The organism is Pseudomonas sp. BB438 (assembly GCF_057180225.1).
Genome location: NZ_CM170001.1, coordinates 6,175,320 through 6,399,381, shown reverse-complemented (window position 1 = coordinate 6,399,381; position 224,062 = coordinate 6,175,320). Strand labels below are relative to the sequence as shown.

Annotated in this window: 204 protein-coding genes, 2 tRNA genes, 3 rRNA genes and 1 pseudogene (1 of these 210 running past the window's edge); 124 read left to right on the top strand and 86 right to left on the bottom strand. The window is 65.0% G+C overall.

Annotation, left to right across the window (positions count from 1 at the left end; genetic code table 11):
* Positions 1–1,303, top strand: partial view of an elongation factor G gene (gene fusA, locus AC1ZV1_RS29425; protein WP_484294830.1) — the 3' portion only. 746 nt of this gene lie to the left of the window's left edge; the window shows 1,303 of its 2,049 coding nt (coding positions 747–2,049); its start codon lies off the left edge, out of view; the stop codon is at positions 1,301–1,303.
* 235 nt (positions 1,304–1,538) lie between these two features.
* On the opposite strand, the gene gbcB is transcribed toward fusA, so the two are convergent.
* Complete coding sequence (gbcB, locus tag AC1ZV1_RS29420; protein WP_484294829.1) at positions 1,539–2,642, bottom strand: glycine-betaine demethylase subunit GbcB; 1,104 nt, start codon at positions 2,640–2,642, stop codon at positions 1,539–1,541.
* Between the two features lie 426 nt (positions 2,643–3,068).
* Here gbcB and gbcA point away from each other — a divergent pair, with 426 nt between their 5' ends.
* The 9 genes from gbcA to AC1ZV1_RS29375 all read left to right on the top strand — a co-directional run bounded on the left by gbcA (position 3,069) and on the right by AC1ZV1_RS29375 (position 14,189).
* Complete coding sequence (gene gbcA / locus AC1ZV1_RS29415; RefSeq protein WP_484294828.1) at positions 3,069–4,358, top strand: glycine-betaine demethylase subunit GbcA; 1,290 nt, start codon at positions 3,069–3,071, stop codon at positions 4,356–4,358.
* A gap of 682 nt (positions 4,359–5,040) precedes the next feature.
* On the top strand, positions 5,041–6,018 hold the full coding sequence (locus AC1ZV1_RS29410; protein WP_484294827.1) for a dipeptidase: 978 nt from the start codon (positions 5,041–5,043) through the stop codon (positions 6,016–6,018).
* 170 nt (positions 6,019–6,188) lie between these two features.
* Entirely contained in the window at positions 6,189–6,719 is a 531-nt protein-coding gene (locus tag AC1ZV1_RS29405; protein ID WP_484294826.1) for a DUF5943 domain-containing protein, read from the top strand.
* Positions 6,720–6,875: 156 nt separating this feature from the next.
* Positions 6,876–8,936: a dimethylglycine demethylation protein DgcA gene (gene dgcA / locus AC1ZV1_RS29400; protein ID WP_484294825.1), complete on the top strand. Its 2,061-nt coding sequence runs from the start codon at positions 6,876–6,878 to the stop codon at positions 8,934–8,936.
* 181 nt (positions 8,937–9,117) lie between these two features.
* Positions 9,118–11,085, top strand: a complete 1,968-nt coding sequence (dgcB, locus tag AC1ZV1_RS29395; protein WP_484294824.1) for a dimethylglycine demethylation protein DgcB — start codon at positions 9,118–9,120, stop codon at positions 11,083–11,085.
* Between the two features lie 226 nt (positions 11,086–11,311).
* Positions 11,312–12,544, top strand: coding sequence for an electron transfer flavoprotein subunit alpha (gene etfA, locus AC1ZV1_RS29390; RefSeq protein ID WP_484294823.1), 1,233 nt, complete (start codon positions 11,312–11,314; stop codon positions 12,542–12,544).
* 98 nt (positions 12,545–12,642) lie between these two features.
* Positions 12,643–13,419, top strand: a complete 777-nt coding sequence (gene etfB / locus AC1ZV1_RS29385) for an electron transfer flavoprotein subunit beta (RefSeq protein WP_484294822.1) — start codon at positions 12,643–12,645, stop codon at positions 13,417–13,419.
* A gap of 246 nt (positions 13,420–13,665) precedes the next feature.
* Positions 13,666–13,896 (top strand): hypothetical protein, encoded by a 231-nt coding sequence (locus AC1ZV1_RS29380; RefSeq protein ID WP_484294821.1) that lies wholly within the window; start codon positions 13,666–13,668, stop codon positions 13,894–13,896.
* Positions 13,893–14,189 (top strand): cell division protein ZapA, encoded by a 297-nt coding sequence (locus AC1ZV1_RS29375; RefSeq protein ID WP_484294820.1) that lies wholly within the window; start codon positions 13,893–13,895, stop codon positions 14,187–14,189. Before AC1ZV1_RS29380 ends, AC1ZV1_RS29375 begins: the two co-directional genes overlap by 4 nt.
* 287 nt (positions 14,190–14,476) lie before the next feature.
* Here AC1ZV1_RS29375 and AC1ZV1_RS29370 read toward each other — a convergent pair whose 3' ends face one another.
* The gene (locus tag AC1ZV1_RS29370; RefSeq protein WP_484294819.1) at positions 14,477–15,901 is read right to left on the bottom strand and encodes an aspartate ammonia-lyase; all 1,425 of its coding nucleotides are present in this window, start codon (positions 15,899–15,901) and stop codon (positions 14,477–14,479) included.
* A gap of 202 nt (positions 15,902–16,103) precedes the next feature.
* Between AC1ZV1_RS29370 and AC1ZV1_RS29365 the strand changes: the two genes are divergently transcribed.
* From AC1ZV1_RS29365 to AC1ZV1_RS29350, 4 genes are all read left to right on the top strand, one after another.
* Positions 16,104–17,018 carry a LysR substrate-binding domain-containing protein gene (locus tag AC1ZV1_RS29365; RefSeq protein WP_045214108.1) on the top strand — a complete coding sequence of 305 codons (915 nt, stop codon included), beginning with the start codon at positions 16,104–16,106 and terminating at the stop codon, positions 17,016–17,018.
* A gap of 126 nt (positions 17,019–17,144) precedes the next feature.
* Positions 17,145–17,732, top strand: coding sequence for an RNA polymerase sigma factor (locus AC1ZV1_RS29360; RefSeq protein WP_484294818.1), 588 nt, complete (start codon positions 17,145–17,147; stop codon positions 17,730–17,732).
* Entirely contained in the window at positions 17,729–18,733 is a 1,005-nt protein-coding gene (locus AC1ZV1_RS29355; protein ID WP_484294817.1) for a FecR family protein, read from the top strand. The genes AC1ZV1_RS29360 and AC1ZV1_RS29355 overlap by 4 nt, the downstream gene beginning before the upstream one ends.
* A 115-nt stretch (positions 18,734–18,848) precedes the next feature.
* A complete protein-coding gene (locus tag AC1ZV1_RS29350; protein ID WP_484294816.1) occupies positions 18,849–21,275 on the top strand; it encodes a TonB-dependent siderophore receptor in 2,427 nt (808 codons plus the stop codon).
* Positions 21,276–21,395: 120 nt separating this feature from the next.
* On the opposite strand, the gene adhP is transcribed toward AC1ZV1_RS29350, so the two are convergent.
* A complete protein-coding gene (gene adhP / locus AC1ZV1_RS29345; protein WP_484294815.1) occupies positions 21,396–22,430 on the bottom strand; it encodes an alcohol dehydrogenase AdhP in 1,035 nt (344 codons plus the stop codon).
* Positions 22,431–22,758: 328 nt separating this feature from the next.
* On the opposite strand from adhP, the gene purE reads away from it, so the two are divergent.
* The 4 genes from purE to AC1ZV1_RS29325 all read left to right on the top strand — a co-directional run bounded on the left by purE (position 22,759) and on the right by AC1ZV1_RS29325 (position 25,421).
* The gene (gene purE, locus AC1ZV1_RS29340) at positions 22,759–23,250 is read left to right on the top strand and encodes a 5-(carboxyamino)imidazole ribonucleotide mutase (RefSeq protein WP_017521570.1); all 492 of its coding nucleotides are present in this window, start codon (positions 22,759–22,761) and stop codon (positions 23,248–23,250) included.
* A gap of 8 nt (positions 23,251–23,258) precedes the next feature.
* Positions 23,259–24,344, top strand: a complete 1,086-nt coding sequence (locus AC1ZV1_RS29335) for a 5-(carboxyamino)imidazole ribonucleotide synthase (protein ID WP_484294814.1) — start codon at positions 23,259–23,261, stop codon at positions 24,342–24,344.
* A gap of 203 nt (positions 24,345–24,547) precedes the next feature.
* Complete coding sequence (locus AC1ZV1_RS29330; RefSeq protein ID WP_484294813.1) at positions 24,548–24,793, top strand: GlsB/YeaQ/YmgE family stress response membrane protein; 246 nt, start codon at positions 24,548–24,550, stop codon at positions 24,791–24,793.
* 85 nt (positions 24,794–24,878) lie between these two features.
* Positions 24,879–25,421 (top strand): DUF3299 domain-containing protein, encoded by a 543-nt coding sequence (locus tag AC1ZV1_RS29325; RefSeq protein ID WP_484294812.1) that lies wholly within the window; start codon positions 24,879–24,881, stop codon positions 25,419–25,421.
* A 71-nt stretch (positions 25,422–25,492) separates the two neighbouring features.
* Here AC1ZV1_RS29325 and AC1ZV1_RS29320 read toward each other — a convergent pair whose 3' ends face one another.
* The 3 genes from AC1ZV1_RS29320 to AC1ZV1_RS29310 all read right to left on the bottom strand — a co-directional run bounded on the left by AC1ZV1_RS29320 (position 25,493) and on the right by AC1ZV1_RS29310 (position 27,628).
* Complete coding sequence (locus tag AC1ZV1_RS29320; protein WP_484294811.1) at positions 25,493–26,404, bottom strand: D-hexose-6-phosphate mutarotase; 912 nt, start codon at positions 26,402–26,404, stop codon at positions 25,493–25,495.
* A gap of 81 nt (positions 26,405–26,485) precedes the next feature.
* Entirely contained in the window at positions 26,486–27,166 is a 681-nt protein-coding gene (locus AC1ZV1_RS29315; RefSeq protein WP_484294810.1) for a GNAT family N-acetyltransferase, read from the bottom strand.
* A 12-nt stretch (positions 27,167–27,178) separates the two neighbouring features.
* Positions 27,179–27,628, bottom strand: a complete 450-nt coding sequence (locus AC1ZV1_RS29310; protein ID WP_484294809.1) for an N-acetyltransferase family protein — start codon at positions 27,626–27,628, stop codon at positions 27,179–27,181.
* 117 nt (positions 27,629–27,745) lie between these two features.
* Here AC1ZV1_RS29310 and pdxR point away from each other — a divergent pair, with 117 nt between their 5' ends.
* Complete coding sequence (gene pdxR / locus AC1ZV1_RS29305) at positions 27,746–29,200, top strand: MocR-like pyridoxine biosynthesis transcription factor PdxR (RefSeq protein WP_484294808.1); 1,455 nt, start codon at positions 27,746–27,748, stop codon at positions 29,198–29,200.
* A 106-nt stretch (positions 29,201–29,306) separates the two neighbouring features.
* Positions 29,307–30,518 (top strand): YeeE/YedE family protein, encoded by a 1,212-nt coding sequence (locus AC1ZV1_RS29300; protein WP_484294807.1) that lies wholly within the window; start codon positions 29,307–29,309, stop codon positions 30,516–30,518.
* Between the two features lies 1 nt (position 30,519).
* Here the strand turns inward: AC1ZV1_RS29300 and AC1ZV1_RS29295 are convergent, their stop codons facing one another.
* Complete coding sequence (locus AC1ZV1_RS29295; RefSeq protein ID WP_484294806.1) at positions 30,520–30,690, bottom strand: hypothetical protein; 171 nt, start codon at positions 30,688–30,690, stop codon at positions 30,520–30,522.
* Positions 30,683–31,243, bottom strand: a complete 561-nt coding sequence (locus tag AC1ZV1_RS29290; RefSeq protein WP_484294805.1) for an HdeD family acid-resistance protein — start codon at positions 31,241–31,243, stop codon at positions 30,683–30,685. The genes AC1ZV1_RS29295 and AC1ZV1_RS29290 overlap by 8 nt, the downstream gene beginning before the upstream one ends.
* A gap of 365 nt (positions 31,244–31,608) precedes the next feature.
* Between AC1ZV1_RS29290 and betI the strand changes: the two genes are divergently transcribed.
* The 3 genes from betI (at position 31,609) to betA (ending at position 35,532) form a co-directional block, all read left to right on the top strand.
* Positions 31,609–32,202: a transcriptional regulator BetI gene (gene betI / locus AC1ZV1_RS29285; RefSeq protein ID WP_054909619.1), complete on the top strand. Its 594-nt coding sequence runs from the start codon at positions 31,609–31,611 to the stop codon at positions 32,200–32,202.
* Positions 32,203–32,248: 46 nt separating this feature from the next.
* Positions 32,249–33,721: a betaine-aldehyde dehydrogenase gene (gene betB / locus AC1ZV1_RS29280; protein WP_484294804.1), complete on the top strand. Its 1,473-nt coding sequence runs from the start codon at positions 32,249–32,251 to the stop codon at positions 33,719–33,721.
* 128 nt (positions 33,722–33,849) lie between these two features.
* Positions 33,850–35,532 (top strand): choline dehydrogenase, encoded by a 1,683-nt coding sequence (gene betA, locus AC1ZV1_RS29275; RefSeq protein ID WP_484294803.1) that lies wholly within the window; start codon positions 33,850–33,852, stop codon positions 35,530–35,532.
* A 52-nt stretch (positions 35,533–35,584) separates the two neighbouring features.
* Here betA and AC1ZV1_RS29270 read toward each other — a convergent pair whose 3' ends face one another.
* Positions 35,585–35,989 (bottom strand): acyl-CoA thioesterase, encoded by a 405-nt coding sequence (locus tag AC1ZV1_RS29270; protein ID WP_017521585.1) that lies wholly within the window; start codon positions 35,987–35,989, stop codon positions 35,585–35,587.
* A 259-nt stretch (positions 35,990–36,248) separates the two neighbouring features.
* Here AC1ZV1_RS29270 and AC1ZV1_RS29265 point away from each other — a divergent pair, with 259 nt between their 5' ends.
* The 13 genes from AC1ZV1_RS29265 to AC1ZV1_RS29205 all read left to right on the top strand — a co-directional run bounded on the left by AC1ZV1_RS29265 (position 36,249) and on the right by AC1ZV1_RS29205 (position 52,557).
* The gene (locus AC1ZV1_RS29265) at positions 36,249–37,568 is read left to right on the top strand and encodes an MFS transporter (RefSeq protein WP_484294802.1); all 1,320 of its coding nucleotides are present in this window, start codon (positions 36,249–36,251) and stop codon (positions 37,566–37,568) included.
* Between the two features lie 564 nt (positions 37,569–38,132).
* Positions 38,133–39,669, top strand: a 16S ribosomal RNA gene (locus AC1ZV1_RS29260).
* A 64-nt stretch (positions 39,670–39,733) separates the two neighbouring features.
* A tRNA-Ile gene (locus AC1ZV1_RS29255) sits at positions 39,734–39,810 on the top strand.
* Positions 39,811–39,837: 27 nt separating this feature from the next.
* Positions 39,838–39,913 (top strand) — tRNA-Ala (locus AC1ZV1_RS29250).
* A gap of 229 nt (positions 39,914–40,142) precedes the next feature.
* Positions 40,143–43,033 (top strand): 23S ribosomal RNA (locus tag AC1ZV1_RS29245).
* 134 nt (positions 43,034–43,167) lie between these two features.
* Positions 43,168–43,283: ribosomal RNA gene (gene rrf / locus AC1ZV1_RS29240) — 5S ribosomal RNA — on the top strand.
* The 16S, 23S and 5S rRNA genes sit together here with 2 tRNA genes alongside, the layout of an rRNA operon.
* Positions 43,284–43,688: 405 nt before the next feature.
* Complete coding sequence (gene pstS, locus AC1ZV1_RS29235) at positions 43,689–44,660, top strand: phosphate ABC transporter substrate-binding protein PstS (protein ID WP_296283506.1); 972 nt, start codon at positions 43,689–43,691, stop codon at positions 44,658–44,660.
* 395 nt (positions 44,661–45,055) lie between these two features.
* On the top strand, positions 45,056–47,089 hold the full coding sequence (locus tag AC1ZV1_RS29230; protein ID WP_484297669.1) for an ABC transporter permease subunit: 2,034 nt from the start codon (positions 45,056–45,058) through the stop codon (positions 47,087–47,089).
* Positions 47,090–47,113: 24 nt separating this feature from the next.
* The gene (gene pstA / locus AC1ZV1_RS29225; protein ID WP_484294801.1) at positions 47,114–48,790 is read left to right on the top strand and encodes a phosphate ABC transporter permease PstA; all 1,677 of its coding nucleotides are present in this window, start codon (positions 47,114–47,116) and stop codon (positions 48,788–48,790) included.
* A gap of 52 nt (positions 48,791–48,842) precedes the next feature.
* Entirely contained in the window at positions 48,843–49,679 is an 837-nt protein-coding gene (gene pstB / locus AC1ZV1_RS29220; protein WP_138525912.1) for a phosphate ABC transporter ATP-binding protein PstB, read from the top strand.
* An 85-nt stretch (positions 49,680–49,764) separates the two neighbouring features.
* Positions 49,765–50,508, top strand: coding sequence for a phosphate signaling complex protein PhoU (phoU, locus tag AC1ZV1_RS29215; RefSeq protein ID WP_045217747.1), 744 nt, complete (start codon positions 49,765–49,767; stop codon positions 50,506–50,508).
* A 132-nt stretch (positions 50,509–50,640) separates the two neighbouring features.
* Entirely contained in the window at positions 50,641–51,534 is an 894-nt protein-coding gene (locus AC1ZV1_RS29210) for a response regulator (RefSeq protein ID WP_484294800.1), read from the top strand.
* A 123-nt stretch (positions 51,535–51,657) separates the two neighbouring features.
* Entirely contained in the window at positions 51,658–52,557 is a 900-nt protein-coding gene (locus tag AC1ZV1_RS29205; protein ID WP_484294799.1) for a peptidoglycan DD-metalloendopeptidase family protein, read from the top strand.
* 81 nt (positions 52,558–52,638) lie between these two features.
* Here AC1ZV1_RS29205 and AC1ZV1_RS29200 read toward each other — a convergent pair whose 3' ends face one another.
* From AC1ZV1_RS29200 to phoB, 3 genes are all read right to left on the bottom strand, one after another.
* Entirely contained in the window at positions 52,639–53,979 is a 1,341-nt protein-coding gene (locus AC1ZV1_RS29200; protein WP_484294798.1) for a hemolysin family protein, read from the bottom strand.
* Between the two features lie 92 nt (positions 53,980–54,071).
* Positions 54,072–55,376, bottom strand: coding sequence for a phosphate regulon sensor histidine kinase PhoR (gene phoR, locus AC1ZV1_RS29195; RefSeq protein ID WP_484294797.1), 1,305 nt, complete (start codon positions 55,374–55,376; stop codon positions 54,072–54,074).
* A 39-nt stretch (positions 55,377–55,415) separates the two neighbouring features.
* Complete coding sequence (gene phoB / locus AC1ZV1_RS29190; RefSeq protein ID WP_054910046.1) at positions 55,416–56,105, bottom strand: phosphate regulon transcriptional regulator PhoB; 690 nt, start codon at positions 56,103–56,105, stop codon at positions 55,416–55,418.
* 311 nt (positions 56,106–56,416) lie between these two features.
* Here phoB and AC1ZV1_RS29185 point away from each other — a divergent pair, with 311 nt between their 5' ends.
* Entirely contained in the window at positions 56,417–56,782 is a 366-nt protein-coding gene (locus tag AC1ZV1_RS29185) for a COG4315 family predicted lipoprotein (protein ID WP_484294796.1), read from the top strand.
* 49 nt (positions 56,783–56,831) lie between these two features.
* Here AC1ZV1_RS29185 and ubiA read toward each other — a convergent pair whose 3' ends face one another.
* Both ubiA and AC1ZV1_RS29175 read right to left on the bottom strand, forming a co-directional pair.
* Positions 56,832–57,722 (bottom strand): 4-hydroxybenzoate octaprenyltransferase, encoded by an 891-nt coding sequence (gene ubiA / locus AC1ZV1_RS29180; RefSeq protein ID WP_484294795.1) that lies wholly within the window; start codon positions 57,720–57,722, stop codon positions 56,832–56,834.
* Between the two features lie 27 nt (positions 57,723–57,749).
* The gene (locus AC1ZV1_RS29175) at positions 57,750–58,289 is read right to left on the bottom strand and encodes a chorismate lyase (RefSeq protein ID WP_484297668.1); all 540 of its coding nucleotides are present in this window, start codon (positions 58,287–58,289) and stop codon (positions 57,750–57,752) included.
* A 234-nt stretch (positions 58,290–58,523) separates the two neighbouring features.
* On the opposite strand from AC1ZV1_RS29175, the gene AC1ZV1_RS29170 reads away from it, so the two are divergent.
* From AC1ZV1_RS29170 to AC1ZV1_RS29150, 5 genes are all read left to right on the top strand, one after another.
* Positions 58,524–58,691 carry a rubredoxin gene (locus AC1ZV1_RS29170; protein WP_484294794.1) on the top strand — a complete coding sequence of 56 codons (168 nt, stop codon included), beginning with the start codon at positions 58,524–58,526 and terminating at the stop codon, positions 58,689–58,691.
* Positions 58,692–58,888: 197 nt separating this feature from the next.
* Complete coding sequence (locus AC1ZV1_RS29165; RefSeq protein WP_484294793.1) at positions 58,889–59,056, top strand: rubredoxin; 168 nt, start codon at positions 58,889–58,891, stop codon at positions 59,054–59,056.
* Between the two features lie 84 nt (positions 59,057–59,140).
* Positions 59,141–60,295, top strand: a complete 1,155-nt coding sequence (locus AC1ZV1_RS29160) for an NAD(P)/FAD-dependent oxidoreductase (RefSeq protein WP_484294792.1) — start codon at positions 59,141–59,143, stop codon at positions 60,293–60,295.
* A 196-nt stretch (positions 60,296–60,491) separates the two neighbouring features.
* Positions 60,492–60,764, top strand: coding sequence for an HU family DNA-binding protein (locus AC1ZV1_RS29155; protein WP_017520695.1), 273 nt, complete (start codon positions 60,492–60,494; stop codon positions 60,762–60,764).
* Between the two features lie 135 nt (positions 60,765–60,899).
* Positions 60,900–61,301 (top strand): helicase, encoded by a 402-nt coding sequence (locus tag AC1ZV1_RS29150; protein ID WP_484294791.1) that lies wholly within the window; start codon positions 60,900–60,902, stop codon positions 61,299–61,301.
* A gap of 65 nt (positions 61,302–61,366) precedes the next feature.
* On the opposite strand, the gene AC1ZV1_RS29145 is transcribed toward AC1ZV1_RS29150, so the two are convergent.
* The 3 genes from AC1ZV1_RS29145 to AC1ZV1_RS29135 form a co-directional block, all read right to left on the bottom strand.
* The gene (locus AC1ZV1_RS29145) at positions 61,367–62,773 is read right to left on the bottom strand and encodes an HDOD domain-containing protein (protein WP_484294790.1); all 1,407 of its coding nucleotides are present in this window, start codon (positions 62,771–62,773) and stop codon (positions 61,367–61,369) included.
* A 91-nt stretch (positions 62,774–62,864) separates the two neighbouring features.
* A complete protein-coding gene (recG, locus tag AC1ZV1_RS29140; protein ID WP_484294789.1) occupies positions 62,865–64,940 on the bottom strand; it encodes an ATP-dependent DNA helicase RecG in 2,076 nt (691 codons plus the stop codon).
* Positions 64,937–65,869, bottom strand: a complete 933-nt coding sequence (locus tag AC1ZV1_RS29135) for a hydrogen peroxide-inducible genes activator (RefSeq protein ID WP_484294788.1) — start codon at positions 65,867–65,869, stop codon at positions 64,937–64,939. The genes recG and AC1ZV1_RS29135 overlap by 4 nt, the downstream gene beginning before the upstream one ends.
* A 95-nt stretch (positions 65,870–65,964) precedes the next feature.
* Here AC1ZV1_RS29135 and AC1ZV1_RS29130 point away from each other — a divergent pair, with 95 nt between their 5' ends.
* The 3 genes from AC1ZV1_RS29130 to AC1ZV1_RS29120 all read left to right on the top strand — a co-directional run bounded on the left by AC1ZV1_RS29130 (position 65,965) and on the right by AC1ZV1_RS29120 (position 68,327).
* Entirely contained in the window at positions 65,965–66,834 is an 870-nt protein-coding gene (locus tag AC1ZV1_RS29130) for an NAD-dependent epimerase/dehydratase family protein (protein ID WP_484294787.1), read from the top strand.
* Between the two features lies 1 nt (position 66,835).
* Positions 66,836–67,636: an AraC family transcriptional regulator gene (locus tag AC1ZV1_RS29125; RefSeq protein ID WP_484294786.1), complete on the top strand. Its 801-nt coding sequence runs from the start codon at positions 66,836–66,838 to the stop codon at positions 67,634–67,636.
* Between the two features lie 67 nt (positions 67,637–67,703).
* On the top strand, positions 67,704–68,327 hold the full coding sequence (locus AC1ZV1_RS29120; protein ID WP_484294785.1) for a LysE family translocator: 624 nt from the start codon (positions 67,704–67,706) through the stop codon (positions 68,325–68,327).
* 37 nt (positions 68,328–68,364) lie between these two features.
* Here the strand turns inward: AC1ZV1_RS29120 and AC1ZV1_RS29115 are convergent, their stop codons facing one another.
* The 6 genes from AC1ZV1_RS29115 to AC1ZV1_RS29090 all read right to left on the bottom strand — a co-directional run bounded on the left by AC1ZV1_RS29115 (position 68,365) and on the right by AC1ZV1_RS29090 (position 73,625).
* Positions 68,365–69,099 (bottom strand): putative periplasmic lipoprotein, encoded by a 735-nt coding sequence (locus AC1ZV1_RS29115; RefSeq protein ID WP_484294784.1) that lies wholly within the window; start codon positions 69,097–69,099, stop codon positions 68,365–68,367.
* Positions 69,100–69,159: 60 nt separating this feature from the next.
* Positions 69,160–69,540, bottom strand: coding sequence for a RidA family protein (locus AC1ZV1_RS29110; RefSeq protein ID WP_017520704.1), 381 nt, complete (start codon positions 69,538–69,540; stop codon positions 69,160–69,162).
* A gap of 20 nt (positions 69,541–69,560) precedes the next feature.
* On the bottom strand, positions 69,561–71,669 hold the full coding sequence (spoT, locus tag AC1ZV1_RS29105) for a bifunctional GTP diphosphokinase/guanosine-3',5'-bis pyrophosphate 3'-pyrophosphohydrolase (protein WP_484294783.1): 2,109 nt from the start codon (positions 71,667–71,669) through the stop codon (positions 69,561–69,563).
* 60 nt (positions 71,670–71,729) lie between these two features.
* Positions 71,730–71,996: a DNA-directed RNA polymerase subunit omega gene (rpoZ, locus tag AC1ZV1_RS29100; protein ID WP_024762058.1), complete on the bottom strand. Its 267-nt coding sequence runs from the start codon at positions 71,994–71,996 to the stop codon at positions 71,730–71,732.
* A gap of 101 nt (positions 71,997–72,097) precedes the next feature.
* Entirely contained in the window at positions 72,098–72,709 is a 612-nt protein-coding gene (gene gmk, locus AC1ZV1_RS29095; protein ID WP_045217706.1) for a guanylate kinase, read from the bottom strand.
* Between the two features lie 52 nt (positions 72,710–72,761).
* On the bottom strand, positions 72,762–73,625 hold the full coding sequence (locus AC1ZV1_RS29090) for a YicC/YloC family endoribonuclease (RefSeq protein WP_484294782.1): 864 nt from the start codon (positions 73,623–73,625) through the stop codon (positions 72,762–72,764).
* Between the two features lie 165 nt (positions 73,626–73,790).
* Here AC1ZV1_RS29090 and rph point away from each other — a divergent pair, with 165 nt between their 5' ends.
* Entirely contained in the window at positions 73,791–74,510 is a 720-nt protein-coding gene (rph, locus tag AC1ZV1_RS29085; protein WP_015479557.1) for a ribonuclease PH, read from the top strand.
* 49 nt (positions 74,511–74,559) lie between these two features.
* A complete protein-coding gene (locus AC1ZV1_RS29080) occupies positions 74,560–74,931 on the top strand; it encodes a DUF4870 domain-containing protein (protein WP_416748726.1) in 372 nt (123 codons plus the stop codon).
* A gap of 76 nt (positions 74,932–75,007) precedes the next feature.
* Here AC1ZV1_RS29080 and AC1ZV1_RS29075 read toward each other — a convergent pair whose 3' ends face one another.
* On the bottom strand, positions 75,008–75,787 hold the full coding sequence (locus AC1ZV1_RS29075) for an exodeoxyribonuclease III (RefSeq protein WP_484294781.1): 780 nt from the start codon (positions 75,785–75,787) through the stop codon (positions 75,008–75,010).
* Positions 75,788–75,868: 81 nt separating this feature from the next.
* Here AC1ZV1_RS29075 and pyrE point away from each other — a divergent pair, with 81 nt between their 5' ends.
* Together pyrE and AC1ZV1_RS29065 are read left to right on the top strand one after the other, a co-directional pair.
* Complete coding sequence (gene pyrE / locus AC1ZV1_RS29070) at positions 75,869–76,510, top strand: orotate phosphoribosyltransferase (protein ID WP_045217699.1); 642 nt, start codon at positions 75,869–75,871, stop codon at positions 76,508–76,510.
* Positions 76,511–76,584: 74 nt separating this feature from the next.
* Positions 76,585–77,151, top strand: coding sequence for a DUF4124 domain-containing protein (locus AC1ZV1_RS29065; RefSeq protein ID WP_484297667.1), 567 nt, complete (start codon positions 76,585–76,587; stop codon positions 77,149–77,151).
* Positions 77,152–77,184: 33 nt separating this feature from the next.
* Here the strand turns inward: AC1ZV1_RS29065 and AC1ZV1_RS29060 are convergent, their stop codons facing one another.
* From AC1ZV1_RS29060 to coaBC, 5 genes are all read right to left on the bottom strand, one after another.
* A complete protein-coding gene (locus AC1ZV1_RS29060) occupies positions 77,185–77,631 on the bottom strand; it encodes an acyl-CoA thioesterase (protein ID WP_484294780.1) in 447 nt (148 codons plus the stop codon).
* Positions 77,632–77,744: 113 nt separating this feature from the next.
* A complete protein-coding gene (argB, locus tag AC1ZV1_RS29055) occupies positions 77,745–78,650 on the bottom strand; it encodes an acetylglutamate kinase (RefSeq protein ID WP_484294779.1) in 906 nt (301 codons plus the stop codon).
* Between the two features lie 20 nt (positions 78,651–78,670).
* Positions 78,671–81,295, bottom strand: coding sequence for a phosphomannomutase/phosphoglucomutase (locus AC1ZV1_RS29050; protein WP_484294778.1), 2,625 nt, complete (start codon positions 81,293–81,295; stop codon positions 78,671–78,673).
* Between the two features lie 40 nt (positions 81,296–81,335).
* Positions 81,336–81,791, bottom strand: a complete 456-nt coding sequence (gene dut / locus AC1ZV1_RS29045; protein ID WP_484294777.1) for a dUTP diphosphatase — start codon at positions 81,789–81,791, stop codon at positions 81,336–81,338.
* Between the two features lie 7 nt (positions 81,792–81,798).
* The gene (coaBC, locus tag AC1ZV1_RS29040) at positions 81,799–83,007 is read right to left on the bottom strand and encodes a bifunctional phosphopantothenoylcysteine decarboxylase/phosphopantothenate--cysteine ligase CoaBC (RefSeq protein WP_484294776.1); all 1,209 of its coding nucleotides are present in this window, start codon (positions 83,005–83,007) and stop codon (positions 81,799–81,801) included.
* Positions 83,008–83,148: 141 nt separating this feature from the next.
* Between coaBC and radC the strand changes: the two genes are divergently transcribed.
* On the top strand, positions 83,149–83,823 hold the full coding sequence (radC, locus tag AC1ZV1_RS29035) for a RadC family protein (protein ID WP_484294775.1): 675 nt from the start codon (positions 83,149–83,151) through the stop codon (positions 83,821–83,823).
* On the opposite strand, the gene AC1ZV1_RS29030 is transcribed toward radC, so the two are convergent.
* Positions 83,797–84,279 carry a hypothetical protein gene (locus tag AC1ZV1_RS29030; RefSeq protein WP_484294774.1) on the bottom strand — a complete coding sequence of 161 codons (483 nt, stop codon included), beginning with the start codon at positions 84,277–84,279 and terminating at the stop codon, positions 83,797–83,799. The two genes, radC and AC1ZV1_RS29030, sit on opposite strands and share 27 nt — an antisense overlap.
* 95 nt (positions 84,280–84,374) lie before the next feature.
* Positions 84,375–85,946 (bottom strand): ABC transporter substrate-binding protein, encoded by a 1,572-nt coding sequence (locus tag AC1ZV1_RS29025; protein ID WP_484294773.1) that lies wholly within the window; start codon positions 85,944–85,946, stop codon positions 84,375–84,377.
* 364 nt (positions 85,947–86,310) lie between these two features.
* Here AC1ZV1_RS29025 and rpmB point away from each other — a divergent pair, with 364 nt between their 5' ends.
* Positions 86,311–86,547, top strand: coding sequence for a 50S ribosomal protein L28 (rpmB, locus tag AC1ZV1_RS29020; RefSeq protein WP_009614118.1), 237 nt, complete (start codon positions 86,311–86,313; stop codon positions 86,545–86,547).
* 12 nt (positions 86,548–86,559) lie between these two features.
* Positions 86,560–86,715 (top strand): 50S ribosomal protein L33, encoded by a 156-nt coding sequence (gene rpmG, locus AC1ZV1_RS29015; RefSeq protein WP_484294772.1) that lies wholly within the window; start codon positions 86,560–86,562, stop codon positions 86,713–86,715.
* A 126-nt stretch (positions 86,716–86,841) separates the two neighbouring features.
* Here the strand turns inward: rpmG and AC1ZV1_RS29010 are convergent, their stop codons facing one another.
* The gene (locus tag AC1ZV1_RS29010) at positions 86,842–87,204 is read right to left on the bottom strand and encodes a cupin domain-containing protein (protein ID WP_024762072.1); all 363 of its coding nucleotides are present in this window, start codon (positions 87,202–87,204) and stop codon (positions 86,842–86,844) included.
* A gap of 300 nt (positions 87,205–87,504) precedes the next feature.
* Between AC1ZV1_RS29010 and AC1ZV1_RS29005 the strand changes: the two genes are divergently transcribed.
* Entirely contained in the window at positions 87,505–88,998 is a 1,494-nt protein-coding gene (locus AC1ZV1_RS29005) for an aldehyde dehydrogenase (protein ID WP_484294771.1), read from the top strand.
* Between the two features lie 156 nt (positions 88,999–89,154).
* Positions 89,155–90,324 carry an MFS transporter gene (locus AC1ZV1_RS29000; protein WP_484294770.1) on the top strand — a complete coding sequence of 390 codons (1,170 nt, stop codon included), beginning with the start codon at positions 89,155–89,157 and terminating at the stop codon, positions 90,322–90,324.
* Here the strand turns inward: AC1ZV1_RS29000 and AC1ZV1_RS28995 are convergent.
* The 3 genes from AC1ZV1_RS28995 to dadR form a co-directional block, all read right to left on the bottom strand.
* Entirely contained in the window at positions 90,321–91,874 is a 1,554-nt protein-coding gene (locus tag AC1ZV1_RS28995; RefSeq protein WP_484294769.1) for a phospholipase D-like domain-containing protein, read from the bottom strand. The two genes, AC1ZV1_RS29000 and AC1ZV1_RS28995, sit on opposite strands and share 4 nt — an antisense overlap.
* A 69-nt stretch (positions 91,875–91,943) precedes the next feature.
* Positions 91,944–93,263: an NAD(P)/FAD-dependent oxidoreductase gene (locus AC1ZV1_RS28990; protein WP_484294768.1), complete on the bottom strand. Its 1,320-nt coding sequence runs from the start codon at positions 93,261–93,263 to the stop codon at positions 91,944–91,946.
* Positions 93,264–93,413: 150 nt separating this feature from the next.
* Positions 93,414–93,902, bottom strand: coding sequence for a transcriptional regulator DadR (gene dadR, locus AC1ZV1_RS28985; RefSeq protein ID WP_015479539.1), 489 nt, complete (start codon positions 93,900–93,902; stop codon positions 93,414–93,416).
* A 171-nt stretch (positions 93,903–94,073) separates the two neighbouring features.
* Here dadR and AC1ZV1_RS28980 point away from each other — a divergent pair, with 171 nt between their 5' ends.
* The 9 genes from AC1ZV1_RS28980 (at position 94,074) to AC1ZV1_RS28940 (ending at position 103,845) form a co-directional block, all read left to right on the top strand.
* Positions 94,074–96,638, top strand: coding sequence for an intermembrane phospholipid transport YdbH family protein (locus AC1ZV1_RS28980; protein WP_484294767.1), 2,565 nt, complete (start codon positions 94,074–94,076; stop codon positions 96,636–96,638).
* Between the two features lie 18 nt (positions 96,639–96,656).
* Complete coding sequence (locus AC1ZV1_RS28975; RefSeq protein WP_081515164.1) at positions 96,657–96,848, top strand: YnbE family lipoprotein; 192 nt, start codon at positions 96,657–96,659, stop codon at positions 96,846–96,848.
* A 14-nt stretch (positions 96,849–96,862) separates the two neighbouring features.
* Positions 96,863–97,207, top strand: coding sequence for a YdbL family probable chaperone protein (locus AC1ZV1_RS28970; protein ID WP_484294766.1), 345 nt, complete (start codon positions 96,863–96,865; stop codon positions 97,205–97,207).
* Between the two features lie 361 nt (positions 97,208–97,568).
* Positions 97,569–98,864: a D-amino acid dehydrogenase gene (gene dadA / locus AC1ZV1_RS28965; RefSeq protein ID WP_484294765.1), complete on the top strand. Its 1,296-nt coding sequence runs from the start codon at positions 97,569–97,571 to the stop codon at positions 98,862–98,864.
* Positions 98,839–99,192, top strand: a complete 354-nt coding sequence (locus AC1ZV1_RS28960) for a RidA family protein (protein WP_484297666.1) — start codon at positions 98,839–98,841, stop codon at positions 99,190–99,192. The genes dadA and AC1ZV1_RS28960 overlap by 26 nt, the downstream gene beginning before the upstream one ends.
* An 81-nt stretch (positions 99,193–99,273) precedes the next feature.
* Positions 99,274–100,353: an alanine racemase gene (gene alr, locus AC1ZV1_RS28955; protein ID WP_484294764.1), complete on the top strand. Its 1,080-nt coding sequence runs from the start codon at positions 99,274–99,276 to the stop codon at positions 100,351–100,353.
* Positions 100,354–100,656: 303 nt separating this feature from the next.
* Positions 100,657–101,205, top strand: a complete 549-nt coding sequence (locus AC1ZV1_RS28950; protein WP_024762080.1) for a cupin domain-containing protein — start codon at positions 100,657–100,659, stop codon at positions 101,203–101,205.
* Positions 101,206–101,379: 174 nt separating this feature from the next.
* Positions 101,380–101,808, top strand: a complete 429-nt coding sequence (locus AC1ZV1_RS28945) for a c-type cytochrome (protein ID WP_054910073.1) — start codon at positions 101,380–101,382, stop codon at positions 101,806–101,808.
* Between the two features lie 198 nt (positions 101,809–102,006).
* Entirely contained in the window at positions 102,007–103,845 is a 1,839-nt protein-coding gene (locus AC1ZV1_RS28940; protein ID WP_484297665.1) for an acetyl-CoA hydrolase/transferase C-terminal domain-containing protein, read from the top strand.
* A gap of 98 nt (positions 103,846–103,943) precedes the next feature.
* Here the strand turns inward: AC1ZV1_RS28940 and AC1ZV1_RS28935 are convergent, their stop codons facing one another.
* Together AC1ZV1_RS28935 and rep are read right to left on the bottom strand one after the other, a co-directional pair.
* The gene (locus AC1ZV1_RS28935) at positions 103,944–104,519 is read right to left on the bottom strand and encodes a xanthine phosphoribosyltransferase (RefSeq protein WP_081515169.1); all 576 of its coding nucleotides are present in this window, start codon (positions 104,517–104,519) and stop codon (positions 103,944–103,946) included.
* Between the two features lie 220 nt (positions 104,520–104,739).
* The gene (rep, locus tag AC1ZV1_RS28930; protein ID WP_484294763.1) at positions 104,740–106,749 is read right to left on the bottom strand and encodes a DNA helicase Rep; all 2,010 of its coding nucleotides are present in this window, start codon (positions 106,747–106,749) and stop codon (positions 104,740–104,742) included.
* A 294-nt stretch (positions 106,750–107,043) separates the two neighbouring features.
* Between rep and AC1ZV1_RS28925 the strand changes: the two genes are divergently transcribed.
* Positions 107,044–108,720 carry a putative bifunctional diguanylate cyclase/phosphodiesterase gene (locus AC1ZV1_RS28925; protein WP_484294762.1) on the top strand — a complete coding sequence of 559 codons (1,677 nt, stop codon included), beginning with the start codon at positions 107,044–107,046 and terminating at the stop codon, positions 108,718–108,720.
* Here AC1ZV1_RS28925 and AC1ZV1_RS28920 read toward each other — a convergent pair.
* Positions 108,717–110,111 carry a NorM family multidrug efflux MATE transporter gene (locus AC1ZV1_RS28920; RefSeq protein ID WP_484294761.1) on the bottom strand — a complete coding sequence of 465 codons (1,395 nt, stop codon included), beginning with the start codon at positions 110,109–110,111 and terminating at the stop codon, positions 108,717–108,719. The two genes, AC1ZV1_RS28925 and AC1ZV1_RS28920, sit on opposite strands and share 4 nt — an antisense overlap.
* Positions 110,112–110,249: 138 nt before the next feature.
* On the opposite strand from AC1ZV1_RS28920, the gene AC1ZV1_RS28915 reads away from it, so the two are divergent.
* The 4 genes from AC1ZV1_RS28915 (at position 110,250) to AC1ZV1_RS28900 (ending at position 115,641) form a co-directional block, all read left to right on the top strand.
* The gene (locus AC1ZV1_RS28915; RefSeq protein ID WP_484294760.1) at positions 110,250–111,170 is read left to right on the top strand and encodes a LysR substrate-binding domain-containing protein; all 921 of its coding nucleotides are present in this window, start codon (positions 110,250–110,252) and stop codon (positions 111,168–111,170) included.
* 48 nt (positions 111,171–111,218) lie between these two features.
* Positions 111,219–112,127, top strand: a complete 909-nt coding sequence (locus AC1ZV1_RS28910; RefSeq protein WP_484294759.1) for a cupin domain-containing protein — start codon at positions 111,219–111,221, stop codon at positions 112,125–112,127.
* 184 nt (positions 112,128–112,311) lie between these two features.
* Positions 112,312–113,364, top strand: coding sequence for a haloacid dehalogenase-like hydrolase (locus AC1ZV1_RS28905; protein WP_484294758.1), 1,053 nt, complete (start codon positions 112,312–112,314; stop codon positions 113,362–113,364).
* A 300-nt stretch (positions 113,365–113,664) separates the two neighbouring features.
* Positions 113,665–115,641 (top strand): methyl-accepting chemotaxis protein, encoded by a 1,977-nt coding sequence (locus AC1ZV1_RS28900; RefSeq protein WP_484294757.1) that lies wholly within the window; start codon positions 113,665–113,667, stop codon positions 115,639–115,641.
* Positions 115,642–115,654: 13 nt separating this feature from the next.
* On the opposite strand, the gene AC1ZV1_RS28895 is transcribed toward AC1ZV1_RS28900, so the two are convergent.
* The gene (locus AC1ZV1_RS28895; protein WP_484294756.1) at positions 115,655–116,458 is read right to left on the bottom strand and encodes a redoxin family protein; all 804 of its coding nucleotides are present in this window, start codon (positions 116,456–116,458) and stop codon (positions 115,655–115,657) included.
* Between the two features lie 82 nt (positions 116,459–116,540).
* Positions 116,541–117,989 carry an aminotransferase-like domain-containing protein gene (locus tag AC1ZV1_RS28890; protein ID WP_484294755.1) on the bottom strand — a complete coding sequence of 483 codons (1,449 nt, stop codon included), beginning with the start codon at positions 117,987–117,989 and terminating at the stop codon, positions 116,541–116,543.
* Positions 117,990–118,171: 182 nt separating this feature from the next.
* Here AC1ZV1_RS28890 and AC1ZV1_RS28885 point away from each other — a divergent pair, with 182 nt between their 5' ends.
* Both AC1ZV1_RS28885 and AC1ZV1_RS28880 read left to right on the top strand, forming a co-directional pair.
* A complete protein-coding gene (locus AC1ZV1_RS28885; RefSeq protein WP_484294754.1) occupies positions 118,172–118,402 on the top strand; it encodes a DUF1127 domain-containing protein in 231 nt (76 codons plus the stop codon).
* Positions 118,403–118,429: 27 nt separating this feature from the next.
* On the top strand, positions 118,430–118,918 hold the full coding sequence (locus AC1ZV1_RS28880) for a RidA family protein (protein WP_484294753.1): 489 nt from the start codon (positions 118,430–118,432) through the stop codon (positions 118,916–118,918).
* Here the strand turns inward: AC1ZV1_RS28880 and AC1ZV1_RS28875 are convergent.
* Complete coding sequence (locus tag AC1ZV1_RS28875) at positions 118,915–120,405, bottom strand: YifB family Mg chelatase-like AAA ATPase (RefSeq protein ID WP_484294752.1); 1,491 nt, start codon at positions 120,403–120,405, stop codon at positions 118,915–118,917. The two genes, AC1ZV1_RS28880 and AC1ZV1_RS28875, sit on opposite strands and share 4 nt — an antisense overlap.
* 39 nt (positions 120,406–120,444) lie before the next feature.
* Positions 120,445–120,726: an accessory factor UbiK family protein gene (locus AC1ZV1_RS28870; protein ID WP_484294751.1), complete on the bottom strand. Its 282-nt coding sequence runs from the start codon at positions 120,724–120,726 to the stop codon at positions 120,445–120,447.
* A gap of 403 nt (positions 120,727–121,129) precedes the next feature.
* Here AC1ZV1_RS28870 and glnK point away from each other — a divergent pair, with 403 nt between their 5' ends.
* From glnK to sutA, 4 genes are all read left to right on the top strand, one after another.
* Positions 121,130–121,468: a P-II family nitrogen regulator gene (gene glnK, locus AC1ZV1_RS28865; RefSeq protein ID WP_003457590.1), complete on the top strand. Its 339-nt coding sequence runs from the start codon at positions 121,130–121,132 to the stop codon at positions 121,466–121,468.
* Between the two features lie 41 nt (positions 121,469–121,509).
* On the top strand, positions 121,510–122,844 hold the full coding sequence (locus AC1ZV1_RS28860; RefSeq protein WP_484294750.1) for an ammonium transporter: 1,335 nt from the start codon (positions 121,510–121,512) through the stop codon (positions 122,842–122,844).
* Positions 122,845–122,951: 107 nt separating this feature from the next.
* Positions 122,952–123,377 (top strand): secondary thiamine-phosphate synthase enzyme YjbQ, encoded by a 426-nt coding sequence (locus AC1ZV1_RS28855; protein ID WP_484294749.1) that lies wholly within the window; start codon positions 122,952–122,954, stop codon positions 123,375–123,377.
* 78 nt (positions 123,378–123,455) lie between these two features.
* On the top strand, positions 123,456–123,788 hold the full coding sequence (gene sutA / locus AC1ZV1_RS28850; protein WP_484294748.1) for a transcriptional regulator SutA: 333 nt from the start codon (positions 123,456–123,458) through the stop codon (positions 123,786–123,788).
* A 136-nt stretch (positions 123,789–123,924) separates the two neighbouring features.
* On the opposite strand, the gene AC1ZV1_RS28845 is transcribed toward sutA, so the two are convergent.
* From AC1ZV1_RS28845 to lptM, 6 genes and pseudogenes are all read right to left on the bottom strand, one after another.
* The gene (locus AC1ZV1_RS28845) at positions 123,925–124,617 is read right to left on the bottom strand and encodes an HAD family hydrolase (RefSeq protein ID WP_484294747.1); all 693 of its coding nucleotides are present in this window, start codon (positions 124,615–124,617) and stop codon (positions 123,925–123,927) included.
* Positions 124,614–125,519 carry a tyrosine recombinase XerC gene (gene xerC, locus AC1ZV1_RS28840; RefSeq protein ID WP_484294746.1) on the bottom strand — a complete coding sequence of 302 codons (906 nt, stop codon included), beginning with the start codon at positions 125,517–125,519 and terminating at the stop codon, positions 124,614–124,616. Before xerC ends, AC1ZV1_RS28845 begins: the two co-directional genes overlap by 4 nt.
* Before the next feature lie 39 nt (positions 125,520–125,558).
* Positions 125,559–126,260, bottom strand: a complete 702-nt coding sequence (locus tag AC1ZV1_RS28835) for a DUF484 family protein (protein ID WP_024762098.1) — start codon at positions 126,258–126,260, stop codon at positions 125,559–125,561.
* Positions 126,261–126,416: 156 nt separating this feature from the next.
* Positions 126,417–127,247 carry a diaminopimelate epimerase gene (dapF, locus tag AC1ZV1_RS28830; RefSeq protein WP_484294745.1) on the bottom strand — a complete coding sequence of 277 codons (831 nt, stop codon included), beginning with the start codon at positions 127,245–127,247 and terminating at the stop codon, positions 126,417–126,419.
* A gap of 13 nt (positions 127,248–127,260) precedes the next feature.
* Positions 127,261–127,446, bottom strand: a pseudogene (locus AC1ZV1_RS28825) (diaminopimelate decarboxylase); the annotation flags it as partial.
* Positions 127,447–127,583: 137 nt separating this feature from the next.
* Positions 127,584–127,724, bottom strand: coding sequence for an LPS translocon maturation chaperone LptM (lptM, locus tag AC1ZV1_RS28820; protein WP_081515193.1), 141 nt, complete (start codon positions 127,722–127,724; stop codon positions 127,584–127,586).
* Between the two features lie 128 nt (positions 127,725–127,852).
* Here lptM and AC1ZV1_RS28815 point away from each other — a divergent pair, with 128 nt between their 5' ends.
* From AC1ZV1_RS28815 to rnk, 4 genes are all read left to right on the top strand, one after another.
* On the top strand, positions 127,853–128,914 hold the full coding sequence (locus AC1ZV1_RS28815) for an AraC family transcriptional regulator (RefSeq protein WP_484294744.1): 1,062 nt from the start codon (positions 127,853–127,855) through the stop codon (positions 128,912–128,914).
* Positions 128,911–129,246: an iron donor protein CyaY gene (gene cyaY / locus AC1ZV1_RS28810; protein ID WP_484294743.1), complete on the top strand. Its 336-nt coding sequence runs from the start codon at positions 128,911–128,913 to the stop codon at positions 129,244–129,246. The genes AC1ZV1_RS28815 and cyaY overlap by 4 nt, the downstream gene beginning before the upstream one ends.
* Positions 129,224–129,430 carry a DUF1289 domain-containing protein gene (locus AC1ZV1_RS28805; RefSeq protein ID WP_484294742.1) on the top strand — a complete coding sequence of 69 codons (207 nt, stop codon included), beginning with the start codon at positions 129,224–129,226 and terminating at the stop codon, positions 129,428–129,430. The genes cyaY and AC1ZV1_RS28805 overlap by 23 nt, the downstream gene beginning before the upstream one ends.
* A 184-nt stretch (positions 129,431–129,614) precedes the next feature.
* Positions 129,615–130,019: a nucleoside diphosphate kinase regulator gene (rnk, locus tag AC1ZV1_RS28800; RefSeq protein ID WP_192433335.1), complete on the top strand. Its 405-nt coding sequence runs from the start codon at positions 129,615–129,617 to the stop codon at positions 130,017–130,019.
* A gap of 45 nt (positions 130,020–130,064) precedes the next feature.
* Here the strand turns inward: rnk and AC1ZV1_RS28795 are convergent, their stop codons facing one another.
* The 3 genes from AC1ZV1_RS28795 to AC1ZV1_RS28785 all read right to left on the bottom strand — a co-directional run bounded on the left by AC1ZV1_RS28795 (position 130,065) and on the right by AC1ZV1_RS28785 (position 133,603).
* Positions 130,065–132,914, bottom strand: coding sequence for a class I adenylate cyclase (locus AC1ZV1_RS28795; RefSeq protein ID WP_484294741.1), 2,850 nt, complete (start codon positions 132,912–132,914; stop codon positions 130,065–130,067).
* Positions 132,915–133,006: 92 nt separating this feature from the next.
* Positions 133,007–133,240: a TIGR02647 family protein gene (locus AC1ZV1_RS28790; RefSeq protein WP_484294740.1), complete on the bottom strand. Its 234-nt coding sequence runs from the start codon at positions 133,238–133,240 to the stop codon at positions 133,007–133,009.
* An 81-nt stretch (positions 133,241–133,321) separates the two neighbouring features.
* Complete coding sequence (locus tag AC1ZV1_RS28785; protein WP_484294739.1) at positions 133,322–133,603, bottom strand: hypothetical protein; 282 nt, start codon at positions 133,601–133,603, stop codon at positions 133,322–133,324.
* 89 nt (positions 133,604–133,692) lie between these two features.
* Between AC1ZV1_RS28785 and AC1ZV1_RS28780 the strand changes: the two genes are divergently transcribed.
* Positions 133,693–134,661 carry a magnesium transporter CorA family protein gene (locus AC1ZV1_RS28780; protein ID WP_484294738.1) on the top strand — a complete coding sequence of 323 codons (969 nt, stop codon included), beginning with the start codon at positions 133,693–133,695 and terminating at the stop codon, positions 134,659–134,661.
* A gap of 259 nt (positions 134,662–134,920) precedes the next feature.
* A complete protein-coding gene (ppk2, locus tag AC1ZV1_RS28775; RefSeq protein ID WP_484297664.1) occupies positions 134,921–135,814 on the top strand; it encodes a polyphosphate kinase 2 in 894 nt (297 codons plus the stop codon).
* Positions 135,815–135,818: 4 nt separating this feature from the next.
* Here ppk2 and AC1ZV1_RS28770 read toward each other — a convergent pair whose 3' ends face one another.
* The 3 genes from AC1ZV1_RS28770 to AC1ZV1_RS28760 form a co-directional block, all read right to left on the bottom strand.
* Positions 135,819–136,577, bottom strand: a complete 759-nt coding sequence (locus AC1ZV1_RS28770; protein ID WP_484294737.1) for a hypothetical protein — start codon at positions 136,575–136,577, stop codon at positions 135,819–135,821.
* Positions 136,578–136,837: 260 nt separating this feature from the next.
* Entirely contained in the window at positions 136,838–137,335 is a 498-nt protein-coding gene (locus tag AC1ZV1_RS28765; protein ID WP_484294736.1) for an outer membrane beta-barrel protein, read from the bottom strand.
* A 190-nt stretch (positions 137,336–137,525) separates the two neighbouring features.
* Entirely contained in the window at positions 137,526–138,215 is a 690-nt protein-coding gene (locus tag AC1ZV1_RS28760) for a Crp/Fnr family transcriptional regulator (RefSeq protein ID WP_484294735.1), read from the bottom strand.
* 74 nt (positions 138,216–138,289) lie between these two features.
* Between AC1ZV1_RS28760 and AC1ZV1_RS28755 the strand changes: the two genes are divergently transcribed.
* Positions 138,290–138,814 carry an Mpo1 family 2-hydroxy fatty acid dioxygenase gene (locus AC1ZV1_RS28755; RefSeq protein ID WP_484294734.1) on the top strand — a complete coding sequence of 175 codons (525 nt, stop codon included), beginning with the start codon at positions 138,290–138,292 and terminating at the stop codon, positions 138,812–138,814.
* Between the two features lie 6 nt (positions 138,815–138,820).
* On the opposite strand, the gene AC1ZV1_RS28750 is transcribed toward AC1ZV1_RS28755, so the two are convergent.
* On the bottom strand, positions 138,821–139,624 hold the full coding sequence (locus AC1ZV1_RS28750; protein WP_484297663.1) for an MmyB family transcriptional regulator: 804 nt from the start codon (positions 139,622–139,624) through the stop codon (positions 138,821–138,823).
* Positions 139,625–139,782: 158 nt separating this feature from the next.
* Between AC1ZV1_RS28750 and AC1ZV1_RS28745 the strand changes: the two genes are divergently transcribed.
* Complete coding sequence (locus AC1ZV1_RS28745) at positions 139,783–140,184, top strand: hypothetical protein (RefSeq protein ID WP_484294733.1); 402 nt, start codon at positions 139,783–139,785, stop codon at positions 140,182–140,184.
* A 147-nt stretch (positions 140,185–140,331) separates the two neighbouring features.
* On the opposite strand, the gene AC1ZV1_RS28740 is transcribed toward AC1ZV1_RS28745, so the two are convergent.
* Together AC1ZV1_RS28740 and AC1ZV1_RS28735 are read right to left on the bottom strand one after the other, a co-directional pair.
* On the bottom strand, positions 140,332–140,922 hold the full coding sequence (locus AC1ZV1_RS28740) for a 2-hydroxychromene-2-carboxylate isomerase (RefSeq protein ID WP_484294732.1): 591 nt from the start codon (positions 140,920–140,922) through the stop codon (positions 140,332–140,334).
* Between the two features lie 35 nt (positions 140,923–140,957).
* Positions 140,958–141,686 carry an SDR family oxidoreductase gene (locus AC1ZV1_RS28735; RefSeq protein ID WP_484294731.1) on the bottom strand — a complete coding sequence of 243 codons (729 nt, stop codon included), beginning with the start codon at positions 141,684–141,686 and terminating at the stop codon, positions 140,958–140,960.
* Positions 141,687–141,793: 107 nt separating this feature from the next.
* Between AC1ZV1_RS28735 and AC1ZV1_RS28730 the strand changes: the two genes are divergently transcribed.
* Complete coding sequence (locus AC1ZV1_RS28730; RefSeq protein WP_484294730.1) at positions 141,794–142,366, top strand: TetR/AcrR family transcriptional regulator; 573 nt, start codon at positions 141,794–141,796, stop codon at positions 142,364–142,366.
* A gap of 64 nt (positions 142,367–142,430) precedes the next feature.
* Here AC1ZV1_RS28730 and AC1ZV1_RS28725 read toward each other — a convergent pair whose 3' ends face one another.
* From AC1ZV1_RS28725 to AC1ZV1_RS28695, 7 genes are all read right to left on the bottom strand, one after another.
* Positions 142,431–143,180: a sulfite exporter TauE/SafE family protein gene (locus AC1ZV1_RS28725; RefSeq protein ID WP_484294729.1), complete on the bottom strand. Its 750-nt coding sequence runs from the start codon at positions 143,178–143,180 to the stop codon at positions 142,431–142,433.
* A gap of 248 nt (positions 143,181–143,428) precedes the next feature.
* Positions 143,429–144,418: a sulfate/molybdate ABC transporter ATP-binding protein gene (locus tag AC1ZV1_RS28720; RefSeq protein ID WP_484294728.1), complete on the bottom strand. Its 990-nt coding sequence runs from the start codon at positions 144,416–144,418 to the stop codon at positions 143,429–143,431.
* Positions 144,419–144,432: 14 nt separating this feature from the next.
* Complete coding sequence (cysW, locus tag AC1ZV1_RS28715; protein WP_207886711.1) at positions 144,433–145,305, bottom strand: sulfate ABC transporter permease subunit CysW; 873 nt, start codon at positions 145,303–145,305, stop codon at positions 144,433–144,435.
* A 10-nt stretch (positions 145,306–145,315) separates the two neighbouring features.
* On the bottom strand, positions 145,316–146,134 hold the full coding sequence (gene cysT, locus AC1ZV1_RS28710) for a sulfate ABC transporter permease subunit CysT (RefSeq protein ID WP_017520777.1): 819 nt from the start codon (positions 146,132–146,134) through the stop codon (positions 145,316–145,318).
* A gap of 266 nt (positions 146,135–146,400) precedes the next feature.
* Positions 146,401–147,399: a sulfate ABC transporter substrate-binding protein gene (locus tag AC1ZV1_RS28705; protein WP_484294727.1), complete on the bottom strand. Its 999-nt coding sequence runs from the start codon at positions 147,397–147,399 to the stop codon at positions 146,401–146,403.
* 168 nt (positions 147,400–147,567) lie between these two features.
* Positions 147,568–147,750, bottom strand: coding sequence for a sulfur starvation response protein OscA (oscA, locus tag AC1ZV1_RS28700; protein ID WP_017520779.1), 183 nt, complete (start codon positions 147,748–147,750; stop codon positions 147,568–147,570).
* Positions 147,751–147,890: 140 nt separating this feature from the next.
* Complete coding sequence (locus AC1ZV1_RS28695) at positions 147,891–150,164, bottom strand: putative bifunctional diguanylate cyclase/phosphodiesterase (protein ID WP_484294726.1); 2,274 nt, start codon at positions 150,162–150,164, stop codon at positions 147,891–147,893.
* Between the two features lie 165 nt (positions 150,165–150,329).
* Between AC1ZV1_RS28695 and desA the strand changes: the two genes are divergently transcribed.
* From desA to AC1ZV1_RS28610, 17 genes are all read left to right on the top strand, one after another.
* A complete protein-coding gene (desA, locus tag AC1ZV1_RS28690) occupies positions 150,330–151,511 on the top strand; it encodes a delta-9 fatty acid desaturase DesA (protein ID WP_484294725.1) in 1,182 nt (393 codons plus the stop codon).
* 137 nt (positions 151,512–151,648) lie between these two features.
* A complete protein-coding gene (locus AC1ZV1_RS28685; protein ID WP_484294724.1) occupies positions 151,649–152,617 on the top strand; it encodes a GGDEF domain-containing protein in 969 nt (322 codons plus the stop codon).
* A 1,039-nt stretch (positions 152,618–153,656) separates the two neighbouring features.
* A complete protein-coding gene (locus tag AC1ZV1_RS28680; RefSeq protein WP_484294723.1) occupies positions 153,657–155,066 on the top strand; it encodes a hypothetical protein in 1,410 nt (469 codons plus the stop codon).
* Positions 155,067–155,131: 65 nt separating this feature from the next.
* A complete protein-coding gene (locus AC1ZV1_RS28675) occupies positions 155,132–156,226 on the top strand; it encodes a DegT/DnrJ/EryC1/StrS family aminotransferase (RefSeq protein ID WP_484294722.1) in 1,095 nt (364 codons plus the stop codon).
* A 10-nt stretch (positions 156,227–156,236) separates the two neighbouring features.
* Positions 156,237–157,757, top strand: coding sequence for a lipopolysaccharide biosynthesis protein (locus AC1ZV1_RS28670; RefSeq protein ID WP_484294721.1), 1,521 nt, complete (start codon positions 156,237–156,239; stop codon positions 157,755–157,757).
* A gap of 2 nt (positions 157,758–157,759) precedes the next feature.
* On the top strand, positions 157,760–158,689 hold the full coding sequence (locus AC1ZV1_RS28665; RefSeq protein ID WP_484294720.1) for a glycosyltransferase family 2 protein: 930 nt from the start codon (positions 157,760–157,762) through the stop codon (positions 158,687–158,689).
* Between the two features lie 31 nt (positions 158,690–158,720).
* Positions 158,721–160,934, top strand: a complete 2,214-nt coding sequence (locus AC1ZV1_RS28660; protein WP_484294719.1) for a polysaccharide biosynthesis tyrosine autokinase — start codon at positions 158,721–158,723, stop codon at positions 160,932–160,934.
* Positions 160,935–160,961: 27 nt separating this feature from the next.
* Positions 160,962–161,711 carry a WbqC family protein gene (locus AC1ZV1_RS28655; RefSeq protein ID WP_484294718.1) on the top strand — a complete coding sequence of 250 codons (750 nt, stop codon included), beginning with the start codon at positions 160,962–160,964 and terminating at the stop codon, positions 161,709–161,711.
* Positions 161,708–162,235, top strand: coding sequence for a transcription/translation regulatory transformer protein RfaH (gene rfaH, locus AC1ZV1_RS28650; protein ID WP_484294717.1), 528 nt, complete (start codon positions 161,708–161,710; stop codon positions 162,233–162,235). The genes AC1ZV1_RS28655 and rfaH overlap by 4 nt, the downstream gene beginning before the upstream one ends.
* A 29-nt stretch (positions 162,236–162,264) precedes the next feature.
* Positions 162,265–163,263, top strand: coding sequence for a glycosyltransferase (locus tag AC1ZV1_RS28645; protein WP_484294716.1), 999 nt, complete (start codon positions 162,265–162,267; stop codon positions 163,261–163,263).
* The gene (locus AC1ZV1_RS28640) at positions 163,260–164,492 is read left to right on the top strand and encodes a glycosyltransferase family 4 protein (RefSeq protein ID WP_484294715.1); all 1,233 of its coding nucleotides are present in this window, start codon (positions 163,260–163,262) and stop codon (positions 164,490–164,492) included. The genes AC1ZV1_RS28645 and AC1ZV1_RS28640 overlap by 4 nt, the downstream gene beginning before the upstream one ends.
* Entirely contained in the window at positions 164,461–167,076 is a 2,616-nt protein-coding gene (locus tag AC1ZV1_RS28635) for a GH39 family glycosyl hydrolase (protein ID WP_484294714.1), read from the top strand. The genes AC1ZV1_RS28640 and AC1ZV1_RS28635 overlap by 32 nt, the downstream gene beginning before the upstream one ends.
* Positions 167,077–167,097: 21 nt before the next feature.
* Positions 167,098–168,216 carry a glycosyltransferase family 4 protein gene (locus AC1ZV1_RS28630; protein ID WP_484294713.1) on the top strand — a complete coding sequence of 373 codons (1,119 nt, stop codon included), beginning with the start codon at positions 167,098–167,100 and terminating at the stop codon, positions 168,214–168,216.
* Positions 168,213–169,088, top strand: coding sequence for a glucose-1-phosphate thymidylyltransferase RfbA (rfbA, locus tag AC1ZV1_RS28625; protein WP_484294712.1), 876 nt, complete (start codon positions 168,213–168,215; stop codon positions 169,086–169,088). The genes AC1ZV1_RS28630 and rfbA overlap by 4 nt, the downstream gene beginning before the upstream one ends.
* Before the next feature lie 120 nt (positions 169,089–169,208).
* Positions 169,209–170,609 carry an undecaprenyl-phosphate glucose phosphotransferase gene (locus AC1ZV1_RS28620; protein ID WP_484294711.1) on the top strand — a complete coding sequence of 467 codons (1,401 nt, stop codon included), beginning with the start codon at positions 169,209–169,211 and terminating at the stop codon, positions 170,607–170,609.
* 31 nt (positions 170,610–170,640) lie between these two features.
* Complete coding sequence (locus tag AC1ZV1_RS28615; RefSeq protein WP_484294710.1) at positions 170,641–171,762, top strand: polysaccharide biosynthesis/export family protein; 1,122 nt, start codon at positions 170,641–170,643, stop codon at positions 171,760–171,762.
* Between the two features lie 863 nt (positions 171,763–172,625).
* Positions 172,626–174,002 (top strand): OprD family porin, encoded by a 1,377-nt coding sequence (locus AC1ZV1_RS28610; RefSeq protein ID WP_484294709.1) that lies wholly within the window; start codon positions 172,626–172,628, stop codon positions 174,000–174,002.
* Positions 174,003–174,230: 228 nt separating this feature from the next.
* On the opposite strand, the gene aguA is transcribed toward AC1ZV1_RS28610, so the two are convergent.
* The 4 genes from aguA to AC1ZV1_RS28590 all read right to left on the bottom strand — a co-directional run bounded on the left by aguA (position 174,231) and on the right by AC1ZV1_RS28590 (position 178,900).
* Positions 174,231–175,340 carry an agmatine deiminase gene (gene aguA / locus AC1ZV1_RS28605; protein ID WP_484294708.1) on the bottom strand — a complete coding sequence of 370 codons (1,110 nt, stop codon included), beginning with the start codon at positions 175,338–175,340 and terminating at the stop codon, positions 174,231–174,233.
* A gap of 173 nt (positions 175,341–175,513) precedes the next feature.
* The gene (locus tag AC1ZV1_RS28600) at positions 175,514–176,155 is read right to left on the bottom strand and encodes a TetR/AcrR family transcriptional regulator (protein WP_484294707.1); all 642 of its coding nucleotides are present in this window, start codon (positions 176,153–176,155) and stop codon (positions 175,514–175,516) included.
* A gap of 55 nt (positions 176,156–176,210) precedes the next feature.
* A complete protein-coding gene (locus AC1ZV1_RS28595; RefSeq protein ID WP_484294706.1) occupies positions 176,211–177,272 on the bottom strand; it encodes a polyamine ABC transporter substrate-binding protein in 1,062 nt (353 codons plus the stop codon).
* A gap of 248 nt (positions 177,273–177,520) precedes the next feature.
* Positions 177,521–178,900, bottom strand: coding sequence for a glutamine synthetase family protein (locus AC1ZV1_RS28590; protein WP_484294705.1), 1,380 nt, complete (start codon positions 178,898–178,900; stop codon positions 177,521–177,523).
* Between the two features lie 278 nt (positions 178,901–179,178).
* Here AC1ZV1_RS28590 and AC1ZV1_RS28585 point away from each other — a divergent pair, with 278 nt between their 5' ends.
* From AC1ZV1_RS28585 to AC1ZV1_RS28550, 8 genes are all read left to right on the top strand, one after another.
* Positions 179,179–179,928 carry a gamma-glutamyl-gamma-aminobutyrate hydrolase family protein gene (locus AC1ZV1_RS28585; RefSeq protein WP_484294704.1) on the top strand — a complete coding sequence of 250 codons (750 nt, stop codon included), beginning with the start codon at positions 179,179–179,181 and terminating at the stop codon, positions 179,926–179,928.
* 40 nt (positions 179,929–179,968) lie between these two features.
* Positions 179,969–181,327: a glutamine synthetase family protein gene (locus AC1ZV1_RS28580; protein ID WP_484294703.1), complete on the top strand. Its 1,359-nt coding sequence runs from the start codon at positions 179,969–179,971 to the stop codon at positions 181,325–181,327.
* Between the two features lie 61 nt (positions 181,328–181,388).
* Positions 181,389–182,756 carry an aspartate aminotransferase family protein gene (locus AC1ZV1_RS28575; RefSeq protein ID WP_484294702.1) on the top strand — a complete coding sequence of 456 codons (1,368 nt, stop codon included), beginning with the start codon at positions 181,389–181,391 and terminating at the stop codon, positions 182,754–182,756.
* Between the two features lie 117 nt (positions 182,757–182,873).
* On the top strand, positions 182,874–183,974 hold the full coding sequence (locus tag AC1ZV1_RS28570; protein WP_484294701.1) for a polyamine ABC transporter substrate-binding protein: 1,101 nt from the start codon (positions 182,874–182,876) through the stop codon (positions 183,972–183,974).
* A 253-nt stretch (positions 183,975–184,227) separates the two neighbouring features.
* Positions 184,228–185,298 carry a polyamine ABC transporter substrate-binding protein gene (locus AC1ZV1_RS28565; protein ID WP_484297662.1) on the top strand — a complete coding sequence of 357 codons (1,071 nt, stop codon included), beginning with the start codon at positions 184,228–184,230 and terminating at the stop codon, positions 185,296–185,298.
* Between the two features lie 151 nt (positions 185,299–185,449).
* Complete coding sequence (locus tag AC1ZV1_RS28560) at positions 185,450–186,604, top strand: ABC transporter ATP-binding protein (RefSeq protein WP_484294700.1); 1,155 nt, start codon at positions 185,450–185,452, stop codon at positions 186,602–186,604.
* 26 nt (positions 186,605–186,630) lie between these two features.
* A complete protein-coding gene (locus AC1ZV1_RS28555; protein ID WP_484297661.1) occupies positions 186,631–187,512 on the top strand; it encodes an ABC transporter permease subunit in 882 nt (293 codons plus the stop codon).
* Complete coding sequence (locus AC1ZV1_RS28550) at positions 187,509–188,381, top strand: ABC transporter permease subunit (protein WP_024762146.1); 873 nt, start codon at positions 187,509–187,511, stop codon at positions 188,379–188,381. Before AC1ZV1_RS28555 ends, AC1ZV1_RS28550 begins: the two co-directional genes overlap by 4 nt.
* Positions 188,382–188,803: 422 nt before the next feature.
* On the opposite strand, the gene AC1ZV1_RS28545 is transcribed toward AC1ZV1_RS28550, so the two are convergent.
* Positions 188,804–191,191 carry a penicillin acylase family protein gene (locus tag AC1ZV1_RS28545; RefSeq protein ID WP_484294699.1) on the bottom strand — a complete coding sequence of 796 codons (2,388 nt, stop codon included), beginning with the start codon at positions 191,189–191,191 and terminating at the stop codon, positions 188,804–188,806.
* A 107-nt stretch (positions 191,192–191,298) separates the two neighbouring features.
* Here AC1ZV1_RS28545 and AC1ZV1_RS28540 point away from each other — a divergent pair, with 107 nt between their 5' ends.
* On the top strand, positions 191,299–192,348 hold the full coding sequence (locus AC1ZV1_RS28540; RefSeq protein ID WP_484294698.1) for an AraC family transcriptional regulator: 1,050 nt from the start codon (positions 191,299–191,301) through the stop codon (positions 192,346–192,348).
* 3 nt (positions 192,349–192,351) lie between these two features.
* Here AC1ZV1_RS28540 and AC1ZV1_RS28535 read toward each other — a convergent pair whose 3' ends face one another.
* Both AC1ZV1_RS28535 and AC1ZV1_RS28530 read right to left on the bottom strand, forming a co-directional pair.
* Positions 192,352–192,864: a transcriptional regulator gene (locus tag AC1ZV1_RS28535; RefSeq protein WP_484294697.1), complete on the bottom strand. Its 513-nt coding sequence runs from the start codon at positions 192,862–192,864 to the stop codon at positions 192,352–192,354.
* An 88-nt stretch (positions 192,865–192,952) separates the two neighbouring features.
* Entirely contained in the window at positions 192,953–193,528 is a 576-nt protein-coding gene (locus tag AC1ZV1_RS28530; protein WP_484294696.1) for a DUF6436 domain-containing protein, read from the bottom strand.
* A 123-nt stretch (positions 193,529–193,651) separates the two neighbouring features.
* Between AC1ZV1_RS28530 and bipL the strand changes: the two genes are divergently transcribed.
* A complete protein-coding gene (gene bipL / locus AC1ZV1_RS28525) occupies positions 193,652–194,590 on the top strand; it encodes a phospholipase BipL (RefSeq protein WP_484294695.1) in 939 nt (312 codons plus the stop codon).
* A gap of 153 nt (positions 194,591–194,743) precedes the next feature.
* On the opposite strand, the gene AC1ZV1_RS28520 is transcribed toward bipL, so the two are convergent.
* Positions 194,744–195,484: a hypothetical protein gene (locus AC1ZV1_RS28520; protein ID WP_484294694.1), complete on the bottom strand. Its 741-nt coding sequence runs from the start codon at positions 195,482–195,484 to the stop codon at positions 194,744–194,746.
* 100 nt (positions 195,485–195,584) lie between these two features.
* Between AC1ZV1_RS28520 and AC1ZV1_RS28515 the strand changes: the two genes are divergently transcribed.
* Positions 195,585–196,208, top strand: coding sequence for a 2OG-Fe(II) oxygenase (locus AC1ZV1_RS28515; RefSeq protein ID WP_484297660.1), 624 nt, complete (start codon positions 195,585–195,587; stop codon positions 196,206–196,208).
* A gap of 11 nt (positions 196,209–196,219) precedes the next feature.
* On the opposite strand, the gene AC1ZV1_RS28510 is transcribed toward AC1ZV1_RS28515, so the two are convergent.
* Positions 196,220–196,768 (bottom strand): DUF6160 family protein, encoded by a 549-nt coding sequence (locus tag AC1ZV1_RS28510; RefSeq protein WP_484294693.1) that lies wholly within the window; start codon positions 196,766–196,768, stop codon positions 196,220–196,222.
* A gap of 254 nt (positions 196,769–197,022) precedes the next feature.
* Here AC1ZV1_RS28510 and AC1ZV1_RS28505 point away from each other — a divergent pair, with 254 nt between their 5' ends.
* Both AC1ZV1_RS28505 and AC1ZV1_RS28500 read left to right on the top strand, forming a co-directional pair.
* Positions 197,023–197,517: a 2-thiouracil desulfurase family protein gene (locus AC1ZV1_RS28505; RefSeq protein WP_484294692.1), complete on the top strand. Its 495-nt coding sequence runs from the start codon at positions 197,023–197,025 to the stop codon at positions 197,515–197,517.
* Between the two features lie 139 nt (positions 197,518–197,656).
* The gene (locus AC1ZV1_RS28500; protein WP_484294691.1) at positions 197,657–198,088 is read left to right on the top strand and encodes a DUF4399 domain-containing protein; all 432 of its coding nucleotides are present in this window, start codon (positions 197,657–197,659) and stop codon (positions 198,086–198,088) included.
* A 62-nt stretch (positions 198,089–198,150) separates the two neighbouring features.
* Here AC1ZV1_RS28500 and serA read toward each other — a convergent pair whose 3' ends face one another.
* Positions 198,151–199,380, bottom strand: coding sequence for a phosphoglycerate dehydrogenase (gene serA, locus AC1ZV1_RS28495; RefSeq protein WP_259757977.1), 1,230 nt, complete (start codon positions 199,378–199,380; stop codon positions 198,151–198,153).
* A 190-nt stretch (positions 199,381–199,570) separates the two neighbouring features.
* Here serA and AC1ZV1_RS28490 point away from each other — a divergent pair, with 190 nt between their 5' ends.
* The 4 genes from AC1ZV1_RS28490 to AC1ZV1_RS28475 all read left to right on the top strand — a co-directional run bounded on the left by AC1ZV1_RS28490 (position 199,571) and on the right by AC1ZV1_RS28475 (position 203,345).
* Positions 199,571–200,965 (top strand): FAD-binding oxidoreductase, encoded by a 1,395-nt coding sequence (locus AC1ZV1_RS28490; protein ID WP_484294690.1) that lies wholly within the window; start codon positions 199,571–199,573, stop codon positions 200,963–200,965.
* Between the two features lie 217 nt (positions 200,966–201,182).
* Positions 201,183–201,848, top strand: a complete 666-nt coding sequence (locus AC1ZV1_RS28485; RefSeq protein WP_484294689.1) for a fumarylacetoacetate hydrolase family protein — start codon at positions 201,183–201,185, stop codon at positions 201,846–201,848.
* Positions 201,849–201,934: 86 nt separating this feature from the next.
* Positions 201,935–202,849, top strand: coding sequence for an SdiA-regulated domain-containing protein (locus AC1ZV1_RS28480; protein ID WP_484294688.1), 915 nt, complete (start codon positions 201,935–201,937; stop codon positions 202,847–202,849).
* A gap of 118 nt (positions 202,850–202,967) precedes the next feature.
* Complete coding sequence (locus tag AC1ZV1_RS28475; protein WP_484294687.1) at positions 202,968–203,345, top strand: NirD/YgiW/YdeI family stress tolerance protein; 378 nt, start codon at positions 202,968–202,970, stop codon at positions 203,343–203,345.
* 81 nt (positions 203,346–203,426) lie between these two features.
* On the opposite strand, the gene AC1ZV1_RS28470 is transcribed toward AC1ZV1_RS28475, so the two are convergent.
* The 7 genes from AC1ZV1_RS28470 to AC1ZV1_RS28440 form a co-directional block, all read right to left on the bottom strand.
* Entirely contained in the window at positions 203,427–204,458 is a 1,032-nt protein-coding gene (locus AC1ZV1_RS28470; RefSeq protein WP_045215578.1) for a histone deacetylase family protein, read from the bottom strand.
* 55 nt (positions 204,459–204,513) lie between these two features.
* The gene (locus AC1ZV1_RS28465; RefSeq protein WP_484294686.1) at positions 204,514–205,911 is read right to left on the bottom strand and encodes an APC family permease; all 1,398 of its coding nucleotides are present in this window, start codon (positions 205,909–205,911) and stop codon (positions 204,514–204,516) included.
* Between the two features lie 385 nt (positions 205,912–206,296).
* On the bottom strand, positions 206,297–207,346 hold the full coding sequence (locus AC1ZV1_RS28460; protein WP_081515260.1) for an ABC transporter substrate-binding protein: 1,050 nt from the start codon (positions 207,344–207,346) through the stop codon (positions 206,297–206,299).
* A 43-nt stretch (positions 207,347–207,389) separates the two neighbouring features.
* A complete protein-coding gene (locus AC1ZV1_RS28455; RefSeq protein ID WP_236174356.1) occupies positions 207,390–208,178 on the bottom strand; it encodes an ABC transporter permease in 789 nt (262 codons plus the stop codon).
* On the bottom strand, positions 208,175–209,089 hold the full coding sequence (locus AC1ZV1_RS28450) for an ABC transporter permease (RefSeq protein ID WP_484294685.1): 915 nt from the start codon (positions 209,087–209,089) through the stop codon (positions 208,175–208,177). The genes AC1ZV1_RS28455 and AC1ZV1_RS28450 overlap by 4 nt, the downstream gene beginning before the upstream one ends.
* Positions 209,086–210,135, bottom strand: a complete 1,050-nt coding sequence (locus AC1ZV1_RS28445) for an ABC transporter ATP-binding protein (RefSeq protein WP_484294684.1) — start codon at positions 210,133–210,135, stop codon at positions 209,086–209,088. The genes AC1ZV1_RS28450 and AC1ZV1_RS28445 overlap by 4 nt, the downstream gene beginning before the upstream one ends.
* 309 nt (positions 210,136–210,444) lie before the next feature.
* The gene (locus tag AC1ZV1_RS28440) at positions 210,445–211,461 is read right to left on the bottom strand and encodes an AraC family transcriptional regulator (RefSeq protein WP_484294683.1); all 1,017 of its coding nucleotides are present in this window, start codon (positions 211,459–211,461) and stop codon (positions 210,445–210,447) included.
* Positions 211,462–211,594: 133 nt separating this feature from the next.
* On the opposite strand from AC1ZV1_RS28440, the gene AC1ZV1_RS28435 reads away from it, so the two are divergent.
* The gene (locus tag AC1ZV1_RS28435) at positions 211,595–212,518 is read left to right on the top strand and encodes an SdiA-regulated domain-containing protein (RefSeq protein ID WP_484294682.1); all 924 of its coding nucleotides are present in this window, start codon (positions 211,595–211,597) and stop codon (positions 212,516–212,518) included.
* A gap of 21 nt (positions 212,519–212,539) precedes the next feature.
* Here AC1ZV1_RS28435 and AC1ZV1_RS28430 read toward each other — a convergent pair whose 3' ends face one another.
* The 3 genes from AC1ZV1_RS28430 to rpiA all read right to left on the bottom strand — a co-directional run bounded on the left by AC1ZV1_RS28430 (position 212,540) and on the right by rpiA (position 215,792).
* Entirely contained in the window at positions 212,540–214,483 is a 1,944-nt protein-coding gene (locus AC1ZV1_RS28430) for an autotransporter outer membrane beta-barrel domain-containing protein (RefSeq protein ID WP_484294681.1), read from the bottom strand.
* A gap of 212 nt (positions 214,484–214,695) precedes the next feature.
* Positions 214,696–215,028: a YegP family protein gene (locus AC1ZV1_RS28425; protein ID WP_484294680.1), complete on the bottom strand. Its 333-nt coding sequence runs from the start codon at positions 215,026–215,028 to the stop codon at positions 214,696–214,698.
* Between the two features lie 92 nt (positions 215,029–215,120).
* Positions 215,121–215,792 (bottom strand): ribose-5-phosphate isomerase RpiA, encoded by a 672-nt coding sequence (gene rpiA / locus AC1ZV1_RS28420; protein ID WP_484294679.1) that lies wholly within the window; start codon positions 215,790–215,792, stop codon positions 215,121–215,123.
* A gap of 202 nt (positions 215,793–215,994) precedes the next feature.
* On the opposite strand from rpiA, the gene ilvA reads away from it, so the two are divergent.
* The 3 genes from ilvA (at position 215,995) to AC1ZV1_RS28405 (ending at position 218,524) form a co-directional block, all read left to right on the top strand.
* On the top strand, positions 215,995–217,509 hold the full coding sequence (gene ilvA, locus AC1ZV1_RS28415; protein WP_484294678.1) for a threonine ammonia-lyase, biosynthetic: 1,515 nt from the start codon (positions 215,995–215,997) through the stop codon (positions 217,507–217,509).
* A gap of 69 nt (positions 217,510–217,578) precedes the next feature.
* Positions 217,579–218,046: a DUF2269 domain-containing protein gene (locus AC1ZV1_RS28410; RefSeq protein WP_484294677.1), complete on the top strand. Its 468-nt coding sequence runs from the start codon at positions 217,579–217,581 to the stop codon at positions 218,044–218,046.
* 10 nt (positions 218,047–218,056) lie between these two features.
* Positions 218,057–218,524 (top strand): DUF2269 family protein, encoded by a 468-nt coding sequence (locus tag AC1ZV1_RS28405; RefSeq protein WP_484294676.1) that lies wholly within the window; start codon positions 218,057–218,059, stop codon positions 218,522–218,524.
* A gap of 46 nt (positions 218,525–218,570) precedes the next feature.
* Here AC1ZV1_RS28405 and AC1ZV1_RS28400 read toward each other — a convergent pair whose 3' ends face one another.
* Positions 218,571–219,224: a histidinol-phosphatase gene (locus AC1ZV1_RS28400; RefSeq protein WP_484294675.1), complete on the bottom strand. Its 654-nt coding sequence runs from the start codon at positions 219,222–219,224 to the stop codon at positions 218,571–218,573.
* A gap of 147 nt (positions 219,225–219,371) precedes the next feature.
* On the opposite strand from AC1ZV1_RS28400, the gene AC1ZV1_RS28395 reads away from it, so the two are divergent.
* The 3 genes from AC1ZV1_RS28395 (at position 219,372) to AC1ZV1_RS28385 (ending at position 223,272) form a co-directional block, all read left to right on the top strand.
* The gene (locus AC1ZV1_RS28395; RefSeq protein ID WP_017520843.1) at positions 219,372–219,851 is read left to right on the top strand and encodes an RNA pyrophosphohydrolase; all 480 of its coding nucleotides are present in this window, start codon (positions 219,372–219,374) and stop codon (positions 219,849–219,851) included.
* Positions 219,852–219,882: 31 nt separating this feature from the next.
* Positions 219,883–222,162, top strand: a complete 2,280-nt coding sequence (gene ptsP / locus AC1ZV1_RS28390; protein ID WP_017520844.1) for a phosphoenolpyruvate--protein phosphotransferase — start codon at positions 219,883–219,885, stop codon at positions 222,160–222,162.
* 84 nt (positions 222,163–222,246) lie between these two features.
* Positions 222,247–223,272, top strand: coding sequence for a GGDEF domain-containing protein (locus tag AC1ZV1_RS28385; RefSeq protein WP_484294674.1), 1,026 nt, complete (start codon positions 222,247–222,249; stop codon positions 223,270–223,272).
* Here AC1ZV1_RS28385 and AC1ZV1_RS28380 read toward each other — a convergent pair.
* Positions 223,269–224,015, bottom strand: a complete 747-nt coding sequence (locus tag AC1ZV1_RS28380) for an NRDE family protein (RefSeq protein ID WP_484294673.1) — start codon at positions 224,013–224,015, stop codon at positions 223,269–223,271. The genes AC1ZV1_RS28385 and AC1ZV1_RS28380 overlap by 4 nt on opposite strands.
* Positions 224,016–224,062 lie beyond the last annotated feature (47 nt).

The window sequence follows — 224,062 nt, the reverse complement described above, 5'->3', positions numbered from 1 at the left end:
GCTGGCCAGCATCCTCGCGCGCTTGGCGCCCAACCCCACCGAGGGCAACCCGCCGCTGTTCCTGCGCACCGACGACAAGGGCGCCGAGCACCCGGTGAAATCCACTCCCGATCCGGCCGCCGCTGTGCTGGCCCATGTGTTCAAGGTGGTGATCGACCCCTTTGTCGGCCGTCTCGCGGTGTTCCGCGTGCACCAGGGCACGATCCGCCGGGAGATGCAGCTGTTCGCCGGCGATGGGCGCAAACCGTTCAAGGTTGGTCATTTATTGCGCCTGCAGGGAAAGAAACATGAAGAGGCGCCGTGGCTGATCCCCGGCGACTTCGGCGCGCTGAGCAAGGTCGATGAACTGGAATACGGCGTGGTGCTGCACGACTCCCACGACGAGGACCAGATCCACCTCAAGCCGCTGGATTTCCCCACGCCCATGCAGGGCTTGGCCATCGAGGCCAGCCGGCGCGGCGACGAGCAGCGCCTGGCGGAAATCCTCCAGCGCCTGCAGGCCGAAGATCCCTGTGTGCGCCTGGACTACAACGCTTCCACCCAGGAAACCGTGCTGCGCGGCATGGGCGAGTTGCACCTGCGCTACCTGCTGGAACGCATAGCCGGGCAATACAAGCTGGACGTGCAGACTCGCGCGCCCAGCGTGCCTTACCGCGAAACCGCGACCCGCAGCGCCGAAGGTCATAGCCGGCACAAGAAGCAGACCGGTGGGGCAGGGCAGTTTGGCGAGGTGTTCCTGCGCATCGAGCCGCTGCCACGCGGCGAGGGCTTCGCCTTCGTCGATGCGATCAAGGGCGGGGTGATTCCCGGCAACTTCATCCCCTCGGTGGAGAAGGGCGTGCGCTCGGCGCTGGCCGCCGGGCCGCTGGCCGGCTTCCCGGTGGAGGACGTGAAGGTCACGGTCTTCGACGGCAAGAGCCATTCAGTGGACTCCAAGGACATCGCCTTCCAGGCCGCCGGGCGCAAGGCCATGCTCGATGCGCTGCGCAATGCCGGCGGCATCGTGCTGGAGCCGGTGATGCAGATCGAGGTGACGACGCCGGAATCCCACCTGGGCGACATCACCGCCGATCTCACTGGGCGCCGTGGCCAGGTGCTGGGCACCGAGTCGCTGTCGGCCAGCGTTGCCCTGGTGCGCGGCCAGGTACCGCTGGCGGAGCTGGACGGTTACGCCAACCGGCTGAAATCCATCACCGCCGGTCAGGGTCTCTACAGCCTTTCTTCCAGCCATTACAGCGCCGTCCCACAGGACGTGCAGCAACGCTTGTCCAGCGGCTACAAGGCGGTCCCGGAAGAAGACTGAGCGAATGTGGATATTCGTCGCAGCCGGTGCTCGAAGAGGCCCGTGGTTGGGCCTCTACGCGCGCTTGTCCGGTGTGTTCGAAGGACAGGCGAAAGCCACGTGGCATGCGGGTTGCAGGCGGGATCGAGGCGGCCAGGCGGCTCGGCCGGAGGTGTCTCCGGCCTGGCGCCGGGACACCTTCAGCCTGTGGATAACTCAGTGGGTAACGTGTGGGGCAGGTGGGGGCAGGCTGTGATCAGTATTCGATCACCACGTCGCCCTTGGGCACGCTGCAGCAGGACAGGATGTAACCCTCGGCGACGTCTTCGTCGGTGATCCCACCGTTGTGTTCCATCTCGACCTCGCCGGAGCGCTTCATCACCTTGCAGGTACCGCAGATACCCATGCCGCAGGCCTTGGGGATGTGCAGACCGAGCTTGGCGGCGGCGGCGTGGACGGTTTCGCCCGGCGCGACGCGGATGCTCTTGCCGGTGTCGCAGAATTCCACCAGGTTCTGCTCGGCCAGCGGTACGGCCGGTGCCTCGGCGGCTTCGGCAGCCAGTTCCTTCACGTCGGCGCGCACTTCCGGCGGGGTCGGGCCGAAGGCTTCCTCGTGATAGCGCGACATGTCGTAGCCCTCGGCTTCGAGCAGGCGCTTGACCGCGTGCATGTAGGGCGTCGGGCCGCAGCAGAAGACCTCGCGCTCGAGGTAGTCCGGTGCCATCAATTGCAGCATCGCCTTGTTCAGGAAGCCCCGGTAGCCGGCCCAGGACTCGCCCATCTCGTACTTCTCGCAGACCAGGTACAGCTTGAAGTTGTTGATCCGCGAGTTCATGTGCTCCAGCTCGCGGTGATAGATGATGTCCTTGGGCGTGCGCGCGCTGTGCACGAAGACCATGTCGACGTTGGCGTTGGTGTCGAAGAACCAGCGCGACATGGACATCACCGGGGTGATGCCGACGCCGCCGGAGAGGAACAGCACCTTCTCGGCCGGGAAGTCGATGGCGTTGAAGTTGCCCACCGGCCCGTGCACCGGGATCTGGTCGCCTTCCTTGAGGTTGTCGTGCAGCCAGTTCGAGACCTTGCCGCCGGGCACGCGCTTGATGGTGATGGAGAAGCTGTAGGGCACCGAGGGCGAGCTGGAGATGGTGTAGGAACGCATGATCGGCTGGCCGTCGATCTCCAGCTCCAGGGTGACGAACTGCCCCGGCTTGAAGAAGAACATGATCGGCGCGTCGGCCATGAAGCAGAAGGTGCGCACATCCCAGGTTTCCTGGATGGCCTTCACGCAGCGCACCAGGTGGCGCCCGTTGGCCCAGGTCTGGGTGTTCACCGGGTTGAGGAAGTTGTTCGTCGACATGCTGTCTCTCCGCGCACGCGGGCCGTGCTGGGCCTGATGGGGCAGCGCCGGGGCCTGCTTGCCTGCTCGGTCTGAGCGTGGAAAGCACGGGGCCTTTCGGCATGCCTGATGGGACGGATTGTGTGCACGAGGATGGTCGCTGCATTTACCTGCCAACGACATTTGCATGCTTATCGCGACCTGCCGCCTGAGACGTGCCGTTGCGCGTCGGGAAATGATCTGGCCGTGTCGCCCATGGATAAGGGTAATCCGGGGTTGCGGCCCCACACTCAGCTCCATGCCGAGCAACCCCTTCCGGTTGAACGAGGACGGCGGGAAAGCGCACTCGGCGCGCTGCGCACCTGCCGCCACTGCCCTGCGTGGCACACCGTATCAGCCACTTATTTCCGCCGGCAGCCCGACCCGGCTGCGGCATGAGGACTAGCAATGGACGTCACCACTACCCTGAGTCTGGGCGATCCGCTGGAACCGGCCCGCAAGGCCACCGCCGAGATGCTGCGCAGCCGCGACCACAGCTTCTCGCTGCCGCAGCCCTTCTACAACGACGAGCGCCTGTTCCAGCTGGACATGCAGGAGATCTTCCACAAGGAGTGGCTGATCGCCGGCATGACCTGCGAAATCCCCGCCAAGGGCAACTTCCTCACCCTGCAGATCGGCGATAACCCGGTGATCGTCCTGCGCGGCGCGGAAGGACAGATCCACGCCTTCCACAACGTCTGCCGCCACCGCGGCTCGCGCCTGTGCGTGAGCGACAAGGGCAAGGTCGCCAAGCTGGTCTGCCCCTATCACCAGTGGACCTACGAGCTGGACGGCCGCCTGCTGTTCGCCGGCACCGAGATGGGCGCCGACTTCGACATGAAGGACTACAGCCTGAAACCGGTGAACGTGAAGACCGCCGGCGGCTACATCTTCATCTCGCTGTCGGAGAACCCGCCGGCCATCGATGACTTCCTGCGTACGCTCGAGCACTACATGGAGCCGTACGACATGGAGAACGCCAAGGTCGCGGTGCAGACCACGCTGCGCGAAAAGGCCAACTGGAAGCTGGTGCTGGAGAACAACCGCGAGTGCTACCACTGCAATGGTTCGCACCCGGAGCTGCTGAACACCCTGCTGGAGTGGGACGACGTCACCGACCCACGCGCCAGCCAGGCGTTCAAGGACCAGGTGTCGGCCTGTACCACCGCCTGGGATGCCGAGAAGATTCCCTACGCTCACGCCAGCTTCGGCCTGCGCAACCGCATCGTGCGCATGCCGCTGCTGCAGGGCACCGTGTCCATGACCATGGACGGCAAGCAGGGCAGCAAGAAGCTCATGGGCCGCATCCAGAATCCGGACCTGGGGTCGATGCGCATCCTGCACCTGCCGCACTCGTGGAACCACTGCATGGGCGACCATATGATCGTCTTCACCGTGTGGCCGGTCAGCGCGCAGGAAACCGTGGTCACCACCAAGTGGCTGGTGCACAAGGATGCGGTGGAAGGCGTCGACTACGACGTCGCCCGCCTGCGTGAAGTCTGGGACGCCACCAACGACCAGGACCGTCGCCTGGCGGAGGAGAACCAGCGCGGCATCAACTCCACCGCCTACCAGCCGGGGCCGTATTCCAAGACCTACGAGTTCGGCGTGATCAACTTCCTCGACTGGTACAGCGAGCGGATGCTGAACAACCTGGGAGAAGAGTCCGCCCACGCCCGCCTGGTCGCCGAGAAGTAAGCCCTGCCCCCCCAACGCCCCCGTTTCCGGGGGCGTTGTCGTTAGCGCTGTCGTTACTGAGGAAGCCACGTGGACGCCATGCTTTTCTACAGCAGCTCCGCCTTCGTCACCGGCCTGGTGGCGTGGAACCTCTTTGCCTGCTGGCGCAAGCGCTGACGCCGGTTGCTCTTCGTGGGAGCGAGCTTGCTCGCGAACCTCTCCCCGGCGGGCTCGGTGCCGCCGCCGTAAACCCTCTCCCCGGCCCTCTCCCTGAAGGGAGAGGGAGTCAGATCGCGCCGGCTGGGAGTTTGGAGCTCCCTGCTGCGTAGCTATCGGCGATACGGTGGTTTCATATGAGCTCCGAACTCACCGCCGCTCCACTCAGTCCCCGCTCCCTTCGGAGCGGGGCGCGTAGCCAGGGTTAGGGAGAGGGCGCTCTTGGCTCTTGCGCCGTGCCCGCCAGCAAGAGCGTTCGCGAGCAAGCTCGCTCCTTCATCCCCTGCGCCCCCGTAATTCGCGGCCTCCATCCCCCGCATTCCCCATCGCGACGCAAACGCTGTCGCCCATGTCGCCGGCTTGACGCTTTCGGTATGACCCTGGTCGTTTTCGAACCGGGTCGCCTCCGGGGGCAGGGATATCCTGCCTGCAAAGCGTCGGCACAAGTCCCGCCGCAACCGCCTTGCCTGAATAGAGAGACGCCAAGATGAGCCCAGCCGAACTTCACGCCGACAGCATCGTCATCGATGGCCTGATCATCGCCAAGTGGAACCGCGAGCTGTTCGAAGACATGCGCAAGGGCGGCCTGACCGCCGCCAACTGCACCGTGTCGGTTTGGGAAGGTTTCCAGGCCACGGTGAACAACATCGTCGCCAGCCAGAAGCTGATCCGCGAGAACAGCGACCTGGTGATCCCGGTACGCACTACCGCCGATATCCGCCGCGCCAAGGAGCAGGGCAAGACCGGCATCCTCTTCGGATTCCAGAACGCCCACGCGTTCGAGGACCAGCTCGGCTACGTGGAGATCTTCAAACAGCTGGGCGTGGGCATCGTGCAGATGTGCTACAACACCCAGAACCTGGTCGGCACCGGCTGCTACGAGCGCGACGGCGGCCTCTCCGGCTTCGGCCGCGAGATCGTCGCGGAGATGAACCGCGTTGGCATCATGTGCGACCTGTCCCACGTCGGCTCCAAGACCTCCGAGGAAGTCATCCTCGAGTCGAAGAAGCCCGTCACCTATTCCCACTGCCTGCCGTCGGGCCTCAAAGAGCACCCGCGCAACAAGTCCGACGCCGAGCTGAAGTTCATCGCTGACCACGGCGGCTTCGTCGGCGTGACCATGTTCGCCCCCTTCCTCGCCAAGGGCATCGACTCGACCATCGACGACTACGCCGAAGCCATCGAGTACGTGATGAACATCGTCGGCGAGGACGCCATCGGCATCGGCACCGATTTCACCCAGGGCCACGGCCAGGACTTCTTCGAGTGGCTGACCCACGACAAGGGGTACGCCCGCCGCCTCACCAACTTCGGGAAGATCGTCAACCCGCTGGGCATCCGCACCGTGGGTGAATTCCCCAACCTCACCGAGACCCTGCTCAAGCGCGGCATGCCCGAGCGCGTGGTGCGCAAGGTCATGGGCGAGAACTGGGTGCGCGTCCTCAAGGACGTCTGGGGCGAGTGATTCAACCTCAACAGCGCCCTCTCCCCCAGCCCCTCTCCCGCAAGCGGGAGAGGGGAGCAGAGCCGCCGGCATGCACTTGACCTTCCGCATGCACGGATAGCTCCCTCTCCCTTCAGGGAGAGGGCTGGGGAGAGGGCAACCGCACACACGAATTCTGGAGTCTTGCCACCATGGCCAAACACGCCCCCGAACTGCCCATCGAAGTCGACAGCGAAACCGGCGTCTGGACCACCGACGCCCTGCCGATGCTCTACGTACCGCGGCACTTCTTCGTCAATAACCACATGGGCATCGAGGAAGAGCTGGGCGCCGAGCGCTATGCGCAGATTCTCTACAAGGCCGGCTACAAGTCCGCCTGGCACTGGTGCGAGAAGGAAGCCGAGTGCCACGGGCTGGCCGGCGTGGACGTCTTCGAGCACTACATGAAGCGCCTGTCCCAGCGCGGCTGGGGCCTGTTCCAGATCGAGCAGATCGACCTCGATGCGGGCACCGCCCAGGTGCGTCTGAAGCACTCGGCCTTCGTGTACGTCTACGGCAAGGTCAACCGCAAGGTCGACTACATGTTCACCGGCTGGTTCGCCGGCGCCATGGACCAGATCCTCCAGGCGCGCGGCAGCGACCTCCGCACCGTGGCCGAGCAGGTCTACAGCGGCGCCGAGGACGGCCACGACGACGGCCTGTTCGTCGTCAAACCCCTCTAACAACCCCATTCAATCGAGATTGAAAACGTAGCGAGCGAAGGGTAGGCGAGGCGGAGGCTGAATCGAAAAGCAGAGTTTACGAGCAGTAAATGAGCATTTTCGATTCAGCCTCCAACGCTGCATAACCGAGCGCAGTAGTTTTCAGAGGATGCCGCAATGGCTTTCGAGGCAATGTTCCAGCCGATCCAGATCGGCAAACTGACCATCCGCAACCGCGTGCTCTCCACCGCCCACGCCGAGGTCTACGCCACCGACGGCGGCATGACCACCGAGCGCTACGTGAAGTACTACGAGGAGAAGGCCAAGGGGGGCATCGGCCTGGCCATCTGCGGCGGTTCCTCCGTGGTCGCCATCGACAGCCCACAGGAATGGTGGAGCTCGGTGAACCTCTCCACCGACCGCATCATCCCGCACTTCCAGAACCTGGCCGACGCCATGCACAAGCATGGCGCCAAGATCATGATCCAGATTACCCACATGGGCCGCCGCTCGCGCTGGGATGGCTTCAACTGGCCGACCCTGATGTCGCCCTCGGGCATCCGCGAGCCGGTGCACCGCGCCACCTGCAAGACCATCGAGCCGGAAGAGATCTGGCGGGTGATCGGCAACTACGCCCAGGCGGCACGTCGGGCGAAGGAAGGCGGCCTGGACGGCGTCGAGCTGTCCGCTGTGCACCAGCACATGATCGACCAGTTCTGGAGCCCGCGCGTCAACAAGCGGACCGACGAGTGGGGCGGCACCTTCGAGGGCCGCATGAAGTTCGGCCTGGAAGTGCTCAAGGCCGTGCGCAAGGAAGTCGGCGATGACTTCTGCGTCGGCATGCGCATCTGCGGTGACGAGTTCCACCCGGACGGCCTCACCCACGATGACATGAAGCAGATCGCCAAGTACTACAGCGACACCGGCATGATCGACTTCATCGGCGTGGTCGGCTCGGGCTGCGACACCCACAACACCCTGGCCAACGTCATCCCGAACATGACCTACCCGCCGGAACCCTTCCTGCACCTGGCCGCCGGCATCAAGGAAGTGGTCAACGTGCCGGTGCTGCACGCGCAGAACATCAAGGACCCGAACCAGGCCACGCGCATCCTCGAAGGCGGCTACGTGGACATGGTCGGCATGACCCGCGCGCACATCGCCGACCCGCACCTTATCGCCAAGATCAAGATGGGCCAGGTCGACCAGATCAAGCAGTGCGTCGGCGCCAACTACTGCATCGACCGCCAGTACCAGGGCCTGGACGTGCTGTGCATCCAGAACGCCGCCACCTCCCGTGAATACATGGGTGTGCCGCACATTATCGAGAAGACCACCGGCCTGAAGCGCAAGGTCGTGGTCGTCGGTGGCGGCCCGGCCGGCATGGAGGCGGCGCGCGTCGCCGCCGAGCGGGGGCACGACGTCACCCTGTTCGAGAAGAAGGAGCAGCTCGGCGGGCAGATCACCACGGCATCGAAAGCCCCGCAGCGCGACCAGATCGCCGGCATCACCCGCTGGTACCAGCTGGAGCTGGCGCGACTGAACGTCGACCTGCGCCTGGGCACCGGCGCGGACGCCGACACCATCCTTGACCTGCGTCCAGACGTGGTGGTGCTGGCCAACGGCGGCCATCCGTTCCTGGAGCAGAACGAGCACTGGGGCGCCGCCGACGGGCTGGTCGTCAGCAGCTGGGACGTGCTCGACGGCACGGTCGCGCCGGGGAAGAACGTGCTGGTCTACGACACCATCTGCGAATTCAGCGGCATGTCGGTGGCGGATTTCCTCGCCGACAAGGGCGCCCAGGTCGAGATCGTCACCGACGACATCAAGCCGGGCGTGGCCATCGGCGGCACCACCTTCCCGACCTACTACCGCAGCATGTACCCCAAGGAAGTGATCATGACCGGCGACCTGATGCTGGAGAAGGTCTACCGCGAGGGCGACAAGCTGGTGGCGGTGCTGGAGAACGAATACACCGGCGCCAAAGAGGAGCGGGTGGTCGACCAGATCGTCGTGGAGAACGGCGTGCGTCCGGACGAGAGCCTGTATTACGCGCTCAAGCAGGGCTCGCGCAACAAGGGCCAGATCGACGTCGAGGCGCTGTTCGCGATCAAGCCGCAGCCGTGCCTCAGCGAGCCGGGCGACGGCTACCTGCTGTTCCGCATCGGCGACTGCGTGGCCCAGCGCAACACCCACGCCGCGATCTATGACGCACTGCGTCTGTGCAAGGACTTCTAAGACATGGCTCGTGATGTCCGGTAGGCACGGACTGCCCCTCTCCCTTCAGGGAGAGGGTTGGGGAGAGGGCGGTGGGCGGAGTGACTGAGCCGGCCGGAAACACCCTCTCCCCCCGCCCTCTCCCGCTTGCGGGAGAGGGAGCTTGCCCAGTGCCCCCTGAGGTCCCGTAGGGAGACCAGAAATGCTCAACATCATCCTCCCCATCCTGCTCTTCGCCGCCCTCGGCCTTGCCGTGCTGGGTGCCGTGAAGCGCTTCGCGATGTGGCGTCGTGGCCGGCCCGCCCAGGTCGACTGGGTCGGCGGCCTGCTGAAGATGCCGCGCCGCTACCTGGTGGACCTGCACCACGTGGTCGAGCGCGACAAGTACATGTCCAGGACCCACGTGGCCACCGCCGGCGGCTTCGTGCTCGCCGCGCTGCTGGCCATCGTCGTGCATGGCTTGGGCCTGCATAGCCGGATTCTCGGTTTCGCCCTGCTGGCCGCCACCGCGCTGATGTTCTGCGGCGCGCTGTTCGTCGCCAAGCGCCGCCTCGACCCGCCCTCGCGCCTGTCCAAAGGCCCGTGGATGCGCCTGCCGAAAAGCCTGCTGATGTTCTCGGCGAGCTTCTTCATCGCCACCCTGCCGGTGGCCGGCATCCTGCCGGAGGGTTTCGGTGGCTGGTTCCTCGCCGCCATCCTCGCCGTCGGCGTGGCCTGGGGCGTGTCCGAGCTGTTCTTCGGCATGACCTGGGGCGGGCCGATGAAGCACGCCTTCGCTGGCGCCCTGCACCTGGCCTGGCACCGCCGCGCCGAACGCTTCGGTGGCGGCCGCTCCACCGGCCTGAAGCCGTTGGACCTAAACGATCCCATGGCGCCGCTGGGCGTCGAGAAGCCCACTGATTTCACCTGGAACCAGTTGCTGGGCTTCGACGCCTGCGTGCAGTGCGGCAAGTGCGAGGCCATGTGCCCGGCCTTCGCCGCTGGCCAGCCGCTGAACCCGAAGAAACTTATCCAGGACATGGTCATCGGCCTGGCCGGCGGCAATGACGCCCACTTCGCCGGCTCCCCGTATCCCGGCAAACCGCTCGGCGAACACTGCGGCGGCCCGCACCAGCCCATCGTCGCCCTGGACGGCAAGGCGCTGGTGGATGCCGAGACCCTCTGGTCCTGCACCACCTGCCGCGCCTGCGTCGAGGAATGCCCGATGATGATCGAGCATGTCGACGCCATCGTCGACATGCGCCGTCACCTGACTCTGGAAAAAGGTGCGACTCCGAACAAGGGCGCCGAGGTGCTGGAAAACCTGATCGCCACCGACAATCCCGGCGGCTTCAACCCCGGCGGTCGCCTGAACTGGGCAGCGGACCTGAACCTGCCGCTGATGAGCGACAAGCAGCAGGCCGACGTGCTGTTCTGGGTCGGTGACGGCGCCTTCGACATGCGTAACCAGCGCACGTTGCGCGCCTTCGTGAAGATCCTCAAGGCCGCCAACGTCGACTTCGCCGTGCTTGGCCTGGAAGAGCGTGACAGCGGCGACGTGGCCCGCCGCCTGGGTGACGAAGCCACCTTCCAGATCCTCGCCAGGCGCAACATCGCCACCCTGGCCCAGTACCGCTTCAAGCGCATCGTCAGCTGCGACCCTCACAGCTTCCACGTGCTGAAGAACGAATACGGCGCCCTCGGCGGCAACTACCAGGTACTGCATCACACCACCTTCATCGATGAGCTGGTGCAGAAGGGTTCGCTGAACCTCGGCCAGAGCAAGGCCGACAGCGTGACCTACCACGATCCGTGCTACCTCGGCCGCTACAACGGCGAGTACGAAGCGCCGCGCAACGTGCTCAAGGCCATCGGCATCGAGGTCAAGGAAATGGAACGCTCCGGCTTCCGCTCGCGCTGCTGCGGCGGTGGTGGCGGCGCGCCGATCACCGACATCCCCGGCAAGCAGCGGATTCCCGACATGCGCATGGCGGACATCCAGTCAACCGGCGCCGAGCTGGTGGCCGTGGGCTGCCCGCAGTGCACCGCGATGCTCGAAGGCGTGGTCGCGCCGCGCCCGGAGATCAAGGACATTGCCGAACTGGTCGCCGAGGTCCTCATCGAGGCCACCGAGGTGCCGGCAAAAAAGCCCTCGCTGGCGCGTCGTGAAGAAGCGGTGGAGGTGCATTGATGAATGCCTTTCTGATGGCGCAAGGTCCTTGCTCCCTCTCCCTAACCCTCTCCCTGAAGGGAGAGGGGACCGTCCGTGCAGTGACGAACCGCAGTTTTAGCCGGATATCCCGCTGCACCGAATTGCCTACAGGCCCCATCCCCCACAGAGCAGCACGGATAGCTCCCTCTCCCTTCAGGGAGAGGGCGGGGGAAGAGGGTAGCCGCAGCCAAAGGAAGTATTTCGCATGAGCGACATCATCCGCCGCGACCCGCGCGCCGAGTGGATCGCCCGCAATCGCCTGCACCCGCTGCACGCGGCCATGCAATCGGCCCAGGGCGGCGAGAGCCGCTGGATGGGCCCCCACGGCGTGGTGCGCAAGAACCCCCATGCGGTCGGCTTCATCGGGCCCCATGGCGTCAAGCGAATCGATCGCTCCGGTGGCCAGCAGGGCACCGGTGGCAAGCGCAGCAGCGCGCCGGACCTGGTGCAGCTGCCGCTGGTGATCCTCGAACAACCGGCGTTCCTGATCGCCGTGGTGCCGGACATGGTTGGCGGCCGCCTTTCCAGCCACGACCGCGACCTGCTGGGCCTGGCTCGCAAGCTTGCCGGCAGCGACGGCGCGGTGCTGGCCGTGGTGTTCGGCGAGCACAAGGAGTCCGCCTTCGATACCGCGGGCGTCGACCGCCTGCTGCTGGTAGAAGGCAACGAGTACGACGGCTACGCGCCGGAACAACGGGTGCTGGCGCTGCGCTCGGTCAACAGCCAGTTCGCCCCGCGCCACTGGCTGCTGCCGGACAGCCGCAGCGGTGGCGGCGAACTGGGCCGCCGGTTGGCCGCCAGCCTGGGCGAGCGCCCGGCGACCCGCGTCTGGCAGGCCGAAGGCGAGCGCTGCGTCGGTCGTGCCGGCGCTGGCCAGCAGGACTTGCACCGCGAGCTGCCGCGCCTGATCCTGGCCGCCGCCGAGTGCGCGGAGCCGGTCAGCGAGACCCGCCACGAAGCCCGCATCGTAGAACTTGAAAGCAGCGTTGCGCGCAACATCCCGCGCATCGAGGACCTCGGCCCGGTGGCCGTGGACCCAGCGCAGATCCCGATGGCCGAGGCCGAGTTCATCCTCTCCGGCGGCAACGGCGTGAAGGACTGGGACCTGTTCCACCGCGCCGCTATTGCCCTCGGCGCCACCGAAGGTGCTTCCCGCGTGGCGGTGGACGACGGCCACATGCCGCGCGCCCGCCAGGTGGGCGCCACCGGCACCTGGGTCACCGCGCGGGTGTACCTCGCCGTCGGCATCTCCGGAGCGATCCAGCACCTGCAGGGCATCGGCTCCTGCGACAAGGTGGTGGCAATCAACATGGACCCGGGCTGCGACATGATCAAACGCGCCGACCTCTCGGTGATCGGCGACTCCGCGGCGATCCTCAAGGCGCTGATGGCCCTGGCCGACGCCCATCGCAACGGAGCGGCGCGCGATGCTGCGTGAGCCCGGGATGCTCTTCTCAGGAGCGAGCGTGCTCGCGAACCTGGCTGGCCAGAAGCTTCGCGAGCACGCTCGCCCCTGCACCGGTTCTGAGGTGTCTCATGAATGACCTGAACATCGTCGCCCTGGTGTCCATCGGCGCCCACCCGGCGTCCGGCCGCGCGCGCCGCGCCGACCAGGACGCCCGTGCAGTGGAGCTGGGCATGAGCCTCGCCGGCAAGCGTCTGCGTGTGGTGCATGCCGGTGACGCTGGCGAGGAAGCGCTGCGCGGCTACCTCGGCATGGGCCTGGACGAACTGGCGGTGCTGGAGCAGCCCGCTGGCGCCGACGCCCTGCCGGCGCTGGCGGCCTATCTCGGCGACAGCGACGCGCAATTGGTACTCACCGGCACCCAGGCGGAAACCGGTGAAGGCTCCGGCATGCTGCCCTTCCTGCTGGCCGAGCGCCTGGGCTGGCCGCTGGTGGTCGGCCTGGCGGAAGTGGAGAGGGTGGAAGGTGGCAGCGCCCAGGTGCTGCAGGCTCTGCCCCGTGGTCAGCGCCGTCGGCTGAAGGTGCGCCTGCCCTTCGTCGCCAGCGTCGACAATGCCGCGCCGATGGCGCGCCAGAGTGCCTTCGGGCCGGCCCGCCGCGGCTACCTGGAAGCCCATGAGGTGGAGGTGGTGGACGACCCGCTGCTCGCTGAAGGCAACCTGCAACCGGCGCGCCCGCGCCCCAAGCGCCTGAAGGTGATCAAGGCGAAGACCGGTGCCGAGCGCATGAAGGCCGCCACCGCCAAGGCCTCCGGCGGTACGGGGCAGGTGCTCAAGGACGTTACGCCCGAAGCAGGTGCTGAGGCGATCTTCAAGCTGCTGCGCGAAGAGGGCGTGATCCGCGTGTGACGCTGCGCTGCCTGTAGGAGCGTCCCATGGGCGCACCTACAGGAGTCTGCGCCCGCGAACCGTGCAGGCAATTCTCCGGTCCAAATTGCACTGGAGCGCGGAAATCATTGAATTAACACGAGAATAATCTCGTAAGCTATTGAATTGACAGCATACGGCTTGTCAGAAGATTCCCGTTTCTGCTGGCCCCGCCGCGCCCCTTTCTTTATCCTCCGCACCCTTTGAAAAGGCTTTGCGGAGGCTCCCATGCTTGATTCCACCCTCGAACAACTTGAACAGCTGGTCGCCGAACTGCTGCAGCAGAACGACGTGCTGGTGCAGGACAACGCCGCGGTGCGTGAAGAGCTGCTCAAGGCCCGTGAGGAAAACGACAGCCTGCAGCTGTCCCTGATGGAACAGGAAGAGAAGCATAACGCCACGGCCACCCGCCTGCAGGCGCTGATCCGCCGCGTCAGCGACAGCCGCGCCCACGCATGAGTGGCGACGGCGTCCGCGTCCTGCGCATCCTCGGGCGCGAATACAGCGTCCGGGCGCCGGCCGGTGAAGAGCGCCGGCTGCAGGACGCGGCCGCGCTGTTGCAGGCGGAGATCAACGCCAGCAAGAAGAAATTCCCCTATGTCACCAGCAATGAACTGATGGTGCTCTCCGCGCTCAACCTCTGCGCCCGCCAGCTCGGCGCGCAGGATGAGACGTGCGACGAGGCGGACGCCGTAGAGCGTATCGCCGCCCTCAACCGCCGGATTCTCGATCATCTGCAACGGCAGGATTGATCCCCGCGCGTCTCTTCTTGCACAGCCTGCGCATCGCGGATGACGTTCGCGGTGCATTGTGTCGTGCCCAAATTGCAGGCAAAAAAAAGGGGACACCGGGGTAAGCGGTGTCCCTTCTAAAGGAGAGTGGGCCAAGAGGCCCCTCAACCGGTGAGACGTGGCGCTTTGGACAGGTCCGCCGCGCCGGGCATAAAAGAAGGGAGTGGGGGTAACCAATCCCTGAAAGGTGAGGAAGGAGTACTCCCCCTCAACCGGTGAGACGTGCCCGGCTCGCGCCGGGCGGGTGATCAGGCGCGCAGCGGAATCAGGCGCGGGGCGATCATGTTTTCCGGCAGCAGGATGTCGGCCAGGGTGGCTTCGTCCAGCAGTTGTTCCTCGCGAACCAGTTCCAGTACGCCGCGGCCGGTTTCCAGCGCAGTCTTGGCGATACGGGTGGAGTTCTCGTAGCCGATGTACGGGTTCAGCGCGGTGACCAGGCCGATGCTGTGTTCCACCAACTGGTGGCAGCGCTCGACGTTGGCGGTAATGCCGGTGATGCAATGCTCGCGCAGCATGTCCATGGCGCGCTGGAGCAGGCGGATCGAGTCGAAGATCTTGTAGGCGATCAGCGGCTCCATCACGTTCAGCTGCAGCTGGCCACCTTCGGCCGCGATGGTCAGTGCCAGGTCGTTGCCCATGATTTCGAAGGCGCACATGTTCACGGCCTCCGGGATCACCGGGTTGACCTTGCCCGGCATGATCGAGCTGCCCGGCTGACGCGGCGGCAGGTTGATCTCGTTGATGCCGGTGCGCGGACCGCTGGACAGCAGGCGCAGGTCGTTGCAGATCTTCGACAGCTTGACTGCGGTGCGCTTGAGCATGCCGGAGAACAGCACGAAGGCGCCCATGTCGGAGGTGGCTTCGATCAGGTCGGCGGCCGGAACAACCGGGTGACCGCTGATTTCAGCCAGGCGCTCGACCGCCAGCTTCTGGTAGCCGGGGTCGGCGTTGATGCCGGTGCCGATCGCGGTGCCGCCGAGGTTCACTTCGGTCAGCAGTTCCGGTGCCAGGCGACGCAGGCGGTCGAGGTCTTCGCCCAGGGTGGTGGCGAAGGCGTGGAATTCCTGGCCGAGGGTCATCGGCACCGCGTCCTGGAGCTGGGTACGGCCCATCTTCAGTACGCCGGCGAACTCGACGCCCTTGGCAGCGAAGGCCTGGATCAGGCTGTCGAGGCTGGCCAGCAGGGTGTCGTGGCCGAGCAGCAGGCCCAGGCGGATGGCGGTCGGGTACGCGTCGTTGGTCGACTGCGCCATGTTCACATCGTTGTTCGGGTGCAGGTACTTGTACTCGCCCTTGGTGTGACCCATCGCTTCGAGGGCGATGTTGGCGATCACTTCGTTGGCGTTCATGTTGGTGGAAGTACCAGCACCGCCTTGAATCATGTCCACCACGAACTGGTCGTGGAAATCACCGCGGATCAGGCGAGCGCAGGCTTCGCTGATGGCGGCGTGTTTCTCGTCGGACAGGTGACCCAGCTTGTGGTTGGCATCGGCCGCGGCCTGCTTGACCATCGCCAGCCCAACGACCAGCTTGGGGTAGTGCGACAGCGGCACGCCCGAGAGACGGAAGTTGTTCACAGCGCGCAGGGTCTGAATGCCGAAGTAGGCGTCAGAAGGTACTTCGAGGGTGCCGAGGAGGTCTTTCTCGATGCGGAACGATGCAACAGGGGACATGACAGGGATTGTCTCAAAGGAACACGGCCAGTGCCGCGATGCCCGGTAGACTAGGGATTTCGCCTTTCGTCGGCCAATGCTGTTAAAGGCTGCCTCATGCACGAACGGCATAATGTACCCTGTGACGAACTGATGACGGCGAGCGTATGACTGTGCTACGCGCGCCCGGCTCTTGACCCCGTGTGACAGCGTTGGAGTTGACGTGAACCTCGAGACCAAATGGCTGGAAGACTTCAGCACCCTGGCCACCACCCGCAGTTTTTCCCAGGCCGCTGAAAAGCGCTTTGTCACCCAGCCCGCGTTCAGCCGGCGTATCCGCAGCCTGGAGGACGCCCTCGGGCTGACCCTGGTGAACCGCCAGCGCACGCCCATCGAGCTGACCGAGGCCGGCCAGTTGTTCCTGGTCACCGCCCGCGCGGTGGTCGAGCAGCTCGGCCAGGTGGTGCGCCACCTGCACCACCTGGAAGGCGGGCAGGGCGAGGTGCTGCAGTTTGCCGCCGCACACTCCCTGGCGCTGGGGTTCTTCCCCGCGTGGATTTCGCGCCTGCGCTCCGAGGGCCTGAACATTGCCAGCCGCCTGGTGGCGACCAACGTCGGCGAGGCGGTGCACCTGCTGCGTGAAGGTGGCTGCGACCTGATGATGGCCTTCTATGACCCGGACGCCGCGCTGCAGATGGACCCTGAGGTCTTTCCCTCGCTGCACCTGGGGCGCACCGAGATGCTGCCGGTGTGCGCGGTGAACTCCGCCGGGGTGCCGCTCTACGATCTGGACAGCGGCCAGAGCGTGCCGCTGCTGGCCTACAGCGCTGGCGCCTTCCTCGGACGCGGTGTGAACCTGCTGCTGCGCCAGCGCAACCTGCGCTACACCACCGTCTATGAAACGGCGATGGCCGACAGCCTGAAGAGCATGGCGCTGCAGGGCATGGGCGTGGCCTGGGTACCGCGTCTTAGCATGGAGTCGGAGCTGGCGCGCGGCGAGCTGGCGTTGTGCGGCGGCCCGCACTGGATAGTCCCACAGGAAATCCGCCTGTACCGCTGCGCCCTCGTGCGCAAGGCGCAGATCCGCCTGCTCTGGCGAAAGCTCGAAGGCGGCCTGGGGCTGGACGAGACGCCCTGATCCGCGGAACGGAGGCGGACGATCGGGGCTGTTCCGTTTATTTGATAAGAATTATCATTTACGGCTTTCCAGGGTCTTCCCCTCGCGCCGGCTTCGGTGCGGACCGCTGGCGAGCCTTCGTCCCCGATGTCCCATTCCGATCGCCCGGCCGACTCCCGTGCCGCGGACGCCCCGGCGCCCGCCGAGGCGTTGCCGCGCGAGGATTTCCTGCAGGTGTTCCTGTCCCAGCGCCCGCGCATGGAGGCCCTGGTGCAGCGCCGCGTCGGCTGCCGCGCCACGGCGGCGGACCTGGTGCAGGACCTGTTCCTGCGCTTCTGGAAGCGTCCCCAGGCACCGGTGGAAGAGCTCGGCAGCTATCTGTTGCGCAGCGCGCGCAACCTCGCCATCGATCACCTGCGCGGCGAAGACTCGCGCGGCCGCACCCTGAGCGCACTGCTGCCCGATGACGACGATGCGCAGCCGTCACCCGAGCAGGCGGTGCAGGCTGGCGCCGAGCTGGACCTGATAGAAGGTGCCCTGCGCCAGCTGCCTGAACGCACCCGCCATATTTTCCTGCTCAGCCGCGTGCACGGCCGCACCTACGGCGAGATCGCCATGGCCCTGGGGCTTTCCCAGAGCGCAGTGGAAAAACATATGATGCGCGCCCTCGATGCCTGCAAGGCGAGCCTGGTGCCCGCCGCGCCGGCCACTCACCGTGGAGCCGCCGACCGATGAAGCCCGACATTGCCACCTCGCCCGAAGACGCCCAGCGTCAGGCGCGCCAGTGGCTGCTGCGCCTGCAGGATCGCGGCGGCGAAGCCTGGCTGGGCGCTTTCCAGGCATGGCTGGCGGCTGATCCGCAGCATGCCCGCGCCTATGCCGAGGTCGATGCGCTGTGGCAGGCCAGCGCCGCACCAGCGCACCGGCTGGCGGCGGAAGAGGGCGATGCCTTGAACGCCTATCTGGCGCAGATGGACCGCCCCGCTGCGCGCCGCACGCAACGCAATCATCGGCGCTGGGCTTACCCGTCGGCCAGCGCTGCCTGCCTGCTGCTGATGCTCTGGGCTGGCGGCTGGTGGTCGCCGGGCCACTGGGTTACCGATCTGTCCGCCGACTACGTCAGCGCGCCGGGCGAGGTGCGCGAGATCGCTTTGGACGACGGCTCGCGCCTGACCCTGGACGCCGACAGCGCCGTCGCCGTGTCCCTGGACGGCGAGCAACGCCGCGTGGACCTCCTGCGCGGCGCCGCCTTCTTTGCCGTGAAGCATCTGTCCAAGCCTTTCGTGGTGCGTGTTGGCGATGCCGAAGCGCGGGTGCTCGGCACCGAATTCGAAGTCCGTCGCCTGGGCGGGCAGACCCGCGTCACCGTCGCCGAAGGCCGCGTCTCGGTACGTGGCAGCCATGCGGTGGGCGTGCCGGAAGTGGTGCTTGGCGCGGGCGAACGCATCGGTATCGACGGCACCCGGCTGGGCGACGCCCAACCCGCGGATGCACAGGCCACGCTGGCCTGGCGCCAGGGTTGGCTGACCTTCTACCGCGCGCCGCTGGGCGAGGTGCTGGAGCGTTTGGGCACTTACTACCCGGGTCGCATCGTGCTGCTCGATAACGAACTGGCGCAGCGCCGGGTCAGCGGCAGCTTCCGCAGCGCCGACCCGCAGGCGGCACTGGATTCGCTGCAGGCGGTGGTGGGTTTCCGCCAGCAGCCGCTGCTCGGGCGATTCGTACTGATTCGCTGAGCGCTGAAAATATTTTCGAAAAAGGGGTGAGGTACCGGGGCGGCTGCTCCGTGTAGTGGTCATGAATGCGATTTATTCGCATATGGAATCGACCTGTCGAGCAAGTGAGCCCCCGATGACCCCGTTGCGCCGCGCTGTCCCCGAACTGTCCCTGAAACCGCTTGCCGTCTTCGTGCTCGGTGCCGCCCTGGCGGCTGCGCAGGCACCGGCCGCATGGGCTGAAGACGCTGTCGCCGGTTCCGCGCTGCGGGCTGAGTTCGGCTTCGCCATTTCCGCCCGGCCGCTGCCCCAGGCACTCAGCGAGTTCAGCCGGGTGACCGGCCTGAGTGTGGTCTACACCGACGAAGCGCCCTACGACCTCAAGGCCCCGGCGGTTTCGGGCCAGCTCTCCGCCAACGAAGCGCTGAACCGTCTGCTAGTTGGCTCCGGCTATCGTTTCCGTGCGCTCGACGGCCGCACCCTGACCCTGGAACGACTGCCCGCCGACACCCTGAGCCTCACCGACACCACCGTCACCGGCCAGACTGCCGCCAGCAGCTACCAGCCAGCACCAGTGGCCTCGATCGGGCGTACCGACACGCCGGTGCTGGAGACCCCGCAGAGCATCGTCACCGTTCCGGCCCAGGCATTGCGCGACCAGAAGCCGCGCAATCTCGACGACGCGCTGGGCAACATCAGCGGCGTGACCCAGGCCAACACCCTCGGCGGCACCCAGGATGCGGTGATGAAGCGCGGCTTCGGCGACAACCGCGACGGCTCGATCATGCGCGATGGTTTGCCGTCCGTGCTGGGCCGCAACCTCACTGCCACCGCCGACCACGTCGAGGTGCTCAAGGGTCCGGCCTCCGTGCTCTACGGCATCCAGGACCCGGGCGGCGTGGTCAATGTGGTGAGCAAGAAGCCGCAGTTGCAGCAGTACAACGCCGTCACGCTGCGGGGCTCGACCTTCGCCCACGGCAAGCAGGGCAGCGGCGCGCGGATCGACAGCACCGGCGCGCTGGGCGAGAGCAACCTGGCCTATCGGCTGATCGTCGATCACCAGGACGAGAACTACTGGCGCAACTTCGGCCAGCAGCGCGAGACCCTCGTCGCGCCATCGCTGGCCTGGTTCGGCGAAGACACCACGGTGAACCTCAGCTACGAGCACCGCAAGTTCAAGATGCCGTTCGACCGCGGCACGGCCATCGATCCGCGTACCAACAAGCCGCTGGATATCCCGCGTACCCGTCGGCTGGACGAGCCGTTCAACATCACCGAAGGCCGCTCCGACCTGAGTCGCCTGGACATCGAGCACCGCCTCGACGACGCCTGGAAAGCGCACTTCGCCTACGGCTGGACCCGCGAGACCTACGACGACAACCAGGCCCGGGTCACCAAGGTCAACAGCAACGGCACCGTCACCCGCCGCGTCGACGGCACCCACGGCGCGGTCAGCAGCGACAGCTTCGCCACTGCCAGCCTGAACGGCGACCTTCAACTGGGCGGCTTTCGCCACGAACTCGTCGTCGGCGTCGACAGCGAGAAGCGCAAGATCTACCGCGCCGACCTGATCCGCGACACCAAGAACACCACGCTGAACTACCTCGACCCGGTCTACGGGCAGATTTCTCCCGCCACCAGCGTCAGCGCCAACGACAGCGACCAGACCGACAAGCTGCGCAGCGACTCGCTGTTCCTGCAGGATTCCTGGCACCTGGACGACCACTGGATCCTGGTCGCTGGCGGGCGCTACCAGATGTATGACCAGTACGCCGGTCGCGGCCGGCCGTTCAAGGCCAACACCGATATCAGCGGGCAGAAGTGGGTGCCGCGCGCGGGTGTGGTCTACCAGGTCAACGACGAGGTTTCGCTGTATGGCAGCTACACCCAGTCGTTCAAGCCCAACTCCACCATCGCGCCGCTCTCCACCGGCGAGGTGATCGACTCGGCGATCCAGCCGGAAGAGGCGTCGTCCTGGGAAATCGGCGGCAAGCTCGACATCCCCGGCCGCGTCACCGCCAACCTGGCGCTCTTCGACATCCGCAAGCGCAACGTGATGGTCACCCAGCTCGACGCCAACGGCGACAGCCGGGTCAGCACCGCCGGCAAGGTGCGCTCCTATGGCGCCGAGCTGGATGTCACCGGCCAGTTGAGCGACCGCTGGAGCCTGCTCGGCAGCTACGCCTGGCTGGATGCGGAAGTGACCGAAGACCCGGAGCTGGAAGGCAACCGCCTGCAGAACGTGGCGAAGGAGACCGCTTCGCTGGCGGCGGTGTATGACGTGGGGTCGATCCTCGGTGGCGACAGCCTGCGCCTGGGCGGCGGCGCGCGTTATGTGGGCAAGCGGGCGGGCGATCCGTCCGACTCCTTCGAGCTGCCGTCGTATACCGTGGCCGATGCCTTCGCCAGCTACGACACCCACCTGGGCGGGCACAACGTCGGCTTCCAGTTCAACGTGAAGAACCTGTTCGACCGCACCTACTACCCGTCGGCAGCGAACAACCTCTATGTGGCCGTCGGCGAACCGCGGCAGTTCGAGATTTCCACGACGGTGGAGTTCTGACGCTGGGCGCTTTGTAGGATGGATGGAGCGCAGCGATACCCATGCTGTCTGCGTTGCGATCGATGGGTATCGCTGCGCTCCACGCCATCTTACGCAGAGCGTGGTGCGCTGGGGCGGGGCTTACATCTCGACGACGATCCGTCCTTCGATCTGCCCGGCGCGCATGCGGTCGAGGATGGCGTTGATGTCATCCAGCTTGCCGGCGGCGACGGTGGCCTTCACCAGCCCTTCGCCGGCGAAGTCCAGGGCTTCCTGCAGGTCGGCGCGGGTGCCGACGATGGAGCCGGTGATGTGCAGGCCCTTGAGCACCACGTCGAAGATCGGCGTGGGGAAGTCGCCCGGCGGCAGGCCGACCAGCGATACGGTGCCGCCGCGGCGGGCCATGCCGATGCCCTGGCCGAAGGCGCTGTTGGACACCGCCGTGACCAGCACGCCGTGGGCACCGCCGATGTCGCGCTGGACGACCTCGACCGGGTCTTCCTTCTTCGCGTTGACGGTCAGGCTGGCGCCGAGCTTGCGCGCCAGTTCCAGCTTGGCGTCATCCACGTCCACCGCCACCACGTGCAGGCCCATGGCCTTGGCGTACTGCACGGCCACGTGGCCGAGCCCGCCGATGCCGGAAATCGCCACCCACTGGCCGGGACGCGCGCCGGTTTCCTTCAGGCCCTTGTAGACCGTGACGCCCGCACAGAGGATCGGTGCGATCTCCAGGAAGCCGACCGCCTTGGGCAGGATGCCGACGTAGTTCGGGTCCGCCAGCACATATTCGGCGTAGCCGCCGTTCACCGAGTAGCCGGTGTTCTGCTGGCTCTCGCAGAGGGTTTCCCAGCCGGTCAGGCAGTGTTCGCAGCAGCCACAGGCGGTGTACAGCCAGGGCACGCCGACGCGGTCGCCCTCCTTCACGCGGGTAACGCCGACGCCGACCGCAGCGACGAAGCCGACGCCTTCATGGCCGGGAATGAACGGCAGGCTCGGCTTCACCGGCCAGTCGCCTTCGGCGGCGTGCAGGTCGGTGTGGCAGACGCCGGAGGCCTCGATCTTCACCAGGATCTGCCCAGGGCCGGGCAGCGGGACTTTGACTTCCTCTATCCGCAGTGGCTCGCCAAAGGCGTGGACGACAGCGGCTTTCATGGTCGTGGGCAGGGTCGTGGACATTGCGCTCGCTCCTTGAAGGGTGAGGGACCTGCACCGTCCGGGCAGGTTCGTGTCAGACGAGTCTGAGCCTCTGAGCCTAGGCCATCTTGAGCTGAGGCAAGGTTTTCCGGAGTCTCTTCCGGAGTCGTCGTGGGCCTCGCCGGTGCCGGAATGACGAAATCGGGACCAACGGTCATGCCCAGTGCACTGCGGCACATCCTTTGCGGTATACTGCGCCGCCTTCAAGCCGGCACTGCCCGCCGGTTTGGCCACGTACAAGCCACGCCTCCGACGAGCGTGGCTTGTTGGTTTCTGACGCGCCAAGAGCGCACTTGAGAGAGGCACGACGATGAGCGCACTGGTTGGCGTGATCATGGGTTCCAAATCCGACTGGAGCACCCTGAGCCACACCGCAGACATGCTGGACAAGCTCGGCATTCCGTACGAAGTGAAGGTGGTTTCCGCCCACCGTACGCCGGACCTGCTGTTCCAGTACGCCGAAGAAGCCGATGGCCGCGGCATCGAAGTGATCATCGCCGGTGCCGGTGGTGCCGCCCACCTGCCGGGCATGTGCGCCGCCAAGACCCACCTGCCGGTCCTCGGCGTGCCGGTACAGTCCTCCATGCTCTCGGGCGTCGATTCGCTGCTGTCCATCGTGCAGATGCCCGCGGGCGTCCCGGTCGCCACCCTGGCCATCGGCAAGGCCGGCGCCACCAACGCAGCGCTGCTGTCCGCCAGCATCCTGGGCGCCAAGTACCCCCAATACCACGAGGCGCTGAAGCAGTTCCGCGCCACCCAGACCGAGACGGTGCTGGACAATCCCGATCCGCGCGAGGCCTGAGTACGACCATGAAGATCGGTGTCATCGGTGGCGGCCAGCTGGGCCGCATGCTGTCCCTGGCGGGCACCCCGCTGGGCATGAACTTCGCCTTCCTCGACCCGGCGCCGGACGCCTGTGCGCAAGCCCTGGGCGAGCACATCCGCGCTGACTACAGCGACCAGGACCACCTGCGCCAGCTGGCCGATGGAGTCGATCTGGTGACCTTCGAATTCGAGAGCGTGCCGGCCGAGACCGTGGCCTTCCTCTCGCAGTTCGTACCGGTCTACCCGAACGCCGAGTCGCTGCGCATCGCCCGTGACCGCTGGTTCGAGAAGTCGATGTTCAAGGACCTGGGCATCCCGACCCCGGCGTTCGCGGACGTGCAGTCCCAGGCCGACCTCGACGCCGCCGTGGCCAGCATCGGCCTGCCGGCGGTGATGAAGACCCGCACCCTGGGCTACGACGGCAAGGGCCAGAAGGTCCTGCGCAAGGCCGAGGACGTCAGCGGTGCCTTCGCCGAACTGGGCAGCGTGCCCTGCATCCTCGAAGGTTTCGTGCCGTTCACCGGCGAAGTCTCGCTGGTGGCCGTGCGTGCCCGTGATGGCGAGACCCGCTTCTACCCGCTGGTGCACAACACCCACGAGAACGGCATCCTGCGCCTGTCCGTGGCGAGCACCGGGCACCCGCTGCAGGCGCTGGCCGAGGACTACGTCGGCCGCGTGCTGGACAAGCTGCAGTACGTTGGCGTGATGGCTTTCGAGTTCTTCGAAGTCGACGGTGGTCTGAAGGCCAACGAGATCGCACCGCGCGTGCACAACTCCGGCCACTGGACCATCGAAGGCGCCGAGTGCAGCCAGTTCGAGAACCACGTGCGCGCCATCGCCGGCCTGCCGCTGGGCTCGACCGCGAAAGTGGGCGAGAGCGCCATGCTCAACTTCATCGGCGACGTGCCGCCGGTGGCTGAGGTGCTGAACATCGCCGACTGCCACCTGCACCACTACGGCAAGGCCTTCAAGGCCGGGCGCAAGGTCGGCCACGCCACCCTGCGCAGCGCCGATCTGCCGACCCTGAAGGCGCGCATCGCCGACGTCGAGGCGCTGATCGCGAAGGCCTGATGGCCTGACGATCGGGGTGCTCAAGAGAAGGCCGCGTCAATTGCTGACGCGGCTTTTTTCTTGGGCGATCGGCGATTGCTGTAAGGCTCGCGAAACACTTCCGGTCGCTCTGGCGCGCGGTAATACACGGAACGCGAGGCTTTTCTACACTGTCCCATGACACGCGCGAATATGCCGCGCACATCCCACAAGGAGGGACTGTCATGGGCTTCATCGGAACCATCGTCATCGGCCTGATCGTCGGACTCATCGCACGCTTTCTGAAGCCGGGCGACGACAGCATGGGCTGGATCATGACCATCCTGATCGGCATCGGCGGCTCGCTGCTGGCGACCTACGGCGGCCAGGCGGTCGGCATCTACGCCGCCGGCCAGGCGGCAGGCTTCATCGGCGCGGTGATCGGCGCCATCGTGCTGCTGGTCATTTACGGGCTGATCAAGAAGAATTGACGGTGATTTCCGCCCCTCTCCCGCATGGGAGAGGGCGCAGGAAGACTTATCCCGCCTGTGCCCGACCGGGCCATTCGAGTCCACGATGCGCCGATCATTGCTCGCCTGCTGTCTGTTAGTGCTGACTTCCCTGGCGTCCGCCGCCGAACTTCCCGAAACCGACTGGCTGTCCCTGATGCCGCCGAGCGACCGCAAGGCGCTCGAGGACATGCCGGAAATCACCCACAACGGCCCCGAGGCCAACGGTACCTTCACCAACAAGGGCGGGCTGAAACAGTCCGACAAGAAGCTGCCGCAGGTGATGTACTCGACCAAGACCGTGGCCGCGCTGAACGGCAAGGTGATTCGCCTGGGCGGCTATCCGGTGCCGCTGGAGAACGACGCCAAGGGCCGTGTCACCGAATTCTTCCTGGTGCCGTACCCGGGCGCCTGCATCCACGTGCCGCCGCCCCCGCCGAACCAGATCGTGCTGGTGCGCTACCCCAAGGGCATCAAGATCGACGACATCTACAACCCGATCTGGGTCAGCGGCACGCTGAAGGTGGAGAAGGTCAGCAATGACCTGGCCGACGCGGCCTATGCCATCGATGACGCCAAGGTGCGGCCGGTGGAGGAGAGCGATCTGTAGGATTCACACCTGTAGGAGCGGGCCATGCCCGCGATCGCGCCCATCGGGCGCTCCTACGGGGTCTTGAGGATTCAGGCCTCCAGCGGCGCGCTCCAGATTTCCACGCTCATCGTCTCGCTGCGTCCCGGCGCCACGCTCATCACGTCGTCCCAGACCCGCGCGGTCTCGATGCAGAGCATCGCCTGCCAGGCGTCGTCCTCGAATTGCGACAGGCGTGCGGCCTTGTCGATCCAGGGATTCCACACCACCGCCGAGCGCGAGCCGCTGGCCTGGATGTGGATGCCGCGCTCCCAGGCCGGATCGCGGATCACCAGCGGTTTTTCCACGTCCAGGTAGATGCGGTCGGTTTCCCCGGCGATGCGCACCAGGCCGTGCTGGTCGCGCAGCTCCCACTTCTCCAGGGTTTCCACGTAGCGGCAGCCCTGCAGCCCGTCGATGCTGGCCTGGCGCACGTCACCCACGGCGAAGTAGGTGTGCAGCGCCTGGCTGACCGGCAGCGGCGCACTGCCCAGGTTGTGGGTGGTCATCTCCAGGGTCAGGCGTTCGCCGAAACGCATCACCAGCTCCAGTCTTGCCGAGTGTGGCCAGCCGGGCAGGCCGTTGCTGGCATCGAAGCTGAAATGCACGGAGAGCTGGCCCTGCTCGTCGGCGATGTCGTCCAGTTGCCAGTCCACCGCGCGCACCAGGCCGTGGGCCGGCGCCTTGTCGCCCCGGTAGGCGTTGCGGATGTCCACGGGGTTGCGTTCCAGGTTGCCGAACCAGGGCCAGCACACCGGTACCCCGCCGCGCAGGGACTGGCCGCGGTGGTATTCGGCCGTGTCGCTCAGCCACACCAGCGGCGGCTGTTCGTGGGGCTGGTAGCTCAGCAGTTGTGCCCCCTGCTGTGCGATCAGGGCTTCACCATGGGCGGTATGGATACGCCAGCAGGGCAGCTGGTCGATCTGCACCTGTTCGACGCGGGGAGTCTGGATATCGCTGCTCATGGTGGTCTCCGGGACTGCGATGCGAAAGGGTCAGTATCACCGATCCTTCGCGCACCGGGCAGTTCCCGGAGAATGAAAAGATCAGCCCTGGCGCAGGTCTTCCAGGCGCGCGCGCTGCTGACCGTCGGCATCGAGGTTGGAGGTGTCCAGCCAGCGTTCGAAGGCCCGCTGGCAGCGTGGCCATTCGCTGTCGATGATCGAGAACCAGGCGGTGTCGCGGTTGCGGTCCTTCACCACGGTGGCTTGGCGGAAGGTGCCTTCGAACGTGAAGCCCAGGCGCGCGGCGGCACGCATGGAGCGGGCGTTGAGCGCGTTGCACTTCCATTCCAGGCGGCGGTAGCGCATCTCGAAGGCCCAGCGAGCCAGCAGGTAGACCGCCTCGGTGGAGGCCGGCGAGCGCTGCATCACCCGGCCGTAGGCGATGTGGCCGATCTCGATGCTGCCGTCCTTCGGGAAAATCCGCAGGTAGCTGAGCAGGCCTACCGCGCGACCGCTCTCGCGGTCGATCACGGCGAAGAACAGCGGGTCGTTGCTGGCCGCGTTGCCCGCCAGCCAGGCGTCGAACGGCGCGCGCTCGGGGAACGGACCGTAGGGCAGGTAGTCCCACAGCACCGGGTCGGAGTCCGGACCTTGCAGCGCTTCCCACAGGTCATCGCCATGGAGGGCGACGTCCAGCGGGACCAGGTTGATGGTGCGGCCGGTCAGGGTACGGCGTTCAGGGCTGGCGGCGGGGCGCCAGTTCAGCAGGGGTTGGTCGTTCATGGGCGCTCCGGCTCAGAGGATCTTGCGGTACTGGACGAACCCGGAGCGGTCGGCGATCCGGTCGTAGAGGAACATGGCGTCGGTGTTGCTCTCGTGGGTCAGCCAGTGCACTCGCGAGGCGCCGTTGGCACGGGCGTCAGCGTAGACGTGCTCGATCAGCGCGGCACCGATGCCACCGCCGCGCTGGCCTTCGGCGACATACAGGTCCTGCAGGTAGACGTAGTCGCCCTGGGTCCAGCAGGAGCGGTGGTAGATGAAGTGCACCATGCCGATGGCTACGCCATCGCGCCAGGCGAGGGCCGCGTGCATGGGCTCGGCCGCATCGAGGAAACGCTGCCAGGTGACGGCGCTGGTTGCCTCGTCGATGGTGGTCTTGTAGAAGCGCTGGTAGCCCTGCCACAGCGGCAGCCAGGCGGCGTGATCATCGGCGCTGATCGGGCGGATCTCGAGGGCGGAAGACATGGTGACGACCTTGTGTGCGTTGGAATGTCTCCAGCCTAGGTTGGGAATTGGTTCTGCTAAAGAGCCATTCATGGTCAAATCAAGGGAACCATTGCCGTCGTCCTGGAAGCCGTCTCGATGAGTGTCCCGTTGCCTTTCAACCCATCCGGCATCCGCCTCGATCCCGCCCGCCCGCTGGGCGTGCAACTGTTCCAGGCGTTACGCGAGCGCATCCTCGACGGCCGCCTGGCGGCCCGTTCGCGGCTGCCGGCCAGTCGGGACCTGGCTTCATCGCTGGGGGTCTCGCGCAATACCGTGGTGCGCGCCTACGAGCAGCTCTACGCCGAGGGCTACATCGAGGGCCGCACCGGTGATGGCACCTACGTGGCGGAGCGGGTTCAGCCCTCCGTCGATGCAGTTCGCAGCGCAGCGCGAAGCCCGGATGCGCCGTCCCTGGAGCGCCTTGCGCGGCACCACCTGCCGCTGCCACCGACTGGCGCGCCACGGGCGTTCCGGGTCGGCGTGCCGGCCTTCGACCTCTTTCCCTTCGACACCTGGGCGCGGCTGCAGGCGCGCTTCTGGCGCGATCCGCCGCTGGATTGCCTGGGTTACGGCGACCCGGCTGGCGAGCAGCGCCTGCGCGAGCTGGTCGCGGCTTACCTGCGCACTACCCGTGGCCTGCACTGCGACGCCGGGCAGATCATTATCACCAGCGGCGCCCAGCAAGGCATTGCGCTGTGCGCCCAGGTGCTGCTCGCCGAGGGAGACGGTGCCGCCATCGAGAACCCCGGCTACCGCGCCGCCGGCCATGCCTTCGCCACGGCGGGAGCGCGACTGCATGGCGTGCCGGTGGATGCCGACGGCCTGTGCACGGCGCAGCTGGAGCAGTTGCCGGATTGTCGGCTGGTCTACGTCACGCCGTCGCACCAGTACCCCACCGGCGTGACCCTGTCGCTGGCGCGGCGCCTGGAACTGCTGGAGTGGGCCGAGCGCAGTGGCGGCTGGATAGTCGAGGACGACTACGACGGTGAGTACCGCTACAGCGGGACGCCGCTGATGCCGCTGGCTGCGCTGGATCGCCACGATCGCGTGCTCTATGTCGGCACCTTCTGCAAGATCGCCTTCCCGGCGCTGCGGCTGGGCTACCTGGTCGTCCCGCCGGCACTGGCGCAGGCCTTTGCTCGCCGCCGCGCGCTGGACGTGCGCCATTCCGAGGTCGGCACCCAGCGGGTAATGGCGGACTTCATCGCCGAAGGCCATTTCCAGCGTCATGTGCGGCGCATGCGTCGGGCGGCCCGCAGTCGTCGCGATGCGTTGCTGCGCGGCTGGCCGGAGGTGGCTGGCTGTGCGCCGATGCCGGCGGTGGAGGCGGGACTGCATCTGTGCGTGCGGGTCGATAGCCGTGAGCGCGAGCTGGATCTGGTGCAGCGCGCGGTGGCGGTCGGCGTGGAGGTGAACGCCCTGAGCGACTACTGGCTGCCGGAGTCCGGCGAGCCAGCGGATCAGCGTGCCGGACTGGTCCTGGGGTTTGCGGCGGTGCCGGAAGCGCGGATCGCCGAAGCGCTCAAGGTCCTGCGCAAGGCGTGGAAATGAACCGCGCCTTGTAACGCCCGGCTATTTCCTTAGCTGCCTTACGACGTTGGCGAGAGGCACTACGCTCCCTAGAATATTGCCCCTCTCGAAATGCCCCGGAGTCGCCATGAGCCTAGCCCTGTCCACCGTTCCCGAGCGCAAGTCCACGGCGCCCTGGATCGCCTTCCTCCTGCTGCTGGCGGGTGCGCTGTTCCTCGCCCAGGTAGTGAGCGGCCGGCAGGCCCTGCTGTTCCTGGTCGGCGGCGCGCTGGGGCTGACGCTCTACCATGCGGCTTTCGGCTTCACCTCCGCCTGGCGCGTGTTCATCCGCGAACGCCGCGGTGCCGGCCTGCGTGCGCAGATGGTGATGCTGGCGCTGGCGGTGCTGCTGTTCTTCCCGGCCCTGGCCGCCGGCACCTTGTTCGGCGAGCCGGTGAAAGGGCTGGTTTCGCCCGCCGGCACCTCGGTCATCGTCGGTGCCTTCATCTTCGGCATCGGCATGCAACTGGGCGGCGGCTGCGCCTCCGGCACGCTGTTCACGGTGGGCGGCGGCAACGCGCGGATGCTGGTGACGCTGCTGTTCTTCATCGTCGGCTCGGTGGTTGCCACCCACCATATCGGCTGGTGGTTCGCCCTGCCGTCGCTGCCGCCGACCTCTATCGTGCAGTCGCTCGGCCTGTTCCCGGCGCTGGTCCTGAGCCTCGCGCTGTTCGCCGGAATTGCCGCCGTCAGCGTGGTGCTGGAGCGGCGTCGCCATGGCGTGCTGGAGCTGATCGCCAGCAATGGCGAGAAAGGCATCGGCCGGTTCTTCCGCGGTCCCTGGCCACTGGTGTGGGGTGCGGTGGCGCTGGCGCTGCTGAACTTCGCCACCCTGGCGCTGGCCGGGCGTCCGTGGGGGGTGACCTCGGCCTTTGCGCTGTGGGGCGCGAAGGCATTCGAGAGCCTGGGGATCGCGGTCGACCAATGGGCCTTCTGGCAGGTCGATGCCAACGCCAAGGCGCTGGCCGCGCCGGTGTGGCAGGACGTCACCAGCGTGATGGACGTCGGCATCATGATCGGTGCGCTGCTGGCCGCCGGCCTCGCCGGGCGCTTCGCAGCGAGCCTGAAGATTCCCGCGCGCTCGCTGATCGCGGCGGTAATCGGCGGCCTGCTGCTGGGTTACGGCGCGCGCCTGGCCTACGGCTGCAACATCGGCGCGTACTTCAGCGGCATCGCTTCCGGCAGCCTGCATGGCTGGCTATGGCTGGTGGCGGCTTTCTTCGGCAACGCGGTGGGCGTGCACCTGCGTCCGATCTTCTTCCCCGCCGAGCGTGTGGAAGCGCGCCTGACCGGCTGCTGAGTCAGGCCGGGCGTGGCGTTTCGCGCTCCGCCCAGTAGGTCTGCCGGTGGCCGCGAGCCTGGTAGTCCCGCGCCAGGGCTTCGGCCTCGGCGCGGCTCAGTCGGCGACGCATGACGAAGCGGTTGCCGTTGTCGTCCTGGCGCAGCAGGCACCAGTCCCGCTCTTCAGGCATCGAAGGTCGAGGTCTTGCGCAGGCGCATCGCGAGCAGGATCAGCAGGACGCCGAAGAATACCGAGTAGGCGCCGATCACCCAGGCCACGGCGATCGCCCCGGCCCCCGGATTGCTGATCATCAGCACGCCGAACAGCACCGACACCGCGCCGGAAAGCCCAAGCCACCATTCGTTCTGCAGCGCCTTGCGCAGGCGGATTGCGGCGATGATCTGCAATACGCCCATCACCAGCGCCCAGCCGGCGATCAGCATCAGCAGGCCCAGCGCGGTGAGCTGCGGCCAGAGGAAGGCGACCAGCCCGGCGGCTATCCCCAGTAACCCCACCAGAACCAGCGGCCACAAGGGCCGGCCGGATTCGCGCATCTGCGCGGCGGCGATCAGGGTGAACAGGCCGTCGACGAAGGCATAGGCACCGAAGAACAGCACCATCACCGTCAGCACGATGCCCGGCCAGACCATGGCCAGGATGCCGAACAAGAGAGCGGCGACGCCGCGCAGGGCGATCCATTTCCAGTGGCGGCCCAGGGCCTGCCAGAGCGGGTGTTGCGACATGGCGACGATCCTCGCGAGGGGTATGGCTGAAACCATAGTCGCTGGCGCGCGACGCAGGCTCTGACGTGGGGCAAAAGAAAGCCCGGCACGGGCCGGGCTGTGGAAGGCCCGTCGCGACGGGCTGGTGCCGTCAGGTGACGTCACCGGGGAGAGCAGCTGCGACACATCCGGCGCGGATTCTGCGATCCTTGCGGGCTGGAATGCGGCGTAGCGATGAACGGCGCAGGCCCCGCCATGCGGGCGCCTCGGAGGACTGATGCAGCGCAGCATATTCTTAGTTGATTGAGCGTTCAATAAAAAACGAATAGACTGGCCCACATTATCGCCGGACGGCACAGGTACGCCCGGCGAAGAGGAGATTCGAAATGCCCAAGGTCGGTATGCAGCCGATTCGCCGCTCCCAACTGATCCACGCGACCCTCGAGGCGGTGGACCAGGTGGGCATGAGCGACGCCAGCATCGCCCTGATCGCCCGCCTCGCGGGGGTCTCCAACGGCATCATCAGCCACTACTTCCAGGACAAGAACGGGCTGCTGGACGCGACGATGCGACATTTGATGTCGGCCTTGAGCAAGGCTGTCGCCGAGCGCCGCGCTACCTTGCGCAACGACGAACCGCGCTCGCACCTGCGGGCCATCATCGCCGGCAACTTCGACAGCTCTCAGGTCAACGGCCCGGCCATGAAGACCTGGCTGGCGTTCTGGGCCAGCAGCATGCACCAGCCGCAGCTGCGCCGCCTGCAGCGGATAAACGATCACCGGCTGTATTCGAACCTGTGCAGCCAGTTCCGCCGTGAACTGCCGCTGGCCCAGGCCCGCAGCGCCGCTCGCGGGCTGGCCGCGCTGATCGACGGACTCTGGCTGCGGGGCGCGCTCTCGGGCGATGCCTTCGACACCGAGCAGGCGTTGGCGATTGCCTACGACTACCTCGACCAACAACTGGCTAAGCGCCCCGGATAGCGGGCGCAGCCTTGCGCTGACACCGACAAGAGAGGACCACCGCACCATGGCTCGATTCGAAGTACAGAAGCTCTACATTGGCGGTCGCTACGTGGAAGCCACCAGCGGCGCCACCTTCGAGACCATCAATCCGGCCAACGGTGAAGTCCTCGCCCAGGTACAACGTGCCTCGAAGGAAGACGTCGAGCGTGCCGTGCAGACAGCGGTTGAAGGACAGAAAGTCTGGGCGGCGATGACCGCCATGCAGCGCTCGCGCATCCTGCGCCGCGCCGTGGACATCCTGCGCGAACGCAATGACGAACTCGCCGAGCTGGAAACCCTCGACACCGGCAAGCCGCTGGCCGAGACGCGCTTCGTCGACATCGTCACCGGCGCCGACGTGCTCGAGTACTACGCCGGCCTGGTGCCCGCCATCGAGGGCGAGCAGATCCCGCTGCGCGACACCAGCTTCGTCTATACCCGCCGCGAGCCGCTGGGCGTGGTTGCCGGTATCGGCGCCTGGAACTACCCGATCCAGATCGCCCTGTGGAAATCCGCCCCGGCTCTGGCCGCCGGCAACGCGATGATCTTCAAGCCCAGCGAAGTCACTCCGCTGACCGCGCTGAAGCTCGCCGAGGTCTACACCGAAGCCGGCCTGCCCGATGGCGTGTTCAACGTGCTGACCGGCAGCGGCCGCGAAGTCGGCCAGTGGCTGACCGAGCACCCGCTGATCGAGAAGATCTCCTTCACCGGCGGCACGTCCACCGGCAAGAAGGTCATGGCCAGCGCCTCCAGTTCCTCGCTGAAGGAAGTCACCATGGAGCTGGGCGGCAAGTCGCCGCTGATCATCTTCGAGGATGCCCACCTCGACCGCGCCGCCGACATCGCCGTCATGGCCAACTTCTTCAGCTCCGGCCAGGTGTGCACCAACGGCACCCGCGTGTTCATCCCGCGCAACCTGCAGGCCCGCTTCGAGGCCAAGGTGCTGGAGCGCGTGAAGCGCATCCGCCTGGGCAACCCGCAGGACGAAAACACCAACTTCGGCCCGCTGGTGAGCTTCCCGCACATGGAGAGCGTTCTCTCCTACATCGAATCCGGCAAGGAACAGAAGGCCCGCCTGCTGTGCGGTGGCGAGCGCGTCACCCAGGGCGAGTTCGGCAAGGGCGCGTACGTCGCACCCACGGTCTTCACCGACTGCCGTGACGACATGACCATCGTCCGCGAGGAAATCTTCGGGCCGGTCATGAGCATCCTCGTCTACGACACCGAAGACGAGGCCATCCGCCGCGCCAACGACACCGAGTACGGCCTCGCCGCCGGCGTCGTGACCCAGGACCTGGCCCGTGCGCACCGGGCGATCCACCGCCTGGAAGCCGGCATCTGCTGGATCAACACCTGGGGCGAGTCGCCGGCCGAGATGCCGGTTGGCGGATACAAGCAATCGGGTGTCGGTCGTGAGAACGGCCTGACCACCCTGGCTCACTACACTCGCATCAAATCCGTACAGGTAGAGCTGGGCGACTACACCTCGGTGTTCTGATCGCCGCGATCGAGCCATGAAAGGCCGGTCGCAGGCATGACTCCCTGACCACCGGCCATCCCCAACACGCAGACACCGGCGCGCACGCGTCGCGGGCGGTGTCGTGCCTGAAAAAGAGGAAGGCCTGCATGTCCCAGGAATACGACTACATCATTATTGGCGCCGGTTCGGCCGGTAACGTACTGGCTACCCGCCTGACCGAGGACGCTGACGTCAGCGTCCTGCTGCTCGAAGCCGGCGGCCCGGACTACCGCGCCGACTTCCGCACGCAGATGCCTGCGGCGCTGGCCTACCCGCTGCAGGGCCGCCGCTACAACTGGGCGTACCTGACCGATCCGGAACCGCACATGAACAACCGTCGCATGGAGTGCGGGCGCGGCAAGGGCCTGGGGGGGTCCTCGCTGATCAACGGCATGTGCTACATCCGCGGCAATGCCATGGACTTCGACGGCTGGGCACAGGAGAAAGGCCTGGAAGACTGGACCTACCTCGACTGCCTACCCTACTTCCGCAAGGCCGAGACCCGCGACATCGGCCCCAACGACTACCACGGCGGAAACGGCCCGGTGAGCGTCACCACGCCGAAGGCCGGCAACAATCCGCTGTTCCACGCCATGGTCGAGGCCGGCGTGCAAGCCGGCTACCCGCGAACCGACGACCTCAACGGCTACCAGCAGGAAGGCTTCGGTCCGATGGACCGTACCGTCACCCCGCAAGGCCGTCGCGCCAGTACTGCCCGCGGCTACCTGGACCAGGCGCGTGAGCGGCCGAACCTGACCATCGTCACCCACGCGCTGACCGACCGCATCCTGTTCAGCGGCAAGCGCGCCATTGGTGCGACCTACCTGCATGGCGATGACAATGCGCTGAAGGAAGTGCGCGCGCGCCGCGAAGTGCTGGTGTGCTCGGGCGCCATCGCTTCGCCGCAACTGCTGCAGCGTTCCGGCGTCGGCCCGGCCGCCCTGCTGCGCGACCTGGGTATCGACGTCGTGCATGACCTGCCCGGCGTTGGCCAGAATCTCCAGGACCACCTGGAGATGTACCTGCAGTACGCCTGCAAGCAGCCAGTGTCGCTGTACCCGGCGCTGCAATGGTGGAACCAGCCGCAGATTGGTGCGGAGTGGATGTTCCTCGGCACTGGCCTGGGTGCGAGCAACCAGTTCGAGGCCGGCGGTTTCATCCGCAGCCGCCCGGAATTCGCGTGGCCGAACATCCAGTACCATTTCCTGCCGGTGGCGATTAACTACAACGGCAGCAACGCGGTGAGCGAGCACGGCTTCCAGGCCCACGTCGGCTCCATGCGCTCTCCCAGCCGCGGACGGATCAACCTGACCTCCCGCGATCCGCGCAAGCACCCGAGCATCCTGTTCAACTACATGTCCTGCGAGCAGGATTGGCAGGAATTCCGCGACGCGATTCGCATCACCCGCGAGATCATGAACCAGCCGGCGCTCGACCCTTACCGTGGCCGCGAAATCAGCCCGGGCCTGGACAAGCAGAGCGACGCCGAGCTCGATGCCTTCGTGCGGGAGCATGCGGAAACGGCTTTCCACCCGTCCTGCTCCTGCAAGATGGGCGAGGATGATATGGCGGTGGTCGATGGCGAAGGCCGCGTGCACGGCATGGAAGGGCTGCGGGTGATCGATGCGTCGATCATGCCGCTGATCATCACTGGCAACCTCAACGCCACCACCATCATGATGGCCGAGAAGCTCGCCGATAAGGTTCGCGGTCGCCCGGCACTGCCGCGCAGCACCGCCGCGTACTACAAGGCAGACGGAGCACCGGTACGCGGAAAGCCGCAGCGCTGATTCGCAAATGCGGAGACGAAAACGCCGGCGAGAGAGCCGGCGTTTTCAGTTTTCAGCCACGACGCGGAGGAACCGGGCGAGTGCGGCCACTGCCGTCGATAGCGACGAAGACAAACACCGCTTCGGTCACCTTGCGCCATTCGCTGGACAGTGGGTCGTCGCTCCACACCTCGACCAGCATGCGGATCGAGCTGCGGCCCACTTCCAGGGTCTGGGTATAGAAGGAGAGCTGCGCGCCGACAGCGACCGGAACCAGGAAGGCCATGCGGTCGATGGCTACCGTGGCCACGCGGCCTCCGGCGATGCGGCTGGACATGGCGGTTCCGGCGAGATCCATCTGCGCCACCAGCCAGCCGCCGAAGATATCGCCAAAGCCGTTGGTCTCGCGCGGCAGGGCGGTGATCTGCAGGGCAAGGTCGCCCTGCGGGATGGGATCTTCTTGTTCGAGCTCGATCATAGGTAAGGGCCTCTTGCCCCCGGCGTACTCATGGTGAGGGTATGGAAAAACTCTCCCAAGACACCTGCCGGCGCAAGGCCTTGGGACAGCTTTTGATCGGCTTGCCCGCATTATATAGAGGGAGCACCGGCGAGACGACCGCAGGATTGGGAGAAATTCCCGCGGGCGCGGCCGCTGTGTCGCCTCCGCGCAATTTGCTATGGTGCGGCACCTGCGGCTGCCGGCCGCAGCCTCCTTGCCTGCAGAGATAACAAGCACCATGCCTTCTGTGAACGCTCCTGCCGCGCCCGCGTCACGTCCGTTGACCCGCAGCGACTACAAGACTCTCTCGCTGTCCGCTTTGGGCGGCGCCCTGGAGTTCTACGACTTCATCATCTTCGTGTTCTTCGCCACCGTGGTCGGCAAGCTGTTCTTCCCGGCCGACATGCCCGACTGGCTGCGCCAGTTGCAGACTTTCGGCCTGTTCGCCGCCGGCTACCTGGCCCGTCCGCTGGGTGGGGTGGTGATGGCGCACTTCGGCGACCTGCTGGGCCGCAAGAAGATGTTCACCCTGAGCATCTTCCTGATGGCTGTTCCCACATTGATCATGGGCCTGCTTCCGACTTATGCGCAGATTGGTATCTGGGCGCCGTTGGCGCTCCTGCTGCTGCGTGTCATCCAGGGCGCGGCTATCGGCGGTGAAGTGCCCGGCGCCTGGGTGTTCGTTGCCGAGCATGTCCCCCATCGTCACATTGGCTATGCCTGTGGCACGCTCACGTCGGGTCTGACCGCGGGCATCCTCATCGGTTCGCTGGTCGCGACGCTGATCAACAGCCTCTACAGCGCCGAAGAAGTGCAGGGCTACGCCTGGCGAATCCCGTTCCTGCTGGGCGGCATCTTCGGCCTGTTCTCCGTCTACCTGCGCCGCTGGCTGCACGAGACGCCGGTGTTCGCCGAGCTGCAGCTGCGCAAGCAACTGGCCGAGGAGGTGCCGCTGGGTGTGGTGGTGCGTGCACATCGTCCGGCCATCGTGCTGTCGATGCTGCTGACCTGGGTGCTGTCCGCCGGCATCGTTGTGGTAATCCTGATGACCCCGTCCGTGCTGCAGACTGTCTATGGCTTCGATGCTGCTACGTCGCTGAAGGCAAACAGTGTGGCGATTGTCTGCCTGAGCGTCGGGTGCATCCTGGCGGGACGTATCGCCGACCGTTTTGGCGCGGGTCGCACCTTTATAGTGGGAAGCATTCTGCTGGGTGTTGTGTCCTGGACCTTCTATACCAGCCTGAAGGTGCATCCCGAGTGGCTGTTCCCGCTGTACGCGATTACCGGCCTGTGCGTCGGCGTCATCGGTGCGGTGCCCTATGTGATGGTCAACGCCTTCCCGGCGGTGGTGCGCTTCACCGGTCTGTCCTTCTCCTACAACCTGGCGTACGCCATCTTCGGCGGCCTGACGCCCATGGTCGTTGCTCTTCTTATGAAGGAGGATCCGCTAGGCCCTGCCTACTACGTAGTGGCGCTGTGCATGGTTGGGCTACTGGTGGGCACCTACCTGCTGCGCCAGGAGCGCCGGCGGGTAGGGCAGGGAATGGCCGTAAACTGATCGGGCGGACAGTTTTTTGCAGAAAGTTTAAATTAGTCGTTGACGGCCGATTTAAACTCCCTATAATGCGCACCACTCCCAGCGACGAAGCGCTGAAAGAGCTTGAAAATCAAGTACTTACAGAGGCCTGAAGTTGAGAGTGGTGGTCAGGCAGGTGATTCACTTGTCACTTTCGTTGGTCGCTTCGGCGGCTCGCTGAAAAGAAGATCGCCGAGGTGCTTGACAGTGAGTTCGATCGCTGTAGAATGCGCCTCCCGCTGATGAGAAGGTTTCCTTCGCTGAGGCACAAGCGATTGAGTAGAAAAGAAATTTTCGAAAAATAAAGCTTGACGGAAAGAGAGGTTAGCGTAGAATGCGCGCCTCGGTTGAGACGAAAGCCTTAACCAACTGCTCTTTAACAAGTTGAATCAAGCAATTCGTGTGGGTGCTTGTGATGTAAGACTGATGATCGACTGATTATCAGCAACGCAAGTAACACTCGTGAATTCGAGAGTTTTAGCTCTTTAAATAGAGCATGCGATTGCTGAGCCAAGTTTAGGGTTTTCTCAAAACCCAAGCAGTATTGAACTGAAGAGTTTGATCATGGCTCAGATTGAACGCTGGCGGCAGGCCTAACACATGCAAGTCGAGCGGATGAGTGGAGCTTGCTCCATGATTCAGCGGCGGACGGGTGAGTAATGCCTAGGAATCTGCCTGGTAGTGGGGGACAACGTTTCGAAAGGAACGCTAATACCGCATACGTCCTACGGGAGAAAGCAGGGGACCTTCGGGCCTTGCGCTATCAGATGAGCCTAGGTCGGATTAGCTAGTTGGTGGGGTAAAGGCCTACCAAGGCGACGATCCGTAACTGGTCTGAGAGGATGATCAGTCACACTGGAACTGAGACACGGTCCAGACTCCTACGGGAGGCAGCAGTGGGGAATATTGGACAATGGGCGAAAGCCTGATCCAGCCATGCCGCGTGTGTGAAGAAGGTCTTCGGATTGTAAAGCACTTTAAGTTGGGAGGAAGGGCAGTAAGTTAATACCTTGCTGTTTTGACGTTACCAACAGAATAAGCACCGGCTAACTTCGTGCCAGCAGCCGCGGTAATACGAAGGGTGCAAGCGTTAATCGGAATTACTGGGCGTAAAGCGCGCGTAGGTGGTTTGGTAAGATGGATGTGAAATCCCCGGGCTCAACCTGGGAACTGCATCCATAACTGCCTGACTAGAGTACGGTAGAGGGTGGTGGAATTTCCTGTGTAGCGGTGAAATGCGTAGATATAGGAAGGAACACCAGTGGCGAAGGCGACCACCTGGACTGATACTGACACTGAGGTGCGAAAGCGTGGGGAGCAAACAGGATTAGATACCCTGGTAGTCCACGCCGTAAACGATGTCGACTAGCCGTTGGGATCCTTGAGATCTTAGTGGCGCAGCTAACGCGATAAGTCGACCGCCTGGGGAGTACGGCCGCAAGGTTAAAACTCAAATGAATTGACGGGGGCCCGCACAAGCGGTGGAGCATGTGGTTTAATTCGAAGCAACGCGAAGAACCTTACCTGGCCTTGACATGTCCGGAATCTTGCAGAGATGCGAGAGTGCCTTCGGGAATCGGAACACAGGTGCTGCATGGCTGTCGTCAGCTCGTGTCGTGAGATGTTGGGTTAAGTCCCGTAACGAGCGCAACCCTTGTCCTTAGTTACCAGCACGTTATGGTGGGCACTCTAAGGAGACTGCCGGTGACAAACCGGAGGAAGGTGGGGATGACGTCAAGTCATCATGGCCCTTACGGCCAGGGCTACACACGTGCTACAATGGTCGGTACAGAGGGTTGCCAAGCCGCGAGGTGGAGCTAATCCCATAAAACCGATCGTAGTCCGGATCGCAGTCTGCAACTCGACTGCGTGAAGTCGGAATCGCTAGTAATCGTGAATCAGAATGTCACGGTGAATACGTTCCCGGGCCTTGTACACACCGCCCGTCACACCATGGGAGTGGGTTGCTCCAGAAGTAGCTAGTCTAACCGCAAGGGGGACGGTTACCACGGAGTGATTCATGACTGGGGTGAAGTCGTAACAAGGTAGCCGTAGGGGAACCTGCGGCTGGATCACCTCCTTAATCGAAGATCTCAGCTTCTTCATAAGCTCCCACACGAATTGCTTGATTCACTGGTTAGACGATTGGGTCTGTAGCTCAGTTGGTTAGAGCGCACCCCTGATAAGGGTGAGGTCGGCAGTTCGAATCTGCCCAGACCCACCAATTGTTGTGGTGTGCTGCTGATCCGATGGGGCCATAGCTCAGCTGGGAGAGCGCCTGCTTTGCACGCAGGAGGTCAGGAGTTCGATCCTCCTTGGCTCCACCATTAATCGTCGAAAGCTCAGACATGAATGTTCAGGTTGAACGAACATTGATGTCTGGTCTTTGTGCCAGAACTGTTCTTTAAAAATTTGGGTATGTGATAGAAGTAGACTGAATAATCTCTTTCACTGGTGATTATTCAAGTCAAGGTAAAATTTGCGAGTTCAAGCGCGAATTTTCGGCGAATGTCGTCTTCACGTTCGAGACAATAACCAGATTGCTTGGGGTTATATGGTCAAGTGAAGAAGCGCATACGGTGGATGCCTTGGCAGTCAGAGGCGATGAAAGACGTGGTAGCCTGCGATAAGCTTCGGGGAGTCGGCAAACAGACTTTGATCCGGAGATCTCTGAATGGGGAAACCCACCCGAGATAACTCGGGTATCTTGCACTGAATACATAGGTGTAAGAGGCGAACCAGGGGAACTGAAACATCTAAGTACCCTGAGGAAAAGAAATCAACCGAGATTCCCTTAGTAGTGGCGAGCGAACGGGGATTAGCCCTTAAGCTTCTTTGAATCTAACAGAACGCTCTGGAAAGTGCGGCCATAGTGGGTGATAGCCCCGTATGTGAAAGGTTCTTTGAAGTGAAATCGAGTAGGACGGAGCACGAGAAACTTTGTCTGAATATGGGGGGACCATCCTCCAAGGCTAAATACTACTGACTGACCGATAGTGAACCAGTACCGTGAGGGAAAGGCGAAAAGAACCCCGGAGAGGGGAGTGAAATAGAACCTGAAACCGTATGCGTACAAGCAGTGGGAGCCTACTTGTTAGGTGACTGCGTACCTTTTGTATAATGGGTCAGCGACTTATATTCAGTGGCGAGCTTAACCGTATAGGGAAGGCGTAGCGAAAGCGAGTCTTAATAGGGCGTTTTAGTCGCTGGGTATAGACCCGAAACCGGGCGATCTATCCATGAGCAGGTTGAAGGTTAGGTAACACTGACTGGAGGACCGAACCCACTCCCGTTGAAAAGGTAGGGGATGACTTGTGGATCGGAGTGAAAGGCTAATCAAGCTCGGAGATAGCTGGTTCTCCTCGAAAGCTATTTAGGTAGCGCCTCACGTATCACTCCAGGGGGTAGAGCACTGTTTCGGCTAGGGGGTCATCCCGACTTACCAAACCGATGCAAACTCCGAATACCTGGAAGTGTCAGCGTGGGAGACACACGGCGGGTGCTAACGTCCGTCGTGAAAAGGGAAACAACCCAGACCGTCAGCTAAGGTCCCAAAGTTATGGTTAAGTGGTAAACGATGTGGGAAGGCTTAGACAGCTAGGAGGTTGGCTTAGAAGCAGCCACCCTTTAAAGAAAGCGTAATAGCTCACTAGTCGAGTCGGCCTGCGCGGAAGATGTAACGGGGCTCAAACCATACACCGAAGCTACGGGTGCATCGCAAGATGTGCGGTAGAGGAGCGTTCTGTAAGCCTGTGAAGGTGAGTTGAGAAGCTTGCTGGAGGTATCAGAAGTGCGAATGCTGACATGAGTAACGACAATGGGAGTGAAAAACTCCCACGCCGAAAGACCAAGGGTTCCTGCGCAACGTTAATCGACGCAGGGTTAGTCGGTCCCTAAGGCGAGGCTGAAGAGCGTAGTCGATGGGAAACAGGTTAATATTCCTGTACTTCTAGTTACTGCGATGGAGGGACGGAGAAGGCTAGGCCAGCTTGGCGTTGGTTGTCCAAGTTTAAGGTGGTAGGCAGAGATCTTAGGTAAATCCGGGATCTTAATGCCGAGAGCTGATGACGAGTCATCTTTTAGATGATGAAGTGGTTGATGCCATGCTTCCAGGAAAAGCTTCTAAGCTTCAGGTAACTAGGAACCGTACCCCAAACCGACACAGGTGGTTGGGTAGAGAATACCAAGGCGCTTGAGAGAACTCGGGTGAAGGAACTAGGCAAAATGGCACCGTAACTTCGGGAGAAGGTGCGCCGGCGAGGGTTAAGGATTTACTCCGTAAGCCCATGCCGGTCGAAGATACCAGGCCGCTGCGACTGTTTATTAAAAACACAGCACTCTGCAAACACGAAAGTGGACGTATAGGGTGTGACGCCTGCCCGGTGCCGGAAGGTTAATTGATGGGGTTAGCGAAAGCGAAGCTCTTGATCGAAGCCCCGGTAAACGGCGGCCGTAACTATAACGGTCCTAAGGTAGCGAAATTCCTTGTCGGGTAAGTTCCGACCTGCACGAATGGCGTAACGATGGCGGCGCTGTCTCCACCCGAGACTCAGTGAAATTGAAATCGCTGTGAAGATGCAGTGTATCCGCGGCTAGACGGAAAGACCCCGTGAACCTTTACTGTAGCTTTGCACTGGACTTTGAGCCTGCTTGTGTAGGATAGGTGGGAGGCTTTGAAGCGTGGACGCCAGTCTGCGTGGAGCCATCCTTGAAATACCACCCTGGCATGCTTGAGGTTCTAACTCTGGTCCGTTATCCGGATCGAGGACAGTGTATGGTGGGCAGTTTGACTGGGGCGGTCTCCTCCTAAAGAGTAACGGAGGAGTACGAAGGTGCGCTCAGACCGGTCGGAAATCGGTCGTAGAGTATAAAGGCAAAAGCGCGCTTGACTGCGAGACAGACACGTCGAGCAGGTACGAAAGTAGGTCTTAGTGATCCGGTGGTTCTGTATGGAAGGGCCATCGCTCAACGGATAAAAGGTACTCCGGGGATAACAGGCTGATACCGCCCAAGAGTTCATATCGACGGCGGTGTTTGGCACCTCGATGTCGGCTCATCACATCCTGGGGCTGAAGCCGGTCCCAAGGGTATGGCTGTTCGCCATTTAAAGTGGTACGCGAGCTGGGTTTAGAACGTCGTGAGACAGTTCGGTCCCTATCTGCCGTGGACGTTTGAGATTTGAGAGGGGCTGCTCCTAGTACGAGAGGACCGGAGTGGACGAACCTCTGGTGTTCCGGTTGTCACGCCAGTGGCATTGCCGGGTAGCTATGTTCGGAATAGATAACCGCTGAAAGCATCTAAGCGGGAAACTAGCCTCAAGATGAGATCTCACTGGGAACTTGATTCCCCTGAAGGGCCGTCGAAGACTACGACGTTGATAGGTCGGGTGTGTAAGCGCTGTGAGGCGTTGAGCTAACCGATACTAATTGCCCGTGAGGCTTGACCATATAACACCCAAACAATTTGCGTGTTGTACGGTGAAGACGTAACGAACCGAAAGTTCGTGTGAACCGCAAATTACCTGTCACATACCTGAATCTGGATGAGCGTGTGCACCTGCAACGAGCATCCGAAAGAATTGCTTGACGACCATAGAGCGTTGGAACCACCTGATCCCATCCCGAACTCAGTAGTGAAACGACGCATCGCCGATGGTAGTGTGGAGTTTCTCCATGTGAGAGTAGGTCATCGTCAAGCTCCTATCCCAAGACCCCTGGTCAGCTTCGCTGGCCGGGGGTTTTGCTTTTGCGCGCCAGAAAGTCGCGCGATTGCTGCGTAGGCAATTCAAGCTGGCTGCCCTTATTAGCCACTCGCAAGGCTTGTTTCTGCAGCAGTGCCCCGGCGTACCTGGTGTGAGTCCGTGCACGTCCTCTGATGGTGCCGTTCGCGCAGCGCTCCCGGGAGCGGATCCAGATGACCCAGGAAGCGCTCTGGAAAGCGCTTTCCCGCCACTTAAGCCCATCTGATTTGCCTTGTTGCAGGCATCGGAAACGGACTGATGGCATTTCATCCAACTGTCACATTCGCGTCATAGAGTCTTCATGCGGCCTGACGATACTGGCCCCCGTTCCATCCAACCCCATTCTCCTTAAGGAGCAAGGCATGAAACTCAAGCGTTTGATGGCGGCCCTGACTTTTGTCGCTGCAGGCGTAGGCACCGCCAGTGCGGTAGCCGCGATCGATCCGGCCCTGCCGGAATACCAGAAAGCCAGCGGTGTGTCGGGCAACCTGTCGAGCGTCGGTTCCGACACTCTGGCCAACCTGATGACCATGTGGGCGGAAGAGTACAAGCGCCTGTACCCGAACGTGAACGTGCAGATCCAGGCCGCCGGTTCCTCCACCGCGCCGCCGGCTCTGACCGAAGGCACCGCCAACCTGGGCCCGATGAGCCGCAAGATGAAGGATGTCGAGCTGCAGGCCTTCGAACAGAAGTACGGCTACAAGCCGACCGCTGTTCCGGTGGCCGTCGACGCCCTGGCGATCTTCGTGCACAAGGACAACCCCATCAAGGGCCTGACCATGCAACAGGTCGACGCCATCTTCTCCTCCACCCGCCTGTGCGGCGGCAAGTCGGAAGTGAAGACCTGGGGCGACCTGGGCCTGACCGGCGACTGGGCCAACAAGCCTGTGCAACTGTTCGGTCGTAACTCCGTATCCGGCACCTACGGCTACTTCAAGGAAGAAGCCCTGTGCAAAGGCGACTACAAGCCGAACGTGAACGAGCAGCCGGGTTCGGCTTCCGTGGTCCAGTCGGTCAGCCAGTCCCTGAACGGCGTCGGCTACTCCGGTATCGGTTACAAGACCGCTAGCGTTAAGACCGTCGCCCTGGCCAAGAAAGAAGGTGGCGAGTTCATTGAAGACAACGAGGCGAATGCCCTGAACGGCACCTACCCGCTGTCGCGCTTCCTCTACGTCTACGTCAACAAGGCGCCGAACAAGCCGCTGAACCCGCTGGAAGCACAGTTCTTGAAAATGGTGCTCTCCAAGACCGGCCAGCAGGTTGTCGTGAAAGACGGCTACATCCCCCTGCCGTCCAAAGTCGCCGAGAAGGCGATCAAGGATCTGGGTCTGTAATCAGCCCTCCAACCGGGCGGAGATCGCCGCCCGGCATGGGCTGACGCTTACTCGACCGAGCCCGCCAGCAAGGCTCTGCTGGTGGGCTTTGTCGCGTCACCTCCATGTCATCTTTCTGTCATACAGAGCCGCTAGGGTGTCACCCCATGAACGACATGGCCAACTCCCCGATGACTTCTTCTCTCCCCGAGCGGATCGATTTCAATACGCCTGCCCTGCAGCGCAAGCGCCGTATCCGGGCGCTCAAGGATCGACTGACCCGTTGGTACGTCCTGGTCGGCGGTCTCGCCGTGCTGGCTGCCATTACCCTGATTTTCTTCTACCTCGCCTACGTCGTGCTGCCGCTGTTCCGCGGCGCCGAACTGGAGACGCGTGACCCTCTGGCTCCGGCCTGGCTGAAGACGGCCCAGGCGCCGCTGCTGCTGAGCATCGAAGAGCAGAACATGGTGGGTATGCGCGTCGCCGCCAATGGCGAAGTGGTGTTCTTCGACGCCAAGAAAGGCGACGAGATGGACCGCGTCGCGCTGAAGCTGCCCGTCGGCACCAGCGTCACCTCCATCGCCGAGGACCAGCCGGGTCACCCGACCGTCGCGCTGGGCCTGTCCAACGGCCAGGTGCTGGTGTTCAAGCACAGTTACAAGGTCACTTATCCGGACAACAAGAAAACCATCGAGCCGCACATCGAGTATCCCTACGGCGAAGCGCCGATGAACCTGGATCCCCAGGGGCGTCCGCTGGAGCACGTGGCAATCGTCTCGGGTGATGACAGCCTGCTGGTGGCTGCGTCCACCGGCAGCGAAATGCTGCTGCTCGGCCTGACCCAGCAGGAAAACATGCTGACCGGCGAGAGCACCTTGCAGGAAGAGCGCATCAACCTGCCGCAGATCGCCGAACCGGTGAAGGCCATCTACATGGATCCGCGCAAGCAGTGGCTCTATGTGCTCAATGGCCGCGCCCAGGCCGACGTATTCGACCTGAACAGCCACCAGCTCAACGGCCGCTACAAACTGCTGGATGACGCCTCCGCCGAGGTGACCGCCAGCAGCCAACTGCTCGGTGGCATCTCGCTGATGGTCGGCGACTCCAAGGGCGGCATCGGCCAGTGGTTCATGGCCCGTGGCGAAGACGGCGAACCGCGCCTGTCCCACGTGCGCGACTTCAAGCTGGGCGACCAGCCGATCGCGAGCATTGCGCCGGAGCAGCGCCGCAAGGGCTTCCTGGCCCTCGACAAGCAAGGCAACCTGGGCATCTTCCACAGCACCGCGCACCGCACGCTCCTAGTGGAGAACGTCGCGCCGTCCGCCGGACCGATGGCCCTGTCGCCGCGTGCCAATCGCCTGATCCTCGAACAGGGCGGCGAGCTGCGTCGCTTCAGCCTGAGTAACCCGCACCCGGAAGTGTCCTTCAGCGCGCTGTGGGGCAAGGTCTGGTATGAGAGCTACGACAAGCCGTCCTACGTCTGGCAGTCCACTGCCGCGACCACCGACTTCGAGCCGAAGCTGAGCCTGTCGCCGCTGACCTTCGGTACCCTGAAGGCGGCCTTCTACGCGATGATCCTCGCCGCGCCGCTGGCCATCGCCGCCGCCGTCTACACCGCCTACTTCATGGCTCCGGGCATGCGCCGCAAGGTGAAGCCGGTGATCGAGCTGATGGAAGCGCTGCCGACCGTGATCCTCGGTTTCTTCGCCGGCCTGTTCCTGGCGCCCTACGTCGAAGGCCACCTGCCGGGCATCTTCAGCCTGCTGCTGCTCACCCCGCTGGGGATTCTGGCTGCCGGCCTGATCTGGAGCCGCCTGCCCGAGCGCATCCGCCTGAGTCTGCCAGCCGGCTGGGAAGCGGCGATCCTGATCCCCGTAGTCCTCGCCACCGGCGCCTTTGCCCTGTGGATGAGCCCGCACCTGGAGACCCTGTTCTTCGGCGGCGACATGCGCCTGTGGATCAGTCATGACCTGGGCATCACCTACGACCAGCGCAACGCCCTGGTCGTGGGCCTGGCCATGGGCTTCGCGGTGATCCCGAACATCTTCTCCATCGCCGAAGACGCCATCTTCAGCGTGCCGCGCAGCCTGACCTACGGCTCCCTGGCCCTGGGCGCCACGCCCTGGCAGACGCTGACCCGCGTGGTGATCCTGACCGCCAGCCCGGGCATCTTCTCCGCGCTGATGATCGGCATGGGTCGCGCCGTGGGCGAGACGATGATCGTGCTGATGGCCACCGGCAACACCCCGGTCATGGACGTGAACATCTTCCAGGGCATGCGCACGCTGGCGGCGAACGTCGCGGTGGAAATGCCCGAGTCGGAGGTGGGCGGGACTCACTACCGCGTGCTGTTCCTCTCGGCACTGGTGCTGCTGACCTTCACCTTCGTGATGAACACCCTGGCAGAGCTGATCCGTCAGCGCCTGCGCAAGAAATACGCGTCGCTCTAAGCGACGCCCGACGAGGCTAGTTCCGTGAAACAGAAACAGGAATCCGTCAAAGCGTGGTTCGCCAGCGGTTCTCCCTGGGTGTGGATGAACGCCGGTGCGGTGTCCATCGCCGTGATCATGACCATCGGCCTGCTCGCCGTGATCGCCGTGCGCGGTCTCGGCCACTTTTGGCCGGCGGACGTGATCGAAGCGACCTACACCGTCCCCGGTGAAGCGCCCAAGACCCTGATCGGCGAAGAAGTGCAGGTCGAGCAGGTGCCGCGCGCACGCCTGCGCGGCGCCGGGCTGCCGGTGCCGGACAACGGCCCGGAGTTCATGACCCGCGAACTGCTCAAGCTGGGCAACCGTGATCTCTACGGCAGCGACTTCTCCTGGGTGATCGGCGAGTGGCTGACCGACCGCCGCCATCCGGCCGAGCTGGTAACCCTGGAGCGCCGGGAGTGGGGCAACTTCTATGGCTATCTGCTGAGCGTGAAGGAAAGCGGCAAGGTCGTCGCCGAAGGTCCGGGCGCCATGGCCGAGCTACAGACCCGCCTCAAGCGCGTCGATGAGCTCTACGCCAAGCTGTACCAGTTGGAGAAGAAGGACATCGGCGGCATCAACCACGGCCTGGAGCGCCTTCGCCTGAAGGAACGTGGCTTGCAGCTGAACAACAAGCTGGATGCCACCGCCGAGGCTGATATCGCCGCCGGCCGCGCCGAGTTGAACGCCCAGTACAAGGTGCTGGAAGAACAACTCAACGGCCTGCACGCGGAGTTCAACCGCGACAGCATTGTCATGCGCGACGCTACCGGCCAGCAGACCGAGATCAGTGTCGGCAAGCTGGTGCACGCCTACCAGCCGAACCAGATGGGCGTCGCCACCAAGCTGAGCTTCTACTTCAAGAAACTGTGGGAATTCCTCAGCGACGACCCGCGCGAAGCCAACACCGAAGGCGGTATCTTCCCGGCCATCTTCGGTACCGTGATGATGACCCTGGTGATGGCCGTGATCGTCACCCCGTTCGGTGTGATTGCCGCGGTCTACCTGCGCGAATACGCTCGCCAGGGCCTGCTGACCCGCATCATCCGCATCGCGGTGAACAACCTCGCGGGCGTGCCGGCGATCGTCTACGGTGTGTTCGGCCTGGGCTTCTTCGTCTACGTGCTGGGCGGTTCACTCGACCGGATGTTCTTCCCCGAAGCCCTGCCGGCGCCGACCTTCGGCACGCCGGGGCTGTTCTGGGCATCGCTGACCCTGGCCATCCTCGCGGTGCCGGTGGTAATCGTGGCCACCGAGGAAGGCCTGGCGCGCATCCCGCGTGCCACCCGCGAAGGCTCCCTGGCCCTGGGCGCTACCAAGGCCGAGACCCTGTGGAAGGTGGTCCTGCCAATGGCCAGCCCGGCGATGATGACCGGCCTTATCCTCGCCGTGGCGCGTGCCGCCGGTGAAGTGGCGCCGCTGATGCTGGTGGGCGTGGTCAAGCTGGCCCCTGCGCTGCCGGTCGACGGCAACTATCCGTACGTGCACCTGGACCAGAAGATCATGCACCTGGGCTTCCACATCTATGACGTCGGCTTCCAGAGCCCGAACGTCGAGGCCGCGCGCCCGCTGGTGTACGCCACCGCGCTGCTGCTGGTGATGGTGATCGCCCTGCTGAACTTCTCGGCCATCGCCATCCGTAACCGCCTGCGCGAAAAGTACAAGGCGCTGGAAAACTGATTCTGCAGGCGGCGGGCCATGCCCGCCGCCAAGCCTCCCAAGGAGACTGAACATGCAACATGAAACCGCATCCCACGGCATCGACATCGGCGCGCTCGGCCGCGGCGACCGCCAGGGCATGAACCTGGAAAGCGAGACCGTCGCCCTCGAAGTGCCCGGCCTGAGTCTGTTCTATGGCGAGAAGCAGGCACTGTTCGACGTCAGCATGAACATTCCCAAGCAGCGCGTGACTGCCTTCATCGGCCCGTCCGGCTGCGGCAAGTCCACCCTGCTGCGTTGCTTCAACCGCATGAACGACCTGGTCGACGGTTGCAACGTGAAGGGCGAAATTCTCCTGGACGGCCACAACATCTTTGCCAAGAACGTCGACGTTGCCGAACTGCGCCGGCGCGTCGGCATGGTATTCCAGAAGCCCAACCCGTTCCCCAAGAGCATCTACGAGAACGTGGTCTATGGCCTTCGCATTCAGGGCATCAACAAGAAGCGCGTGCTCGACGAAGCCGTCGAGTGGGCCCTCAAGGGCGCCGCGCTGTGGGATGAGGTGAAGGACCGCCTGCACGAGTCCGCCCTCGGTCTCTCCGGTGGCCAGCAGCAGCGTCTGGTCATTGCCCGCACCATCGCCGTGGAGCCGGAAGTCCTGCTCCTCGACGAACCGTGCTCGGCACTGGATCCGATCTCCACCTTGAAGATCGAAGAGCTGATCTACGAGCTGAAATCCAAGTTCACCATCGTCATCGTGACCCACAACATGCAGCAGGCCGCGCGGGTTTCCGACTACACCGCGTTCATGTACATGGGCAAGCTGATCGAGTTCGGCGACACCGATACCCTGTTCACCAACCCGGCCAAGAAGCAGACCGAAGACTACATCACCGGTCGCTACGGCTAGTTTCGCGGTATTGCGTGCGCGGTAGAACTTCCCGGAGAACATTACAAGCCAGCGGCCCGGCGCCAGCGGCTTTCGCGGAGCGAACATGATCAACAAAGAAAGCCTCACCCATCACATCTCGCAGCAGTTCAATGCCGAGCTGGAAGATGTGCGCAGCCATCTGCTGGCCATGGGCGGCCTGGTGGAGAAGCAGGTCAACGACGCGGTCAACGCGCTGATCGACGCCGACTCGGGCCTGGCTCAGCAGGTGCGCGAGATCGACGACCAGATCAACCAGATGGAGCGCAACATCGACGAGGAATGCCTGCGCATCCTCGCCCGCCGCCAGCCGGCCGCCTCCGACCTGCGTCTGATCATCAGCATCTCCAAGTCGGTGATCGACCTCGAACGCATCGGCGACGAAGCCTCGAAGATCGCCCGCCGCGCCATCCAGCTGTGCGAGGAAGGCGAATCGCCGCGCGGTTATGTGGAGGTGCGCCACATCGGCAACCAGGTGCGCAAGATGGTGCAGGAGGCGCTGGATGCCTTCGCTCGCTTCGACGCCGATCTCGCCCTGTCGGTCGCGCAGTACGACAAGACCGTCGACCGCGAGTACAAGACTGCCCTGCGCGAGCTGGTCACCTACATGATGGAAGACCCTCGGGCCATCTCCCGGGTGCTCAACGTCATCTGGGCACTGCGTTCGCTGGAGCGTATCGGCGACCACGCGCGCAACATCGCCGAGCTGGTGATCTACCTGGTGCGTGGCACCGATGTCCGCCACATTGGCCTGACCCGCATGAAGGAAGAAGTGCAGGGCACCGCGGGCAAGGCCGACAAGGCCGAATAAGCCACACGCCCGTACCAAAACGAACCCGGCCTTGCGCCGGGTTCGTCATTTTATGGCCGAGCGGTCCTGCACCAATGGCATGTAGCCACCCGGCAAGGCTATCCTTCGCCCTATCGTTTTCGGGAGATGCCGATGGGCAAGGTCAGTGTGCTGGTCGTGGATGATGCTCCGTTCATCCGTGACCTGGTGAAGAAGGGACTGCGGGACCATTTCCCCGGTCTGCAGATCGAAGAGGCGGTGAACGGTCGCAAGGCGCAGCAGTTCCTCGCACGCCAGCCCGTGGACCTGATCCTGTGTGACTGGGAAATGCCCGAGATGTCGGGTATCGAGCTGCTCACCTGGTGCCGCGAGCAGGACAGCCTGAAGACCACACCCTTCATCATGGTCACCAGCCGTGGTGACAAGGACAACGTGGTGCAGGCCATCCAGGCCGGCGTCTCCGACTTCATCGGCAAGCCGTTCTCCAATGACCAGTTGGTGAGCAAGGTGAAGAAGGCGCTGTCGCGTGCCGGCAAGCTGGAAGCGCTGGCGGCCCAGGCGCCGCAGCGCAGCCTGGTCGGCTCGATGCCCAACGATTCGCTGGCGGCCCTTACCGGCGGCAAGGCCGAGGTGGTCCGCCCTGCAGCCGCTCCCGCCGTATCGCGCCCGGCTGCCCCGGCCCCGGCGGCGGCCGCTCCTGCCGCCCGTAGCGGCGCCAAGGGCCAACAGGGTCAACTGCGTCTGCCATCGGCGAGCCTGCCCTGCGTGATCAAGGCGCTCAGCCTCAAGGAAGCGCTGCTGGTGGTGAAGCGCGGCACGCCGCTGCCACAGGTGCTGGAAAGCGCCGTGCTGGACCTGGAGGAGGACAGCGACGTCGCCCGCCTCAACGGCTACCTGCACGCGGTGGCCGCGCTGGAGCCCAAGCCGGACAGCGAGTGGCTGCAGCTGACCTTCCGCTTCGTCGACCGTGACCCGCAGAAGCTCGACTACCTGTCGCGCCTGATCGCCCGCGGCAGCTCACAGAAGCACTACGTGCCCGGCGCCTGATCCGGTTACAAATCCTCCCGCCGGCAAGTGGGACTGTTTCACAGGCCGACCGGCGGCAGGTCGCGACGCGGGCGCGACGCTGCTAGTCTTGCCAGCGTCGCCATACCTATAACCAGAGTCGACATGCTAGGGCGCAGTATCCTCCTGTGCGGTCTCTTGGCCGCCTCCGGGACGGCTTCGGCCGTGACCATCTACAAGTACACCGACGCCAACGGCGTGGTCACCTACACGGACAAGGCCGTGGCGGGTGCGGCTGTGTTCGTTTTCCGCGATCGCATGGTCGAGCACCTGGAAGAGCAGGTGAAGCTGGAGACGAAGAAGCACGCCGGCGGCGAAACGCTGCAGGTCCGCAACGACCTCTATGCGCCGGTGGAAGTCGAGCTGAGCGTGACGGGCGCGCAGAACGCCGTGGGGGTGCCGGAGCGGCCGATCCGCTGGGTGCTGCCGCCGCGCAGCGCGATTCGCCTCGCCACCCTGACGCCGCTCGATCCCGCCAAGCCGCTGCGCTACAAGCCCAAGCTGCGCTATGCGCTGGGCGATCCGCGGCCGACACCGCTGTCGTACCAGTACGCGCTGCCGTGGACCGGCGGACCGTTCCGCCTGACCCAGGGTGCCAACGGCCGCTACAGCCACTTCACGCCCAAGGGCCGCTACGCCATGGACATTGCCATGCCGGTGGGCACGCCGATCATCGCGGCGCGCGGCGGTACGGTGGTGAAGGTCGAGAACGGTCAGGATGGACGGGGCAAGAACCCTTCCGGCAACTTCGTGCGGGTGCTGCATGACGACGGCACCATGGGCGTATACCTGCACCTGATGCGCGGCTCGGTGCTGGTCCACGAAGGCCAGCGTGTCGGCACCGGGACACCGCTGGCACGGTCGGGCAATACCGGCAACAGCAGCGGGCCGCACCTGCACTTCGTGGTGCAGCGCAACGTCGGGCTGGCGCTGGAGTCGATCCCCTACGACTTCTCCCAGCCGGTGGATACGTTGCCGAATTTCGCGGTGGTGAAGGGCAACTGACACTCAAAGCGCCTACAAGTGATCGACGCCCACAAAAAAGGCTGCCCGAGGGCAGCCTTCTTCACTCAGGGGGCGCGCCGCTCAGTCGAGCTTCACGACCTTGGCGAGGACGATCTTCGGGCCTTTCATCTTCTTCACGATGATGCGCAGGCCTTCGGTATCCAGCACTTCCTCTTCTTCCGGCACGCGCTTCAGGGTGTCGTAGACCAGGCCGGCGAGGGTATCTGCCTCGACGTGGTCCAGGTCCAGGCCCAGCAGGCGCTCCAGCTTGAACAGCGGGGTATCGCCGCGCACCAGCAGCTTGCCGGGTTGGTAGGCGACGATGCCGCGCTCGGCCTTGCGGTGTTCATCCTGGATATCGCCGACCAGCACTTCCAGCACGTCTTCCATGGTCAGGTAGCCGACGACCTTGTGGTCGGCTTCCTCGACCAGCGCGAAGTGCGCGCCGCCCTGGCGGAACTGTTCCAGCAGGCGGGCCAGCGGCAGGTGCTTGGTGACCTTCTCCAGCGGGTGGGTCAGCTCGTCGAGGTCGAACGACTCCGGCAGGCTGTCCAGCGTGGCCAGGGCCAGCAGCAGGTCCTTGATGTGCAGCAGGCCGATGAATTCGCCTTTCTCGGTGTCGTACACCGGGTAGCGGCTGTACTTGTGGCGGCGGATGGTGGCGAGGATGTCGTCCAGCGGCGCGTTACGCTCCAGATAGACCAGGTCTTCGCGGGAGTTGGCCCAGTCCACCACTTCCAGTTCGCCCAGTTCCACCGCCGAGGCCAGTACGCGCATGCCCTGGTCGCTGGGGTCGTGGGCACGGCTGGAGTGCAGGATCAGCTTGAGCTCGTCACGGCTGTAGTGATGCTCGTGATGCGGGCCCGGCTCGCCTTGCCCGGCGAACTTGAGGATGGTGTTGGCACTGGCGTTGAGCAGCCAGATGGCCGGGTACATCGCCCAGTAGAACAGGTACAGCGGCACCGCGGTCCACAGCGACAGCAGCTCCGGCTTGCGGATCGCCCAGGACTTGGGCGCCAGCTCGCCGACCACGATGTGCAGGTAGGAGATGATGAAGAATGCGGTGAAGAACGACACGCCGCGGATGACTTCCTCGGAGTGCACGCCGACGGCGGCCAGCAGCGGCTCGAGCAATTCGGCGAAGGCCGGCTCGCCGACCCAGCCCAGCCCCAGGGAGGCGAGGGTGATGCCCAGCTGGCAGGCGGAGAGGTAGGCGTCGAGCTGGTTGTGCACCTTGCGCAGGATGGTGCCACGCCAGCCGTACTGGTTGGCGATGGTCTCCACGCGGGTCGAGCGCAGCTTGACCATGGCGAACTCGGCGGCCACGAAGAAACCGTTGAGCACGACGAGGAACAGGGCGAACAGGATCAGGCCGAAATCGGCGAAATAGGTGAGGAAGTTGCTACTAGGGGAAGGGTCCATGGTTCTGTTGGTTCAAGAATGGACGGACAAGAATGCGGTTCGTGGGGCCTGGCTGGCAAGCCCGTCTGCAATGGAGTCGATGTCGAGCGCCGTCACGCACGGCTCTCGACCTGCTGTGGCGGGAAGTGGCAGGTGAAGCTGCTGCCCTTGCCCGGCACGCTGCTGATGTCCAGGGTGCCGCGGTGGCGCAACAGCACGTGCTTGACGATGGCCAGGCCCAGGCCGGTGCCGCCGGTGCTGGCGTTGCGGCTGGAGTCGACGCGGTAGAAACGCTCGGTCAGGCGCGGCAGGTGCTTGGGATCGATGCCGATGCCGCTGTCCTGCACGGCCAGGTGTGCGCCCTGTTCGTCGGCCCACCAGCGGATGCGGATTTCGCCTTCGTCGGGGGTGTACTTCACGGCGTTGAACACCAGGTTGGAGAATGCGCTGCGCAGTTCGGCCTCGCTGCCCTTGAGCTTCACCTTCGAATCGGCCTCCAGGCTGATGCGATGCCCGCGCGCGCCGGACAGCGCCTGGGCGTCGTTGCGGATCGACAGCAACATCAGGTCCACCGCCACCGGCTTGTTGTCCGCCGGGTAGTCGGTGGCTTCCAGCTTGGCCAGCAGGAGCAGGTCGTTGAGCAGGTTCTGCATGCGCCCGGCCTGCTGCTGCATCTGCTGCAACGCGCGGGTCCAGCGCGGGTTCACGTCCTCGACGTTGTCCAGCAGCGTCTCCAGGTAGCCGGCGATCACCGTCAGCGGTGTGCGCAGCTCGTGGGAGACATTGGCGACGAAGTCCTTGCGCATCTGCTCCAGCTGATGGACACGGGTCACGTCGCGCACCAGCATCAGGTGCTCGCCGGCGCCGTAGAGGGTGATGTGGAACTGCAGGCGCAGGTTGTCGTTGATCGGCGAGGAGAGCTCCAGCGGCTCGCGGTAGTCCTCGCCCTCGAAGTATTCCTTGAAGCGCGGGTGGCGGACCAGGTTGGTCACCGGCTGGCCACCGTCCTGTGGGCTCTTCAGGCCCAGCAGCCGCTCGGCGGACTGGTTCCACCACTCCAGGTTGCCGTCGCGGTCGAGCAGGATCATGCCGTCGCGCAGCGCCGCGGTGGATTCCTGCATGCGGTCGATCACCGCCTGCAGGCGCCCGCGCGCCTTCTGATTGCGCCGCTGCAGGTGGTAGATGCTGTCGAACACCTCGCCCCACAGGCCGTAGCCATCCGGCGGAGCCTCATCGGGCTGGTGGTTCTTCAGCCACTTGTGCAGGCGCAGCAGTTGCCAGGTCGACCAGACGAGGTAGGCGCCCAGCGCCACGGCGATGGCCCAGCCGTACTGACCGGTGATCAGGCCGAGCAACGCGCCGGCGGCTACGACTAGCAGCAGGTGGCGTATCAGCACGCCACTCCAGTTCTGGGTCACGACATTCCGTTCCTTGTGCCCGGCGAGTCAGCGACCCGGTCAGCTTTTGGTCGAGAAACGATACCCGGTGCCGCGTACGGTCTGAACCAGATTTTCGTATACCTCACCCAGCGCCTTGCGCAGACGGCGGATGTGCACGTCGACGGTACGCTCCTCGACGTAGACGTTGCCGCCCCAGACCTGGTCCAGCAGCTGGCCACGGGTGTAGGCGCGCTCCTGGTGGGTCATGAAGAACTGCAGCAGGCGGTATTCGGTGGGGCCCATCTCGGCGGGCTTGCCGTCGATGGTCACGCGGTGGCTGATCGGGTCGAGCATCAGGCCGCCGACTTCGATCGGCGTCTCGCTGTCGCCGGCACCGGTGCGACGCAGCACGGCCTTCAGGCGGGCGACCAGTTCGCGGGGAGAGAAGGGCTTGGTGATGTAGTCATCCGCGCCGACTTCCAGACCCTGGATCTTGTTGTCCTCTTCGCCCTTGGCGGTGAGCATGATGATCGGGATCGCCGAGGTCAGCTCGTCGCGCTTCAGGCGGCGGGCCAGCTCGATGCCGGAGGTGCCCGGCAGCATCCAGTCGAGCAGGATCAGGTCCGGCTTGCGATCGACGATCACCGCGTGAGCTGTCTGGGCGCTGTCGGCTTCGAGACATTCGTAGCCAGCCATCTCCAGGGCCACGGCGATCATTTCCCGGATCGGAGCTTCGTCATCGACGATGAGGATTGTCTTGCCAACCATGCTGAGGCCTCAGAATTTCTGTAATGCGCCGCATTAGATAACGGAAATATTTCATGAATGTGACACCCGGATGTTAGTCGAGCCTCGTCCCAGAGCGCTCGTCTATGCTGAGGGTGGCGCCGTGCGTTTGCCGCGCGGCACAAGCGGAACGCGCCGGCCCGGTCGGCGGTGCGTCCGGCGCCCGGCGCCGGAGTCCTGCGATGACGGTAGTGAGTGTGTTCGCCACGTCGCCCTGGCCGGCCCTGCCTGCAATCCCGCCTGCCGTTGCGCCGATGCTCGCGCCGTTTCCACCTCACCAGAGGAGAAGCGTTATGAAACTGCTATTCCCGGCCCTGGCACTGGGCCTGATGCTGCCGGCTATGGCCGCCCTGGCAGCGGCGCCCGGCCTGGAGAAGAACGGCATGCTGGTCGATGCCAAGGGCATGACCCTCTACACCTTCGACAAGGACGGTGGCGGCAAGTCGGCCTGCAACGGCGGCTGTGCGCAGAACTGGCCGCCGCTGATGGCCTCGGCCGACGCCAAGGCAACGGGCGACTGGACCCTGATCAAGCGTGATGACGGCACCGTGCAGTGGGCCTACAAGGGCAAGCCGCTGTACACCTTCGTGCAGGACAAGAAGGCCGGCGACATGGCCGGCGACGGCAAGATGGGCGTCTGGCACATGGCCAAGCCTTAACGGCTTTGCGTAGGAGCGAGCTTGCTCGCTCCTACAGGGAGGTTGTCGATCAGCGCAGGGCGAAATCCGCGACGGTGCCGACGAAGATTGCCAGCCCCGCCCAGTGATTGTGCAGGAAGGCCTTGAAGCATTTCATCGGCTCGCGATCGCGGGTCGAGTGGAACTGCCAGGCGAAGCAGCCTGCCGCCACGGCCAGACCCAGGTAGTACGCCAGGTGCATGCCCAGCTTGTTGCCGGCCAGGATCAGCAGCAGGAGCATCAGGCCCTGCAGGCTCAGGTTGATCACCCGATCGGCGTCGCCGAAAAGGATCGCCGTGGACTTCATGCCCATCTTCAGGTCGTCTTCGCGGTCGGTCATCGCGTAGTAGGTGTCGTACGCGACCGTCCACAGCACGTTGGCGAAGAACAGTAGCCAGGCCACCGCCGGCAGGGTGCCGCTCGCTGCGGTGAAGGCCATCGGGATACCCCAGGAAAACGCCGCGCCGAGCACCACTTGCGGGTAGTAGGTGTAGCGCTTCATGAAGGGATACAGCGCCGCTACCGCCGCGCCGCCGAAGGACAGCCAGATGGTCTGCGCGTTGGTGCACAGTACCAGCAGGAAGCTCAGCCCCAGCAGCGTGAAGAATGCGATCCACGCCTCGCGCACGGTGATCTTGCCGGTCGCCAGCGGGCGTGCCTTGGTGCGCTCGACGTGGCCGTCGAGCTTGCGGTCGGCGAAGTCGTTGATCACGCAGCCGGCCATGCGCATCAGCACGGTGCCGAGGACGAAGATCACCAGGTTCTTCACGCTCGGTACGCCACCGCTGGCCATCCACAGCGCCCACAGCGTCGGCCAGAGCAGCAGGTAGATGCCGATCGGCTTGTCCATGCGCGTCAGCTGGATGAAGTCCCAGGCGCGGGGGTGCAGGCGGGCAAGGGGTTTGATCAGGGCGACGAACATGGCGGCCTCCGGAAAACGATCCGGGAATTATACGGGCTGTTGTTCCACGCGGTGCCAGAGGGTCGGCAGGAATACTTCGGCGACCAGCACGCCCAGGCCGTCGCGGCTGAAGCAGGAGCGGCGGCCCCACAGGCGTTCGGCACGCACCTCGACCGGCAGGCTGGCGGCCGGGTAGCGGCAGACTTCGATGGGTCCGCGCTGGAAGGCGCGGTCGCTGAACAGCAGCTCACCCAGGGAGCGGGTGCCGAGCAGGCGCAGGTCGAATCCGGAGCCTTCCAGCGCCGAGCGCGCGGCCACGCTGCGGGCGAACACCCACGGCGTGCCGTGGCCTTTCAGGTACACCTCGCGCACCCAGCCCTGGCTGCCGTCCGGTACGCCCAGCGCGGCGCACTCGTCGGTGCGCAGGCGATGCCAGCCTTCGGCCAGCGGCTGCACGGCGAAATGGTCGGCGGAGAGGGCGGTCAGCCGGCGCGTCAGCGAGCCTTCATCGAACAGCCAGTCCTGGACCGCTGGGGTCGGCGCGGGATGCAACTGGGCGGCGGTGAGCCAGCGGGGCGGGTGGATCAGGGCGGCTTCGGGCACGGGTTCGACTGCGGTTGGCCAGGGACGCGGCAGCTTAACATGGCGCCTTTGCGTGGCCGATTGCGTTGTCTGCAAGAGTGCATTACGCCAAACCCCATCAAAGGGTTGGCCGGCGACCGGCTGGTTTGCAGGGGCTTGCGCCGCACGCGCATCGCCAGTACAAAGCCGAACATTGGATGCACTGACGTCCAAGCGACAAGAACATGAGGGTGATTGCTGATGAAGAAGTGGCAGTGCGTGGTGTGTGGCCTGATCTATGACGAGACCCAGGGTTGGCCGGAAGAGGGCATTGCCGCGGGCACCCGCTGGGAAGACGTGCCGGCAGACTGGCTGTGCCCGGATTGCGGCGTCGGCAAGCTGGACTTCGAGATGATCGAGATCGGCTGATCCCGCCAGGCTGTATTCCCGCGACGGCGGCCTTCGGGCCGCCGTCTGCGTTTTCGGCTCCGGCAAGCACGCGCCTGACGCGGTAGACTGGACGTGCGCCGGGTTGACCCTGCTGACGGAGCCCGGCGTCGCGCCCGCCGTTGGCCGGAGCGCGCCGATACGTTAGCTTCACCGGCAATCGCAGGAGGGCTTGGCTGATGCGCAAATGGCAATGCGTGGTCTGTGGCTTCATCTACGACGAGGCACTGGGCCTGCCGGACGAGGGCATTGATCCCGGCACGCGCTGGGAAGACATCCCGGCGGACTGGGTCTGCCCGGACTGCGGCGTGGGCAAGATCGACTTCGAGATGATCGAAATCTCGTAAGCCCCTGCCAGAACGAATTCCTGCGGCGGCCCCACGGCCGCCGTGTCGTCTTTATCGAATGGCGAATCTTGAGGTAAGAGAGTAATGAGCGACAACGCACCGTTGGTGATCATCGGAACGGGTCTGGCTGGCTACAACCTGGCCCGCGAGTGGCGCAAGCTGGACAGCGAGACACCGCTGCTGCTGATCACCGCCGACGACGGCCGCTCCTACTCCAAGCCGATGCTCTCCACCGGCTTCTCCAAGGACAAGGACGCCGACGGCCTGGCCATGGCCGAAGCCGGCGCCATGGCCGACCAGCTCAAGGCGCGCATCCTCACCCATACCCGGGTCACCGGTATCGACCCGGGCCACCGCCGCATCTGGATCGGCGAGGAAGCAATCCACTACCGCGACCTGGTGCTGGCCTGGGGCGCCGAAACCATTCGCGTACCGGTCCAGGGCGACGCCCAGGACCTGATCTTCCCGATCAACGACCTCGAAGACTATGCGCGCTTCCGCAGCGCCGCGGCGGGCAAGCGCCGCGTGCTGCTGCTGGGCGCCGGCCTGATCGGTTGCGAATTTGCCAACGACCTCTCCAGCGGCGGCTACCAGATCGACGTGGTGGCGCCCTGCGAGCAGGTCATGCCCGGCCTGCTCCATCCGGCTGCCGCCCAGGCGGTGCAGCAGGGGCTGGAAGGCCTCGGCGTGCGCTTTCACCTCGGCCCGGTGCTGAACAGCCTGGTGCGCGCGGGCGATGCCCTGGAAGCGCACCTCTCCAATGGCCAGGTGATTACCTGCGACCTCGTCGTTTCCGCTGTCGGCCTGCGTCCGCGCATCGACCTGGCCGCCGCCGCCGGCCTGGATATCAACCGCGGCGTGATGGTCAACCGCGAATTGCGCACCTCCCACGCGAACATCTACGCCTTGGGCGACTGCGCCGAAGTCGACGGCCTCAACCTGCTTTATGTGATGCCGCTGATGTCCTGCGCCCGTGCGCTGGCGCAGACCCTGGCCGGCAAACCGACGTCGGTGGCCTATGGCGCCATGCCAGTGACCGTCAAGACACCGGTGTGCCCGCTGGTGGTGTCGCCGCCACCGCGTGGCAGCGAGGGCGAATGGCGGGTGGAAGGCTCTGGCCCGGACCTCAAGGTGCTGTGCCGGGATACCGCCGGTCGATTGCTCGGATATGCCCTTACCGGGGCCGCCGTGAGCGAAAAACTCTCCCTGAACAAGGAGTTGCCCGCACTACTGGCGTGACAGGCGTCGCCAATGGCGTTTTTGCCTTGGGAAAGGGCCCGCAAATTGTCAGACGATACTGGCGTACCAGCCGACGGCGTGCCATTCTCCCCCCGTCTGCCGCAGCCTAGAGCCTGTAAGGCAAGCCTGCGGTGCCTTGGGCGCTGTTGGGAAGACAGCACGGACACAACAACAACAAACCGTCAAAGAGGCATTTATGCGTAAACCAGAACTCGCCGCCGCGATCGCCGAGAAGGCCGACCTCACCAAAGAACAAGCCAACAAGGTGCTGAACGCGCTGCTGGATGAAATCACTGGCGCGCTCAACCGCAAGGACAGCGTTACCCTTGTCGGTTTCGGTACCTTCGTTCAGCGCCACCGTGGCGCCCGTACCGGCAAGAACCCGCAAACCGGCCAGCCGGTCAAGATCAAAGCCAGCAACACCGTTGCCTTCAAACCGGGCAAGGCGCTGAAAGACGCCGTCAACTGATCGCGTCTGACCCGGAGCCAGAGCGGCTCCGGGTTGCCTCCTCCAGTTACATAATCCCTCCAAAAGACCGGATGTAGTCCGTTTTCAAACTGGCTACAATGCGCAGACTATTGTCTCGAACGTCGAGGTTTGTGCATGAAATTCCGTCTACTCCTGTGGATGCTCGGTCGCCTGATGGCCAAGGCCAGCCGCGAAAACCCGGCGTTCCAGAAGCAGCTCGAAGGCAAGGACCTGGTGTTCCAGCTCCACACCCTCGACGGCAAGGTCGCCCGTCACTACATCGTCAAGGACCTCAAGGTCACCGCCCGACGCGGTACCCACCCGCAGCCCGCCTTCGCGCTGGGCTTCAAGGATGGCGCCTACGGCTTCGCCACCATGACCTCGAAGAACCCGCAGCTCGCGTTCATGCAGGGTATCCAGAACAAGGATATCCAGATCCAGGGAAACCCCGGCCTGGTGATCTGGTTCCAGGGCCTGGTGAAGTATCTGAAGCCGAAGAGGAAGGCCGCAGCGGGCAGCGACAAGAAAGCCGCCTGAGGCGCTGTCGGCGGACAGAAAAAAGGCCCCTGACGGGGCCTTTTTCATGTCTGCATCGCGACGATTCAGTGCGCGGGATTGAACTGGCTGGCCAGCTCGCGCAGCACCGCTTCGGCGTCGAGTACCTTGCGCACGGCATCCTCGGCCTTCTCGCGCGGGATATCCAGGCGGTCCAGCAGGTCCTGCGGAATGTCGGTCTCCGGGCCGCTGCCGATGCCATGGTTGCGCAGCAGGCGGGTCGCCAGGCAGACCAGGTTGGCATAGGCCGAGCAGTCGCCGGCGTACGACGGGTCGTGCTGGAAGCGCAGCGCGGTGTAGATCTCTTCCGGCATGTCCCAGGTGCGCATCAACCAGGCGCCGATCTGCTCGCGGGTGATGCCCAGCAGGTGCTGCTCGACGAGGTTGTGCTCGACGTGCGGGTTGACCTCCAGGTGCCGGCAGATCAGCGAGAAGTGCGGCGGGAAGATGTGCGCCAGGACCAGGTAGCCGATGCTGTGCAGCAGGCCGCCCAGGTAGGTCAGGCCGGCTTCCGGGCGCTCGGCGCGCGGCACGGCGCGGGTCAGGCCCTCGATCACCGCGGCGGTGTAGATCGCCTGGTGCCAGTAGGGCGTGGCGTGCTGCGGTTGATCCTTGGGCAGGCTAAGGGTCTTGCCCAGGGCCAGGCCCAGGGCCAGGTTGATCACCAGGTCGAAGCCCAGCACGCGGACGATGGCATCTTCCACCGAGCGGATCTTGCCGGGCGCGGCGTAGTAGGGCGACGCTGCCCAGCTGACGACCTGCGCGGCCAGTGCCGGGTCGGTCTCCACCACGCCGGTGATGTCGTCCACCGTGGCATTGGGATCGACACGCAGCTTGATGATCTTCTGCGCGGTTTCCGGCAGCGGCGGAATCTCGATGGTCTCTTCCAGGCGCTGCTGGATGCGGCGGGCGGTGAACGCCTGCACGGCCTGGGTGATTTCCTTGCGGTCGTCGTCCGGGCGATCGAGGTTCGGCCGGATCGATTCCAGTGCCACGCCGAAGCGCGCCGCGCTGGCTTTCTCCAGCAGGCTGCGGAATGACGTGGTGGGAATCTCCAGCAGCGTGCCTGCCGCGCCGGACTCGATCAGCAGCTGGGGTTCCTGAAGCAGGCGTTCGTCATACAGGCAGGGCGAGCTGGTCAGCGGCGGCAGCGCGGGCAGGCGACCGAGCTGGTGCTTGCCGAGCATGCGCTCCAGGCGATCGGGCTTGACCGCCACCAGCTTGCGGCCGGTGAGTTCGGCCAGGCGATTCAGGTCCAGCAGCTGGCTCTGCGGGAACAACACCAGCAGGGTGCCAACGGCATCTTCCAGCAGGCTGGCCTGCACCCGGCGTGCGGCCGGATGCGTAGTGGCGTCGCAGACTTCGCGAGACGGAATGCCCAGCTTGGCGAGCAGCTGCAGGATGACCTCGGGGGCCTGCGAGGAGTCGGATGGGGCGCGTGCGGCGTCGCTCATGAATGTGATCCGGTTATCAACGGCTGGGTCGGAGTATAACCACGCAGTCAGCGTGACCGAGCAGTCAACTGACCGATGAGAGTGAAATAGATCACACTTGTCCGTATTGCTGGCCGTGCCGTAGCCAACGTGCCAGCAACGGGCTGACCGATTGCGGCCAGTGCGCCAGCAGGGCCTGGGCGGCATCGCGCACCGCCGGCAGCAGGTCGGCGTCGCGCATCAGGTCGGCGACCTTGAACTGCAGCAGCCCGGTCTGGCGGGTGCCGAGCATTTCGCCGGGGCCGCGCAGCTCCAGGTCCTTCTCGGCGATCACGAAGCCATCGCAGGTCTCTCGCATGATCCCCAGGCGCTCGCGGCCGATCTGCGACAGTGGCGGGTGGTAGAGCAGCACGCAGTGGCTTGCCGCGCTGCCCCGGCCGACGCGGCCGCGTAGCTGGTGCAGTTGGGCCAGGCCCAGGCGCTCGGGGTTTTCGATGATCATCAGGCTGGCGTTGGGCACGTCCACGCCGACTTCGATCACCGTGGTGGCGACCAGCAGTTGCAGCATGCCTTCCTTGAAGGCCTCCATGACGACGGCCTTGTCCGCCGGCTTCATGCGTCCGTGGATCAGGCCCACGCGCAGTTCGCCCAGCGCCGAGGAGAGCTCCTCGTAGGTGGTTTCCGCGGCCTGACAGGTCAGCTCCTCGGATTCCTCGATCAGTGTGCATACCCAGTAGGCCTGACGACCTTCTGCACAGGCCGCGCGCACCCGCTCGATCACTTCGATGCGGCGGCTGTCGGCTACCAGCACGGTGTTCACCGGCGTGCGGCCGGGCGGCAGTTCGTCGAGGATCGAGGTGTCCAGGTCGGCATAGGCGCTCATCGCCAGGGTTCGCGGGATGGGCGTGGCAGTCATGATCAACTGGTGCGGGCAGAGCCGGCCGTCGACGCCTTTCTGGCGCAGGGCGAGGCGCTGTTGCACGCCGAAGCGGTGCTGTTCGTCGATGATCACCAGGGCCAGGCGCTTGAACTTCACTTCGTCCTGGAACAGTGCGTGGGTGCCGACGATCATCGGTGCGCCGCCGGCGATCTGCTCCAGCGCGCTGGCGCGGGCCTTGCCCTTGAGCTTGCCGGCCAGCCAGGCGACCTCGATGCCCAGCGGCTGCAGCCATTTGGTGAAGTTGAGGAAGTGCTGCTCGGCGAGAATCTCGGTGGGCGCCATCAACGCCACCTGGTAGCCGGCTTCCAGCGCCTGCAGGGCGGCGAGGGCGGCGACCACGGTCTTGCCGGCGCCGACATCGCCCTGCACCAGGCGCAGCATGGGTTCGGGCTGGGCGAGGTCGTAGGCGATTTCCGCGCCGACGCGCTGTTGCGCGCCGGTGGGCGTGAAGCCGAGGTTCTTCAGGTACAGCGCCGGCAGGCGCTTGGCTGGCGGCAATTGCGGCGCGGCCTGGGAGCGTACGCTCTCGCGCAGGCGTTGCAGCGACAGCTGATGGGTCAGCAGCTCCTCGAAGGCGAGGCGGTGCTGGGCCCAGTGACGGCCTTCGGCGAGTTCTTCCAGGTCGGCGTCCGGCGGCGGCCGGTGCAGGTAGCGGATGGCCTCGTCCAGCGGGCCCAGGCGGTAGTCGCGGGCCAGTTCCGCCGGCAGCCAGTCGGGCAGGCTCGACGGGCCCAGGCGCTGCAACGTCTGCTCGCTGAGCTGGCGCAGGCGCTGCTGGGTGAGGCCTTCGGTGGTCGGGTAGATCGGCGTGAGCGTCTGCTCCACCGGCGCCGCAGCGGCATCGGTGAGCGAGCGGTACTCGGGATGGTAGATCTCCAGGCCGGAAGCGCCGGGGCGTGCCTCGCCGTAGCAACGCAGGTGCGTGCCGCGCTTGAGGTTTTCCTTCTGTGCCTGGCTGAAGTGGTAGAAGCGCAGGCTCAGGGTGCCGGTGCCGTCCTGCAGGCGCACCAGCAGGCTGCGGCGCTTACCCATCACCACGTCGGCGCCCGACACGACGCCTTCGACCACCGCGTCCTGTCCCGGGCGCAGTGCGCCGATGGGGGTGATGCGGGTGCGGTCCTGGTAGCGCAGCGGCAGGTGGAAGAGGATGTCCTGGAGGTTCTCCAGGCCGACTTTCGCGAGTTTCTCTTCCAGTGCGGCGCCCACGCCCTTGAGCGCGGTGACCGGGACGTTCGACAGATCGGTCATGCCGGCTCGGCTTCACCCTTGACGGTCGGCTTGGCGACCGAGCACAGGCGGATCGAGTCGGCCAGCACCTCGATGGCGCGCGGCCGCGGGAAGCTGGCGCGCCAGGCGATGGCGACGGTGCGGAAGGGGACCGGCGCGCTGAACGGGCGCACTTCCAGCACGCCCGGCGCATAGTGATGGCTGTCCACGGCGGAGAACGGCAGCACCGATACGCCCAGGCCGGAGGCGACCATGTGGCGGATGGTTTCCAGCGAGCTGGATTCCACCGTGGTGTGCTTGTTCTCGCCGCCCTTGTGGGTGGTCGGGCAGGCTTCGAGCACCTGGTCGCGGAAGCAGTGGCCCTCGCCGAGCAGCAACAGGCTCTTGTCGTTGAGCAGCTCCGGTTCGATGGTCTTCTTCGCGGTCCAGGGGTGGTCCGCCGGCATCAGCACGTAGAAGGGCTCGTCGAACAGCTGCAGGGTCAGCACGTCGGCTTCCTGGAACGGCAGGGCGATGATGATTGCATCCAGCTCGCCGGTGCGCAGCTTGTCGCGCAGGATGTGGGTGAAGTTTTCCTCGATGTACAGCGGCATCTGCGGGGCGACCCGGTGCAGCTGCGGAATCAGGTGCGGGAACAGGTACGGGCCGATGGTGTAGATGGCGCCGACCTTGAGCGGCGAGGTCAGCTGGTTCTTGCCGGCCTGGGCCAGCTCGCGGATGCCCTGGGCCTGCTCCAGCACCTTCTGCGCCTGCGCCACGATGCCTTCGCCGACCGGGGTCAGGCGCACCGCACTCTTGCTGCGCTCGAAGATCAGTACGCCGAGTTCGTCTTCCAGCTTCTTCACGCCCACCGACAGGGTCGGCTGGCTGACGTGGCAGCGCTCTGCGGCGCGGCCGAAGTGTTGCTCCTGGGCAAGCGTGACGATGTAGCGCAGTTCGGTAAGGGTCATGGCGACTAAGTCCGTTGAGGTGGCCCAAGCATAGCGGCTGCACCGCCGCGAACCAACCGCGCTAAACTGCCGAGCTTTGATTCGCGGAGCCAAGCATGAGCAAGAGCACCTTTCCCAGTCTGATGATCGTCGGTTGCGGCGACGTCGGCAGCCGCCTGGGACGCCAACTGGCCGCGCGTGACTGGCGCGTCCATGGCCTGCGCCGCAACGTTGCCGCGCTGCCGCTGGACGTGCTGCCGGTGGCCGGTGACCTTGGCCAGCTCGAGTGTCCGGATACCTGGCCGGTGGGCACGCTGGACTACCTGGTGTTCTGCGCCGCCGCAACCCAGCACGACGAAGCCGGCTACCGTGCAGCCTACGTCGAAGGCCTGCGCAACACCCTCGGCTGGCTGCAGCAGCGTGGGCAGGTGCCCAAGCGCCTGGTGTTCGTCTCCAGCAGCGGTGTGTACGCCCAGCGCGATGGTGAGTGGATCGACGAGACCGCGCCCGCCGAAGCTCGGAGTTATTCCGGCAGCGTGATGCTCGAAGCTGAGCAGGTGGCGCTGCAGAGCGGCATTCCCGCCAGCATCGTGCGCCTCACCGGCATCTACGGTCCCGGACGCGAATGGCTGCTCAAGCAGGTGCGCGAAGGCTATCGCGTGGCCAGCGAGCCGCCGCTGTACGCCAACCGCATCCATGCCGAGGATGCTGCTGGCCTGCTTGCCACGCTGCTGGAGGCCGACCGCAGCGGGGTCGCGCTGGACGACTGCTACATCGGCGTCGACAACGACCCTGCGGCGCTGCATGAGGTAGTCGGCTGGCTGCGCGAGCAACTGGGTGTCACCCATTGGGCTGACGAGCAGACCGTACGCCGCGCCGGCAGCAAGCGCTGCAGCAACGCGCGCGCCCGCGCGCTGGGCTGGGAGCCGCGCTATCCGAGCTTCCGTGAAGGCTACGCGGCCATCCTCGCCGGAAAACAGGACTGAGATGGACGCCAACCGGCTGCTGGCGCGCCCCTGGTTACCGGGGGTGGAGTTGTTCCATGCGGACTTCTCCGGCCAGCCGTTCGGACGTCACAGCCACGATGCCTTCGCCATCGGCGCCATTCTCCAGGGCGCGGGCGGTTACCAGTGCCGCGGTGCGCACCATGTGCTGCCGGCCGGCACCCTGTCGCTGATGAACCCGGAGGAGCCGCACACCGGCAACGCCGAATCCGAGCGGCTGGTCTATCGGATGCTCTATATCGAGGAGTCGCGGCTGCTGCCGCTGCTTGGCCGCAAGCAGCTGCCGCGCGGTTTCCAGGCACTCAATCCGAACGATGACGGGCAGGTGGCGGACGCGCTGCGGCGTGTCGCCACGGAGTTCGAGCGCAACGATGCGCTGGCGCTGGAAAGCGAGCTGTTGGCGCTGCTGGAACTGGTCTTCGTCCGCCACGGCGGCATGCGCCCGGCTGCCTCGGCGTCGCGCGATGGCAGCGTCACCGCCAGGCTGCGCGACTACCTGGAGGCGCATTACCACGAGGCGGTCAGCCTCGATGAGCTGGCCATGCTGCTGCAGCGCCATCCGCGCCACCTGATCGAAGCCTTTCGCACCGCCTACGGTGTGCCGCCGCATACCTACCTGCTGCAGCGTCGGATCCGCGAGGCCAAGCGCTTGCTGGTCGCTGGCCAGAAGCCTCTGGACGTCGCACTGGCCCTGGGCTTCTACGATCAGGCGCATTTCTCCGGCACCTTCCGCCGCTTCACCGGCGTCACGCCCGGACACTTCCTGCGCGCCACGCGCACCTGACTTTCTTCCAAGACTGCCGCCGGCCGGTCTCTCCAGACTGCGCGACGCCGCTATTCGGGAGATCGCCATGTTCGCTGCCTTTGCGCTGGTCGCCAGCACCCACTTCGCTGCCCTGCTGTCGCCAGGGCCGGACTTCTTCCTGCTGATCCGTGCCGCGCTGCTGCGTGGTCGGCGTCATGCCGATGGCTGTGCGGCGGGCATCGCCCTGGCCAACCTGGCGAGCATGCTGCTGGTGCTGTTTGTCCTTGGCCTGCTGCCGGATGTGGCGAGCCACGGGCTGCGAGTGGTGCAGTTGCTGGGCGGCGCCTACTTCGCCTGGCTCGGCACGCAGGCGTTGCTGGCGCGGCGAGAACTGGATATTCCCACGGATCTGGGCCAGCAGCGCAGCGGAGGATTCCTCCGGGGCCTGCGCGAGGGACTGCTCGCCAGCAGCCTGAATCCCAAGCTGCCGATCTTCTACACCGGGCTGTTCGGCGTGCTCGGGCAGTTCCACTTGCCGAGCTGGGCGCTGGGTATCTGCGTGCTGTGGATGGGCGCGGTGGTGCTGCTGTGGGACCTGTTGCTGGTGCGCCTGCTGGATCGCCCGCGCTGGCGCGGCTGGCTCAAGCGCCGGGTCACGGCGCTGGATCGGCTCTGCGGTGGCCTGCTGCTGGCGCTGGGGGGCTGGCTGTTGTGGAGCGGGCTGCGCTGACCACACTCAATCGAGCCGGCCAGCCCGCTCGAGCGGATCAGTCGCGCTCCAGGGCCCAGACCTTGTTGCCGGGCGCGTAGCTCGGCATTTCGTCGGCCTGGGCGCGGTTCACCGCCTCGAACAGCTCCAGTTTGTCGCCGTCACGCTCGAACAGATACTCGCGGCCTTGCTGGCCCTGTTGCAGCCAGATGCTGTCGTTGTCGCCGCTCATGGCCGCGCAGTCGCCAGCCAGGCACAGCGCGTAGCGATCGAAGCCGGGCATGCCGTCGAGGCTGCCGTTGGGGGCGAACGTGACTTTGCTGCCCTTGCCTTCGCCTTCCTCGATGATCCAGGTGCCCTTGAGGTAGGCCGCGTACAGGGCATTCTCGAAGGTGCTGCCGGCCGGGCCTTGAGCCGCAGCCTGCTCCTTGGGGCGCAGGAAGCGCTGCTCGGGCCAGTTGTCGCTACCCACCTGCACCAGTTCCTTGCCGTCCAGCTCCAGGGACTCCTGGTTGCTGCCGTAGAACTCGACGCGGTAGTGCTTGGGATCGGTCTGGGTCAACTGGCCTTCGCCCAGTTCGAAGCCGTTGCTGAAAGTGGCCTGGTGGGTCTTGGTGTCCAGTTTCCATTCCAGGTTCGGGCCGTAGGCCAGCAGCGCCTCGCGCAGCTTGCCACCCTTGCCGGCGGCATCGATGGCGGCCTGGTTGACCCAGACACCGGAAGGGTCGGACGGGGTGCCGGCGCAGCCGGTGAGCAGGCCGATCAGGGCGCTCAGGATCAGGGCGCGACGCATGTTTGCTCCTTGCAGACAAGAGAACGGGGCCGCTGGGGCCCCGTAGGAATCACGTAACGCTTACTCCAGGACGACGATGGCGTCCATCTCGACCTGGGCGCCCTTCGGCAGGGCGGCGACGCCGATGGCGGCGCGGGCCGGGTAGGGCTGGACGAAGTACTTGCCCATGATCTCGTTGACCTTGGCGAAGTGCGACAGGTCGGTGAGGAAGATGTTCAGCTTGGCGACGTCGTGCAGGTAGCCGCCGGACGCTTCGATGACGGCTTTCAGGTTCTCGAAGACCTGGACGGTCTGTTCTTCGAAGCCCTCGACCAGTTCCATGGTTTTCGGGTCCAGCGGGATCTGACCGGAGACATAGACGGTGTTGCCAGCCTTGATGGCCTGGGAGTAGGTACCGATGGCGGCCGGGGCTTTGTCGGTATGGATAACGGTCTTGGTCATGTCGACTCCTTGGGGTGGGATCAGCTGCGCATGCGGGTGATGCGGATCACGCCCTTGAGCGCACGCAGCTTCTTGATGACGCGGGCCAGGTGCACACGGTCATGCACGCTGACGACGAGCTGGACCACGCTGATGCGACCGTCGCGCTCGTCCATGCTGATCTTCTCGATGTTGCCGTCGGCGGCGTTGACGCTGGTCGCCAGCAGGGCGATCAGGCCGCGCTGGTGTTCCAGCTCGACGCGCAGTTCGACGTTGAATTCGCCGGTGACATCCTTGGCCCAACTGAGCTGGATGCACTTTTCCGGATTGTGGCGAATTTCGCTGATGTTCCGGCAGTTCTCCAGGTGCACCACCATGCCCTTGCCGGCGGACAGGTGACCGACGATCGGGTCGCCGGGGATCGGCGTGCAGCACTTGGCGTAGCTGAGCACCAGGCCTTCGGTCCCGCGGATCGCCAACGGCCCTTCGGCGCTGGGGGCCTGTTCGCCTTCGCTGGACAGCAGGCGGCGCGCGACCACGTAGGCCATGCGGTTGCCCAGTCCGATCTCTTCGAGCAGGTCCTCGAAAACTTCCATGCGGTATTCGTTGAGCACACCCTGGATGCGTTCCTGCGGGATCTTCTCCAGGTGACTGTCGAAGCCGGCGAGGGTCTTGTTCAGCAGGCGCTCGCCGAGGTTGATCGACTCGGAGCGGCGCTGCAGCTTGAGCGCGTGGCGGATGTGCGTGCGCGCCTTGCCGGTGACCACGAAGTTGAGCCAGGCCGGGTTCGGCCGGGTACCCGGCGCGGTGACGATTTCCACCGTCGCGCCGCTCTGCAGCGGTTCGGACAGTGGCGCCAGGCGGCGGTTGATGCGGCAGGCGATACAGCTGTTGCCGACGTCGGTGTGCACCGCGTAGGCGAAGTCGACGGCCGTGGAGCCCTTGGGCAGCTCCATGATGCGGCCCTTGGGCGTGAAGACGTAGACCTCGTCCGGGAACAGGTCGATCTTCACGTTTTCGATGAATTCCAGCGAATTGCCGGCGCGCTGCTGCAGTTCGAGGATGCCCTTCACCCACTGGCGTGCGCGGGCGTGGGTGCCCTTCTGCGCTTCCTCTTCGCTGGACTTGTACAGCCAGTGCGCGGCGATGCCGTGGTTGGCCATCTCTTCCATCTCGCGGGTGCGGATCTGGATCTCGATGGGCACGCCGTGCATGCCGAACAGCGTGGTGTGCAACGACTGGTAGCCGTTGGCCTTGGGGATCGCGATGTAATCCTTGAAGCGACCGGGGAATGGCTTGTACAGGTTGTGGACGGCGCCCAGCACACGGTAGCAGGTGTCGACCTTGTCGACGATGATGCGGAAGGCGTAGACGTCCATGATTTCGTTGAACGCCTTGCGCTTGCCGCGCATCTTCTTGTAGATGCTGAACAGGTGCTTCTCGCGGCCCAGGACCTGGCCTTCCATGCCTTCGCGGGCAAGGCAGTTGACCAGCGATTCCTGGATCTTGCCGACGATCTCGCGGCGATTGCCCCGGGCCTTCTTCACCGCCTGGCGGATGCGCTCGGAGCGCATCGGGTGCATGGCCTTGAAGCCCAGGTCCTCGAATTCCACGCGCATGCTGTGCATGCCCAGCCGGTTGGCGATGGGCGCGTAGATTTCCAGGGTTTCCTTGGCGATGCGCCGGCGCTTCTCGCCGGACAGCACTTCCAGGGTGCGCATGTTGTGCAGGCGGTCAGCCAGCTTCACCAGGATCACGCGGATGTCGCGTGCCATGGCCATGGCCATCTTCTGGAAGTTCTCGGCCTGCGCCTCGGCCTTGGACTCGAAGTTCATCTGGGTCAGCTTGCTGACCCCGTCCACGAGTTCCGAGACGGTCTCGCCGAACTGCGCGGTGAGCGCTTCCTTGGCGATGCCGGTGTCCTCGATCACGTCGTGCAGCATGGCCGCCATCAGGCTCTGATGGTCCATGTGCATGTCGGCGAGAATGTTGGCGACGGCGAGCGGGTGGGTGACGTAGGCCTCGCCGCTGCGGCGGCGCTGCCCGTCGTGGGCCTGCTCGGCGTAGTAGTAGGCACGGCGGACCAGGTTGACCTGATCCGGGCCCAGATAGCTCGACAGCCGGTCGGCGAAGGCGTCTATGCTCGGCATGGGTTCACCCCCTGCCGAGCTGCATGTCGCGGTGTGCCGATTCGTCGGCCGGACATCGACTTACAGGGCCTCGTTGTTGGCCTCGTCTTCAAAAGCAGCGAACAGCGGCTCTTCTTCAACCACGTCCTCCTGCTGAACGATGTCAGCATCCACCAGGCCCGAGGCGATTTCGCGCAGGGCGACCACGGTGGGCTTGTCGTTTTCCCACGGTACCTTCGGCTCTTTGCCGCCGGTGGCCAGCTGGCGCGAACGCTTGGTGGCGAGCATGACCAGCTCGAAACGGTTATCGACGTTGTCCAGGCAGTCTTCAACGGTGACGCGGGCCATGGTGTTCCTCATTACGCAAATGGAGACCCGGAGAAATACCGGGCGGACTGGATAGTCTAAAAAATCGCCAATCTTTATGGAAGTGCCTTCTCTCGGCGGCGTCAGGCCAACAGGCGTTGCAGCAGCTCGGTGTGGCGTTGCTGCTGGGCATCCTGGCGCAGCTGGCGAGCGCGGAAGATCGCCTTGAGATCTTCCAGCGCGTGGGCGAAATCGTCGTTGATCACCAGGTGATCATATTCCACATAGTGGCTCATTTCGCTGACGGCTTCCTGCATGCGCCGCTCGATTACCTCGTCGCTGTCCTGGCCGCGATTGGTCAGGCGCTGGCGCAGGGCCTCCTGGGTCGGCGGCAGGATGAAGATCGACTGCGCCTGGGGCATCAGCCGGCGTACCTGCTGCGCGCCCTGCCAGTCGATCTCCAGGATCAGGTCGTTGCCTTCGGCGAGGGTCTTCTCGACCCAGCGCTGGGAGGTGCCGTAGAGGTTGTCGAAGACCTGCGCGTGCTCGAGGAACTCGTTGCGCTCGAGCATGGCGCGGAACGTGTCGTGACCGACGAAGTGGTAGTTCACCCCGTCCACCTCGCCCGGACGCATGCCGCGGGTGGTGTGGGAGACGGAGACGCGCACGCTGGGCATGGCGTCGAGCAGGGCCTTGACCAGGCTGGTCTTGCCGGCGCCCGACGGCGCGGAAACGATGTAGAGGGTGCCGGACATGGCGCTTTCCTGGAGTTGCGGTTGACGGGTGTTGAAGCCGGAAGCGTCCGGCTTACTCGATATTCTGGACCTGCTCGCGCATCTGCTCGATCAGGACCTTGAGGTTGACCGCTGCCTGGGTGGAGCGCGGGTCGAACGCCTTCGAGCCCAGCGTGTTGGCCTCGCGGTTGAGTTCCTGCATCAGGAAGTCCAGGCGCCGACCGGCGGCGCCACCGGCCTTGAGCACGCGGCGTACTTCGGTGACATGGGTGGTCAGGCGATCCAGCTCTTCGGCGACGTCGCTCTTCTGCGCCAGCAGGACCATTTCCTGCTCCAGGCGCTGCGGGTCGAGCTCGGCTTTCATCTCGGTGAAACGGTCGAGCACTTTCTGGCGTTGGTTGGCGAGCATTTCCGGCACCAGCTGGCGCAGGTTGGCCACGTCTTCCTGCATGGCCGTCAGGCGATCGTCGATGATCTTCGAAAGCTCGGCGCCTTCGCGGGCACGGCCGGCCTTGAGCTCGTCGAGGGCCTGGGTGAAGGCGGCCAGCGCGCTGGCGTTGAGCGCCTGCGGGTCGGCGGCATCGCCTACCAGCACGCCCGGCCAGGCCAGCACGGCCAGCGGGTCCAGCGGGGCGGGATTCTGGATCAGGCCGGCGACGGTTTCGGCGGCGGTGACCAGCTGCGCGGCGCGCTCGCGGTCGACCTGCAGCGCCTTGCCGGCGTTTTCCTCGTTGAAGCGCAGGGTGCACTCCACCTTGCCGCGCGACAGGCCCTGGCGCAGGGCCTCGCGCACCGCGCCTTCGAGGTCGCGGAAGGCTTCGGGCAGGCGCAGGTTGGGCTCCAGGTAACGGTGGTTGACCGAGCGCAGCTCCCAGCTGAGGGTTCCATGGGCGCTGGCGCTCTCGACGCGGGCGAAGGCGGTCATGCTGTGGACCATGGAGTCACCTCTCTAAAGGGCTTGGAAAACGGCCGACAGGTCGTCGGAAACCGGTAATTGTACCCCAGCGTGGCGCGCCGCAGCACGCTGGCGGTGGTTGCACCCGTCCGCTGGCCTCTATAATGGCGGACATTCCCCCGCCAGTAATCTGTACAGGATGCCTCCATGAACCGTCCCAGTGGCCGCGCCGCCGACCAACTGCGCCCGATCCGTATCACCCGCCATTACACCAAGCACGCCGAGGGCTCCGTGCTGGTCGAGTTCGGCGACACCAAGGTGATCTGCACCGTCAGCGCCGAATCCGGTGTGCCGCGCTTCCTCAAGGGCCAGGGCCAGGGCTGGCTGACCGCCGAGTACGGCATGCTGCCGCGCTCGACCGGCGAGCGTAACCAGCGTGAAGCCGCGCGCGGCAAGCAGGGTGGCCGTACCCTGGAAATCCAGCGCCTGATCGGCCGCTCCCTGCGCGCCGCGCTGGACCTGAGCAAGCTGGGCGAGAACACCCTGTACATCGACTGCGATGTGATCCAGGCCGACGGCGGCACCCGCACGGCGTCCATCACCGGCGCCACCGTGGCGCTGATCGATGCCCTGGCCGTTCTGAAGAAGCGCGGTGCACTCAAGGGCAACCCGCTCAAGCAGATGGTCGCCGCGGTTTCCGTGGGCATGTACCAGGGCGAGCCGGTGCTGGACCTGGACTACCTGGAAGACTCCGCCGCCGAGACCGACCTGAACGTGGTCATGACCGATGCCGGCGGCTTCATCGAAGTCCAGGGTACCGCCGAGGGCGCGCCCTTCCAGCCGGCCGAGCTGAATGCCATGCTGGAACTGGCGCAGCAGGGGCTGCGCGAACTGTTCGAACTGCAGCGCGCTGCGCTGGCGGACTGACCCGACAGGCGGTGAGTCCGCCTGATCTTCACGTGCAAGGAGCGAAAGGATGAGCGACGAAGTACCGGTACAGCAGGTTCAGCCGAGCCAGGAAGCCCGTCAGTGGGCGATGTTCTGTCACTTCGCCGCCTTCCTCGGCTTCATCTTTCCCTTCGGCAACCTGCTCGGGCCGCTGATCGTCTGGCAGATCAAGCGTGAATCGGACCCGTTCGTGGATCGCCAGGGCAAGGAAGCGCTGAACTTCCAGATCACCGTGAGCCTTGCGGTGGTGGTCAGCTTCCTGCTGATGCTGGTGGTGATCGGCTTCTTCCTGCTGGGACTGGTGAGCATCGGCGCGCTGGTGCTCACCATCATCGCCGGGATCAAGGCCAACGAAGGGCTGGATTACCGCTATCCCTTCACCTGGCGCCCGATCAAGTAGGCGACGAATTCCAGGTACGAAAAAGCCGGCTTGGAGCCGGCTTTTTTCTGTCCGCCTGGCGGCGGGGCGACAGGACTCAGATGCTCAGGGTCCAGTCGTAGTCCACGATCAGCGGCGCATGCTGGGAGAAGCGCGGCTGGCGCGGCAGCTTGGCGCTGCGCACGAAGCGGCGCAGACCCGGCGTGAGGATCTGATAGTCGAAGCGCCAGCCCAGGTTGAGCAGCTCGGCCTGTTCGCTGTCCGGCCACCAGCTGTACTGGTCGCCTTCGCGGTTGACCTCGCGCAGGGCGTCGACATAGCCCATGGTGCCGAAGATCTCATCCATCCAGCCGCGCTCCGGCGCCATGAAGCCCGGAGATTGCTGGCATTCGCGCCAGTTCTTCACGTCCAGCTTCTGGTGCGCAACGTAGAGCGAGCTGCAATAGATGTATTCGCGGCGCTTGCGGCGCTGCTTGTTCATGTACTGGGCGAAATCGTCCATGAACTTGAACTTGTGGTTCAGGTTCTCATCCCCTTCCTGCCCGGTAGGCAGCAGGAGAGTGGCGATACTCACCTTATCGAAATCGGCTTGCAGGTAGCGCCCGTAACGATCGGCCATCTCGAAACCCAGACCGCTTATGACAGCCTTGGGTTGCAGACGACTATAGAGTGCGACGCCACCCTGACTGGGCACTTCGGCATCGCAGGCGTACAGGAAGTAGCCATCCAGTTGGTAGGATGGGTCATCCAGATCGAAAGCGGAGGCGCGGGTATCCTGCAAGCAGATCACGTCGGCATTCTGGGCTTGCAGCCAACTGAGCAATCCACGCTCGGCTGCAGCCTGAATACCATTCACGTTCACACTGATGATCCGCATAAATGGCCCCCAAAATCACGTGTGTGTATGATACCCGAGCTCAAACGGTTTAGCTAAATTCATACCGGCCGGTTCTCTCCCATGCAGCCATATCAGCGCGATTTCATCCGCTTCGCTATCGAGCGCGGCGTTCTTCGCTTCGGCGAATTCACCCTCAAGTCCGGGCGCACCAGTCCGTACTTCTTCAATGCAGGCCTGTTCAATACCGGCGTTGCGCTGTCCCAGCTGGGTCGTTTCTACGCCAGCGCCGTGGTCGACAGCGGCATACCTTTCGACGTGTTGTTCGGCCCGGCCTATAAAGGAATTCCGTTGGCGGCCGCTACAGCCATTGCACTGGCGGAACAGCATGGCCGCGACCTGCCCTGGTGCTTCAACCGCAAGGAAGCCAAGGACCACGGCGAAGGTGGCACGCTGGTCGGCGCACCGCTGACCGGTCGCGCGCTGATCATCGATGACGTGATCACCGCCGGCACCGCGATCCGCGAGGTCATGCAGATCATCGACGCCCAGGGGGCCCAGGCCGCCGGCGTGCTGATCGCGCTGAACCGCCAGGAGCGTGGCAAGGGCGAACTGTCGGCGATCCAGGAAGTCGAACGGGACTTTTCGATTCCGGTCGTGAGCATTGTCTCGCTGGAGCAAGTGCTGGAATATCTGGCTGGTGATGGGCAGCTCAAGCAGCATCTCGCGGCAGTCGAGGCCTATCGAGCGCAGTACGGTATCTAACCGGAACAAGGGTGTCGGGCATGGCCAAGCAGGGTGCTTTCCGCTACAGGGTGTTGATGGGGCTTCTGGGAGCCATGCTCGCCGACCAGGCGCTGGCTGCCGGTCAGCCGAGCGGCCAGGTGGAGATGTACCGGTACGTGGATGACCGGGGCATCACTGTCATCGATCGCCTGGGTGTACCGCCGCAATACATCGGCAAGGGCTACCAGGTGCTGAACGATCAGGGGCGGGTCATCCGCGAAGTGCCGCCGGCACCGACCGCCGCCGAGATCGAGCAGCGCAAGGCCGACGCTGCCCGTGCCAGTTCAGACCAGCAACTCATGCGCCTGTACACCAGCGTGGACGATGTTGATCGTGCTCGTGACCGCAAGCTGGCCGAGCTCGATGGGTTGTCCAGTGTGGCCAAGGGCAACCTGCAGTCCCTGAAGATGCAGCAGGCCGGCCTGCAGGCCCGCGCTGCCGACCAGGAGCGCGCCGGGCGCCAGGTGCCGGCCGAACTGGTCGAGCAACTGGACAATCTGCGCAGCGACGAGCAGCGCCTGCAGCAGGACATTGCCCGTTACCAGCAACTGCGCTCCCAGGCGCAGGACAGCTTCGCCGCCGACCGGGCGCGTTTCGCCCAGATTTCTGGCGGTAACTGAGGCTGACATTCGCCGCGCCTATGGCTGCAGCCCTTACTGCTGAGGCGAGACGCGCTCGAACTCGTTGATCTTCCCGCGCAGCCAGTCCGGCAGTGGCTGGCTCGTTCGGTCTTCGCCGGCGTAGGCGTAGATCAGTTCCCCCAGTGTCAGCAGGGTTTCATCACACCAGATCGCTACCTGGAAGGTCAGGCTGCTGCGGCCGAGCCGACTGGCGCGCACGCCCATTTCCAGCCAGTCGTCGAAGCGTGCCGGTGCGAGATATTCCAGGGTGGTCTTCACCGCGAACAGGTCGCCGCCGCCACGCAGCAGGTCGGCCGGATAGTTCACGCCCAGGTGGCGGTAGTACTCGGTCGTGGCGACGTCGGCGTAGGTCAGGTAGTTGCCGTTGAAGACGATGCCTTGCGGGTCGACCTCCGACCAGCGCACGCGCAGGCCGTGGAAGAAGCTGAAGTCATTGCGGGAAACGGGGGACGCGGCCATGTCGGACAACCTCCTGAAGACCTGTTCGAGTCAGGACGTCCCTGAGGCCGAAGCAGCCTCGAACAGGCAAAAAAACACCCGCGTGGATCGCTCCAGGCGGGTGTCGTTTTCGATCAGCGCTGCTTGCGGTTGGTGATCAGCGTGCCGACACCGCTGTCGGTGAAGATCTCCAGCAGCACGGCGTTGGGCACACGACCATCGATGATGTGCGCGCTGGTCACGCCACCCTGCACCGCTTCGAGGGCGCAACGGATCTTCGGCAGCATGCCGCCGTAGATGGTGCCGTCGGCGATCAGCTCGTTGACCTGCTCGGTGGTCAGGCCGGTGAGGACCTGGCCCTGCTTGTCCATGAGGCCGGCGATGTTGGTGAGCAGCATCAGCTTCTCGGCCTTCAGCGCCTCGGCCACCTTGCCGGCCACCAGGTCAGCGTTGATGTTGTACGACTCGCCGTTGGCGCCGACGCCGATCGGCGCGATGACCGGGATGAAGTCGCCCTGGACCAGCATGTTCAGCAGCTCGACGTTGACCCCGGTGACTTCGCCCACATGGCCGATGTCGATGATTTCCGGCTTGGTCATCTCCGGCGTCTGGCGGGTGACGGTGAGCTTCTTCGCGCGGATCAGCTCGGCGTCCTTGCCGGTCAGGCCGATGGCGCTGCCGCCGTGACGGTTGATCAGGTTGACGATGTCCTTGTTCACCTGGCCACCGAGGACCATCTCCACCACGTCCATGGTCTGCGCGTCGGTAACGCGCATGCCATCGATGAAGTGGCTCTCGATCGACAGGCGGCTGAGCAGGTCGCCGATCTGCGGGCCGCCACCATGGACCACCACCGGGTTGATGCCGACGGCTTTCATCAGCACCACGTCGCGGGCGAAGCTGTTCTTCAGCTCGTCCGTCTCCATGGCGTTGCCGCCGTACTTGATCACCAGCGTCTTGCCGACGAAGCGGCGGATGTAGGGCAGGGCTTCGGCAAGGACGCGGGCAACCTGGGCGGCGTCATCGCGGCTCTGGGTCATGGTGGGCTCCAGCATAGAGGTCAAAATGGCAGGCTGAGGGCGGGATCGACCGCTTTCAGCTGGGTACGGAACACGTCCTTGATGCGCTCCAGTTCGTCCTGGGAATCCGCCTCGAAGCGCAGGACCAGCACCGGCGTGGTGTTGGACGCGCGAACCAGGCCCCAGCCTTTGGGGTAATCCACACGCACGCCGTCGAGTGTGGTGAGGTTGGCTTCACCCCACTGGCCACGGGCCTGCAGCGCCTCGATCAGAGCGAACTTGCCCTCGTCGGTGACGGTGATGTTGATTTCCGGGGTGGAAATATCCATCGGGAACGCGGAGAACACGCGCTCGGCATCGCGCTTGTCCAGGCTGATGATTTCCAGCAGACGCGCGGCGCTGTAGATGCCGTCGTCGAAGCCATACCAGCGTTCCTTGAAGAAGATGTGGCCGCTCATCTCGCCGGCGAGCAGGGCGCCGGTTTCCTTCATCTTCTTCTTGATCAGCGAGTGACCGGTCTTCCACATCACCGGGCGGCCGCCATAGCCGCTGATCAGGGAGATCAGGCGACGGGTGCATTTGACGTCGAAGATGATGTCGGCGCCGGGGTTGCGCGATACCACGTCCTTGGCGAACAGCATCAGCAGGCGGTCGGGGTAGATGATGGTACCTTCGTTGGTCACCACGCCCACGCGGTCGCCATCGCCGTCGAAGGCCAGGCCGAGGTCGGCGCCGGTCTCTTTCACCTTGGCGATCAGGTCTTCCAGGTTCTCGGGCTTGCCCGGATCCGGGTGGTGGTTGGGGAAGGTGCCGTCGACGTCGCAGTACAGCGGGATCACGGTGCAGCCCAGGGCTTCGATCAGCTGTGGAGCGATCACGCCGGCCACGCCGTTGCCGCAGTCCACCACCACCTTCAGCGGCTTGGCCAGGGCGATGTCGTCGCGGATCTGCTGGAAGTAGCGCGGCAGGATGTCGACCTGCTGCACGCTGCCCACACCGGAGGCGAGGTCGTCGTTCTGGATGCGCTCGCGCAGGGCCTGGATCTGTTCGTTGGCCAGGGTCTCACCGGCGACAACGATCTTGAAGCCGTTGTAGTCCGGCGGGTTGTGGCTGCCGGTGAGCATCACGCCCGACTTGCCTTCCAGGACGTTGGCTGCGTAGTACAGGACCGGCGTCGGCACCATGCCGATGTCGGTGACCTGGCAACCGCAATCGACCAGGCCCTGGATCAGTTGCTGCACCAGCTCAGGGCCGGACAGGCGGCCATCGCGGCCCACGGAGACGCACGGCTCGCCGCGCGCCAGGCTTTCGGAACCGATCGCGCGGCCGACCCAGTAGGCGGTCTCGGCGGTCAGGGTGTCACCGACCACGCCACGGATGTCGTAGGCGCGGAAGATGCTGGCGGGCAATTGCGGGGCTTTTGGCGTGCTCATAGCGGATGTTTGCTCCAATCCCAGGAGATCCTGGTCTTCATCAAGAATGTCGATGTCCAGAATATCGGTGTTCTGGAATAGCGGATCGACCAATGGCGTTTCGGCACCAGCTGCTGGGGCGCTGGCAGCGACGACAGCCGGAGTCGGCTGAACGGGGGCTGCAGGCGCGGCGGGCGTGCTGGCGCTGGGTGTTTCGGTCTTGCGGCGCGGCTGGCGGGCCAGCGCCTGGGCCAGTGCCTGCAGGCTCGGCAGGCTCAGCTCAGGAGCTTTGGCAGTGCGTTGGCCGGCGAGTTCCTGAATGAACTGCCCCAGGGCCTGGGCGTCCTTGCTGACGCGGCGCTGCATTGAACTCTGCGCAAAGTAGAGGCCAAGCAGGCCACCCACCAGCGCGAACAGTGCAGCAATGCCGAGCAGGGGCAGCGAGTACAGCGGGTCGGTGATGGTCGGGCCGGGGATGAAGGTCAGCTTCCAGTTCGGATTGCCGCTGGACGTATTGATCGGCGCGGCATCACCAGCCTGGCCGCGCTGCAGCAGGACCTGTGCCGGCGAGTTGCCGAACTGCTGGGACAGCTGTAGCTGTCCGATATCGGCGGACATCGGCGGCAGGCTGCCGAGCAGTCGCTGCAGGTCGACCACCAGCAGCAGCGAACCCTGGATCGAGTTGTCCGCTGCACGCAGGGCGGTAGGGCTGTACACCAGCCAGCGGGTGCCGACCTTGTAGGCTTCCGGGGCGACGGCCTGGCCGCTCTCGACGCGGTGCAGCATGTCCAGCGCGGCATAGTTCAGCGGACCGGGACGGGAGGCGTCCTGCACGGCCTGGCCGTTGGCGTTCAGGTGAACGTCCACCAGCGCGTCCAGGTGGCCCTGGGTCAGCGTCTTCTCCAGCGCGGCGATGCGCGTCGGGTCATTGCTCTGCAGGGCCGGGAGCAATTGCGGGTCGCTCGCCATGGCGCGGCTGTCCGCCGTCAGCAGGCTGAGGGACTGGCGCAGCGCGCCGGCCTGGCTTTCCGACCAGGCGCTGCTGAGTTGGGCCACATGGGTCTTGTCCGCCTGACCGAACAGGCTGAACCACAGCAGTGCGCCAGCCGCGGCCACGCCGCCGACGGTGAGAACGACGGCGGGCAGCAGGGGTTTCAGATCGACCTTGGCGGCCGGTCCCTTGGCGGGCTTCTCCGCCGGTACGAGTTCCGGCAGATCAGCGCTGTCCTTGGCAGTGCGTTGGAAAAGTTTCATGCAACGTCTCCTCGGCGATTCATCCTGAAAAGGGAAAGGGTCAATGGCTGCCGGAATGACCGAAGCCACCGGCACCGCGCTGGCTTTCGTCGAACGTCTCGACCAGCTCGAAATGCGCCTGTACCACCGGCACCAGCACCAGTTGGGCGATGCGCTCGCCGATGGCGATCCTGAATGCCGTCTCGCCGCGGTTCCAGCAGGACACCATCAGCTCGCCCTGGTAGTCCGAATCGATCAGGCCGACCAGGTTGCCCAGCACGATGCCGTGCTTGTGGCCCAGGCCGGAACGCGGCAGGACCAGTGCCGCCAGGCCGGGATCGGCGATGTAGATCGACAGGCCGGTGGGGATCAGCACGGTCTGGCCCGGCTCGAGGACGCAGTCGTCCTTGAGCATGGCACGCAGGTCGAGGCCGGCGGAACCCGGGGTGGCGTACTGCGGCAGCGGGAAGTCGCTGCCCAGGCGGGGATCGAGGATCTTGGCTTGCAGGGAATGCATTGAGTTCTCAGTGTTGATTGATGCGTTCGGCGATGAAGGCGATCAGCTGGCGGGCAATCTTGCCCTTGCTGGTCTGGGCGAACGCAGTCTTGTGCAATTCGCGGTCGATGACCGTGATGGCGTTCTCTTCACTATTGAAGCCGATGGACGGATTGGCGACGTCATTGGCGACGATCAGATCGAGATTCTTGTCCTTGAGCTTGCGCGAGGCGTACTCGAGCAGGTTCTCGGTCTCCGCGGCGAAGCCGACGCTGAAGGGCCGGTCATTGCGCAGCGAGAGGGTGGCGAGAATGTCGGGATTGCGCACCAGCTGCAAGAGCAATCCGTCACCCTTGGTGGGGTCCTTCTTGAGCTTCTGTGTGGCGACCAGTTCCGGGCGGTAGTCGGCCACGGCGGCGGAAGCGATCAGGATGTCCGCCGGCATTGCCGCTTCGCACGCGCCGAGCATGTCGCGGGCGCTGACCACGTCGACGCGGCTCACCCGGTCCGGGGTCGGCAGGTGCACCGGGCCGGTCACCAGGGTCACGCGGGCGCCGGCTTCGGCGGCCGCCTCGGCGAGGGCGAAACCCATCTTCCCGGAGCTGTGATTGGTGATGTAGCGCACCGGGTCGATGTTTTCCTGGGTAGGGCCTGCCGTGATCAGGATGTGCTGGCCGGTCAGGGCCTTGAACTCGAAGCAGTCGGCGGCCAGTTGTGCCAGTTCCTCGGCTTCGAGCATGCGTCCGGGGCCGACGTCGCCGCAGGCCTGGCTTCCGGCGGCGGGGCCGAAGAAGTGCAGGCCGCGCGAACGCAGCAGCTCGGCATTCACCTGGGTAGCCGGGTCGCGCCACATGGCCTGGTTCATCGCCGGGGCGAGCGCAACCTGCGCGTCGGTGGCGAGCACCAGGGTGGTCAGCAGATCGTTGGCGACGCCCTGGGCCAGGCGCGCCATCAGATCGGCGGTGGTGGGGGCAATCAGCACGAGGTCGGCCCAGCGGGCCAGTTCGATATGCCCCATGGCCGCTTCGGCGGCGGGGTCGAGCAGATCCAGGTGCACCGGGTGGCCGGACAGCGCCTGAAGCGTGAGCGGCGTGATGAACTCGCGGCCGCCCTGGGTCATCACGACACGCACCTCGGCGCCCTGATCGCGCAACCGGCGGACCAGTTCGGCGCTCTTGTAGGCGGCGATACCGCCGCCGACGCCCAGCACGATGCGTTTACGATAGAGCCGCTGCATAGGCCAGCCTTAAATACGGAAATGGATGACGCGCGCTGAAGCCGACGACGCCTCCCCAGGCCCCCGGCTGCGCGAAGCGAGGGGGCTAAGATAGCACAGCGCCCGCAGCGGAACAGCGGGCGGTCCTGACTGGGAGGCGGTGTGAGAATTCTTGACTGGCCGGCGGCGGAGCGCCCTCGGGAGAAACTCCTCGAGCGGGGCGCAGCAAGCCTGAGTGACGCCGAGTTGCTTGCCATCTTCCTGCGCACCGGAGTGGCCGGGTGCAGCGCCGTCGACCTGGCGCGCCGGCTGCTGGTGGAGTTCGGCAGCCTACGTGCGCTGCTGGAAGCTGATCTCGACGCTTTCTGCCGTCACCACGGCCTTGGCCCGGCGAAGTTCGCCCAGCTCCAGGCGGTGCTGGAAATGGGGCGTCGGCACCTGGCCGAGGACATGGATCGTGGCCCAGCGCTGGAGAGCCCGCAGGCGGTGCGCAACTTCCTCAAGGCGCGGCTGCGCCATGAGCCCCACGAGGTCTTCGCCTGTCTGTTCATGGACAACCGCCACCGGGTGCTGGAGTTCGAGGTGTTGTTCCATGGTTCGATCGACAGCGCCAGCGTCTATCCCCGGCAGATCGTCAAGCGCGCCCTGGCGCACAACGCCGCTGCGCTGATCCTGGCGCACAACCATCCTTCCGGCGTGTGCGAGCCGAGCCGCTCGGATCACCTGCTGACCCAGCGCATCGTCGAGGCGCTGGCGCTGATCGACGTGCGCGTGCTGGATCACTTCATCGTCGGTGACGGCGAGCCGCAGTCAATGGCCGAGCTGGGGATGGTCTGAGAGGCGGCGCTGGATGTCGCGCAGCAGGCGTCGGCGGATCAGCCCGCTGACCGGACGGATGGCCAGCCAGTACGGCGTGAACAGCAGGCGGCTGCGGCGGTCCGGGCAGTGCACGCGGGTTTCCGTGCGGAGGAGGGTGAAGCCCTCCTTCTCCGCCTGCTCGCAGGAGAAATGCAGCACCAGCCGCGCGGTGCCGGGCTCGGCAAAGCGTCGGAAGGCGTCGCCATCGGCGCACGGGCGCAGGCCGAAGTCGCTGCGCCAGAAACGTCCGATCAGCCCGTAGGCGAGCTCGCGGTCGGCGTTGCGGCCGAGCAGGGTGAACTCATGCAGGCCGAAGCGCGGGCGGTCCTCCAGAGCGTTGCGCAGACCCAGGCGCAGGGCCAGCCTGGCCGGCGCCTCGCGGATCTGCAGGAAACGCTGCACCAGCGGGTCGTGCTCGGCGGTGAGTTGGCCCACAGCGTCCAGCACCTGGCCGGGCGATGCCCGCAGGGTCAGCGAGTGCCGCTCGGCGAACTGGAACTCCCGCAGCAGATGGTCGAGCAGTTCGCCGTTCAGAGCTGCACCTTCGAGTAGTCCTGGCGGCCGAAGGGGTTCGCCACATAGCCCTTGACGTTCTGGCGGGTCAGCACCGAGGCGGTCGGGTGCGCCAGCGGCAGCCACAGGGCCTGGTCGTGGATGATCTGCTGGGCCTGGTGGTACAGCTCGCTGCGCTTGCGCTGGTCGGCCACTGCCTTGCCCTGGCTGATCAGGCCGTCGAGCTTGGCGTCGCAGTAGCGCGCGAAGTTCAGCCCGGACTTGACGCTGGCGCAGGAGAATTGCGGGGTGAGAAAGTTGTCCGGGTCGCCGTTGTCGCCAGCCCAGCCCATGAACAGCAGGTCATGCTCGCCGGCCTTGGCGCGGCGGATCAGTTCGCCCCATTCGATCACGCGGATTTCGGCCTGGATGCCGATCTGCGCCAGGTCCGCCTGCAGCAGCTGTGCGCCGACACTGGGGTTGGGGTTGAGCAGGCTGCCGGAGGGACGGGTCCAGATGGTGGTCTTGAAACCGTCCTTGTGCCCGGCCTCGGCCAGCAGCGCGCGGGCCTTGTCCAGGTCGCGCGGGTAGCCGGGAATGTCCTTGGCGTAGCTCCAGGTGTTGGGCGGATAGACGCCGTCGGCGGCAGTGGCGCTGCCGGCGAACACGCTCTTGAGGTAGGTGCCCTTGTCGAAGGCGAGGTTGATCGCCTGGCGCACCTTGGCGTTGTCCAGCGGCGGGTGCTGGCTGTTGATGCCGACGAACGCGGTCATGAAGGCCGGGGTCTGCTCGACCTTGAGCTCGGCGCTCTTCTGCGCGGCCTCGACGTCCAATGGCTTGGGCGACAGGGCGATCTGGCATTCCCCGCGCTTGAGCTTCTGCAGGCGTACGCTGGCATCCGGGGTGATGGCGAACACCAGGTTATCCACCGCCGGCTTGCCGCCGAAGTACTCGGCATTGGCGCTGTAGCGCACCACGGCGTCCTTCTGGAAGCGCTTGAAGACGAAGGGCCCGGTACCGATCGGCTGGGCGTTGAGTTTCTCCGGGGTGCCGGCCTTCATCAACTGGTCGGCGTACTCGGCGGAATAGATGGAGGCGAAGCCCATGCTGAGCATCGCCAGGAAGGTGGCGTCCGGGTGGTTGAGGCTGAAGCGCACGTGCTGGGCGTCGACCTTCTCCACGGCCTTGACCAGACTCGGCAGCTGCATCGACTGGGCGTGGGGAAAGCCGCTCTGCGCGACCTTGTGCCAGGGCTGGGTCGGGTCGAGCATGCGCTGGAAGCTGAATACCACGTCGTCGGCGCTCAGCGTGCGGCTGGGCTTGAAGTAGTCGGTGTGGTGGAAGACCACGCCGTCGCGCAGCTGGAAATCGTAGGTCAGACCGTCGTCGGACACCTGCCAGCTCTCGGCCAGGCTCGGCACCACTTCGCCACGGGCGGCGTCGAAGTCCACCAGGCGGTTCATCAGCACGTCGGCCGAGGCGTTGGTGGTGGTCAGCGAGTTGTACTGGACTACGTCGAAGCCTTCAGGGCTGGCTTCGGTGCACACGCTCAGCGAGGCGGCGCTGGCGAGGGCAGGGGAAAGAAGGAGAGCAAGAAGGGCGAGACGCATGACGAACTCCGTGTGAGCTGGCAAGATGCCCATCCGCAAGGCTGGGCGGGTCATGCAAGGCTGATGGCAGCCTCGAAGGAGCTACCCTAGACCAAGCCGTCGGCCCTCACAACGATGACAAGCGACGAACGGCACCAGTGCCGCGGCCCACGGGGGCTGGCGTTGGCTTTTTCGAGTCATGCTTTCCCTTGCAGCTGGAAGTGACTTTCTGATATAAAGCTGCGCTCTTTTCTGGGGCCCTGCCTGATCCTGCGACCTGATTGCGGCGAAGCGGCAGTTAAGACCCCGGTGAAACTGAGAATCCTATTGAGTTAAGCAGCCAACCCATGCCGGGTTTGGCATGTGGTTTACAGAGGGCTGAGCCATGTCGAGAGTTTGCCAAGTGACCGGTAAGGGTCCGGTTACCGGGAACAACATTTCCCACGCACACAACAAAACCCGCCGCCGTTTCCTGCCGAACCTGCAGCACCACCGTTTCTGGGTTGAATCCGAGAAGCGCTTCGTGCGTCTGCGCGTTTCCGCCAAAGGCATGCGTATCATCGACAAGCGTGGCATCGAGGCCGTTCTGAACGACCTGCGCGCCCGCGGCGAAAAATTCTAAGGAGCTGCAGTCATGCGCGAACTGATCCGTTTGGTGTCCAGCGCCGGTACCGGCCACTTCTACACCACCGACAAGAACAAGCGTACCAAGCCTGAGAAAATCGAGATCAAGAAATACGATCCGGTTGTTCGCAAGCACGTGGTCTACAAGGAAGCCAAGATCAAGTAATTGATCTTCGCCCTTGTGAAGAAACCCGCCCTCATGGCGGGTTTTTTCTTGCCCGCGATTTTTCCGTTCGAAGATTGCAGGCGAAAAAAAGCCCGCCGATTGGCGGGCTTTTTCATGTTCGGGCGATCAGGCCTTCTGCTCGAAGATCACATAGACCTTGCGGCAGGGTTCCAGTACTTCCCAGGTGCCGCTGAAGCCGGCCGGGATCACGAAGCGGTCCCCGACCCGCACGGTCTTGGCGCCGCCGTTGGCATCGCGGATCACCGATACGCCCTGAAGGATCTCGCAGTATTCATGCTCGGTGTAGCTGACGTTCCAGTGGCCCGGTTCGCCTTCCCAGATGCCTACGTTGAACTGGCCGCAGTCGCTGGCGTAGTGGTTGCGCACGTTCTGTGCCGGGTCGCCCTTGATGATGCGGTCCGGAGCGGGGCGGTAGTGTTCGGGGGCGGTGGTGGCCTGGGCGAAATCGACGATCTGCTCGACGTTCATGGCGGTCTCGGTTCTTTAGAGTTGTTGGCGAGAGTGCGTGCGGGCACGCGCAGCGCTGTTGGATATTTACTCCGAAGCGGCTGTCGGAAAACCATCAGCCGACGAATCAGGGCAGTCTATGTTTAATAAAACGAACGTGACAAGGCCATTTGGCCGCTTAGTGTAAAAAATATTGAAAATTGACTGCCGCAGGTTTAGGGTGGCGAACAGCATGCGTTCGCTCCGCCTTGCGGAATTTTTGACAGTGCGCCCGCCGGGCGCCTGCACCTGATAAGTACATTAATAAGAGGACACGTTGTCATGGGTACCCTCACTCGCGCCGATTGGGAAGCTCGCGCCAAGGACCTGAAGATCGAAGGCCGCGCCTTCGTCAACGGTGAGTACGTCGACGCCGCATCCGGCGCCACCTTCGATTGCATCAGCCCTGTGGATGGTCGCTTCCTGGCCAAGGTCGCCAGTTGCGATCTGGCCGATGCCGAGAGTGCCGTGCAGGTTGCCCGTGCTGCGTTCGATTCCGGCGTCTGGTCGCGCCTCGCCCCGGCCAAGCGCAAGAAGGTCATGATCCGTTTCTCCGAACTGCTGCTGGAGAACGCCGAGGAACTGGCCCTGCTGGAAACCCTCGACATGGGCAAGCCGATCAGCGACTCGCTGAGCATCGACGTGTCCAGCGCCGCCAACAGCCTGCGCTGGAGCGGTGAAGCGATCGACAAGATCTACGACGAAGTCGCCGCCACCGCCCACAACGAACTGGGCCTGGTCACCCGCGAGCCGGTCGGCGTCGTCGCCGCCATCGTTCCGTGGAACTTCCCGCTGCTGATGACCTGCTGGAAACTCGGCCCGGCGCTGTCCACCGGTAACTCGGTGATCCTCAAGCCCTCCGAGAAGTCCCCGCTGACCGGCATCCGCATCGCCCAGCTGGCCATCGAGGCCGGCATTCCGAAAGGCGTGTTCAACGTCCTGCCGGGCTTCGGCCACACCGTAGGCAAGGCCCTGGCCCTGCACATGGACGTCGATACCCTGGTGTTCACCGGTTCGACCAAGATCGCCAAGCAGCTGATGATCTACGCGGGCGAATCCAACATGAAGCGCGTCTGGCTGGAAGCCGGCGGCAAGAGCCCGAACATCGTCTTCGCTGACGCTCCGGACCTGAAAGCCGCTGCCGAGGCCGCCGCCAGCGCCATCGCCTTCAACCAGGGCGAAGTTTGCACCGCTGGTTCGCGCCTGCTGGTGGAGAAGTCGATCAAGGCCGAATTCGTGCCGATGGTCGTCGAGGCCATCAAGGCCTGGAAGCCGGGCAACCCGCTGGACCCGGAAACCAACGTTGGTGCGCTCGTCGACACCACCCAGATGAACAACGTGCTGAGCTACATCCAGGCTGGCCACGACGACGGTGCCAAGCTGGTCGCCGGCGGCAAGCGCACCCTGGAAGAGACTGGCGGTACCTACGTCGAGCCGACCATCTTCGACGGCGTGACCAATGCCATGCGCATCGCCCGTGAAGAGATCTTCGGCCCGGTGCTGTCGGTCATCGAGTTCACCGATGCCGAAGAAGCCGTCCGCATCGCCAACGACACACCGTACGGCCTGGCCGCCGCGGTGTGGACCAGCGATCTGTCCAAGGCCCACCTGACTGCCAAGGCGCTGCGCGCCGGCAGCGTGTGGGTGAACCAGTACGACGGCGGTGACATGACCGCTCCGTTCGGTGGCTTCAAGCAGTCCGGCAACGGCCGCGACAAGTCGCTGCACGCCTTTGATAAATACACCGAGCTGAAGGCCACCTGGATCAAGCTGTAATCCAGACCTGAAGCAGGTCGGCCCCGATCCAGGGGCCGGCTCTGACACAGAGCTACACCGCGGCCGGGTTTCCTTCAGGGAAGCCCGGCCGCTGTGCATTGCGCATCGGGCACCCTCGCGCCTGGCGTGCGCTCCGGATGGAACGGGAGAAAGACAATGCGTTGGGGACCGTATTTTGCCGTGTGTGCTGCCGTGATCAGCATCGGCCTGGCCCTGGGCCTGACCATGCCGCTGGTCTCGTTGCGCCTGGAAGGCTGGGGCTACGGCAGCTTCGCCATTGGCGTCATGGCGTCCACCCCGGCGGTGGGCGTGCTGCTGGGCTCGATGATCGCCGGTCGGCTGGCTGCGCGGGTCGGCACGCCACGCCTGATGCGCATTTGCCTGATTTCCGGAGCCTTCTCGGTCGGCCTGCTCGCGCTGTTGCAGAGCTACCCGATCTGGCTATTCCTGCGCCTGCTGATCGGCGTGCAACTGACCGTCGTGTTCATCCTCGGCGAAAGCTGGATCAACCAGTTGGCCATCGAGAAATGGCGCGGCCGACTGGTCGCGCTGTATGGCACCGGTTATGCGCTGAGCCAGCTGTCCGGACCAGTCCTGCTGACCTTCATCGGCACCACGGACAACCGTGGATTCTGGTTCAGCGTCTGCCTGCTGGTGGGCGGCTCCCTGCTGCTGCTGGGGCGTACCGGTGCCCCCAGGGTCGATCCGAACAGCGCCAACGGGCGTGGACTGTTTGCCTTCTGCGGCCAGCTCCCGGCGATCGCCTGGGCGGTGGTGCTGTTTGCCGGCTTCGAGGCGATGATACTGACCCTGCTGCCGGTGTATGGCGTGCAGCAGGGCTTCACCCAGGCCGTGGCGCTGGCGATGGTCAGCACCGTGGTGGTGGGCGACGCGCTACTGCAACTGCCCATCGGCTGGCTGGCCGACCGCATCTCGCGGGAGACCCTGTTCAAGGGCTGCGGCATCGTGTTGTTGCTCAGCAGTCTGGCCATGCCGCTGCTGCTGCATCACACCGCCATCTGGCCGGTGCTGGTGCTGTTCGGCGCCAGTGCGGGCGGGCTGTTCACTCTGTCGCTGATCCTCATCGGCGAGCGCTACCGCGACGATGCGCTGGTCCGCGCCAATGCGCACATCGCCCAGCTCTGGGGCATCGGTTGCCTGATCGGGCCACTGGCCACCGGTGCGGCCAGCCAGTGGATCAGCGGTCATGCGCTGCCGCTGGTAATGGCGTTGGGAGCCGCCGGCTTCGTGGTGCTGGTGTCCTACCGCGGCCTGCCCCCGGTGATGAAGACGACCGACGCGGAGCTGCAGCAGGAGCGCTCCTAGAGCATCTTCTCCAGCCCGATGGCGCCGGCGATCCACGCGTTCAGCCGGCGCCAGGCGTTGCCTGGCTCACGGTCCAGCGCCACCAGCCTGCCGCCGCGCTCCTCGATCCAGACCAGCTTGGGCGGGTCGCTGTCCGGGGCGATCTTCACCTGGTAACTGACGCTGGGCGACATGCTCGCCAGCGCCAGGCGGCGTACCTGGTCCGCCAGTTCCGGGCTGTCGACGATGATGCCGACCTCGGTGTTCCACAGCACCGAGCGCGGGTCGAAGTTCAGCGAGCCGACGAACACCTTCTGCTGGTCGAACACCGCGGCCTTGCTGTGCAGGCTGGCGCTGCTGGACCCGCGCACCATCCAGGGCGCGCCGGACAGGCGCTGGTCCGGATCGGCGCGCAGCTCGTAGAGCTTCACCCCGTGCTCCAGCAACTCAAGTCGATAGGGTGCGTAGCCGGCGTGCACGGCCGGCACGTCGGTCGCCTCCAGTGAATTGGTCAGCAGGCGCACGCTGACGCCGTGATCGGCGCGCTGGGTCAGGTACTCGACGCCGGCGCTGGTCGGCACGAAATAGGCCGAGACCAGGATCAACTCTTTCGAGACCCCATCGAACAGCGGCTGCAGCTGCGTGCTGAGCAGGTGTTCCGATTGCGGGTCGCCCTGGTCGAGCACTTTCAGCGGGGTATCCCAGACGGCCTTGCCCGGTGCCCAGACCAGGTCGTCCAGCCAGTTCTGCAGGTGCGGACGGTCGCTGCTGCGGTTGAGCCGCGCGATATAGCTGGAGCTTTTCACCCGTTCTTTCGCCAGATAGCGGTCCAGCGTGCGGCGCATGCGGTTGAGCTCATCGAGGTCGGGGTCGCCCCACAGGTAGTCTTCGATGGGGCGGCTGATGCGGCTGTTCCAGTACTGGTCGAAACTCTGCCCCAGCGACTGCGCCACCGGGCCGACGCCCATCAGGTCGAGGTCGCTGAAGTTCATCTCGGCCTTGGCGTCGAAGTACTCGTCGCCCAGGTTGCGGCCGCCGACGATGGCCACGCTGTTGTCGGCCAGCAGCAGCTTGTTGTGCATCCGCCGATGCTGTTCGGACAGGTTGAACAGACGGCCTAGGTTGCGTGTGACACCGGTGCTGCGGCCCAGGTGCAGCGGGTTGAACAGGCGCACCTGGATATTCGGGTGGGCGGCGAGGGTGCCCAGTTCGTAGTCCCAGCCGTCGCTGCTGGTGTCGTCGATCAGGATGCGCACGCGCACGCCGCGATCCGCGGCCCTGATCAGCTCACGGATCAGTGCGCGGGTGGTGAGTCCGTCGTGGACGATGTAGTACTGCAGGTCAATGCTGCGCTGAGCCTTGCGGATCAGTTCGGCGCGGGCGAGGAAGGCGTCGACACTCGAGGCGAGCAGGTGGAAGCCGGATTGGCCGGGATGGGCCGCGGCCTGTTCGCTGATCTGGTTGTCCAGCCGGGTACCCTGCACCGACAGCACGTGCGAAGGCTCGGGCGGCGGCGCACTGGCGCAGCCACCCAGGGTCAGGAGGATCAGCAGTATCAGGCGTGGAAGCAAAGAGGCGTCTCCGACAAGCCCGCCGGTGACGGGCTGCGGAAGATTCTAGCTGCTGGATCGCAGCGGCGGTCAGCTGCCGAGGGTTTCCTTGAAGCGGTACCAGGCCATGCCCAGGGCCAGCAGCGGCGAGCGCAGCAGCTTGCCACCGGGGAAGGTGATGTGCGGGACCTTGGCGAACAGCTCGAAGCCGCTGCCCTGCTGGCTGGTGATGGCTTCGGCGAGCAGCTTGCCGGCCAGGTGCGTGGCATTCACGCCGTGGCCGGCATACGCCTGGGCGAAGTACACGTTGTTCTGGTCGGGCAGGCGGCCGATCTGCGGCAGGCGGTTGGCGCCGATGCCGATCATGCCGCCCCACTGGTAATCAATGCGCACGTTGTCCAGGTGCGGAAACACCTTGAGCATCTTCGGGCGCATGTAGGCGGCGATGTCCGCCGGATCGCGACCGGAGTAGTGGCAGGCGCCGCCGAACAGCAGACGGTTGTCGGCGGAGAGCCGGTAGTAGTCCAGCGCCACGCGCTGGTCACACACCGCCATGTTCTGCGGCAGCAGGGCGTGGGCCTGTTCGGCGGACAGCGGTTCGGTGGCGATCACGTAGCTGCCGGCTGGCAGCACCTTGCCGTCGAGATAGTGGTTCAGGCCGTTCTGGTAGGCGTTGCAGGCAATCACCAGGGTCCTGGCGCGTACGCTGCCCTTGGCGGTGCGCACGCGCACTTCGCTGCCGTAGTCGATGCCGGTGACGGCGGAGTTTTCGAACAGCTTCACGCCCAGGCTCTGCGCCGCGGCGGCTTCGCCGAGGGCGAGGTTGAGCGGATGCAGGTGGCCCGAGCCCATGTCGACCATGCCGCCGACGTACTGGTCGGAGCCGACGATGGAGCGCATGTCCTCTTTCGGCACCATACGCAGCTCATGGCGGTAGCCGAGGCTTTTCAGCTCGTCGAGATCTTCCTGGAAACCTTCGACGTCGGAGGGCTTGTTGGCCAGGTCGCAGTAGCCCCAGGTCAGGTCGCAGTCGATGGCATACTGCTCGACGCGGCGGCGGACGATCTCCACGGCCTCCAGCCCCATCAGCTTCATGGCGTGGACGCCATCGCTGCCGATCACTGGCTCGAACTGCTCCAGGCCATGGCCGACGCCGCGGATCAGTTGGCCACCGTTGCGGCCGCTGGCGCCCCAGCCGATCTGGTGGGCTTCCAGCAGGATTACCGAGAGCCCGCGCTCGGCCAGCTCGATGGCCGTGTTCAGCCCGGAGAAGCCCCCACCGATGACGCACACATCGGCCCTTTCCTCGCCGGTCAGGGGCGGTACTTCGAGGCGGCGATTGACGCTCGCGGCGTAGTAGGACGGGGCGTGGCGGTCGGTGTGCACCGGCTGGTGAACGCGGGCGTTCATGTGCGATATCCTGATTTTTGTGTTGTTAAAATTTTACGCAGGATAAACGCCGACTTCCCGCGCAGCCAATAGCCTGGCTGCAAAAAGCGCCGGGAAGTCGTAAATAAATCTGTTGAGCGTGCCGCGAACGGCGGGGAATCAGCCCGCTTCTCAGTCCGGGATGGGCAGGGTGAGGCTTTCCTTCACCTCTTCCATCACGATGTAGCTCTTGGATTCACGCACGTGGGGCAGCTTGAGCAGGATGTCGCCCAGCAGCTTGCGGTAGGAGGCCATCTCCGAGATGCGCGCTTTTACCAGGTAGTCGAAGTGGCCCGACACCAGGTGACACTCGAGCACGTGCGGCAGCTTGAGCACCGAGCGGCGGAAGTCCTCGAAGGTGTCGCCGGACTTGTAGTCCAGGCTGATCTCGACGAACACCAGCAGGCTGGCCTTGAGGTACTGCGGGTTCAGTCGGGCGTTGTAGCCCATGATGATCCCTTCGCGCTCCAGCCGGCGGACGCGCTCGGTGCACGGCGTGGTGGAGAGGCCGACGCGCTCGCCCAGTTCGGTGAAGGAGATGCGACCTTCCTCCTGCAGGATGCGCAGGATGTTGCGGTCGATCTTGTCCAGTTCGCGGCGGCTTTGGTGCTGGGTTCTCATGGGAAGGACTCTGAGGTCGAACAATGAGCATGGGGGAATGTCGGCAATATAGTCTGTTGTGCAGGGAATATCACTGGCATCCCTTGAACTTCCCGCGTCGGACGGCCAGCCTGTAGGCCAATGCCCTGTCCTTCCCGGTCGAATCCGGCCGTTTTTCGCTGAGGCTTTTGCATGTCGCTTCCTCGCCTGCGCACCGTTCTCCTGCTGCTGTTGCTGCTCCTGGCAGCGGCGGCCGGTGCGATGTGGCTGGCCGTTCCGCGCGTACTGGCGAATGCCGGGGTGAGCGTCGAGCAATTGCAGGGCCTGGGTGTGTCGCGCCAGGGGCTGACGCTGGGGCGCCTGGCGCTGCAACGCCGGACGCCGGACGGTTCGCGGTTGACCGTGCAGTTGCAGGGCCTGCGTGTCGGCTGGCCCGAGCACGAAGACGGCCGCTGGCGCCTCAGGGAATTGGCAGCCGGCAGCCTCGACCTGCGCCAGTGGCCGGGAAAGGGCGTGCCGGAAGCAGCAACCGCGCTGCCGGATATCACCGAGCTCAACCGCTGGCTGGCGCTGCTGCCGGGACGACTGGCGCTGGAGCGGGTCGTCGTCGAGCTACCCTGCGCCCGCGAACAACGCTGCACGTTCAACGGCAGCGCGCACTGGCAGCAGATCCCGGGAGGCGCCGCCGCGCTGGGCGGCGAGCTGCGCCAGGGTGGCCAGCAGCTGGCGTTCAACGGACTGCTGCAACCTGGCAGTGGCCAGTGGCGCCTGCAACTCGACAGTTACCTGGACAACCAGCAACTGCTTTCCCTGGACTCCACTTGGGCGCCCGTCAGCCGCCAGCTCAGTGGCAGTCTCTTCAGTCCCGCCGTGCCGCCGGTGCAGGCAGTCCGCAACTGGCTCGGCATGTGGTTGCCGACCCCGAACCTGCCGTTGCCGGTCCCCGAAGCCGGGCGCTTGCGCCTGAGCTGGGACACCCAACTGGCCGGCGACGCCGCCTGGCCGGACTGGCCCGGCCTGCGTGATGGCCGTGGCAGTATCGACCTCTCCCTGCAGTTGCCGCAGCCCTGGCCACTTCCCGGGTTTGGCAGCCTGCAGGGCGACCTGCGGCTGATCGCCGGTGCGACCGAGGTCGGTTGGCGACCGTCGGTGGTCAGCGGCGACCTGCGCCTTTCCGATCTGTATGGCGACTGGCTGCAAGCGCTGCCGGTCGGCCTGCGCCCGGCGCGCCTGACGCTGCACCTGGAGCCGGGCGTGGAGGAAGAAGTCGGTAGTGTGCGCGCCGACCTGCGTGCGGTGGGCGCTGCCGACCTGCGTCTGCGCTCCCGCGTGGCTCTGCTGGAGACGACCCCACTGGCGCTGCAACTGAGTGATTCGCGGCTGGAGGGCAAGGTTCCGCACCTGGAAATCGCCGGCCTGCGCGGTGACAACAGCCGCGTCGACCTGCGTTTCGACGGTCGGATCGATCAGCAGTCGGCGAGTTTCAACCTGGCCGACGGCGCGCAGTTGCAGGTTGGCACGCTGGCCGGCCCGCAGTCGCTGAGGGCCAACAAGCTGGCCGCCACGCTGGGTAAAGGTGCACTGAACCTGGGGTACGCCAGCGACACGCCGGCCACCCTGCAGCTCAACGCCCCCCTGAAGCTGGCCGTCGGCGAGCTGCGCCAACCCCACGTCAAACCGCTGCCCTGGAATGCCGTGGGCACACTCGCGGCGAGTCTCGACGCCCAGCAGTTCAAGGGGCGCTTGCTGAACAGCGGCGGACTGAATGCCGAAGTGGAGCTGAACCACTCGGCGAAACAGGGCGTGGCCCTGGCGGCGCGGCAGCCGGAGTTCTTTCTGCGCACCGGCAACCCCCTGGAAAAATCCCTCGGCGATTGGCCCGGTCTGCTCAGTCTGAACAATGGCAAGGCCAGCTTCGATCTGAACTGGCACCTGCCGCCGGGCAGCGCGCCGCAAAGCCTCGACCTGAACCTGCGCGGCAGCGGGCTGGAGGGTGTCTACGATCGCAGCGAAGTCCATGGCCTCGACCTGCAGGCGAAGTTCGCCCTGAAAGGTTCGCAGATGGAGCTGCAGTTGCCACAGGTAAAAGTCACTTCGCTCAACCCCGGCGTGACCCTCGGTCCGCTGTCCCTGCAGGGCCATTACACGGCTTCGCTGTCCGCGCCGCTGGCGGGGCGTGTCGACTGGCAGCAGGCGGAGCTCGGGCTGTTCAAGGGCCGCGCCTGGCTGCCGGCCGGAGCCGTGGATCTTTCCGCGCTGGGCCAGGGTCTTACCCTCAGGCTGGAAGGGCTGGCGCTGGAGGCGATCCTCGCGGCCTATCCGGCGGAAGGGCTGTCCGGCAACGGGATCATCGACGGCAACCTGCCGCTGGGCCTGCACGAGGGCAAGCTGGTGATCCGCAATGGCGAAGTGGCGGCGCGTGAACCGGGCGTCCTGCAGTTCCGCTCGCCGAAGATCCAGTCGCTCGGCCAGAGCAATCCGGCCATGCAACTGGTGGCTACCGCCATCGACGACTTCCGCTACGACAAGCTGAGCAGCCGCGTGGATTATGATGAATCCGGCACGCTGCTCCTCGCCCTGAGCCTGAGCGGGCGCAATCCTGAGTTGGAGCAGGGGCGGCCGATCAACCTCAACGTCAACCTGGAGGAGAACGTGCCCAAACTGCTCACCAGCCTGCAACTGAGCGACCGGGTCAGCGATACCATCCGCAAGCGCGTGCAGGACCGCCTGCGCAACGACCCGGCCGCCGCGCCATGACCGCAAGGAGAACCTGAAATGCGCCTCCGCGCCCTATTCGCCCTATTGCTCCTGGCAGGCCTTGCTCAGGGCTGCACGCCCACCGTGCAGCTGGCGGCGCCCAAGGAGCCGATCAACATCAACCTCAACGTGAAGATCGAGCACGAGATCTATATCAAGGTCGACAAGGCGCTCGACGGCATCATCAACGAGAACAGTGGCCTGTTCTGAGAAGGAGCCTTTGCATGAGATTGCACCGCAAACTGGGCGTCGCGCTGGTCGCCCTCTGCCTGAGCCTGCCGGTCATGGCCATGAGCCTGGAGCAGGCGATGTCCGCCCTGGGCGGCGCCAAGTCCCAGGGGCTGGTCGGCGAGCAGCCCGACGGCTACCTGGGCGTCGTGAAGAACGGCGGTGATGCCGCCGACGTCGCCGCGCAGATCAACGCCGCGCGCCGCGCCGAGTACCAGAAGGTCGCCAGCCAGAGTGGCGCCACCCTCAAGGACGTGGAATCCCTGGCCGGCAAGAAGGCCATCGAGCGCACGCCCCCGGGGCAGTACGTGCAGGTCAACGGCCAGTGGGTGCGCAAATAAGCGCGCCAAGGGGATTTCCCTGCTCGTCGCCGCGTTCGGCGGCGAGTCCGGGGGACGGCGGTGGAAGCAGGTAATTCCCGCTGGAGAACGGTCCGGCGCGAGAAGTTCTGGCCAATCCCGCGCTGTTCGCTATTTCCTCTGGGTCTGGTGAAAACTTCGCCAGATCCTCGACCATCCGGTCTCGGGTGAAAATGCTGTAATCCTGGTGGATGTCCCTCCGTGAAAGCGACTTAAGCCAGGAATTTTCGTCAAATACCGTATCGCAATCAGTGAATATCGCTGAGCCTGACTTCCTATACTGCGCGCATCTACGTTCAGAATAAGAAACGTCCGCGCCCCTGGCGCGACGTAGGAGGCAAAGATGCGCGTTCTGGTGCTTGGCAGCGGTGTGATCGGTACCGCCAGTGCTTACTATCTCGCCCGTGCCGGCTTCGAGGTGGTCGTCGTCGACCGCCAGCCCGGCCCGGCCCTGGAAACCAGCTTCGCCAACGCCGGCCAGGTTTCCCCTGGCTACGCCTCGCCCTGGGCCGCCCCGGGCATCCCGCTCAAGGCCATGAAATGGCTGATGCAGACCCACGCGCCCCTGGCCATCAAGCTGACCGGCGATCCCAGCCAGTACAGCTGGATGTGGCAGATGCTGCGCAACTGCAACGCCAAGAGCTACGCAGTGAACAAGGAGCGCATGGTTCGCCTGTCCGAGTACAGCCGCGACTGCCTCGACGAACTGCGCGCCGAGACCGGCATCACCTACGAAGGCCGCTCCCTGGGCACCACCCAGCTGTTCCGTACCCAGGCGCAGCTGGACTCCGCTGCCAAGGACATCGCCGTCCTGGAAAGCACCGGCGTTCCCTATGAAGTGCTCGACCGCGCCGGCATCGCCCGCGTCGAACCTGCCCTGGCCAAGGTCGCCGACAAGCTGGTCGGCGCCCTGCGCCTGCCCAACGACCAGACCGGCGACTGCCAGATGTTCACCACCAAGCTGGCCGAGATGGCCAAGGCCCTGGGCGTGGAATTCCGCTTCGGCCAGGACATCCAGCGGCTGGACTTCGCCGGTGACCGCATCAACGGCGTCTGGGTCGATGGCCAACTGGTTACCGCCGACCGCTACGTGCTGGCGCTGGGCAGCTACTCGCCGCAGATGCTCAAGCCGCTGGGCATCGATGCTCCGGTCTACCCGCTCAAGGGCTACTCGCTGACCGTGCCGATCACCAACCCGGACATGGCGCCGACCTCGACCATTCTCGACGAGACCTACAAGGTCGCGATCACCCGCTTCGATCAGCGCATCCGCGTGGGCGGCATGGCGGAAATCGCCGGCTTTGACCTGTCGCTGAACCCGCGTCGACGCGCCACCCTGGAAATGATCACTACCGACCTCTACCCGGAAGGCGGCGACGTCAGCCAGGCGGAGTTCTGGACCGGCCTGCGCCCGGCCACCCCGGACGGCACCCCGATCGTTGGCGCCACCCGCTACCGCAACCTGTTCCTCAATACCGGCCACGGCACCCTGGGCTGGACCATGGCGTGTGGCTCGGGTCGCTACCTCGCCGATCTGATGGCCAAGAAGCGTCCGCAGATCAGCACCGAAGGTCTGGACATTTCCCGCTACGGCTCTGCCTCGGAGGCCCATGATGGCCATCCTGCGCCTGCACACTAATCAGCGGATGAGCCAGGTCGTCGTCCACAACGGCACGGCGTACCTTGCCGGCCAGGTGGCAGACGATCTCTCCGCCGGCGTCGAGCAACAGACCCGTGAAGTCCTCGCCAGCGTCGAGCGCCTGCTCGAGGAAGCCGGCACCGACAAGTCGCGTGTCCTCTCGGCAACCATCTACCTGAAGGACGTCGCCGCCGACTTCGCCGGCATGAACGGCGTCTGGGACCAGTGGGTCCCGCAGGGCTGCGCTCCGGCGCGCGCCACCGTCCAGGCAGCGCTGTGTTACCCGGAGATCCTCGTCGAAGTCTCCATCGTCGCCGCACTGCCCTGATCGTTTTGCGTGGCCCGGCCGGAGCGCCGGGTTTTTTTCGTCTGCAGTTTCGTACCACATTGATAAAAAGAGAGCCTCGCCATGCGTCCCGCCCGTGCCCTGATCGATCTCGCCGCCCTGCGCCACAACTACCGCCTGGCCCGTGAAGTCACCGGCGCCCGAGCGCTGGCGGTGGTCAAGGCCGATGCCTACGGGCATGGCGCGGTGGTCTGCGCCCGCGCACTGGAAGGCGAGGCCGACGGTTTCGCCGTGGCCTGCATCGAGGAAGCGCTGGAGCTGCGCGAAGCCGGCATCCGCGCGCCGATCCTGCTGCTCGAAGGCTTCTTCGAATCCAGCGAACTGGAGCTGATCGACGCCCACGACTTCGGGTGCGTGGTGCACTCGGCCTGGCAGCTGGAAGCCATCGAGCGCGCCCGTCCGAGCAAGCCGCTGACCGTCTGGCTGAAGATGGACTCGGGCATGCACCGCGTCGGCTTCTTCCCGCAGGACTACGCCGCCGCGCTGGCACGCCTGAAGGCGCTGCCGCACGTGGCCAAGGTCGTGCTGATGAGCCACTTCTCCCGCGCCGACGAGCTGGACTGCCCGCGCACCGAGGAGCAGGTCGCGGCCTTCCAAGCCGTGCGCGAAGCCGCGGGCCAGGGTCACGAAATCAGCCTGCGCAATTCTCCCGGCATTCTCGGCTGGTCCGAGGTGCCCAGCGACTGGGTGCGCCCCGGCATCATGCTCTACGGCGCCACCCCCTTCGAACAGGCGCACCCGCTGGCCGACCAACTGCGCCCGGTGATGACCCTGGAGTCCCAGGTCATCAGCATCCGCGAACTGCCGGCCGGCGAGCCGGTGGGCTATGGCGCACGTTTCATCGCCGACCGCCCGGTGCGTGTCGGCGTGGTCGCCATGGGGTATGCCGACGGCTATCCGCGCCACGCGCCGGACGGCACGCCGGTGTTCATCGACGGCAAGCCCAGCCGCATCATCGGCCGCGTGTCCATGGACATGCTCACCGTGGACCTGACCGACTTGCCGAGCGCGGGCCTGGGCAGCCGCGTCGAACTCTGGGGCCCGAATATCCCCGCCAGCCAACTGGCCTCCCTGTGCGGCAGCATCCCTTATCAGCTGTTCTGCAACCTCAAGCGCGTCCCGCGGGTCTATAGCGGCGAGTGACGGATACCGCCCGTAAAGTTTGCGCAGGATCGGCGGGCGATCTGTTGTAAATACTGAACGGTGTTGCCATGATACGTGGCACTTGGAACCCGCTCGGCTCAAGCCGTTGCGGGTTCTGCCTTTCAGAGCCTGTTTTTGATCTCGCGAGCTAGAGCAGAACAAGGCGAAAGCGGCTGAGGGCGCGGAATTTACGCCAGTAAATGAGCATCCCGAAGGCGCTTTCAACGCAGTGATGCCGACGCGCAGCAGATCAAAGTCAGGTTCGTGAGCCTGCCTGATACAAGAATAAGGAGGACCCCACCCTTGGACGTCGGTGCTCGTCTGCAAGCCATCCGTAAGCTCAAAGGTTTGTCCCAGCGCGAACTCGCCAAACGGGCGGGTGTGACCAACAGCACAATCTCGATGATCGAGAAGAACAGCGTCAGCCCCTCCATCAGCTCGCTCAAGAAAGTGCTGGGTGGTATTCCGATGTCCCTGGTCGAGTTCTTTTCCCTCGATCTGGAACAGAGCAGCAACACTCCTGTGGTCTACAAGGCAGACGAACTCAGCGACCTGTCCAGCGGCTCGATCATCATGAAGCTGATCGGCAAGGACTATCCCAGCCGCGCCATCACGCTGCTCGACGAGACCTATCCGCCGGGCTCCGATACCGGTGACGACATGTACGCCCACGAAGGCGAAGAGACCGGCGTGCTGGTCGAAGGCCGCCTGGAACTGACCGTCGGCGACGAGACCTTCGTTCTCGAATGCGGTGACAGCTACTATTTCGACAGCACCAAGCCGCACCGCTTCCGCAACCCGTTCGAAGCCCCGGCGCGGCTGATCAGCGCGACGACACCGGCAAATTTTTGAACAGCCGGTAGGACCGGCCAGACCCGCTGCGACCTAATGCCGCAAGGCCCCACTAGAGGGTGCAATTGTTTCGAGCTCGCCGCCTTTGCCGTTATACTTGCGCCCGCTCGCGCGGCCCGAGACTGTGACTGCATACCGCGACCGGGCGTGATAAGCCACGATGAGGGTGAAAGGGTGAACCTGATTAGAAAAATCCTGGCAGCCCAAGCTGCCGTACTGGCCCTGTGGGCAGTGAGCGTTCAGGCCGCGACCAACGATGACGCCATTGCCAAGCGTCTCGAACCTGTCGGCAAAGTCTGCGTCCAGGGCAAGGAATGCGAGGGCGTTGGCGCCGTAGCAGCTGCCGGTGGTGGCGGTGCTCCGCGTTCGGGCGAAGAGATTGTCGGCAAGGTCTGCACCAACTGCCACGGCAGCGGCCTGCTGGGCGCGCCGAAAGTCGGCGACAAGGCCGAGTGGGGCAAGCGTGCGAAAGAGCAGGGCGGCCTCGACGGCCTGCTGGCCAAGGCCATCTCGGGTATCAACGCCATGCCGCCCAAGGGCACCTGCGCTGATTGCTCCGATGACGAGCTGAAAGCTGCGATTCACCACATGTCCGGCCTGTAACAGCCGAGCTGTGCGAAAAAGCCGCCCGAGGGCGGCTTTTTCATGTCCGCGATTTGTCTCCTCGTGAGTCGCGGGAGCAACTCTTGCGTAAAGCCGGTCCAAACTCCTGTCGTCGAACTGAACCAGGAGGGAAGCCCGGTGCAATCCTGCTCGATCGAAACCGCCGTCGAACACCTGCTTGAGCGCTTGCAGGGGCATATCCGCCTCGGCCTGCCGCTCGGGCTGGGCAAGCCCAACCAGCTGGCCAATGCGCTGTACCGGCACATCCGCGAGAACCCTCGCCGGCAGCTGACGCTCTACACCGCCTTGTCGCTGGGACGCCCGCAAGCAGGCGGCGAGCTGCAACGGCGCTTCCTCGAACCCTTCGTCGAGCGCATCTATGGCGACTATCCCGAGCTGGACTACCTGCACGACCTGCGCAGCGGCAGCCTGCCGGAGAACATCCGCGTCGAGGAGTTCTACCTGCAGCCCGGCAGCCTGCTTGACAGTGCAGCGGCGCAGCAGAACTACATCAGCTGCAACTACAGCCACGTGGCGCGCGATATCAACGCCAAGGGCGTCAACGCCGTCGCCCAGTTGGTGGCTCGCGACCCTTCCCGGCCGGGCAAGCTGAGCCTGGCCTGCAATCCGGACGTCACCCTCGACCTGTTGCCGATGCTGCAGCGCCGCCGCGCGGCAGGCGAGACCATCGTCATCGTCGGCGTGGTCCACGACCAGTTGCCCTACATGCCCGGCGACGCCGAGGTGGACGAGGAGTTCTTCGACCTGCTGGTGGACGCGCCGGGCGACAACAGCACGCTGTTTTCCACACCCAACCTGCCGGTGGGCCTGCAGGACCACTGCATCGGCCTGCACGCCAGCGCCCTGGTGCGTGACGGCGGTACCCTGCAGGTCGGCATCGGCTCCATGGGCGACGCCCTGACGTCGGCGCTGCTCACCCGCCAGCGCGACAACCACGGTTACCGCGCGCTGCTCGATAGCCTCGACTCCACCGACCGCCACGCCGGGCTGATCGAGCGCGACGGCGGCCTCGGCGTGTTCGAGCAGGGTCTTTACGGCTGCAGTGAAATGTTCGTTCCCGGGTTGCTGGCGCTGGCCGAGGCAGGCGTATTGAGCCGACGGGTCGCGGCGCGTCCGGGCTCGCCCGCCAGCGAGCCCGGCGTCTGGCTGCATGGCGGTTTCTTCCTCGGTCCGCAGGCGTTCTACCGGCGCCTGCGCGAGATGCCTCGTGATGAACTGGCCGGGATCGGCATGACCGGGATCGGCTTCGTCAACAACCTGTACCGCGACGAAGCGCTCAAGCGTGAGCAGCGCCGCGATGCGCGCTTCCTCAACAGTGCCTTCACCGTCACCCTGCTGGGTGCCGGCGTGGCCGACCAACTGGAGGATGGCCGGGTACTCAGTGGCGTCGGTGGGCAGTACAACTTCGTCGCCCAGGCCCATGAACTGGACGGCGGGCGTTCGATCCTGATGCTGCGCAGTTGGCGCGAATCCGAGGGCGAGCTGAGCTCCAACATCGTCTGGAGCTACGGCCACACCACCATTCCCCGGCACCTGCGCGACATGGTGGTGACCGAGTACGGCGTCGCCGACCTGCGCGGCCGCAGTGACGCCGAGGTGATCGCCGCGATGCTGGCCATCGCCGATTCGCGGTTCCAGGATGCGTTGATCGTCCAGGCGCAGGAGGCCGGCAAGCTGCCGAAGGACTTCCAACTGGACGAGCGTTACCGCAACAACACGCCGGAACGCCTGCGCAAGGCGACCCAGGGGTTGCGCACGTTGCTGCCGGAGTTCCCGTTGGGCTGCGACTTCACCGAGCATGAGCGCGACCTGCTGCGAGCGCTCGGCTGGCTGAAGAGCAAGCTGCGCCTGAGCGAAATACTCGAACTGGGCAAGGCGACCCTGGATGCGCCAGAGCCGGAGGCTTTCCCGGAACATCTGGAGCGGATGGGCTTGGCAAAGCCGGAAGGGTTGCGCGAGGAACTGTACCAGCGCCTGGTGCTGGCCGGACTGAAAGCGAGCGGGGAAAACCTGTAGGAGCGGGCGTGGCCCGCTCCCAAAGGGAGGTCCCACATCGCGAGAATGAAAAAAGGCGGGCCCTGTCGGCGCCCGCCTTTTTCGTGAATCGCGCTGGATCAGTCCTCGAGGAACTCGACCTGACCGTTGGCCAGGGACTTCACGCGAGCCAGGGATTCCACGCGGTAGCCTTCGCTTTCCAGCAGGGCGCGGCCTTCCTGGAAGGACTTCTCGATGACGATGCCCAGACCGGCGACGCTGGCGCCCGCTTGCTGGATCAGGTCGATCAGCGCCTTGGCGGCATGACCGTTGGCGAGGAAGTCGTCCACCACCAGCACGTGGTCGGCGGCGGTCAGGTGCTTGGCGGAAATGGCGATGGTGCTTTCGGTCTGCTTGGTGAAGGAGAAGACCTTGGAGATCAGCAGGTCGTTCTTCAGCGTCAGCGACTGGAACTTGCGGGCGAAGATCACCGGAATACCCAGCTCGAGGCCAGCCATGACGGCCGGGGCAATGCCCGAAGCCTCGATGGTGACGATCTTGGTGATGCCCTGGTTCTTGAAGCGTTCGGCGAACTCGTGGCCGATCAACTTCATCAGCGCCGGGTCGATCTGGTGGTTGAGGAAGGCGTCTACCTTGAGGACCTGTTCGGAAAGAACAATGCCTTCGCTGCGAATTTTGTCTTTGAGAGTGTTCACGGGGGGTGCTTCCGGAGCGGCTGTCGCTGATGAAGCGCGTAATTCTACAACGCCATTGGCCATCTGCGCGACGTTCCGACCAATGCAATTGCTGATCAGGTGGACAGTTTTTCGATGGATGGAGGAGGGCAGTCTTCTGTCGGGAACGCCGTGCGTGCGTTTGCCCTCTCCCTTCAGGAAGAGGGTGCTCCCGCGGTCGATCAGGGGGTTCCGACAGATATCAGCGCTTGAGCATCGCCCGGATATCCGCCAGGGCCGAGTTGCCCTTGGCCACCTTGACCTCCTGCGGCGCGTCTTCCTGACCTTCCCAGACCAGATCCTCGGGCGGCAGTTCGTCGAGGAAGCGGCTGGGCGAGCAGTCAATGATCTCGCCGTACTGCTTGCGCTTGGCGGCGAAGGTCATCGCCAGGTTCTTCTTCGCCCGGGTGATGCCTACGTAGGCCAGGCGCCGCTCTTCCTCGATGGTGTCGGCCTCGATGCTGGAGCGGTGCGGGAGGATTTCCTCTTCCACGCCGAGAATGAACACGTAGGGGAATTCCAGGCCCTTGGAGGCATGCAGGGTCATCATCTGCACGCCATCGGCGCCTTCTTCCTCTTCCTGCTGGCGCTCGAGCATGTCGCGCAGCACCAGCTTGGCGATGGCCTGCTCGATGGTCATGTCGCCTTCTTCATCGCGTTCCAGGGTGTTCTTCAGCGCTTCGATGAGGAACCAAACGTTGCCCATGCGGAAGTCGGCGACCTTGTCGCTGGACGCGTTCTGCCGCAGCCAGTTCTCGTAGTCGATGTCCATCACCATGCTGCGCAGCGCACCGATCGGGTCGCTGCCGGCGCACTGCTCGCGGACCTTGTCGATGAAGCGCTTGAAGCGCTGCAGGCGCTCGATGTAGCGGGCGTCCAGGTGTTCGGACAGGCCGAGCTCGCCGGAGGCGTTGAACATCGAGCAGCCGCGCTCGGTGGCATAGTTGCCGAGTTTTTCCAGGGTGGTGGAGCCGATCTCGCGGCGCGGCACGTTGATCACCCGGAGGAAGGCGTTGTCATCGTCCGGGTTCACCAGCAGGCGGAAGTAGGACATCAGGTCCTTCACTTCCTGGCGCCCGAAGAAGCTGGTGCCGCCGGACAGGTGATAGGGAATCTGGTGGTGCTGAAGCTTCAGTTCGATCAGCTTCGCCTGGTAGTTGCCCCGGTAGAGGATGGCGAATTCGCTGTAGGGCCGCTGCGTCTTCAAGTGGATAGTGAGGATTTCCATGGCCACCCGTTCGGCCTCGGATTCCTCGTTGCGGCAACGGATCACCCGGATCGGGTCGCCTTCGCCCATCTCGCTCCACAGCTGCTTCTCGAACACGTGGGGATTGTTGGCGATGAGGATGTTGGCGCATTTGAGGATGCGGCTGGTGGAGCGGTAGTTCTGCTCCAGCATCACCACCTTCAGCGACGGGAAGTCTTCCTTGAGCTGCATCAGGTTTTCCGGACGCGCACCGCGCCAGGCGTAGATCGACTGGTCGTCGTCGCCCACCACGGTGAAGTGTGCACGCTGCTGCACCAGCATCTTCACCAGCAGGTACTGGCTGGCGTTGGTGTCCTGGTATTCGTCCACCAGCATGTAGCGCACGCGGTTGCGCCACTTGTCGAGGATCTCCGGGTGCTCCTGGAACAGCTTCACCGGCTGCAGGATGAGGTCGTCGAAGTCCACCGCGTTGTATGCCTTGAGCGTGCGCTGGTAGTGCAGGTAGACCATCGCGGCGGTCTGTTCCTTGGGATTGCGCGCCTTTTCCAGCGCTTCTTCCGGAAGGATCAGGTCGTTCTTCCAGCTGCCGATCAGGCCCTTGATCTCGTCCAGACCGTCATCGCCGGAGTACTCCTTCTGCATGATGTCGGTCATCAGCGCCTTCACATCGCTCTCGTCGAAGATCGAGAAGCCGGGCTTGTAGCCCAGGGCCGCGTGTTCCTTGCGGATGATGTTCAGGCCCAGGTTGTGGAAGGTCGAGACGGTCAGGCCCTTGCCCTCGCCGGGGCGCAGCAGCGTGCTGACTCGCTCCTTCATCTCGCGGGCGGCCTTGTTGGTGAAGGTCACGGCGACGATGTACTGGGCGCGGATGCCGCACTGCTGCACCAGATAGGCGATCTTGCGGGTGATCACGCTGGTCTTGCCGGAGCCGGCGCCGGCCAGCACCAGGAGCGGGCCGCCGACGTAGTTCACGGCCTCTTGCTGCCGGGGATTGAGTCGGGACATGAAAGGCGGGGGTCTGTAGTGGAGCGGGCGCGTATTCTAGCAGGCCGCGCCTGGCGCCGGGGTGCCGCTCGGAATAGCGGCGATCTGTGACACGATCGTACTTATGTGTTTTGGATAAATCTGTACATGTATTAGGCTTGTGACAGCAATACTTGAAGAAAACTCTTAAGAGTTTCTCTGAGGTTTCGTCTACATCCGTGGGATGTCCGGAGGACGTTGCTTCAAAACCGGGAGAAGTGGGCGCACGGATGGTGCCTGGCGTTTCTCCCCTTTTTAGAGATACATGGGGGTCGCTTGGCAGCGTCGGTCGAACCAACGCGCCTGCTCCTGCTGGCGGAAGCGCCGCAGTGGGCCCAGCTACTGCGCGGGCATCTGGCCGCGTTGGGGCAGGGCTATTCGCTGATCACGGCCCCGTCCTGGCAGGCCGCCAGCAGCCTGTTCGACGAAGATCAGGTCGGTCTGGTGCTGGCCACGCCCGGCAAATTGCCCTCCGCCCACCAGTGCCACCTGCCGCTGATCCTGCTGCTGGAGCGCGAGCCCGCGGAGGAGCCGGTCGGCGTTGCCGACTACCTGGTTGCCGAGTCCCTCACGGTCGAAGTCCTGCGTCGTACCCTGCGCTATGTGCGTGAGCGCACGTCGCTGCAGAACACCCTGCAGACCCTGGCCGAGCAGGATCCGCTGACCGGCATCGCCAACCGCCAGGGCTTCCAGACCCTGCTCGCCGCCCGTCTCAGCGAGAGCGACGGACGTGGCCTGGCGCTGGGTCACCTGGATCTGGACAACTTCCGCCACGTCAACGACGCACTCGGCCACCAGGCCGGCGACCGCCTGATCCTGCAGGTGGTGGCGCGTCTGAAGGCGCACCTGGACAGCGGTGACGACATTGCCCGCCTGGGCAGCGACGAATTCGCCCTGCTGCTGGATACCCGCCGCGATCCGGCGCGGGTGGAGAAGATTGCCGAGCTGATCGTCGAATCCCTCGGCGAGCCCTACTGGGTTGAAGGCGAAAGCCTGCTGCTGGGCTGCAGCCTGGGCGTGGCCCATGCCCGCGCCGGGGAGGCCGCCGACCCGCTGCTGTGGCACGCGCATATCGCCATGCAGCAGGCCAAATCGCGCCAGGGTTGCACCTTCCACGTCTTCGACGAGCGTATCAATCGTGGCGCCCGCAGCCTCGCCGACCTGGAAAGCGAACTGCGCCGGGCGCTGCGCCGCGACGAACTGGAGTTGCACTACCAGCCGCGCCTGGACCTGCACAACGGGCAGATTGTCGGCCTCGAAGCCCTGGTGCGCTGGCGCCACCCCGAGCGCGGCCTGCTGACGCCGGGCGACTTCGTGCCGCTGGCCGAGGAAAGCGGGCTGATCGTGCCGCTGGGCTACTGGGTCATCTCCCGCGCCCTGCGCGACATGCAGTGGCTGCGCGGGCGCGGACTGCCGCCGCTGCACATGGCGGTGAACCTGTCGTTCCGCCAGTTCCAGGACAGCCAACTGCTGCCCACCCTGGAGCGCCTGATCCGCGAGCGCGGTGTCGACGCCCAGTGGCTGGAATTCGAACTCACCGAAACCGCCGTCATGCGCCGCAGCGACCAGGTCCTGCAGACCATGCAAGCCCTCGGGCGGCTGGGTGTGCGCTTCTCGCTGGACGACTTCGGCACCGGTTTCTCGTCCTTCGTGCACCTGAGCAGCCTGCCGATCACTCTGCTGAAGATCGACAAGAGCTTCGTCGGCGGGATGCACGAACGCACGGAGAACCTGCAACTGGTGCGGGCGATGATCAACCTGGCGCACAACCTGAACCTGGAAGTGGTCGCCGAGGGTGTCGAGACCGCTGCCCAGCAGGATGAACTGCGTCTGTTCGGTTGCGACCAGGTGCAGGGCTACTGGATCAGCCGCCCGCTGCCACTCGCGGAGCTCGCGCGCTTCCTGGTATTTGGCGCCAACCGCGCGCTGCGTCTGCAGGACTCGGTCAACTAGCGGTCAGCTGGCACAGCCAGGGCCGCGCCGCTGGTGTGCGGGTACAACAGGCGCGCGGTCTTCGCCTCGAAGGCCAGGGTCAGGCCGATGGCCGCGCAGGCCAGCCCGGACGCCAACCCCCACCACACGCCGCTCGGCCCCCAGCCCAGCGGGAAGGTCAGCAGCAGCGCCATCGGCACGCCCACCAGCCAGTAGCCGGCCAAGCCGACGAGGAAGGTCGTGCGCGCATCCTTCAGGCCGCGGATCGCGCCCATGGCGATGCACTGGGTGCCATCGAACAGCTCGAACCATGCGGCGATGGCCAGCAGGCTGACAGCCAGGTGCACCACCTCGCGGTTGGCCGGGTCGTTGTGGTCGATGAACAGCCCGATGACCACCTCCGGCGCCAGCCAGAACAGCGCGGCGAAGGCGAACATGCAGCTGGCGCCGAAGCCGATGCCCAGCCGCCCGGCGCGACGTGCCTCGACCAGCCGGCCGGCGCCGTAGTGCTGGCCGATGCGGAAGGTCACCGCGTAGGAAATCCCCATGGGCACCATGAAGGCCACGTACACCGACTGGATGGCGATCTGGTGCGCCGCCAGCGCGGTACTGCCGATCACGCCCATGCACAGGGTCGCCACGGTGAACATGCCCGACTCCACCGCGTAGGTGCCGCCGATGGAAATGCCCAGGCGCAGGGACTCGCCGATCACCTTGACGTCCGGCTTCGACAGTCCGGCCAGCAACGGATAGGGCGCGTAGGCCCGGTGCCAGCGCAGGTACAGGGCGAAGATCACCGGCAGCGCGTTCATCACCACCGCGGTGACCATGCCGATCCCCGCCAACCCCAGGCGCGGCAGGCCGAACAGACCTTCGATGAAGGCGTAGTTGAGGGCGAAGTTGGCCAGCGCACCGATCAGGCTGATGGCCATGACCGGGCCGGGACGCTCGATGGCGCTGGTAAAGCCCCGTAGCACCATGAAGGCCATGTAGCCGGGCAGGGCGAAGACGATGCTGTGCAGAAAACTCATGGTGCCGGCGACCGTTGCCGGTGCCTGGCCGAAGGCGACCAGGATGGGCCCGAGATTCCACAGCAGCAGGCCTGCCAGCAGGGCCAGTGCGCCGCCGATCCACAGGCCGGCCTGGGTCGCCTGCACCACGCCGTGCGCGTCCTTCGCACCATGCCGGATCGCCACCAGGTTGCCGGTAGCCGCCACTACGCCGACGCAGAACGTCGACACCAGCGCATAGGTGGACGCCCCCAGTCCGCCGCTGGCCAGGGCCTCTCGGCCGAGCTTGCCCATCATCACGGTGTCGGTGAACACCATCGCCACGTAGGCCAGCTGCGCGGCGATCAGCGGGCCGGCGAGGCGAAGGATGGCGGCAAGTTCGTCACGGTACAGGCGTTTCATGAGTCAGGCTCAGCAAGCGGCCGTTGCCGCATCGATAGGGAGTCGCCCATTCTCCGGCCGCTACGGATGCGGGCACAAAAGGAAAAATGCGATGCCTTGCATGAGTCATACTCATGCATGAATGCCTGGGAGTCCGCCATGAACCGCCAGTTGCCGCCCCTCTATGCCCTGCGTGCCTTCGAGGCCGCCGCCCGCCATGCGTCCTTCACTCGCGCCGCGGAGGAGCTGGCGATCACCCAGAGCGCGGTCAGCCGGCACATCAAGACCCTGGAAGAACACTTCGCCTGCCGCCTGTTTCAGCGTCGCGGTCGCCAGCTGGAGCTGACCGAAACAGCGCGGCTGCTGCTGCCCGGCGTGCGCGATGGCTTCGATGCGCTGGAGCGTGCTTGTGCCACCTTGCGTGCGGAGGAGGGTGTGCTGCGCCTGAAGGCGCCCTCGACCCTGACCATGCGCTGGCTGCTGGCGCGGCTGAGCAAGTTTCGCATGCAGCACAGCGATATCGAGGTGCAGCTGACCAGCGCCTGGATGGACGTGGACCGTGTGGACTTTGTCCATGAGCCCTTCGATTGCGCGGTGTTGCTCAGCGCCGGGCATTTCCCGCCGGACTGGGAAGCCACCCTGCTGTTTCCCGAATGGTTGATTCCGGTCGGCGCGCCGGAGCTGTTGGCGGATGGGCCGTGGGACGCCGAGCGACTGGCCGGCGCGGAGCTGTTGCACCCGACGCCCGACCGCCGGGACTGGCGGCGCTGGCTGCAGCGCATGGATCTGGGCGAGCGGGTATCGCTCAAGGGCGGGCAGGTGTTCGACACGCTGGAGCTGGGCATCGTGGCGGCCGCCCGCGGCTATGGGGTATCCATCGGCGACCTGGTGATGGTCGCCGAGGATGCCAACCAGGGCCGCCTGGCATTGCCCTGGCCCAGTGCGGTGGCCAGCGGTGAGAGTTACTACCTGGTCTGGCCCCGTGCGCGTCGGCACCAGGAGCGGCTGCGCCGGTTGCGCGACTTCCTGCAGGCGGAGATGCAGGCTATGCAATTGCCGCCGGTGGAGTACTTCGAATGAATCATTGCCGTGGATAATCTGTCAGCCACTTCCGTCGCCTGGAATGCCATGAACGCCATCGATCGCCTGATCCAGCTCGCCAGTCTGCGCGGCAGCCTCGACCTGCGCTGCCGGTTCCTCGGCAGTTGGGCGCTGGACCATGAGCCGTTGCCGGACGGCACCGCGCAGTACCACATCGTGCTGTCCGGCAGCTGTCAGGCGGAAATGCCGGACGGACAGGTCCTGCCGCTGGAGGCCGGCGAGGTGCTGCTCCTGCCCGCTGGCGCTGCGCACCTGTTGCGCAGCCAGGGGGCGCGCGTGGCGGCGCAGGCCCCGGACATCCGCGAAGAAGGCCTGTTGCCGGTGCATCGCCTCGGCGCGGGAGGCGGCGAGCTGGACATGCTCTGCGGCAGTTTTCATTACCGGCGCGGTTCGCTGCTGATGGGGGCCTTGCCGGCCTTCCTGAAAGTGTCCTGCCAGGCCAATGGCCTGGGCGATTCCGTGGCCGCGCTGGTCGGGTTGCTGCGCGCCGAAGCGGACGGCAACCAGGCTGGCGCGCGCTTCCTGGTGGACGCGCTGTCCTCGGCGTTGTTTACCCTAATCCTGCGCGTCTACCTGCACGAACACGCGCCCGCCAGCGGCACGCTGGCGTTGCTCGGCGACAAACGCCTGGGCCGCGCCTGGCAGGCAATGCTGGAGGATCCCGGCCATGAATGGACGATCGAGGCGCTGGCCGAGCGCGCGAACATGTCCCGCGCCACGTTCACCCGCCAGTTCACCCAGGTGGCCGGCGAGTCGCCCTGGGTGCTGCTGACCCGCGTCCGCATGGAGCTGGCGTACCGCCTGCTGAGCGACTCGCAGTTGAGCCTGATCGCCATCGCCAGCCAGGTCGGCTACCAGTCCCAGGCGTCCTTCACCAAGAAGTTCAAGGAAGTCTACGGCGAAGCCCCCGGTCGCCTGCGTCGTGCGGTGAACTAGACCAGCCGTCGCTGTCGGAAAACCCTCGTGGCGCGGATGGATACGTCCTGCCGCCCTCGCGACGATTCACGTCGCTGCCGTCGCAGAGCTGAAACAGGGCTTTGCTAGGGTCACTGCTGGACTAGTCCAGTGAAGGCCCGTGTCGGACCTTCCCCATACCCATAAGACCACTCGGGGGAATTCCATGAAGCCCATGCGCACCTTGCTCGCCGGCCTGATCCTGGCCGGCCTCGCCAGCACCTCGTTCGCCGCCACCGAACTGAAACACTGGCCCGCGCCGGCCGCCAAGCAGCTCGACGCCCTGATCGCCGCCAACGCCAACAAGGGCGCCTTCGCGGTCTTCGACATGGACAACACCAGCTACCGCTATGACCTCGAGGAGTCGCTGCTGCCCTTCCTCGAAATGAAAGGCGTGCTGACCCGCGAGAAGCTCGACCCCTCGCTGAAGCTCATCCCCTTCAAGGACGTCAACGGCCACAAGGAAAGCCTCAACAGCTACTACTACCGCCTCTGCGAAGTCGACGACCTGGTCTGCTACCCCTGGGTCGCCCAGGTGTTCTCCGGTTTCACCCTCAAGGAGCTCAAGGGCTACGTCGACGAGCTGATGGCCTACGGCAAGCCGGTGCCCAGCACCTACTACGAAGGCGACGTGGTCAAGACGATCGAGATCAACCCGCCCAAGGTCTTCACCGGTCAGCAGGAGCTGTACAACAAGCTGATGGAGAACGGCATCGAGGTCTACGTGATGACCGCTGCCCATGAAGAACTGGTGCGCATGGTCGCCAGCGATCCGAAGTACGGCTACAACGTGAAGCCGGAGAACGTCATCGGCGTCACCACCCTGCTCAAGGACCGCCAGAGCGGCGCCCTGACCACCGCACGCAAGCAGATCGCCGAAGGCAAGTACGATCCCAAGGCCAACCAGGACTTGGAAATCACCCCCTACCTGTGGACCCCGGCGACCTGGATGGCCGGCAAGCAGGCGGCGATCCTCACCTACATCGACCAGTGGAAGAAGCCCATCCTGGTTGGCGGCGACACCCCCAGCAGCGATGGCTACATGCTGTTCAACGGCACCGCCGAGAACGGCGTGCACCTGTGGATCAACCGCAAGGCCAAGTACATGGACCAGCTCAACGGCATGATCAAGAAGAATGCCGAGGCCCAGGCCAAGCTCGGCCAGCCAGTCACCGCCGACAAGAACTGGGTGATCGTCACCCCGGAGGAGATCCAGTAAGCCGCAGCGTCTGGTCTTCGTAGGTTGCGCTCCCTGTCATCCTGCGGACTGACTCCGGACTCACACTGTAGGAGCGGGCCATGCCCGCGATCGCGCGCAGGGCGCGCTCCTACAGGTGAGCGCCGTTGCCCGGACCGGAGCCCCCGCCCCACGCTAATTCCGGGTGAATGACTCAAGTATTCTCGCGTCCCGCCGATAGCCTGTGCAGACCGGCGAACCACGTCGGCACTCCCCTCGAACCGAAGCAGGCCGCTCCTCGAACAACGGGCGACGGCCAGCCGTTGCGTGCAGAACCCGAACATGAACCAACCCCGATCCCGCATCGCCCTGCAGTTGGCGATGGCCCTGGCCGTGCTCCTGATCCTGTTGATCAGCGGCAGCACGCTGTTTGCCTTGCGCTCGCTGGACAGCGCTACCCTGACCACCCGCGAAGAACACCTCGCCAGCGAGGCGCGCCTGCTGGCGGACCAGCTGGAAACCTTCCACGGCACGCTGCGCGAGAGCACCCAGCGCCTCGCCGGCCTGTTCGAGCAGCGCTTCGCTGCCGGGCTGAAAGCACGCGCGGACGAGCGCGTGCCGGTTGCCGCATTGCAAGCCCCGGCGCTGTACCTGGGCGACACCCGCCTGAACGGCGACTTCACCCTGGTCGATGAATTCCGCCAGCTCACCGCCGGCGTCGCCACCGTGTTCGTACGCGATGGCGAGGACTTCGTGCGCATCACCACTTCGCTGATGAAGCAGGACGGCAGCCGCGCCATGGGCACGGTGCTCGACCACAACAGCCCGGCCTATCCGCTGCTGATGCGCGGCGAAAGTTACGTCGGCCGCGCGCTGCTGTTCGACCGCTACTACATGACCCAGTACACCCCGGTGCGCGACGGCAGCGGGCGGGTGATCGCCGTGCTGTTCGTCGGCTTCGACTACACCGACGCGCAGAAGCGCCAGTTCGACAACCTCGGCCGCTTCCGCCTCGGCCAGGGCGGCTCTCTGGCGCTGCTGGACGAACAGCACCACTGGCTGGTACCGCCGGCTGGTGCGCGTAACCCCGAGCGTGCTGCCGACAGCCTTGCCACCCTGCTGGACAACCCCGGCCGCGGCCGCTTCTGGAGCGACGGGCAGGACGACTTCTACAGCGTGGCGCAGCCCTTCGTCGGCGGTCCCTGGACTGTCGTCGCAAGCATGCCGAAGGACGAGATCCGCGCGGTGACCTGGCGCGTTGGCGGTCAACTGGCCATGGGCAGCCTGATCGCCATGCTGCTGGCGGTGATCGCCACCACCTGGTTGCTGCGTCGCCGCCTGCGTCCGCTGGGCGACCTGGTGCGCCAGGCCCATGCGCTGGGCGCGGGTGATCTGGGTGCTCGCCTATCGGTTTCCAGCCGTGACGAGATCGGCGATCTGGCGCGCAGCTTCAACCAGATGGGCGAGGCACTCTCCAGCATGGTCGCGCGGGTGCGCGGCGCGGCAGAGGAAGTGGGGCATTGCTCGCGTTCGCTGTCGGGGCTTTCCAGCGGCGCCTACGCCGGCATGGAGCAGCAGTCCGGCGAGATCAACAGCATGGCCGGCGCGGTGGAAGAGTTCAGCGCCACCTCGATGGACATTGCCGACAACATGCGCAGCACCGAGCACATGGCCAGCGAGAACACCAAGCAGACGCGCATCGGCCTGCACTCCATGGACGATGCCTCCGCCTCGCTGGCGCAGATCGCCGAGGCGCTGCAACAGACCGTGGAGCGGGTGAACCGCCTCGGCGCGCGCTCCCAGGAGATCGGAAGCATCGTCGGGGTGATCACTTCGATTGCCGAGCAGACCAACCTGCTGGCGCTCAACGCCGCCATCGAGGCTGCCCGTGCCGGCGAGCAGGGGCGTGGTTTCGCGGTCGTCGCAGACGAGGTGCGCAGTCTGGCGGCGCGTACCCAGGCCGCGACTACGGAAATCTCGCAGATGATCGGCGCCATTCAGCAGGACACCGGTAGCGCCATCGAGACCATCGAGCAGGGCAGCCAGCTGATGCAGCACGGGTTGACGCTGAACGAGAAGGTCGCGGCCGCCCTGGCGGAAATCTCCCAGCAGAGCAGCGCGGCGGGCGAGCAGTTCGCCGCCATCACCACCGCGACCCAGGAACAGAGCCGCACGGCGACCCTGCTCAGCAGCAACCTGCAGGGCATCGCCCAGGCCAACAGCGAACAGCGTCAGGTGGTGGCCGATCTGGCGCAGACCGTGCGTGAGCTGGACAGCCTGGCGGCCGGCCTGCGCGACGAAGTCGGGCGCTTCCGCTGAGGCGACCGGTGGGTCAGTCCTTGAGCTGGCCCAGCCCGTACTCCAGGCTGGCGGCCGACAGCTCGCCCATCTGGCTGTGCTTCAGGCGGCCGTGGGCGTCGTAGAACAGTGTGGTGGGCATGCCGTAGGAACCGGTGGCCTGGCCGAGGCGGTTGCCGCTGTCGAGCAGCACTGCCGTGTCGCTCAGGCCCTGGTCGCGCAGGAAGCGCTGCACGGCTTCGGCATTCTCGCCCTGGTTGACCAGCAGGAAGCGTACGTCGCTGCGTTGCTTCTGCGCGGCCTCCAGCACCGGCATTTCACGCCGGCACGGCGGGCACCAGGTAGCCCAGAGGTTGACCACCATGGGTCGGCCATCCAGTGCGCGCAGGTCCACGGCACTGCCGCGCAGGTCCATCACCGTGAGTTCGGGAATCTGCTGGCTGCGGTCCAGCGCCGAGGTCACGGCCTTGCCGCCACCCCACAGGCACACGCCAACCACTGCGGCGACCGCCAGCGGGCGGCGCAGCTCCGTTCTGCGCCAGGCCAGCACTGCGCCGATCAGTGCGGCGGCGATCACGCCCGGTAACCCAAGAAAGCCGCCGTCGCGGATATCCACGATGCTCAGCGGTGTCGCTGCGTACTGCTCGACGTAGCGCGCAACGAAGGCCAGTCGCGCCACCAGCAGACCGCCGAGGAGCATGGCGAACAGCGCGCCTTCGGGATTGGCGCCGCGTTTTCGCCCGGCCAGCCAGCCGGCCAGCAGGGCGCCGAAGAAGCCGAGGTAAAGCAGCACGTGGGGGAGGGGAATGGCCAGCGAGCCAAGGGTGAGACTGGTCAAGACGGGTGCCTGGCAAAAGGAAACCAAGGTACAGCAGGGCGCTGCCGCGCGGCAGCGCCGGGCTGTGGATAAATGTTTCGCGTCAGGCCGGCAGCGGCTCGGCCTGCTGCTCGCGCAACTCGGCGGTCAGCCGCCGGGCGCAGGCACCGACCTTGCGCACGGCGTCTTCGATCACCGGCAGCTCGCGGTTGGAGTAGTTCATGCGGATGCAATTGCGGTACTTGCCCGAGGCCGAAAAGATGTTGCCCGCCGCCACCTGCACGTTGTCGCGCCGCAGCTCCTGGTTCAGCCGCACGCTGTCGAACAGCGGGTCGAACTCGACCCAGAGCATGAAGCCTCCACGCGGCCGGGTGACCCGCGCCCCTTCGGGGAAGTAGCGGCCGACCCATTCGGTCATCAGGTCGCGGTGGCGCTGGTACTGCGCGCGCATGCGGCGGATGTGCGGCTCGTAGTGGCCGCCACCGACGAACTCGGCCAGCGCCATCTGCGGTTGCGGCGCGCAGGTGCCGCTGGCGATGTACTTGAAGTGGAGGATGCGGTCCAGGTACCGCCCCGGCACTACCCAGCCGGTGCGCAGGCCGGGTGCCACGGTCTTGGAGAACGAGCTGGCCAGCAGCACGCGGTCGTCGGTGTCGAAGGACTTGATGCTGCGCGGGCGCGGATAGGCGTAGGCCAGTTCGCCGTAGACGTCGTCCTCGAGGATCGGCACGTCGTAGCGCGCAGCGAGGGTCAGCAGGGCGCGCTTGCGGGCGTCGGGCATGATGTAGCCCAGCGGATTGTTGCAGTTGGGCGTGAGCAGGATCAGCTTAACCGGCCACTGTTCCATGGCCAGTTCCAGCGCTTCCAGGCTGATGCCATTGCTGGGATCGGTGGGAATTTCCAGCGCCTTCAGGCCGTACGCCTTGAGCGCCTGCATGGCGCCGTGGAAGCTCGGCGAGTCGATGGCGATGATGTCGCCCGGCTCGCAGATGGCGCGCAGGGTAATGGCCAGCGCCTCCTGGCAGCCGGTGGTGATGACGATCTCGCTGGGCGGCACCTGGCAGCCGGAGTCGAGCATCAGGCGCGCGATCTGTTCGCGCAGTGGCAGCGAACCCTGGATGCCCTCGTAGCCCAGGCTCTGCAGGTCAGTCCGCCGCGCGGCGTGCACCATCGCCCGCTGCAGTGGCTTGAGCGAAGGGCTGGCGATGTCCGGTGTGCCGCGCCCGAGCTGGACGAAATCACCGCCCGGCGCGCGGCGCACCTGTTCCAGCACCTGATCCCACTGCGAGACCTCCACCGGCCGTTGCGCCGGGCGGGTCATGGCCGGCATCGGCGGCAGCTCGCGGCGCTCCGGCACGAAGTAGCCGGACTTCGGCCGGGGCTCCACCAGCCCGGAATCCTCCAGCACGCGGTAGGCCTGCTGCACGGTGCTGATGCTGACGCCGTGCTCCTCGCTCAGCGCGCGTACCGAGGGCAGGCGGTCCCCTGGGCGGTACAGGCCCTGTTCGATGCGTTCGCCGAGGGTGGCGGCCAACTGCGCGTAGCGTTTCATGACAGATCTCCCGTGCCGGGCTGATTCGGCGTGATGCAGTACAGATAGGGAGAAAATACGCCATTCAGACGGATTTGGTTGACCTCTGTATGGAAAAAACTTCGTTCCGTTGAATCTGTAATGATTTCTCCCGATTCGCCACGCTAGTTCCGCGTGTGAGGAAACCGTTGGAGTAGCGACGAATGAACGGCCTGAGCGATGTGCGCCTGACCCTTTACCAACAGGAACTGCTGGAGATGCCCGGCGTGCGAGAAGCCCCGCGCGGCATTCAGGAGAGCCGCTGGCAGCAGTTCTGGCGCCGGGTGCGCACCCGCAAGCAACTGCTCGAGCTCAGCGACGCGCAGCTGCGCGACATCGGCATCAGCCGCGAGCAGGCCAAGCTGGAAGCGATGCGGCCGTTCTGGCGTTGCTGATCAGACATCGATCAACGGGGAGTATTCATGAGCGAGACGCGCGCTGCGGCGTTCGAACGGATTGCCGCCGAACTCGGCTATGACTTCAGCGGTGAAATGAAGATCGGCGGCAACTATGTGCCTTTCCTTATCGACGGCAACCAGGTGCACCTGAGTGGGCAGATTCCACGGGTGGGCGATGTGGTGGTCGTCACTGGCCGAGCGGGCAGCGAGGTGTCGCTGGCTGACGCCCAACTGGCGGCGAAGGTCTGCGTGATGCGGGCGTTGGCGCTGCTGTGGCAGGCATTGGGCGACCTCGATCACGTGCGCAAGGTGCTGCAGCTCAACGTGTTCGTGCAGTCGGCGGAGCATTTCACGCAGCAGAGCGAAGTGGCCGACGGCGCTTCGGCCGTGCTGTACGACGTGCTGGGGACCGCCGGCGTACACACGCGCACATCGGTCGGCGTTTACCAGTTGCCGAAGAACGCGACGGTCGAGCTGAACCTCCTCGCCGTGGCGCAGGACCGGCCCGGCTAGTGCCCCGCTCGGTACTGCAACGCTTCGGCCAGGTGGGGGCGGGCGATAGCGTCCGCCTGCTGCAGGTCAGCGAGGGTACGCGCGACCTTGAGAATCCGGTGCAGGGCACGCAGTGACAGGTTCAGGCGCTCGCCGGCCTTTTCCAGCCAGGCCTGGTCTTCCGGAGTCAGTGCACAATATTGGTGCATCTTCTTCAGCGTCAGAAAGGCGTTCGCGCACCCCTGGCGCGTGAGCTGGCGCTGGCGGGCGGCGGCGACCTGCGTGGCCAGCTCGGCGCTGCCGGTGCTCGGTCCGCAGGGGGCGAGGCTGGTGCTTTCGCGGCTGACGGTGAGGTGCAGGTCGATGCGGTCCAACAGCGGCCCGGACAGCTTGGCGCGGTAGCGCTGGACCTGCTCCGGCGAGCAGCGGCAACGGCCGCTCGGGTCACCCAGGTAGCCACAGGGGCAGGGGTTCATCGCGGCGACCAGTTGGAATCGCGCGGGAAAGCGTACGCGGCCATTGGCGCGGGCGATGACGATTTCGCCGCCCTCGAGTGGCTCGCGCAAGACCTCCAGAACCTTTCGATCGAATTCCGGTAGTTCATCCAGGAACAGCACCCCTTCGTGCGCCAGAGTGATTTCTCCGGGTTGCGGGCGGCTGCCACCACCGACCAACGCCGGTGCGGAGGCGGTGTGGTGCGGCTGGCGGAACGGGCGCTGTGGCCAGTGGGTCAGCGGCCCGCGCCCGGCGACGGAATGGATCGCGGCCACCTGCAGCGCCTCGTTTTCATCCAACGGCGGCATCAGGCCGGGCAGGCGGCTGGCGAGCAGCGTCTTGCCGGTGCCGGGAGGCCCGCTGAACAGCAGGTTGTGCGCGCCGGCGGCGGCGACGAGCAGGGCGCGCTTGGCGGCGGTCTGGCCCTGTACTTCGGCGAGATCGGGATAGGGCGGTGTGGCACGCAACAGGCCATTGGCCTCGTAGGGGCGCAGGCGTTCCTGACCACTGAAGTGCGCGACCAGCTCCAGCAGGTGGCCGACCGCATAGACGGTCAGGCCGCTGGCCAGGCTCGCTTCTTCGGCGTTCTCCATCGGCACCACCAGGGCGCGCCCGGCAGCGCGGGCGGCGAGGGCGGCGGGCAGGACGCCAGGGACCGGCCGCAACGTGCCGGAAAGCGCCAGTTCGCCGAGGCATTCGAGTCCATCGAGCCCGGCGGCATCGGCCAACTGGCCGCTGGCGGCGAGGATGCCCAGGGCGATGGCCAGGTCGAAACGCCCGCCGTCCTTGGGCAAGTCGGCCGGGGCGAGATTGAGCGTAATTCGTCTGCTGGGGAAGTCGAAGCCGGCGTTGAGCAGGGCGCTGCGGACGCGGTCCTTGCTTTCTTTTACGGCACCTTCGGGCAGACCGACCAGGGTCAGCGACGGCAGGCCGTTGGCGAGGTGCGCCTCGACGGTGACGCCGGGCGCTTCCACGCCGACCTGGGCACGGCTATGGACGATGGCGAGGGACATGGATCACTCCTGGATCGCATGCCGCCCGCCAGGCGGAACCTACTGCTCGGAGGCGGGGGCGGCGGTGTCGGCGGGCGAGAGCTTGGCTTCCATCTCCGCGACCTTGGCTTCCAGCGCCTCGAGGCGGGCGCGGGTGCGGGCGAGCACGACCATCTGGCTGTCGAATTCGTCGCGGCTGACCAGGTCGAGCTTGCTGAAGGCGCTCTGCATCAGAACCTTGAACTGGGCTTCCAGCTCGGCCTTCGGCAGGGGCGATTCGCCACCGAACAGGCGTCCGGCTTGTTGGCTGATGGCATCGAGGAAGGCTTTGGGCGGCAGCATGGTTCATGGGTTCCGGATTGAATCAGAGCGCAGTCTATCACGCAGCCAGCACTGGCTGCGGCGCTTGGGGTTGCACGCTTTTTGAGCAGTGTGCCCGCTTGCCGTGCGCGCTTTCGGTGCGCCAGCGGCGCGCTGGCGAATCGCCAGAAAACCCGGTTTCAGGCCAAGTGCCTGATGCGACGGGGATTTCCACGAACTGGCAAGCTTCATGCTTTGGGGCTGATATGGCGTGCACCGATGCAGTTCCGGTGCGGCAGGCGAGGCGGTGGATCGCTTCGATCACGGCAGTCGGAGTGCTGAGGTAGGGCGGCCGGCGCATTACAAAAGCCAGACACTGCGCTTAGACTTGTCTCCGGGTTCGTTCTTCCTGGGGCGGGTCCACCAAAACACGGGAGAGAGTTACATGAAGCTAGTCACAGCCATCATCAAGCCGTTCAAGCTGGACGACGTTCGTGAGTCGCTGTCCGAGATCGGCGTGCAGGGCATCACTGTGACCGAAGTCAAAGGCTTCGGCCGGCAGAAGGGACACACCGAGCTGTACCGTGGCGCGGAGTACGTTGTCGATTTCCTGCCGAAGGTGAAGATCGACGTCGCCATCGCCGATGACCAGCTGGATCGTGTTATCGAAGCCATCACCAAGGCCGCCAACACCGGGAAGATCGGTGACGGCAAGATCTTTGTCGTAAATCTGGAACAGGCCATTCGTATCCGTACCGGCGAAACCGGCACCGACGCGATCTAAGCCAAGCCCACACCGAACCCCACGCCCCAGGAGAAACAACAATGACTCTGCGCAAATACGCAGGGCTAGGTGCCCTATTGCCCCTCGCAATGCCCGGTCTGGCCTTGGCCGACGAGGCTGCGGCCCCCGTCCTGAACAGCGGTGACACCGCCTGGATGCTGATTTCCAGTGCCCTGGTGCTGCTGATGACCATCCCCGGCCTGGCGCTGTTCTACGGCGGCATGGTGCGTGCCAAGAACGTCCTGTCGATCATGATGCAGTGCTTCGCGATTACCGCACTGATCAGCATCCTCTGGGTTGTCTACGGCTACAGCCTGGCCTTCGATACCGTCGGCATGGAAAAGGGCGTGATCAACTTCGCCTCCTTCGTCGGCGGCCTCGACAAGGCCTTCCTCAGCGGCCTGACCTCCAGCGGTCTGACGTCCGCCGCCGCGCTGTTCCCGGAAAGCATCTTCGTGATGTTCCAGATGACCTTCGCGATCATCACCCCGGCCCTGATCGTCGGCGCCTTCGCCGAGCGCATGAAGTTCTCCGCCATGCTGATCTTCACCGCGCTGTGGTTCACCCTGGTCTACGCACCGATCGCCCACATGGTCTGGAGCGGTGACGGCGGCCTGCTGTGGGACTGGGGCGTGCTGGACTTCGCCGGTGGCACCGTGGTGCACATCAACGCCGGTATCGCTGGCCTGGTGGCGTGCATCGTGCTGGGCAAGCGCAAGGGCTATCCGACCGCAGCCATGGCTCCGCACAACCTGGGTTACACCCTGATCGGCGCCGCCCTGCTTTGGGTAGGCTGGTTCGGCTTCAACGCCGGCTCCGCGGCGGCTGCCAACGGCACTGCCGGCATGGCCATGCTGGTTACCCAGATCGCCACCGCTGCCGCTGCCCTGGGCTGGATGTTCGCCGAGTGGATCACCCACGGTAAGCCGAGCGCCCTGGGCATCGCTTCCGGTGTGGTGGCCGGCCTGGTCGCCATCACCCCGGCTGCCGGTACCTGCGGCCCGATGGGTGCCATCGTGATCGGCCTGGCTGCCGGCGTGATCTGCTTCTTCGCCGCCACCAGCCTCAAACGTGCCGTTGGCTACGACGACTCCCTGGACGCCTTCGGCGTGCATGCGGTCGGCGGTATCGTCGGCGCCCTGCTCACCGGCGTGTTCGCAGCACCGGCCCTGGGCGGCTTCGGCACCGTGACCGATATCGGCGCGCAGCTGTTCACCCAGTTCAAGGGCGTGGCCTTCACCATCGTCTACACCGGTATCGTCAGCTTCGTGATCCTCAAGGTCCTGGACCTGGTCATGGGCCTGCGGGTCACCGAGGAAGAGGAAACCGTAGGTCTGGACCTCTCCCTGCACAACGAGCGCGGCTACAACCTGTAAGGGTTCGTGCAAGTTCGACGAAGGGCGCCCTCGGGCGCCCTTTGTTTTTTTTGGCAGCACGCTAGAATGCGCGCGCATCACCGTTAGCGACGGAAGGATTGCCCGCCATGTGGCAGCAGAAGACCATCACCCTGCGCCCTCGCCCGCGAGGTTTCCACCTGGTCACCGACGAGATCCTGGCCGCGCTGCCGGAGCTGTCGGCGTGCCGGATCGGCCTGCTGCACCTGCTGCTGCAGCACACTTCCGCCTCGCTGACGGTCAACGAGAATGCCGATCCCTCAGTGCGCCGCGATTTCGAGCGATTCTTCGATCGCCTGGTGCCTCAGGGGGAGAGCGGCTATGAACATGACTACGAAGGTCCGGATGACCTTCCGGCGCATTTCAAGTCGAGCCTGCTGGGCTGTCAGCTGACGCTGCCGATACAGAAGGGAGGCTTGGCAATGGGCACCTGGCAGGGTATCTATCTGGGCGAGCATCGCGACCACGGCGGCCCGCGCAGAGTCGTGGCGACCTGGCAGGGCGAGCTTATATGAATTTTTTCCGGCGGCGTTCGTCAAAGCGCGCAGCTGGGCTATAACTAACGTGCTTTGCAGCACCACAGAGGTTGAACAATGAGCGACGAAGAACTGGAACAGGACGAGCTGGACGGCGCTGACGAGGATGATGGCGAGGAGCTCGCCGCAGCTGACGACAGCGACGCCGAAGCAGACAGCGGCGATGGGGATGAAGCCCCTTCTTCCAAGGGCGGTGGCAAGAAAGCCAAGGCCGCAGCCGAAGAAGAGGAACTGCCCTCGGTCGAAGCCAAGCAGAAGGATCGTGACGCACTGGCCCGTGCGATGGAGGAGTTCCTCAATCGTGGCGGCAAGGTGCAGGAGATCGAGCCGAACGTCGTGGCCGACCCGCCCAAGAAGCCGGATAGCAAATACGGCAGCCGCCCTATCTGATATCTGACGCGATACGAAGAGCCCCGCCGCTCCGTGAGGTGCGGCGGGGCTTTTTCATGTCCGATCGTTGCGCGGCTTCAACGCTTTCCGATGAGCATCCTGCAGCAGCGCGCGCTGCTGCAACGGATCGTCGACGTCAGAGCCTGGACAGGACACCCGGCAACTCGGCCAGGTTGTGGATGATCGCGCTGGGCGCTTCTTCGCCCTCCCACGCCTTGCGCGTCGGGTTGAACCAGATCGCCTTCATGCCCGCGCGGCGCGCGCCTGCAATGTCATCGCTGGGATGATCGCCGATGTGCACGGCGTTTTCCGCTGCCACGCCGCCACGCTTGAGCGCTTCCCGGAAGGGGTGCGGGTCGGGCTTGCCGACACCCAGCTCTTCCGCGCAGAGGGCGAACTGGAAATAGTCGGCCAACCCCAGGCGGCGAACATCGGCATTGCCGTTGGTGAGCACGCCGAGGATGAAGCGGTTGGCCAGTTGCTCCAGGGTCGGATGCACCTCGGGGAACAACGCCACCTGGTGCCGCGCATGGAGGAAGGTCTGGAAGCCGGCCTCGGCGAGGTCGCTGGCCTCGGGCTGTGGATAACCGGCGTCGAGCAGAGCGTGGAACAGGATGCGCCGGCGCAGTTCGCTCAGGCGGTGGCGAAGCATCGGGTCCTGCTCCATCAGCCGCGAGCGAATCGCCCACAGGTGTTCGATGGGCACCGGGCCCAACTGCGTGGCATTCACTGCCAGCCAGTCGCGCAGGGTCGCCTCCGCGCTGTTCATCACCGGGGCGACGTCCCACAGCGTGTCATCGAGGTCGAAGGTGACCAGACGGATACTCATTCTTCTGCTCCGGGTTTACGGCGTGCCCGTGGGTGCGCCTGGTCGTAGACCGAGGCGAGGTGTTGGAAGTCCAGGTGGGTGTAAATCTGCGTGGTGGCGATGTCGGCGTGGCCGAGCAGCTCCTGTACCGCGCGCAGGTCCTGGGACGACTCCAGCATATGGCTGGCGAAGGAGTGCCGCAGCATGTGCGGATGCAGGTGCTGACCCAGTTCGCGCACGCCGGCTTCGCGCACGCGCAGCTGGATGGCGCGGGGCGTCAGGCGCTTGCCGCTGCGGCCGATGAACACGGCGTTGTCCTGCGGCGAGACCAGGGCACGCAGCGGCAGCCAGGCTTCGATGGCCTGGCGCGCAGCGCGGCCAACCGGCAATTCGCGCACCTTGTTGCCCTTGCCGTGCACGCGTACCAGGCCCTCCTTGAGGTCGAGCCACTCCAGGTCGAGGCCGACCAGTTCGGAGAGGCGCAGGCCCGAGGAATAGAACAGCTCCAGCAACGCCTGGTCGCGGCGGGCGATGAAGTCGTCCTCGACACCGCCGTCGAGCAATTGCGCGGTGCGGTCGGTATCCAGCGTGCGTGGCAGCTTGCGCGCACCCTTGGGTGCGGACAGGCCGTCGGCAGGGTTGTGCCGGCAGCGGCCTTCGCGGATCAGGTACTGGTACAGGCCGCGGGTAGCCGACAGCAGGCGCGCCAGGCTGCGGCTGGAGAGACCTTGCTGGTGCAGGCGGGCGACGAACAGGCGCAGGTCGCGTACCTGCAGCGCAGGCCATTCGTGGAACGAGGACGTTTCGCAGAGTGCGGCGAGGCGCATCAGGTCGCGGCGGTAGCCGTCGAGGGTATGGACGGACACCTGGCGTTCGCTGCGCAGGTGTTCCAGGTAGGCATCCAGATCGGCTTCGAGCGACAAGCGATCAGCTCCCAGCGGTAACGGCCCGGGCTGCCGGAATCAGCGTACCGAGCGCAGGGGGGTGGAGAAGCGCGGCAGGGTCCGTGCAAGGACTTCGGCGACGTAGCCCAGGAACAGGGTGCCCAGCGAGCTCTTGTAGTGCTGCGGGTCGGGGCTGCCGATCGCCAGTACGCCGTGCAGGCCCTGGAAGGTCAGCGGCACCACGGCGGCGGAGCCGACCTGCTCGCGTTCGCTTTCGCAGAACAGGAAGGCCAGTTCGTGGGGGCGCAGCACGCCGCAGACGGTCTTGCCGCCCGACAGCAGGCCGCCAATGGCCTGGTGTGCCTCGGCGCTGCTCACCGAGCGGCCCACCGGGAGGTTGTTGTCGCTGAACAGGATCAGGCTGACGTAGGGCACGAGGAATTCGTGGCGCAGACTGTCTTCGACGGTGCTGACGATTTCCTCGAGGCTGGTGGCGTCGAGCAGGTCGAGCACCAGGCGGCGGGTCTTGTCGAACAGGCGGTCATTGTCGCGGGCCACATCCATCAGTTGTGACAGCCGATGGCGCATCTCGATGTTGCGCTCGCGCAGCAGGCGCACCTGGCGCTCCACCAGCGACACGGCATCGCCCGGCTGGTGCGGAATGCGCATCTCCGGGATCAGCTCGTCATGATCGACGAAGAATTCAGGGTGCCGGCGAAGATAGTCGGCGACCTGTTCGGCTTCGAGCGTAACGGTGGGGTCCTGGGGAATATCGGTCATAAGCGTCCCGGTTCAGCGCCTGTCCAATGTCTGCCTGCGCGTTGCTCATACGGCGTTGGAATCAGGCTCAAAATGCTCATCTACTCTGCGTAAACTGCGCTTTCTCGCCTGTTCCCGCCTTGTTTGAGCTACGCTCGGCAAGACCTTGAACAGGCTTTATAGACGTACCTGGCCTTCGAACACCCGCACCGCGGGCCCGGTCATCATAACGGGCTGACCCGGTCCTGCCCACTCGATGGACAACCGTCCGCCGGGAAGGTCGATCTGCACCGGCGATTGCAGCCAACCCTGGCGGATGCCAGCGACCGCGGCGGCGCAGGCGCCGGTGCCGCAGGCCAGCGTCTCGCCGGCGCCGCGTTCCCAGACGCGCAGGCGTACCTGGTGCGGATTGACGATCTGCAGGAAGCCGATGTTGGCCTTCTGCGGGAAGCTTTCGTGGATCTCGAGTTTAGGCCCCAGGGTACGCACCGGTGCGCTGTCCACGTCATCCACGCGCAGCACGCCGTGTGGGTTGCCCATGGAAATGGCTGCCAGTTCGTACTGCTGGCCATCCACTTCGATCGGGTAGCTCAGCGCTTCGGCGTCGGCCTGGAACGGCACCTGCTCGGGTTGCAGACGCGGCGGGCCCATATCCACGGTGACCTGGCCATCGTTGGTGAGGGTCAGTTCGAGCATGCCGCCCTTGGTTTCCACGCGGATGGTCTTCTTCGCGGTCAGGCGCTTGTCGACCACGAAGCGGGCGAAGCAGCGCGCGCCATTGCCGCACTGTTCGACCTCGGTGCCGTCGCAGTTGAAGATGCGGTAGCGGAAATCCGCGTCCGGGGTGCCTGGTGGCTCTACGATCAGCAACTGATCGAAACCGACCCCGAAATTGCGGTCGCCCCACTGTTTCACATGGCGTGGTTGCACATGAGCGTGCTGGCTGACCAGGTCCAGGACCATGAAGTCATTGCCCAGCCCATGCATCTTGGTAAAGCGCAGAAGCATCGTCGTCTCGGCCTCAGTCCGGCAGCAGGCTTTCGCCGGCGAACAGCTCGTGTCGTGTCTCGCGGCGACGCAACGCCTGCGTGGCTGAGCCATCCGCCAGCACCTCAGCGGCGCGGCACCGGGTGTTGTAGTTGGAATTCATGACGAAACCATAGGCGCCGGCCGAGCGGACGGCCAGCAGGTCACCTTCTTCCGGAGCGGGGCTGTGCGGCCGGGCGGAGCAGTCGCCCCTTGCGGAGGCCGGCGTGCCGACGCGTGCGGCGACCGGCGGATACGGCGCGGCCCCCGCGAACAGCTGCCCGTCGCGGACGTTGAAGGCGTCCATGGGAAACGCCCTCAGAGACCGTAGCGGTCCTTGCTGTGTTCGCTCTTGGCCTTCTGGTCGTCCGGCAGGTACAGCGGGCCTTTCTGGCCGCAGCCGGCCAGCGCGGCAGTGAAGACGGCGAGCGCGACGAAGGGAAGCAGCAGTCGCTTCATGGCGGAATCCTTGTAATAAAGCGTCAATGGGTCCGGAGTATACCGACCCCCCGCCGGCTTGCCTATTCAAGCGGACTCCCGCCCGGCGGGCCTTCCGGGTAGGATGCCGGGAAAAAACGGAAAGCCCCATGGACTATCGCGATCCCCTGCCCAGTTCGGTGTCGGTGGCCTACCTGCAGGGCCTCGTGGAGCACCTGCAGCGCCAGGGCGTGGAGCCGGCGCAGTTGCTGGCGACGGTGCACCTGGAACCGTCGATCCTCGCTCAGCGTGATCAGCGCATCGCTGCCAGCGCGTACCTGGAGCTGGTCGGTGCCGGCGTGCGCCTGAGCGGTGACGACAACCTCGGCTTGCACCTGGGCGAGGCGGTGCGCCCCGGTTACTACGGTGTGCTGGGTTACCTGATCATGAGCTGCGCGACGCTCTCCGACGCCCTGCATCGCCAGGCACGCTATGCCTCGCTGGTGGGGAATCTCGGTCGCGTCGAGTTGGCCGACGAGCCGCCGCGCGCGGGGTGCGAGGCGCTGGTGAAGCACAGCTGGGAGCCGCTGCTGCCGCAACAGCAACGGCAGATGAGCGAGGAGACGCTGGCCGGTTGGGTCAGCTTCGGCCATTGGGTCAGCGGCGTGGACGAGCCGCCGTTCGAAGTGCGCTTCAGCCACAGCGCCCCGGCGGACATCCGCGAGCACGAACGCATCTTCCGCTGCCCGGTGCTGTTCGATCAGTCCGACAACGCCCTGGTCTTCCCCAGGCGTCTGCTGGCGCTGCCGCTCGGCCAGGCCGACGCTCAGGTGCAACGCACCCTGGACGCCTACGCCGAGCGCCTGCTGGTGGAAATCAACAGGGGCGACACCGTGCTCGACCGCGCGCGCCTGGAGCTGGCGCGCCAGTTGCCGGAGCAGGGTGCTGACCTGGAACGCCTGTCGCAGACACTGGCGCTGAGTCCGCGCACGCTGCAGCGCCGGCTGCGCGACACCGGCCTGTCGTTCAGCCAGTTGGTGGATGAAACCCGCCAGCAACTGGTGCTGCACTACCTGCGCGACCCGGCGCTGGATACCGCCGACATCGCCTACCTGCTGGGCTTCAGCGAGGCCGGCTCGCTCGCCCGCGCATTCCGTCGCTGGACGGGGCAGAGTCTGGGCGAATACCGGCGTAAACTGGTGCCTTTGACTGATCCCGAGGACGATGCATGAGCACTTTGAGCGAAGCCCGCTTCCATGACCTGGTGGACGCCGTACAGGTAACGGTGGAGGACGCCTTCGACGACAGCGACCTGGACGTGGACCTGGAGAACTCCAGCGGCGTGCTGACCGTGCGCTTCGAGAACGGCACCCAACTGATCCTCAGCCGCCAGCCGGCGCTGCGCCAGCTGTGGGTGGCGGCGCGCTCCGGCGGCTTCCACTTCGACTATGACGAATCCGGCTCGCTGTGGATCTGCGACAGCACCCGTGAACCGCTGGGTGAACTGCTCAACCGCGCCACGCTGGAACAGGCAGGTGAGGATGTCGACTTCCCCGGCATCTGACCCGCCGGCGAGCGTCGCCTCGCCCTGCTGCCGGCGCTGCTGCCTGGACGATGCGGACATCTGCGTCGGCTGCGGGCGCACGCTGGAGGAGATCCTGGAGTGGAACGAAGCTGACGGCGAGCGGCGCCTGGCGATCCTGGCGGACTGCGAAAAGCGCCGAAACAACCACTGTCCGAAGTGGTGACCGCTCGGTGTTGCTTATTTTCTGTGCTGTGTTAGTGTCCGGGAAAACCCCGCCTTAGGGCGGGGTTTTTCTTTTTTCGGATTTCACTGCGCGTTCGTTCCCCGAACGTCTTTACTGCCAGAACACCCAGGGCCCCGAACGCGTGAGCGTCCGGGGCTCTCCTGTAAGGAGACTGCCAACCATCATGACCACGACACCCATCACCGTTACTCGACTCGACCTGCAACGTCTGGAGCGCATGCTCGACAGCCTGGATGAGTACGGCCCCGCGGCCGAGGCGCTGGAGGCCGAACTGGCCCGCGCCACGGTGGTCGGCCACGACGAGATTCCGCCGGGCGTGGTCACGATGAACTCCACGGTGCGTTGCCGCGAGGAAGGCAGCGGCAAGGAGTACCACCTGACCCTGGCCTACCCGACCGACATGAAGGGTGAGGGCAAGGTCTCGATCCTCGCCCCGGTGGGCACTGCGCTGCTCGGCCTCACCACCGGGCAGACCATCGACTGGCCGGCGCCCAGCGGCAAGACGCTGAAGCTGACTCTGCTGGAAGTGGAATACCAGCCGGAAGCGGCCGGCGATTTCGATCGCTGAGTTCCCCGTCGGGGACCTCTCTCCCCGGGTGCCCGGTCGAGCCGTTCAGGCTTCGGCCAGCGCCCGGTTCAGAGCCTGCTCCAGGCTCTGCTTGTAACGCAGGAAATGTACCGTCTGCAGCTCCCCGCCTTCACGCATGGCCGACAGGTCCAGGTCGGTGATGTAGCAGGGGTAGCGCTCCTGTCCGCGTCGACGGTCGAGGATATGCCGGGCCACGGCCTGGAACAGCTCGCTGCCGAACTCCAGCTCCGAGAACTCGCGGTGGTTGCAGAACAGCGTGGTGCGCGCGCGTTGGCCCTCGCCGGGTTCGACGATGGCCTGCACGTTGTAGAACGGCAGGGCTTCCAGCGGCTGTGGTGCGTTGCGCCGCTCGATGCGCTGCGCGCGCTGGTGGCCGTTGGTCACCACTTCGTAGAAGAGGATGTCCGCCCCGACCGGGCCCTGGACCTCCAGTAGCGAGATCACGGCATTGCGGCGGTACTGCACGGATTGCAGGAAGCGCTGCAGCGGCAGGAGCAGGCCTTCTTCCGTGTCGTACTCCTGGCGGCGGCGCCAGAGGGCGTTGCGCTCGTCGAGGATGGTGATTTCGGCGCTGCCTTGGTCCAGGCGGTAGAACACCTGCACAGTGTTGGCGCGGCCCAGCGGCAGGATCAGGGCGAGGTCGTCACCTTCCAGTGCGTGCCGGTCCAGTTGCAGGAAGCCGCTGTCGTCCTGGGTATCGCCCAGGTGCTCGACCAGTGCCGGCAACCCCTCGATCACCCGATGACTGACGCTGCCGGGCACCAGGTGCAGCAGGTGGAAATGCTGGCGCACCTGCAGCAGGTAGCGCCCGCCCTTGCCGCTGGAGAGTTGCGCGTGGGCATCGCGGAACAGATCCTCCACGCGCTGGGCGATGGCCGTGGCGCGGTTGCGGCAGAAGCAGCGCACCAGCAGGCGCGGCGGCGGGGCATCGGTGGGCAACGTATTGAGGAACTCGCGGAGGCAGTCGAGCAGCGCGTGAGGACCGGAGTAGCGGCTGACCAGCAGCTCGTTCCAGCTGTTCAGGGTGATCTGGTCGAGGGTCAGCACCAGGTTGTCGCGCACGCCGGAATAGCCGAGCGAGTCGGTGCGCTCGGTGGTCATGTGCACGTTCATCTGGCTGTGCTGGCGCAGCGGGTCGACGCCGGCGTTGACCAGCAGCAATACCTGCGATGGCACCGCGCTGCGCAGCAGGGCGCTTTCCGGCACTTCGTTGAGCGGCAGCGGGACAGCCTGCTGCAGGCAGCCCAGCAGGTTCTGCAGTTCGAATTCGGTCAGGTCGCTGCTGCCCGGCTGCAGAGAGAGCCGTGTGGTCGCGTCGATCACGCCGTTGCGGTGGCTCCAGGCGAGTAGTTCCACGAGGTCGCGGGCGCGGCGCAGCGGGGCAAAGTCGGCCATTTCCTGCAGTGACAGGTTACCGCCGAAGAGTGCCCAGTACGGCGGTTTTCCGGCATCACCACCCGGCAACTGGGCGAGCGTGAGGATGTCTTCGGCCATGTCCGGGGCGATGCCCGGGTTGATGAACTCGACCTTGCCGGCCTTGCGCTCGAAGGCGGCATACAGGCGCCGGCCGAGGATGCCCATGTCCCGCGGATTGATGCCGCTGGCGGCGTGCTGCAGCCGGGCGAACTGCGAGAGGAAGCGGTAGCTGTGGGTCAGCTCGTTGACCAGCGCGCGGCGCTCCAGGAGTACCTGGCGTACTTTCCACTGGCTGCGGCTGTCGAGCTGGGCATAGGCGCGGCTGTCCCACTTCCAGGGGGCGGAGACCCGCTCCATCACCTTGCGCTGCCAGCTTTTATGGCCCTGGCGCGGCGGACGGCTGAGTTTCTTGCCGACCTTCAGGTACAGGCAGCGGCGGATCAGGTCCAGGCGTTCCGTTTCGCCGCGCGCGGTGAGGTACTCCTCCAGCCGCCGGTAGAGCATGACATAGGGGTCCAGCTCCTCGACGTCCAGCTGCCCGGCGTAGATCGCCTGCTTGTAGCGCAGGCTGAGACAGGAGACCTGCGGGTGTTCGCTGGCGTAGACCTCGGTGAGCAGCAGCTTGAGCACCGACTTGTAGGGCGACTCGATGCCCTTGAACAGTTGCCACATGCCGGCGCCGATGAATTCGCCCGGCGGAATGCGCGCCAGGTGGCCGAGGTCGAGTACGTCGTCGGCACGGATGAAACGCTTGCTCAGCAGTGTCTGGCAGTACTCGGCGTAGCGGCTTTCTTCGTAGACCGGCACCAGCCACCACAGCGGAGTGCGGCCGCCGAGCCAGATGGCGGTGCGGTAGAACTCGTCCAGCAGCAGGTAGTGCTGGCTGGTGCCGCAGTCGTCGGAAGTCAGTCGGGCCTCGCGGGCCCCCTGGGTGTAATGCTGCGGATCGACCAGGAAGCAGTGGACCTCGGCGCCCTGGGTCGCGGCCCATTGCTCGAGCAGCTCGCACTTGCGGCGCAGTTCGGCGACCTCGCGTTCATCGAGGTCGGAGGCATGGCAGACCCAGAGGTCCAGGTCGCTCTGCTCGGCCTGGGCGACGGTGCCCAGGCTGCCCATCAGGAAGAGCCCGTGGATCGGCAGCGGCGGATTGCCCCGGCGGGTCTTGTAGCTGAAGGAGCGGGTCAGGCGCTGCGCTTCGGCGAGGATCTCGTCGTCCGGGACGAAATTCGACAGACCGGCGGGGGTGCTGGCCGAGACGTAGCCGGGCAGCAGCGGGTGGTTCACGTCCAGCAGCAACGGCAGCAGCTTCAGGACGAGTTGCTGGCGGGTGGACAGCGCGTCGCTGGCCCGTTGCAGACGCGCGGCATTGACCTTCAGGAAACGTTGACGCAACTGCGTCAGTACCTTTCGGTCGATGCCGTCGTCGATGTCCGGGCGGATCTCGTGAGTGAGCGTCATGGCGTACTGCTGTCTGGCCAGCGGCGCCGCATCAGGGCATGCGGCGCTCGGAAGTGTGCCAGTTTATCGCCCGCTCGCGGGGGAACTTGAGGTCAGCTGCGCAGGATGCCGAGCAGGACCTGGGCGTGCTCCGCGGCGTCCAGACCCAGGCTGGTGAGATAACCGCCGTCCTGTTTGTCGATCAGGCCCTTGGCATGGAGCCGGCCTGCGGCCGCAACGGCCTCGGCGGAAGCGTCATGATGCACTTTCAACCCGGCCTGGCTGTTCTCCAGGTCATACAAAGCCAGCAGGTCCAGTTCCTCAACCATTTCTTTGGTGAAAGCCATTCTTCTAACTCCCGATGGTCAATGAGGCTTCAGTGTAGTCTCAAGTCCGACCGGTTCGGCAAGCGCTGTTGTGCCGCTGTCTCATTCGGCAATGGTGCCGTCGGGCAGGGTGGGCAGCGCGCGCAGGGCCTGTTCGTACCATTCGCCGTTGAACGGGCGGTCCTCGGCCAGCATCGCTTCGATCTCGTGGGCGAGCACCAGGGCCATCAGGTGCAGGGCGTCCTCGCGCTCGTAGCCGACCAGCGTCAGCTTGTTGAACACCGCGCGGGCGGCTGCCGGGCTCTCGCTTTCGATCTGGTTCTCGATGGCCTGGATCAGGGTGTCTTCGGCGAAGGACTCTTCGCTATCGTCTTGCTCGCTCATCACGGGATGCTCCGATGGGCTTGTGAAGCGCCGGGAAGTTGGCCAACCTGCGGGGCAACTTCAGGTGCGTAAAAGGATTGTCGGGCGACATGATCACCTATTACACCCTCGTCGGCGACCGCCTGGTACGCCACAACGGCAATGAATGCCACGGCATGCCCAAGGACACGCTGTGGATCGACCTGTTCCAGCCCACGGCGGAAGAAGAGCAGTTGCTCGAGTCGATCATCGAGGTCGATGTGCCGACCCGCGAGGAGATGGCCGAGATCGAGGACTCCTCGCGTTTCTACGAGAGCAAGGGCGCGTTGTACATGACCACCACCGTGGTGGGCGGTATCCGCGAGCACAAGCCGAACGCTTCGGAAGTCACCTGCGTGCTGACCCCGAACTGGCTGGTGACGGTGCGCTACACCGATCTGCTGGCCTTCCGCGCCTTCGAATCGCGCACCCAGCGCGGCGGCTGCGAGGGACGCAGCGACCAGTTGTTCGTGACGTTGATGGACAGCGTGGTGGACCGCATCGCCGACGTGCTGGAGACGGTACAGCAGCAGCTCGACACGTTGTCCAACGGCATCTTCCGGGAAGGCCAGGCCAGCGGCGGCAAGGCCGACCTGCAAGAGATCGTCAAGCAACTGGGGCGAGGCAACTCGCTGCTGTCCAAGCTCAACGAGAGCCTGCTGAGCATCAGCCGGCCACTGGCCTACTTCCGCCAGGGCAGCAACGGCTGGATCAGCGACGACGTGAAGCTGGGCATGAAGTCGGTGGAGCGTGACGTGCGTTCGCTCAGCGAGTATCAGTCGAAGATGGCTGGTGAAATCACCTTCCTGCTCGATGCCACCCTGGGCCTGATCAACATCGAGCAGAACAGCATCATCAAGGTGTTCTCCATCGCCGCCGTGCTGTTCCTGCCGCCGACACTGGTCGGCACCGTGTACGGCATGAACTTCACCCACATGCCGGAGCTGGCCTGGGCAGAGGGCTACCCGATGGCGCTGGTGGCGATGGTGGTCTCGGCGATCATTCCCTACTACTGGTTCAAGTACAAAGGCTGGCTGTAAAGCAGCTTCGCGACTTTCCGAAATTTCGTTGGTGCTATCCCGACAGGGGTATTGATGTCGGTCAAAAGGGCGTGGTGCAGGGGTGCGCAGAGTGGGGGGAACCCCTTCGTCGATCACCGTCTCACAGGAGGAGACCATGCCCAGTCCCGACCCCAAACTGCTCGCAGCCCCTGCCATCGCCGTTGCCGATGCGGCTCCCACCCAGGGTGGCGAGAATATCCTCGCCCAGAGCCACGGTCCGGTAGCCCTGAAAGTCGCCATGGCGCCGCGCGGCACGAACGAGGATTCCGGTTCCGCCGGTCTGCCTGCCAGTTACCCCTATCGCAAGCGTCTGCAGCGCCGCGAATACGAGCACCTCAAGGAGCAGTTGCAGGTCGAATTGCTCAAGGTGCAAAGCTGGGTGAAGGAAACCGGGCAGCGCATCGTCGTACTGTTCGAGGGGCGGGACGCCGCGGGCAAGGGCGGCACGATCAAGCGCTTCATGGAACACCTCAACCCGCGCGGCGCTCGGGTCATCGCCCTGGAAAAGCCCAGCGACGCCGAGCGGGGCCAGTGGTACTTCCAGCGGTATATCCAGCACCTGCCAACGGCGGGCGAGATCGTTTTCTTCGACCGCTCCTGGTACAACCGCGCCGGCGTCGAGCGGGTGATGGGCTTCTGCTCGCCGCGCCAGTACCTGGAGTTCATGCAGCAGACGCCGGAGCTGGAGCGGATGCTGGTGCGCAACGGCATCCTGGTCTTCAAGTACTGGTTCTCGGTGAGCCGCGAGGAACAGCTGCGCCGCTTCGTCTCGCGGCGTGACGACCCGCTCAAGCACTGGAAGCTGTCGCCCATCGACATCCAGTCGCTGGACCGCTGGGACGACTACACCCAGGCCAAGGAAGCGATGTTCTTCCACACCGACACCGCGGATGCTCCCTGGGTGGTGGTGAAGTCCGACGACAAGAAGCGTGCGCGCCTCAATTGCCTGCGACACTTCCTGCATACGCTGGACTACCCGGGCAAGGACGAGAAGATTGCCCACCCTGCGGATCCGCTGCTGGTCGGCCGCGCCGCCGACCTGGATCGCGACGAGATGCAGGCGCCCGCAACTGCAGACAGCACGCCCGCCGCGCCAGCGGTGGAGTGCGAGCCGGAGGCGATTCCTGCCTGAGGCCTTACTGCTGACTGAGCAGCATGAGCTGGCCGGAGACGGCCCGGGCGTTGCGCTCGACGATGATCGGCGCCCAGGGCCGGCCGGAGGCGCTGACGCCAGAGTTGCTTTTGCTGTTCATGTCCAGCAGTGCCTTGCTCAGGTATTCCCAGCGGGTGCGCAGCTTCTTGGTCGCGTCGCTGTCAGGCAACTGTTCGATGCGCTGGGTCAGCAGCGGTACCAGCACGCTTTCATCCTGGCCGAGGTATTCCTGGGGCTGCTCGCGGGCCAGCTCCAGACCGCTGATGTAGGCACGCCCCAGGTATTGGGTGGCCAGGTACTCGACACGCACCGGCAGTTCCCATAACGGAATCTGTCTGGGATCGGCGCTGGCGGGAACGAAGCGTTCAATCTGGGTCAGCAACTCGCGCAGGGCGCGGCTCAGCTCCTGGTTGTAGCGCCACGGCAGGTCGTCTTCCTTGGGGCCGTAGGAAACGCCGTTGCGAATCTGGGTAACGAACTCGACGTGGGCCTTGCGCAGCGCATCATCTGCCTTGGGGTAGCCCTTGACGGCGTTGTCCAGCGTAGCCAGGTCCTTCTCCAGCTGGGCGGCGTGGTTTTCCTGGAAGCCTTCGCCGCGCAGCAGCAACAGGCTGTTGATCGTGCGGCAGGTGTAGACCTGCAGGGTCTGCAACTGCAGTTCCTCGCTGGGCAGGTTGGCCTGGGCGGCGAGGGCGAAGAGTCCGAAACAGCACAGCATGAACCCACGAACGATATCGAACATGGCGGGGGCGTCCTTATTGTTATTGTGAGCCGCGCGAATCGCCGGGTGTGTGTCTTTCTGGCGCCAGAAACGCAGCTATCCCAAGGCTAGCCGCGAACGAGGCCGCTGCAACCGACCGAAAGAGTGATTTGCGCAGGTGATGCCGGGGGCGCGGAGCTGCCTGGTACGGGAGGAGGTGCCGGCGGAAGGTCAGGAGGGGGAGGACCTGCTCTGGGGAGAGAGCCGGACCTTCCGCCGGGCTTGAGGGGAGCTGGCCGACGTCAGAAGCGCCAGTAAGCTGACAAGGTGGTCTGGTCGAGATCGATGTCGCCGACGTCCAGGTATTCCTGCTCCAGGCGCACGCCCAGGCCACCGATCACGTCCATCTCGCCACCGAAGCCGTAGAGCGCGTCCACGTCGTCGGACTTGCCGGCGGTGTCGTCATCGGCGTGCCAGGCGTGTACGCCGGCGATGCCGTACAGGCGGATGCGCTGGCCGATGGGGAAGCCCAGGTGGACGTTGGCCTGCAGGGATTGGCCGTCGAAGTGCTTCTTGCCGTCGCTCATATCACCGAAGTCGACCACCGCGCCTTCCAGGGACAGGTAATTGTTGAAGCGGTAGCCGGCGTACAGCTTGTAGCTGTTGTCGTGGTCATCGAAGGAGCGGTCGTCGATCTCGAGGCGGGTGACGCCGCCCCCGACGTAGAGGCCGCGGTCGTCGGCCATCGCCAGGGCCGGCGCGGTCAGGGCGAGGGCCCAGAGGAGTTTCGAAAGGCGCATAGGATTCCCTTGCGGCTGGCGCGAGGGCGCCAGCCGCCTTGCTGTCTTGCGGTGGATTCGGGTGCCGCTCTGGCGCGGGCTGTCGGAGTCAGCGCGGCGGCGGACGCATTAGAGCGGGGCGATAGTGTGCGCGGCCATCGAAGCGTGTCGAGACTCGCCTGGCTTTTGTTCTAGACGCGACAGGACAGGATCAAGCGTGCGCAGCCAGACGCAGCCGCTCGCGGTCGAGGATCTCGATGCCGCCATAGCTCAGCCGTACGATGCCTTGGGACTCAAGGTCTTTGAGGATCTGGTTGGTGGTCTGCCGCGACAGCGAGAGCATTGCCGCCAGTTGCTCCTGGGGCAGGTGCAGTTCGCGTTTGGCGGTAGCCGACTCGCCGTAGCCCTCGGCGATCATCAGCAGGCGCCGGGCCAGGCGCGGCGCGGCGGGCAGCAGCGACAGTTCCTCCAGCACGGCGAAGGTGATGCGCAGCTTGTGGCTCATCAGCAGGGCAAAGTCGCGCCAGTATTCCGGGTGCTGCGCCAGCAGCGCCTGCAGCGGGGCCAGGGGCACCTGCAGGAGCACGGTGGCGCCCTCCGCGTAGGCGTCGTGGGTGCGCGGCTGGCCGTCGAACAGGCAGATCTCGCCGAACCAGTTGGGCGCCTCCACCAGCGCCAGCAACGCTTCCTTGCCGGTCTCGCCGACCACGCTGACGCGCATCGCGCCTTCCACCACGCAATACAGGCCGCACGGCGCATCGCCGCGGGCGAACAGGCGCTGGCCGGCGGGCAGGCGGCGCACCACGGCGGCGTCGCACAGCGCCTGGCGCAGGCCCTCGGGGAGGGTCTGGAACCAGCGGCCATCGTGCAGGCAGGCGAGGTAGGGCTTGGCGTCGGTCATGGGCAGTGTCGGCTAGCTGACAGAGTGGCAGGGCACAGATCGCCATCATGCCAGTACCTTGCGGGAGAACAACAATGAAAACTCTGGTCGATCATCTTGCCCAATATGCCGCCTACCACCGTGACCGGCGGAACATCGTCAGCCATTTCATCGGGATCCCGATGATCGTGCTGGCCATCGCCACCCTGCTGTCGCGTCCCGGCGTCGAGCTGGCCGGCCTGCTGGTCTCGCCCGCCATGTTGCTGGCGCTGGCCTCGGTGGTCTTCTACCTGCGCCTGGACCTGCGCTTCGGCCTGTTGATGACTGCGCTGCTGGCTTTGTCGCTGTGGATCGGCGCGGCGCTGGCTGCCGGCACGACGGCGTACTGGCTCACCTGGGGCATCGGCCTGTTCGTGGTGGGCTGGATCATCCAGTTCGTCGGCCATTGGTACGAGGGCCGCAAGCCCGCGTTCGTCGATGACCTGACCGGGCTGATCGTCGGCCCGCTGTTCGTCGCCGCCGAAGCGGCCTTCCTGCTCGGCCTGCGCGACGACGTGCGCCACGCCGTGGAAGAGCGCGCCGGCCCCACCTGCATCCGCGAGAAGAAGGCGACCGCCTGATTCGACTCAGTCGCTGCCGCTGAGCTGGCGCAGGATGCGGGCGCTGTCGGGGTCGGCCGGGAAGAAGGTTTCCAGGGCCAGCTCCGACAGCGTCACGTCCACAGGCGTACCGAACACCGTGATGGTGCCGATCAGGCTGCACACGCCCAGCTCCGTCTGTAACTGCACGGGGATCAGCACCATGTCGCCGCTGGCCGCCTCGTCGTAGGGCGGTGCCGGATATGCCGCCACCTCGTCACGCAGCGCCGCCAGCGCGGGATCGCCGCTGGCCTCGAAGTCGCGCTGCAGGCGCTCCACCACATGTGCCTTCCAGGGGCCGAGATTGAGGATGCGCGGTGCCAGCCCCTTGGGGTGCAGGCTCATGCGCAGCACGTTGATCGGCGGTTGCAGCAGTTCCGGATCGACGCCGATCAGGAAGATATCCACCGTGCGGTTGGAGGCCAGCAGGTTCCAATGGCGATCCACCACCATCGCCGGGTTCGGCTCGTGGGCCTTGAGCAACTGGTCGATGGCCTGCCGGGCCACGGTCAGCGCAGGGTCATCCAGCCCCTTCTCCGAATACACCGGGGCGTAGCCCGCAGCGCTGAGCAGGCGGTTGCGTTCGCGCAGCGGGATGTCCAGTTGTTCGGCCAGGTGCAGGAGCATCTCGCGGCTGGGAAGGGCTCGACCGGTTTCGACGAAGCTCAGGTGGCGCGTGGAAATCTCCGCGTCGCAGGCGAGGTCGAGCTGGCTGAGCCGGCGGCGCTGGCGCCATTGGCGGAGCAGGGCGCCGACGGGGTGGGCCGGGGTGTTCTGGGCGGGACTGTTCATCGCTGGACCGTTCATGGCAGTGCGGGTCATGGCATCGAACGATAGACCTGTCGTCACGGAGCGGCCATTACCTGGCAGGTAATCGACGCCCCTACGTCTCGGGCGGATTCTTCAGCCACACGCCGCCAACCGGTGGCGATACCTGAAGGAGCTTCGCCATGACTCTGCTGCAATCCTCCCCGCTGCTTCGCCTCACCCTGAAAGTCGATGCCCTCGCCGGTGGCGCCCTGGGCCTGCTGATGGCCCTGGCCGCGCAGCCGCTGGGTGAGCTGTTCGGTCTGCCCTTCGTCCTGCTGCTGGTCGCGGGGATCGTATTGTTGCCGCTGGCGCTGGTGCTCTACTGGATGAGCAACCAGACCGTGCTGTCGCGCACCGGAGTCTGGGCGGTGATCGCCTTGAACGCGCTGTGGGTGGTGGAGAGCGTCGCCCTGCTGGTGACCGGCTATGTGCAGCCGACCGCCCTCGGTTACGCCTTCGTCATCGGCCAGGCGCTGGTGGTCCTGCTGCTGGCGGAGCTTGAGTTCTTCGGGCTGCGCCGGTCGGAGACTCTGGCGCTGTGATGTTCGCGAGCAAGCTCGCTCCTACGAAGAGCACTCCGGCGCTGACCTGTAGGAGCGAGCTTGCTCGCGAACGCTTTACGCCGGGCTTCGCCGATGATGATTGGTAGGATGGGTGCTCGGCAGCGGCTCTGCAGGATGCGAACCGATTTATGCCAACGCCTCGCGAACGAAGTCGAGGCGATCCTGGCCGAAGAACATCTCGTCGCCGACGAACATCGTCGGTGCGCCGAACATCCCGCGCTTGATCGCTGCCTCGGTGTTGGCCTTCAGCGCGTCCTTCACCGCCTGCTCGGCGGTCAGTGCCAGCAGCGCCTGCGGATCGAACCCCGCCTCGGCCAGCAACGGGCCGAGTACCGCCGGATCACCGAGGTTCAGTGCGTCCACCCACATGCCCTTGAACACGCAGGCCAGCAGCGCCTCGAAGCGCTCCGGCTGGCGCAGCTGCATGCCGGTGGCGGCGCGCATCAGGGTGAGGGTATTGATCGGGAAGTGCGGGTTCATTTTCATCGGCACGCCGTAGCGGCGGGCGAAGCGGGTCATGTCGACCAGGGTATAGCGACCCTTGGCCGGAATGGCGATGGGCGATGCATTGCCGGTAGCCTGGAACACACCGCCCAGCAGCACGGGGCGATAGACCAGCGCTGCACCGGCCTCGGCGCAGATCGCCGGCAGCTGGGTGTAGGCGAGGTAGGAAGTCGGGCTGCCGAAATCGAAGTAGAACTCGACGCTCTTGCTCATGAGTGGCTCTCTTTCTTGTTGTCGTTGTGGGCGGATCACCAGCGCTCGATCCACGGGCGCAGGTCGAGTTCGAAGGTCCAGGCATCGCGTGGCTGGGAGTGCAGGTACCAGTAGCTGTCGGCGATATGCTCGGGGGCGAGGATGCCGTCCTGGTCCTTCAGTGCGTAACGCTCGGGGAACGTCTCGCGGATGAACTCGGTGTCGATCGCGCCGTCCACCACCACATGGGCGACGTGCAGGCCCATCGGTCCCAGCTCGCGGGCCATGCTCTGGGCCAGGGCGCGGATGCCGTGCTTGGCTCCGGCGAAGGCGGCGAAGCCCGAGGCCCCGCGCAGGCCGGCGGTGGCGCCGGTGAAGAGGATCGTGCCGCGCTGGCGCTTGACCATGCGCCTGGCCACTTCGCGGCCGGTGAGGAAGCCGGAGAAGCAGGCCATTTCCCAGATCTTGAAGTACTTGCGCGCGGTCTCGTCGAGGATGCTGCAGGGCACGTTGGCGCCGATATTGAAGACAAAGGCTTCGATGGGGCCGATGTCGCGCTCGATGGTTTCGACCAGCTCGATCACCGCCTCTTCCTTGCGTGCGTCGGAGGCGAAACCGTGGGCCTCGCCCCCGTCTGCACGGATCTGATCCACCAGTGGTTGCAGCTTGTCCGCCGAGCGCCGGGTGACGCAGGCGACGTAGCCTTCGCGGGCGAAGCGGCGGGCGATGGCGCCGCCGGTGGCATCGCCGGCGCCGATGACCAGGACGACTTTCTTGTTCGACATTCTCGTTTCCTCTGCGGTTGGCGCGAAAGTGGGTAAACGGTCGTTAGGTAAACGAACGTTATGTTAATCTGCGAGACATCGTCAACCGCTTCGACGGAGTCGCCCCGATGCGCTACTCAGCCACCCACAAGGAAGAAACCCGCCAGCGCCTGCTCGACAGCAGCGGCGCGCTCGCCAAGCAGGGCGGCTTCGCCACCAGCGGCGTGGACGCGCTGATGAAGGCGGTGGGCTTGTCCGGCGGGGCGTTCTACAACCACTTCGGGTCGAAGGACGAGCTGTTCGCCGCCATCGTCGAACGCGAACTGCACCAGAGCGTCGAGCGCCTGGCCGCCAAGGGCAAGGTGCTGGATCGTGCCCGCCTGGAGCGCGGCCTGAAGCGCTACCTGAGCGTCAGCCACGTGCAGGACGCCAGCGCCGGCTGCGCGATCCCGGCGCTGGGCGCGGAGATCGCCCGCGCCGACGAGTCCGTGCGGCAGAGTGCCGAAGATGCGCTGGTGGAGTTGCAGCAGGCCTGGGCCGAGGCGCTGGGCTCGCACGAAGATGCCTGGGCGCTGCTGGCACAGTGCGTCGGCGCGCTGGTGGTGGCGCGAATGGTCGCCAGCGAGAAGACCCAGAAGGCGATCATCGAGTCGAGCCGGGACTTCCTGCTGCGCCATCTGGACGAGAGCACTGAGCTGTAGGAGCGGAACAAGCCCGCGATCGCGCCCAGGGTGTTTGTCTGAAAGAGCGGCGCGCTGCTACAGGTTAAAGACCGCGAATTGCCAAATCTGCGCCGAGCAGTAGCAACCCGCCGAAGAAGCAGCGGCGGAACGCCAATGGGCTGATCCGCGAGCGCAGCCAGGTGCCCAGGTACATACCCGCCAGGGCCGGCAACAGCGCGAGCAGGGACAGGCCCAGCACATCCGCCTGCAGCAGCGAACCGTGCTGGCTGAGGGTGATCGCCAGGGCCAGCGTCGAGACGGTGAAGGACAGCCCCAGCGCCTGCACCAGATCGTCCTTCTCCAGGCCCAGCGCTTGCAGGAACGGTACGGCGGGAATCACGAAGACGCCGGTCACGGCAGTGACGCCGCCGGTGATCGCGCCGATCAGTGGCGACAGCCAGCGCTCGTGCCGTGGCGCCACGCTGAAGCGCTTGTTCGACAGCCCCAGCAGTGCATAGAGGATCAGTGCCACGCCCAGCAGCGGTGTGGCCGCCGGCCAGTTGCGCCCAGCCAGCAGCCAGCCCACCACGAGGGTGCCGACAACGATACCGGCGAGCATGCCCCACAGGCGCTTGAGCAGCCCGAGGAAGCGCGGCCCGGCGGCGAGCTGCCAGACGTTGGTCACGGTGGAGGGGACGACGAGGATCGCGGCGGCCTGCATGGGCGGCATCACCAGCCCGAGCAGCCCGACGGCGACCGTGGGCAGGCCGAGCCCCACCACGCCTTTCACCAGGCCGGCGAGGAGGAAGGTGAGGACGATCAGTTCGAGGTGCTGGGGGAGGGCGTCGAACATGGCCGGGCCTTGTTGAAAGCAGGGTCGGCAGGATACGAGGGTTTGGCAGTCAGGGGAAAGCGCAGGCCCTCTCCCCAGCCCTCTCCCTGAAGGGAGAGGAAGCCATCCGTGCCGGCTGAGAGAATACTGCTCCCTGCCCCCAATTTGTCCGGCGGGCTCTGTGGACGCATCTCACTCCGAACGGTCCCCTCTCCCTGAAGGGAGAGGGCAAGCCCCCGCGCAGGAACATGGGGCGGAAGGCCGCCGGATCAGATATTCGCCACCGGCTGGTAGGCCTTCGGCTTGAAGTACAGCGTCTCGCCACGGGCAAGGCCGGTCAGGCTGTCGTGGTCTTTCACCACTTCGGCCTCGATCAGCTCCTCCTGGCCGTCGACCTTGAGCGTCACGCGGGTGATCGCGCCCAGCGGACGGATGTCGCGGACCTCGGCGGCGCGGTGCTCGGCAACTTCCGAACGCGACAGCGAAACCTCGTGCGGACGGAACAGCACATGCTCGTCACCGCCGATGTGCAGGCGGTTGGAGTCACCGAGGAAGTGGTAGACGAAGTCGCTGGCCGGGTTCTCGTAGACCTCGCCCGGCGAGCCGATCTGCTCGATCACGCCTTTGTTCATCACCACGATGCGGTCGGCGACTTCCATCGCTTCCTCCTGGTCGTGGGTGACGAACACGGAGGTCAGGTTGATCTCCTCGTGCAGGCGCGCCAACCAGCGGCGCAGTTCCTTGCGCACCTTGGCGTCGAGGGCGCCGAAGGGTTCGTCGAGCAGCAGGATCTTGGGTTCCACCGCCAGGGCGCGGGCCAGGGCGATACGCTGGCGCTGACCGCCGGAGAGCTGTTCCGGGTAGCGGTCGGACAGCCAATCCAGCTGCACCATGTTCAGCAGTTCATGGACCTTCTCGGCGATGCGCGACTCGCTCGGGCGTTCCTTCTTCGGCTTCATGCGCAGGCCGAAGGCGACGTTGTCGAACACCGTCATGTGGCGGAACAGCGCGTAGTGCTGGAACACGAAGCCGACATTGCGATCGCGCACGTCGTGCTGCGATACATCCTCGCCGTGGAACACGATGTTGCCGGCGTCCGGGGTTTCCAGGCCGGCGATGATGCGCAGCAGGGTGGTCTTGCCGCAGCCGGACGGGCCGAGCAGGGCGACCAGCTCGCCGCTGTGAATGTCGAGGTTGATGTCGTTGAGTGCCTTGAAGGCGTTGAAGTTCTTGCTGACGTTACGGATCTCGATGCTCATGGCGTGGCTCTCACTTATTCATCGTCAGCTTTGACTTTGGCGCGGGTCAGGCGGGACTCGCTCCACTGCTTGAGCAGCAGGATGACCAGGGCCATCAGCAGCAGCAGGGTGGCGACGCTGAAAGCGGCGACGTGGTTGTATTCGTTGTAGAGGATTTCGACGTGCAGCGGCAGGGTGTTGGTGACGCCGCGGATGTGCCCGGAAACCACCGACACCGCGCCGAACTCACCCATGGCCCGCGCAGTGCAGAGCACCACGCCGTAGATCAGGCCCCATTTGATGTTCGGCAGGGTGACGTGCCAGAACATCTGCCAGCCGTTGGCGCCGAGCAGGCGCGCGGCTTCCTCTTCCTGCGTGCCCTGTTCCTGCATCAGCGGGATCAGTTCGCGGGCGACGAAGGGGAAGGTGACGAAAATGGTGGCCAGGACGATGCCGGGCACGGCGAAGACGATCTGGATGTCGTGGTCCGACAGCCACTGGCCGAAGTAGCCCTGGGCGCCGAACAGCAACACGTAGATCAGGCCGGCGATTACCGGCGAGACCGAGAACGGCAGGTCGATCAGGGTCACCAGGATGCTCTTGCCGGGGAACTCGAACTTGGTCACGCACCAGGCAGCGGCGACGCCGAACACCAGGTTCAGCGGCACCGAAATGCCCACGGCGATCAGCGTCAGCTTCAGTGCGGCGAGCGCGTCGGGTTCCAGGATGGCTTCGAAGAAGGTGCCGAAGCCCTGCTTCAGCGCCTCGCTCAGCACCACGAACAGCGGCAGCAGCAGGAACAGGGCGAAGGCCAGCCAGGCCAGCGCGATCAGGGCGCGGCGGCCCCACACATTACCTCGGCGAGCCGCGTTGGCAGCGGCCGCGGCGGAAAGGCTTGCGGTACTCATGGCGCGCTCCTCAAGGCGTTTCGATGCGGCGTTGCAGCAGGTTGATCAGCAGCAGCAGGACGAAGGCGACGACCAGCATCAGCACGCCGATGGCGGTGGCGCCGGTGTAGTCGTACTGGTCCAGCTTGACCATGATCAGCAGCGGCAGGATCTCGGTCTTCATCGGCATGTTGCCGGCGATGAAGATCACCGAGCCGTACTCGCCGACGCCGCGGGCGAAGGCCAGGGCGAAGCCGGTCAGCCAGGCCGGCAGCAGCGCCGGCAGCAGCACGTGGCGGAACACCTGCAACGGCTTGGCGCCCAGGCAGGCGGCGGCTTCTTCCACTTCACGCGGGATGTCCGCCAGCACCGGCTGCACCGTGCGCACGACGAAGGGCAGGACCACGAAGGTCAACGCCAGGGTGATGCCCAGCGGGGTGTACGCGATCTTCAGGCCGATCTCGGTGGCGAAGCGGCCGACCAGACCGTTGGGCGCGTACAGCGCCGTGAGCGCGATACCGGCGACGGCGGTGGGGAGGGCGAAGGGCAGGTCGATCATCGCGTCGATGATCTTGCGTCCCGGGAAGCGGTAGCGCACCAGCACCCAGGCCAGCAGGGTGCCGATCACGCCATTGATCAGGGCGGCGATCAGCGCGGTGCCGAAGCTCAGCTTGAGCGCGGCGATGACGCGCGGTGCGGTGATGATGGTCCAGAACTGATCCCAGGAGAGCTGGGTCGTCTTGAGGAACATGGCCCCCAGCGGAATCAGCACCAACAGGCTGAGATACACCAGGGTGTAGCCCAGAGTCAGCCCGAAGCCGGGTATGACCGGGGAGATGCGTCGCGACATTGTCTGTCCTTTCTCGTGAACGCGTTGAGAACCTGATTACGATCTGCTGCGCGTCGGCATGACTGCGTTGAAAACAGGCTCGGAATGCTCATTTACAGCTCGTAAACTGCGCTTCCTCGTCTGTTTTCGCCTTGTCCTGCCCTAGCTCGGAAGATCGTAAACAGGTTCTGTGCCCCCGCCATGGGGCGGGGGTTTTCCTTCCAAGCGGGCTGTGCACCGGCCCGCGTGGATCGGGACGCCCGGCGCAAGGCCGGGCGGGTGGCGCATCACTGCGCCTGGTAGATCTTGTCGAAGATGCCGCCGTCGTTGAAGAACTTGGGCTGGGCTTCTTTCCAGCCGCCGAAGTCCTTGTCGATGGTCACCAGGTTCAGTTTCGGGAACTGGTTGGCGAACTCGGCAGCGACCTTCGCATTACGCGGGCGGTAGAAGTTCTGCGCGGCGATGCGCTGGCCTTCTTCGCTGTACAGGTATTTCAGGTATTCCTCGGCGACCTTGCGGGTGCCTTTCTTGTCGACGGTCTTGTCGACCACGGCCACCGGCGGCTCGGCCAGGATCGACACGGACGGAACGACGATCTCGAAGTTCTCGCCACCCTGTTCCTTCTTGGCCAGGAAGGCTTCGTTTTCCCAGGCCAGCAGCACGTCGCCAATGTTGTTGTTGACGAAGGTGATGGTCGAACCGCGGGCGCCAGTGTCCAGAACCGGAACGTGCTTGTACAGGTTCTGCACGTATTCCTGGGCTTTCTCGTCGCTACCGTACTGCTTCTTCGCCCAGGCCCAGGCGGCGAGGAAGTTCCAGCGGGCGCCACCGGATGTCTTCGGGTTCGGGGTGATGACTTCCACGCCCTGCTTGGTCAGGTCGCCCCAGTCCTTGATGCCTTTCGGGTTGCCCTTGCGCACCAGGAACACGATGGTCGAGGTGTAGGGGGTGCTGTTGTCCGGCAGGCGGGCCTGCCAGTCGGCGGGCAGCAGCTTGCCCAGCTTGTTCAGTTCGTCGATGTCGCCGGCCAGGGCCAGGGTCACCACATCGGCCTTCAGGCCGTCGATCACGGCGCGGGCCTGCTTGCCCGAGCCACCGTGGGATTGCTGCACGGTCAGGTCGTCGCCGCCCTGGGCCTTCCAGTGCTTGATGAAGGCGGCGTTGTAGGCCTGGTACAGCTCGCGGGTCGGGTCGTAGGAAACGTTGAGCAGTTGGGTCGCGGCGGATACGGGGCCGGCGATGAGGGCGCTGGCGAGGGCGGCCAGGGCGAAACGGCGGATGGACATGTGCAGCTCCTGAAAAAAATGCAGTTCTTTATGTTTGTTGGGCAGGGTCTTTCGGGGGGCGATCTCAGCCACGCATTCGTGGCTGGCTGCTGCAGTACCGGTGGGGCAGGTCGGTCATGGCGACGCTCCGGGGGTCCAGTCGTGTTCGCTGCTTTGAGGTCCGGGGGCTCAGGCGGGTTTGCCGGGGCTCTGCTGCAGGCGGAATTTTTCCTTGCGCTCGATCTGCACGACCTGGCCGTTGTGCACGGTGATCTCGACGGCGCCGAAACGCAGGCCACGCAGGGCGCTCTGCACTTCGCGCAGGATGTTGGCTTCGTCCTGGCCGTCCAGGCTACGGAGGGTTGCGCTCATGGGTATCTGCTCCTAATGGGTTGACCACCGGCCGATTCACCAACGGCGCGTGCGGTGTGAGCGCATCTTAGGCAGGAGCTGGATATTCTTAAAAATACTGTTTAAGAATTTTTATATATCCGAAAGTTTTTAGCGTGGATTCACGCGGTACTGCGAGGCAGTTGTGGCCTCAGGATATCGGCCGGCTGTGGGGCGCCATACCAGTACCCCTGGCCAAAATTGCAGGCGTGGGTGAGGAGGAAGGCGGCCTGATCGGGCCGCTCGATGCCTTCGGCGACCACCTGCAGGCCCATGCTCTGGCCCAGGGCAATCACCGCGCAGGCGATGGCGGCGTCTTCGGATTCGTCCGGCAGGCCGGCGACGAAGCCCTGGTCGATCTTCAGCTTGTGCACCGGCATGCGCTTGAGGCGCATCAGCGAGGAATAACCGGTGCCGAAGTCGTCGATGGCCAGGTGCACGCCCAGCAGGCGCAGCTGGCAAAGCAGCTCCAGGGCCTGGTCGAAGTTTTCCATCACCGCGCTTTCGGTGACTTCCAGCTCCAGGTGATGCGGCTCCAGGCCGCTCTGCTCCAGAGCCAGGGCCACGCGCTCTTCGAGACCGCCGCGGCCGAACAGCCGGCTGGAGACATTGACCGCGATGAAGTCCAGGCCGATGCCCGCATCCAGCCACTGGCGCATTTGGCGGCAGGCCTGATCCAGCACCCAGGTGTCGATGGCGGTGATCAGTCCGCTTTCCTCGGCGACGGGGATGAACTCGCCGGGAGCGATCAGGCCCTGTTGCGGGTGCTGCCAGCGCACCAGCGATTCGACGCCGACCATGCGGCCTGTGGCCAGGTCGTGCACCGGCTGGAAATACAGGCGCAGCTCGTCATGATCCAGTGCGTGGCGTAGCGCCGATTCCACCTGTACGTGGGAGCGCGCGCGGGCGGTCAGTTCGGGGGTATAGAAGGCGTAGAGATTGCGCCCGCTGGCCTTGGCCTGGAACAGCGCGGCGTCAGCGTGCTGCAGCAGGAGATCGACGTTGCGCGCGTCCTCGGGGAACAGGCTGACGCCCAGGCTCACCGATATGTAGATGATCTGCTCGTTGATCTCGAAGGGCGCACTCATCGCTTCCAGCAGGCGCTGGGCGAGGCTGCTGGCGTGATGAGGTTGCTGGCTTTCGAGGACTACGGCGAACTCGTCGCCACCCAGGCGCGCCAGGGAGCAACGCTCGTCCAGGCACTGCTCCAGGCGTTCGGCCACAGCGCGGATCAGCAGGTCGCCGATGTTGTGGCCGAGGCTGTCGTTGATGTGCTTGAAGTGATCGAGGTCGATGCTCAGCAGTGCGCCGCCGCCCTGTTCGCGCTCGGCGCGGGCCAGCGCCTGCTCGATGCGCTCGCGCAGCAGCAGGCGGTTGGGCAGGCCGGTGAGCGGGTCGTGGTGGGCGAGGAAGTCCAGTTCGTGCTGCGAGCGCTTGAGGCTGCTGAGGTCGGAGAACACCGCGACGTAGTGGGTCAGTTCGCCCTCGTCATTGCGCACGGCGCGGATGTGCTGCCACTGCGGGTACACCTCGCCGCTCTTGCGGCGGTTCCAGATCTCACCGCTCCACACGCCATGCTCATCCAGGGCGGCCCACATGTGCTGGTAGAAGACGGCATCCTGGCGACCGGACTTGAGCAGCGATGGCTGGCCGCCGAGCACGTCCTCGGCGGTATAGCCGGTGATGCGCGTGAAAGATGGGTTGATGTGCACGATCACCCCGCGTGCGTCGGTCACCAGCAGGCCTTCCTGGGTCGCTTCGAACACCGCAGCGGCCTGGCGCAGGTGATCTTCGTTGCTGCGCTGGTGGGTGATGTCGCGGTTGACGCCGGTGAGGCGCAGGGGGCGGCCGTCTTCGGCGCGGGTCAGACGGCCGCTGCTGCGAACCCAGCGGTAGCTGCCGTCGGCATGGCGAATGCGGTAGACGCATTCAAGACGCGTGCGCAAGCCCTGGATGCAGTCCTGGTGCAGGGCCAGGATGCGTGCGCGGTCGTCCGGGTGCAGACGGTGTTCCCAGAGCAGCAGGTCATCGCTCAGGTGTTCCAGCGGCAGGCCGATCAGGTTCGCATAGCCCGGCGAGTAGTAGACGCGCTGGGTTTCCAGGTCCCAGTCCCAAATACCGTCCTCGACTACCGCGAAGGCGCGGCTCAGGCGTTGTTCCTTGTCGGCGAGCGCGGCGAAGGCGGCGTACTGCTGGCGAAAGTGCCGCCAGAGCAGGAAAAACAGCAGCAGGAAGGTGATCGCGAGAAACACGTATTTTTTCAGCACCAGCGCTCGCGCCAGTGAGGCGGGGTCGAGCAGGACATTTTGTAACCATTGGTCACCCAGCCAGACCCAGAGGGTGGCGACGACCAGATACAGGAAACTGATGCGCAGGGCGCTGAGGCGTGGATTCATGCGGTAGTGGGTTGGATTTATTGGCTGCGCAGTATAAATGACGGCCACTTGGCCGCGTTCGTATCTAAAAGACCGGATGGTAATCCGGACCCGCTTGGTGATAATGCGGGCTGTCCCTGTTCCGCAGGACGTAGTCCACACCCCTTCCGAGGTACAGTATCGCCTATGTGGTACAACGGTTTCCTTGACCTGTCGCCGTGGCAATTGGTGGCGGTCACTCTGGTCCTGACGCACATCACCATCGTCAGCGTCACTGTCTATCTGCACCGCTATTCGGCACACCGGGCGCTCGACCTGCATCCGGCGTTGCAGCATTTCTTCCGGTTCTGGCTGTGGATGACCACTGCCATGAACACCCGCGAGTGGACCGCCATCCACCGCAAGCACCACGCCAAGTGCGAAACCGCCGACGACCCGCACAGCCCGGTGTACAAGGGCCTGGGCACCGTGTTGCGCACCGGCGCCGAGCTGTATCGCAAGGAGGCGGAGAACGCCGACACCCTGCGTATCTACGGCAAGAACTGCCCGGAAGACTGGATCGAGCGTAACGTCTACTCGCGCTACCCCATTGGCGGCATCGTGCTGATGGCGATCATCGACCTCGCCCTGTTCGGTGTGCTCGGCATGACCGTCTGGGCCGTGCAGATGATGTGGATCCCCGTGTGGGCCGCCGGCGTCATCAACGGCCTTGGCCACGCCGTCGGCTACCGCAACTTCGAATGCCGTGACGCCGCTACCAATCTGGTGCCCTGGGGCATCCTGATCGGCGGTGAAGAACTGCACAACAACCACCACACCTACCCGAACTCGGCGAAGCTGTCGGTGAAGAAGTGGGAGTTCGACCTGGGTTGGGCCTGGATCAAGGTGTTCTGCTTCCTGCGCCTGGCCAGGGTCGCCCGCGTGGCGCCCATCGCCCATCGCGTCGAAGGCAAGGGCAGCCTGGACATGGACACCGCCATGGCCATCCTCAACAACCGTTTCCAGATCATGGCCCAGTACCGCAAGCTGGTGATCGGTCCGCTGGTGAAGCAGGAGCTGGCCAAGGCGGACGAGTCGGTGCGCCACCTGTTCCGCCGCGCCAAGCGCCTGCTGTCGCGTGAAACCAGCCTGCTGGAAGACCGCCACCATGCGCGCATCCAGGACCTGCTCGCGCAAAGCCAGTCCCTGCAGGTGATCTACGAGAAGCGCCTGGCCCTGCAGCAGATCTGGGTGAAAACCAGCGCCAACGGCCATGACATGCTCGCCGCGATCAAGCAGTGGGTGCACGAGGCGGAGGCCAGCGGCATCCAGTCCCTGCGCGAGTTCGCCGAGCAGTTGAAGACCTACTCCCTGCGCCCTGCCGTCTGATTAGCGGAAACGTCCTAGGACGTTGAGAGATGCGTCTCAGAAAAGCCCGCCGTTCGGCGGGCTTTTCGTTTAATTTGCAGCAGCCTGGCGTAGTTTGCGGTCATAGCCCCGGTCAATGAGCGGGAGGATGCTGATACATGGATGAGAATAAATTGCCGGCCGATCAGGAAGAGGCTTTGCTGGCACTGCTGCACAGTCGCGCCGAGGTGACGCGCCTGAAAGAGCGCGAACAGCTCTTCAGTGCCCTGCTGGCGAGCGTGAACTCGGTACTCTGGGCCTTCGATTGGCAGGCGCAGCGCATGGTCTACGTGAGTCCGGCGTACGAGCGCATCTTCGGCCGCCCTGCCGCGCTGGTGCTGGCGGACTACAACGAGTGGCGCAACTGCATCTACCCCGATGACCTGGAGTACGCCCAGAGCACCCTGCAGGAAGTGCTGGAACGCGGCGCCATCGAGCAGCGCGAATACCGCATCCTGCGGGCGGATGGGGAAGTGCGCTGGCTCAGCGACAAGTGCTTCGTCAGCCAGCACAGCGAGGCCGGACTGCCGCTGATGATCGTCGGTATCGCCGAGGACATCACCGACAAGAAGCATCTGGAGACCGAGCTGCACCGCCTGGCCACCACTGACGTGCTGACCCAGAGCAGCAACCGCCGCTACTTCTTCGACAGTGCCGAGCAGGCCTTCCGCGATTGCAAGGCCACCTCCACGCCGCTGGCCTTCCTGCTGCTGGACGTGGACGACTTCAAGAAGATCAACGACGTCTACGGCCATCAGGTTGGCGACGTGGTACTGCAGCGCATTGCCCAGAGCGGTGCCGGCGCGTTGCGCCGTGGTGACCTGTTCGGTCGTATCGGCGGCGAGGAGTTCGCCGTGCTGCTGCCTGGTTGCGACGAGAACATGGCGCGGCAGATCGGCGAACGCCTGCAGCGCGAAGTCCAGCGTCTGCGCTTCAACGAGGCCGAGCATTTCTTCAGCGTCACCATCAGCCAGGGGCTGACGCTGTTACAGCCTGATGACCAGAATCTTTCCGCGCTCTACAGCCGAGCCGACGCGGCCCTGTATCAGGCAAAGCGCACCGGCAAGGACCGCATAGTTCAGGGATGAAACACTCCCGAGCGTTGCGCCGACGACATTAACGCCATTCGACTAATACCTTCGTCGTAGATCCGTGGCGGTATGAGGATGCTGTCAAAATGCCCGTGACATGTTTATGGCGCCTTATAAATCAATGACTTAAAAAGCATGATTTGCCTTTTGTCGGAATCCTGACGTAGGATCGCTTCCTACGTTGACATGCATTCACCCCCCCCACTATTACTATTCACATAGCAATATCGTGTGGTGTCTGGATGAGACACCTCAGGGAGCAGTCGCACGAGCAGTGTGTCATGGAAGATTCTGCCACCTCTTCTTCCTGTCACTTTCTATCGCTGCCTGACAACTTCCGTCAGCACCTGACTGCGGAAGCGCGATAGATTTTTGCTTTTGTTTTTCCAGATTTTCGGAACTTGGCCGAAGGGCGGTAGCTTTGCCCAGCGAAAAATAACGGCCACTCCAGGGACGAACAGTTGATTGTCGTTAATCGAATCGGGTCATTCGAACTCGGGCGGTAGCCTTGTCTTCGAATTTTGCCAATGGCCCGGCTTAGAGCATCTCCTGGACTGGAGTGAGTGACGATGGCCGCTGGAGAAATGGATAACGACGGAACTTCGAACAGTGTTCTGTCAAAGAAGAAGAGCAGTGCTTCCCCCGCTGGAAGTGTCTCTCTTATGAAACTCTGTAAGTTTGGCGCCAGTCTTCATGGCGCTAATAAAAAGTTTAGACGGGCTCAGGCTCTTAGTTCGAAATTTTGTTATGCCGGCACTTCGAGGTGTAACAAACATGAACTTGGCGCTGAACCGGGGCCGCGCCAGACGCTATTTGTTTCATGCCTGAAACAGCAACTTTGGCCCACTGCCGAAGTGCTTCTGCAGGTGTTCGCTTTCAATTCCGGATTGACGCCCGCGACCTTCCCGACGAAGGGGCGCGCGGAAGCGGCTGCGCCGCGAATGACGGAATTCCGACGCGAGCGCCGCGACCTTGCCGGCCGACAGTGCCGGTATCACGAGAGCCGCGCGCCACGCCGCGCTGGGAGTCAAGGCTGATGGCCGAGCAATCGCTTCGTTCCAACTATGCCTGTGTGGTCGGCGGCGCCGGCCCAGCAGGGATGGGTTTCCTGTTCAACGCCTACAAGACCGGTGCGCTGGCGAACCTCGCCCGTGAGGGGCTGTTGGTCGTGGATGCTGCATTGGCGGTCGGCCGCGGCCGGCTGGGGGACTATCACATCACCGCCAACTCGGTGGGCGATGTGTTCCTCGACTGCCTGCGTGATCCGGCGCTGTTGCCGCTCTTCGCGCCGCTGGCACATTCCCCGGCGTTCCGCGCCCTGCAGAACGATCCCCACGGCGCGCCGATGCTCACCCAGGTAGGCGAGTTGCTGGCGCATGCCTCGACGCTCTTCATGCGTCACGTCACCGAACACCTGGGTGTCGAAGTGGCGCTGGGTACGCGCATCGAGAAGATCACCGCGCAGGACGACGGCAGCTTCCAGCTGGCGCTGCGCAGCGGCTCCCACACCGGGCAGATCGATGCCGGCGCCCTGGTGATGAACCTGGGCGGCCGGCAGAACCGCGAGTATTTGAACTGGAGCCTGGCCGAGCAGGACCTGCAGCTCTCCCACGACGGCCCCACGGTCTACTCCTCCGATGCGCTGCTGAGCCTGAACCCTGCCGAACTGGTGGAGCTGTTCGGCGATCGTGTCACCCCGGGCAGCCGCTTCACGGTGGTCGGTGGTTCACACAGCGCCTTCTCGATCCTCGACAACCTGGCCTGCGCCCTGGATTGCCTGGGGCTGGAGCAGATCACCCTGTTGCACCGCGCGCCGATCCGCCTCTTCTTCGAGAGTGTCGAGGAGGCCCGCGCGGCCGGTTACGGGGTGGACGAGGGCATGGATGTCTGCCCGGTTTCCGGCCGGGTCAACCGTTCCGGCGGCCTGCGTTATCGCGCCCACCAGGTCGGCACCGACGTGCTTTCCAACGGTGTGGTCAGCGGCACCCGGGTGAAGGTCGAGCTGCTGCGCCTGGATGACCGTTCGCCTGTGGTGCGCAAACGCCTGGAGCAGTGCTGCAGCGAGGACGGCGTGATCGTCCAGGCCATCGGCTACCAGCCGTGCCTGCCGGCGCTGCGTCGTGCCAACGGCGAGCTCCTGCAGGTGCGCGAGAGCAAGGGCGGGCTGGATTCCGACGCCGCCGGTTGCCTGCGTGACCACACCGGCCAGCCGATTCCCGGCCTGTACAGCTTCGGCCTGGGCTCGGGCCTGGCGGCCAACCCGATGCTGGGCAGCGAGCGCTCCTTCGACAGCCGCATCTACGGCGTCTGGCAGTTCCACCACGATGCCAGTGGCCGGGTCATCGAGGCCCTGCAGGAGCACCTGGCGCGTCGCGCGCCGGCAGCCGCGGAATCCATGGACACCCGGATCGACGATGCGCCCTTCGCGCTGTCGGCGCTGGGTTGAGCGGTACCTGCGCCGCTTCCGAATCCGCCAGCTAACGGACTTTCCATCCACTGAGGGATGCGACCGTGATCAATGTGACCAAGACGTACCTGGGCAACCTGGACAAGTTCAAGGGCTACGTGGAACAGATCTATGCCTCCGGCTGGATCACCAACCATGGCCCCTTTGCGACCGAACTGGAGGAGCGCCTGCAGGACTACTTCGGCGTTCGCCATGTGATTCTCACCAACAACGGCACCATCGCCCTGCAGGTGGCCTACCGGGCCCTGGGCGTGACCGGCAGTGCCGTCACCACCCCCTTCAGCTTCGTTGCCACCAGCAGCACGCTGCAGTGGGAGAGCATCCGCCCGCGCTTCGCCGACATCGACGCGCGGACCTGGAACCTCGACCCTGCGCGCATCGAAGCCAGCCTTGCGCCGGATACCACCGCCATCGTCGCCACCCACGTGTTTGGTAATCCGTGTGCGGTGGAGGAGATTCAGGCGGTGGCCCAGCGCAACCAGTTGAAAGTGATCTACGACGGCGCCCACGCCTTCGGTTCGCGCTACCGCGACCGCTCGGTGCTGGCCTGGGGTGACGCCACCACCCTGAGCTTCCACGCCACCAAGCTGTTCCACACCATCGAGGGTGGCGCCATCGTCACCTCGGATGACGAACTGGCCAGGCAGATCCGCCTGATGTGCAACTTCGGTATCGCCGGCGTCGACCAGATCGTCGGTCTGGGGATCAATGCCAAGCTCAACGAGTTCTCCGCTGCCATGGGCCTGTGCGTGCTCGACGACATCGACAGCATCCTTGCCCAGCGCGAGGAGATTGCCGCCCGCTACACCGCCGCGCTCAGCGGCTACTACGACCTGCAGGTCAGCGAGAGCTACGCCCGGCTGAACAACAGCTACTACCCCATCGGCCTGCGCGACGAAGCCCAGGTGTTGCGCGTGCGTAGCGCACTGAACGAGATCGGGGTCAACCCGCGCCGCTACTTCTACCCGTCGCTGGACACCCTCGATTACCTCGCCCCGCAGGAGCCGCAGGTTCTGTCCCGCGCGCTGAGCCAGCGCATCCTCTGCCTGCCGTTGTACCCAGGTCTACCCCAGGAGATACAGCGCGCGGTGATCGAAGTGCTGCTGCTGGAAAGCGGCCGCGTCGCCGTCGCGGTGTAAGGGGACGATCATGCGCACCGCACGTTCGCTGTCGATGGTCCGCAACACCCTGATCAATTACGCAGGGCAGGCGTACGCCATCGTCATCGGCATCCTGATCCAGCCGTTCTACCTCGGCCACCTCGGGGCCGAGGCCTATGGCCTGATCGGCTTCTTCGCGGTGCTGCAGAGCTGGTTGCTGCTGCTGGATATGGGGCTGTCGCCGGCGCTGGTGCGCCAGGTCGCCCACGGGCGTGGCGCCAGTGGCGAGGACCAGGGCCAGGCCCGCCTGCTGCGCTCCTTCGAGCTGATCCTGCTGCCGCTGACCTTCCTCAGCAGCCTGGCTGTATGGGGCGGCAGTACCTGGATCGCGGGGCGCTGGCTCAACGTGCAGCAGCTCTCGCCCGAGCTGGTGGCGCAGTGCATCAGCCTGATGGGCCTGCTCGTGGCGCTGCGGCTCTACGCCACCCTGTACCGCAGTGCGCTGCAGGGGCAGGAGCTGCACGCATTCATCAACGCGGTGAACGTGTTCATCACCACCCTGCGCTACTTCGGCGGCCTGCTGCTGGTGGCGCAGGTCAGCCAGGACCCGCTGGTGTTCTTCCAGTTCCAGGTGGTGGTGTCGCTGATCGAGGCATTGCTGCTGGGCGGAAAGGCCTACCTGTGGATGGACGTGCGCCTGCTGACTCGCTTCTGCTGGGACACCGTGCGCCCGGTGCTGCCCTTCGCCCTGGGCATGTCCTTCACCTCTTGCCTGTGGATCGTGCTCACCCAACTGGACAAGGTCCTGCTGTCGAACCTGCTGCCATTGCAGCAGTACGGTTACTTCTCCCTGGTGGCGCTCATCGCTGGCGGCATTCTCACGCTGGTCAATCCGCTGGCGCAGTCCCTGCTGCCGCGCATGACCGTGCTGGTCGCCGAAGAGCGCCACGAAGACATGCAGCAGCTCTATCTCAAGGCGAACCGGTTCGTCTGCGTGCTGCTGTTCCCGATGGTCGCGGTAATCGCCGCTCATGGTCATGACCTGGTTCTGGCCTGGAGCGGCGATGCCGTGGCCGCCAGTTGGTGCCGGCCGATCCTCGCCTGGTACGTACTCGGCTCAGGCCTGCTGGCGGTGGCCAGCTTCCAGTTCTACCTGCAATACGCCCACGGCCTGCTGCGCATGCACGTCTGGTACAGCGTCGTCTCCGCCGTGGTGACCGTGCCCCTGGTGATCGCCAGCGCCTACCTCTACGGCGTGCTTGGCGTGGCGATGTGCTGGTTCGGTCTGCGCCTGGTGTCGTTCCTGATCTGGCCGGCGATCGTGCATCGCACCTTCGCTCCCGGCCTGCATGGCGCATGGATGCGCGACACCCTGCAGATCGCTGCCCTCAGCGCTGCCGGCCTGCTGCTCAGCGAGCCCGTCTACGCGCTGCTGGCCCGCTCCGGCGAGCGCCTGTGGCTGCTGGCGGCGCTGGCCGTGTGCGGCCTTATCACCCTGTTCCTCGTGGGCGCGGGCTCTGCCCCGGCTTTGCTGCGCCTGTTCAAACCGTCCCACAAGCCGAGTGTCTAGACATGGATATCCGCTCCGAGCTGCAGATCCTCTCCAACTGGCCGGAAGACCCCAAGCCGCTTCTGAGCATCGTCTGCCTGGCCTACAACCAGGTGAACTACATCGGCCGCACGCTGGACAGCTTCCTTGAGCAAATCACCGATTTCCGCTTCGAAGTACTGGTCAACGATGACGCCTCCAACGACGGTACCAGCGAGCTGATCGCCGATTACGCGGCGCGCTACCCGCACATCATCAAACCGATCTTCCACAAGGAAAACCAGTATTCCAAGGGGGTTTCCCACGGTCTTCCGGTGTTCCGAAAGTGCCGGGGACGCTACATCGCCTACTGCGAAGGCGATGACTTCTGGACCGACCCACGCAAGCTGCAGATCCAGGTCGACTTCCTGGAGAAGAACCCGGACTACGTGATCACCTACCACGACGCCTACACCTACAACGAGGATGGCGTGATCAAGCCCCGCCAGCTCAACGGCAAGTACCGTCGTGACGCCAGCCGCCTGGACCTGCAGAAGGCCCGGCCGATCTCGACCCTCACCACCTGTTTCCGCAACGTCCTCACCGAGATGCCCGAGGAGCTGCGCACCACGCGCATGGTCGACCTGTGCTGGTGGTCGCTGCTGGGGGCCTTCGGCAAGGGCCGCTTCATCGAGGAAATCCGCCCGGCCGCGTACCGCGTGCACAAGGGCGGGATCTTCTCCATGCAGGCCGATCGCGTGCAGCAGCAGATGACCCTGCACACGTACTACTGCCTGTCTCGCTACTACCAGCGCCTGGGCAATCAGGAACTCAACGAGTACTTCCTGATGCAGGTCTGCCGGCTGTCCATGGCGGCCATTTCGCCCATGCGCAAGGTGCAGGCGTTCCTGCTGTTGATCGGCAACCACGGTGCCAACCTGCTCAAGCGGCTGAACCCGATTCAGGCCCGCTGAGCTGCACCACCTCAATGGAGGATGGAAGTCCATGAGTGTCATGCCCCGCTCGTCCCTGGAGACGCTCCAGGACACCCGCATCGACGTTGCCGGCCTGTTGCGCCTGCTGTTCGACCACAAGAAGATGCTCCTCTCGATCACCGCGCTGTTCGCGGCGCTCGGGCTCTTCTATGCGGTGGTCGCAACGCCGATCTACGTCTCCGGCGCGATGATCCAGATCGAGCAGAAGAAGAACGGCCTGAACGGCACGCCGGAGGTGATCAACCGCCCCGACTCGGTGTCCATCGCGGCCACCGAGATCGAGCTGCTGAAATCCCGCGCGGTGCTCGGCAAGGCGGTCGAGCTGCTGAAGCTGGACATCGTCGCGAAACCCAAGCGCCTGCCGCTCATTGGTGATTACCTGGCGCGACGCTACAAGCCCGAGGCCGGGCAGACCGTGGCCGCGCCGCTGCTGGGGCTGGGCTCCTACGGCTGGGGCGGCGAGCAGATCAAGATGTTCTCCCTCGACGTGCCGGATGAATACCTGGGTGAGCCGCTGACCCTGGTGGCCGATGGTGGTGATGCCTATCACCTGCTCAATGCCGACGACCAGCTGATCCTGCGCGGCGAGCTGAAGAAGCCGGCCCTGGAAAAGGGGTTCAGCATCGAAGTGGATGAGCTGGTGGCGCGCCCGGGCACCGAGTTCATCGTCGCGAAGAACCGTCTGCTCACCACCACGCTGAACTACCAGAAGCTGCTCAAGGTGGTCGAGGCGGGCAAGGACTCGGGGATCATCTACATGACCCTGGAAGATCCGAACCCGCAGCAGGCCGACCGCATCCTCGACAGGATCAGCCACCTCTACGTGCTGCAGAACGTCGAGCGCAGTTCCGCCGAAGCATCGCAGCGCCTGCAGTTCCTGCGCTCGCAGCTGCCGGTGGTGCGCCTGGACCTGGAAAAGGCCGAGGCGGCCTACAACGCCTACCAGACCACTGCCAAGTCTGCCGACATCAGCGTCGAGACCCGTGGCGTGCTGGACCAGGTGGTGGGTATCGACAATCAGCTGTCCGAGCTCCGCCTCAAGCGTGACGAGTACGACCGCCTGTATACCCCGGCGCACCCGACCTACCAGGCCCTGCTCAAGCAGGTCGGCAGCCTGGAGGACCGCAAGGCCCAACTGCAGAAACGCATCCAGACCCTGCCGGCGACCCAGCAGGAACTGCTGCGCCTGTCCCGTGACATGCAGGTCACCCGGCAGACCTATACCAGCCTGCTGAACAAGGCCCAGGAGCAGGACATCATCCGTGCCGGCACCATCGGCAACGTGCGGGTGATCGACACCGCCCAGGCCAATGTCGAGCAGCCGGCCAAGCCGATGCGCAAGGTCATCGTGCTGCTTGCCACCCTGCTCGGCTTCTGCGTCGCCCTCGGTGTCCTGTTCCTTCGCCAGGCCTTCTACCGTGGCGTCGAGAATCCCGAGGCGATCGAGCAACTGGGCCTCTCGGTGCTCGCCGCGATTCCCTATTCGCGGCAGCAGGAGCGCCTGGAGAAGGAGCGCAAGAGCGACATTATCGGACACACGCCCAAGCTGCTCGCGGCGTCCGCGCCAGGCGACCTGGCCAACGAGGCGATCCGAAGCCTGCGCACCAACCTGCATTTCGCCCTGCTCGAAGCGCGCAACAACGTGGTGATGCTCACCAGTCCGGCACCGGGCGCCGGCAAGTCGTTCGTCTCCAGCAACCTCGCGGCCATCGTCGCGCAATCGGGGCTGCGGACCCTGCTGATCGACGCCGACATGCGCAAGGGCTACCTGCACCGGGTGTTCGGCCTGACGCCGCGCCATGGGCTGTCCGATGCGCTGAGTTCGCACCGTCCGCTGAGCGAAGTGATCCTGCCCACCGAGGTGCCGGAACTGGACTTCATCTCCTGCGGCTTCGCAGCGCCCAACCCTTCGGAGCTGCTGATGCATGACAACTTCGCCCAGCTGCTGCGCGACGCGTCGGCGATGTACGACCTGGTGATCGTCGACACCCCGCCCGTGCTGGCGGTGACCGATGCCGCTCTGGTCGGCCGGCTATGCGGTATCTGCCTGCTGGTGACCCGCTTCGGCCAGAGTCCGGCGAGCGAGATCGACACCGCGCGGCGGCGCCTGGGGCAGAGCGGCATCCACCTGCAGGGCGCGATCCTCAACGGGGTGAAGCGCAAGGCGTCGACGGCGGCATACGACTATGGCGCCTACGCCTACCGCTACGACGCCAAGGACTGAATGGGAACTTAGGGAAGGGATGCAGCCATGGTCCACATCGTCAGCCTCATGCAGCCGTACCTGTTCCCCTACCTGGGGTACTTCCAGCTGATCGCCGCGAGCAGCCTGTTCATTCTTGGCGACAGCCTGCAATACACCCGGCGCGGCTGGATCAACCGCAATCGCCTGCTGGTCGGCGGGAAGATCTGGCAGTTCAGCTTCCCGCTGGAACAGGGCGCGCAGACCCAGGCGATCAACGAGCGCCGGCTGAGCGAGGAGATGTACCTGAACAACCGGCGGCTGCTGAACACCATCCGCCATGCCTACCACAGGGCGCCATGCTACGAGCAGGTAATGCCGCTGCTGGAGGAAATCCTCGAGCACCCCGAGCGCAACCTGTCGCACTTCGCCGAGCACTCGATCCGGCGCATCTGCCACTACCTGGGGATCGATACGCCCATGGCGCGGATCTCCGACCTGGAGCTGGCCGAGAACGTCGGTCGCGACCAGCGCCTGATCGAGGCGGTGAAGCAGCACGGTGGCGATATCTACCTCAACCCGGAGGGCGGGCGGCACCTGTACTCACCCGATGTGTTCGAGGCCCACGGCCTGGAGCTGCAGTTCCTGCGCATGGACCCGCTGAGCTACCCGCAGTTCAGTCCTGACTTCGTCCCCAGCCTGTCGATCATCGACGTGCTGATGTTCAACCCGCCGGACGAGATGCAGCGGTTGCTGGGCCGCTACACCCTGGAGCGTTCCGCTCCCTCGTCCGACCTTCTTGGGGAGTACGAATCATGAACTCCGTCGTCAGCGTGGACCTGGGTGCTGCGCAGTACCGCTGGTACCTGATCCAGACCAAACCGCACCAGGAGCCGCGCGCCGAAGAAAACCTGGGGCGCCAGGGCTTCTCCTGCTACCGACCGGTGGTGATGCAGGGCAGCCGCTCGCAGCCGCTGTTCCCCGGCTACCTGTTCATCCGCCTCGATCAGCAGCACGACAACTGGTTTCCGATCCGCTCCACCCGCGGCGTGGCCCGCATCGTCAGCTTCGGCGCCCAGCCGCTGGCGGTGGCCGACGACCTGGTGGAGGGCATCCGCCAGCGCCTGGCAGCCATGCCCGAGCGGTCCACCAGCGGCTTTCACGAGGGCCAGGTGGTGCGCGTGAAATGCGCCGGCGAATGCGAGGTGGAAGCCATCTTCCTCTGCGACGACGGTACCGAGCGCGCGCTGATCCTGCTCAACCTGCTGCAACGCGAGCAACGCGTCCGGGTCCCGCTCAGCCAGCTCTCGGCGGTGGGCGGCAACGACGGCTGGCGCGCCTGAGGCGCGACCGATAAAGGAGGAGTGGCGAGATGAATGGATCGACCGTGCTGGTGACGCTGACCTATGGCGACCGCCTGCAGTATCTGCAAGAGCTCCTGGCCCGTGCCTTCCGCGAGAAGGACATCACCCGCGCCATCGTCGTCAGCAATGCTTCGGTGGCCGAATTGGACCAGTTGCTCAGGCTTTGGCCCAACCGCGTGCAGCTGATCGAGCTGGACAGCAACACCGGCTCGGCCAATGGCTACGCCGTGGGCATCGAGGCTGCGCTGAACACCGGCTGCGACTTCATCTGGCTGATGGATGACGACAACGCGCCGACGCCGGGCTCCTTCCCGCTGCTCAAGCAGCGTCTGATCGATTGCGCCCTGCGCCACGGCACCGATAACACCGCCGTGCTGGGTTTCCGGCCAAGCCACCAGGCCGATGTCGCCTCCGGCGTGCCGACCCGCTTCATTGCGCCGCCACGCTCCAGCTATTTCGGTTTCCACGTGCACCAGCTGCCCTACAAGCTCTGGCGCCGCACGCCCTGGGGCAAACCCCGGCCGCGCCCGGCGCAGCCGCTGCTGGAGCTGCCGTTCGCCTATTACGGCGGGCTGCTCGGCCATGCCGACCTGTTCCGCCGCATCGGTCTGCCACGTCGCGACCTGGTGCTCTATGCCGACGACACCGAATACACCTTCCGCATCGGCGCCCTTGGCGGTCACCTCTACCTGGTCCCCGAGGCGGGCCTGGACGATCTGGAGAGTTCCTGGAACATCAAGGAGCGCACCTCCAACATCTACGAGACCTACCTGCTCGGCAACTCCGACCTGCGTGCCTATTACGCCGCGCGTAACCAGGCCTGGTTCGACAAGAACCTGTGGGTCACCTCGCCGCTGATGTACCGCTTCAACCGCTGGGTGTTCATCCGCCTGCTGCACTTCTTCGCCCGCCGCCATGGCCGTTCCAGCCGCCTGGCGCTGCTGCTGCAGGCGATCCGTGACGGCGAGGCCGGCGCCCTGGGCATGAACCGGGCCTACCCGCTATGAGACTGCTGCTGCTCAACACCCTCTACGCCCCGCACGTCGGTGGCGGGGCGGAAGTCATGCTGCAGCACATGGCCGAGGGTCTTCGCGCCCGGGGCCATGAGGTGCAGGTGCTCTGCACCGGGCCGGAGTCGGGCCTGCAGCGCGAGACGCTGAATGGCGTGCCGGTGCTGCGTGCCGGTCTGCGCAATCTCTACTGGCCGTTCGACGAGAAGAACCACGGTCCGTTGAAACGCCTCGCCTGGCATGGCCTGGATCGCTACAACCGCAGCATGCGCGCGGTGCTGGCCAAGGTGCTGGAAGACGTCGAGCCGGACGTCGTGGTCTGCCACAACCTTTCGGGCTGGTCGATTTCGGCCTGGGATGCCATCCGCACCGCCGGCCTGCCTGTCGTGCAGGTTCTCCACGACCAGTACCTGACCTGCCCGCGTGGCGTGCGCTTCCACAAGGGGCGCCACTGCGAGCAGCAATGCGCGCCTTGTGCGCTGCTGCGTCGTTCCCACGCCGCGGCGTCGAGCGAGGTCGATGCGGTCGTCGGTGTCAGCCGCTACCAGCTCAACGCACTGCTCGATGCCGGGTACTTCATCGGCAGCCAGAACCACGTGGTCTACAACGGCTCGCCGATGGACGAGGTGCCCCTGTCGCTGCCGGCAAGCGGGCACCGTCCACTGCGCTTCGGTTTCATCGGCGCGCTGACCCCGAACAAGGGCGTGGAGTGGCTGATCGAGCAATTCCAGGCACGCGGCGAGGATGCCTCGCTGCTGATCGCCGGACGCGGCGACGCGGCCTACGTGAACCAGCTGAAGTCCTCCGCCGACCCGCAGCGCGTGCACTTCGTCGGCTACCGCAAGGCGGCCGAGTTCTTCGGTGAAATCGACGTCGCCGTGGTCCCCAGCCTGTCGCCTGAATCCTTCGGCCTGGTGGCGCTGGAAGCCTGCGCCCACCACCTGCCGGTGATCGCCTCGCGCATGGGCGGGCTGACGGAGATCGTCCAGGACGGAATCAACGGCCTGCTCTGCGTACCCGACCAGCCCGCCTCGCTGGGCGATGCCATCCAGCGCCTGGTGCGCGACCCGGCGCTGCGCCAGTGCCTGGCCTCGCGCGCCCGCGACGTCGTCGCCCCGATGCTCAGCGTGGAACGGATGCTCGACGAATACGAAGCCATCCTGCGCCACACCCTGCTTACCCGCGGAGTCCAGCATGGAACTGCAATCCCCGTATCCACGCTTTGAGCTCGACCGCCGCGTGACCTTCGACCGCTCGTTGCTGGCGCTCGGAGTGCTGGTGGCGTTGCTGCTGGTGGAGACCTTCAACGGTGCGCTGCGCTTCTACACCGATCAGGCCGGCCTGTCGGCCATCGTCTACCTGCCCAAGGTGGCCTGCATCGTCGCGGTGGGCTGGGAGCTGTTCACCCGCCCGCAGCAGCGCGGCCTGTGGCTGCTGCTGATCCTCGCGGCAGCCTCGCTGCTGCTCGGCCGGCTGCATGGCGCCGAATTCCAGAGCGGCTTCTTCTCGGTCTTCATCTACGCGCCGCTGCTGTTCGGCCTGCTCTGCGGCCAGTACCTGGAGATGCACCGCAAGGCGGTGGGCTGGATCATCTTCTTCTGCCTGCTCGCCTCCCTGGCCGGCATCGCGCTGGACCTCACCATCAATGTGCCGTGGAAGGGGTACACCTACTCCATGGGCGGCGTGGAGATCAGCGGCAACCGCTCCTGGAGCGCCTACGGGCTGGACCGCATTGCCGGCTTCTCGCGGATGTCTTCCAGCCTGGCGATGATGCTGGCGGTATTCAGCCTGTACCTGGGGTCGTTCCGCCTGGTGCTGCCGGTGCGCGGGCTGATCTACCTGGTGGCGCTGGTGGGCATCGTGCTGACCACCAACAAATCCTCCGCCGGTGCCTTCTTCTTCGCCCTGATGGTGATGAGCATCAGCCGCCAGCGCCTGCTGTTCCTGCTGGCCGCTCTGCTGGTGGTGCTCGGCGCGCTGGCGCTGCCGTTGTACGGCCTGTACGGCCACATCGATCCGTACCTGGCCACGGCCACCGACGACAACCTGATGGGCTCGATGGTGGATCGCCTGGTCAACACCTGGCCGAACCTGATCAAGGTGATGGACTACAACGGCTGGATCTACACCGGCGCCGGGCTGGGCATGACCGGTAGCGCCTACGCGGCCTTCCCGATCTTCGGCGTCGAGCAACTGGCGGTGGCGGACAACTCGCTGCTCTACCTCTGGTGCCTGTTCGGCGTCGCCGGTGTCGCCCTCTACCTGCTGGCGGTGCCGATGCTGATGCGCCTGCAGCGCCAGCCCGGCCGCGAGGCCCGTGCGCTGCTCGGGATTGCCTACTGCATCCTGCTCATCGCCTGGACCAGTGACGTGCTCGAATCACCGATACCCAGCCTGTTCCTCGGCCTGGCCATCGGGCGCGCCCTGCGCCTGCCGGGCGAAACAGCGCCGCACCCGGCACCCCGCACCCTGCGCCTGCAGGGCGGCATGCTCAGCCTGCTGGCCTGTGCAGTGCTGATCGGCGGCCTGCTGCAGTCGCCGAGCAGCCTCGCCAAGGAAGCGCCGGTGGAAAATCTCGGTGCGCCGGAATTCATCGTCGGCGCCAGTACCCACCAGAACATCCGTTCGGGCAACCGGGACGGCATCAACCGCCTGGCCCGCGAGGCCGGCATCCTGTCGTTCCGCGATGACGCCTACTGGTCCAGCGTCGAGCGCGAGCGCGGCGTGCTGTCCATCGATGCCGCGTGGCGCGCGCAATTGCGCAGCACCCGCAGCCTGGGCATCAGCACGTTGCTGATCCTGGGCAACGAAAACCAGTTCTACGGCAACGCCAAGCCGCGCGACGACACGTCCCGTGCTGGCTATCTGCGCTACGTGCGCTACCTGGTCCGCAGCTTCAGGGGGCAGGTCGACTTCTATGAAGTGTGGAACGAGTGGGACTCGGAAAACGCTACCGACAAGGACTTCAGCGACGACTACCTGACCCTGGTGCGCGCGGCCGCCAAGGTGATCCGCGAGGAAGACCCGCAGGCCAAGGTGCTCGCCGGCGCCGTCACCCTCAAGGGCATTCGCCAGGGCTTCGCCGAGCGCATCGCCGCGGGCGGCGTGCTGGATGTGGCCGACGGCATCTCTCTGCACCCGTCGGTGTACTGCGAGCGCGAGATGTCCACCCCAGAGGCCTGGCTGAACTGGTTCCAGGGCGTGAACCAGAAGCTGGAGAACGCCGCCGGCAAGCCGGTGCCGCTGTACTTCACCGAGTTCAGCTGGCCGGCCCACGACGGTGATTGCGGTATCAGCCGTGAGCGCCAGGCCGCCTACCTGGCCCGCGCCTACGTGCTCGTACGCAGCCTGCCGAACGTGAAGGGCGCCTGGTGGTACGACCTGGTGGACGACGGTATCGACCGCACGGACATGGAGCACAACTTCGGCCTGCTCACCGCCAGCGGCGAGCCCAAGCCGGCCTACCACGCCATGGCCAGCATCGCCGACATCATTGGCCGCTACCGCTTCGTCGGCCGCGTACCGAACCAGGACCCGAACGTCTATCTGCTGCGCTTCGCCAAGGCCAGCGAGGAAATCCTGGTGGCCTGGACGCTGGGCCGCGAGCAGACCCTGAACATCACCAGCAAGCCCGGCAGCAGCGACACCCTCTGGCGCCTCGACGCCGTCGACGGTATCGCCCGCCGCGAGGGCCGGCCGGTGCCCTGGCAGTGCCCCGAAGGCGGCGGTGATTGCCAGGCCAGCATCCGCCTCGACGAGTCGCCCACCCTGGTGCGCAGCGCGTCGGCGCCGCAGTTGTCATTGCGCTGACCTTCTCGCGGAGGACCCATCATGATCGTGATCAACGCGCGTTTCCTCACCCAGCAACTGAGCGGTGTGCAGCGCTTCGCCGAGCAGATCTCGCTGTCGCTGGCACGTCTGCGCAGCGACCTGCACTTCGTGGCGCCGCCCGGGGACATCCTCCGGCCGGAGATCGCCCAGCAGCTCAATGTCGAGCAGATCGGTCGCAGCGGCGGCCATCGCTGGGAACAGGTCGACCTGCCGCTGTGGCTGGCCCGTCACGGGCGACCGTTGCTGGTCTCGCTGTGCAGCACGGCGCCGCTTTCGTATTCGCGGCAGGTGGTGGCGCACCACGACATCACCTACGTGCGCCATCCGGAAAGCTTCTCCTGGAAGTTCCGCGCGCTGTACCGCCTGATGATCCCGCTGATGCTGCGGCGCTCGCTGGCGCAGGTCACGGTCAGCGAGTTCTCCCGCCAGGAGATCGCCTCGCACTACGGCATCGACCCCAAGGGCATCCACGTCATCGCCAATGCCGTGTCCGCCGAATTCTGCACCGGCCTGGAGCCCGCCGCGCCCGAGCGTCCCTATGTGCTCGCGGTGTCGTCGCCGGCTGCACACAAGAACTTCGCCCGGCTGATCGAGGCCTTCCGTCTGCTGGGGGACCTGGACGTGGAGCTGCGCATCGTCGGCGCTGCCCACCGCAGCTTCGTCGACGCGCCGTTGCAGCAGAGCGGGCAGGGCGACCGGGTGCGCTGGCTGGGACGGCTGGACGACGACCAACTGATCGAGCAATACCGCAACGCGGCCGTCTTCGCCTTTCCCTCGCTGTACGAAGGCTTTGGCATCCCGCCACTGGAAGCACAGGCCTGTGGCTGCCCGGTGGTGGCAGCCAGAAGCGCCTCGATTCCGGAAGTGCTGGGCAACTCGGTGCTGTATTTCGATCCCCTCGATCCGCCCGGTATCGCCGCAGCACTGCGTCGCGTGCTGCTCGATCACACGCTTCGCCAGCAACTGCGCCGGCAGGGTCAGGAGAACGTCCTGCGCTACTCCTGGGACATTTCCGCGCTGCGGCTTTCCAGCCTGATCGACACCTTTCTGATGGAGCGCTCGGACTACCCGGCGCGCTTCGACGCCAAACAGATCGCCAAGCAAGGAGGCAGATCATGAAAGGCATCATCCTCGCCGGCGGCTCCGGTACCCGCCTGCATCCCATCACCCTCGGCGTGTCCAAGCAGCTGCTGCCGATCTACGACAAGCCGATGGTGTACTACCCGCTGTCGGTGCTGATGCTCGCCGGCATCGACGAGATCCTGCTGATCTGCACGCCCGGCGACCTGCCGAACTTCCGCGCCCTGCTCGGCGACGGCGAACAGTTCGGGGTGCGCCTGCAGTACGCCGTGCAGCCGTCTCCGGATGGTCTGGCACAGGCCTTCCTGATCGGCGCCGAGTTCATTGGCGATGACTCGGTCTGTCTGGTGCTGGGCGACAACATCTTCTACGGCCAGGGCTTTACCGAAACCCTGCGCGAGGCCGCTGCGCGGCCCTCCGGCGCTACCGTGTTCGGCTACCAGGTGGCCGACCCGGCGCGCTTCGGCGTGGTCGAGTTCGACGGTGAAGGGCACGTGCTGTCCATCGAGGAAAAACCGCGGGTGCCGCGTTCGAACTATGCCGTCACCGGTCTCTATTTCTACGACAACCGCGTGGTGGAGATGGCCCGCCGGATTCGCCCTTCCGCCCGCGGCGAGTTGGAAATCACCGACATCAACAACCTCTATCTGGAGCTCGGCGAGCTGCACGTGAGCCTGCTCGGCCGCGGATTCGCCTGGCTGGATACCGGCACCCACGAGTCGCTGATGGAGGCCGGGCATTTCGTGCAGACCATCGAAGAGCGTCAGGGCCTGAAGGTTGCCTGCCTGGAGGAAATCGCCTTCCAGCAGGGCTGGCTCAGCGAAACGCTGCTGGCCCTGCAGGCCGAGCGCCTGAGCAAGACCGGCTACGGCCGCTACCTGCAGCAACTGCTGCTGGACAAGCGACAGTGAATCCGCACCCGGCGAGCTTGCAGGCACTGCGCTGTGGGGTCGCCGGACCTGCGTCCACCCAACGGATTGCGATAACGATGCAGCGGCGTCAGGAGCGACGTCGGTAATCGTGAGGTCATCATGCCCAACAAGACGAAAGGAATTCTACGCGCGCACCAGTCGCTGATATCGCTGGCGCATCGCCTGAGCGACATCCTAGTGATCGTACTCACCGGAGCCGTACTGCTCAGCTCTGGAAACGGTGTGCTGGACGCACAGCTCTGGGTCTCGGTGCTGCTGTGCGTGATGCTGTTCCACTGGCTTGGCGAGCTGAACCAGCTCTATGGCTCCTGGCGCGGCGAGTCGCTGTTGCGCGAATCGCTGAGCGTCACCCTGTACTGGTCGCTGGCGTTCTTCGCCGTGCTGCTGATGGACATCTCCCTGCGCCACGTGGAGCTGGAAGAGCCCCGGCGCCTGGCCTGGTTCGGCGTGGCCCTGCTGATCATGTGCGGCTACCGCCTGGCGATCCGCATGCTGCTGCGCGTCGCCCGCCGCCACGGCTTCAACAGCCGCAACGTGGCGATCTACGGCACCGGCGAAGTCGGCGCGCGCCTGGCCGAGACCATCCTGGCCGCTCCCTGGATGGGCCTGCGCCTGGTCGGCTTCTACGACGACCGCCCGCAGCAGATGGAGCTGGGCGAACGGGTACCGGTGAAGGGCGACCGTCTGGCGCTGATCGAGGCTGCCCGCTCGGGGCAGGTCGACAAGGTCTACCTGACCCTGCCGCTGTCCCGCGAGCCGCTGCTCAACGAACTGATCCGCGAGCTGTCCGACACCACGGTATCGGTCTACCTGATTCCCGACCTGTTCATGTTCGATCTGCTGCATGCCCGTAGCGAGAGCATCAACGGGCTGGCCACCATCAGCATCTTCGACACGCCCATGGACGGCCCCAACGTCGTGCTCAAGCGTATCGAGGACGTGGTGCTGGCCTCGCTGATCCTGTTGCTGATCGCCGTCCCGATGCTGTTCATCGCGGTCGCCGTGAAGCTCACCTCGCGCGGCCCGGTGCTGTTCCGGCAGACCCGCTACGGCATGGATGGCCGGCCCATCCGCGTCTGGAAGTTCCGCAGCATGACGGTCATGGAAGACGGCGCCGCCGTCACCCAGGCCTCGCGCGACGATTGCCGCATCACTCCGCTGGGTGCCTTCCTGCGGCGCACCTCGCTGGATGAATTGCCACAGTTCTTCAATGTCTTGCTCGGCGACATGTCAGTGGTCGGTCCTCGCCCCCACGCCGTGGCGCACAACGAGCAATACCGGCGTCAGGTCAGCCGCTACATGCTGCGTCACAAGGTCAAGCCGGGCATCACCGGCTGGGCCCAGGTGAACGGTTGGCGCGGCGAAACCGACACCCTGGAAAAGATGCAGAAACGCATCGAGTTCGATCTGGACTACATCGAGAACTGGTCCGTCTGGTGGGACCTGAAGATTGTCTTGCTGACCCTGTTCAAGGGTTTCGTACACCGCAATGCCTATTGAGTTTCCACACTCGCTTCAAGGAAGGATTGCCATGAAAAACCTGCTCGCTTTCAGCTTTGTGGTCGGCAGTCTGGCGCTACAAGGCTGCGTGTTCTCCCCCGGTCAGCATCTGACGGATTCCGATATCCAACGCGAAGCACAGAAAGAGGGGATGAACATCACCCTCGTGCCCATCACGCCCCAGGTGCTGCAACGCCAGGAGGCCGCGTTCGCCGCCAAACCCGGTGTGCCGGCTGAGTTGCTCAACTACCGCCCGCCCCAGGAGGACTACGTCATCGGCGGCGGCGATGTGCTGCTGGTGACCGTCTGGGATCACCCGGAACTGACCAGCCCCGGCTCCACCCAGCAGATGGAGGCCAACGGTCGCGTGGTAGGCGCCGACGGCAACATCTTCTTCCCCTACGCCGGCGTCGTGCGCGCCGAGGGGCAGACCCCGGCGCAGCTGCGTACCAGTCTCGCCAGCCGGCTGGCGAAAAAGGGCATCGTCGAACCGCAGGTGGATGTCACCGTGCTGCGCTACGCCAGCCAGCACGTGGTGCTCTCCGGAGCCTTCCAGAACGGCGGGCAGGTCGAGCTGAACAACACACCGACCACGCTGGTGCAGGCGGTTAGCAAGGCCGGCGTGATCACCGGCGAGGCGGACCTGTCCGGTCTGACGCTCAAGCGTGATGGCCGCGAGTACGTACTCGACGTCGATGCACTGAACCGCGCCGGTTCGACCCTGACCGGCATCTACCTGAAGAACGGCGACCAGATCCACCTGCCGTACAACGACCGCAAGAAAGTCTATGTGGTCGGTGAAGTGGAACGTCCGCAGGTAGTCACCTACCGCACTACCGGCCTGTCGCTGCTGGAAGTGCTCGGCAATGCCGGCGGCCTGGCTCCGGAGACCTCCGACGGCGACTCGGTCTACGTGATCCGCGGCACGCCCGACGCGGTTGCCGGCAGCGCGCCGAGTACCTTCCAGGCACAGGTGTTCCATCTGGAGGCCAAGCGGCCGACTGCCTATGCGCTGGCCAAGGAATTCGCCATGCAGCCTCAGGATGTGGTGTTCATCGGCCCGGCCAACATCACTCGCTGGAACCGTTTCATCAGCCAGTTGCTGCCATCGGCCAACATCGTCAGCACCAGCGCTGCCGTCGGCGGTCGCTGATCGCACAGCGGTACCGGATATCGGCCCGGTGTGCCCCGGACTATCCGTCACCGCCATCGGCTTGGGGAATATTCCCACAGCTGTTGGCGGAGCACCGGAATCGACCCATCACCCGAGGGGCGCCAACATTGCGCCCTCGGGTGCAGGGACGCGCCACTCCTTGGGCGGGCTGACCGCCGCATTCCTTTTGGGGTCTTCCCCTAGCACCAGACCCCGAACCCGCCCGCGTTGCAGCGCCGGCGGGTTTTTTTTGCCCGGAGCCGGTGAAACGGGCGACACCTACACCGGAATTGCCGTGCGGCGTACCACCAGAGGCGAAGTGCCGGGCGCTCGGCAGCGGCGTATCATATATTCCATAAAGAAATTACATATTAATAATTAATTCTTTTTGGATTTATGAAGGTTCTTTTATCGTTGCCCTGCGTTGCCGCGAGTTGTTACGGGCGGAGCGGAAGAGGGTGGCGGTTAACCGCCAGTCGGGAGTGATGAGATGGCGGTTTTCCGCTGATCCGGCCCTGGGGAAAGGCTCGAAGATCGAGTCGAAGGCCGGAAAAACGGGAGTGTCGGACAAGGCAGGCCGGTTGGCCTGGGGATTGCCTTGTCAGGTGGCGAATGCCCAGTGCATCGCCACAACAACAAGACACGAGAATCGATCCATGCCCTTCCCATCTTCTGCCGTCTCCCTGTCTGTCTGCCTGCGCTTCGTTCCCGTGTAGCGGGGCGTCGAAACAACCCACGAATCCTGCATGCCCGCCGTGCCTGCCACGCCGTGGCCGCTGCCTGCCATTCGGTCGGACTCCCGGGGGAGCCAGTCGTTGTTGCGAATGGCGTGTTTCCAAGATCAATAAAATGGGGAAATTCCAATGAAAAGCCGCACTCTCACGCAATCGAGCCTCGCGCTCGCCATCGCTGCCGCGGGCCTCGCGCAATCTGCCGTCGCCGGTGGGTTCATCGAAGACAGCAAGGCCAACCTGACCCTGCGCAATTTCTACATCAACACCGACAACCGCAACGGCACTGCCAATCCGAGCAAGCAGGAAGAGTGGGGCCAGGGTTTCCTGCTCAACTACACCTCCGGCTTCACCGAAGGCACCGTGGGCTTTGGCGTCGATGCCCTGGGCCTGCTGGGTGTGAAGCTCGATAGCGGCGGCGGCACTCACTATGAGTCCTCCTCGCAGCGCGGCGGCACCGTCTTCCCGTCGGATAGCCACGGCGACGCGGTGGATGATTTCAGCAGCCTGGGCCTGACCGCCAAGGCCAAGGTGTCCAACACCGAATTCCGTTACGGCACCCTGCAGCCCAAGCTGCCGGTCGTGACCTACAACGACGGTCGTCTGCTGCCGGTCACCTTCGAAGGCGGCCAGGTCACCTCCACCGACCTGAAAGACTTCACCCTGACTGCCGGTCAGCTGGAGCACTCCAAGGGCCGTAACTCCACCGACAACCGCAGCCTGAGCATTGCCGGTGCCAACGGCAGCTCCGCCAGTTCGCGCGACAGCAACAAGTTCTACTACGCCGGTGGCGACTACAAGCTGAACAAGGACCTGACCCTGCAGTACTACTACGGTCAGCTCACCGACTTCTACCAGCAGCACTTCCTGGGCCTGCAGCACAACTGGGCCATCGGCCCGGGCGTCCTGAAGACCGACCTGCGCGCCTTCGACAGCAGCTCCGACGGCAAGAACGGCAGCTCCACCGGCCGTGCCGATGGCTATGTCAGCAGCGGCTACTACGGCAATGGTGTGACCAAGGGTGAAGTGGACAACCGCGCGTTCAGCGGTCTCTTCACCTATTCCGTCAGCGGCCATAGCTTCGGCGCCGGCTACCAGGTGCTCAACGGCGACAGTGACTTCCCGTTCCTCAACCGGGGCGATGGCGAGGGTTCGACCGCCTACCTGATCACCGACGTGCAGATCGGCAAGTTCCAGCGTGCCGGCGAACGTACCTGGCAGGTCCGCTACGGCTACGACTTCGCCAAGGCCGGCCTTCCGGGCCTGACCTTCCAGACCCTGTACCTGCACGGCGACAACATCGACACCAAGTACGGCGACAAGAGCGAGTGGGAGCGTGATATCTCCCTGGCTTATGTCATTCCGGACGGCACCCTCAAGGGCCTGGGCTTCACCTGGAAGAACGCCGCCCTGCGCAGCGGCCTGCCGGTCAGCGGCTCGGGCACCGCGGCCCAGCGCGACCAGGACGAGAACCGCCTGATCGTCAGCTACACCATTCCGCTGCTGTAATCCTCGCGGGCTCAAGAAAAGCCGCCGCTCTCGCAAGAGACGGCGGCTTTTTCATGACGGCCCCACACCTTCGGACGTTGCTGTGGGTAGGAGCGAGCTTGCTCGCAAACGATCCCCGCTGCGAAGCCGTTCGCGAGCAGGATCCCCTGCGGAGGCACTCTTCTGCCAATGAAAAAGGCCGTCGCTCCGGTGGGAGCGACGGCCTTTTTCTTTCAGCGAGTCAGCGTATCAGCGCTTCTGCGGCGCCGGCTGCTGCTGGGTAATGCAGTGGATATTGCCGCCGCCCAGGAGGATCTCGCGGCCCGGCACCATCACCACTTCATGCTCGGGGAAGATGCGCTTGAGGGTGGCCTCTGCCTCGGCGTCCGCCGGGTCGTCGAAGCGCGGGGCGATGATGCCGCCGTTGACGATCAGGAAGTTCACGTAGGAGCCGGCCAGGCGGATCGACGGATCGCGCGGCTGGGTGCCGATCACCAGGTCGATGCCCTCGCACTCGGCGTCGGTCGCATGGATCGGGCCGGGGATAACGATCTTGTGCACGGTCAGTTGGCGGCCCTTGGCGTCACGGGCGGTTTCCAGCACGCGCAGGGCGGCCTGGCAGCGCTCGTAGTTCGGGTCGTTCTGGTCATCGGTCCAGGCCAGCAGCACTTCGCCCGGGCGCACATAGCAGCAGAAGTTGTCGACGTGGCCGTCGGTCTCGTCGTTGAACAGCCCATCCGGCAGCCAGATCACGGTGTCGATGGCCAGGTGTTCGCGCAGCACGGCTTCGATCTCTTCGCGGCTCATGTGCGGGTTGCGGTTGTGGTTGAGCAAGCACTCCTCGGTGGTGATCACGGTGCCTTCGCCGTCCACGTGGATGGAGCCGCCTTCCAGCACGAAGCCTTCGGTGCGGTAGCCGTCGCTGCGCTCGATACCGAGGATCTTGCTCGCCACCTGGTCGTCGCGGTGCCAGGGGAAGTACAGGCCGCCTTCCAGGCCACCCCAGGCGTTGAAGGTCCAGTCCACGCCGCGCACGTCGCCCTGGTCGTTGGTGACGAAGGTCGGGCCGGTATCGCGCACCCAGGCATCGTCGTTGCTGATTTCCACCACCCGGATGTTGGCGGCGTCGGCCAACTGGGCGCGGGCATTCTCGTACTGACCGGCGGACACGCCGATGGTCACCGGCTCGAAGCGGGCAATGGCGCGCGCCACGGCGCTGAATGCCGCCTGCGCGGGCTTGCCGCCCAGGCGCCAGTTGTCCGGACGCTCGGGCCAGACCATCCAGGTCTGGGTGTGAGGTTCCCATTCCGCCGGCATGCGGAAGCCATCGGCGCGTGGAGTGCTGGTCAACGTAGTCATGGGGCGATCCTGGGTTGAGTCATTCGAGAGGGCGACGCCCTCGCTTGCCGTGAGCGGCCAGTATAGGCCGGTACCGGGAATGCGTGGATTTATATCCGATAAAAATCGATTTATGAAGGGGGATTTTGAAAAATTCCGCCCGATAATCCCGATGTTTATCGGATAAAAATCGATTATTCCAGGGGCGAAAGGCGTTTCGGCAGGCAGGGCGGCAGGTACAGCGACAGGTAGGCATCGATGACCCGCATGCCTTCCTCGGCCAGACGCTCGGTAATCCGCCCGTGGCGCTGCACGGAGAGCGCGTAGACGCGGTCGCCCAGCTCGATGGCCAGGCTGAAGACTTCGATGTCCTGCGGCAGCGGCGGCAACTCGAAGTGGCGATCGAACAGCGCGCGCATGGCCTGACCGAGCTGCACGTCATGCTGGCTGTCGGCCTGGGTGACTTCGGCGAGGCCGTGGCTGGCAAGGATCAGCTGGCGCGCCGCGGCGTCCTCGGCGTACACGGCGAGCGTGCGTTGCTCGACCTTCCGTGCGAGGTCGCGCCAGTCGCGCAAGGTGGCATGGTCGACGGGCTGTTCCAGGCAGGCGCGGAAGGCGGCGTGGACATCGCTGGTCAGGCCCTGCAGCAGGGCTGGCACGCTGGGGAAGAAGTGATAGACGGAAGAGGGCGGGATGCCCGCACGCTCGGCCACCGCGTAGATCGACAGGCCCGCCGCGCCACTCTCGGCCAGCAGGGCGCGGGCCGCCTCGAGGATCACGGCGATGCGTGCCTGGCTGCTGGCGCGGGGCTTGCGGGTGGGCGAGGGAACAGGCATGACGACCTCCGGAGCTGGGCGGCTATTGGACGCCAGCTCCGGGGTGCTCGGCAAGTCAGCTGCCGCCGTCGCGCAGTTTGTCCCAGACCTCGGTGATCACGGGGGCGGTCTTCTCCGGCGCGGTTTCCAGGGCGAACAGGCGGCGCTTGGTCTCCTGGTCCGGGTACAGGCCCGGCTGGTCGCGCAGGGTGGCATCGAGGAACGGCGCGGAGTCCTTGTTGCCGTTGGGGTAGAGGGTGGCGGCGGTGATCTGCGCGGCGACCTTGGGTTGCATGAGGTAGTCGATGAACTTGAGCGCCAGGTCCGGGTGTTCGGCGGCAGTGGGGACCACCAGGTTGTCGATGAACAGCACCGAGCCTTCCTGCGGCACCACGAAACGCACCGGCTGGCCGGCGTTGGCCGCGCCCAGCGCATCGCCGACCCAGGCCATGGCGACGCACAGCTTGCCGGCATTGAGGTCCTGGATGTAGCGCTCGCTGTCGATGTAGCGCAGGTTCGGGCGCAGCTCGGCGAGTACTTCGCCGGCGCGGCGAATCTGCGACGGCGCGCTGCGGGCGAAGTTGCGGCCCTGGTAATTCATCAGCACCGAGAAGGCTTCGTCCGGCGCGTCCAGCAGGCTCATGCCGCAGGCCTTCAGGCGCTGGCTCTGCTGCGGGTCGAACAGGATGCTCCAGCTGTCGGGCAGCTTGCCGCCGTAGGCCTTCTCCGCTTCGGGTTCGTTGATCGCCAGGCCGACGGCGCCCCACAGGTAGGGCACGGCGTGCTGGTTGTTGGGGTCGACGGCGGCCAGCTTGCTCAGCAGCTGGGTGTCGAGGTGGCTGCGGTTGGGCAGTTTGGAGAAGTCCAGTGCCTGGATGCGCTTGTCACGGATCAGGGCCGGCAGGTCGTTGTGCGAAGGCACGGCGACGTCGAATTTCTCACCGCTCTCCAGGGCTTTCTTGACCTCTTCGGCAGTGCTGTAGGTCGTGTACTCGACCCGGATGCCGGTGTCCTTCTCGAAGTCCTTGAGCACTTCGGGAGCTATGTAGTCGTTCCAGTTGTAGACGCGGATGACCTGGTCGGCCCAGGCGGACAGCGGGCACAACAGCATCAGAATCAAGGCGTACAGGCGTGGCATTGGCGATCTCCCTGAATGAACCACGTAATCAGCGGATGCGGCATTCATCAGCCGCTCGAAAGCGCAACAGCAAAGACACGACAGACGCGATGGCGCCCAGGCGGGCGGATGGAGACATCGCGGGCAGGAAGGAACGACGGATGTGACTCGCCCGGGCGCCCCTCCTCGCCGTTGCGATGTCGCAGTTCCCCGGGTGTGCCAGAGGCACAAGGAAACGCCGGCACGAGGGCCGGCGTTTCGTTTACCACTTATACGGTGTGCAAGTACCAGTTGTACTCGAGGTCGGAGATCGAATACTCGAACTCCTGCATCTCATGCTCCTTGCACGCGACGAAGATGTCGATGTACTCGGGGCTGATGTACTTGTTCATCACGTCGCTGTCGTCCAGCTCGCGCAGTGCATCGCGCAGGTTGTTCGGCAAGCTCTGCTCCAGCTGCTCGTAGGCATTGCCTTCGATCGGCGCGCCCGGCTCGACCTTGTTGGTCAGGCCGTGGTGGACGCCGGCCAGCACGGCCGCGAGCAGCAGGTACGGGTTGGCATCGGCGCCGGCGACGCGGTGTTCCAGTCGCACCGCTTCCGGTGCGCCGGTCGGCACGCGCAGGGCGACGGTGCGGTTGTCCAGGCCCCAGCTCGGTGCGTTCGGCACAAAGAAGGCCGAACCGAAACGGCGGTACGAGTTGACGTTCGGGCAAAGGAACGCCATCGACGCCGGCAGGGTCTCGAGCACACCGCCGATCGCGTGGCGCAACGCGGCGTTCTGCTCGGGATCCTCGCTGGTGAAGATGTTCTTGCCGTCCTTGTCGAGCAGCGAGACGTGGACGTGCAGACCGTTGCCTGCCTGGCCCGGGTAGGGCTTGGCCATGAAGGTCGAGTCCATCTCGTGGTCGTAGGCGACGTTCTTGATCAGGCGCTTGAGCAGGACCGCGTAGTCACAGGCCTTCAGGGCGTCGTCAACGTGGTGCATGTTGACTTCGAACTGGGCCGGGGCGCTTTCCTTGACGATGGCGTCGGCCGGAATGCCCTGGGCGCGGGCGCCGTCGATGATGTCCTGCAGGCAGTCGGCATACTCGTCGAGGTCGTCGATGGAGTAGACCTGGACCGATTGCGGGCGTTTGCCGGAGATCGGCGAGCGCGGCGGTTGCGGGCGGCCGTTCACGTTCTCCTGGTCGATCAGGTAGAACTCGAGCTCGAAGGCCGCGACGATGGTCAGGCCGATGTCGGTGAACTTCTGCACGACCTGGCGCAGCACTTCACGCGGGTCGGCGAAGAACGGCGTGCGCTCTTCCATCTCGTGCATGGTCATCAGCAGCTGCGCGGTCGGGCGCTTCTGCCAGGGCTCCATGGAGAGGGTGTTGGGGATGGGGAAACAGACGCGATCCGCGTCGCCAATGTCCAGGCCGAGGCCGGTGCTTTCTACGGTCGAGCCGGTGATGTCGAGCGCGAAGAGAGAGGCGGGGAGATTGATGCCCTTCTCATAGACCTTGGGCAGGTTGGTGCGTTCGATGCGCTTGCCGCGGACCACACCATTCATGTCTGCAATAAGGAGGTCGACGAACTGGACCTCGGGGTGTTCCTTCAGGAACTCACTCGCTTCTTCGAGCGACACGGCACTCTGGGGTACCGACATGATGTCACACCTTTATTGTTAAAAATTTCAATCATTCGAAAGCTGAGGTGTGAGTCAATCCGAATTGGCAAGGGTTGTCAATGTCGCACCAAGTTGGGGCGCATCGGTTGTGATGGGCCGTTTTTGGGGCGTTTCGAGCCGCTTTTGATACGCGGAGAGCCATTGCTGGCGGGCTGTTCAGTGGGGCGTGTTTGATTTTTTACATGGCTATTGTGTAAAAAAATGAACAAGGCTAAGCTCGGCCTCAAGCCCATAACACTTACAAACACGGGTGTCCCATGTCTCGCCTGCCGTTAATCGGCGTGTCCGCCTGCCTCAAGCAGATCGGTTCCAAACCCTACCATGTTGCTGGCGACAAATACCTCAGAGCGCTGATCTCCGGGGCCTCGGGCATTCCTTTGATCATTCCCTCCCTGGGCGATGCCATCGACCAGGAAGACATGTTGGCCGCGTTCGACGGCCTGCTGTTCACAGGCTCGGCGTCGAACGTCGAGCCCCATCATTATAGTGGCTCAGCCAGCATTGCAGGCACCCCTCATGATCCCGAGCGCGACAGCACGACGCTGCCGCTGATTCGCCGCGCCGTCGCGGCCGGGATTCCGGTGCTGGGTATCTGCCGCGGCTTCCAGGAAATGAACGTTGCCTTCGGCGGTTCGCTGCACCAGAAGGTGCATGAGGTCGAAGGTCTCATGGACCACCGCGAACCCGCCGGTGAGCCGATCGAAATCCAGTATGGTCTGCGGCACGTCGTCGATGTGCAGCCGGGCGGCGTATTCGCCGGTATCGGGCTACCCTCGCAGTTCCAGGTCAACTCTATTCACGGCCAGGGCGTTGATCGTCTGGCGCCCGGCCTTCGTGTGGAAGCTCTGGCGCCTGACGGGTTGGTTGAAGCCTTCTCCGTCGAAGGTGCGGCCTTTGCCGTCGGGGTGCAGTGGCACCCGGAATGGCAGGTCGAAACGAACCCCAACTATCTCGCTATCTTCCAGGCATTCGGCAAAGCCTGCAGCAAGAGGGCGGGGAACCGCTGAGTCCGGCGTTGGGGCCGGACTCTCAAACCCTGAGGTCTTTATGACTAGCACGTTAGACCAGCTCAGTGGCTGGTTGAAGGAACGCAAGATCACTGAAGTGGAATGCATGATCGCCGACCTGACCGGGATTGCCCGGGGCAAGATCGCGCCGACCGCGAAATTCCTCAACGAGAAGGGCATGCGCCTGCCGGAGAGCGTTCTCCTGCAGACCGTGACCGGTGATTACGTCGAGGACGACATCTATTACGACCTGCTGGACCCGGCCGACATCGATATGGTCTGCCGCCCGGACGAGAATGCCGTGTTCCTCGTTCCCTGGGCCATCGAGCCGACTGCGATGGTCATCCACGACACCTACGACAAGCTGGGCAACCCCATCGAGCTGTCGCCGCGCAACGTGCTCAAGCGCGTCCTGAAGCTCTACGCCGACAAGGGCTGGAGGCCCATCGTCGCGCCGGAGATGGAGTTCTACCTGACCAAGCGCAGCGACGACCCCGACTACCCGCTGCAGGCGCCGATCGGCCGTTCCGGCCGCCAGGAGACCGGTCGCCAGTCCTTCTCCATCGACGCGGCGAACGAATTCGACCCGCTGTTCGAGGACATGTACGACTGGTGCGAGCTGCAAGGCCTGGATCTGGACACCCTGATCCATGAAGAAGGCACCGCGCAGATGGAAATCAACTTCCGTCATGGCGATGCCCTGGACCTGGCCGACCAGATCGTGGTGTTCAAGCGCACCATGCGCGAGGCGGCCCTCAAGCACAACGTGGCCGCGACCTTCATGGCCAAGCCGATGACCGGTGAGCCGGGCAGTGCGATGCACCTGCACCAGAGCATCGTCGACATCAAGACCGGGAAGAACATTTTCTCCAACGCCGACGGCAGCATGAGCGAGCTGTTCCTGCACCATATCGGCGGTCTGCAGAAGCTGATCCCGGAGGCGCTCCCGCTGTTCGCCCCGAACGTCAACTCGTTCCGCCGCTTCCTGCCCGATACCTCGGCGCCGGTGAACGTGGAATGGGGTGAAGAGAATCGCACCGTGGGACTGCGCGTACCGGATTCCACCCCGGACAACCGCCGCGTGGAGAACCGCCTGGCCGGTGCCGACGCCAACCCGTACCTGGCCCTGGCCGCCAGCCTGCTGTGCGGTTACATCGGCATGGTTGAAGGTCTCAAACCCAGTGCCCAGGTCAAGGGGCGTGGCTATGAACGGCGTAACCTGCGCCTGCCGCTGACCATCGAGGCCGCACTGGAGTGCATGGAAAGCAGCAAGACCCTGGAGAAATACCTGGGTGACAAGTTCATTCGGGGCTACGTCGCGGTGAAGCGCGCCGAGCACGAGAACTTCAAGCGAGTAATCAGTTCCTGGGAGCGCGAATTCCTCCTGCTTTCTGTCTGATCGGCGTGGGGGCCGGCGCGTGGCCGGGCCCCGTGTTTCTTAGAGAAGAGGTTTTATCAAGATGACTAACCAGACCAGCGCCAACACCCAACACTGGCAGGCGCTCAGCCGAGATCACCACCTGGCTCCGTTCACCGACTACAAGCAGCTGAACGAGAAGGGCGCGCGCATCATCACCAAGGCCGAAGGCGTGTACCTGTGGGACAGCGAGGGCAACAAGATCCTCGACGGCATGGCTGGCCTGTGGTGCGTGAACGTCGGCTACGGTCGCAAGGAGCTTGCTGAAGCCGCGTACAAGCAGATGCAGGAACTGCCCTATTACAACCTGTTCTTCCAGACCGCCCACCCGCCGGTCCTGGAGCTGTCCAAGGCCATCGCCGACATCGCCCCGGAAGGCATGAACCACGTGTTCTTCACCGGCTCGGGCTCGGAGTCCAACGACACCGTGCTGCGCATGGTCCGCCACTACTGGAGCATCAAGGGCCAGCCGCAGAAGAAAGTGGTCATCGGCCGCTGGAACGGCTACCACGGCTCCACCGTCGCCGGCGTCAGCCTGGGCGGCATGAAAGCGCTGCACGAGCAGGGCGACCTGCCGATCCCGGGTATCGAGCACATCGCCCAGCCTTACTGGTTCGGCGAAGGCGGCGACATGGACCCGGAAGAATTCGGCGTCTGGGCTGCCGAACAGCTGGAGAAGAAGATTCTCGAAGTCGGCGAAGACAAGGTCGCCGCCTTCATTGCCGAGCCCCTGCAGGGCGCGGGCGGTGTAATCGTTCCGCCGAAGTCCTACTGGCCGAAGATCCGCGAGATCCTCGCCAAGTACGACATCCTGTTCATCGCCGACGAAGTCATCTGCGGTTTCGGTCGTACCGGCGAATGGTTCGGCAGCCAGTACTTCGGCAACGCCCCGGACCTGATGCCGATCGCCAAGGGCCTGACCTCCGGCTACATCCCCATGGGCGGTGTGATCGTTCGCGACGAGATCGTCCATACCCTGAATGAGGGTGGGGAGTTCTACCACGGCTTCACTTACTCTGGTCACCCGGTAGCCGCTGCGGTGGCGCTGGAGAACATCCGCATCCTGCGTGAAGAGAAGATTGTCGAGCGTGTGAAGAACGAAACGGCACCGTATTTGCAGCAGCGCTGGCAAGAGCTGGCCGACCATCCCCTGGTAGGCGAAGCCCGCGGGGTAGGCCTGGTGGCAGCACTGGAGCTGGTGAAGAACAAGAAGACCCGCGAGCGCTTCGAAGGCAAGGGCGTCGGGATGCTGTGCCGCGAGCACTGCTTCCGCAACGGTCTGATCATGCGCGCGGTGGGAGACACTATGATTATTTCGCCGCCGCTGGTGATCGAGAAATCGCAGATCGATGACCTGATCACCCTGGCGCGCAAGTGCCTCGATCAAACCGCCGCAGCCGTTCTGTCTTGAGTCTTTCACCGGACCTTTGACAGACTGCGCCTGTGCGTTGGCCAGGCTCACCGGGTGGTGACGGAAGGAGATGTCCACGCCACCCGGAACATCAAAAAAACAAACGGAGCTACCCGCATGTTCAAGACCTTCGGCAAATCCCTGCTCGCTGTAACGCTGGCAGGCGCTGTGGCTGGTATGGCGCAGGCAGATAACAAGGTGCTGCACGTCTACAACTGGTCGGACTACATCGCACCGGACACGGTCGACAAGTTCACCAAGGAAACCGGAATCAAGGTCGTCTACGACGTCTACGACAGCAACGAAGTGCTGGAAGCCAAGCTGCTGGCCGGCAAGTCGGGTTATGACATCGTGGTACCGTCCAACTCCTTCCTGGCCAAGCAGATCAAGGCTGGCGTCTACCAGCCGCTGGACAAGTCCAAGCTGCCGAACTGGAAGAACCTGAACCCGGACATCATGAAGACCCTGGAGATCAGCGACCCGGGCAACCAGTACGCGATCCCCTACATGTGGGGCACCATCGGTCTGGGCTACAACCCGGACAAGGTCAAGGCCGCACTGGGCGACAACGCTCCTGTCGACTCCTGGGACCTCGTGTTCAAGCCGGAAAACATCCAGAAGCTGAAGGCCTGCGGCGTGAGCTTCCTCGATTCGCCGACCGAAATGCTCCCGGCCGCCCTGCACTACCTGGGCTACAAGCCCGATAGCCAGGACCCGAAAGAGCTGAAGGAAGCCGAAGCGCTGTTCCTGAAGATTCGCCCGTACATCTCCTACTTCCACTCCTCCAAGTACATCTCCGACATCGCCAACGGCAACATCTGCGTGGCCGTCGGTTACTCGGGCGACGTGTACCAGGCCAAGTCCCGCGCTGAAGAAGCCAAGAACAAGGTCACTGTGAAGTACAACATTCCGAAGGAAGGTGCTGGCGCGTTCTTCGACACCGTCGCCATTCCGAAGGATGCCGAGAACCAGGAAGCCGCGCTGAAGTGGATCAACTTCCTGCTCGAGCCGGCCGTCATGTCCGAGATCACCAACGTCGTGCAGTTCCCGAACGGCAACGCCGCGGCGACGCCGATGGTGAACGAGGCCATTCGTAACGACCCGGGCGTGTATCCGACTCCGGAAACCATGAAGAAGCTGTACGCCTTCCCGGATCTGCCGGCGAAGACCCAGCGTCTGATGACCCGCAGCTGGACCACCATCAAGTCCGGCAAGTAATCGGGTAGTCGCTGCCGCCTGGCGCGGCAGCGGATGGTCCGGGACAGCGGTGGGGGAGTGCGCTCCCTCACCGCCACCGGCAGCAACACACAGCTTCCATCGGTGGAATGTCTGCGCAAGCCCCCGGCGCTCTCGTGCTGTTCAAGGGTTCGGCGCTATCCACGGACTGGCCGTCGTAACCCCGGCAGCAACCGACAGAAGTAGTTAAAAACAACGAGAGGACTCACGTGTGCGCATTCCCTTCCGCAGAACCCTGATCGCTGCAGTCTCCGTCTTCGGCCTGACTTCGCTGGCACAGGCGCAGCAGACCGTCCATATCTACAACTGGTCGGACTACATCGGTGAAACCACCCTCGCCGATTTCGAGAAGGAAACCGGTATCAAGCCGGTGTACGACGTCTTCGACTCCAACGAAACCCTGGAAGGCAAGCTGCTGGCCGGTCGCACCGGCTATGACGTGGTCGTGCCGTCCAACCACTTCCTCGGTCGCCAGATCAAGGCCGGTGCGTTCCAGAAGTTGGACAAGAGCCAACTGCCGAACTGGTCGAACCTCGACCCGCATCTGATGAAGCAGCTCGAGGCCAACGACCCGGGCAACCAGTACGGCGTGCCGTATCTGTGGGGCACCAACGGCATCGGCTACAACGTCGAGAAGGTCAAGGCCGTGCTGGGTGTCGACACGATCGATTCGTGGGCCGTCCTCTTCGAGCCCGAGAACATGAAGAAGCTCAGTCAGTGCGGCGTCGCCTTCCTCGATTCGGGCGATGAAATGATGCCGGCCGTGCTCAAGTACCTGGGGCTGGACCCCAACAGCACCAACCCGGACGACTACAAGAAGGTGGAGGACAAGCTGATGAAGGTGCGTCCGTACGTCACCTACTTCCACTCCTCCAAGTACATTTCCGACCTGGCCAACGGCAACATCTGCGTCGCGGCCGGTTTCTCCGGTGACGTATTCCAGGCCGCCAACCGCGCCAAGGAAGCCGGCAAGGGCGTCAACATCGCCTACGCCATTCCCAAGGAAGGCGCCAACCTCTGGTTCGACATCCTCGCCGTGCCGAAGGATGCCTCCAACCCGAAGGCGGCCCACGCGTTCATCAACTACCTGCTCAAACCCGAAGTGATCGCCAAGGTCAGCGATTACGTCGGCTACGCCAACCCGAACCCCAAGGCTGGCGAATTCATGGATGAGTCCGTGCGCAACAATCCTGAGGTGTACCCATCCCAGGAGGTTCTCGACAAACTCTTCGTGCAGCATGAGCTGCCGCCGAAGATCCTGCGCCTCATGACCCGTTCCTGGACCAAGATCAAATCGGGCAAGTAAGGCGGATTTCCCCCCATCCGTCCGCGCGGGCACGGAGCGTCGTAGGGCTTCTCGAAAGGCTCTGCGGCGCACGTAAACTGCGCCAGCCCTGAGTAATACCAAGCATGCCCGGCCGCGGGGGCCGGGCCTCTATGATTTGGGAGTTGTGGTAATGGCAATAGCCTCCGGTGCCTACAAGAAAGCCTTGAGTGGCGACCAGAAGCCTAAAGAGGTTCTGGTAAAAATCGACCGGGTCAGCAAGCAGTTCGATGAAACGCTGGCTGTGGACAGCGTGTCCCTGGACATCAAGAAAGGCGAAATCTTCGCCCTGCTCGGTGGATCGGGTTCGGGCAAGTCGACCCTGCTTCGCATGCTGGCTGGTTTCGAGCGTCCCACTGAAGGTCGCATCTTCCTCGATGGCCAGGACATTACCGACCTGCCGCCCTATGAGCGGCCGATCAACATGATGTTCCAGTCGTACGCCCTGTTCCCCCACATGAGCGTGGCGCAGAACATCGCCTTCGGTCTGAAGCAGGACGGCCTGCCCAAGGACGAGATCGACAAGATCGTCGACGAGATGCTCAAGCTCGTGCAGATGACCCAGTACGCCAAGCGCAAGCCGCACCAGCTCTCTGGCGGCCAGCGTCAGCGCGTGGCCCTGGCCCGTTCGCTGGCCAAGCGTCCGAAGCTGCTGCTGCTCGACGAACCCATGGGCGCGCTGGACAAGAAACTGCGTTCGCAGATGCAGCTGGAACTGGTGGAGATCATCGAGCGCGTGGGCGTGACCTGCGTGATGGTGACCCACGACCAGGAAGAGGCCATGACCATGGCCCAGCGCATCGCCATCATGCACCTGGGTTGCATCGAGCAGATCGGCAGTCCGATGGACATCTACGAGACGCCGGCCAGCCGCCTCATCTGCGAGTTCATCGGCAACGTCAACCTGTTCGACGGCGAGATCGTCCAGGACCTGCAGGACCACGCAGTGATCGACTGCCCGCAGCTGGAAAACCCGATCTACATCGGCCACGGCATCAGTACCCGTGCCGAGAACAAGCGCATCACCTACGCGCTGCGCCCGGAAAAGGTCATGGTCAGCGCGCAGAAGCCGGAAAACCTCGAGCACGAAGGCTTCAACGTCGCCCAGGGCACCGTCCATGACATCGCCTACCTGGGCGGTCACTCGGTGTACTACATCAAGCTGACTTCCGGTTTCATCGTCCAGGCCTTCATGGCCAACGCCGAGCGCCACGTGGCGCGCCCGACCTGGGACCAGCCGGTTTACATCAGCTGGTACGACGACAGCGGTGTGGTACTGCAATCATGAACATCAGCAAATCGCTCATGAAACGCCTGCCGAATGGCCGGCATGCCGTGATCGGTGTGCCGTTCTTCTGGCTGTTCCTGTTCTTCCTGCTGCCCTTCGCCATCGTGCTGAAGATCAGCCTGGCAGCAGCGGACGTGGCGATTCCGCCATACACCGAAGTGTTCCAGTACGCCGACCAGACGCTCCAGGTCGTGCTGAACCTGGGCAATTACCTGATGCTGACGGACGACCCGCTCTACATCGATGCCTACCTGGGCTCGCTGAAGATGGCGGCGATCAGCACCTTCCTGTGCCTGCTTATCGGATACCCGATGGCCTATGCCATCGCCCGCGCCAGCAAGGAAATGCAGACCGTCCTGCTGCTGCTGATCATGATGCCGACCTGGACGGCGATCCTGATCCGTGTGTACGCCTGGATGGGCATCCTCTCCAACAACGGCCTGCTCAACAGCTTCCTGATGTGGCTGGGCATCATCAACGAGCCGCTGACGATCCTGAACACCAACTTCGCGGTGTACATCGGTATCGTCTACTCGTACCTGCCCTTCATGGTCATGCCGCTCTACGCCAACCTGGTGAAGCACGACATGAGCCTGCTGGAAGCCGCCTCCGACCTTGGCGCGCGCAGCTTCACCAGCTTCTGGAAGATCACCGTCCCGCTGTCCAAGAACGGCATCATCGCCGGCTGCATGCTCGTGTTCATCCCAGCGGTGGGCGAGTTCGTGATCCCGGAGCTGCTCGGCGGCCCCGAGACGCTGATGATCGGCAAGGTGCTGTGGCAGGAATTCTTCAACAACCGTGACTGGCCGGTGGCGTCTGCCCTCGCCGTGGTGATGCTGGCGATCCTGATCGTGCCCATCATCCTGTTCAACAAGAACCAGGCGAAAGAGCTGGAGGGCAAGGTATGAACAAGCGTTGGTCGTTCTCCAACATCATGCTGGTGTTGGGCCTGCTCTTCATCTACGTGCCGATGATCATCCTGGTCATCTACTCGTTCAACGGCTCCAAGCTGGTGACCGTGTGGGGCGGCTGGTCGGTCAAGTGGTACGTCGGCCTGCTGGACAACCAGCAACTGGTCGGTTCGGTGTTCCGCTCGCTGGAGATCGCCTGCTACACCGCGATCTCCTCGGTGGCCCTGGGTACCCTGGCGGCCTTCGTGCTGACCCGCATCCCGCGCTTCCGTGGCCGTACGCTGTTCGGCGGCATGGTGACCGCGCCGCTGGTCATGCCCGAGGTGATCACCGGTCTGTCGCTGCTGTTGCTGTTCGTCGCCATGGCCCAGCTGATCGGCTGGCCGCAGGAACGCGGCATCGTGACCATCTGGATCGCCCACACCAGCTTCTGCTCGTCCTACGTGGCGGTGGTAGTGTCGGCGCGCCTGCGTGAGCTGGACCTGTCCATCGAGGAAGCGGCCATGGACCTGGGCGCCAAGCCCTGGAAAGTGTTCATGCTGATCACCATCCCGATGATCGCTCCGTCGCTGGCGGCGGGCGGCATGATGTCCTTCGCGTTGTCGCTGGATGACCTGGTGCTGGCCAGCTTCGTGTCCGGTCCTGGCTCCACCACCCTGCCGATGGAAGTGTTCTCCGCCGTGCGCCTTGGCGTGAAGCCGGAGATCAACGCCGTCGCCAGCCTGATCCTGCTGACCGTTTCGCTGTTCACCTTCTTCGCCTGGTACTTCACCCGTCAGGCCGAGGAACGTCGCAAGCGTGCGATCCAGGAAGCCATGGAGTCCAACGCGACCGATTGGCAGAAGGGTTCGACAGCCACCGCCTGACGCCGTCTTGTCGGCCGGTCGTATCCGGCGATTGTCGAACCACGGGCCACCTTCGGGTGGCCCGTGTTTTTTTTGTCCACACGTTATTCCGAAGTGCTTGGAAAATCGGGACTTATCGGAAAAATCCGTGGGTCGGAAGGGCTCGCTCCCGGCCGATTGCGAACTACGCTTGAAGTGTTCGGATGCGCTGTCCGGTCACCCCCCGAACCAGGACCGGGCCGCGTCGCCGGCAAACTTCCAGTGACGCCTTATGGCACTCCGTGCGGGAGACGGCGCCCAATACAACACCCCGATCGTTATCCCTTGGGGAAATAAAGCGCCAGGGAGCTTCGGCATCTCCCGCAACACTCTCTACACCGCACCAATGAAAAACCCCGCAGGAGCGGGGTTTTTCATTTCTGGACAACACTTGCCGAAAGAAGTCAGCGACGGATGGGGATCAGCCGCAGGATGCCTTTGGTATTGGCCTTCACCTCGTTCTCGTCATAGTGCTGCGGCAGGTATTGGCCCTCGATGTAGGCCTCGGCCTGGTCGTCGTAGTGCTTGTCGAAGGGCACGCCGCTCTGGCCCACCGGGTTGATGCCCAGGCTGTGGGCCGGGTCGGCGAAGTCGATCAGGCGACGAGTGGATGGGCCGTAGATCACCTGCCAGGGCGCCGGTCCGACGCGGGCGGACAGGTTGTTCGGTACCTCGTGGCCACCTGGCGCTGCGAACGGGCCGACGTTGAAGAGGCGGTCCAGCGGTTTCTGCTGGCCCAGCGGGTGGCCATGGGTGAGGGTGTGCGCCTTGCCCCACTGCCAGTGCTGCGAGTCCTGGCCGAGTGTTGCGCGCAGGTGCGCCAGGCTGTCCTTCCAGGCCGCCTTGACGATATCGGCGCGGGTTTCCTGCTGCGGCGTCTTGCGGTTGTCCCACCACGGCGAGTGCTCGTCAGCAGTCAGGCGCGGCAGGGCCACGTCGAGCACGCGGGTGGACAGCAGGTTGTCGAAGAAGGCATCACCCATTTCGTCACGCATGGCGCCGTCGGCCACCTGGTAGAGGAACTGGTTGAACACCGTGGCGGTCACCGAATCCAGCGGGTGGTCGCCCTGCCAGTTGGCCAGGCCCTCCACCAATGCCTTCTCTTCGTCCGTCGCCGCGGCTTCACGCAGGATCGGCAGCAGCGGTTTGAGGAAACGCGGGCCGTAGCCGGTGGACGTGTCCAGCTGCAGCGATTGGCTGTTCTGCAGGTCCCATTTCACCGAGTCGTCGGAGAGGCGCTTGTTCAGCTGCTGACCGCGATCGGGCAGGTTGTAGTAGCCCGGCACCGGACGACCATTGGCCGGGACCGGCTGGAAGTTGGCGGAGACGATGTAGCCACGTGCCGGGTTCTCTTCCTGCGGGTTCTCGCTGAAGGGGTAGAAGCCGGACTTGTCGGCCTGGCCGCTGGCGCCGTCGAGGAGGAAATTCGGGTTGACCCCGTCCGGCCGCACCGGCAGTTGCGCCGAGGCCCACCAGCCGATGTCGCCGCGGGCGTTGGCCCAGACCACGTTGAGGCCCGGCGACTGGATCTTCGAGGCCGCGGTGCGCGCCTTGACCAGAGTATCGGCGCGGTTCAGCTCGTAGAAGGCGTCGAGGATCGGGTTCTGGGTTTCCAGGAAGGCCCACCACATGGCCACCGGGGTCTTGCCCGCGGCGGTGCCCAGCGCATCGTTGACCAGCGGGCCGTGGGGCGAGCTGCGCAGGGTGATCTTCACCGGCGCTTCGCCTTTCACCGCAATGCTCTGTTCCTCGATTTTCAGGTCGGTCCACTGGCCGTGGTACCAGACCTGGTTGGGGTTGTCCGGGTTGACCTTCTCGGCGACCAGATCGACGTCGTCGTTCTGGAACATGGTCAGGCTCCAGCCGAACTGCAGGTTATGGCCGAGCGAGGCGAAGGGGTTGAGCGCCTGGTAGTGACCGTAGAGCTCGAAGCCCGGCGCGCTGGCCTGCATCTCGTACCACACCGCCGGAACGGCGAAGCGGATGTGCGGGTCGCCGGCCAGCAGCGGCTTGCCGCTCTTCGTGCGGCTGCCGGAGACGGCCCAGGCGTTGCTGCCCTCGAACTGCGGAAGGCCGGCTTTCTCCAGCGCGGCGTGGCTCAGGCTGGCAATGGCGCTCAGGTCCTGCCAGTCGGCGGCGGCCAGCGCCTTGGGCGTCATCACGCCTTCGGGGTGCCAGTCGAGGTCGAAGACTTTCAGGTAGTCCGCGCCCAGTTCGTCGCGCACGTAGGTCAGTACCGGCTCGGTGCGGAAGGCGGCGGCGAAGCTGTAGGCCATGTAGCCGGCGACGCTGACGGTGTCTTCGGGCGTGAAGGGACGCTTGGGGATGCCGAGGATGTCGAACTCCACCGGGCGCGGGTGGCTGTCCTGGAACTGGTTGACGCCATCGAGGTAGGCGACCAGCGCCTTCCAGGCCGGAGAGTTCCTGTCCTGCCTGGCCACGTAGTCGGCAGCGTGGTCGCGGATGCGCAGGCTGCGGAACATGCGGTCGGTGTCCACCAGCTTGGGTCCGAGCACCTCGGCCAGCTCGCCGCGGGACAGGCGTCGCAGGATTTCCATCTGGAACAGTCGGTCCTGGGCGTGGACGTAACCGATCGCCCGGTACATGTCCTCCTCGCTGCCTGCCTTGATGTGGGGAACGCCACGCTCGTCGTAGCGAACCGTGACTTCGCTGGCAAGGCCGGCCAGGGGCAGTTGTCCGTCGCGTACCGGCTGCTTGCCGTGCAGGTACCAGCCAGCACCGGCCGTTGCAGCGGCGATGACGACAGCGAGGACAGTCAAAGTGCGTTTCATGCGGCAACTCCTTGTTGTTATGCAGCGATTCTGCAGTGGATGCCGCTCGTCGCTCATTGACCAAATGTCTCGCGACTGAAATTCTCCGGTCAATCAGAGGAGTGATCATGGCCGACCCCGAGCTGAATTTCCCCGCCACACCGGCGCTGACCCAGTCCGCTACCCTGCGCCGCCAGTTGTACGAGGCACTCTCGGTGCTGGGCTTCGACCCGACCGACATCTACCGCCAGGCCCTGCAGAAGGTCCGCCTGCCGCCGCCGGCGCAGAGCGGCCGCCTGGTGCACGACGACGCCCCCTTGTTCTGGACGACCCTGGACGACATCACCGGCGATGACGACATCGGCCTGCACCTGGGCGAGGCGATGAGGCCGCGCCTGCTGGACGTGGTCGGCTACCTGCTGATGGCCAGCGCGGACCTGCGCGAGGCGCTGCACAGCTTCCTGCGCTTCCAGCACATTCTCTCCGGGGGCTTCGCAGCGCAGATGCGCGAGGAGGGCGAGCAGGTGCGGCTGATCCTCGACCTCAACTACCTGGGCAGCAGCAACCTGCGCCAGCAGATGGAATGCCTGATGCTGCTGTTCCTCAAGCTGCTGGCGCTGATCACCGACGATGAATTCCGGGTCCAGGCCATCGAGTTCCGCCATCCCCAACCACGTCGATTGAGCGAGCACCGGCGGCTGTTCGGACTGACGCCGAGCTTCGGCAAGCCCAACGACGCGTTGCTGTTCGACGCAGCCTTGCTGGCCCGGCCGTCGCGGACGAGTAATCCGGTGTTGCACCGTCTGCTCACCGCGCATGCGCGCGAGCAACTCGGGACCCTGGACGAGAACGACCTGCTCAATCGTCTGCGCTACCTGATCGCCATTCGCCTGGGGGAGGAGGCGTGCACCCTGCAAAGTTGTGCCCGTGAACTGGGCGTGCGCCCCGGGCTGCTGCAGCGCAACCTGGCGAGCCGCGCGCAGACGTTCAGGGAAGTGCGGGAAGAGGTGCGTCGACAGCGTGCGGCGCAGCTGCTGGAGCAGGGCGTGGCGATCCGCGAGGTGGCGCGGGCCTGTGGTTTTGCCGAGCTGTCGCCGTTCTATCGTGCGTTCAGGCGCTGGTATTCGGTGCCGCCGGAGCGCTATCGCCAGCGCCTGCAGGGCGGCACCGAAGGCTGACGGTTACTCGGCCAGCGGGATTTCGCGGCTGACTTCCAGTAGCGCCATCGCGTCGAGCTGATCCTCGACCTGCAGGAAGCGCAGGGCGCGCTGCGGCGAGACTTCCTTGGCGATGCGCTTGAGGTACTTCTCCTTCAGTTCCTGGCGGTCGTCCTGCAGCTCCAGTACCTGCTTCTGCAGCTTGGCCGCGTCGTCGTTGCTCACCGAGCCGGTGTTATAGCTGTTGGCGTAGTCGATGATGATCGCCAGGGTCTGCTTGCTCAGCTTGTCGGCTTCGGTGCGGTAGCTGTTGTAGATCGGCCAGAACTTCTCGGTTTCCTGCGGGGTGAGCTTCATGTTGGCTTCGACGATGCGCTTGCGCTTGTAGTCGATGTCGGCGATGCGATTGTTGATGGCCTGCTTGTGCTGCTCCATCACCTGTTTGCTGTTGGGGGCATCTTCGGCGTGGGCGGCCAGGGGCAGGGCAATCCCGGCGGAGAGAGCGGCGCAGAAGGCGAGGGCGGAAGGAAGACGCATGCGGAAAGCTCCTTGGTGGCGATCGGCCCTTCATGGGCCGGCGAACCAAGTGTAGTCATGGATTGGCCATCGGCTTCGTTGATGCGGCTCAGTGCTTTGCGCCATCCCAGGGGCAATAGCAGCCCACCGCCAGGGTGTGGGTCGCGTTGACCGGGCGTCCCTGTACCAGGGCGTCGAGGATCGGTTCGATGAAGCTGTTGCCCGAGGTGCACACCGCGCCTTCGCTGTAGGGGCCGAAGTAGGCGAGTTGACCCTGAGCATTCCAGATCGCCACGGCGGGGCTCGCCGGCAACTGCTCGGCGCCGGGCAGCGAGTCCAGCGCACGCATCGATTTCAGGGTGTCGGGCAGGTGGCCGCGGGTGCCGGGCTTCTGCACCGCGAAAAATTCCACGCCCTGCGGGCCGAAGCGCTGGATCAGCTCGGCGAGGTGCTGCTGGTTGCCGACGTTGCACGGGCAGGCCGGGTCCCAGAAATGCACCAGGCGGATCTTGCCGGGACCGGCCAGTTGCGCGGGCAGCATCAGGTGATCTCCGGAAAACAGCTGCGGCTGATGGCTGAACGGCCGGATGAAGCGGTTCTCGTACCACCAGTAGGTGGCCAGCAGCGCGCCCAGGCAGAGGGCGGCGATCAGCCAGGTGAGCAGCGGTTTTCGACGTGAGGACATGGCAGCGACCAGTGACGGAGTCGGTAAGATAGCCGACAAGCTTGCCACGGGCGCGGGCGCGGCAGAATATCCCGCTGCTGCACTCGCGCCCTTCGTCACCCGCCTGCCAGAAGCGAAAAGCCCATGCCTGAAGCCTTCCAGCCCGATCTGCTGCGTACCCTGCTGCGACCTCTGACCGCAGAAGCGAACGAGGTCGGCATCGCGTTGTACCAGCACTTCTACGGCCTGGACCTGCACTCGCGGCATCCGGGCTTGCAGACCCGGCTGGGGACCTTCGAGGCCGGCGGCTACCAGATTGCCGCTCAGTACTGGCGGCCGGCGCTGGCGCGCGGGACGGTCGTCCTGCTGCATGGCTACTACGACCACATGGGCCTGTACCGCCACGTGATCGACTGGGCGCTGGGCATGGGCTTCGCCGTGCTGGCCTGCGACCTGCCGGGGCACGGCCTCTCCGGTGGCGCTGCCGCGAGCATCGGGGATTTCGCCGAGTACCAGGTGGTGCTCGGTGCGCTGCTGGGACAGGCCCAGGCGCTGGACCTGCCGCAACCCTGGCACCTCTGCGGACAGAGTACCGGTGGGGCGATCCTGCTGGACTACCTGCTCACGGGCGAGCCGCGTCCGGAGCTCGGTCGCACCATTCTCCTCGCGCCGCTGGTGCGGCCGCGCGCCTGGGGCTGGTCGAAATTCAGCTACCAGATGCTGCGGCCTTTCGTGGACTCGATTCCGCGGCGCTTCAGCGAGAACTCCAGCGACGCCGAATTCCTCGCCTTCCTGCGCGACCGCGATCCGTTGCAGCCGAAGATCCTGCCCACGGCCTGGGTCGGCGCGCTGGCGCGGTGGATTCCGCGCATCGAGGCAGCCGGCCATGGCGCGCAGAGCCTTTTGGTGGTGCAGGGCGATGCCGACGAGACGGTGGACTGGCGCTACAACCTGAAGGTGCTGGAAGACAAGTTCGAGAAGATCGAGTGCCTGCTGCTCACCGGCGCGCGGCACCACCTGGCAAACGAAAGCGAGACGCTGCGCCGGCGTTACTTCGATTTTCTCAGCGAGCGGATGGCGTAGCCGGGGACGTGCGGGAAAGGGTCTCGCTGTAGTCGAGGGTGTGTCCTTCACTCCCTGCGCCATGCTCCTCAGGCGCCACCCTCTGTGCAGCGGGTGGCATTCTAGGAGGCGCGCTGCTCGGAGTGGTCCGCAAGCCGTGTCGGTCTAATCCGATCACTGCCCGTCGGACGGTGCAGCCAGGCCAGCCTTGAGAGCGGCCAGGGCGGCGCGGTAGTAGTCGCGGCCGGCCGGCGATTCGCTGAAGTCGGCAAACTGGCCCAGTTCGGCATCGGTCAGTCCGCGGTAGACATACAGCAGGGTGTTGTCGAGATCAGCGCCGATCTGGCTCATCAACTTCTGCCGCTGGCCTTCGAGCATGCCCTGGGTGGTGCCACCACCGAGCAGGCCGGGGAGCATCTGGCTGAGGCTGTCGGCAGCCACGCTGGCCAGGGCCAGGCTGACTTCGGCGCCGGCTTCGCGGGCCGGCAGAATCTGGCTCAGGCGATGGACGATCTGCTTGCGGGCATCACTGGCCTGCTGGCGCGGCAGGCCGTTGGCGTATTTCTGCAACTGGTCGCTGCGAGTCGCCAGGGTTTCGGCCCCGGCGACCTTGCGGCCCAGCGGGGATTCGAAGAAGTTCACCGCCGCCGCGCTGTCGGGCAGGTTCTGGCGCAAACCGTTGAGGGCGCGCTGGTCAATATCGGCAGGGGCGAAGCGTTGGTTGCTGTTGTCCACCAGCGTCTGGTACAGCGCCGGTGGCAGGTTGCCCTGGTAGCGCTTCTGCGCAGCGTGCAGGGCGTCATTGAAGTGCGCTCGCTGTTCCGGCCATCCCGCGGCCTGGTACAGGCGCTGGTAGTTGTCAGCCAGGGCAGGCATGCCCAGTACAAGAAGGGTGAGGGCCAGCAGTACGCGCATTGCAACTCCTTTTGGGCGGCAGGGTTCGCTCGCCGGGGGCTATTGTCGGCAAGGCTTGCCCCGCTTGTCGAGCCACTGGCGCTGGACGTTACAATGCGCGATGTATTTCGACGCCGATTCTCCCGTCCTGCACCGCATCGTGGATGACCTCGCCGACCAAGGCTGGTCGCAGCAGGACGCCTTCCTTCCCGATGCCCTGATCGCCCAGCTGGCGACGGAGTGCCGTGCCCGCGACGCGGCCGGCAAGCTGGCCGCTGCCGCCATCGGCCGGGGCGATGGGCAGGCCGTGCGCGAAGGCATCCGCGGTGACCGCATCCAGTGGATCGAGCCTGGCCAGTCCGCGGCCTGCGACCTCTACCTGGGGGCGCTGGACGCGCTACGCCTGCAGATCAATCGCGCGCTCTTCCTGGGCCTGGAGGACTTCGAAGGGCACTTCGCGCTCTATCCGCCGGGAGCGTTCTACCAGAAGCACCTGGACCGCTTCCGTGACGATGATCGGCGCGCCATCTCCGCGGTCTTGTACCTCAACCGCGACTGGCCAGTGACGCAGGGCGGCGAACTGCGGATGTACTTCGCCGACGAGCGGACGCTGGACCTGTCGCCGCTGGCCGGCCGACTGGTGGTGTTCCTCTCCGGCGAGTTCCCCCACGAGGTGCTGCCGGCCAGTCATGACCGTCTGTCGCTCACCGGTTGGTTCCGTCGCCGTGGTGACGCGCTGCTCTGAGTGGCGCGGGATCAGTGGCCCCAGATCTTGAGGGTGCCGCTGATGTCCTGGATGTCGCGCACTTCGATGCTCCCCAGCTTTCCGCCACCCACGTAGAGATCGCCGGCCACCCGCAGGCGGATGGTCTGTGACGGCAGCCCGCTGGCGTTGAGTTGCTGGTTGATGGTGGTGAGATCGGGGAGGGTCAGGGCCAGTTGCTGCTGACCGCCGGCGCCCTGCACCACGTCGACCTGCAGGGTCGGCTGCTCGATGCCGAAGATCGGCAGGCTCAGGCCCAGTTGCGCAGCCCCGTAGGGCAGGCTGCCGCCGCGACCGTCGGGGCAGTCGCCGGCGCTCACGCAGCCGTTGTCGATGAACACGTTGCGCAGGGACACGCTGCCACCGTCGTCCTTCCACGCCATGCTGTCCATGTGGGCCAGCACGTCGGCGCGGATGCTGATTCCATCCTGGCCGGTGACGGCGTCCAGGTGTTCGTTGTCCAGGGCCTCGAGCTCGGCGAAGGCGAAGGGCAGGTAGGACAGCGCGGCGACGGTGGCGGTGCAGAGGAGGAAACGAGGCATGACGGGGCTCCATGGCGATTGGCCGATGCGCGAGTCTGGGTGGCCGCCTGCCGCGCAGCCAGTGCCGGACGGCTGTTCCCGTCGAAGGTTGTGCTCGGGTGAGTGCCGACGACCGGCGCGCCGCTCAAGGACCCGACTTTCGGCGGGCCGGAAACCTGTTGCGACATACGCTGCGATGAAAGTTGCGTTACCCGGCGTGACCGGAAAACGGCGAGCGGCTAGTCTGTCCCCTTCCCAAAGGGAGTGATTCGCCTATGCAGAAGGTTCTCGTCAGCCGCTGCCTGCTTGGCCATCGCGTCCGCTACGACGGCGGTGCGCACGGGCCGTTCGACCTGCTATCGCGCTGGCTTGACCAGGGGCGGGTGGTCGCGCTGTGCCCGGAAGTCGCCGGTGGCCTGCCGACGCCTCGCGCCCCGGCGGAAATCCCCGGTGGCCAGGGCATGGCCGTGCTGGAGCGCGCGCGCCCGGTAATGACGGTGGACGGCGAGGACGTCAGCGATGCCTTCCTGCTGGGCGCCGAGGAGGCCATGGCGCTGGTGCGTCGCCACGACATCCGCCTGGCGGTGCTCAAGGCGCGCAGCCCATCCTGCGGCAACCGCGAAAACTACGACGGCAGCTTCAGCGGCCAGAAGGTTGCTGGCGAGGGTGTCACCGCCGCTGCCCTCAAACGCATGGGGGTGCTGGTGTTCAGCGAAGAAGAGCTGGACGCCGCCGCGGTCTGCCTGGCCGGGCTGGAAGCTGGAGGCTAGAGCGGCCGCCGACACTCGAAGACGCACTATTTTCCTTGAGCCTCGCGCCCTGGCGCCTATGCTTGTGCGTTCCATGCGCAAAGGTGCGGGCCTGAGCGAGCCCTTCGCCGTTGCGATTGTCATGCAGAAGGAGAAGAACATGAGAACCATGCTGCCTTGCCTCGGCCTTGTCGCGCTGCTTGCCGGTACTTCCGCCATCGCGGCGGAAGTTCCGCGCACCCCGGCCCCGGAAGGCGCCAAGGTCTACTTCATCGAGCCCGCTGACGGCGCCACGGTGGACAAGACCTTCACCGTCAAGTTTGGCCTCAAGGGCATGGGCGTCGCGCCGGCGGGCGTGGATTCGCCTGCGACCGGCCACCACCACCTGCTGATCGACCTCAAGGAGCAACCGGCGATGAACCTGCCGCTGCCGATGACCGACCAGATCAAGCACTTCGGCAAGGGCCAGACCGAAACCCAGGTGACCCTGCCGCCGGGCAAGCACACCCTGCAGTTGCTGGTGGGCGACAAGAACCACGTGCCCTTCGACCCGCCGGTGGAGTCGCAGCAGATCACCGTCAACGTGAAGTGATCGTTTCGCGGGCATGAAAAAAGGAGGCCTAGGCCTCCTTTTTTCATGCCACCGGGCTGCGCTTAGAAGAGAACGCGGCTGCGGATGGTGCCGTTCACGTGCTGCAGCTTCTCCAGCGCCAGGTCCGAGTACTCGGCGTCGACGTCGATCACCACGTAGCCGACCTTGTCGTTGGTCTGCAGGTACTGGCCGGAGATGTTGATGCCGTTGTCGGCGAACACCTTGTTGATCTCGCTCATCACACCCGGAATGTTGGCGTGGATGTGCAGCAGGCGGTGCTTGCCCGGGTGCGACGGCAGGGCAACTTCCGGGAAGTTGACCGAGGACACCGAGGTGCCGTTGTCGCTGTACTTGACCAGCTTTTCGGCCACTTCCAGGCCGATGTTGGCCTGGGCTTCGGCGGTGGAGCCGCCGATGTGCGGGGTCAGGATCACGCGATCCAGGCCACGCAGCGGGCTTTCGAACTCGTCGTCGTTGGACTTGGGCTCGACCGGGAACACGTCGATGGCGGCGCCGATCAGGTGCTCGTCCTTGATCGCTGCGGCCAAGTGGTCCAGCTCGACCACGGTGCCACGGGCGGCGTTGATCAGGATGCCGCCTTTCTTGATGGCGCGGATTTCCTTCTCGCCGATCATCCACTGGGTGGACGGCAGTTCCGGCACGTGCAGCGAGACGATGTCGGACATGCCGAGCAGCTCGTGCAGGTTGCCGACCTGCTGGGCGTTACCCAGCGGCAGCTTGGTCACGACGTCGTAGAAGAACACCTGCATGCCCAGGGCTTCGGCCAGGACCGAGAGCTGGGTGCCGATCGAGCCGTAGCCGACGATGCCCAGCTTCTTGCCGCGGATCTCGAACGAGTTGGCCGCGGACTTGATCCAGCCGCCGCGGTGGCAGGAGGCGTTCTTCTCCGGGATGCCGCGCAGCAGCAGGATGGCCTCGGCCAGCACCAGTTCGGCAACCGAACGGGTATTGGAGTAGGGCGCGTTGAACACGGCGATGCCGCGTTCGCGGGCTGCGTTCAGGTCGACCTGGTTGGTACCGATGCAGAAGCAGCCGACGGCGATCAGCTTCTTGGCAGCGTCGAAGACTTCTTCGGTCAGCTGGGTGCGGGAGCGGATACCGATGAAGTGTGCATCGGCAATCTTTTCCTTCAGCTCGTCACCGGACAGGGCGGTCTTGAGGTACTCGATGTTGGAGTAGCCGGCCGCCTTGAGGGTGTCGACGGCGTTCTGGTGTACGCCTTCAAGGAGAAGGAATTTGATCTTGCTCTTGTCGAGAGAAGTCTTGCTCATCTGCTTTGAACCTGTAGTCCCGGGATGTGGCGAGAAATTGAACAGCTCAGGCCTGACCGGCCGGTGCCAAGCTTGGCGCCAGGTGGCGATCTGCGTGGGGTGCGTATGCTAGCATGTTCTCCCTTTTCCTTGCCCGGTTGCGACCTGAGCTGTTCTCAGGACGACCATGAACCATTTGAGAGTTCCTCCAATGACCCGCGACGCCCTGATCGAATCGCTCAAGCCCCTGCTGGATGCCGGGAAGCTGCTGACAGACGCCGATTCCCTCGACACCTACGGCAAGGATTGGACCAAGCATTTCGCCCCGGCGCCCCTGGCGATCGCCTTCCCCAAGAGCACCGAGCAGGTTCAGGCCATTGTCCGCTGGGCCAATGAGCACAAGGTCGCGCTGGTGCCCTCGGGCGGCCGTACCGGTCTCTCCGCCGCCGCCGTCGCCGCCAACGGCGAAGTGGTCGTGGCCTTCGACTACATGAACAAGGTGCTGGCGTTCAACGAATTCGACCGCACCGTGGTCTGTCAGCCGGGCGTGATCACCAAGCAGCTGCAGACCTTCGCCGAAGAGCACGGCCTGTACTATCCGGTGGACTTCGCGTCGTCGGGCTCCAGTCAGATTGGCGGCAATATCGGCACCAATGCCGGCGGGATCAAGGTCATTCGCTACGGCATGACCCGCAACTGGGTAGCCGGCATGAAGGTCGTCACCGGCAAGGGTGACTTGCTGGAGCTGAACAAGGACCTGATCAAGAACGCCACCGGCTACGACCTGCGCCAGCTGTTCATCGGCGCCGAAGGCACCCTGGGCTTCGTGGTCGAGGCCACCATGCGCCTGGAGCGCCAGCCGAAGAACCTCACCGCGATGGTCCTCGGCACCCCGGACTTCGACTCGATCATGCCGGTGCTGCACGCCTTCCAGAACAAGCTGGACCTGACCGCCTTCGAGTTCTTCTCCGACAAGGCCCTGGCCAAGATCATGGCCCGTGGCGACGTGCCGCCGGCCTTCGAGACCGACTGCCCGTTCTATGCCCTGCTGGAATTCGAGGCGAGCACCGAGGAAGTGGCCAACGAGGCGCTGGCCACCTTCGAACATTGTGTAGAGCAGGGCTGGGTCCTCGATGGCGTGATGAGCCAGAGCGAACAGCAGCTGCAGAACCTGTGGAAGCTGCGCGAGTACATCTCCGAGACCATCTCCCACTGGACGCCCTACAAGAACGATATCTCCGTCACCGTCGGCAAGGTTCCGGCCTTCCTCAAGGACATCGATGACATCGTCGCGGCCAACTACCCCGACTTCGAGGTCGTCTGGTTCGGCCACATCGGCGACGGCAACCTGCACCTGAATATCCTCAAGCCCGAGAGCCTGACCAAGGACGAGTTCTTCGCCAAGTGCGCGACCGTCAACAAGTGGGTCTTCGAGACTGTGCAGAAGTACAACGGCTCCATCTCGGCCGAGCACGGCGTGGGCATGACCAAGCGTGATTACCTGGGTTACTCTCGCTCCGAGGCTGAAATCGGCTACATGAAGGCGGTCAAGGCGGTGTTCGACCCGAACGGGATCATGAACCCCGGCAAGATCTTCGCCGAATAAGCCGCCAGGGCCTGCTTGCGATCTGCCGCGCGTCGGCAGAGCTGCGGGAGCGTAAACAGACTGTGTATCCAGAAGGGCCGGCTCTTTGGCTAGAGGGGCCGGCCCTTCGCACGTCAGCGCCACGGGACGTGGCGCGTGCGCCGGCAAGGATGCGGGCAACCGCGCGGGACCACGAGCCCCGCGCGGATCATCTCTTCCATGCGTTCAGGAGTCGGTCATGAGTTACCAGCATCAGTACGTCGATGGCACCCCGATCCATTTCACCCTGGGCAAGGTGGTCTGTGTCGGCCGCAACTACGCGGAGCACGCCAAGGAGCTGAACAACCCGGTACCGACCGAGCCGCTGCTGTTCATCAAGCCGGGCTCCTGCACCGTTTCCCATGCCGGCGGCTTCGCCATCCCGGAAGACCGTGGCTCGGTGCACTACGAGGCAGAAATCGCCGTGCTGATCGGCAAGCCGTTGTCGCGCAAGCCGAGCGCCGAGGAAGTGCTGGATGCCATTTCCGGCTACGCCCCGGCATTGGACCTGACCCTGCGCGACGTGCAGGCCAAGCTGAAGGAAAAGGGCCTGCCCTGGGAGCTGGCCAAGTCCTTCGATGGCGCCTTCGTGCTGGCGCCCTTCGTCAGCGCCGACCACTTCCCGGACCCGACCGATATCGGCATCCGCCTGGTGATCGACGGTGAAGTTCGCCAGGACGGCAACAGCCGCGACATGCTCAACCCCATCGTGCCGCTGATCCAGCACATCTGCGGTCACTTCTCGCTGCAGCCGGGCGATGTGGTGTCCACCGGAACGCCGGTCGGTGTCGGCCCGCTCAAGAGCGGCAGTGACGTGGTGCTGGAACTTCCCGGCGCCAGCCGATTCGAAAGCCGCGTGCTTTAACACCGTTGTCCCGCCGAAGGCCGCCGATTGTGCGGCCTTCGTCTTATGGCGGGGCGCCTTGCCCGTGCTGATCAACAAGAGTCGTCATGACCATGTCCGTCCTTCGTCCTCGCTGGCTGCTGCTGGCCATTGCGTTCGCCCTGGTGGTACTCGCCTATCTGGTTTCCCGCTTCCACTGGGATGATCGCGCCCGTCTCTGGTTGCGCGAGCAGGACACCAGCGCCCAGGCGCGCGCCGAGAGCATCTGGTTGCCCGGCTATACCGCGGTGATCCAGGCCAAGCCGCTCAAGGGCGGTATCGAGGGGCAGGAGACCTCCGACCTCGCCTACAACCCGGTGACCCGCACCCTGTTCACCGTGACTGGCAAGAAGCCGCTGCTGGCCGAGCTGTCGCTGACCGGCGATGTGCTGCGGGTGATACCGCTGCTGGGCATGTCCAATCCCGAGGGCGTGGCGGTGCTCGAGGGCGGCAACGTGGCGGTGACCGACGAGCGCAAGAATTCCCTGACCATCTTCCACGTCGACCCGCAGACCCGTGAGTTGAGCACCGAGAAGCTCTCCAGCTTCGATCTCGGGCCGCGGGGCAAGAAGAACAAGGGCATCGAGGGCATTGCCTGGGACCCGCGCCAGCATCGCCTGGTGCTGGGGCAGGAGCGCGATCCGCTGGCGCTGTTCAGTCTCACCAGCGATGGCGGCCCGAGCCTTAACGGTGCGCTGCAACCGCTGCCCAGTGACTTGTTGATGACCAACGTCTCGGCGCTGAGCATCGATCCGCGTACCGGGCACACCCTGGTGCTGTCGGCGGAGTCGCACCTGCTGCTGGAGCTGGACGAGAAGGGCGAGCCGATCAGCTTCATCAGCCTGCTGGGGGGCCTGAATGGCCTGCACGAGAGGATTCCGCGTGCGGAAGGCGTGGCCATCGACGAGCAGGGCACTATCTACATGGTCAGCGAGCCTGACCTGTTCTATGTGTTCAAGCGCGAGCCGGCCAAGGCGGATTGACCTGGGTCGGGGGAGTGGGCGTTCGATGGCTTTAAGGTTGGGTTAAGTCCGGATTCAGGCTGGTTTCAGCCGCCGGCCCTAAGCTGAACCCATCGAAAACGCCGCAGGAGGCTCTTCCATGAAACTTCGTCATCTCCCCCTGATCGCTGCCGCTGGCCTGTTCTCCACCATCACTTTGGCCGCCGGTTACACCGGCCCGGGCAGCGATGCCAAGCCCGTTGCTGCCGCCGCGCAGGTCACCACGGTCAAGCAGGCGCAGTCTGCCGCCGACGACACCCCGGTGGTGCTGGAAGGCGTGATTACCAAGCGCATTCGTGGTGAGCATTACGAGTTCAAGGATGCGACCGGCAGCATCCAGGTCGAGATCGATCATGACGACTGGCCGGCCGGTGCCTCGGTCTCCGAGAACACCAAGGTGCGCCTGACCGGTGAGGTCGACCACCACAAGCAGAAGGCCACCGATATCGACGTGGATCGCGTCGAGATCATCCAGTAAGCCCGCTTCAATGAAAAAGCCGCGCCGGAAACTCCGGTGCGGCTTTTTTGTTTTCGGCTTTGCGCAGGAGCGGTATCGGTATCACCCGATGCTTTCGAAGCCCTGCAGCACGTTGATCGCGTTGATGCCGATTTCTTCCACCGCGTAGCCGCCTTCCATGACGAACAGGGTCGGCAGGCCGAGCTTGCCGATGGCTTCGCCCATGCGCAGGTAGTCCGGGCTGTCCAGCTTGAACTGGGAGATCGGGTCTTCCTTGTAGGTGTCCACGCCCAGCGACACGATCAGCACGTCCGGCTTGTACGCCGAGATCTGCCGGATCGCCGCCTGCAGCGCCAGGCTCCAAACCGACCAGTCGCTGCCCGAAGCCAGCGGGTAGTTGAAGTTGAAGCCTTCACCCACGCCCTGGCCCTTCTCGTCGGCGTAGCCGAGGAAGTAGGGGTACTCGAAGCGTGGATCACCGTGGATCGAGGTGAACAGCACATCGGCGCGGTCGTAGAAGATGTCCTGGGTGCCGTTGCCGTGGTGGTAGTCGACGTCGAGGATGGCCACGCGGTTGGCGCCCTGGTCGAGGATCGACTGGGCAGCGATGGCCGCGTTGTTGAAGAAGCAGTAGCCACCCATGAAGTCCGCCGAGGCGTGGTGACCCGGCGGGCGGCACAGGGAGAATACCGAGCGCGCGCCCTTGGCCAGCTCGGCCTGGCCGGTCATCGCCACGTTCACCGAGCTGAGCACCGCCTGCCAGGTGCCGGCGGTGATCGGCGCGCCGGCATCCAGGCTGTAGTAGCCCAGGCGGCCGTCGATGCTGTCCGGCTCCTTCTGCCGCAGGCGGCGGGTCGGCCAGCAGATCGGCAGCATGTCGTGGGTCCGGCCGGTGGCCAGCCAGTCACGCCAGGCATGTTGCAGGAACCGCACGAAGCCCTCGCTGTGCACCCTCAGGATGGGGTCCAGGCCGAAGTCCCGCGGGGCCTGGATGTCGCCCAGTTTCACCGCCTTGGCCCGGTCCAGCACCATGTCGGCGCGGCTGGGCTTTTCAAAGCAGGGGGTGAACTGGCCGCCGATCAGCTCGTGCTGACCGTGGTGCAAGCGATGGTCGTCGGTATAGATCGTCAACATCACGCGCTCCTGAGGGCGCCTCCGGGCGCCCGTTGGGTTCTGGATAGCTCTGCCGTCAGGCGTTTTCCTCGAAATTGACACTCGGTGCCTTGCGACGGAAGCCGCCGGTGTGCACCGCCAGGTAAGCGAAGCCGACCGCGAACCAGCTCAGGCCGACGACCAGCGTCAGTTGCGAGAGGCTGGTCCACAGCCACAGGGTCAGGCACAGGCCGATGAAGGGGATCGCCCCGTACACCAGGATGTCCTTCGCACCGCGACGGCGCTCGACGCCGAGGTAGGTGCGGATCACCGCCAGGTTGACCACGGAGAAGGCCACCAGCGCGCCGAAGCTGATCATCGAGGCGAGGGTGGTCAGGTCCAGCACCACCGCCAGCAGCGAGATCGCGGAGACCACCAGGATCGCCACGACCGGGGTCTGGAAGCGTGCATGGAGGACGCCGAACAGGCTGCGCGGCAGGATGCCGTCACGGCCCATGGTGAAGATGATGCGCGACACCGAGGCCTGGGAGGCCAGGGCCGAACCGATGCAGCCGGCGATGTAGGCGGAGGTGAAGAAGTTGCCGAGGAACTGGCCGCCGGCCTTGAGCATCACTTCGTTGGCTGCCGAGTCGGCGTTCTGGAACACGCTGCCGGGGAATACCAGCTGACTGATGATCGCCAGCAGGGTGAACATCAGGCCGGCGATGACGGTGGTGATGATGATCGCGCGGGGAATGTCGCGGCGGGCGTCGCGGGTTTCCTCGGCCATGGTCGAGACCGCGTCGAAGCCCAGGAACGACAGGCACAGCACTGCGGCTCCGGCCATCAGCGGGGCAAAGCCGGGCTGGGTGCCGTCGCCGACGAAGGGCAGGCTGAAGTCGATCGCAGCGCCACCGGCCAGGGTCTTGATCGACATGACCACGAAGACGGCGATGAACACCAGTTGCGCGCCGACGATGACGTTGCTCATGCCGGCGACCTGGCTGATGCCGACCACGTTGAGCACGGTGACCAGAGCGATGGAGGCGACCACGAAGATCCAGGCCGGGATTTCCGGGAAGGCAATGTTCATGAACAGGCCGATGAGCAGGTAGTTGATCATCGGCAGGAACAGGTAATCGAGCAGCAGCGACCAGCCGGACAGGAAGCCGACCACCGGGCCGAAGCTCAGGCTGGTATAGGAGTACGCGGAGCCGGAAATCGGGTACTTGCGCACCATGAAGCTGTAGGACGCCGCGGTGAAGAGCATCGCCAGCAGGGTGATCAGGTAAGCGGTCGCGGTGCGGCCGCCGGTCATCTCGGTGACCACGCCGTAGGTGGTGAACATGGTCAGCGGGACCATGTAGACGAGGCCGAAGAAGACCAGGGCGGGCAGGCCCAGGACGCGTTTCAGGCGGGCGTCGGCGCTGGCCGGGGTGCCCTGTTGGGTGCTCTGTGAAGTGTGCGCAGTGCTGGCGCTGTGTTGGCTGGCCATTGGGAGATCCTCGCGATTTTTATGATGGCTTGCGGGCGGCGTTCGGTGGCCGTCCTGATGTCGTCGGGTTACGGCTCAGCCGCAGCGCTGACGACGCGCGAGGAATGAGGGTGTGTGCTGCAGGGTGACGCAAAAGCTGGTCATGGGCGTTCTCGGGGCATTTGTTCTTGTGGATAACGCGCTCGCGTTCCCTCGGGAAATCCTTGCGCCACCTGTGATGGTGCAAGGGCTGGCCGCCTTTCCAGCCGCTCCCTGCGCGAGCCGCCCGACTCTAGCAACCGAGGGTGTCGGGCAGAACCCTGCAAAGGGTCAAAAAGGGATCGAAATGGCCAAATTGGTTGTCAGGATCACCCGGCGCGCACCGCCGCGCCGGGTGACCTGTGGGTCATTTCTTCAGCTTGGTCCAGACCTTGGAGCGCAGCTGCAGGGCTTTGGGCGAGCAGAGCTTGAAGGGCTTCAGGCGATCCAGCTTGTCTGCCGGGGTGTTGATCGCCGGGTCGTCGAACAGCTCCTTGTCCATGTACTTGTCCGAGCCTTCGATCGCGTTGTTGTACTTGGCGAAGTTGGAGGCCAGGGCAATGTTTTCCGGCTGCATCATCCAGTTCAGGAAGGCATGGGCCTCCTTGATGTTGGTGGCATCCTTGGGAATGGTCAGGTTGTCGATGAACAGGCGTACGCCTTCCTTGGGATAGACGTAGACCAGGCTGGCGCGCTGGGCGTGGGCGCGGTGGAAGGCGCCGTTCCATTGCTGGTGCATGGAGACTTCGCCGGCGGCCATGCGTTCGATGGTGCCGTCGCTGTTGTACATGGCCAGCATCGGTTTCTGCTTGAGCAGCAGGTCCTGGATCTTCGCTGCCTCTTTCGGGTCCTCGGTGCACTCGTCGATGCCCAGGTAGTAGGACGCCGGGGCATACAGCTCTTCGATGGAGTTGAGCGCCACCACCTTGCCTTTCAGCTCGGCCGGCGGCTCGAAGAACGGCTTCCAGCTTTCATCCAGCTTGCCGCCCGGCACCTTGGCGCTGTCGTAGCTGTAGCCGGTGGTGCCCCACAGGTAGGGCACGGAGTAATCATGGCCCGGGTCGTAGGTCAGGGTCTTGAACTTGTCCTTGAGGTTCGCCAGGTTCGGCAGCTGCGACTTGTCGAGCTTCTGCAGCAGGCCTTCCTTGACGAAGATTTCGATGAAGCTGTCCGACGGTACGACCACGTCGTAGGCGCCGCCGCCGGCCTTGAGCTTGGCCAGCAGGGTCTCGTTGCTGTCGTAGGAATCCAGGGTGGCGTGGATGCCGGTGTCCTTCTCGAACTTCTTCAGCAGTTCCGGCGGGAAATAGTCGGACCAGTTGGCGAAGTGCAGGGTGCCGTCGGCATGGGCGCTGCCGGCCAGCAGCAAGCTGGCGGCGACAAGCGCGCGGGCGATGGGGGTACGGCGGAATTTCATCGGTGAAGCTCCTTGCAATGTTGTTTTGATTGGCGGCAGGAGGTCAGCGGCGACGCTGGCCGACGTAGTACGACAACGCAACGAACGCGATGGAAATCAACAGTATTATTGAAGATATGGCGTTGATCTTCGGGGAAATCCCCATTCGGATGGAGCTGAAGATGTACACCGGCAGGGTGGTGGCCCCGGCGCCGGCGACGAAGTAGGTGATGACGAAGTCGTCCATGGAGATGATGAATGCCAGCATCGCCCCCGACACGATCCCCGGTGTCAGCAGTGGGAAGGTCACTTTCCAGAAGGTCTTCCACGGCGAGGCGTAGAGGTCCGCCGCCGCTTCGGCCAGCCTGGGGTCCATGCCTTCGAGGCGGGCGCGGATCGGCAGGTAGGCGAAGGGAATACAGAACACGATGTGCGCCAGCAGGATGGTGAACAGCGACAGCTTCAGACCGATGAAGGCGAAGAACATCAGGGTCGCCACTGCGGTGACGATCTCCGGCACCAGCAGCGGCAGGCCCAGCACGCCACTCATCAGCGTCTGCCCGCGGAACGAGCGACCGCGCATGCCCAGCGCGGCGAGCGTGGCCAGGGTGGTGGCGACGACGGTGGCCAGGGTGGCAACGATCAGCGAGTTCTTCGCGGCGCGAAGGATTTCCGGGTCGTCCGCGACCACGGCATACCATTTCAGGCTGAAGCTTTCCCACAGCGTCGCCGACTGGCCGCTGTTGAAGCTCAGCACCACCAGCACGAAGATCGGGATGTAGAGGAAGGCGAAGAACAGCCAGGCGGCGGGCCGGACCCCGGTGAACCGCCAGAGCGGGTTGGCCGACTTCATGGATGACCTCCCGACGCGCCCTGTTTGAACCGCATGCTGTAGATCATCATCGCCAGCAGCACGAAGGCCAGCAGGGCGAAGGACAGCGCTGCGCCGAACGGCCAGTTGTGCGCCGTGCCGAACTGCAGCTGGATCAGGTTGCCGATCATCAGCGACTTACCGCCCCCGAGCAGCTCGGGAATGATGTAGCTGCCCAGCGACGGGATGAACACCAGGATGCAGCCGGCGACGATGCCGGGCATGGCCAGCGGGATGATGATCCGCTTGAGGGCCTTCCAGCGGTTGGCGCCCAGGTCGAAGGCGGCTTCCACCAGTCGCCAGTCCATCTTCTCCAGGCTGGTGTAGATGGGCAGGACCATGAACGGCAGGTAGGTGTAGAGCAGGCCGATGATCACCGCGTTATCGGTGTAGAGGATGCCCAGCGACGCATTGGAAAAGCCCAGTCCGTGCAGGCCCTCGTCGATCAATCCGCCGTTGCGCAGCAGCAGCATCCAGGCGTAGACCCGCACCAGCAGGTTGGTCCAGAACGGCACCGTGACCAGGAACAGCAGCAGGTTGCGTCGGCGTTCGTCCTGTAGCGCCAGATAGAGCGCGGTAGGGAAGCCGATCAGCACGCAGCCCAGGGTGGTCAGGATCGACAGCCAGAACGAGCGCTGGAAGATGCCCAGGTAGTCGGCGTTGAACGCCAGGCTGTCGTCCAGGTCGCGTTCCCAGAGGAAGTTGATGTAGGCCTCGACGGTGTGCTGGCCCCATTTCACGCCGCCGTAGTCGCCCGGTGCCTGGATCGACACGGCGAACATGATGCCCAGCGGCAGGACGAGGAACACCACCAGCATGATCATCGCCGGGCTGGTCAGGGCCAGGCGATTGAACAGCGACTTTCGTTCCGCTTGTGCGCGCAGTGTACTCATTCGGCCAGCACCCGGATGGCGGTGGCGGGAACGCGGACCCGCACCCGCGCGCCGGGCGCGTGGGTGGAAAGGGCGCCGTCGCGGTTCTGCTGACGGACCCGGAAGCCGCCCTGACCGGCGACGTTGAGGTGGTACACGGTATCGGTGCCGACGTAGACGATGTTCTCGACCACGCCTTCGAGCTGGCCGTCCTGCGCGAGTTCGGTGCGCTCCGGGCGAATCGCCAGGGTCACCTTGCCGGGCAGGGTCGTGGCGGCCGGTAACGTCTGGCCGTCGGCCAGGCGCACGCTGTCACCGCTGGATTCACCCTCGAGGAAGTTGGTCTCGCCGATGAAGTCGGCCACCAGGCGGTTGACCGGCGCCTCGTAGATTTCGGTGGGCGTACCGATCTGCATGACCTTGCCGCGACTCATCACTGCGATGCGGTCGGACATGGTCAGGGCTTCTTCCTGGTCGTGGGTGACGAAGATGAAGGTGATGCCGGTCTCGTGCTGCAGGCGCTTGAGTTCGATCTGCATTTCCTTGCGCAGCTTCAGGTCCAGCGCGGACAGCGATTCGTCGAGCAGCAGTACCTTGGGCCGGCTGGCCAGGGCGCGGGCCAGGGCGATGCGCTGTTGCTGGCCGCCGGAAAGCTGGTCGGCGCGACGCTTGCCGACGTCAGGCAGGCGCACCAGTTCGAGCATCTTCTGCACGGTGGCATCGATGTCGCTGCGCTGCTTGCCCTGCATTTCCAGGCCGAAGGCGATGTTCTCCGCCACGGTCATGTGGGGAAACAGGGCGTAGCTCTGGAAGACGGTATTGACCGGGCGGCGGAAGGGCGGAAGGCCTTCCATCGCGTCGCCGTAGAGGCGAATGCTGCCGGAGGAGGGTTGTTCGAACCCGGCGATCAGTCGCAGCAAGGTGGTCTTGCCGCAGCCCGAAGGGCCGAGGAGGGTGAAGAACTCGTTGGCGCGGATTTCCAGTGACACGTCGTCCAGGGCCTTGAGGCCTTGTCCGGGTGTACCGAACTCCATGCATATCCGCTCGATGGTGATCGCGCTGGTCATGCTGGTACCATGCAGTTAAGCAGTTGTTATTGTTGAGGTTTTACGGTTTCTAGGACCGTTTCACCTAGCTGCGGATTGATAATGACCAAGCGCCGGGATACGCAGAACGATAGATCAGGCCAATAAGGGATAAATCAGGCCAAGTTGAAAATCCGCTCTGCCCTGCTGGATTTCGGGCGCCAGCGGGGTGTCGTTTCTCAGGCTTTTTATAGGAGCGAGCCTGATCGCGAATCGGTCAGGCGACGGAACTCCGTGTAGGAGCGCGGCATGCGCGCGATCACGCGCATGGCCAGTTCCAGCAGGGAGAGATCAACCGCGATACAGGCTCGGGCTCGCTCCGCTCCAGCGCTGGAAGGCGTGGCGGAAGCTGGCGGTCTCGCTGTAGCCCAACTGCTCGGCGATCAGGTAGATCGGCAAGTCGGTGTCCTTGAGCAGTTGCCGCGCACGGTCGAAGCGCACCTCGTCGAGCACCTGTTGATAACTGGTGTTCTGCTGCTGCAGGTGGCGCCGCAGGGTGCGGGTGGAGCGGTGCAGGTGGCGCGCCACGGTGTCCAGATTGGCGGTGTCCGGCAGGTGGCTTGCCAGGTGCTGGCGCAACTGGTCGATCACATCGCCGCGAGCGGTGAGCATGGCGCTCATGCGCAGGCACTGCTGCACGCCATTGTGGCAGCTGACCGGGTCGGCCAGTGGCAGCGGGCGGTCCAGCAGTGCCGGGCTGAAGCACAGCGCGCTGGTGGGGGCGCCGAAGTCCACCGGGCAGCCCAGGCGCTCGGTGTAGGTCTCGGCATGCAAGGGCGGCCGATAGGCCAGCAGCAACCGACGCGGTCGCACCGATTCGCCGAGCAGGTCGCGGATCACCGTCAGCAGCGATGTCAGGCACAGCTCGGTGTTGAACACCGTGAGCTCGGGTGCGTAGCGGTAGCCGTCGGCGGTCAGATGAACCTCGTCGCCCTGTGCTGTCAGCGCCAGGCGGAAGTAAGTGCCAAGCAGTTCGGGAAAGGACAGCGCCAGGTGCAGCGCATCGCGCAGGGTGCGGCTGGCGAGCATGCTGTAACCCAGAATCCCGTAGGCCGAGACGTGCATGCGCAGGCCAAGGTAGAGGCCCAGCGCCGGGTCGTGGTGGCAGTTCAGGGCGTTGGCGAACACCCGCAGCTCCTGTGCGTGGGTGATCAGCTTCTCCGGCGTCAGCAGGTCCGCCTCGCCGATGCCGCTGCCTTCCAGCAGCTTCGGTCGTGGTACGCCGGCGTGATGGAGCACCTCGGTCGCCAGGACCACGGTGTGCAGTGTGGCTTGCTGGCGTTGTTCGGGAAGCAGGGACACGGCCATCGGATTACCTTTCGCAACGGTCGATGAGTCTTGCGCTTAACTGACTCTAGCTTGCGGAAAACTCCTACGCCGCCATTAAGGTAGGCTTCAGCCGCTGCTGCCAATCTGCCACGCCAACTCCCCTGAGACCTCCATGCGCCGTCTGCTCAAGCCCCGCCGTCTGATCCTGCTGCTGGCGTTGCTCGCCCTGGCGTCGCTGCTGGCGCTGGGCCAGAGCTTCCGGGTCTACGAACGTGCCTGGTTCAAGCTCAACGAATGGCGCCACGCTGCCGAGTGGCAGGAGAAGTCCATCTGGTTGCCCGACTATCGCGTGGTACTGGAGGCGCAGCCAATCGAGGGGCTGGACGAGAATGTCTCGGCGCTGACCTACGACCCGGACCGGCAGACCCTCTTCACCGTGACCAACAAGCGCAACGAGCTGGTCGAGTTGTCGCTGGAAGGCACGGTGCTGCGCAGGGTCGCGCTGCACGGCTTCGGCGACACGGAGGCCATCGAGTACATCAGCCGCAATGTCTACGTGATCAGTGACGAAACCCACCAGCGCTTGCTGCGGGTGGAACTGCGTGACGACACGAAGGAGCTGCACGCCGACGACGCCCAGCAACTCTCCCTGGCCCTGGGGCGCGGCGGCAACAGCGGGTTCGAGGGGCTGGCCTATGACTCGGTGGGCAAGCGCCTGTTCGTCGCCAAGGAGCGTAATCCCGTGCACATCTACGAGGTGCGGGGGTTCCCCTACGAGCAGTCGCAGCAGCCCTTCGCGGTGCACGTGGTGGAAGACCTCAAGCACAACCGCAACCTCTTCGTCCGCGATCTTTCCAGCCTGCAGTACGACGAGCGCAGCGGGCACCTGCTGGCCCTCTCCGACGAATCGCGGCTGGTGCTGGAGCTGAGCGCCGATGGCGAACCGGTCAGCTCGCTGTCGCTGCTGCGGGGTATGCAGGGGCTGCGGCGCAGCGTGCCGCAGGCCGAAGGCATCGCCATGGACGACCAGGGCGCGTTGTACCTGGTCAGCGAACCCAATCTCTTCTACGTGTTCAAGAAGCGCGAGGCGCCCTGAGGGCACCTCGCTTGCCTGCGATCAGAACTGCCACTGCACGCCGAGGGAGTAGGAGGCCTGGCTGCCTTCGCTGTGGGCGAAGCGCGTGTTGGCTTCGGCGAAGACGCCCAACTGCTCGGTGACCGCCAGTAAAGCCCCGGCCTGGGCACGGCCGAAGTCCTTGTCCACGTTGCCCAGGTCGGCAACGCGGGTACGGCCGTCGCCCAGGGCGGTCAGGGCGATATCGTCCAGACGGCCGTCGGCCAGTTCCTTCACCCAGCGCACGCTGGCGTAGGGCTGCACGGCCATGTGGTTGCCCAGCGGCAGTTCCCCGCGAAGGCCCCAGCCCAGGCTGGCCTCGACCGAGTCGTAGTCCTGCTTCTCATAACCCAGCGCGGTACGCAGGTTGTCGTCTTCGTTGAAGTCATCGATGCGATAGTGCACGAAGTCCAGCCCGCCCTGCGGCCCGGTCTTTATGCCGGCGATGTCGAGGTCGTAGCCGCCCTCGACCCGCGCGCCCCAGAACCAGGCGTTGGTGTCGCCGTCGATGCGCTGGTCGAGCAGCACCGGGCCGTTCTTCGCTTTCAGGTACACCGAGCGCTTGCTGTCGAAGTCGGCATAGCCGGCGCTCAGTTCGCCGCCCAGCCAGGCCGGTCCGCCATCGTTGAACAGGCCGTAGAGGCCCAATTGCCAGGTTTCCGCTTCCAGGCGGGCGCTGTGGTCCAGGTTGTCACGGCTTCGCTGGAAGCTCAGGCTGCCGCCGACGGTCACTGCTTCGCTGGCGCGGTAGTCGCCCAGCAGGTTCACCCCGGCACGGTGCGAGCGCGGGTCGCCGGGCATGTCGAAGCCGCTCTCGGGCGTGGTTTCACCTTCCACGCCGACCGCGCCGTCGAAACTGCCGACCGGGCGCGAGCTGCCCAGCAGCGTCAGCCAGCGGCGCTCATGCAGACGAGTCAGGGCCAGGTGCTGGCGCTGCAGCTGGTCTTCCATCTGCCGTGCCATCGCGCCGCCGGAGGCGGTGGAAGCGAGCAGATCGGCGTTGGTCAGTTCCAGCACCAGGCGGGTCAGCAGGCGCGAGAAGTCGCGCAGGCGCTGGTCGATACGCGCCTGGCCGAAGGCGTCGGTGAGCACCTGTTCATTGTCCAGCGCGGGGTTGTGCCAGGTCGCGCCGCCGGGGATGGCGGGATTGTCGGTCTGCTCGTAGCCGTCCAGGTCACCGAGTTCCCAGTTGGTGGCCTCGATGAACAGTACCGGGACGTTCAGTCCCTCGAAGCTTTCGCCGTCGCTGCAGCAGCCGGTGCCGGCGGGATATTCCTCGTTCAGGCCGGGGTTGGTGAACAACGGGACCTTCAGCTCCCGGGCAATGCGCAGGAGCTGGTCGCGGTAGGCGCCCAGCGCGGGATTGTCGACGCTGTTGAAGCCGGCGTGGGCGTACATCCTGTCGCCGGTGATCAGGCTGTCGAGGTTGATCATCCCCAGCAGGTTGCTGCGCTGCTCGTCGCTGAGCGAGGCGACATAGGCCCGCGAGCCACGCAGGCCTTCCTCCTCGGCGCCGAAGCCGACCACTTCCAGGCCGTTCTCCAGGGCGATGCCGCCCAGGTTGCGCGCGATCTCGGTCAGCACGGCGGCACCCGAGCCGTTGTCGTCCAGGCCCTGCAGGGTCGGGCGGCCGTAGTAGGTGTCGTAGTGGGCGCCGAGCACCACGTACTGGCCGCTGCTGCCCGGCGCGCTGGCAATGACGTTCTGCGAGTTGCGATTGCCGGCCCAGGTGAAGTCCTGGATCTGCGTCTGATAGCCGAAGCCCAGGCGCGACTGCATCAGCGCGGTGGCGCCGGCGAAGCTGGCGGTGCCGCGATACCGGCCGGGGTAGTCGTTGATCAGGGTGTCGAGGGTGTCCCCGGCATACTCCCCGTATTCGTAGGCGCTGGTGTCGGTTGCCAGCGCAGCGCAGCTCAGGCTGGCCGCAACGGCTAAGGGTTTGAACACGGCACTTTCCTCTGTGTCGATTGGACTCGCATCGGTCTTCGATGCGTGCGCCGGAGGAAAGCAGGATGTGGACCGATTCGCCGGAGACGGGCGCAATTTGACGCCTCAGTGACCGAGGGTGTCGCGCCTCTGTAACAATACTGATACACGGCCGGCCGCGCGACCGTCCCTGGGTTCGGGTTCGCGGTTGTGCTCACCGAAACGGTGCGCGATCAGGTGTCGTCGCTGATCGGAGCGTCCGCCGCATAGCGCTTCACTGCCGCCACGCCGGCATCGGCGGTGGCCTTGCTGGCGTACATCTGGCTCTGTCCGACGACCTGGCCGTTGGTGGCGTTGAGCACGAAGTAGTGCTTGCCGTTGCTGGCGACCTTGATCTCGAAGGCGCCTTCGCGCTGGGCGTTCCTGCGCACCGACTCGATGCCGTCCACGGCCGAGGTCTTGGCCTTGTAGCGCTCGCTGGTCAGGACGATCTCGCCATTGCTGGCGTGCAGGTTGAAGAGGAACTGGCCATCACTGGCCTTCTTCAGATGGTACTTGGCGGCCATGCTGCGTCTCCGTCAGGGCGGGTGGGTCATCCCAGCGTAGACGGCAGCAGGCGCTCTGGAAGGCGCCATCCGGCGGATGGCGCCTGGCGGGATCAGAGCTTGAGGGTCTTCACGCCATCAGCGGTACCCAGCAGCAACAGGTCGGCCGGGCGCGCGGCGAACAGGCCGTTGGTGACCACGCCGACAATGTTGTTGATCGCTTCTTCCAGCTGCACCGGGCTGTCGATGCGCAGGTTGTGCACGTCGAGGATGATGTTGCCGTTGTCGGTCAGCACGCCCTCGCGGTACACCGGGTCGCCGCCCAGTTTCACCAGTTGGCGCGCCACGTGGCTGCGGGCCATGGGAATGACTTCCACCGGCAGCGGGAAGCCGCCGAGAATCGGCACCCGCTTGCTGGCGTCGGCGATGCAGATGAACTGCTTGGCGACTGCGGCGACGATCTTCTCGCGGGTCAGGGCGGCACCGCCGCCCTTGATCAGCTCCAGGCGCTCGTTGGTCTCGTCGGCGCCATCCACGTAGAACTCCAGCTCGCTGACGGTGTTCAGGTCGTAGACCGGAATGCCGTGGCCCTTCAGGCGCTGGGCGGTGGCTTCGGAGCTGGCTACGGCGCCGTCGAACTCGGCCTTGTGCTTGGCCAGCAGGTCGATGAAGAAGTTGGCGGTGGAGCCGGTACCCACGCCGACAATGCTCTTGCTGTCGAGGTGCGGAAGGATGTGATCGACGGCGGCCTGGGCCACAGCCTGCTTGAGCTGATCCTGGTTCATGGCGAAGGGTCTTCTTACCTGGAAGGGCGCAAGGGCGCCGGAGAAAGTTCGAGAAGGCGGATTATAGCGGCCTGGGGCACACCGGTGTTGCGCCGCCGGGCAACTGTTATGGTCATCTGCGCGCGGATTGTTCGGTGGCCCGCGCCGCGCCCGCTGGAGTAGACTCGCGGTTCCTCGAAAAGCCGCCGATATAGCCCTTCCGATGCTCGAACACTACGTCAAGAAGATCCTCACCTCGCGTGTCTACGACGTTGCCGTGGAAACGCCCCTGCAGCCCGCCCGCCAGCTCTCCGAGCGCCTGGGCAACCAGATTCTGCTGAAACGCGAAGACCTGCAGCCGGTGTTCTCCTTCAAGATTCGCGGCGCCTACAACAAGCTGGCGCAGCTGAGCCCGGAAGAACTCGCCCGCGGCGTCGTCACCGCTTCCGCCGGCAACCATGCCCAGGGCGTGGCGCTGGCCGCCCGCGAGCTGGGGATCAAGGCCACCATCGTGATGCCGCGCACCACGCCGGAGCTGAAGGTCCAGGGCGTGCGTGCCCGGGGCGGCAAGGCCGTGCTGCACGGCGATGCCTTCCCCGATGCCCTGGCGCACTCGCTGAAGCTGGTGGAAGAGAAAGGCTACGTCTACATCCACCCCTACGACGATCCGGACGTGATCGCCGGCCAGGGCACCGTGGCCATGGAAATCCTCCGTCAGAACCCGGGCCGCATCGACGCGATCTTCGTGCCCGTCGGCGGCGGCGGCCTGATCGCCGGCATCGCCGCCTACGTGAAGTACCTGCGCCCGGAGATCAAGGTCATCGGCGTCGAGCCGGACGACTCCAACTGCCTGCAGGCCGCCAAGGCTGCCGGCGAGCGCGTGGTGCTCGGCCAGGTCGGGCTGTTCGCCGACGGTGTCGCCGTGGCGCAGATCGGCAAGCACAACTTCGAGCTGTGCAAGGACCATGTCGATGAAGTGATCACCGTCAGCACCGACGAGATCTGCGCGGCGATCAAGGACATCTACGACGACACCCGTTCGATCACCGAGCCGGCCGGCGCGCTGGCGGTGGCCGGGATCAAGAAGTACGTCGAGCGCGAAGGCGTGAAGGGCGAGACCCTGGTCGCCATCGACTCGGGCGCCAACATCAACTTTGACCGTCTGCGCCACGTGGCCGAGCGCGCGGAGCTGGGCGAGAAGCGCGAAGCGATCATCGCGGTGACCATCCCGGAGCGTCCAGGCAGCTTCAAGGCCTTCTGCGAGGCCATCGGCAAGCGCCAGATCACCGAGTTCAACTACCGCTACAACACCGACAGCGAAGCGCACATCTTCGTCGGCGTGCAGACGCACCCGGAGAACGACCCGCGCGAGGCACTGGTGCAGCAGCTGAAGGACCAGGGTTTCCCGGTGCTGGACCTGACCGACAACGAACTGGCCAAACTGCACATCCGTCACATGGTCGGCGGCCATTCGCCGCGCGTCTCCGGCGAGCAGGTGTTCCGCTTCGAGTTCCCCGAACGCCCCGGCGCGCTGTTCAACTTCCTCAATCGTCTGGGCGGACGCTGGAACATCACCCTGTTCCATTACCGCAACCACGGCGCGGCCGATGGTCGCGTGGTGGCGGGCCTGCAGGTGCCGGAAGACGAACGCCACCTGGTGGCGGCGGCGCTGGAAGAGATTGGCTACCCCTACTGGGACGAGACCGACAACCCGGCCTACCGCCTGTTCCTCGGCTGAGGAACAGGCAGGGACGCTGCGTCTGCTGCTAGGCTTGTCGGAACGCCGCCTTCTTCACAGGGAATTGAAATGGAAAGCCTGCAGACCTTCCGCATCCTCCACGGCATCGCTGCGGTGCTGCCGTTCCTGGCCATTATCGGCCTGGCCTGGTACGGCTGGCGCAGCTGGCGTGGGGGCGACGCCGGGGTGATCGCCAAGGCGCTGCAGCGCATCGGCCTGATCGGTTGGGTGCTGGTGGCCGGCAGCGTCGCCAGCCTGCCGGTCACCGGCTACCGCATGGTGCAGACCGTCGGCTGGCCGCTGGGACAGACCTGGCTGCTGGGCAGCGCCTGTCTGCTGATCGTCGCGACGATCTTTTGGCTGCTGTTCACCACCCGCCTGTGGCGCATCCGTGACCTGGCGCTGGTGGCGCAGGGCAGCGGCGAGCCGATTGCAGCCGGCGCGTCGCGGCAGTGGAAGTTCGGCCTGGCCTTCTTCGCGCTCGCGCTGCTGTGCGTGATCGCCATTCTGGTGCTGATGATCAGCAAGCCGGTGTGATGCCCGCCGCGTGAACCTCTACCTGCTGCTCAAGACCCTGCACATCCTGTCTTCCACGCTGCTGTTCGGCACCGGCCTGGGCTCGGCCTATTACAGCTGGCGTGCCTGGCGCAGTGGCAACCTGGAAGCCATCCGCATCACCTTCCGCCACCTGGTCACCGCCGACTGGCTGTTCATCGCCACCACGGCGGTATTCCAGCCGCTGAGCGGCATCGCCATGGCCCACATGGCCGGCTGGCCGCTGGATTCGGGCTGGCTGCTGTGGAGCCTGGCGCTCTACGTGTTCGCGGGCGTCTGCTGGCTGCCGGTGGTGTGGCTGCAGATCCGCGTGCGCGACATGGCCGAGGCGGCGCACCGGGAAGGCGCCGCGTTGCCGCCGCGAGCCTTCCTCTATATGCGCTGGTGGTTCGCCCTGGGCTGGCCGGCGTTCCTGGCCTTCCTGGCGATCTTCTATCTGATGGTCAACAAGGACTTCTGAGCCTTCAGCGCAGGCAGATGAGCCCTCAGCGCGTATTGATGCGTGCTCAGCGCAGGCTGATCACCGGCCAGCCGCGCTCGGTGGCGGTGGCGCGCAGGGTGTCGTCGGGGTCCACCGCCACCGGGTTGGCCACCAACTCCAGCAGCGGCAGGTCGTTGCGCGAGTCGCTGTAGAAGTAGGCGTCGTCCAGCGTCAGGCCGGTCTCTCCGAGCCAGCGGTTGAGGCGGGTCACCTTGCCGCCCTGGAAGCAGGGTACGTCGCAGGTGCGGCCGGTGTAGAGGCCATCGAGCATCTCGCACTCGGTGGCGATCAGCGTTTCCACGCCCAGGCGGGCGGCGATCGGGCCGGTGACGAAGCGGTTGGTGGCGGTGATGATCACCAGCTTGTCGCCCGCGGCGCGATGCTCGGCCAGCAGGGCCTCGCCCTTGGCCAGGACGATGGGCTCGATGACGTCCTGCATGAACTGGCGGTGCCAGGTGTCCAGCTGGTCGAGGCTGTTGCGGCCCAGGATCGCCTGGGTGAAGGCCTGGTAGGCGAACACGTCGAGGGTGCCGGCCATGTAGTCGGCATAGAAGGCATCATTGCGCGCCTGGTACTCGCCGGCATCGACCAGTCCGCGCTGGCACAGCCATTCGCCCCAGCTGTGGTCGCTGTCGCCGGCCAGGAGGGTGTTGTCGAGATCGAAGAGAGCCAGTCGCACGATGGATTACCGCCAGTTGCCAATACGGAAAAGTCGCCTAGAGTAACGGCTTTTGCCCACCCAGCACAGGACGCCGCAGCCCGCGTTGCCGCTGTCACAAGCTTTGTGGAACAATGCGGGCACACGCGATTTCGAGGATGTACCGCCGTGATCGATCCCGATGGTTTTCGCCCCAATGTCGGCATCATCCTTTGCAACGATGTCGGACAGGTACTGTGGGCACGGCGTATCAACCAGGAAGCCTGGCAATTTCCCCAGGGCGGCATCAACGCCCGCGAAACCCCTGAGGAAGCGCTGTACCGCGAACTGAACGAAGAAGTCGGCCTGGAAGAGCAGGACGTCAAGATCCTGGCCTGTACCCGGGGCTGGCTGCGTTACCGCCTGCCGCAACGCCTGGTGCGCACCAACAGCCAGCCGCTGTGTATCGGACAGAAACAGAAGTGGTTCCTGCTGCGCCTGACCGGCGAGGAAAGCCGGGTGCGCATGGACGTCACCGGCAAGCCCGAGTTCGACGGCTGGAAATGGGTGAGCTACTGGTACCCGCTGGGCCAGGTCGTGACCTTCAAGCGCGAGGTCTACCGCCGGGCACTGAAGGAATTGGCACCGCGCCTGCTGGCGCGCGACTAGCACGAAGTTCAAGGAGTTAGACCCCCTCGCCATGCTCAACACGCTGCGTAAGATCGTCCAGGAAGTGAACTCCGCCAAGGACCTCAAGGCGGCGCTGGGCATCATCGTGCAGCGCGTGAAGGAGGCGATGGGCACCCAGGTGTGCTCGGTCTACCTGCTCGACCCGGAGAGCAACCGCTTCGTGCTGATGGCCACCGAAGGCCTGAACAAGCGTTCCATCGGCAAGGTCAGCATGGCGCCCAACGAGGGCCTGGTCGGCCTGGTCGGCACCCGTGAGGAGCCGCTGAACCTCGAGAACGCCTCCGAACACCCGCGTTACCGCTACTTCGCCGAGACCGGCGAGGAGCGCTACGCCTCCTTCCTCGGCGCACCGATCATCCACCACCGTCGGGTGATGGGCGTTCTGGTCGTACAGCAGAAGGAGAAGCGCCAGTTCGACGAAGGCGAGGAAGCCTTCCTCGTCACCATGAGCGCGCAGCTCGCCGGTGTTATCGCCCACGCCGAGGCCACCGGCTCGATCCGCGGCTTGGGCAAGATGGGCAAGGGCATCAGCGAAGCCAAGTTCGTCGGCGTCCCCGGCGCCCCTGGCGTGGCCGTTGGCAAGGCCGTGGTGGTGCTGCCGCCGGCCGACCTGGAAGTCGTCCCGGACAAACCCATCGACGACGTCGAGGCCGAGGTCGAGCGCTTCAAGCAGGCGCTGGAATCGGTCCGCGAGGACATGCGCAACCTCTCCAGCAAGCTGGCCACCCAGCTGCGCAAGGAAGAGCGGGCGCTGTTCGACGTCTACCTGATGATGCTCGACGACGCTTCCATCGGCCTCGAGGTCAAGCGCATCATCCGCACCGGCCAGTGGGCGCAGGGCGCCCTGCGCCAGGTGGTCATGGAGCACGTGCAGCGCTTCGAGCTGATGGACGACGCCTACCTGCGCGAGCGCGCCTCGGACGTCAAGGACATCGGCCGACGCATCCTGGCGTACCTGCAGGAAGAGCGTAAGCAATCGCTGACCTACCCCGACCAGACCATCATCGTCAGCGAGGAGCTGTCGCCGGCGATGCTCGGCGAGGTGCCCGAAGGCAAGCTGGTGGGCCTGATCTCGGTGCTCGGCTCGGGCAACTCCCACGTTGCCATCCTCGCCCGCGCCATGGGTATCCCGACGGTCATGGGCGCGGTCGACCTGCCGTATTCCAAGGTCGACGGCATCGACCTGATCGTCGACGGCTACCACGGCGAGATCTACACGAACCCATCGCCGCAGCTGGTCAAGCAGTACGGCGAAGTGGTTGCCGAAGAGAAGGAATTGAGCAAGGGCCTGGCTGCGCTGCGCGAGCTGCCCTGCGAGACGCTGGACGGTCATCGCATGCCGCTGTGGGTCAACACCGGCCTGCTGGCGGACGTGGCGCGCGCCCAGGAGCGCGGCGCCGAAGGTGTCGGCCTGTACCGCACCGAAGTCCCGTTCATGATCAACGACCGCTTCCCCAGCGAGAAGGAACAGCTCGCCATCTACCGTGAGCAGCTCTCCGCCTTCCACCCGCTACCGGTGACCATGCGCACCCTGGACATCGGTGGCGACAAGGCGCTGTCCTACTTTCCGATCAAGGAAGACAACCCGTTCCTCGGCTGGCGCGGCATCCGCGTCACCCTCGACCACCCGGAAATCTTCCTGGTGCAGACGCGCGCCATGCTCAAGGCCAGTGAAGGCCTGGATAACCTGCGTATCCTGCTGCCGATGATTTCCGGCACCCACGAGCTGGAAGAGGCGCTGCACCTGATCCATCGCGCCTGGGGTGAAGTGCGCGATGAGGGCGTGGACATCCCCATGCCGCCGATCGGCATGATGGTGGAGATCCCCGCGGCGGTGTACCAGACGCGCGAGCTGGCGCGCCAGGTGGACTTCCTCTCGGTCGGCTCCAACGACCTGACCCAGTACCTGCTGGCGGTGGACCGCAACAACCCGCGCGTCGCCGACCTCTACGACTACCTGCACCCGGCCGTGCTGCAGGCGCTGAAGAAGGTGGTCGATGATTCCCACGCCGAAGGCAAGCCGGTGAGCATCTGCGGCGAAATGGCCGGCGATCCGGCAGCGGCCGTGCTGCTGATGGCCATGGGCTTCGACTCGCTGTCGATGAACGCCACCAACCTGCCCAAGGTGAAATGGCTGCTGCGCCAGATGACCCTGTCCAAGGCCCGTGAACTGCTCGGTCAACTGATGACCTTCGACAACCCGCAGGTTATCCACAGTTCGCTGCACCTGGCCCTGCGTAACCTGGGCCTGGGCCGCGTGATCAACCCGGCGGCAACCATCCAGGCCTGACGCTGGCGAACAACGCCTTCCGGAGCCGTGCATTTCCGGGAGGCTCGAAGACGACTGGGCCGGCAACCGGCCGGGACGAAGCTTATGGAAGAGCTCGACGTCACGCCTTGCACGGAGGGTGATACCAGCGCCCGCACCTTGCGCTACGCGCTGAGCATCGTCAGCGACGGCATCTGGGACTGGGACATCCGCACCAACCACGTCACCCGCAGCCCGGGCTGGTACGCCATGCTCGGCTATGACCCCGATAGCCTTCCGGAGAACGTCGCGACCTGGCACGAGATCATCCATCCCGAGGATTTCGGCCGGGTCATGTTCGCCTTCGATGCCTACGTGCAGGGGCGTAGCGGCGTCTACCGCGAGGAATACCGCTGCCGCTGCCTGGACGGCAGTTACCTGTGGGTCAGCGACCATGGACGCTTTTTCGAGTTTGACAGGGACGGCAAGCCAACACGGATGATCGGCGCCCACCGCAATATCCACGAGCGCAAGCTGGCGGAGCTGGCGCTGCAGGAAAAGAACCACGAGTTGCACCAGCTCAACCTGAGCCTGGAGCTGCTGGTGCACGCACGCACCGAAGCGCTGCGCCAGGCCAACCAGGCACTGGCCGAACAGGCCGCCGTCGCCTTGCGCCTCTCCGAGATCGATCCGCTGACGCAGATTGCCAATCGCCGACGTTTCGAGCAGCAGCTGCATGCCGAGTGGCAACGCCTGCAGCGTCACGGCCACGGCTGCTCGCTGATGATGTTCGACCTCGATCACTTCAAGCGTATCAACGACAGCCTCGGCCACCAGGCTGGCGACCGCGTGCTGGTGGCGGTGGCCGAGGTGGTTCGGCGGCGTCTGCGCGAAGAGGATTGCTTCGCCCGTTGGGGCGGCGAGGAGTTCATCGTGCTGCTGCCGGAAACGACCGCGGAAGCCGCGCGGGAACTCGCCGAACGGCTGCGCCTGAGTCTGCGCCGGGCGGACGTCTCGCTGCCGACACAGCTCACCGCCAGCTTCTCGGTGACGCAGATGCAGGCCGGAGAAGACCTGATGGCGATGATGCGCCGGCTGGATGATGCGCTTTACCGCGCCAAGCGCCAGCGCGACTGCATCGTGGTCTGCTAGACGATCAGGCTGACCTCACCCAGACGTGCGCCGCTGGGCCCGAAGCTGTGCTCGAGCAACTCGCGGCGGCCGTCCGCATGGACGATCAGCGCGGTGCTGGCGCGGGTGCCGTAGGTCGGGCTGGCGATGAAGACGCTGGAGAGCAGGCGCTCGGTGGCAAGGCCCACACCGGTTTCCGGCAGCTCGGCATCACCGGGCTGGCGGCTGTCGCGCAGCAGGGCGACCAGCGAGTCGGTGTCCGGCCTTTGCAATACAGCTTCCAGTCCGCTACGGGCATTCAGCAGCTTGGGCCAGGGTGTGTTCAGCGCGGCGTTGGACAGGCCGTGCACACCCGGCGCCACCGCTACCGGCGGACCGACGCGAGGATTGAAGTAGCAGAGCTGTGCGCCATCGCCCACCAGCAGATTGAAGCCGCTGTAATCCGTCGCGCGGCGGGCGACCTGTTGCAAGTACTCCAGCGGTGACTGCCGGCCCTGGAGGAAGGCCGCCACCAGCTCGCCGCGGGAGCGCGGCCCCACCGGCTGGCCGGGGTCGCGCACGTTGGTCAGGGCAGCGAAACGGCCATCCGGCGCCACGCCCAGCCAGGTGCCGCCGGCCTCCAGGTCGCGGCCGGCGTACAGGCCAGGGAACTCCTTCCAGGCGGCCATCGGCAGCGTTGGGCGGGCGTAGAACTCATCGCGGTTGGCCGCGACGATCAGTGGCGTGGCGTGGCCGGGGCGCCAGGCGAAGACGATCAGGCACATGGGGCGAACTCCGTGGTGTTCCGGCAGTCTATCAACATCCGCCGATG

Bases quoted from the DNA above. Each gene is read 5' to 3' on its own strand.
- AC1ZV1_RS28640 (WP_484294715.1), top strand. From the start codon at position 163,260: ATGAGACTGCTGCTGCTCAACACCCTCTACGCCCCGCACGTCGGTGGC.
- AC1ZV1_RS28585 (WP_484294704.1), top strand. From the start codon at position 179,179: ATGTCTCGCCTGCCGTTAATCGGCGTGTCCGCCTGCCTCAAGCAGATC.
- AC1ZV1_RS28530 (WP_484294696.1), bottom strand. From the start codon at position 193,528: ATGTCCTCACGTCGAAAACCGCTGCTCACCTGGCTGATCGCCGCCCTC.
- phoB (WP_054910046.1), bottom strand. From the start codon at position 56,105: ATGGTTGGCAAGACAATCCTCATCGTCGATGACGAAGCTCCGATCCGG.
- cysT (WP_017520777.1), bottom strand. From the start codon at position 146,134: ATGTCGCGACGCATCTCCCCGGTCATACCCGGCTTCGGGCTGACTCTG.
- AC1ZV1_RS29300 (WP_484294807.1), top strand. From the start codon at position 29,307: ATGAGCCTAGCCCTGTCCACCGTTCCCGAGCGCAAGTCCACGGCGCCC.
- AC1ZV1_RS28900 (WP_484294757.1), top strand. From the start codon at position 113,665: ATGAACCAACCCCGATCCCGCATCGCCCTGCAGTTGGCGATGGCCCTG.
- AC1ZV1_RS29370 (WP_484294819.1), bottom strand. From the start codon at position 15,901: ATGTCCCCTGTTGCATCGTTCCGCATCGAGAAAGACCTCCTCGGCACC.
- AC1ZV1_RS28515 (WP_484297660.1), top strand. From the start codon at position 195,585: ATGTATTTCGACGCCGATTCTCCCGTCCTGCACCGCATCGTGGATGAC.
- AC1ZV1_RS28890 (WP_484294755.1), bottom strand. From the start codon at position 117,989: ATGAAACGCTACGCGCAGTTGGCCGCCACCCTCGGCGAACGCATCGAA.
- serA (WP_259757977.1), bottom strand. From the start codon at position 199,380: ATGAGCAAGACTTCTCTCGACAAGAGCAAGATCAAATTCCTTCTCCTT.
- AC1ZV1_RS28920 (WP_484294761.1), bottom strand. From the start codon at position 110,111: ATGAAACGCCTGTACCGTGACGAACTTGCCGCCATCCTTCGCCTCGCC.
- cyaY (WP_484294743.1), top strand. From the start codon at position 128,911: ATGAGCACTTTGAGCGAAGCCCGCTTCCATGACCTGGTGGACGCCGTA.
- AC1ZV1_RS29205 (WP_484294799.1), top strand. From the start codon at position 51,658: ATGCTAGGGCGCAGTATCCTCCTGTGCGGTCTCTTGGCCGCCTCCGGG.
- ilvA (WP_484294678.1), top strand. From the start codon at position 215,995: ATGCTCGAACACTACGTCAAGAAGATCCTCACCTCGCGTGTCTACGAC.
- AC1ZV1_RS29075 (WP_484294781.1), bottom strand. From the start codon at position 75,787: ATGCGGATCATCAGTGTGAACGTGAATGGTATTCAGGCTGCAGCCGAG.
- AC1ZV1_RS29265 (WP_484294802.1), top strand. From the start codon at position 36,249: ATGCCTTCTGTGAACGCTCCTGCCGCGCCCGCGTCACGTCCGTTGACC.
- AC1ZV1_RS28730 (WP_484294730.1), top strand. From the start codon at position 141,794: ATGCGCTACTCAGCCACCCACAAGGAAGAAACCCGCCAGCGCCTGCTC.
- AC1ZV1_RS28500 (WP_484294691.1), top strand. From the start codon at position 197,657: ATGAGAACCATGCTGCCTTGCCTCGGCCTTGTCGCGCTGCTTGCCGGT.
- AC1ZV1_RS28795 (WP_484294741.1), bottom strand. From the start codon at position 132,914: ATGACGCTCACTCACGAGATCCGCCCGGACATCGACGACGGCATCGAC.
- AC1ZV1_RS29290 (WP_484294805.1), bottom strand. From the start codon at position 31,243: ATGTCGCAACACCCGCTCTGGCAGGCCCTGGGCCGCCACTGGAAATGG.
- AC1ZV1_RS29165 (WP_484294793.1), top strand. From the start codon at position 58,889: ATGCGCAAATGGCAATGCGTGGTCTGTGGCTTCATCTACGACGAGGCA.
- AC1ZV1_RS28790 (WP_484294740.1), bottom strand. From the start codon at position 133,240: ATGGCTTTCACCAAAGAAATGGTTGAGGAACTGGACCTGCTGGCTTTG.
- AC1ZV1_RS28545 (WP_484294699.1), bottom strand. From the start codon at position 191,191: ATGAAACGCACTTTGACTGTCCTCGCTGTCGTCATCGCCGCTGCAACG.
- dut (WP_484294777.1), bottom strand. From the start codon at position 81,791: ATGCATTCCCTGCAAGCCAAGATCCTCGATCCCCGCCTGGGCAGCGAC.
- AC1ZV1_RS29350 (WP_484294816.1), top strand. From the start codon at position 18,849: ATGACCCCGTTGCGCCGCGCTGTCCCCGAACTGTCCCTGAAACCGCTT.
- AC1ZV1_RS28665 (WP_484294720.1), top strand. From the start codon at position 157,760: ATGGATATCCGCTCCGAGCTGCAGATCCTCTCCAACTGGCCGGAAGAC.
- AC1ZV1_RS28560 (WP_484294700.1), top strand. From the start codon at position 185,450: ATGGCAATAGCCTCCGGTGCCTACAAGAAAGCCTTGAGTGGCGACCAG.
- AC1ZV1_RS28450 (WP_484294685.1), bottom strand. From the start codon at position 209,089: ATGAGTACACTGCGCGCACAAGCGGAACGAAAGTCGCTGTTCAATCGC.
- AC1ZV1_RS28860 (WP_484294750.1), top strand. From the start codon at position 121,510: ATGACTCTGCGCAAATACGCAGGGCTAGGTGCCCTATTGCCCCTCGCA.
- AC1ZV1_RS28635 (WP_484294714.1), top strand. From the start codon at position 164,461: ATGGAACTGCAATCCCCGTATCCACGCTTTGAGCTCGACCGCCGCGTG.
- AC1ZV1_RS28475 (WP_484294687.1), top strand. From the start codon at position 202,968: ATGAAACTTCGTCATCTCCCCCTGATCGCTGCCGCTGGCCTGTTCTCC.
- AC1ZV1_RS28780 (WP_484294738.1), top strand. From the start codon at position 133,693: ATGATCACCTATTACACCCTCGTCGGCGACCGCCTGGTACGCCACAAC.
- pstB (WP_138525912.1), top strand. From the start codon at position 48,843: ATGCAACATGAAACCGCATCCCACGGCATCGACATCGGCGCGCTCGGC.
- AC1ZV1_RS28540 (WP_484294698.1), top strand. From the start codon at position 191,299: ATGGCCGACCCCGAGCTGAATTTCCCCGCCACACCGGCGCTGACCCAG.
- spoT (WP_484294783.1), bottom strand. From the start codon at position 71,669: ATGCCGAGCATAGACGCCTTCGCCGACCGGCTGTCGAGCTATCTGGGC.
- AC1ZV1_RS28960 (WP_484297666.1), top strand. From the start codon at position 98,839: ATGGCCATCCTGCGCCTGCACACTAATCAGCGGATGAGCCAGGTCGTC.
- AC1ZV1_RS28435 (WP_484294682.1), top strand. From the start codon at position 211,595: ATGCGCCGTCTGCTCAAGCCCCGCCGTCTGATCCTGCTGCTGGCGTTG.
- AC1ZV1_RS28805 (WP_484294742.1), top strand. From the start codon at position 129,224: ATGTCGACTTCCCCGGCATCTGACCCGCCGGCGAGCGTCGCCTCGCCC.
- AC1ZV1_RS29335 (WP_484294814.1), top strand. From the start codon at position 23,259: ATGAAGATCGGTGTCATCGGTGGCGGCCAGCTGGGCCGCATGCTGTCC.
- aguA (WP_484294708.1), bottom strand. From the start codon at position 175,340: ATGACTACGTTGACCAGCACTCCACGCGCCGATGGCTTCCGCATGCCG.
- gbcA (WP_484294828.1), top strand. From the start codon at position 3,069: ATGGACGTCACCACTACCCTGAGTCTGGGCGATCCGCTGGAACCGGCC.
- AC1ZV1_RS28970 (WP_484294766.1), top strand. From the start codon at position 96,863: ATGAGATTGCACCGCAAACTGGGCGTCGCGCTGGTCGCCCTCTGCCTG.
- gmk (WP_045217706.1), bottom strand. From the start codon at position 72,709: ATGTCCGGCACCCTCTACATCGTTTCCGCGCCGTCGGGCGCCGGCAAG.
- AC1ZV1_RS29010 (WP_024762072.1), bottom strand. From the start codon at position 87,204: ATGAACGTCGAGCAGATCGTCGATTTCGCCCAGGCCACCACCGCCCCC.
- AC1ZV1_RS28520 (WP_484294694.1), bottom strand. From the start codon at position 195,484: ATGCGCGTACTGCTGGCCCTCACCCTTCTTGTACTGGGCATGCCTGCC.
- AC1ZV1_RS28595 (WP_484294706.1), bottom strand. From the start codon at position 177,272: ATGCCACGCCTGTACGCCTTGATTCTGATGCTGTTGTGCCCGCTGTCC.
- AC1ZV1_RS29160 (WP_484294792.1), top strand. From the start codon at position 59,141: ATGAGCGACAACGCACCGTTGGTGATCATCGGAACGGGTCTGGCTGGC.
- dgcB (WP_484294824.1), top strand. From the start codon at position 9,118: ATGCTCAACATCATCCTCCCCATCCTGCTCTTCGCCGCCCTCGGCCTT.
- AC1ZV1_RS28915 (WP_484294760.1), top strand. From the start codon at position 110,250: ATGAACCGCCAGTTGCCGCCCCTCTATGCCCTGCGTGCCTTCGAGGCC.
- AC1ZV1_RS28845 (WP_484294747.1), bottom strand. From the start codon at position 124,617: ATGAGTATCCGTCTGGTCACCTTCGACCTCGATGACACGCTGTGGGAC.
- dapF (WP_484294745.1), bottom strand. From the start codon at position 127,247: ATGCTTCTGCGCTTTACCAAGATGCATGGGCTGGGCAATGACTTCATG.
- dadA (WP_484294765.1), top strand. From the start codon at position 97,569: ATGCGCGTTCTGGTGCTTGGCAGCGGTGTGATCGGTACCGCCAGTGCT.
- AC1ZV1_RS29295 (WP_484294806.1), bottom strand. From the start codon at position 30,690: ATGCCTGAAGAGCGGGACTGGTGCCTGCTGCGCCAGGACGACAACGGC.
- AC1ZV1_RS28470 (WP_045215578.1), bottom strand. From the start codon at position 204,458: ATGTTGACGATCTATACCGACGACCATCGCTTGCACCACGGTCAGCAC.
- AC1ZV1_RS29210 (WP_484294800.1), top strand. From the start codon at position 50,641: ATGGGCAAGGTCAGTGTGCTGGTCGTGGATGATGCTCCGTTCATCCGT.
- AC1ZV1_RS29155 (WP_017520695.1), top strand. From the start codon at position 60,492: ATGCGTAAACCAGAACTCGCCGCCGCGATCGCCGAGAAGGCCGACCTC.
- AC1ZV1_RS28760 (WP_484294735.1), bottom strand. From the start codon at position 138,215: ATGACCGACGCCAAGCCCTACCTCGCCTGCCTGCACGATGGCCGCTGG.
- betB (WP_484294804.1), top strand. From the start codon at position 32,249: ATGGCTCGATTCGAAGTACAGAAGCTCTACATTGGCGGTCGCTACGTG.
- AC1ZV1_RS28485 (WP_484294689.1), top strand. From the start codon at position 201,183: ATGAGTTACCAGCATCAGTACGTCGATGGCACCCCGATCCATTTCACC.
- AC1ZV1_RS28385 (WP_484294674.1), top strand. From the start codon at position 222,247: ATGGAAGAGCTCGACGTCACGCCTTGCACGGAGGGTGATACCAGCGCC.
- AC1ZV1_RS28680 (WP_484294723.1), top strand. From the start codon at position 153,657: ATGGCCGAGCAATCGCTTCGTTCCAACTATGCCTGTGTGGTCGGCGGC.
- AC1ZV1_RS28975 (WP_081515164.1), top strand. From the start codon at position 96,657: ATGCGCCTCCGCGCCCTATTCGCCCTATTGCTCCTGGCAGGCCTTGCT.
- AC1ZV1_RS28765 (WP_484294736.1), bottom strand. From the start codon at position 137,335: ATGCGCCTTTCGAAACTCCTCTGGGCCCTCGCCCTGACCGCGCCGGCC.
- AC1ZV1_RS28910 (WP_484294759.1), top strand. From the start codon at position 111,219: ATGAACGCCATCGATCGCCTGATCCAGCTCGCCAGTCTGCGCGGCAGC.
- AC1ZV1_RS29130 (WP_484294787.1), top strand. From the start codon at position 65,965: ATGAGCAAGAGCACCTTTCCCAGTCTGATGATCGTCGGTTGCGGCGAC.
- AC1ZV1_RS29360 (WP_484294818.1), top strand. From the start codon at position 17,145: ATGTCCCATTCCGATCGCCCGGCCGACTCCCGTGCCGCGGACGCCCCG.
- dgcA (WP_484294825.1), top strand. From the start codon at position 6,876: ATGGCTTTCGAGGCAATGTTCCAGCCGATCCAGATCGGCAAACTGACC.
- AC1ZV1_RS29080 (WP_416748726.1), top strand. From the start codon at position 74,560: ATGAGCGACGAAGTACCGGTACAGCAGGTTCAGCCGAGCCAGGAAGCC.
- AC1ZV1_RS29355 (WP_484294817.1), top strand. From the start codon at position 17,729: ATGAAGCCCGACATTGCCACCTCGCCCGAAGACGCCCAGCGTCAGGCG.
- coaBC (WP_484294776.1), bottom strand. From the start codon at position 83,007: ATGCAGCGGCTCTATCGTAAACGCATCGTGCTGGGCGTCGGCGGCGGT.
- rph (WP_015479557.1), top strand. From the start codon at position 73,791: ATGAACCGTCCCAGTGGCCGCGCCGCCGACCAACTGCGCCCGATCCGT.
- AC1ZV1_RS28785 (WP_484294739.1), bottom strand. From the start codon at position 133,603: ATGAGCGAGCAAGACGATAGCGAAGAGTCCTTCGCCGAAGACACCCTG.
- AC1ZV1_RS28745 (WP_484294733.1), top strand. From the start codon at position 139,783: ATGACTCTGCTGCAATCCTCCCCGCTGCTTCGCCTCACCCTGAAAGTC.
- AC1ZV1_RS28855 (WP_484294749.1), top strand. From the start codon at position 122,952: ATGTGGCAGCAGAAGACCATCACCCTGCGCCCTCGCCCGCGAGGTTTC.
- AC1ZV1_RS28590 (WP_484294705.1), bottom strand. From the start codon at position 178,900: ATGTCGGTACCCCAGAGTGCCGTGTCGCTCGAAGAAGCGAGTGAGTTC.
- AC1ZV1_RS28670 (WP_484294721.1), top strand. From the start codon at position 156,237: ATGCGCACCGCACGTTCGCTGTCGATGGTCCGCAACACCCTGATCAAT.
- ppk2 (WP_484297664.1), top strand. From the start codon at position 134,921: ATGGCGCCGCGCGGCACGAACGAGGATTCCGGTTCCGCCGGTCTGCCT.
- betA (WP_484294803.1), top strand. From the start codon at position 33,850: ATGTCCCAGGAATACGACTACATCATTATTGGCGCCGGTTCGGCCGGT.
- AC1ZV1_RS28615 (WP_484294710.1), top strand. From the start codon at position 170,641: ATGAAAAACCTGCTCGCTTTCAGCTTTGTGGTCGGCAGTCTGGCGCTA.
- AC1ZV1_RS28425 (WP_484294680.1), bottom strand. From the start codon at position 215,028: ATGGCCGCCAAGTACCATCTGAAGAAGGCCAGTGATGGCCAGTTCCTC.
- AC1ZV1_RS28505 (WP_484294692.1), top strand. From the start codon at position 197,023: ATGCAGAAGGTTCTCGTCAGCCGCTGCCTGCTTGGCCATCGCGTCCGC.
- gbcB (WP_484294829.1), bottom strand. From the start codon at position 2,642: ATGTCGACGAACAACTTCCTCAACCCGGTGAACACCCAGACCTGGGCC.
- AC1ZV1_RS28835 (WP_024762098.1), bottom strand. From the start codon at position 126,260: ATGACCGATATTCCCCAGGACCCCACCGTTACGCTCGAAGCCGAACAG.
- lptM (WP_081515193.1), bottom strand. From the start codon at position 127,724: ATGAAGCGACTGCTGCTTCCCTTCGTCGCGCTCGCCGTCTTCACTGCC.
- AC1ZV1_RS28645 (WP_484294716.1), top strand. From the start codon at position 162,265: ATGAATGGATCGACCGTGCTGGTGACGCTGACCTATGGCGACCGCCTG.
- AC1ZV1_RS29090 (WP_484294782.1), bottom strand. From the start codon at position 73,625: ATGGTCCACAGCATGACCGCCTTCGCCCGCGTCGAGAGCGCCAGCGCC.
- AC1ZV1_RS28815 (WP_484294744.1), top strand. From the start codon at position 127,853: ATGGACTATCGCGATCCCCTGCCCAGTTCGGTGTCGGTGGCCTACCTG.
- purE (WP_017521570.1), top strand. From the start codon at position 22,759: ATGAGCGCACTGGTTGGCGTGATCATGGGTTCCAAATCCGACTGGAGC.
- AC1ZV1_RS29270 (WP_017521585.1), bottom strand. From the start codon at position 35,989: ATGATCGAGCTCGAACAAGAAGATCCCATCCCGCAGGGCGACCTTGCC.
- AC1ZV1_RS28725 (WP_484294729.1), bottom strand. From the start codon at position 143,180: ATGTTCGACGCCCTCCCCCAGCACCTCGAACTGATCGTCCTCACCTTC.
- AC1ZV1_RS28610 (WP_484294709.1), top strand. From the start codon at position 172,626: ATGAAAAGCCGCACTCTCACGCAATCGAGCCTCGCGCTCGCCATCGCT.
- rfbA (WP_484294712.1), top strand. From the start codon at position 168,213: ATGAAAGGCATCATCCTCGCCGGCGGCTCCGGTACCCGCCTGCATCCC.
- oscA (WP_017520779.1), bottom strand. From the start codon at position 147,750: ATGAGCGCAACCCTCCGTAGCCTGGACGGCCAGGACGAAGCCAACATC.
- alr (WP_484294764.1), top strand. From the start codon at position 99,274: ATGCGTCCCGCCCGTGCCCTGATCGATCTCGCCGCCCTGCGCCACAAC.
- AC1ZV1_RS28620 (WP_484294711.1), top strand. From the start codon at position 169,209: ATGCCCAACAAGACGAAAGGAATTCTACGCGCGCACCAGTCGCTGATA.
- AC1ZV1_RS28460 (WP_081515260.1), bottom strand. From the start codon at position 207,346: ATGAAATTCCGCCGTACCCCCATCGCCCGCGCGCTTGTCGCCGCCAGC.
- recG (WP_484294789.1), bottom strand. From the start codon at position 64,940: ATGACCGATCTGTCGAACGTCCCGGTCACCGCGCTCAAGGGCGTGGGC.
- AC1ZV1_RS28655 (WP_484294718.1), top strand. From the start codon at position 160,962: ATGGTCCACATCGTCAGCCTCATGCAGCCGTACCTGTTCCCCTACCTG.
- AC1ZV1_RS28990 (WP_484294768.1), bottom strand. From the start codon at position 93,263: ATGAACGCCCGCGTTCACCAGCCGGTGCACACCGACCGCCACGCCCCG.
- rnk (WP_192433335.1), top strand. From the start codon at position 129,615: ATGACCACGACACCCATCACCGTTACTCGACTCGACCTGCAACGTCTG.
- rfaH (WP_484294717.1), top strand. From the start codon at position 161,708: ATGAACTCCGTCGTCAGCGTGGACCTGGGTGCTGCGCAGTACCGCTGG.
- AC1ZV1_RS28905 (WP_484294758.1), top strand. From the start codon at position 112,312: ATGAAGCCCATGCGCACCTTGCTCGCCGGCCTGATCCTGGCCGGCCTC.
- dadR (WP_015479539.1), bottom strand. From the start codon at position 93,902: ATGAGAACCCAGCACCAAAGCCGCCGCGAACTGGACAAGATCGACCGC.
- AC1ZV1_RS28465 (WP_484294686.1), bottom strand. From the start codon at position 205,911: ATGGCCAGCCAACACAGCGCCAGCACTGCGCACACTTCACAGAGCACC.
- desA (WP_484294725.1), top strand. From the start codon at position 150,330: ATGTGGTACAACGGTTTCCTTGACCTGTCGCCGTGGCAATTGGTGGCG.
- glnK (WP_003457590.1), top strand. From the start codon at position 121,130: ATGAAGCTAGTCACAGCCATCATCAAGCCGTTCAAGCTGGACGACGTT.
- AC1ZV1_RS28550 (WP_024762146.1), top strand. From the start codon at position 187,509: ATGAACAAGCGTTGGTCGTTCTCCAACATCATGCTGGTGTTGGGCCTG.
- AC1ZV1_RS29050 (WP_484294778.1), bottom strand. From the start codon at position 81,295: ATGAAACTTTTCCAACGCACTGCCAAGGACAGCGCTGATCTGCCGGAA.
- AC1ZV1_RS29380 (WP_484294821.1), top strand. From the start codon at position 13,666: ATGCTTGATTCCACCCTCGAACAACTTGAACAGCTGGTCGCCGAACTG.
- sutA (WP_484294748.1), top strand. From the start codon at position 123,456: ATGAGCGACGAAGAACTGGAACAGGACGAGCTGGACGGCGCTGACGAG.
- pdxR (WP_484294808.1), top strand. From the start codon at position 27,746: ATGAGTGTCCCGTTGCCTTTCAACCCATCCGGCATCCGCCTCGATCCC.
- ubiA (WP_484294795.1), bottom strand. From the start codon at position 57,722: ATGTTCGTCGCCCTGATCAAACCCCTTGCCCGCCTGCACCCCCGCGCC.
- pyrE (WP_045217699.1), top strand. From the start codon at position 75,869: ATGCAGCCATATCAGCGCGATTTCATCCGCTTCGCTATCGAGCGCGGC.
- AC1ZV1_RS28535 (WP_484294697.1), bottom strand. From the start codon at position 192,864: ATGCGTCTTCCTTCCGCCCTCGCCTTCTGCGCCGCTCTCTCCGCCGGG.
- AC1ZV1_RS28770 (WP_484294737.1), bottom strand. From the start codon at position 136,577: ATGTTCGATATCGTTCGTGGGTTCATGCTGTGCTGTTTCGGACTCTTC.
- AC1ZV1_RS28490 (WP_484294690.1), top strand. From the start codon at position 199,571: ATGACCCGCGACGCCCTGATCGAATCGCTCAAGCCCCTGCTGGATGCC.
- AC1ZV1_RS28630 (WP_484294713.1), top strand. From the start codon at position 167,098: ATGATCGTGATCAACGCGCGTTTCCTCACCCAGCAACTGAGCGGTGTG.
- AC1ZV1_RS28875 (WP_484294752.1), bottom strand. From the start codon at position 120,405: ATGTCCCTCGCCATCGTCCATAGCCGTGCCCAGGTCGGCGTGGAAGCG.
- phoU (WP_045217747.1), top strand. From the start codon at position 49,765: ATGATCAACAAAGAAAGCCTCACCCATCACATCTCGCAGCAGTTCAAT.
- AC1ZV1_RS28720 (WP_484294728.1), bottom strand. From the start codon at position 144,418: ATGAGCATCGAGATCCGTAACGTCAGCAAGAACTTCAACGCCTTCAAG.
- rpoZ (WP_024762058.1), bottom strand. From the start codon at position 71,996: ATGGCCCGCGTCACCGTTGAAGACTGCCTGGACAACGTCGATAACCGT.
- AC1ZV1_RS28695 (WP_484294726.1), bottom strand. From the start codon at position 150,164: ATGAATCCACGCCTCAGCGCCCTGCGCATCAGTTTCCTGTATCTGGTC.
- AC1ZV1_RS29000 (WP_484294770.1), top strand. From the start codon at position 89,155: ATGCGTTGGGGACCGTATTTTGCCGTGTGTGCTGCCGTGATCAGCATC.
- betI (WP_054909619.1), top strand. From the start codon at position 31,609: ATGCCCAAGGTCGGTATGCAGCCGATTCGCCGCTCCCAACTGATCCAC.
- AC1ZV1_RS29320 (WP_484294811.1), bottom strand. From the start codon at position 26,404: ATGAGCAGCGATATCCAGACTCCCCGCGTCGAACAGGTGCAGATCGAC.
- AC1ZV1_RS28885 (WP_484294754.1), top strand. From the start codon at position 118,172: ATGAACGGCCTGAGCGATGTGCGCCTGACCCTTTACCAACAGGAACTG.
- AC1ZV1_RS29150 (WP_484294791.1), top strand. From the start codon at position 60,900: ATGAAATTCCGTCTACTCCTGTGGATGCTCGGTCGCCTGATGGCCAAG.
- AC1ZV1_RS28410 (WP_484294677.1), top strand. From the start codon at position 217,579: ATGGAAAGCCTGCAGACCTTCCGCATCCTCCACGGCATCGCTGCGGTG.
- AC1ZV1_RS29025 (WP_484294773.1), bottom strand. From the start codon at position 85,946: ATGCGTCTCGCCCTTCTTGCTCTCCTTCTTTCCCCTGCCCTCGCCAGC.
- AC1ZV1_RS28740 (WP_484294732.1), bottom strand. From the start codon at position 140,922: ATGAGCAAGAGCGTCGAGTTCTACTTCGATTTCGGCAGCCCGACTTCC.
- AC1ZV1_RS28455 (WP_236174356.1), bottom strand. From the start codon at position 208,178: ATGAAGTCGGCCAACCCGCTCTGGCGGTTCACCGGGGTCCGGCCCGCC.
- AC1ZV1_RS29185 (WP_484294796.1), top strand. From the start codon at position 56,417: ATGAAACTGCTATTCCCGGCCCTGGCACTGGGCCTGATGCTGCCGGCT.
- AC1ZV1_RS29310 (WP_484294809.1), bottom strand. From the start codon at position 27,628: ATGTCTTCCGCCCTCGAGATCCGCCCGATCAGCGCCGATGATCACGCC.
- AC1ZV1_RS29110 (WP_017520704.1), bottom strand. From the start codon at position 69,540: ATGACCAAGACCGTTATCCATACCGACAAAGCCCCGGCCGCCATCGGT.
- rpmG (WP_484294772.1), top strand. From the start codon at position 86,560: ATGCGCGAACTGATCCGTTTGGTGTCCAGCGCCGGTACCGGCCACTTC.
- rpmB (WP_009614118.1), top strand. From the start codon at position 86,311: ATGTCGAGAGTTTGCCAAGTGACCGGTAAGGGTCCGGTTACCGGGAAC.
- bipL (WP_484294695.1), top strand. From the start codon at position 193,652: ATGCCTGAAGCCTTCCAGCCCGATCTGCTGCGTACCCTGCTGCGACCT.
- AC1ZV1_RS28600 (WP_484294707.1), bottom strand. From the start codon at position 176,155: ATGCCTGTTCCCTCGCCCACCCGCAAGCCCCGCGCCAGCAGCCAGGCA.
- AC1ZV1_RS28685 (WP_484294724.1), top strand. From the start codon at position 151,649: ATGGATGAGAATAAATTGCCGGCCGATCAGGAAGAGGCTTTGCTGGCA.
- AC1ZV1_RS29115 (WP_484294784.1), bottom strand. From the start codon at position 69,099: ATGCGTCGCGCCCTGATCCTGAGCGCCCTGATCGGCCTGCTCACCGGC.
- AC1ZV1_RS28870 (WP_484294751.1), bottom strand. From the start codon at position 120,726: ATGCTGCCGCCCAAAGCCTTCCTCGATGCCATCAGCCAACAAGCCGGA.
- AC1ZV1_RS29405 (WP_484294826.1), top strand. From the start codon at position 6,189: ATGGCCAAACACGCCCCCGAACTGCCCATCGAAGTCGACAGCGAAACC.
- AC1ZV1_RS28880 (WP_484294753.1), top strand. From the start codon at position 118,430: ATGAGCGAGACGCGCGCTGCGGCGTTCGAACGGATTGCCGCCGAACTC.
- AC1ZV1_RS28445 (WP_484294684.1), bottom strand. From the start codon at position 210,135: ATGACCAGCGCGATCACCATCGAGCGGATATGCATGGAGTTCGGTACA.
- rep (WP_484294763.1), bottom strand. From the start codon at position 106,749: ATGTCCCGACTCAATCCCCGGCAGCAAGAGGCCGTGAACTACGTCGGC.
- etfB (WP_484294822.1), top strand. From the start codon at position 12,643: ATGAATGACCTGAACATCGTCGCCCTGGTGTCCATCGGCGCCCACCCG.
- AC1ZV1_RS28570 (WP_484294701.1), top strand. From the start codon at position 182,874: ATGTTCAAGACCTTCGGCAAATCCCTGCTCGCTGTAACGCTGGCAGGC.
- AC1ZV1_RS28750 (WP_484297663.1), bottom strand. From the start codon at position 139,624: ATGAACAGTCCCGCCCAGAACACCCCGGCCCACCCCGTCGGCGCCCTG.
- AC1ZV1_RS29375 (WP_484294820.1), top strand. From the start codon at position 13,893: ATGAGTGGCGACGGCGTCCGCGTCCTGCGCATCCTCGGGCGCGAATAC.
- AC1ZV1_RS28380 (WP_484294673.1), bottom strand. From the start codon at position 224,015: ATGTGCCTGATCGTCTTCGCCTGGCGCCCCGGCCACGCCACGCCACTG.
- AC1ZV1_RS28510 (WP_484294693.1), bottom strand. From the start codon at position 196,768: ATGCCTCGTTTCCTCCTCTGCACCGCCACCGTCGCCGCGCTGTCCTAC.
- AC1ZV1_RS29005 (WP_484294771.1), top strand. From the start codon at position 87,505: ATGGGTACCCTCACTCGCGCCGATTGGGAAGCTCGCGCCAAGGACCTG.
- AC1ZV1_RS28755 (WP_484294734.1), top strand. From the start codon at position 138,290: ATGAAAACTCTGGTCGATCATCTTGCCCAATATGCCGCCTACCACCGT.
- AC1ZV1_RS28705 (WP_484294727.1), bottom strand. From the start codon at position 147,399: ATGTCCATCCGCCGTTTCGCCCTGGCCGCCCTCGCCAGCGCCCTCATC.
- argB (WP_484294779.1), bottom strand. From the start codon at position 78,650: ATGACCCAGAGCCGCGATGACGCCGCCCAGGTTGCCCGCGTCCTTGCC.
- AC1ZV1_RS29125 (WP_484294786.1), top strand. From the start codon at position 66,836: ATGGACGCCAACCGGCTGCTGGCGCGCCCCTGGTTACCGGGGGTGGAG.
- adhP (WP_484294815.1), bottom strand. From the start codon at position 22,430: ATGTCCACGACCCTGCCCACGACCATGAAAGCCGCTGTCGTCCACGCC.
- etfA (WP_484294823.1), top strand. From the start codon at position 11,312: ATGAGCGACATCATCCGCCGCGACCCGCGCGCCGAGTGGATCGCCCGC.
- AC1ZV1_RS28980 (WP_484294767.1), top strand. From the start codon at position 94,074: ATGTCGCTTCCTCGCCTGCGCACCGTTCTCCTGCTGCTGTTGCTGCTC.
- AC1ZV1_RS29325 (WP_484294812.1), top strand. From the start codon at position 24,879: ATGCGCCGATCATTGCTCGCCTGCTGTCTGTTAGTGCTGACTTCCCTG.
- AC1ZV1_RS29315 (WP_484294810.1), bottom strand. From the start codon at position 27,166: ATGAACGACCAACCCCTGCTGAACTGGCGCCCCGCCGCCAGCCCTGAA.
- AC1ZV1_RS29145 (WP_484294790.1), bottom strand. From the start codon at position 62,773: ATGAGCGACGCCGCACGCGCCCCATCCGACTCCTCGCAGGCCCCCGAG.
- AC1ZV1_RS29410 (WP_484294827.1), top strand. From the start codon at position 5,041: ATGAGCCCAGCCGAACTTCACGCCGACAGCATCGTCATCGATGGCCTG.
- AC1ZV1_RS28575 (WP_484294702.1), top strand. From the start codon at position 181,389: ATGACTAACCAGACCAGCGCCAACACCCAACACTGGCAGGCGCTCAGC.
- AC1ZV1_RS28440 (WP_484294683.1), bottom strand. From the start codon at position 211,461: ATGGCCGTGTCCCTGCTTCCCGAACAACGCCAGCAAGCCACACTGCAC.
- AC1ZV1_RS28660 (WP_484294719.1), top strand. From the start codon at position 158,721: ATGAGTGTCATGCCCCGCTCGTCCCTGGAGACGCTCCAGGACACCCGC.
- AC1ZV1_RS28735 (WP_484294731.1), bottom strand. From the start codon at position 141,686: ATGTCGAACAAGAAAGTCGTCCTGGTCATCGGCGCCGGCGATGCCACC.
- AC1ZV1_RS29170 (WP_484294794.1), top strand. From the start codon at position 58,524: ATGAAGAAGTGGCAGTGCGTGGTGTGTGGCCTGATCTATGACGAGACC.
- AC1ZV1_RS29200 (WP_484294798.1), bottom strand. From the start codon at position 53,979: ATGGACCCTTCCCCTAGTAGCAACTTCCTCACCTATTTCGCCGATTTC.
- AC1ZV1_RS28580 (WP_484294703.1), top strand. From the start codon at position 179,969: ATGACTAGCACGTTAGACCAGCTCAGTGGCTGGTTGAAGGAACGCAAG.
- AC1ZV1_RS29065 (WP_484297667.1), top strand. From the start codon at position 76,585: ATGCTCGCCGACCAGGCGCTGGCTGCCGGTCAGCCGAGCGGCCAGGTG.
- AC1ZV1_RS29120 (WP_484294785.1), top strand. From the start codon at position 67,704: ATGTTCGCTGCCTTTGCGCTGGTCGCCAGCACCCACTTCGCTGCCCTG.
- AC1ZV1_RS29060 (WP_484294780.1), bottom strand. From the start codon at position 77,631: ATGGCCGCGTCCCCCGTTTCCCGCAATGACTTCAGCTTCTTCCACGGC.
- AC1ZV1_RS28480 (WP_484294688.1), top strand. From the start codon at position 201,935: ATGACCATGTCCGTCCTTCGTCCTCGCTGGCTGCTGCTGGCCATTGCG.
- AC1ZV1_RS29135 (WP_484294788.1), bottom strand. From the start codon at position 65,869: ATGACCCTTACCGAACTGCGCTACATCGTCACGCTTGCCCAGGAGCAA.
- ptsP (WP_017520844.1), top strand. From the start codon at position 219,883: ATGCTCAACACGCTGCGTAAGATCGTCCAGGAAGTGAACTCCGCCAAG.
- rpiA (WP_484294679.1), bottom strand. From the start codon at position 215,792: ATGAACCAGGATCAGCTCAAGCAGGCTGTGGCCCAGGCCGCCGTCGAT.
- AC1ZV1_RS29330 (WP_484294813.1), top strand. From the start codon at position 24,548: ATGGGCTTCATCGGAACCATCGTCATCGGCCTGATCGTCGGACTCATC.
- cysW (WP_207886711.1), bottom strand. From the start codon at position 145,305: ATGAGTACCGCAAGCCTTTCCGCCGCGGCCGCTGCCAACGCGGCTCGC.
- pstS (WP_296283506.1), top strand. From the start codon at position 43,689: ATGAAACTCAAGCGTTTGATGGCGGCCCTGACTTTTGTCGCTGCAGGC.